This is a genomic window from Allomuricauda sp. TY007, assembly GCF_010468565.1.
GTDB lineage: Bacteria > Bacteroidota > Bacteroidia > Flavobacteriales > Flavobacteriaceae > Flagellimonas.
On record NZ_WUEG01000001.1, the window covers coordinates 1 to 230,686 of the forward strand.

Genomic DNA, 230,686 nt, shown 5'->3' on the forward strand with positions numbered 1-230,686 from the left:
CACAGAATAGATATAAAAGGAGAATCAATGAGAAGAAAATTGAAAAATAAAAACTAAGTTTAACCCAAGGATAGATCAAATCTGGGCAGTCCATTTGCCATGGTCAGTTTCATCCGGCGAAGGTGGGTCAGTTTACCCGGCTTATCCAATCCAAGTATTGGAACTGGTATTGAGCATCCTTCCGGATAGCCAATTGTACTTTATGGACAAATTGGACGAAAAGCTAACTAAACTTGAAAACAAAAAATGAATCCATGAACCCGAACGAAGAAAAACTAATAAAGGATTTGAGACTTCACTCAAATGACCATTCCCCTACCTTGATTCCCCATCCATGGTTCAAAGACAAGTTCCAACCCACATTCTTTTATCTTGATGGACATGCCGATCTGTTGTTGACCGTTCGTTCTTTGATATATCTTTCCATGAGGGCAATAAATCCCGATCTTGGTTCGGACGATGTAATGGAGAGGAACGAAGAGGAATTTATCCATCAGGCGATGACCATAGCCAACCGCTTGATGCCGGTCGGGGAAGAGGCATTGATGGACCATTTGAACCTATTTTTCAGGGAAGAAAAAAAGGCCAAAGAAAGGGGGTTGACACGATAATTACAAAAGCAATAATACCTCCAACTAAGCAACTCAATTTTGATTTTTCCGTGAAAAACTCTTTGACTTTACTGGGCTGAAAGCATTTTTACGTGAAAAATGGGAATACTCTAAAAGTTTATGCTGGGCTAAAAGTGGAATGAAATCTACATCTAAGGGTTACAATAAATTACCGTTTTTTAGTCAAAAACCCATTGATTTTACTGGGCTGAAGGCCTTTTTTAGTCAAAAATGATGTAAACATCAATAACCACTATTTTTAAAAAACATCCTAAAAATGGGCTTTTCCGAAGGAAAATAAATCAATAGCATCGTGCCTGCGTGCTATCCTCTTGCTTTACATTTTTCTTTTGCATTTACAAAACAAAAAAGAAAGCATTCCAACTCTGGAATATCTTACAAAAAATCCCTTTTTAGTCAAAATTGCCATAGATGCCATTAACCTGTAATATTGAATTAAGAATAATTGGTTTAACAACTTAATTGGGCAAAAAAATGCGGTCTTGCTCCGGATGATAAATCATTTGATTATACGAAGGCCTAACTATTTCGTCTAAGGAAGCTACAAATCCACGAGTTCTCATAGCCGCAAAAACCAATATTTCTGCGTTTGGATAGATTTCTTTTAATTTCCTAACGCAGGCACACGATGTTCTTCCCAAAGTAAAAACATCGTCAACAATAATTAACTTTTGAATAAACGCTTGTGGTGGCGTACACAATAAGCTGTTAAAATGGGTGTTGCAAGAGGGACGACTTTCAGCAGTATAATAATTACTTGATTTTGGGACAGGAGCTATTCTTGCAATTAAGTTTTGTACACTTCCACCAAAACCTGAGTTCACAAGGTGCTCTGATAAAATTCTTGTTGGCCAAAGTGCCCCCTCAACCATTGGTGTACTTCGAGGTGCTGGAACCAATACTGGATTATCCCTGAACATCTCTGAAATTGGGTGATTCAGGGGTAATTTAGACATATGGTAAATGAGTCTTTCAATAACTAGGGAATTTCCTGACTTAATATTACCGCATATTCGTTTTGAAAGCTGTGCTTTTTCATTGGTTCCCCTGCTAGCATATTCAAGCATTGTAGCGAATGGAATCTCAAAAGGCATCCTCAAACTTTGAGGTCAAATAAGGGATGTCAGTAAATATCTCATCAACATTATCCCTTGAAAGTACTTGGGCGCCGTAATCCAACATTTCTTTCGCCCAAGAGATTTCCTTTTCCTTAATAACATTTTCCAAAATATATACTTCCCGCCCTAAACGAAGGGCCTCCCAACCTTGATGACGAGTTCCACTTTTTTCGGATGCCTCTATTATAATTGTAGCGTCTGATATTAGGGCCATTGTTCTATTACGAATTGGAAAATTCTTTGGTTGAGTCGGATATCCTTCAGGAAATTGTGAAACGGCTAAATGTTCTTTTTTAATCATTTCCAAGAGATTGACATTCTCTTTTGGATATGAAACATTTAAAGGAGTTCCCAGAACCGCTATAGTTTGACCCCCAGAATTTATTGCAGTTTGGTGAGCAATAGTATCGATACCTTTTGCCAAACCACTAACGACGATGATGTCATGTTTTACTAAAGTCGATGAGATTATTCTAGCTCTTTGTAATCCTTCTTTGGTAGCGGCCCTAGAACCTACCACTGAAACCCTTCTCTTTTCATATAACAAATTTTCATTTCCACCAAAAAATAACTTTTCAGGTAAAAATTTCTTTTCGGCGTCAGTTAATAGTTGAAAATATGTTTCGATGCCCATGGGAAGAGTCTGTATTGGTACAACAATGTACAAAATTAAAGTAAAATATATTGCCTGAACCCTAGATCGCGTTAAATCAGATTTGCGTAAATAAGGTATAAAACCAAGTAAATAACCCGATCCTTATTCAGGCCTAATAAAAGAATAGCTGAAAAAATGGCTAAAACTATATATCCCATTCCTAGACTAGGATTAATTTATCAAAAGAAAAAAATTCTTTGTTTATTTATAGTTTGCCGCAAATCCATGCCTGTTTACGGGGGGTTCGGGGGCATTTGCCGCAAATTTGACTCCCTAAACGTACTTTTTTAAAAGTAATTTTAAGGTAAGGTACTGTTTTATAGTAGGTTACTTTAGTGTTTATCCATGCAACACCGGCCTGCCGTGTTGCCCTCTTGCTTTACATTTTTCTTTTGCGAAGCAAAACAAAAAAGAAAGCAATCAAGTTTAGAAACCAAATCATCCATTCGATAAAATTATTAAACCTTTTACGGAATTCCACATTTTCCAGTTTATTAAAAATTCTTACATTTAACACAATCCCCTCAAATTTACTGATAGCCTAGTAAAACTATGCTTTATTAAAACCTTAAGCATAGTCAATCAAATGGGTAATATATGCCGATAAAACCTCTTCATAAACAAGTTAGATTAAAAATTGAAAACCACAGTATAACCCTTTTGCTTTACCCCTTATCCATAGTAAATCTGAAAGCCTTCCAGAAACAAAGTAATTATATGCAGGAAAATATACTTAACTTGTGTACTATCCCCCTATCATGTAAGTTTTTCAACTTTAAAAAACAGTCAATTGTATTAGAATAAATTGGGCATGATGAAAAAGAACAAATACTTACAGATATTTAATTATCTAAAAGAGTTCTCGAAACTTAGAAGTAACCCTGTCCGCGACATTGAAGCTCAAGAAACACAATATCCTGAGAAATTTTGGCTGAACGACATTCCCGAAAATGAGCTTTTTGAAAATATTATCAGGCCTGACTTCAATGAAGACAACGACTATTGGTTGAAAGTAAGAAAGCCTAAAGTACCCGTGAAACCACAATTTGCCAAGCTTACAGAAAACTTGGAAAAATGGATTGATAAGCCAACATTATTAAATGAAGAAGATGAACCCAAGTTAAAGGAAGCACTTGAAATTAATGGAGAAACTCTTTCAATTGAAGATTTTCCAGAACTTGAAAAAGAATTACAGCAATACATTGACAAAAAATGGATTGATGACCTGATAGAATATAACGAGAAAATTGAAGTTTACAGAATTGAACACGAGAAGTATGAGAAACTAAATGCTGTTTACAAACAGCTTTTCCGAATATTCAACAAGACCCAGCAATTTGGAGAAGAGTACGAGTTAGTTGTTGGTGTTGGGCTATTGAACTTTAAAGAGAATGATGAACGTCCGAAGATTTTCAGACATATTTTAACCCAAAGAGTCGATATTAATTTCGAGTATTCTCAAAAAGACTCACAAATTTTCGTTTCGCCAAACTTAGAATCTGCACCCCAAATTGAAACTGATTCCATCCTTGATTTATTTGACCAGTTCGATTCGCAAAACATAATAGATGCTGAAAAGGCGGTAGAGAACTACATTAATGAAAAAAATATTGAAACAATTTTCAGCAATACAGAAGATGCCCTACAAATGTTTGCAGAAAGGGTTTCTCCTGATGGTAGCTATAACCATTTAATTGAAAAGCCAAATAGAACAGCTTCAAAACCAAATATCACTTTTTCCCCAGCTCTCTTACTTAGAAAAAGAAATACTCGAAGCTTTACCGCCCTATATGAGAAAATCTTAGAGAATATCGAAAATGGTAAAGATAGTCTTGAAATTCCGACAATTAATGACCTTATAGGAATCCATCCAAATATTGAAGATGATAATTCTCTCTCAGATAACTCATTTAATAGCTCACAGATTGAACCAATATTTTTTCCGAAGGAATACAATGACGAACAATTAGAGATAGTTGAAAAAGCCAAAAGAAATAATAAGGTTCTAGTTCAAGGCCCTCCAGGTACAGGAAAGTCCCACACTATTGCCAATTTAATTTGTCACTTGCTCGCAAACGGTAAAAAGGTATTAATTACCGCTTATACAAAGAGAGCATTGGAAGTTCTAAAAGATAAGCTTCCACCTGAATTTCAGGATTTGGCAGTAAACCTTTTGAGCGGGGATTCATCTTCCATCCAAGACTTACAATCAAGTGTCAATGCCATAAATGATGAATTATCAAGAGCCAATCTAACTCAATATCAATCACAAATTGATGGGTATGAAAATGAATTAAAGAAGACGAGAGAATCAATTGCTGAAACCTCAAACAGTCTTGTCAACATTAAGGAGAAAGCAACACGAAAACAGGAGATTAACGAAAAATACAAAGGAACTTTAACTGAAATTGCTGAGAATCTTGAAATAGATACACCATTATTCGAATGGTACGAAGACGATTTCAGTAATATCGAAAATAATGAGTTGCTTTCACGTCTAACCGAATTCATTCAACTGCATGGAAATTACAAGCAAATTGCGACAGATGAATTTGATTTTGAAATCCCTAATCCCAATGAATTACTTACTACTGACCAGTTAAAGGAATATTCAAGACTTATTGACAAGCTTGCCAAAGGCTCATTTCCAAAAGATGACAACCTGAAAATTTCATGTTCAGATTTTGAGCAACTTTTTCAACACCTACATAACCTTCAAAAATTTTACAACGAAGTAGATAAATTCCAGATTGACTTCACTTCTTCTGTTATAGAATCCTTCTTGAAAGGCAGAAATCAGGAATGGTTGCAAATATTGAACCAGTCAAAGTCGCTGCTCGAAAAGTTCGAAAAGCATGATTTACGGCAGGTTGATAAGGATATTGAAGTCTCTTATCCTCAGGACAAAAGTTTAAAGCAGCTTAAAAATGATGCTCAAGTACTTCTTGAATATTTAAATGAAGGTAATCCGTTAACAGGATTTACTTTTTCAATTAAAAAGCCCTTTCTACCAAGAGAAATAAAAGAACGACTATATTTTATTGAATCGGTTCGTGTCAATGGAAGTCCTTGCGATACTATTGAGGAATATGAAACTGTATTGAAGGATATTTCCTTTCAACAAGACTTCATAGAGCTTGCGGAAATTTGGAAAAAGGAAGTTCCAAAAGGGAACTTACTGTTCAATAAGTATTCCTTTTTTAAGCAAATCCAAGATGAGGTTTCACGCCTTACTAAGTTAATTGAGGAAGCAAAAGTATTGGAATCGGCTATTAAATCCAGTAGCAGTTTGCAGATAAAACTCTTTGATAAAGAAGACCTAAAGTTGTCTATTCTCAAAGCGGAGTATAGCAAATTAAAAGAGCGAATTTCGGAGATTGAAGAGCTAATTAATCAATCTACTGCATATCTGAATAAGTATGTTCCAAAAGGCTACCACCCAATTAAGGAAAATATAATTGAAGCATACAACAACCTTGACCTTCACGCATATGAAGAATTACTGAACAGAATTGAAAAGTTAGCCTATGGAAAAGAGAATTTCCTGAATTTCAAAAATTTACGTTCTGAGCTTTATTCTAAGATTCCATCCACAACACAATTGGTAGAAGACAATTCCTTTTCAGCTAAGGATGTAGAAAATTTAAAACAAGCAATCTTTTTCAGAAATGCGCAACATCAACTTGAAAAGCTGATGGATATTAATTATGAAAATCAACTTATTCAAAGCCTATCTGAATTAGAAAGGAAAGAAAGAAAACTAACTGCAAAGCTCGCTTCAAAAAAAGCATGGTATAAAGTTGTTGAAGGTCTGCAGCAAAACCGCTCTTTGAGACAGCATTTAGATGCTTGGGTAATGGCAGTAAAGAAGATTGGTAAGACGGGAAAAGGCAAAAGGGCAATGAAGTTTCGAAAGATTGCTCAACAAGAAATGGAACATTGCAAAGATTCTGTTCCATGTTGGATAATGCCGTTGTATAAGGTTGCTGAAACGATTCAGCCAGAACAAGAAATGTACGACTATGTAATTATTGATGAGGCCAGTCAACTTGGCCCTGATGCTATCTTCCTACTCTACATTACAAAGAATATTATCATCGTTGGAGATGACAAGCAGACTTCACCTGAATATGTTGGTGTTGACGCAAATACAATGACGCCTCACATTAAGCGTCACCTAAATGGAATCCCATTCTCAGATTATTACGGGACAGAGTTCAGCTTTTTCGACCATGCTAAATTTTTCTGTGATGGAGTTACCGTTCTTCGGGAACATTTCAGGTGTATGCCTGAAATCATTGAGTTCTCAAATCGTCATTTTTATGCTCCTGATGGAAAAGGACTTTACCCACTTAAGCAATACTCAGAAAATCGGCTTGAACCATTAACAACTGTGTTTTGCTCAAATGGATACACAGAAGGTAGAGGCGCAAGAATAATAAACGAGCCAGAGGCAAATCACATTGCTGAAACAGTCGGAAAGTTAGTCGAAGACGCTAACTACAATGGAAAGACAATTGGAGTTATTACTCTACAAGGAAATCAACAAGCAAGTTTGATTGAAAACCTCCTTCTGAAAAGAATTGGAGAAAAGGAATTTCACAAACGCAAGATTGTCTGTGGAAACTCATCCTCTTTCCAAGGTGATGAAAGAGATATTATCCTTTTGAGCCTAGTTACTGCTCACAATCACAACAGGTCGGCACTTGTGAAACCAGAAGACGAAAGACGGTTCAACGTTGCAGTAAGTCGTGCCAAAGAGCAGATTTATTTATTCCATTCTGTTCAGTTGGACGATTTGAGTAATACAAATGATTTACGTTACAAACTATTAGATCATTTCAAAAATTACAACACCTATCAACCAATTTTCAACACGCCAATAGAAAGGCAAATGGGAACACAACCTGAACCTTTCGACAGTTGGTTTGAAGTTGACGTTTACAATGATATTGTGAGAAAGCGACTTAGCATTATTCCTCAATACGAAGTGGCGAAAGGTCGATACAAGATTGATATGGTTGCTCTGCTACCTGATGGAACTAAAATAGCTATAGAATGTGATGGTGATAAATGGCATGGTCCCGAACAGCATCAAAATGACATAATGCGCCAAAAAGTACTTGAGAGATGCGGTTGGCAGTTCTTTAGAGTTCGTGGTTATGAGTATTACAGCAACAGAGAGAAAGCATTAGAACCACTTTGGAACATGATTCCTGTATTTGAAGAAAAAGAGATAGAATCCATATCAGATAATGGGTATCAGGAATCTAATACTCAACAGGAAAAAGAAGCAAGAACGGGTGATTCATTAGATGTGCAAAATTCAGATTTGGTCATTGATAAATATGATGAAGAAACTCCTGAAGAACAATTTGAGCAAGTTGATTCAAGACCAAGAACAGAACAAATACTTCGATACTTCAACCTATTTAAATCAGGGACATATATTCTGACAGATAAAGAGCCATTGGAAGCTGATTATGTAATTCCGATACAAGAAATTTACAAGACAGGTTTTCTTCTACAATGCTATAAATCAGGCCATGTCAATAAAGTCCATATTCCAATACTTCTTTCAAGGAGAATTGGGAAAGAATATATGAATGGATTGAATAAAGATGGGGAATTGGTGCATATCGAAGCTGTTGAAACTGAAAAAATCATTGGCATTTACTTCAATGAGAATGGCCGTAGAAAATTCAAAGCACATTTGACCGAAAATATTTCGACACGGGAGCAACTTCACTTGCAAGGCTACAAAGTCATTTACAATGATTTTGACCAAATAGAATATAATTTCTTTCCCCTTGATATCTATGATGACATCAGTCGATTAGTATTCCAAAGTTTTACCGCTAATGGAAAGCCAGTGGACAACAATTACTACGAATCTGAATGGTCAGTTATCAAAAGCCATTCTGAAATAGTCCTAGAAGTGGTAGAACAAAGAGTAGATTACATTCCAAACTCTCTATTTGAGAACAAGGTCGAACTAAATAGCACTGTAAAAATTAAATTCCTTAGTAATGAGAAGGAATTAAATGTGAAATTGGTAGACTATCAAACCAATGGTGCTGAAATCATTAATGGAGTGCAAATCGTAAATATTACGAAGCCGTTGGCTGTTTCAATAAAAGGTAGAAGAATTGGAGACAGGGTAACAATAGGCGACACAAAAAGTAAAGTTGAAATAATTGACATACTATAACTTATCGCTTATCTAGGATAAAAGTAATGCTGAATAGGGACAAATAAGTTCTCATTAGTTTAATTAGTAAGTTGCACCCTATTCCAATTTTATTCTACGCTTTTCTTTCCGAACACTACAAAATTGTAACAGGATTCAAGTGCAAAGGTTAGGGGGTAAGTATTGGGACAAATCTCAATTTAATCTGGAAAATTTTGGTTTTAAATGTTAAAATTTGACCCCAAACTTCATTTTTTTCAATCTGCGTGCAAATTGCGTGCAAATAAAAAAGGCCCCAGAGTGTGAATTTCTCTGAAGCCTTACTGTCTCTGCTCCCCCTCTTGGACTCGAACCAAGGACCCTCTGATTAACAGTCAGATGCTCTAACCAACTGAGCTAAGGAGGAATATTACGTTTAAGATAATCTTTGATTTATACTCTGTTTCTCTTTACACTGCTTGCCGGTCAAAAAAGTAGCTCAGTTCTGAGCCCTGCCTGCCGGCAGGCAGGTAAGGAGGAATATTTTACCTTAAGCGGGTGCAAATATAATAGAATCTTTTTTACACCACAAACAAAAAAACTTTAAAATATTTATGCCACTCGCAAATTTTGAGAGTGGGGGCGATTATGTTTGGTTAATTGTTTAATCTTAAAATTTAATCTTATGAAAAAACTAAGAGAGTTTAATGGAATGGAAATTGAAGAAACTAAAGAAATTAATGGCGGGTATTGGTGGCTCAGGTTTGGCCATCCTTTACTTGGTGAAATGTATTTGATGCAGTGGGAGAAACCACAATTAACAACAACCGCTTAAAAAAAGGAGCAGTTTTTAAAAACTGCTCCTTTTTAATATTATTTAAAAAGCCATTTATACAAATCGTTGCCATTGGCAAACAGCAACAAAGCAATCAAAATAAAGAACCCTATCATTTGTGCATACTCCAAAAATTTATCGCTTGGTTTACGTCCTGTAACCATCTCATAAAGCAGGAACATTACGTGCCCACCATCCAATGCGGGAATAGGCAAAATGTTCATAAAGGCCAAGATTATGGATATAAATGCCGTAGTGGCCCAAAATGCAGGCCAGTTCCATGTATCGGGGAACATGCCACCAATAGCGGCAAACCCTCCAACACCTTTATAAGCTCCGGTTTCAGGGTTAAAAATCTTCTTTAATTGCTTTACGTAACTGGATAGAGTGGAAACACCTTTGTCAATTCCTGCTGGAATGGCTTCCAAAAAGGTATATTTTTCAGTTTCTACCGCCAAATACCCTTCTTCTTGCAAATCATCCATCGTATATCCCCCAATCTCCAAACCTAACTTACCTTCCCCATTAACGTGGGCTACAATATTGGAGTGTGTTCCATCGGCACGTTCTACTTCAATGTTGATGTCCTTGTCCTTGTTCTTTTCCAGTATATCCATCACTTGATCTCTGTAAATAGCTTCGGAACCGTTAATGGTCAAGAATTTATCTTTGGATTGGAATCCCGCAGTTTTATTATGCGATGTTTTTGGAATCTTATTTACTTGGAACGGAACCCTAAAGCTTAGGAAACGAACCTTATCCTCGTCTTCAATCAAAGTAGAGATAAAATCAATGGGGATTTCTTTTTCTATACGCTGGCCATCCCTCTCTATAGTAATATTGTTTCCATTGATCAACTCAACAAATACACTATTAAAGGTTTTTAGCTCCTCGCCATCAACAGCAATAATCTTATCCCCGGTCTGTATACCTACTTCATCCCCAATTTCCTTTTCTATTACCCAAACCCCATCTTTTAAACTATCCATGGGTATATATTGGTCGCCATAAGAGTAGGCCATTCCAATATAAATTACAACAGCCAAAATAAAGTTCACCGTAACCCCGCCCAGCATTATGATCAAACGTTGCCAAGCTGGCTTGCTCCGGAATTCCCAAGGTTTTGGCTCCTGCTGCATCTGCTCTTTGTCCATGCTCTCATCAATCATTCCGGATATCTTTACATATCCGCCCAAGGGCAGCCAACCAATACCATAAACGGTTTCACCGATTTTCTTTTTGAAAAGGGAAAATTTAACATCAAAAAAAAGATAAAACTTCTCCACCCTGGTCTTAAAAAGCTTTGCCGGGATAAAGTGTCCCAGTTCGTGAAGCACGATCAGAAGCGATAAGCTCAGAAAGAATTGTATAGTTTTGATCAATATAGGGGTCATTCGTCGTCTTTTGTTAAAACGCACAAAAGTAACCTTTTAGGTATTGATAAAAAAACCTCAATTTTCATCCCCATACGATTTAAGAAAGATTTAGCAACAATTAGTGGCTTTATCCTTGAGGAATAGCCATTTGGACCGTAATTTTGTAACCATGGGATCATTTTTCGCAAAGTACAAGCTGTTTGGAATAGTAATGTTGTTGCTCTCGGCGGTTATCGTTTATCTGTTCTATAATGCGCTGCAACCTAAAAAAATGCTTCCTGTGTACCAACCTTCTATGGTCGACAAATCTTTGGTTGACAGCACCTTGCACTATACAAAAAAATACCACAAAGTGGCCGATTTTTCTTTGGTGAATCAAAACGGCGATACCATAACCCAAAAGAATTACAAGGACAAGATCTATGTGGCCGACTTCTTTTTTACCACATGCCTTACCATTTGCCCGATCATGACCAAAAACATGACCGAAATACAGGATGCAGTGATAGACAATCCCAACATAATGCTCCTCTCCCACTCCGTGACCCCAGAAATAGACACTGTTGCCCAATTAAAAAGATATGCCTTGGAAAAAGGTGTAGTAGATAGCAAATGGAACTTAGTGACAGGGGATAAAAAACAAATTTATGAGTTAGCACGGAAATCGTACCTAGCGGTTAAAAATGATGGTGATGGTGGGGCTTTTGACATGATCCATACCGAAAACTTTATTCTGGTGGACAAGGAAAAACGGATTCGTGGCTTTTATGATGGCACCGATCGTGAAGATATTGACAAGCTCCTTGAGGACATCAAAATACTCGAAGCCAGTTATAAAGAACAATAAGTTTTCCCTTTATTTATGATTACCTCCCCTAGTTTCCCTTTTTTACTTATTTTTGTCCTTAATTAAATTTATTCTAAATAAGAACAATTGGCGACCGTAGCAGATTTACGATATGGACAAAAGGGCATAATCAAGGATTTTACCGAACATATCCTCCCTATAAAACTAATGGAGTTGGGCTGTCTTCCCGGGAATAGTGTGGAGCTTTTGCAAATTGCCCCTTTGAACGACCCCATTTACATTAACCTCAGCGGAAGTCATTTGGCAATAAGAAGGTCTTTGGCAGCACTTATAGAGCTGGATATTATTGAAGAAACGCAGGCCAAATGAGTAAAAATATCAACGTAGCCCTTATCGGGAACCCAAATACGGGGAAAACCTCAGTTTTTAATCAACTTACAGGACTCAAGCAAAAAGTCGGGAACTACCCAGGCATCACCGTAGAGAAAAAAGAAGGTATCTGCAAGCTCCCAAGAGGAGTTAAGGCACATATCCTTGACCTTCCAGGAACCTATAGTTTAAATACCACTTCTTTGGATGAAAGTCTGGTCGTAGAACTTTTGCTCAACAAGAATGACAAGGACTATCCCGATGTGGCCGTTGTTATCAGCGACGTGGAAAACCTAAAAAGGAACCTACTCCTTTTTACCCAGATCAAAGATCTTAAGATTCCGACCATTTTGGTCATAAACATGGCAGATCGGATGTCCCGCAAGGGAATATCGCTGGATGTTGAGGCCATGGAAAAAAAGTTGGACACCAAAATTGCTTTGGTAAGTACGCGAAAAAATACGGGCATTGAAAGAGTCAAGGAACTCATTGCCGACTACAAGAGCATTTCTTCCAAACCGATTTTGGACCCGACCAGAATCTCCCCTGAATACTTTAACCGCCTTAAAGAGACCTTTCCTCAGGAAGACCTATACAAACTATGGCTGGTGATCACCCAGGACGTGAACTTTATGCCCATAGAGAAAAAGCGGATTCAGGATGCCACGGATTTCTCCACCAAATCCAAGGATGAACTCAAAAAACTACAGCACAAGGAAACCGTGCTCAGGTACCAGCTCATCAACAATATTTTAAAAGAGACCTATAAGGTCGATTTTATGGTAGCCAAGGGCTTACGCGCCGCTTTGGACAAAATTCTTACACACAAAGTCTTCGGTTACCTTATCTTCTTTGCCATTTTGTTGCTCATCTTCCAAGCTATTTTCGAATGGAGTTCCTACCCCATGGACTTTATTGACGAACAATTTGCAATGGCTGCAGAATGGATCAAAAACACATTGCCCCCCGGTGTTTTTACAGATTTGCTTGCCGAGGGTATTGTGGCCGGTATTGGCGGCATTGTCATTTTTATACCACAGATTGCCTTTTTGTTCCTCTTTATCTCCCTGCTGGAAGAATCGGGATATATGAGCCGCGTGGTATTTTTAATGGACCGGTTGATGCGTCCTTTTGGGTTGAGCGGAAAAAGTGTAGTGCCCTTAATTTCTGGAAACGCATGTGCCATTCCCGCCATTATGGCCACCCGAACCATAGAGAACTGGAAAGAACGGCTCATTACCATTTTAGTAACACCATTTACCACCTGCTCCGCCAGATTGCCCGTATATTTAATTTTAATCGCCCTGGTAATCCCCGAAGGCAGTATTCTGGGACTCAGTTATCAAGCTTTGACTTTAATGCTGCTCTATTTGATCGGATTTGGAACCGCCCTGTTATCCGCAATGGCCTTGAACAAGATCCTTAAAATAAAAAGCAGGTCTGTTTTTATGGTGGAGATGCCCACCTACCGTCTACCATTGCTTAAAAATGTGGTGTATACCGTAATTGAAAAGACCAAGAGTTTTGTACTGGGGGCAGGTAAAATTATTTTGGCCATCTCCATTGTATTATGGTTTTTGGGATCCAACGGTTATTCTGATGATTTTCAGGATGCCGACCGTATTGTTACGGAACGAATAAAAAACGAAGGGTTGAGCACCTACAGTAAAAACTATGTCCAGAACAATATAGAATCTTATCGGCAATCTGCCGAAGCAAAAGGATTGTCTCCCAATGCCCTGCAAGATTCCATTCAGGTGCTCGCCGCAGAGCTTTCCGAAAGGGCCATAGCCCAGGAAATAGCCAGTTATAAGTTGGAGCACTCCTATATTGGACAAGCAGGAAAGGCTTTTGAACCCCTGGTAAAACCCTTGGGTTACGACTGGAAGATTGGCATCGCAGTTTTGACCTCCTTTGCCGCTCGCGAAGTATTCGTGGGAACTTTGGCCACCATTTACAGTGTGGGCAGTGATGAAGAGGAAACCATTAAAAATCGAATGGCAGCAGAGCTGGACGAAGATGGCAAACCCTTGTTCAATTTGGCCTCGGGTATTTCTTTAATGCTGTTTTATGCATTCGCCATGCAATGTATGAGTACCCTCGCCATTGTAAAAAGAGAGACCAATTCTTGGAAATGGCCTATGATCCAATTGGGCTTTATGAGTGCTTTTGCTTATATTGTAGCATTGATAGCCTACCAAATCCTAATTTAAAACAAAGATGATTCAACAAATATTGGCATACGGAACTTTACTCATTGCAGTAGGCTATTTGGTTTGGAAATTCTTGCTTCCCAAATCAATCTTCAGTAAAGGAAACAACAATTCCAATTCCTGTGGCCAGGACAACTGTGGCTGTAGTTAACATCAAATTAAATTTGAAACAAAGGAATAAAGCAACAAGGCCCAACCCACAACCAAAAGTAGTCCTCCAAGTGGAGTAACAGGCCCCAAAAAACGAGGTTTATTCCCTTTTGCCGCACCCAAACAAAGTGCATAAATACTAAAAGAAAACAATAAGGTTCCAAAAATAAAGCAATTGACTATCCAAGAATCCAAGGGCTTGTCAAAACTGAGATTAAAACCCAAGACCAATAACACGATAGCGTGGTACATCTGATATTTGACCCCTGTCTCAAAACTTTGCAGCAGTTCGGGTGTCAATTTCTTTTTAAGGGCATGAGCACCAAATGCCCCAAATATCACAGCCAATAATCCATACAAGGCTCCCATGAGCTGGGCCATAAAAATTGTTCCCATTTTTAATTTTTAAAGTTTAACGTCGATTTCGTAATCCGAATGGATTTGGAATGCACATTCTTTATATTTTGGAGGTCCAAAGGTTTTCATCCTTCCTTTGGAAAAGGCCACTTTTTCTTTGGGTACGCCCAACCAATTCGTATCCAATTTACCATTTCCGTTCTCATCGTGGAAAACCGCCAATGCATATCTACCTGCAGGTAAATCTTCAATCATCAATTGTACAACCCCCTCGTGAGCAGCTTCCGTACCAGTTTTAAATACTCCATCAAAAGACAAAAAAGTAGCATCCGAATTGTAGACGGCCACATTTATATTCCCCTTGTTGGATGGTACATTGTGCACATGCACCGAAATATCATTCTGTGAAAATATGGCCCAAGGTGCTAGAAATAGACCAATAAAAAGTATTCTCATAGTAAATCAGGACTATTTAGGGAGTTATTTGGGCGGCTCAGTTTCACCCAGCAAATTACGCTGCAAAATAGCATATAATTTTTGGGTTTCCAGACTGTCCTTAAGATTCAGGTACAGTTTAAGGGAATCGTGGTGCACCACCTTTATCTTTTGTTGATATAGGTCATCCACAAAAACATAAACTTTGGTATTTGCGATCGAGTCCTTGAAAACTCCTTTTTCCCTTTCCATCCAGGAAAACCCGCTGGAGCGTTCCATTTCGGGCAACTTGTCCACCATCAATACACTGTCCAACTCGGACAAAGGTATTTTTTGATAATAGATACCAGAGAATATTTTCAGGTTGCCTTCTTCAATCTTGTGCCAGTTTTTATAGTGCTCCACAAAAGCAAGAACACAAAATATCACGGTTATAACAATCAAAACGTTCCACGACCAATGTCTTTTTCTTTTGCCCATCTGTCTTACAGTCAAATACTATTTGGTAAGATTTAAAGGTAGTTCAATTCTTTTTAAGGGTCAAGAAGCTACGATCCTAGTATATTTGAAGTATTAAGCACTGTTTATGGATTTTACAGGAAAAAACGTACTGATTACGGGAGCATCTCGGGGCATTGGAAAAGCAACTGCCATGGCATTTGCCAAAAAAGGCGCCAAAGTGGGCATCAACTACAGAAGCAATGATGAAATTGCCCAACAAACCTTGGCAGAATTGCCAGGGAACGGACACCATCTTTTTAAAAGGGACATTTCCCAAAAGGCAGAAACCGAAACTCTCATTGATGATTTTGTAAAAATATATGGTCATTTGGACGTTTTGGTGAACAATGCCGGCATTTCCATTTTTCACGAAATAGACAAGGTCGATTTTGACCACTGGACCCATGCTTGGGAAAAAACTTTTGAAACCAACCTTTTTGCTGTGGCCAATTTGTGTTATTGGAGTGCAAAAGCCATGATGAAAACCGGGGGCGGGCATATTGTATGCGTTTCCTCCCGTGGTGCTTTTCGCGGAGAACCCACAAAACCAGCCTACGGGGCCAGTAAAGCCGCGTTGAATTCCATGAGTCAATCCCTGGCCAAAAAACTGGCGCCGCACAACATTTATGTTGGAGTTGTTGCACCTGGGTTTACCGAAACCGAAATGGCCAAAGAAACACTTACCCCCGTCGAGCGCGAAAATCTGCTCCGTGAATCCCCGTTTAAACGAATGGCCCAACCCGAAGAAGTGGCCCATGCCATTTTATTTTTGGCATCACCTGGGGCAGCCTATTCTTCTGGGACCATAATTGATGTAAACGGGGCCTCTTATTTAAGATAATTAATTATGAAGGCTGCCACCGTTGCACAACTAAAAAAAGAACTGAAATTTAAATCGCAAGAAGAAACAATGCAACTTTGTTTGCGATTGGCCCGATTCAAAAAAGAAAACAAGGAACTCCTTACCTATTTGCTTTTTGAATCTGATAATGAGGAAGGATACATAGAAACCGTAAAAGAAGAGGTGGATGAAATGTTCTCCGAAATCAATGTGAACAGCTATTTCTACATTAAAAAAAGTGTTCGAAAAATACTTCGGACCATCAAAAAGTATATCCGCTATTCGGGAAATAAAGCCACTGAGGTGGAACTGTTGCTGTACTTCTGTGAGAAACTGAAATCTTTCCGGCCATCTATCAACAGGAACACAACCCTTAAAAACCTATATAATAGACAGTTGGAGTACATCAACAAAAAAATTCCGTTACTTCATGATGATTTGCAACACGATTACGGACTAATTTTACAACAGCTAAACCATTAAAAACCATGTTCGAAGACGACGATGAACCTGGCAAAAGCCGAGAAGAATTTGAAAAAATGCCCATTTACAAAAAAGGGTGGCTCATTTTTGACCTGGCAGATAAAATCGCTTCCTTGGTAAATGATGAAGAGGAGTATGCATCTCTCGAAGAAACAGAACTGGGCCTGTTGCGTCACCATGCCGAACAACTGCGTAACGATGCCATGCTTATATGTCCAAAAATAGCAGGTGCCGAAGGAGGCGACCTTTATGCAATCCGTATGGAAAACGCCACTATCATCAGAAAAGCAGCCCGCGAAGTCCAGACTGGTTGTTCAGGATTGGAAATGTGGGGTTTTAAACATACCGAGTATCTTGAATTGTTACGAAAAGAAATTGAGGAATTCAGGATCTTGTTTGCAGAATGGGTTCAAACTTTCGACCCTTGGAACTATTCACTGGATCGTTGGGGACTCTTTAATCCACCAGGGATTGATTATGACGATCCAGAACTATGATTGGAATACTTATCCAATTCAAAAAGTTTGAGTAAATTCAAGCTTTATTCTAACTACTCATAACCAACCTTGACTTCATGAGAATACCAACGACCTCATCAAAAATGTGGATGCTACTTTCCATGTTTCTTTCAACACTGTTTATTTACTCACAAAATGCATCCCCCATTACTGTTGACACCAGCTTTTACAGCGGTTTTACATGGAGGAATATTGGCCCGGACCGTGGTGGAAGAACCTTAGGGTGCGCCGGAAGTCCATCCAGACCCAACGAATATTATTTTGGAGCCACAGGAGGAGGCCTATGGAAAACAAAAGACGGTGGAAATACATGGAAATGTGTTACCGATGGACAAATAACAAGCTCTTCCGTGGGAGCTGTGGCCGTAGCCGAAACCAATCCGGATGTGGTTTACATCGGTATGGGAGAAACCCAGTTACGTGGTAGCATCACACAAGGTGATGGTGTTTACAAAACAACGGACGGCGGAGAAACTTGGACACACCTAGGGTTGGAAGAGACCCAAGCCATATCCAGAGTTCGAGTAGACCCGACCAATGAAGACATTGTCTACGTTGCCGCATTGGGTCACCCGTATGGCGAAAATGAAGAACGCGGTGTCTTTAAATCCGTTGATGGGGGCAAAACTTGGAAAAAAGTCCTTTACGTAAGCGACAAAGCAGGTGCTGCCGATTTGATCATAGACCGAAACAATCCCAATGTCCTTTATGCCAGCACATGGCAAGTGTACCGTAAAGCATGGAAAATGTGGGGCGGTGGTCCAGATAGTAAACTTTGGAAATCTACCGATGGTGGAGAAACTTGGACGGACCTTACCGAAAACCCGGGAATGCCCAAAGGACCCATTGGCAAAATTGGGGTAACCGTTTCCCCAGCAGATTCCAACCGTGTTTGGGCCATTGTAGAGGCCAACGAAGGGGGCGTTTTCCGTTCTGATGATGCCGGTAAAACTTGGGAACTCACCAACAACGAACGTAAACTGAGACAACGTGCTTTTTACTACTCCAGAATTTATGCCGATCCCAAGGACAAAGATGTGGTCTATGGGCTGAATGTAGGATTCTTTAAATCTACCGATGGAGGAAAAACATTTGATGAAAAAATAGAAACACCCCATAGCGACAACCACGACCTGTGGATAGATCCTAACAATCCGAACAGAATGATAAATTCGAATGACGGAGGTGGTGTAGTTAGTATTAATGGGGGTAAAACGTGGACCGAGCAAGATTATCCAACGTCACAGTTTTATCACGTGATGGCCACCAGTGATGTTCCTTATCACGTCGTGGGGGCTCAGCAGGACAATTCCACTTTGGCCATGCCCAGCGATGGGTGGGATTTTAAACAAGCTCGCGGACCCAATCATGGCTGGTATTATGCCGTAGGTGGTGGTGAAAGCGGTTGGATTACACAAAGCCCGACCAACCCCGATATTTTTTATGCAGGAAGCCAAGGAGCTCTTTTAACACGTTACGACCGCAGCAACGGTCAGGTCAGGGATATTCAAGTGTATCCACGTTTTTTCTCAGGCGAACCAGCAAGTGCACTACCAGAGCGTTGGCAATGGACCTTCCCCATCATGTTCGCACCAAAAGACCCGAATGTAATGTACACCTGTTCCCAACACGTTTGGAAAACAACAAACGACGGACAGACCTGGGAAAAAATAAGTCCAGACCTTACCTATGCCGACCCAGAAACTTTGGGCAAGACAGGGGGTGTGATCACCATGGACATGAACGGTCCAGAGATTTATGCAACTGTGTTTGCTTTGGCTCCTTCCAATCACGATATCAATACCATTTGGGCCGGTTCTGATGATGGAAAAATCCACATCACAAGAGATGGTGGTGAAAACTGGAAAGATATTACCCCCGAAGAGCTTCCTAAATATTCAAGGGTGAGCATTATTGAAGAATCTATCCACAATCCAGGCACCTTGTATGTGGCGGCCAACAGATACCAAGTAGATGACAGGGCACCCTATGTTTTTAAAACACACGATTATGGGAAAACCTGGACAAAAATCATTACAGGTATAGAGGATGGACACTTTGCCAGAGCTATCCGCGAAGACCACAAGAGAGAAGGCCTTTTATTCCTGGCTACAGAACACGGGGTTTATTTCTCCATAAATGATGGTAAGGAATGGCAATCGCTCCAATTGAACCTGCCCGATACCCCGATCAGGGATTTGGTGATCAAGGACAACGATGTGGTTTTGGGCTCTCACGGTAGAGGATTCTGGATTTTGGACGACATCCAACCCTTTAGGGAATATTCCGAAGACCTAAAAAGTGAAAAAAATGTGCTTTTTAAACCGACGGATGCGATTAGGGGCATTTACAACGCTAACTTCCAATACTATTTGGAAGAAGAGGTAGATACAGTCACTTTTTCAATTTTTGATGCAGACAATAAGCTTATCGAATCTTTTGGTGGCAACCAACCTAAATATGAAAAGGACGACAATGCATCTTGGTGGAGTCGAGGGAACAGTACCAAGCCCACTACGGCAAAAGGTATCAATACCTTTACTTGGAACCTAAGATATCCTGGGCCAACCACTTTTGATGGAATCATTATTTGGGGCGCCTCGGCCTCCACCGGTCCAAAAGCACCTCTTGGCTCCTATACTGTACAAATGAAAGTGGGCGACGAAGTCATTAAAAGCTATCCATTTAAAATTGAAATGGACCCGAACTTGAAAGGAATCACTGCGGAAGACCTTCAAAAACAGTTTGAATTGGCTTCCAAAATAACCGACAAAGCTACCATTGCCAACGAAGCTGTGATTCAAATCAGAAGCATCCACAAACAATTGGATAGTTTGGGCAAAGGCGTTTCCAGTAGAAAGTTTACGAAGCTTTCCAAAGATTTTATGGGAACCCTCACAGAGATTGAGGAAGACCTTTATCAAACCAAAAACCAATCGGGGCAAGATCCATTGAACTTTCCCATCAAATTGAACAACAGGTTCAATGCCCTGCAAAGAAGCATTGAAAACGGAGATGCCAGACCCACGGATGCCGCTTATGTGGTATTTGATGAGCTTACAGCAGAGTTGGACGGCCACATGGCCAAGCTGAACAACACATTGGACAAAGAGCTTCCAAAAATAAATGCTATTTTAAAAGACAACGGAATTTCAACCATCGAGGCCCAATAGGGCCTCATGGTTTTTTAAGAATCAGACTCATTCTAAATTAACAGTCAACCATTTACCCAATAACGTATTCTTCGTAATTTTACGTTGTTAGGATGAACAAAATTATCACCATAGGGATATCCTTGCTCATTCTGCTCCAGGGGGCCAACATCCATTTTAAGGATTTGGTGGAACTTGAGCAGCTTGTTGAGCACTACCAATTCCACAACGAGGAATATGGTGATGACTTTATGATTTTTGTTTCCAAGCACTACGGGGAACTCAAAGCCGACCACAGCGAAAAACACCAAGAGGAACAAAAGGAGCATGAAAAACTGCCCTTTCAGCACCAATCCCATTGTACACAGACACATGTTTTTGTTCATAGTACGGACAGTCTCATCGACTCCCGCTCCGAAATACCCTTAGCTACCAAAGGAAATTTCCACTACCAAATGTCTTACTCCCTTGTTTGGGGAGATGGCCCTTTCCAGCCGCCCAAACACGCATAATTCATAGTATTTCAGCTTTGCTGGACACTTTTCGCAAGCCTTATTCCACTTTAATAATGCTATTATTTCTATGAATCATGTTTTCAAAAATTATCAACTTTAGTATTAAGAACAAGTTTATTGTTCTTCTATTTACAGCAGCTATAGCCCTTGTGGGGTTATACTCCCTGTCACAAATACCCATCGGCGCCGTACCCGATATTACCAACAACCAGGTTCAGGTACTGACCACTTCCAATAGTCTCTCCACACAGGATATGGAGAAGTTTGTCACTTACCCCATAGAGTTGGAAATGGCAAACCTCCCCGGTGTTAAGGAAATCCGTTCGGTTTCCAAGTTTGGGTTGTCGGTTGTGACCATCGTATTCGAAGATGATATGGGCACCTATTTGCCCAGACAACTTATTGCTGAAAAAATCAAGTCTGCATCCAGCCGTATACCCGAAGGGTTTGGCTCCCCAGAAATGGGACCCATCACAACTGGCTTGGGCGAGATATATCAATATATTTTGGATGTGGAACCTGAGTACAAGGATCAGTACAATTCCACGGAGCTCAGGACCATTCAAGATTGGATCGTAAAACGTCAGCTTTCTGGAATCCCAGGTGTAGTGGAGGTCAATACCTGGGGAGGTCACCTAAAACAATATGAAGTGGCCATTCAAACCCAAAAATTGAACGCCTTCAACATTACCGCCAAAGAAGTGTTCACCGCTTTGGAAAAAAACAATAGCGTTACCGGTGGCGGCTATATTGAAAAAGTGAACCAAGCCTATTTTATTCGTGGTGAAGGGTTGGTAAGCAATCTCTCAGATATTGAAAATATAGTGGTAACGACCCGAAATAGCATCCCTATTTACATTAAGGACATAGCTAAAGTTGGTTTTGGCAGTGCACCACGCTTTGGTGCAATAACCGGCAACGGTGAGGGCGAGAAAGTCCTTGGGCAAATTATGATGCTGAAGGATGCAGATTCCAAACGGGTAATCGAAGCCGTTAAGGAACGAGTTGCTACCATTTCCAAATCCTTGCCCGAAGGCGTTTACATTAATCCGTTTTTGGACCGTAGTGAATTAATCGGGAGGACAACCTTCACGGTGACCGAAAACTTGGTCTTGGGTTGTTTGATTGTCATTTTTGTAGTGGTTTTGCTCTTGGGCAACTGGCGTTCGGGTCTTGTAGTGGCATCAGTTATTCCGCTATGTCTGCTGTTTGCACTCACCCTGATGAATATTTTTGGGGTGGATGCCAACTTGTTGAGCCTTGGCGCGATTGATTTTGGAATTATTATAGACGGAGCCGTGATCATTGTGGAATATATTGCTTTCCAAATCACCCAAAAGAAAGCAGAGATTGCCAATCTGGGCAAGAACGAAACACAATCCATCAAAGATGACATCACCCTAAAAGGTGCCGCAAAAATGATGAACTCCGCAGTTTTCGGGCAGCTTATCATCTTGATCGTGTTCATTCCTATTCTATCGTTAAGCGGTGTAGAAGGTAAAATGTTCAAGCCCATGGCTCTAACGTTTAGCTTTGCCTTATTGGGGGCAATCCTTTTGTGCTTTACTTATGTGCCCGTTGCATCGGCCATGTTCCTAAAACCATCCAAGGAATCAGCAAAAAGTATCTCCACACGTTTGGTCAACTGGATCAACAAACAATACGAACCAGTTATCGAATGGGCCCTGAAAAGTAAAAAACTCGTGCTTTCAGTAGCTGGCGCTCTATTAATAGGAGCCATTTTGTTGTTCTCCTCTATGGGAGGTGAATTTGTGCCCACCTTGGACGAAGGGGATTTTGTGATTCAACCTGTGCTAAAAACAGGTACCACTTTGACCAAAACCGTGGAAACCACGACCAAAATGGAACAAATCCTTTTAGATCGGTTCCCCGAGGTAAAACAAGTGGTAAGCCGCATAGGTGCCGCAGAGGTGCCCACCGACCCCATGTCCATGGAAGAAAGTGATGTGATAATTTCCCTTAAACCCAAAGATGAATGGGTATCCGCGGAAACCAAGGATGAGTTGGCAGATAAGTTTAAAGAAGCCCTTGCTGTAATTCCGGGCATGGAACTTGAGTTTACCCAGCCTATTGAAATGCGTTTCAATGAATTGATTACCGGGGTACGGGCGGACATCGCTATTAAGATTTTTGGTGAAAACTTGGAAACATTGAACAAAAAGGCCAATGAGATCAAAGATCTCATCCAAAATGTAGAGGGAGCATCCGATATTGTAGTGGAAAAAGTGGAAGGCTTGCCTCAAATGAACGTTTCTTTTGATCGTGCCAAAATTGCACGCCATGGACTTAATATTGCCGACCTCAACGAAATGATTTCCATGGGCTTTGCAGGCAAGGTCGTAGGTAGTGTATTCGAGGGCGAACGCCAATTTGATATGGCCGTTCGTTTGGATTCCGAAAACCGTAAAGATATTTCCAACCTGAAAAACCTGTATGTGGATATTCCCAATGGTGGAAAAATCCCGATGAGCGAACTGGCCGTGATTACCTATCAAAAAGGGGCAGCCAAAATATCCCGTGATGACACCCAAAGACGTATCGTTGTCGGTATCAACGTAAGGAACCGTGACCTTCAATCCGTTGTAGACGATGTGCAACTTTTAATCGATGATAACATCACTTTGCCGCCTGGGTACATCATCACCTACGGGGGGCAGTTTGAAAATCTTCAAAATGCAAAAGCCAGATTGATGATTGCCGTACCCATTGCACTGTTGCTCATCTTTATTATGCTCTATTTTGCTTTTGGCTCTGTTAAAGAAGCTTTGCTTATTTTTTCCGCCATTCCACTTTCAGCAGTGGGCGGCGTACTCTTGCTTTGGCTTCGGGACATGCCATTTAGTATCTCCGCTGGTGTTGGGTTTATCGCATTATTCGGTATTGCCGTGTTGAACGGAATTGTATTGATCGAGCACTTCAAAGAACTCAAAGGCAAGGACTTTGACTCCATGGAAGATCTCATCAAACAAGGAACAAAGGACAGGCTCCGTGCCGTTTTGTTGACCGCCTCGGCCGCAGCTTTAGGTTTCTTGCCCATGGCAGTTTCCACCAACGCCGGGGCCGAAGTACAGCGACCTTTGGCCACAGTGGTCATCGGTGGATTGGTAACGGCAACCCTACTCACCTTGGTGGTTTTGCCCGTTTTATATGCGTATTCACACAATATTAAGTTTCGTGGAATGAGAAAAAGAAGGAAAGAACGCAGAATAAGGAAGAACACCTTAACAATCCTGCTTTTGTTGATTTCAGTTTCAGGATTTTCCCAAACCAAATTGGATTTGGGAAATTTAATGGCGCTATCCCTTGAAAACAATAAGGGAATACAAGCCGAATCCTTACTGGTAGATCAGGCAAAAACTCTTAAAGGAACTGCTTTTGAGTTTGACAAAACCGATATTTACTACCAGTATGATGAGAACAACCTAGCCTTGAACGGGGAACCGTTAAAGGTTTTTGGGGCACAGCAGCAGTTTGAGTTTCCTACGGTGTATGGTGCCAAGAACAGGCTTCAAAAATCGAACTATGAGCTTCAAAAATCGTCGTTTGAAATAAAAAAGAAGCAACTGTACCAAAACCTGAGTATTGCATACTACCAATACCAGACCTTGAACCAAAAAGCAAAGCTTTACGCTTCGCTGGACAGTATTTACAGCAAATTTGCGCACGCAGCCAACCGACGTTTTGAACTCGGGGAGACCAATTATCTGGAAAAGGTAACAGCTACTGCCAAACAACGGCAAATTGCCAACACCTATTCCAAGATACAACAGCAACTACTCACCACTTATAATCAGATTGTAAGCTTGGTACAAAGTGGGGACACCTTGGAAATTGTGGATGAAGAACCACAAAAACTTAGTGTGTTGAATATGCAAGGAATGTTGGAAACGGAAACTTCTTTTTTGGACAAGCGCCAAGAACTGAGCAATGCCCAAAAAAGTCTGGAGGAAAACAGATTGCTGCCCGACCTGAACCTGGAATATTTTCAAGGAACCAACAAGGGCTTGGGAACATCCCTTTACGGTATTCAGCTGGGTGTTCGTATTCCGATTTTTTTCTTTGGACATAGCAGCAAGGTGAAATCATCCAAGATTCAGACCAAGATTACGGAGATGCAGAATACCGAAATCACTATTATGATGAACCAGCGTTACAAAACCTTGCGGGAGCAATTGGAACAACAGGCCAAAGAACTTTCTTATTACGAAGATGAAGGCGGTCTTCTTTCCGATCAAATTTTGAAAGCGGCCTCCGGAAACTTTCAAAATGGGGAAATCGACTTTTTCCAGTACATCCAAAGCTTGGAAAACGCCTACGACATCCAACTGAATTATTTAGATGTGCTCAACCAATACAATCAAACCGTAATCGCCATTAATTACTTGACAATAACATTATAACAATGAAAAATATAATTCAAATAGCCGCTGTTTTCCTTCTATTGATGGGCTGTGGCAATAAAAACAACAAAGAATCCGCTTCCGAAGGGCAAGGAGAAGAAACAGGAATCGTGGTCACACAAGATCAATTCGATACCAATGACCTCACTATTGGTCCAATGGAAAAAAGAACCTTCCCAAAAATGGTAGAGACTTCTGGGATGATAGATGTACCGCCCGAAAACCGAGCTAGTGTAACGGCCTTTATGGGGGGGTTCGTAAAAAAAACCGCATTACTGGTCGGTGACCAAGTAAAAAAGGGACAGCTTTTAGTAGTTCTGGAAAATCAGGAATTCCTGAAAATGCAACAGGAATATCTAGAGATTTTCACCCAATTGGATTTTTTAAAAGCCGAGTTTGAAAGAAACCAAACCCTTTTTGAAGAAAAAATCGCCTCGCAAAAGAACTTTCTTCAGGCCAAGAGTAATTATGAAACAGCCAAGGCCCGTTACCAAGGCTTGCGGGAGCAATTGCAAATGCTGAACATATCACCCAGTAATGTAGAGCAGGGCAACATTACATCACAAGCGGCCATTTATGCCCCTATCTCGGGAAGCATCACAAAAATGAACGTTGCCAAGGGAAGCTACGTCTCGCCAGCTACCGAAATTTTGGAAATCGTGGATAATAGTCACGTACACCTGGAGCTTACTGTTTTTGAAAAGGACATACTCAGGGTTAAAAAAGGGCAAAAAATCCAGTTCAGGATTCCAGAAGCTTCAGAAGATGCCTTTAATGCAGAAGTTTATTTGGTGGGCACCTCAATTGAAGATGCGAAAAGATCCATTAAGGTACACGGACATCTAGAGCACGAAGAAAAAGCAAACTTTCTACCAGGTATGTTCGTGGATGCCAAAATTATGACGGACACCATCAAAACCCTATCATTGCCCGAAGAAGCGGTAATTGAATCAGAGAGCACCTCCTACGTACTCAAATTGGTGAATAAAGAAGGGGGTGGATACACCTTTGAACGTGTTGCGGTAAAACAAGGCAACACCTATGATGGGTATACCGAAATCATCTCAACAGGACTAACCGAAACCGATCAGTTCTTGACCAAGGGTGTTTTTGATTTGATCGGGGGATAGCTTTTAACCCAGTCCTACATCCAAGGTCATCATAATTATAAATCCACCGATAAAACCCATTGTGGCGATATCGGTGTATTTGTCTTGTTGCGTTTCGGGGATTACCTCCTCCACCACCACAAAAATCATGGCACCCGCTGCAAACGAAAGTGCGTATGGAAGTATTGGCTCAAAAGTAAGAACGGCCCAAGCCCCCAAAACACCGGCAATAGGTTCTACCAAGGCCGAGGCCTGACCGTACATCCAACTTTTTCTTCGGCTGAGACCATGTCTACGTAGCGGCATGGCAACAGCAAATCCTTCTGGGAAATTCTGTAACCCAATACCAATGGCCAAAGCAACGGCCCCACCAATGGAGGCTCCTTCAAAACCGGCTGCAACACTACCGAAAAGCACCCCTACCGCCAATCCTTCGGGAATGTTGTGCAAGGTTATGGCCAAAGTGAGCAAAGTGGTCCTGTGCCAAGGTGTCTTTACCCCTTCGGCCTCGCTCATTTTAAAATTGATATGCAAGTGGGGCAAAATTTTATCCAAACCAAAAATAAAGCCCGCACCAAGCAAAAAGCCAACGGCTGCGGGAATAACTTTTACAAAGCCTTCCCCTTCACTCATCTCAATGCCTGGTGCCAACAAGCTCCAAAAACTTGCCGCGACCATTACGCCGCCTGTAAAACCCAACATACCATCCAATACTGCTCGGTTGGCATTTTTAAAAAAGAAAACCAACCCAGCACCAAGGGCAGTCAACCCCCATGTAAATAATGTGGCATAAAGGGCAGCCAAAACGGGGTCGATCTGTTCAAAATAGTGTATTACTTGTTCCATCAATCGTTCTTTTTTACATATAAATTAGATGCTATTTGATGTGATATGCGCATTTCCTTCCCCTCCATTCGGATGCGAAGGGAATGGTCAAAATCCTCCTTGTCCATTATTGTGATGGTGTTTCCCAAGGCTATTTTGTTCTTGTCCAAAAACTTAAGAAAGGGTACGGATGAATCCTTTACCCCCACACATATTCCTTTGGAATTGATGGGCATTTCGCTGAGCAATTTTTCATCACGTTCCTGAAACTTTCCATCCTTGGTGGGAATGGGATCGCCGTGAGGGTCATATTTAGGGAAATCCAGGAGTTCATCAATCTTATCGATCAGTTTTTCGCTTTTGATGTGTTCCAGTTGCTCGGCTACCTCGTGCACCTCATCCCAGGTAAAATCCAATTTCTCCACCAAAAAAACCTCCCATAATCGGTGCTTTCTAATGATGGACAAAGCTGTCTTTACCCCTGCATCGGTCAATGAAATGCCTTGGTACCGGACATAATCCACCAATCCTTTTTCCGATAATTTCTTGGCCATATCTGTTACGGACGATGGTTTTGTTTCCATCTGCTCCGCAATGGCATTGGTGGTTATGGACTTGGAATCGCCACCACCCAAATGAAAAATCGTCTTTAAATAATTCTCCTCTGATCGAGTCATCAAAAAATATTTTTCCAAAAATACATTTTTATTTAACAAAATCTATTTTTAGTTTTGTCTAAATTTAATTTTATATTCATTGAAAATAATTTGTAGACATATCGTCTTTTTGTTGCTTGGTTTTATAAGCATCTGTTCTTTTGGGCAAACAGCATCTTTAAATGGAAAGGTTACGGACAACGGAGAACCAATACCCTTGACAAATGTGGTGTTGAAAGGAACCAAAATAGGAGCTGCTACGGATATTGATGGTCTTTTTAAGTTGGCAAACGTTCAGCCAGGCGACTATGTATTGTTAGTAACCTCTTTGGGGTATCAATCGTATCAAACCAAAATCAGTTTAAGCAACAATGAATCCAAAACCATCAACATACAACTGGAACCCTCTGCACAAAGTTTGGATGAAACCGTGGTAACAGGGACCCTAAAGCCTGTAAGCCGTTTGGAAAGTCCTGTTCCAGTAGAGGTCTACTCCCCTACTTTTCTTAAAAAGAATCCTACTGCAAGTGTTTTTGATGCGCTCCAGAATGTGAACGGGGTGCGTCCGCAAATCAATTGCAATGTGTGCAACACGGGAGATATTCACATCAACGGATTAGAAGGGCCATATACCCTTGTCCTTATCGACGGGATGCCGATTGTTAGTGGTTTGGGAACGGTTTATGGCCTTACGGGGATTCCCAATTCCTTGATTGAGCAGATTGAAATCGTAAAAGGTCCAGCATCCTCACTTTATGGTAGTGAAGCGGTTGGTGGTTTGATCAACATCATCACCAAAAATGCATTGAGCGCTCCCGAATTTTTTGCCGATGGCTTTGCCACGGGTTGGGGCGAGTACAATTTGGATGTGGGCAGCAAAATCTCGGTTGGAGACAAAACAAACCTACTTTTGGGACTCAACTACTTTAATTATGACGTTCCCGTAGACAATAATGGCGACAATTTTACCGATTTGACGCTACAAGATCGTATATCTATTTTTCAAAAATGGGATTTTGAGCGAAACGACAACCGTTTGTTCTCTTTGGCGGGACGCTTTTTTTATGAGGACCGTTGGGGTGGCGAAATGCAATGGACGCCGGAGTTTCGTGGTGGCGATGAAATTTATGGCGAAAGCATCTACACCCGAAGATGGGAAGTATTAGGGAAATATCAGTTACCGCTTGAAGAAAAGTTCCTCTTGTCTTTTTCCTATAATGACCATAGCCAGAATTCGGTGTATGGTGATACGGAATACTTGGCAGACCAACGTATTGGTTTTGCACAGCTTACTTGGGACAAAACTGCGGGCAAACACGATTTGCTGTTTGGGAGCGCGGTTCGGCATAATTATTACGATGACAATACCCCTGCTACCACCGAAGCTGACAACATTTGGATTCCCAGTCTCTTTGCTCAAGACGAATATAGCTTTGCGCCGAAACATTCCTTTTTGGCAGGGCTAAGGTATGATTACGATCAACGGCACGGCAATATTTTAACTCCTCGAGCTGCTTACAAATGGAAAATTTCCGATAACGATATTTTTCGGGTAAATGCAGGAACCGGGTTTCGCGTAGTGAACTTGTTTACGGAAGACCACGCTGCACTTACAGGCTCCAGAGAAGTTATCATCGCGGAAGAATTGAAGCCAGAACGGTCAGTCAATGTCAATATCAACTATTTAAAGAAAATTTACAGTGACAATGGTACTTTTATTGGGCTGGATGCTTCGGCGTTCTATACCCGTTTTTCCAACGTTATTTTGCCGGATTACGAGACCAATCCCAATCAAATCATTTATGATAATCTGGATGGAAAATCGGTTTCCCAAGGGGTAAGCGCCAACTTGGATATTGTCTTCCCCAGTAGTCTAAAGATTATGGTGGGGGCCACTTGGCAAGATGTGAGCAGTACCGAAAATGGAGTGACCCAACAACAGATTTTGACCGAAAGTATTACCGCTACGTGGAATTTGTCGTACACCTTTCACTCGTTAAAATTGACTGCGGACTACACGGGAAATTTATACGGTCCGATGCGATTGCCGCTTTTGGGTGACCTGGACCCGAGACAGGAATATTCACCTACGTGGAGCATTCAGAATATCCAGTTTACCTACAAAGGGTTAAATAATTTTGAAGTGTACGGAGGTATCAAAAACCTGCTGGACTGGACTCCGAACCAGGGTAATCCCTTTATCATTGCCCGTGCGAACGACCCTTTTGACAAAGAAGTGACTTTTGACAGCAATGGCAATGCCGTCGCTACACCGAACAATCCCTACGCCCTTACCTTTGACCCCGCTTATGTGTACGGCCCCAACCAAGGCATTCGTGGGTTTTTTGGATTACGGTATACGGTTTTTTAATGCCAAAATAGTTTAATTCACTCCAAGAATATTCCAAAAAAGAATATTTTGAGTCGGAATTGTTAACTTTGAGTGTGGAAACAACCCAAAACATAACAAACAAGCTTTCAAAGCTTAAGGTACATTTAAAAGAGCGCTACCCAATAGCTTCTATGGCCTTGTTCGGTTCCTATGCCCGCAATGAGCAAACAGATACCAGCGATGTTGATATTATGGTAGAGTTTGATGGGAAAATAGGAATCAGATTTATCGATTTGGCTAACGAGATTGAAAAAGCTTTGGGTTTAAAAGTAGATTTGGTTTCCAAAAAGGGTATCAAAGAGCAATACCTGAACACTATCCTATCCGACTTGATCTATGTCTAAAAGAGATAATAACCTTTTGATTGGTGACATGATTGAGTCTGCACAAAAAATCGTGCTTTACACTAAAGACATGGGTTTTAATGATTTTGAAAATGATAGCATGACAGTTGATGCGGTTATCAGAAACTTTGAAATCATTGGTGAAGCAGCCAATCGATTGGATGAAGAGTACAAAACAAATAATCCAGATATTGAATGGGATCACTTGAGAGGATTTAGAAATCGTATTGTTCACGAATATTTTGGGATAGACTTGGAAATAGTATGGCAGATAATCGAGGATGATTTGCCCAATCTTTTGGATGCATTGAACAATAAGCTCTAATAAAAATCCACTTCCTCTCCCTATCTTTGACATCATGCCCAACTACGATTACATCATTATAGGAGCGGGAGCTGCTGGCCTTTTGTTGGCCGATGCCTTGGGCAAGGATGAATTCTTTGCCTCCAAATCCATTTTGGTACTGGACAAGGACAACAAAACCCAAAATGATCGTACCTGGTGCTTTTGGGAACAGGGCAAAGGGTCATTTGATGATTTGGTCCACAAAACTTGGGACAGTATTTATGTGGGCGGACAACAGCTTCAAAAATCCACTTCCATTGCGCCCTACACCTACAAAATGCTCCGCGGTATTGACTTTTACAATCACTTTTTACCAAAGGTAAAGACCTATCCGAACATTACTTGGATTCAGGAAGAAGTGACCGATATGCAAGAGAAAGAGAACGAGGTTTTGGTAACCACCCCATCACAGATTTATACGGGCAAAAAGGTGTTTACTAGCTTGTACGATGCATCAATCCCAGCAAAACAAAAGGAATTTCCCGTTTTGCAACAACATTTTTTTGGATGGCAATTAAAAACCGACCAGTCTGTTTTTAATCCGGGCGAAGCTACTTTTATGGACTTCTCCGTGCCCCAAAAAGGCAACACGCGCTTTATGTATGTGCTGCCGATTTCCGAAACCGAAGCCTTGGTGGAATACACTTTGTTTTCGGAACATCTGTTGGAGAAAACGGAATACGAAGAGTCCATCAAAATGTATATCGAGGAGAAGTACAACGATACCCAATACACCATTCAGGAAACCGAGTTTGGCAGCATTCCAATGACTTGTTATCCGTTTCATCAACACAATACCAACCGAGTTTTTCATATTGGGATCGCGGGAGGTTGGGCCAAACCTAGTACAGGTTATACTTTTTACAATACGAGTCAACAAGTGCCTAAGTTGGTAAGCCACCTAAAAGCGGGCAAACCTTTATCCGAGTTTCACCAAAGAAGCAGATTTATGTTCTACGACATGCTTTTGTTGGATATTCTGTACGAGAACAATCACTTGGGACATGAAATTTTCGAGTCCATGTTCAAAAGAAGGAAGGCTTCCCTGATTCTAAAATTCCTCGAAAACGAGACCAATTTATGGGAAGAGCTAAAAATTGTGACCGCTCCCAAACCGATGCCGTTTATCAGCGCATTGTTCAAACGGCTGTTTTAAACGGTTCGCTCCATCAAACTTTTACCAAACTGCTTTAGCAAGGCTTTGTTTTTATCGGGAAGATTTGTTTCAGCCAAAGCATCAAATGCTTTTTGGGTAAAATCTTGGATGGCTTTTTTGGTTTCCTCAACTGCCCCGCTTTCCTTAAAAATGGTTTTCACCGCCTCCACTTTGGCTGTGGAGTCTTCAGGTTTTATGGAATACAGGTGCAATAAGCCATCTTGATCATCTTTGGAGGCTTTTTCCAACGATTTTAGGAACAAATAGGTCTTTTTGTTCTCCATAATGTCTCCCCCCACCTGTTTGCCAAAGGTTTTGGGGTCGCCAAAGGCATCCAAATAATCATCTTGCAACTGAAAGGCAATGCCCAGATTGCGTCCAAACTCGTAAATGGCATCGGCATCTTTTTTTGGTGCATTGGCCACAATGGCTCCCATCTTCATTGCAGCGGCGACCAACACAGAAGTCTTGTACTCTATCATTTTAAGATATTCCGGAATGGTAACATCGTCCCGGGTCTCAAAATCCACATCGTATTGTTGGCCTTCGCATACTTCCAATGCGGTTTTACTGAACAACTTTGTGAGTTCTTTGTATGTTTCCGCTGGGTAGCTTTCAAAAAATTGATAGGACAGGATCAACATGGCGTCACCAGAAAGGATTCCTGTATTAACATCCCATCTTTCATGCACCGTTGTTTTTCCGCGTCGAAGCGGGGCATCATCCATAATATCATCGTGCACCAACGAAAAATTGTGGAACATTTCCACTGCCAATGCTGCATCCAAGGCATCCTCCGCTTTTACGCCAAAGGCCTCGGCCGTCATCAAAGTAAGTATGGGACGCATCCGTTTGCCTCCCAATCCTAAAATATAGTGAACGGGTTCGTACAAATTCTTGGGTTCCCCCAACTTAGTCCTTGTTTGTAAGTGCGTAACAAACTGCTCCCTATACTGACCAATGATATCGATATCTGACATGGAGTCAAAAATACGTGCAAATATTTAATTTAAGGTTGGCGTATTGTTTTAAAAGAGGATTACAAAGCATCCAAATCCACAAAAAAGCATCCTTTCAAAAAAAATTGTGGAGAAATTGCAATAGAAAATAATTTCTTCGTCTCTATAGATGAAAAGCAACCCGAACCATCTGAATGGCAGCCAAAACCGATAATCGAAATAACCTGACCGACTTCTTTAATGAGGAGTATGGCTCGTTGCGCTCTTATGTGCAGTCGAGGATTCAGGATACATCGGAACGGGATGCCGAGGATATTGTGCAGGATGTGGCCCTGCGAATGTTTTCCAGATCGGATGATGCCATGCCCATAACCAATGTTGGTGGATTTGTGTACAATGCCATTCGCAATAGGATCATTGATATTATGCGTGGCAAAAAGGAGAAAAAGTTGCCCAGCGAGGATATTGACCAACAATGGCGGGAGTTTGCGGATTTCTTTTATGGTGATGCGGATAACAGCTATTCACCAGAGATGGAACAAGCCCTAAAAAAAGCGGTCGAAGATTTGAAGCCCGCATATCGCGATATTGTAATCGCCATAGATTTTGAAGGATACAATTATAAACAAATAGCAGAAAGAACCGGAATACCGGCAGGTACGTTAATGTCGAGAAGGCATCGTGCCATGTCGGAACTATCAAAAAAGTTAGAGAATATTAAAGAACTGAGTTATGGAACATAAAAAAGAATTCGAGAAAGCCGTGGAAAAAAAGGTGAAAAGCACCGTAAAAAAAGTGGTTAAAATTGTTGCCATGGTCATTTTGGGAATCCTGATTTTCCTATTGGCCAATTATTTATTGATGCGCTTATGGAACTGGCTCATGCCCGAGCTTTTCGGCGTGGGTACGGTTACTTACTGGCAGGCATTGGGCATTTTTGTGTTGGCAAAGCTCCTATTTGGATTTGGTGGCGGCGGTGGAGGAAAAAGCAAGGGAAAATCGAGTCACAAAAAGAAGATTAAATCGTCCAACAAGTGTGGTTCTTGGAGAAGGGACTTTGACGAGTGGAAGCACTACGACCAATTTTGGAAAGAAGAAGGCGAAGAGGCATTTAAGGCCTATGTAGAAAAAATCAAAAACGAAAATCATGATACATCACAAGAAGAATTCTAAGAAAAGATATTTACTGCAGTTCAGTCCATTTTTCTGGCGGTTGGGAAACATTCGTACCGAACATGGCAACAACGACCACCAAATTTCCCCAGTGTTTAGCGATAGTACAGAGTCCAATTAAAAATAGACATTGAACCTTCGTTAAAAAATTGTAAAACCATGGAAACTTTTTTTGTTTTTAAAGTTTCCGTACCTACATTTGCCCCCTGATTATGAGGGAAAATATTATACAAAAGGCAACTGAAATGTTCTTAAACCTAGGATTTAAGAGCGTTACCATGGACGATTTGGCGCATGAGATGGGGATTTCCAAAAAAACAATCTACTCCCATTTTAAGAACAAAACGGAATTGGTAGAACAGACCGCAATAACGATGTCCGATATTATCACCTGTGGCATAGACGATATTGTTGCGTTCAAGAAAAACCCAATTGAAGAACTATACGAAATCAAAAAATTTATAATGGTACACTTAAAGGACGAAAAATCATCCCCATTGTACCAGCTGCAAAAGTATTATCCAAAAATCTATACCTCACTTAAAGAAATACAATTTGAATGCACCCACCGTTGTATTGCCGAAAACGTAAAAAGAGGCATGGAACTGGGCATATACAGAGACAACCTAAATGTTGAATTTGTATCCAGAATATACTTTACTGGTGTTACCAGCATCAAGGACAATAATTTGTTTCCCACAGAAATATTTAGCAAACCTGAATTATTGGACTATTATTTAGAATATCACCTTAGGGGCATTGTAACGCCCAAAGGAAGAAATGTACTCAACTCAATCATCAATTCAAATCAAGAATAAATGCGAAAAACACTAATCACCTTACTATTTATATTGCCCTGGTTGGCAACCGCCCAAGATACCATACCCAGCTTTAGCTTGGACCAGGCCATAATTTACGCCCTGGAACATAATTACAGTGCTCAAAATGCACAAAGGGACATTGTGGACGCCCAAAAACAAAAATGGGAGACCATTGCTTCGGGGCTTCCCCAGATCAATGGAGCAATCAGTTATCAAAACCAGTTGAAACAACCCGTTTCCCAAATACCGGCCGAATTTTTTGGTGGAGAACCCGGAACTTATCAAGAAGTGGTCTTTGGTCAAGCACAATCCATGTCGGCCACCGCCACCTTGACCCAGCAAATTTTTGACGGATCGTACATTGTAGGCGTACAGGCCACCAAAACCTTTTTGGACTATAGCCAGAACAATAAGGAAAAAACCGAATTGGATGTGCGAAAATCGGTTGTGGAAGCCTATGGCAATGTACTTTTGGCGCAAGAGAGCGTTCAAATTTCCGAAAAAAACAAGGCTACACTCGAAGAAAACCTTTATGAGACCAAGCGAATCTATGAAAACGGCCTTGGCGATGAGGAAAGTGTGGACCAGTTACAGATTACGCTCTCCACGGTGGACAACCAACTTAAAAATGCACGCCGCATGGAGAAGATAACCTTGCAAATGTTGAACTTGGTGCTGGGACTTCCCATTGAAACACCTACAGTTTTGACCGAGAATCTGGACGACCTAACCCAAAATCAGATTGATCTGGGACTGATTGATACACAATTCAATATAGAGAACAATGTAGATTATAAGTTGGCCGCCAACCTCAACGAGCAACGCTATTTTGAATTAAAATTGGCCAAAAGCCGCGCTTTGCCAACACTTAATGCCTTTATAAATTATGGAGGAAACTCCTTCAGTAACAATTTCAACTTTTTGGACAGTGGGCAACAATGGTTCGGTTCCTCCATTTTGGGGGTCGACCTCAACATTCCAATTTTCAGCTCACTGAAAAGAAGTGCCAGTACGCAACGTGCCAAGATTGCTTTGGAAAAGGCCAAGACTCAGTTTACCGAAGCACAGGCGCAGATCCGCCTTCAGTTGGAAAGCGCTAAAAGCGATTATATCCTTGCAATAGAACAATACGGCACGTCCAAGGACAATTTGGAACTGGCGGAACGCATCGAGAACAAAAATCAAATCAAATATTCAGAAGGTTTGGCGACCAGTTTTGAATTGAGACAGGCCCAGACCCAGTTATATACCAGTCAACAAGAATATTTACAATCCATGGTCGACGTGATCAACAAGAAAATAGCACTGGAAAACATTTTAAATCAATAATCTAAAGGAGAAAACCATTCCATCATGAAAAAAGCAATATATATATCACTAATAGCAGCAGTTCTTGCTTCATGCGGAGGCAGCGGCAGCAATTCTTTGGACGAAGTAATTGCCAGTAAAGATGTGGAAGCCATTCGAGCAAAACGCAATTCCGTTACCGAAGAACTTAAAACACTGGAGAATCAAGTTAAGAAGTTGGACGAAGCCATTGCAGAACTGGACGACAATTCAAAACTGCCATTGGTATCTACAATTACCGTAAATCCTGAAAAATTCCAGCACTTTTTAGAATTACAGGGCGATGTTAAAACAGACCAAAATGTACTGGTTTATCCAGAAATGGCGGGCACACTTTATCGTGTGTACGTTAAAGAGGGACAACGGGTGTCCAAAGGCCAGTTATTGGCTTCGATTGATGACGGCGGACTCTCAAGCCAGTTGGCTCAATTAAAAACCCAAGCGGAATTGAGCAAAACCACTTTTGAACGCCAAAAAAGGCTTTGGGAGCAAAATATCGGTTCCGAGATCCAATACCTACAGGCCAAAACCAATTACGAGGCCCAACAAAATGCGGTAAAACAATTGGAAAGCCAAGTTGAAAAATCTTCCATCCGGGCACCATTTTCGGGCATTGTGGACGATGTAATCAAAGATCAAGGAACGGTGGTAAGCCCAGGGCCAGGTTCCGAGGTTTTTAGAATAGTGAACCTGTCGGACATGTACATTGATGTGGAGGTGCCAGAAGCCCATTTGCCCAATGTAACCCCTGGTAAACTCGTAGACGCCTATTTCCCCGTTTTGGGAGAAACCATTACTACCAAAGTACGCCAAACTGGAAATTTCATCAATCCCAGCAACCGCTCCTTTATTGCAGAAATACCCGTACCCAACAAGAATGGCCATATAAAACCGAATCTAACGGCACAGGTAAGGATCAACGATTATACCAATGAAAATGCCATCCTTATACCACAAAGTATAGTTTCGGAAAATGCAGAGGGTGAACAATATGTATATGCTATCACCGAAGATAATGGTGAGTTTACTGCCAAAAAATTAATTATCAAACCAGGTAAAAAACAAGGCGATTATCTAGAAGTCCTTGAAGGTATTTCAGCTGGAAACCAAGTAATAGTTGAAGGCGCTCGCAGCATAAGGGATGGGCAAACTGTTAAAGTACTGGACACAACTACAACTGCAAAAAACTAATTCACCAAAATGGAAAAAGCTAAAAAGAACGCAAACAAGGAATTCCGCCTTTCATCGTGGGCCATAGACAATCCGTCTGTGATCTATGTAATGATCGGGTTGTTCTTTATCATAGGTTTGTCTTCCTATTTTGCCATGCCCAGGGAAGATTTCCCTGAAGTGGAAGAAACCAAAATATATGTAAGTACCGTGTATCCCGGCAATACGGCTGAGGATATGGAGCGTTTGATCACCGATCCTCTCGAGGATGTGCTCAAAAATGTGAGCAACGTGGTCGAAATCACATCAACCTCACAAGAAGATTACTCCATGATCATTGTTGAGTTTGATGAAGAAATTTCGGTTGAAAACGCAAAACAAGAAGTAAAAGACGAGGTTGATACCGAAAAAGCCGGTGAAGACTGGCCCATTTTCAACGGGGCCAAGGTAGAGCCCAATGTTTTTGACCTAAACTTAGCGGAATCCTTTCCGATAATGAATGTGAACCTCACGGGAGATTATCCGGTAGAAAAACTAAAGGAGTTTGCCGAATATTTGGAGGATGAAATTGAAGACCTCCCCCTAATAAAAGAGGTAGATATAAGAGGTGCGCAGGAAAAAGAGGTTGAAATAGCGGTAGATGTCTATAAAATGATGGCTTCCAGAGTTAGCTTTGATGATGTGATCCAGGCCATATCCAACGGAAACATGACCATGTCCGCCGGTAACTTGATCACCAGTGGTCAACGTAGGACCATACGCATTTTGGGCGAAGTCGAAAAACCTTCAGAACTGGAAAACTTTGTGGTCAAATCCGAAAACGGGGCCATTTATCTGCGTGATATTGCCACTGTATCGTTTACCGAGGAAGACAAGACCACTTACGCCAGGGAACATGGTAAGCCAGTGGTCATGTTGGACATTAAAAAAAGGTCCGGAAAAAATACTATTGAAGCATCTGAACTTATACGAGATTTGGTGGATGAGGCCAAGGAAAATTACTTTCCAAAAGACCTAACCGTTACCATTGCCAACGATTCCTCCAGCAGGACCCTGAACCAAGTGGATGATTTGGTAAACAACATCATATTCGGGATTATACTCGTTGTAACCGTATTGATGTTTTTCTTAGGCTTTAGAAACGCCCTTTTTGTTGGTTTTGCCATACCCATGTCCATGTTCATGTCTTTCATGATTCTTACGGCCTTGGGTTATACGCTGAATACCATGATCCTCTTTGGATTGATCATGGGACTTGGTATGTTGGTTGACAATGGGGTTGTTGTGGTCGAGAACGTATATCGACTCATGGAGCAAGAAGGCTTGTCCCGCAAAGAAGCTGCCAAAAAAGGTATTGGTGAAATTGCCATACCCATCATCATATCCACGGCAACCACGGTTGCTGCTTTTGTTCCCTTGGGAATGTGGCCGGGCATTATGGGCGAATTCATGATTTTCTTCCCCATTACATTGTCCGTAGTACTAGGCTCTTCATTGTTCGTGGCCATATTCATGAACTCTATGTTGGTCTCGCAGTTTATGCAGATTGGTGAAAAGGAACTCACCAAAAAACAATTGATCAGACTCAGCCTAATTTTAGGGATGTTCGGACTGTTCATATACGTTGTAGGAGGACCCGTTCGTGGCCTTGGCACATTAATGATAGTCGTCGGTATCATGTTCTGGATATACAAATATTTCTTGAAGCCATGGGCACGGGGATTTCAGACCAATAGCTTGGTAAAACTTGAAAACTTTTACGAACGTCAGTTAAAAAAAGCGCTCAAAGGCAGAAATGTGTATTGGTACTTTGGACTTACCTCCCTTCTCTTGATTTTATCATTTGTTTTCTTCGGGATGTCGTTGCAAACACAACGTACAAAAGTGGAGTTTTTTCCAGACAATACGCCCAACGAAATTTATGTGTACATCGAGTATCCACAGGGAACCGATATAGACAAGACCAATGCCATTACAAAGAGCATTGAGGAAAGGGTCTATGGTGTAACGGGTAGGAGCAAATACAACAAAGGGGACTTCAATTATCTGGTTCAATCCAGCGTATCCCAAGTAGGTAAGGGAGCCGAAAATCCATTTACCGAGGGAGGTTCTGCTGCAGAAATGCCACATCGCGGCAAAATTACGCTCTCCATGCGCGAGTTTAAATACAGGAATGGGCTGGATACCGAAGAGCTTCGCCAACAAATTCAAGATACGTTGTCCGGTGTGTACCCAGGTGTAACCATTTCCGTTGAAAAAGATGCTGTTGGCCCTCCTGCCGGCTATCCCATCAATATAGAGATAGAAGGCCAAAATTATGATACCTTGATAAACACCGCTGAACGCATGCGCAACTTTATCAACAGCAAGAACATTGCAGGTATCGAAGAGCTTAAAATAGATGTGAATAAAGGCAAGCCCGGCATACAGGTTACAGTGAACAGGGCCAAAGCAGGAGAGCTGGGTGTTTCCGTAGCTCAAGTTGGACAGCAATTACGTAGATCTATTTTTGGTGATAAAGCTGGGATTTACAAAAAGGACGGTGAAGACTACGATATCAATGTTCGTTTTAACCAAGATCTTCGTTACAATACCAGTGCCTTATTCGACCAAAAAATCATTTTTAGGGATCCCTCCAACGGTCAAATAAAGGAAATTCCCATTTCTGCCGTGGCAAACCAAGAAAACACCTCATCGTTCAGTGCCATTAAGCACGTCGATACCAAACGGGTGGTTACGGTATACTCCGCTTTAAAACCCGGATTTACGGATGCCGGTGCCATTGTTGCGGAGATCCAGGAAGAAATGCAGGAGTTCAAAGCACTCCCTGAGGGGGTTAAAATTGATTTTACCGGTCAAATTGAGGAACAAGAAAAGCAAATGTCCTTTTTGGTAAGCGCATTCTTTTTGGGATTGGGATTGATCATGCTTCTTTTAATTTTCCAATTTGGTGGCATCTCCAAGCCCGCTATAATCATGATGGCCATATTCCTAAGTTTTATAGGAGTGTTTGGAGGATTGATCATAACAGGGTGGCCATTTGTTATTATGATGACCATGATGGGAATTATTTCCTTGGCAGGGATTGTGGTAAATAATGGTGTGGTATTACTTGATTATACCCAAATCCTTATTGACCGTAAAAAAGTGGAACTAGGCATTTCCGATGATGAACTACTGAATCGAGAAGATGTTACGGATGCCATAATCAAAGGAGGTAAAGCTCGTTTACGTCCGGTTATACTAACGGCCATCACAACCGTTTTAGGATTGATTCCATTGGCCATAGGATTAAACATTAACTTTGTTAGCCTGTTCTCCGATTTTGATGCACAGGTTTACATGGGTGGTGATAATGTTATATTTTGGGGGCCGTTGGCCTGGACGGTTATTTTTGGTTTGATAGTCGCCACATTCTTAACATTGATTATTGTGCCGGTACTGTTCAATATCAGTTACAGGCTTAAAATATGGATTCAAACATTGAAGGCCAAAAAAGTGGAGCCAAAGGCGATAGAGGAATAAATGTTACTTCCCCAAAAATAGAAAAGCCCCGGCCAAATTGGCCGGGGCTTTTTCTTAAACACTGATTTATCTTATTGGTTTATCGTAACGGCATCGCCTTCGTTCCAATTTTTTACTTGCACTATGCGGTTGTCCGTAAAGTCCACTTCGCGTAATCCATCATTCTTCCAAAAAAACCATTTACCGGTTCTTTCTCCATTCTCGTATTGGCCAGTGGCAATTTTTTTACCTTCAACATCGAACATTACCCAATCACCATGTAATTTTCCGTTCAAAATATAACCGGTTTGGGCAATTTCGCCATTGTCATGAAAATAAGTGGCTTTCACCATTTTTCCCATTTTTTCAAAGGTCGGCTTTGCATCTTGAGCAGATATGCTAACCGCAAATATCACCGCCAAAAAAAATACTGCTTTTTTCATTCTTTATGGGATTTTAATATTGTTTATTCCTAATGATAACGTATCAAATTTACTTAAATTTTACGTTAATAACACGTTTACATAACTTTTAGTTTACATTAAATTAACTTTAAAATCTTAATTTGTTGTAATTTAGATAGTTAAATTTTATACAAACATTACCAACTTGTACTTTTAGCGAATATTTTTACTCATAATCGTTCAATACGGGTTGATAAATCACTTTCAATGTTAATTTAACGTTAATCGAGCCTAAAATACGTAGTCACTTTTCGCTTCAAAAAAGAACAACAAACAGAAAATGGGCATATCTCCTAAAAAATAGCCACATTCCTATTAAATTTGCGCTCTCATAACAAACATCATGTACAGAAGCAATACGTGTGGTGCATTAAGGGCATCGGATATAGGTTCGGAAGTTATTTTAAGTGGATGGGTGCACAAGATCCGTGACAAAGGTTTTGTGGCATGGGTGGACCTGCGCGACCGTTACGGAATCACCCAATTGGTCTTTGACCAAGAACGCACTTCCAAAGAATTGCTTGAACAGGCTAGGGAACTTGGTCGCGAAACCGTTATCCAAGCCAAGGGCCAAGTGATAGAGCGCGCTTCCAAAAACCCAAATATTCCCACTGGTGAGATCGAGGTATTGGTCAAAGAACTTACCCTCTTGAACAAATCCCTCCTGCCTCCCTTTACCATTGAAGATGAGACCGATGGCGGGGAAGACATCCGGATGAAGTATCGTTACTTGGACATCCGTAGAAATCCAGTAAAGAACAAGCTCATCTTTAGGCATAAAGTAACCATGGAGGTTAGGAAATATCTATCCGACCAAGGCTTTATCGATATTGAAACTCCATATTTGATAAAATCCACTCCCGAAGGAGCTAGGGACTTTTTGGTACCGAGCCGAATGAACGAAGGTCAGTTCTACGCCCTGCCCCAGTCCCCACAAACCTTTAAACAATTGTTGATGGTCGGAGGAATGGACAAATATTTTCAAATAGTGAAATGTTTTAGGGATGAAGACCTCCGTGCCGACCGCCAACCGGAGTTCACGCAAATAGACTGCGAAATGGCCTTTGTGGAACAAGAGGACATTTTGAACACTTTTGAAGGTTTGACCAAGCATCTTTTGAAAGAAATCAAAGGTGTGGAAATAGATGAGTTCCCGAGAATGACCTACGATGATGCCATGCGCCTGTACGGAAACGACAAACCCGACATTCGCTTTGGCATGCAGTTCGGAGAACTCAACCATGTGGCCCAGCACAAAGATTTTAATGTCTTCAACTCCGCGGAATTGGTGGTGGGAATTGCTGTTCCGGGAGCAGCTTCGTATACCAGAAAGGAAATAGACAAACTGGTAGACTGGGTAAAACGCCCACAAGTTGGCGCAAAAGGAATGGTCTATGTTAAGTGCAACGAAGATGGCTCCTATAAATCTTCCGTGGATAAATTCTACGACCAAGAAGACTTGGCCAAATGGGCCGAGGTAACCGGGGCCAAACCAGGCGACCTCATCTGTTTACTATCCGGAAACACCAACGAAACCCGTGCACAATTGAGCGCTTTACGAATGGAGCTGGCAACCCGTTTAGGTCTCAGAAAGCCCAATGAATTTGCTCCACTATGGGTCATAGACTTCCCACTGTTGGAATTGGATGAGGAAACGGGAAAATACCATGCGATGCATCACCCGTTCACTTCCCCAAAACCAGGTCAATTGGAACTATTGGACACTAAACCAGGTGAAGTAAAGGCCAACGCTTATGATTTGGTGTTGAACGGAAACGAAATTGGTGGGGGATCCATCAGGATTTATGATAAAGAAACCCAAGCAACCATGTTCAAGCATTTGGGCTTCACTCCCGAAGAAGCGAAGGCCCAGTTTGGCTTTTTAATGGATGCTTTCCAATACGGCGCACCACCTCATGGCGGTATCGCATTTGGACTGGACCGATTAGTGGCCATTTTGGGGGGTCAGGAAACCATTCGAGACTACATTGCTTTCCCCAAAAACAATAGCGGACGCGATGTTATGATAGATGCACCAGCAAACATTGACGAAGAACAGTTGAAAGAGCTCCATTTAAAATTGGACTTGTGATATAAGTAAATCCCGCTAACAAAGCGGGATTTTTTAATACTTTTAATAGTATTATACACCTCGATGCCCTACAGCAACAAAAAATTGCTCACCCGATTTCTAAAATGGCGATATAGAAATATCTCCAACAGGACCTTTATTCAAATAATGAGCCTTATTGTGGGTTTTTTGGCCGGATTGGTTGCCGTTACCGTAAAAAACTCCACCTATTTTATCGAGTCACTTTTAAAAAGGGGCATTGTTTTTTCAGAGAATCAACTGTACTTTATACTCCCGACCATTGGGCTAACGTTGGTATATCTTTATGTAAAATTTGTGCATAAGGAACCTTTGCAGCATGCGGTTTCATCCATCATCTTCTCGCTTTCCAAAAAAAGAGGACTGCTCAAACTAAAGGATATTTACACCCCTTTGATCACCGCTCCGCTTACCGTAGGTTTTGGTGGTTCGGTAGGATTGTTGGGGCCAGCCGTAAAATCAGGGTCTGCAGTAAGTTCAAATTTAAGCCGATTATTCCATATAGACGCCAAGACCAGAACGCTTTTGGTGGCATGCGCATCGGCCGGGGCAATTGCCTCCATTTTTCAGTCCCCCATTGCGGCCATTATTTTTGCCGTTGAGATTTTTACCCTAGATCTGACCATGATGTCCATGCTGCCCCTGCTTTTAGCATCCATTTCCGGGGTGCTGACATCCTATTTCTTTTTGGGAAACGAAGTATTGTTCAGCTTTTCCCTATCCGAAGGATTTAAATTGGAGGACACCCCCTTTTACATTTTATTGGGTGTCGGTACAGGGTTTGCCTCCATCTATTTTACCAAAATGTATTTCGCCATATTGTCCCTTTTTAAAAAGCTTAAAAGTCCAAAGTATAAACTTTTGGTAGGCGGTATTGCCATTGGGGTAATGTTATATGCCATTCCACCTCTTTATGGTGAAGGTTTTGGATTCATAAACAATCTATTGGATGGTAATCATCTAAAAGCGCTCGGCACCACTCCTTTTGATGATTATACACATAATATTTGGGTAGTAATCGCCCTCTTGTTCGGAATCACCATTTTTAAAGCTATTGCCATGACGACCACCATCGGGGCCGGTGGTGCAGGTGGAGTGTTTATTCCCACCATGGTTATGGGAAGTGCGTTGGGCAATGTGGTGGCCAAGGTAATCAACAACCTAGGATTCGGGTTCTCTGTTTCCGAAAGTAATTTCACCTTGATCGGTATGTCGGGTTTGATTGCCGGGGTGATTCACGCACCTTTGACCGCCATATTCCTGATTGCAGAAATAACGGGAGGCTATCAACTCTTTGTACCTTTAATGATTACTGCCGCCATCTCCTACTTAATCACCAAAAATGCGCTCGATTACACCATTTATACCAAAGAGCTGGCCAAAATAGGGGCACTTTTGTCCCACAACAAGGACCAAATGGTACTTGGGCTTATGGAAATGGACGATGTTATTGAAAAGAATTTTCGGCCTGTACACCCCCAAATGTCCTTGGGTGAAATGCTGCACCAATCCGTTTCCAAATCCAAAAGAAACCTTTTTCCGGTTTTGGATGATGAAAAAAAACTGATTGGAATAATTGTTCTGGACGATATTAGACCCATGATGTTCGATACCGAAATGTACGACACCGTTTTTGTTAAAAATTTGATGCATGCCCCCCCAGAGGTTATCTTTTACGAGACGGACAATATGAAACAGGTGATGAAAAAATTTCAAGATAGCGGGGCTTGGAATTTGCCCGTTATCAAAAATGGCAAATACGAAGGCTTTATTTCTAAATCCAAAATGTTGACGGCCTATCGGAGAAAACTGATTAATTATTCCCAATGAAAATCAAACTAAAACATATCATTTTCCTTATCATGATAGCTTCTTTTGCTTCGATTTTCTATGGTCTTTCCCTGGATGAAGACCATCCAGAGGCCCAAAAATATATTGGAGGAGGTACCGTAGGCCTCTTTTTGGTGGCCATGCCTCTTTTTCTATGGAAAGAGAGCCAGGGCAAAAACATGAAAGATTATATGCTGACTAAGGAAAATATTAAGAAAATGCAAGAAAAAGAGCATAAAAAGTCAAAAAATCAATAATTTTCTTAAGATTTAAACTTCTTTTCATCCAATCAGCCACAAAAAAAGTTACATTCGTAATTTAACATTTATTTATTTTTTAATGACCGGTACAGTAAAATTTTTCAATGAATCCAAAGGTTATGGGTTTATTACAAACGACGACACAGGAAAAGACATTTTTGTTCATGTTACGGCATTGAACGGTGTGGAATTGAACGAAGGCGACAAAGTAGAATACATTGAAGAAGAAGGAAGAAAAGGAGTGGTTGCTGCACAAGTGCAAGTAATCGGATAACAATATTTTATTTTGATTTTGATTTAAAAACCCTGGCGATGCCGGGGTTTTTTGTTTAATTCAGGTTTCTTCTTTGAATGAAGAATCGCTTTAACAGCTCGGAAGCTTCCTTTTCCATTACCCCACCAACAACTTCTGTCTTCGGATGCAAATGCCCTCCCATAACGCTAAACCCGCGCTCTAGGTCCGAAGCTCCATAGACCACTCTCGAAATTTGGCTCCAATACAAGCCGCCCGCACACATTTGACAGGGTTCCAAAGTAACGTACAACGTACAGCCCTGAAGGTATTTTCCGCCCAAAAAATTGGAAGCAGCGGTAATCGCCTGCATCTCGGCATGGGCCGTAACATCCTTTAATCGTTCCGTAAGGTTATGGGCCCTCCCAATGATTCGATTGTTTGTTACGATAACCGCTCCAACGGGAACTTCGCCATTTTCAAAGGCAATTTCTGCCTCTTGCATGGCTTTCTTCATAAAATAGATGTCATCAAACGGGTTCTCCACGATTTTTATGTCATTTTTCAAGAGATTGCTAAGCTACACATAAAATAATCTTGGGGAGAATCAATACTTTTGTTTTTTATCCATTGAAAAGGCTGTTACCACATATCGAATCCCCCGAAGACCTCAAAAAAATACCTTTATATGAGCTGCCCAAACTCGCCCAAGAATTAAGGGAGTTTATTATTGATATTGTTTCCACCAAAGAAGGACATTTAGGCGCAAGTTTAGGGGCGGTGGAACTTACCATTGCCCTGCATTATGTGTTCAATACTCCCAACGACAAACTTATCTGGGATGTGGGCCACCAAGCCTACGGGCATAAAATTTTGACCGGACGAAAGGAAATCTTTGAAACCAATCGACAGTTGGGCGGAATTAGTGGTTTTCCAAAAAGAACCGAAAGCGAATACGACGATTTTGGAACGGGACATAGTTCCACCGCCATTTCGGCCATATTGGGAATGGCAATGGCATCCAAATTAAAAGGCGATTATACCAAACAGCACATTGCCGTGGTGGGCGACGCCTCCATTGCCAGCGGAATGGCCTTTGAAGGATTGAACCATCTCGGAGTGACCCATGTAAACGCATTAATCGTGCTCAATGACAATGCCATTGGAATCGATCCCAGCGTTGGGGCCCTAAAAAAATATCTCACCAATGTAAAGGCAGGTACCGCCAAGGACGAAAATATTTTTGAATGTCTTAACCTCAACTATTCGGGTCCTATTGATGGACATGATATAAAAGCCTTGGTCAAGGAACTGGAACGCCTAAAACATGTGGAGGGACCAAAGTTGCTTCATATCATCACTACAAAGGGGAAAGGGCTGAAACAGGCTGAGGAAGATCAAGTGGTGTACCATGCTCCTGGAAAGTTTGACAAGCTTACCGGGGAACGTCTGAAAAAATCTGGGCAGAATGAACCTCCAAAATATCAAGATGTTTTTGGACACAGCATAGTGGAATTGGCCAAAAAAAATAAAAATATTGTTGGAATCACCCCTGCCATGCCCAGTGGCAGCTCACTAAAATTTATGATGGACCAAATGCCCGACCGTGCCTTTGACGTAGGGATAGCCGAGCAACATGCCGTTACCTTGGCTGCAGGAATGGCCACACAAGGTTTAGTGCCTTTTTGTAATATTTATTCCACTTTTTTACAACGGGCCTATGACCAGGTGATACATGATGTGGCCCTACAAAAGCTTCCGGTTATTTTTTGTTTGGACCGTGCAGGACTGGTAGGACAGGACGGCCCGACCCATCACGGTGTTTTTGATATGGCCTATTTACGCTGCATTCCAAACTTCATCATTTTTGCTCCAATGAACGAAATGGAACTCCGAAACATCATGTACACCGCACAATTGGGGCTAAATAATCCCATTGCCATACGATACCCTAGAGGTCGGGGAGCGAACATTGATTGGAGGAATGATTTTGAGCGCATTGAAATTGGTAAATCCCGATGTTTGAAAGAAGGTTCTGAAATAGCGGTACTTACCATAGGTCACATAGGTAACACTATCGCCGACCTTATTAAAAATTTAGATGGTTCCGAAAAAGTTGGCCATTACGATATGCGTTTCGTAAAACCCTTGGACAAGAATGCACTACATACTATTTTTACCCAATATAAGTACATTATTACTGTAGAGGATGGTACCAAAACAGGAGGTTTTGGTTCTGCTGTTTTGGAATTCGCCAATAAGGAGGGATTGTCAAAACCTGTTAAAATATTTGGAGTTCCCGATCAATTTGTTGAGCATGGTACCATACCCGAGACCCATCAATTGGCTGGTATAGATTTTGATACAATACATTCATACATACAATCAACCTTAGACCAATGCGAATAAATTGTTTTTTGATTCTATTCCTTACTGTTTTCCTGTCTGCCAATGCACAGATAACCCGTTTAAAGGTTTTTGAACCCGACAGTACCGATGCCGGTTTTAAAATTGTTCGCATCAAAGATGTTAAACTAAAATATCTTACAAGAAGTGCCAAGCTCACCGACCCACGTACCGTTCTTAACCGTGTAAAACCTTTGAGTATTTGGTACAACCGTTTCAAGCCCACATCATTCTGGAAAAAAGTGAACAAATTTGGACTTAACATTAGCGAAGTAGCTTTTGTGAACTGGAATGCAGGGGGGGACAACTCTGTTTCGGCACTTGCAAGTGCAGATTTTGCCAGAAATTATAAGTTCCGATATTTAAACTGGAACAACGAGGTTCAACTTAGATACGGTCTCAATGCACAAGAAGGGAGGAAACTAAGAAAAACGGACGACCAGATTCGATTGTCCACCACCCTAAGTTTTAGAAAAGACACCATCACTAACTGGTATTATTCCGTTAAAGCAAATTTACGGACCCAGTTTTCCAATGGTTATAAATATCCCGATAGAGAAAACCCGATTTCCAGATTTATGGCCCCTGGATATCTGTTTGTCGGTGTTGGTACATCCTATATCCCGCCCAAGGACAACTTCAACCTCTATATTTCACCTGCTACCATGAAATCCACTTTTGTTCTGGACGAAGTGCTCTCCAATCAAGGTGCATTTGGTGTTGAAGAAGGTAAAAGTGTTTTTTTGGAACTTGGTTTTTTGATAACCAATTCGTGGGAAACCGAAATCGCAAGAAATGTTTTGATGAACCACCGAATCAATCTGTATACCGATTATATAAGCAGTTTTGGAAACATTGATGTTGACTGGGAATTGAACTTTAACCTTAAGGTGAACGAGTATCTCAATGCCAATATCGGCACCCACCTCATCTTTGATGATGATACAAAATTTGATGAGGAGATTGCAGAGGACGGCACAGTTATAAACCCTGGCATAGCCCGTATACAGTTTAAACAGTTACTGGGCGTGGGATTGCTCTATTCGTTTTAGAGCCTGTTTTAGATTTTTCGCCCCGTTAATTTATCATGAATGTGTACCGCTGCACTATCGGATAAGCTAGCCACAAAACAACTGGTATCCAACAATATTTTATACATCGAAGTATCTGTATTCTGATAGTTTTTGGGTAAACTTTTGATGAGCAATCGGTCATAATTGGTGTCCTCCCCTTTTTTTACATTGATCAAAGCCGTAGTGTACATGTCCAACAGGTCCGAAATTATACGGTAACCTGCCAGTTCTTTATCGACCACTTCGGTAGATTGATAGATTTTCTCCACGCTCAACTTAATGATGTCGGCTACCTGAGCCTTGTATTTTCCTTTGTCCAACAGAGAAACATCAAACGCTCCATCAAGGATTTTATCCTCGTTCTTCACAAAAACATCCACGGCGTCCCCGATTAAGGTGCTAATGGCAAGTGCCCTCAAATAACTCAAACGGTCGCTTGAGGTGGTCATGGCATTATACTTTTTGGTGTTGATGTTGTCCTTCACCAAGTTGATCAAATACTCCAACGCATATTCCTCCGGAATGAGCCCCAAGTTGATTCCATCTTCAAAATCGATGATAGTGTAACAGATATCGTCGGCAGCCTCGACCAAATAGGTAAGCGGATGTCTCAAAAATCCTGTTTCCGGATGATTCGGGTTGGGCAAAAGGCCAATTTCTTCCACTAGCTCATTAAAAAATGATTTCTCCGATTGAAAGAACCCGAACTTTTTATCCACGATGCTTTTGGATGGTTTTTTGGGCAAAGAGGCTTTTGGGTATTTTATAAATGCGCCCAAAGTGGCATAACTCAACCGGAGACCTCCAGGAACGCCTTCGCGAGATTCGGTCAAGAGTTTAAAACCATTGGCATTGCCTTCAAAGTCAATAAGGTCTTGGTATTCCGCTGCGGTCAGAATATCCTCGTACTGCTTTCCTTTGCCTTGTTTAAAATAATTGCCAATAGCCTTTTCCCCACTATGCCCAAATGGAGGGTTGCCAATATCGTGGGCAAGGGCCGCAGCGGCAACTATAGCTCCAAAATCATTAAAATGGTGGCCGTGCACTTCGGACAAAAACGGGTATTTGGTCAAAATTTGCTGTCCTGCAATACGTCCAAGGCTTCTTCCTACCACCGATACCTCCAAACTATGGGTAAGGCGAGTGTGTACAAAATCTTTTTGGGAGCCAACGGCTATGGGCATTGGAAACACTTGGGTCTTGTCCTGCAAGCTCCTAAAAGCGGACGAAAAAATAATCCGGTCGTAATCCACCTCAAAACCCAAACGGGTCTCGTTCTGTTCCTTGCGTAATCGTTTACCAGTGTCGCCCTGACGTTTTAAAGAAAGTAATTGTTCCCAGTTCATACTTAACTATAGGCGCAATATACATTTAACCTAGATTATACACCAAGAAAACTGGATATCACCTTAGTAAGCAATGCTTAATGATTACTTAAACTTAAAATTACAGTAAAGAAATTTGGATAACCCAATTTTGACAAGGATTTCTTTTACGGATATTAGTTTTTGTCGACTATTCTCAGAAATCTAATGGCTACCTTTTAAAAGGTAGCCATTTTATTAAAAATAACATCCTTAAAATAACATAGAGGAAATGTTAACTTAACATTGAGTACGGTTATTTGCAGCGACAAAAACTAGTACCGTTATGAATACCAAAAAGTTAGCCTTAATCGGCTTCTTCTTAATATTTACATACGCACAATTTTCTTATGCCCAAGAGATTTCCTCAACAAAGTTTGGCAAAGGCTTGCTTAACATAGTTGGTAAAGATAGTACTTGGTCCATGAAGGTGGGGACAAGAATGCAAATATTATCCAATTTTAGTTGGACAGACGATGGTGAAAACAAATTTGCCAGCCCAGAACAGAATTTTTTGGTGAGGCGAGCCCGGTTAAAATTTGATGGTTTTGCCTATTCCCCAAAACTCAAGTATAAAATAGAGCTTGGCCTTTCCAATAGGGATCTTTCTGGAGGCTCCGAATTTACAAGAAATACACCTCGATACATTTTAGATGCTGTTGTAATGTGGAATTTTTACCAAAACTTTGAGCTTTGGTTTGGACAAACAAAGTTGCCGGGCAATATTGAAAGGGTCATCTCATCGGGAAACCTTCAACAAGTAGATCGGTCCTTATTAAACAGCAGGTTTACTATTGACAGGGATATGGGCTTTCAGCTTAGACATCATTTTTATTTGGGCAACAAATTTTTGGTGCGCGAAAAATTCGCCTTATCCCAAGGCGATGGAAGAAATGTTACCGAAGGTAACCTAGGAGGGCATCAATACACCACAAGACTAGAGTTATTGCCCTTTGGAAAGTTCACAAACAAAGGGGATTATAAAGGAGCTGACCTAAGCCGAGAAGCTACCCCAAAATTAATGGTCGCAGCCACATACGATCTAAATAACAATGCCGTAAAAACCCGAAGCAACATGGGAAACTTTATGTTCAATGATACCGGGCTCTACCAAACCAATATCTCTACCTTATTTTTGGATTTTATGTTCAAGTACAATGGATTTTCCCTGATGGGCGAATATGCAAATCGTGATGCGGACAACCCAATAGCCATAAACTCGGACAACACCGAAACAGGGGATGTTGTGCAAGTGGGGAGAGGACTTAACCTTCAATCGGGTTACCTGTTTAACAACAATTGGGAAGTATCTGGCAGATACACCAACATTAAATTGGATTACGGCATAACCGGAAAAACACCTGAAACACAATACACTTTAGGTCTCTCAAAATATATTGTTGGCCATAAGTTAAAGGTGCAAAGCGATTTAAGCTATTTAAACATAGATGAAGGATTTGATACATTAATGTATCGTTTACAAGTTGAAGTACATTTCTAAAAAATAACCTTAACATAACTTAATAAAAGGTCATTTCTCTAGATATTTGAAAAATTTTTCTGAATTTTAATTATGGACAACATTTATTTTTTAATTCTGGTCGCTTTGGGCATCTTAGCCATAGCAGACCTTGTTGTTGGTGTAAGCAATGATGCAGTTAACTTTCTTAATTCTGCCATAGGCTCCAAGGCCATTTCATTTAAGACCATTATGATTGTTGCCAGCTTGGGAATTGCATGTGGTGCCATTTTCTCAAGCGGTCTTATGGAAGTTGCCAGAAAGGGTATATTTAACCCTGGCGAGTTTTACTTTGACGAAATCATGTTCATTTTTATGGCCGTGATGATAACGGACATTCTGTTGTTGGATTTCTTCAACACATTGGGAATGCCCACCTCCACCACAGTTTCCATAGTTTTCAACCTCTTGGGTGCGGCCGTGGCCATGGCCATATTAAAAATAGCGGATGTAAACGGTAGTTTCTCCGATGTTGTCAATTATATCAACACTGACAAGGCCATCGAGATAATCATTGGCATACTGTCCTCAGTGGTAATAGCCTTTACCATTGGTGCCTTTGTACAATGGGTATCAAGGGTGCTGTTATCCTATCAATTTCAGAAAAAAGCAAAGTGGGTCGGAGCTATTTTTGCCGGAATAGCACTATCGGCGATATCCTATTTTATATTATTGAAAGGTATAAAAGGAACTCCTTTTGCCGATCAAACCTATGGTTTTATTGGAGGTATTACAATTAAAGACTTTTTGGAGACCGAAATTTACAAGGTAGCATTGATCAACTTTGCCTTTTGGGCCCTCCTATCCTATTTACTTATCCAGTTTGCTAAAGTCAATATGTACAAAGTGATCATTGGAGTGGGAACTTTTGCCTTGGCCCTAGCTTTTGCCGGAAACGACCTTGTTAACTTTATCGGTGTACCCATCGCGGCATGGCAATCATACCAAGCATGGGTTGGTTCGGGAGTCGCGGCCTCTGAATTTAGTATGGGAATCTTGGCCACTAAAGTCGAAACCCCAACAATACTATTGTTCCTTTCCGGAATGATTATGGTGGTGACACTTTGGTTGTCCAAAAAAGCAAGATACGTGGCCGATACCGAGATAAACCTGTCCCGTGAGGGTGAGGCCAAAGAAAAGTTTCAGCCCAATTTTTTATCCAGGGGGTTGGTTAGGTTCTCCATAGGTTTATCCACTTGGGCATCCACAGCGGTACCAAAATCTATACAGAATAAAATTGATAAGCGTTTCGAAAAACCTACCGTAAACCTATCAAAGGACAAAATACTGCAACTACCTGCTTTTGATATGATCAGGGCATCCGTAAACTTGATGGTTGCCGGCATATTGATTTCAATTGCCACATCCTACAAATTGCCGCTATCCACCACTTATGTAACCTTTATGGTGGCCATGGGTACCTCGTTGGCCGATAGGGCATGGGGAGCAGAAAGTGCCGTATATCGTGTAGCCGGTGTACTCAACGTAATTGCTGGTTGGTTCAGTACCGCTATCATTGCTTTCTTGGCCTCTGGAGTAATTTTGGCACTCATAAGCTTTGGAAAAGGAGCAGCCATCTCCATACTATTGTTCGCCGCTATTCTCCTTTTGGTAAGAAACTATATTTCCTATAACAAAAAATCAAAGGAAATAAAGGTCGAAGATCGCTTAAGAAAAGCGGAGAGCAGCTCTATCCAAGGAGTTATAGAAGAAAGCGCCGCCAATATTGCCAATGTAATAAAACGGAGCAATAAAATCTATACCAACTCCATCAACGGGCTTGCCAAACAAGCACTGGACTCTTTAAAAAAGAACAAGAAACAAGGCAATAAACTTGCAATGGAAATAGAAGATTTAAGGGAACATACCTTCTATTTTATCAAAAACCTGGAGGAAGCCCATATAGGTGCCAGTAATTTTTACATCAATATTATGGGATACCTGACCGATATGTCACAATCCTTGGAATATATTGGGAAGGTTAGTTACAACCATGTCAATAACAATCACAAAAAATTAAAATATAACCAAATCAAGGAGCTAAAGGAGATCGACCATAAGTTGGAAGAAATTTTCAATAGTACCCAAAAAGCATTCGAAGAACGATCCTTTGAACAAATAGGTGTCATTTTGGACTCCAAACAAGAGCTGTATGATTTGGTTTCACAAAAAATTGACATCCAAGTATCCAGGACAAGAACCGAGGAATCGAGCCCAAAAAACACTACGCTATACTTCTCCATTTTACTCGAAACAAGGGATTTGATCACAGCCATGATGAATCTTTTGGAGCAGTATTACCGCGAACATGATAGTTCTGTTGAACCTGCCACAATAGAGATGAAATAAAATAGTACCTTTCTCATATCAACTATTAATTTTTTGGTATGAGAAGGTATTGCCTTGTTCTTTTATTGGTAAGTGTATTGTTCAGTGCGCCAAGTCATGCACAATCCCTTTCTGCAGATGAAGTTCTGGAAAAGGCCATTGCGTTCCACGACCCCAACGGCAATTGGGAAAATCTAAAGACCACTTTTAAAGTGGTGATGGAAACCCCAAGCCGTCCAAAACGCACAAGCATCATTGGAGTGGACTTTCCCAAACAAGAGTTTAGCTTGAACGTTGAGCAAAAAGGCAATTCCTATGCCTATGAATTTAACAGAGGTTCCTGCGAAATCACCTTGAACGGAAGCGAAGACTTTTCCGAAGAAGAGGCCGAAGAATTTCAACTGAATTGTGAACGTGGCAACTTTATGAAAGATTACTACACCTACCTCTACGGACTTCCCATGAAGTTGAATGACCCGGGAACACATTTAGATCCCAAAGTTTACAACAAGACTTTCAAGGGCAAAAAATATGTGGTTTTAAAAGTTACCTACGATGCTGAAGTAGGCACCGATACATGGTATTTTTATTTTGACCCAACAACCTACGCCATGGAAGTCTATCAATTTTTTCACGATGAAAGTAAAAATGATGGTGAATATATCCTTTTGACTGGATTAGAGGAAATCAACGGTATAAAAATGCCCAAAACAAGAGCATGGTACCTTAATAAGGGTGATAAGTATTTAGGCACTGATACCCTGGAAAAAATTTAATATTGATGAGAACAACGTATTTTCAATTGTGCATTCTTTTATTTACATGCACTGGCCTGTTTTCCCAAAACAAAGAAAAAGATTGGATGTTGGGGCCATTTGAACGCCCCAAAAATGCCCAGCCTATTTTACAGAAAGATAGTACATCTACCTTTAAAGACCCCATAACGCAAAAAATCGTCCATTGGGAATCCATGGCCACGTTTAACCCAGCAGCTATTGCCAAAAACGATTCCATTTATGTGCTATACCGGGCCGAAGAAAAATTGGGGGAGAAAGAAATCGGTGGGCACCGTTCCCGAATTGGAATGGCCACTTCGGCGGATGGTACTTTCTACAACAAATGGCCACAACCTGTATTTTACCCAAAAAACGACAATCAAAAAATTAATGAATGGCCAGGCGGTATTGAAGACCCACGCATAGTTGAGACAGAAGATGGATTGTATGTTCTTACCTATACACAATGGAACCGTAAAGTCCCCAAGCTTGCCGTTGCCACCTCAAAAGATTTAATACATTGGGAAAAGCATGGACCGGTATTCCAAAACTATAAAAATGGTGTTTATCACGAAAAAGAAACCAAATCGGGAGCCATTGTAACAGCACTTAAGGATGGTAAACTGGTTGCTGCAAAGATTGATGGTAAATATTGGATGTACTATGGTGTGCCCCATATTTGGCTGGCCACATCAACCAATATGATAGATTGGGAGCCCGTGGAAACCTACGAAGGCAAACTGGCGCCTGTTTTAAGCCCTAGGCCCGGTTATTTCGATTCTTGGCTAGTGGAAGCAGGTCCACCTCCACTACTAACAGATAATGGTATTGTGGTGCTCTACAACGCAGGGAATTCACAAAATATTGGAGTAAAGGAGCTTGGAAATCGAATCTATACAGGAGGGCAGGCCCTTTTTGATGCCCAAGAACCTTGGAAGCTATTGGACCGTACCGAGAAACCTTTTATAAAACCCGAATTGCCTTTTGAAAAATCAGGCCAATATAAAGATGGTACTACCTTTCTGGAGGGCTTGGTACTCTTCAAAAATGTTTGGTATCTGTATTACGGAACGGCAGATAGCATGGTAGGGGTGGTTACCGCAAGAAAATAGCGCTATCTGTAAAAATTCATTTCATCCATATATTTCCAAACGGAATGCGGGAGCATGGGACGAACATTTTTACCTGCTTTGTGTGCTTTGCGGATAAAAGTCGATGATATTTCCATGATGGGCGCATCCACCTTGGTAATTTTTGGGTGTCCCTTAAATTGATGCTCAATATTACCGTCCGAAACTCTAGGATACACATAAATGGAATAATGTTCCAAAATAGCCTCGTAGTTCTTCCATTTATGGAAGCTTTTTAGATTGTCTTCCCCCATAATCAGCGAAAATTGATGGTCTTTTCCGTATTTGTCATCCAAATGGGCCAGGGTATTGGTGGTATAATTGGGCTGGGGAAGATCAAACTCTATTTTACTGGGTTTTAACTTGGGGTAATCCTGAACCGCTTCGAACACCATTTGATAACGGTGGTTATTCTCCAAAAGGGATTGCTTCACCTTAAACGGGCTTTGTGGGGTAATTACGAACCAAACCTCATCCAGATCGGAAAACTCCACCAGATGGTTCGCCAAGACCAAATGGCCTATGTGTATAGGGTTAAAGGTCCCAAAAAAGAGCCCTACCTTTTTCATGTTCTAATCTTCTTTAGGGGGCATCTCGGCCCCAACAAATTCGGCGACCAATCTATGGGCCTCATTAAGAGCTACATCGAGGTCGTAGTTCTTGATGATTTTATCAAACTGAGGGGCTGTGGCCAGCTCCACGGATGCCTTGGCAATCCGCATATTGATTTTATCATCGCTTTCGGTACTTCTTTTTTTCAGTCTGATTTTAAGTTCATCAACACTGGGAGGTTTTACAAAAACGGCCAATGTTTTCTCCGGAAACTTCTTTTTAATTCTAAGTCCGCCAGAAACATCAATATCAAAAATCACGTTTTTCCCTTCGGCCCAAAGACGCTCTACTTCACTTTTAAGAGTACCATAAAAATTATCCCGGTACACTTCTTCCCATTCCAAAAAATCACCGTCTTTGATGTGCCTTTTAAATTGGGAAACCGACATAAAGTAATAATTAACCCCATTCTTTTCCTTTCCCCTTCGAGGGCGGGAAGTTGCTGATATGGAAAACGCCAAGTTCAGTTCTGGCTGATCCAGTAGATACTTCACAATCGTAGTTTTCCCACTACCTGAGGGTGCCGAGAAAATAATAAGTTTACCGCCTTCTGTCATAATACATTGAGCATTTGTTCCTTTATTTTTTCCAGTTCATCCTTCATCTGTACCACCAATTGTTGCATGGGTGCATAATTGGCCTTGGAACCAATGGTATTGATCTCTCTCCCTATTTCTTGGGAAATGAAACCTAATTTTTTGCCATTGGAGTCATCGGAATTTAAGGTGGTCTCAAAATATTTTAGGTGGTTCGCCAGGCGAACCTTTTCTTCTGTGATATCGTACTTTTCAAGATAATAGATCAGTTCCTGTTCAAATCTATTGGCATCCAATTCCACTTTAAGATCGGCCACCGCTTTGTCCAATCGCTCCCTTACCGTTCCCAAGCGCTCAGGGTCCATGGCTTTTACGGCTTCCAAAAGTTCGTTTAAATTCTTCAACCTGGCCACAAAATCGGCTTCCAGCACCTTTCCTTCTTCATTTCGGAACTCAACAATTTTGGAAAGGGCTTCGTCCATGGCTTCGATTATCGCCTTGTACTCCTCTTCGTCAATATCGTCCTTATCGGTTTTGAGGGTATCGGGCATGCGCAATGCCATTTCCATCAATTTTATATCGTCGCCCTTGACAATATCGGCCAATTGTTCCATATAATTCTTTACCACACCTTTGTTGACCTCTGCTGTAGTTTCCTCTCCCGTAATTTCAACATAAAGGTTAAAGTCTACCTTGCCCCTGTTCAAGGCACCAGCGATCATTTTGCGCAATTCCAGTTCCTTTTCCCTATAGAATTGGGGAAGTCTGGCATTGATATCCAAACTCTTGCTGTTGAGCGATTTGAGCTCAATGGTTATTTTTTTGGAAGGAAGCTGAACTACATGCTTCCCATAGCCTGTCATGGATTGAATCATATATAAATGATAAATTTTGCCAAAGGTAACCAAAATAGGTTTTGGCTCTTGGAGATTCTGTATCAGTAAAATAGTAATAAGGGAGCTAATCCAGCTCCCTCACCCAAATATTTCTATAACTGACCCTGCTGTTGTCGCCATGATCTTGAAGCCTAAGTGGCCCTTTGCCGTGTGGTGGGTTTTTGGGCCAACCAATGTAAGGGGTGGTTCCTTTTATCTCCACATGATCTTGAATCAACACACCATTGTGGATTACCGTTAAGGTTCCAGATTTCACTTTTTGCCCCTTCTCAAACTCGGGAGCATGGTAAATTATATCGTAGGTGTTCCATTCTCCTGTAGGTACAGATGCCATGGCCAAAGGCACATGTTGTTTGTAAATAGAACCTACTTGACCGTTAACGTAAGTGTCGTTATCGTTGTTGTCCAGTACTTGGACTTCATACAAACCATTTAAAAATACGCCACTATTACCTCTGTTTTGACCATCGCGTTGTACTTCTGCGGGTGATTTCCATTCGATATGAAGCTGGATACTTCCAAAGTTTTGCTTGGTCTGAATGTCTCCTGTCCTATCGTTCACCGTCATGCTACCATCCTTGTTCAATATCCATTTGGCGGCAGTGCTGTCCACAGAACTGATCCACTTGTCCAAGGAGGTGCCATCAAAAAGTACAATGGCATCGCTTGGTGGGGCTCCATCTTCGCCAGGGGTCACTTTTGGTGGTACGGGTTTATAAAATTCGGTTTCTTCTGGCGTAGTTGGTTCTACTTCTTGCCCAAATGTGAACAGCCCCATTGAAAATGTCATCAACGTAAGGGCAATCTTGATTCTATTCATTTTAAAGTTCTTTTATTTTGATATTTCTGTAGGCTACCACATCTCCATGGTCTTGTAATCCAATTTTGCCTGTTTTAAAGGCTGCAAAATCTTCCCAATCGGCAAATTTTGAATTGGCCACCAGCTTGTCCCATTCTGGGCCTTGCACTGGAAACTCAACTATCTTGGTCCCATTCAAAACTACATGGCCTTGGTTGGTTTTGTGATTGATCATCAATTCCACGGAATTCCATTCCCCTGCAGGCTTCACCACATTTTCCGATGGAGGGATTATATCGTACAAAGAACCTGCCAATCGGTCTTCCCCATTTTGTGCATCAGGATGTCTTTCATCGTCCAAAACCTGTATTTCTGGTCCGGTTAAGTAAGGTTGTCCGTATTTTTCATCTTCTTTCACTCCCCAAAAGAAACCGCTGTTTCCGCCTTCGGCAATTTTCCAATCCATGGTAAGCACAAAATCGGTAAACTCTTCATCCGTCACCAAGTTATAGTTGGCACCTTCGGGCCGCTCCTCTGGCGGATAAAAAACCATGGCGCCATCTTCGAGTTTCCAAGGTTCGGTAACTTCTCCTCCATTGTACATGTGCCAACCATCAAAACTGGTTCCATCGAACAAAGTAATCCACTCAGATTCCTCTTCTTCAACCATCTCGGTTACCTCTTCTACAGCTTCTTCCTTAGTTTCTTTTGATTTGTCCTTACATGCAAAAGCAATGGCAAGGGCTACGAATAATATCGATTTTCTCATAATCCCAATATGTTTTTAAGTTTTTCTTTATCAGTTTCAGCACCTGCAAAATCGTCAAAAGTTTTTGTGGTGGCCTCTATAATGTGATCTTGTATAAATTTTGCTCCCTCACGAGCACCTTGTTCTGGACTTTTTATGCAGCATTCCCATTCCATTACGGCCCAAACATCGCAACCGTACTGGGTCAATTTGGAGAAAATGGTCTTAAAATCTATCTGACCATCGCCTAAGGAACGGTACCTCCCTGCTCTATCGCCCCAATCGTTGTACCCGCCAAAGGCTCCTTTTTTGCCCGTTGGGTTAAATTCTGAATCCTTTACGTGGAACGATTTGATAAACTCGTGGTAATGATCGATATAGGTAATGTAATCCAATTGCTGCAATACAAAATGGCTTGGATCGTACAGAATGTTCACTCTTTTGTGATTACCAGTTGCTTCCAAAAAGCGCTCGAAGGTATCCCCATCGTGGAGATCTTCGCCAGGGTGGATTTCGTAACATACATCTACACCTTCTTCATCAAAATGGTTTAGGATGGGCATCCAGCGGTTCGCCAACTCCTCAAAGCCCATCTCTACCAAGCCAGCTGGTCGTTGTGGCCATGGGTGGGCCGTGTGCCAAAGCAATGACCCAGAAAATGTGGCATGCGCGTTAAGTCCCAACCTTCGGCTTGCTGTCGCGGCCTTTTTTACGGTCTCAATGGCCCACTTGGTACGCTCCTTGGGTTTTCCGTGCAATGCTTCGGGCGCAAAGTTGTCGAACATAATATCGTAAGCGGGATGCACTGCTACCAATTGCCCTTGCAAGTGGGTGGATAGTTCTGTGATCTCCAATCCGTACGAATTGACCTTTCCTTTTAACTCGTCGCAATAATCTTGGCTTTCGGCCGCTTTGTCCAAGTCTATCAGGAAGGATTCCCAAGTTGGTATTTGAATTCCTTTGTACCCCAAATCCGAGGCCCATTTACACATACCGTCCAAGGTATTGAACGGAGCTTTACTGTCCACAAATTGCGCCAAGAACACGGCTGGTCCTTTAATTGTTTTCATTGAATTTAATTTTAAGAAATTTGGAAATCCCAATTTAATTGGGATTTATCCTCTATATTTAAGAAAAAAACTATGCTAATTTTATGTCTCATGTAGTAAGACATAAATATAGGGATTCATTAACAATTAAAACAGCTTAGAGTTTTTTTTTAAACACTACTTATGGAAAATGCTTCTGCCCGAAATCTGTGGGGCGACTTTTTGGATGCCCATTTGGAATTTGCTTCTGAAGATGCGCCCAAAGTGATTCATTTTTGTGATAATGAAAAAGATGCCGATCTGTGTGCCGATTTGGTTTGCAAAGAAATCAAAAGGGCCACTACCCATTCTTTAAAAGGGATTCAACTACGCAATGAAGCTTTGCCCAAAATCGGAGATTTTTACGTGGTTACCGATTGGGAGGGCAATGCCAAGTGCGTTATTCGTACCACTGCCGTTAAACTACTGCCCTTTTTTAGTATTCGGGAAGAGCATGCTCGCCTAGAGGGCGAGGGGGATAAAAGTTTGGAACACTGGAAAAAAACACATTGGGACCATTACACCCGTGAACTTTCTGAACTAGGCACAAAACCTACCGAGAGTATGATCGTGGTTTTTGAGGAATTTGAGATGCTTTATAAAAAATGATGGCCGCCCATAGGGCAGCCATCATGTCTAATTTTTAGGTCCATAGATCAATCCATGTCCACCCAAACATTTCCTTGTTTGTGTGAAGCTACGGTGTTCTCAATAAAATTAAGGCCTCTAACTCCATCCAACATGGTCGGGAACTCTCCGCTATTGTATTCTTCGCCGCGGATGGCCCTTGCCACGCCCAAATAAATATTGGCCATGGAATCAAAAATACCCTCGGGGTGTCCAGGAGGTAATTTGGTTCCATCCAAGGATAGGTCAGAATTGTATTCATGTCCCGGTTTGTACACCTGCAATGGTTCTGGGTCGTTCAATTTGTAGAGGTAATTGGGGTTTTCCTGTTCCCATTTCAAGCCTCCCTTTTGACCATAAATGGCAATGGTGAGGTTGTTTTCCTCTCCTGTGGCCACTTGGCTTGCCCTAATGACCCCTTTTACGTTTTTGTCCATACGGATAAGGGCCGTACCATCCATGTCCATCACATTGTCATCGTACATATAATTAAAATCGCACAGCAATGATTGTACCTGCAAGCCGGTCGTATACTCAATCATATTGAAAGCATGCACCCCTATATCTCCCATACAAGAACTGATTCCCGCTTTTTTCGGGTCGAGCCTCCATACTGTTCCGCGTTTTTCCTTGTCATGGATGATAGGGTTCATCCAACCTTGATAATATTGTGCATCAACTTTATGTACTTTTCCAATGACTCCTTCCTTGATCATCTCACGCATTTGACGCACCATCGGATACCCTGTATAGGTATGGGTAACGGCAAATACAGTTCCCGCCTTTTTTAGGGTTTCCTGAAGAATTTTGGCTTCTTCGTAGGTAGTGGTCATCGGTTTTTCACAGATAACGTGGAAACCATTGTCCAATAATTTTTTGGCCATTGGGTAATGTAGAAAGTTCGGCGTAAGAATGGAGCACACCTGAATTCTTTCGTCTTCGGGGAGCTTCATCTCTTCTTCAACAAGCGTATCAAAATCTTTGTAGACGCGATTGGTAGGAATGTCAATTTCCTTGGCAAACGCTATACTATCTTCCAAATCTGGGTTGAATACCGCCCCTACAATTTCATAATTGTCATTAATGAAAGAGGCTACTCTGTGTAAAACTCCGATAAGGGAATCCCCTCCTCCTCCAAGAATTCCAAGTCTAATCTTTTTAGGCATTTTCTGTTATTTTATTTTATAATTATACTACTTCTTCTGCGGTATGACCTTGTGGTACTCTTCGTTCTTCCAGTTTTTTTCTAAAAAGGAACAAAATGGAAAACAAAATCAATACTGCCAGCGGGAAAAACATCATTTTTCCCAAGGTTGCCTTTCCTGCGGCCAACTCTGCGACCTGGTCGGTCAACCCCGACGCTACGGCTGTTTCCTTTGCGCTGTCCAACCATCCGCCGATTACAGGCTGCCAAATGGCCGTGGAGAACATTCCTGCACCTCCGACCAAGGACATTCCCAATGCCCCTGTTTTTGGAAGGTATTCCGAGGTAAACCCGATCATGGTTGGCCAAAAATAACAAACTCCGAGGGCAAAAAGAATGGCAGCAAAATAAATCATCGACCCTTCGGCAACGCTCATGCTGTAAACCGCCGCGGTGGTGACCAGAGCGGACATCACCAGCACTCCTATGGGGTTAAGCCTATGTACAATGGGGCCTGCAAAGTACCGGCCTATGGCCATAATACCCGTTACCATGGCCAACACCAGCATTGGACTTGCTCCTGAATTGCCCAATATACGCTCCACCCATTGTTGTGGTCCAAATTCGGATATCGCGGTGAGCGTCATACAGATCATTATAAAGATGAACAATGGGTCTGCCAGCCCTTTGATATTTTTTGTGGTATCGGTTTCGATATGCTCGCTTTCCGGAAATTGTTGTTTAAAGAACATGTATCCGTAGATAAGTGTTGGTATCAGCATTACTGCTATCTGCAACTGCCATCCCATTCCAAAATCGGTCATGAACTTGGAGATAAGGGAGCCAATTACGATTCCTCCGGGGAACCATACGTGGAACCTGTTCAGCATAGCTGTACGGTTCTTGGTGAACATATCGGCGATCATAGGGTTACAGGCCGCTTCGACCGAACCATTGGCAAAACCAATAAAGAAGGTGGATATAATTAGCGTCCAGAAACCTCCTGCCATAATAGTGAGCACCAATCCAAGCATGTGGCAGACAAATGCCGTTACCATGAGTTTACGTGCCCCTATTTTATTGTAGAGCAATCCACCGAAGATCATTGCAATTGGGAATCCAAAAAAGCCCATACTGTTTATCCAACCCAATTGTTGATTGGAAAGCATAAACTCTTCCCCTAGTTGGGTCAAAATACCCGCCCTGATGGCAAAGGTCATGGATGTGACGACAAGCGATATACAGGCCGCTACAAATAGCTGATTTTTGTTTACATTTTTCATGTTTGTATTAGTTGATTTTTGGTTGTATCTAAGATTTATATTCTACTTTTTCGTTTTTAAATATTAGTGCAAACAATATAAATACCACTGCTGCGAACGCTGCCGGATAAATCCAAATAGTATCCCAAGCGTGAGTCCCATCTTCCAAAGTAAGTGAATCGGTTATTAACCCAGCGATCCAGAACCCTATTAACATCCCTACACCGTAGGTGGCCAATGTAATCAATCCTTGTGCGGCACTTTTGTATTTTTCCCCTGCTTTGGTATCGGTATAAATCTGTCCGGATACAAAGAAAAAGTCGTAACAAATACCATGTAATGCAATTCCGATGATAAGCATAAATGATAGTTCGTCTGCATTACCGTAAGCGAACAGCAAATAACGAACGGTCCAGGCCAACATGCCTATCAAAATCGTCTTTTTAAATCCAAACTTGGTAAAGAAAAAGGGCAGCGCAAGAATAAACAGTGCTTCCGATATTTGTCCGATGGCCATTTTCCCCGTTGGATTGGGCAACCCTATTTCTGCCAGAAAAGGGTTGGCGTTTTGATAATAAAAGGCCAATGGGATACAAATCAATACGGATGAGATAAAGAACACCAAAAAGTTTTTGTCCTTTAAAAGCTTTAACGCATCCAGTCCCAACATATCGGAAATGGTCACCTTTTCATTTTTGTCTACTGTTGGAGGAGTTTTGGGCAATGTAAAGCTGAAAAGCCCCAACACAGCAGAAGCGATGCCCGCCATTAAAAATGTGTTTTTGAGCATTCCCGCTTTCAACGCTTCTGGGGAATCCCAAACAAAAAGATAACTAATGACCAGACCGGCAATAATCCAACCGATGGTCCCGAACACGCGGATGTTCGAAAATTCTTTTGCAGGGTCTTTCATTTGGTTGAATGAAATTGAATTTACCAATGCCAATGTGGGCATGTACAAGATCATGTAACCCAGCACATAGGGGTAAAAGGCCGTAAAATCTGTTGACTGATACATTTGGTACATTAAAAATGCACCTATTAAGTGCAGTACCCCTAAAATTCGTTCGGCATTAAAGTATCTGTCGGCAATCAATCCGATAATGAACGGAGCAATGATAGCTCCCCATGACTGTGTGGAAAAGGCCATTGACGATTGTCCTGCTGTGGCCTCCAAATTGTTGCCCAAAAAAGTACCCAAAGTAACAAACCAACCACCCCAGATAAAAAACTCGAGGAACATCATAAAGGACAGTTGGAGTTTGGTTTTAATATTCATGTAAAGTGTTAGTTAGTTGCTTGTTATCGTTTGTAATGTACGTAATCCAAAGGTTCTGGCGCTATTCCAGAATTTCTCAACTCCATCATAATTTGCCCACGATGGTGCGTGGAATGGTTAATAATATGAAAAAGAATATCCTTTATGTCATTGGAAAAACTTCTTCCTTGACTGTTCTCGTACTCCACCCGTTTTTCAAAAGTATCCGTATTGGAAACAATTTCAAAAGAGGTGCGCTGGTTTTCGTAATGGATATCTTCCCACTTGCTCAATTCGTGCTCGTCCCAAACACCGAATTCGGTTGGGATTCCCAACATGCGATGGTTCCAGATATGGTGTGCATTGAGTATATGGCTAAAAAGTCTAATGCAGTTGTCCGGAACATGGTCCAGACCACTGCATTGTTCAATTATTTTTTTGTTACAATAAAAATTGTAATCGAAGAGTTGTTGCAAAAATCCCTTCATCTACCCATTCATATTAATTTGGACTACTCCAATACTTTTTCCAAAAGTGCCTTGGTTGCCAAAATTCCTTCTTCTTCACTAAGTTCGGAGCCTTCATATTCTACCCCCACAAAACCCTCGTATCCAGAATCTAGAACAATGTCCATAATTCTTGGATAATCCACTCGAGTTTCATTGCCTTCTTCATCAAAGCTATAAGATTTGGCACTTACGCCTTTGGCGTAGGGCATTAACTCCTTTGTTCCTTTATAGCGATCATATTCTTCCAAACATTTGGACGAATAGTAGTCGCCAGCTTCTCTTTTGATACAGAAATTGCCAAAATCGGGCAATGTCCCACAATTGTCCATGCCCACTTTTTCCATAACCTCTGCCAATAGTTGTGCATTGGAAGATGGTCCTCCGTGGTTTTCAACAATAATATTGATGTTTTTGTCCTTGGCATAAGTGGCCAGTTGCGTAAGCCCTGCAACAGAGGCCGGCATCCAAACTTCCGGGTCCATGCTCCCGTTCAGGTTTACACGGATGGAACTGCAGCCCAAAGCTGAGGCGGCATCTACCCACTTGTAATGGTTTTCAACGGCTTTTGTTCTTTCGGCCTCATCAGGAACGGCTATATCTCCTTGACCATCTACCATGATCAAAACATTGGTCAAACCATATTTTTCACTTTCGGCCTTACTTTTTTCCACCCAGTTGTTCATGGCCTCTTCCGAGAAATTAGCGGCCTGTAACTCCTTATAATAAAGGGCACTTACATATTCGAGACCTTCAAAGCCCCATTCACTTGCCTTTTCTGCAAAAGTGTAAGGGTCTACACCTTCTTCAAGAATCATTTTATGGATGGACCATTGTGCCAAAGAAAGTTTTAAATCCGGTTTGGATTCTTCAGCGGCTACCGCTTCTGTTGCAGTTTCTTCGGCCGATTCCTTTTTTGGATTCTGTTTACAGGAATAAAATCCTAAAAATGCCACCATAATCAAGGTAACAATACTTTTCTGTGCTAAATTACTTCTGTTCATATTTTTACGTTAGTTAATTTCGTTCGGAATCCAAAAACTACAACGTTATAGTGCTGAATTCTCAATAAACATAGGGATTAAATGTAGAAAATTAATTTAATAATTAATACATTTAGCAAATAAACAATCCGAATAAATGAGTAAATTTTATTACAATCAGGAGCAGGAATCCTATGATGCCATCGTGGTAGGTACGGGTATCAGCGGTGGTTGGGCTGCCAAAGAATTGTGCGAAAACGGCCTAAAAACTTTGGTATTGGAACGTGGGCCCATGGTAAAGCACCGTGAAGATTACCCAACAGCCGATAAGGATCCTTGGGATTTCCCCCATGCGGGAACAGCAACCCGAGAAGACATTAAAAAGCAGGAGAAACAATCCAGAACAGGGTACACAACTGGAGCAGCATCCAAACATTGGTTTGTAAATGATTTGGACCACCCATACAACGAGACCAAGCGGTTCGATTGGATGCGTGGATACCATGTTGGTGGACGTTCCATTATGTGGGGACGGCACAGTTACCGTTGGAGCGACATCGACTTTACCGCAAACAAAAATGAAGGTATTGCGGTTGATTGGCCCGTACGTTACAAAGACATAGCTCCTTGGTACGATAAAGTGGAAAGCTACATTGGTGTGTCCGGTGAAAATTTAGGTTTGCCGCAGCTACCAGATGGAAAGTTCGAACCCATGATGGAGCTTAACTGTGTGGAAGACCATGTTAGGGGAAAAGTTGCAGAACATTTTAATGGCCGTGTAATTACGGCAGGCAGGGTGGCACACATTAATAGCGACAAGCAATTTGAAGGCGATGGCCGTGTTCGTTGCCAATTTAGAAACCGTTGTATTAGAGGATGTCCTTTCGGAGCATACTTTAGTAGTGTTTCTTCCACATTGCCCGCTGCCGAAGCAACAGGAAACATGACGCTAAGACCGGATTCCATTGTTCACGAAGTAATTTATGATCCTAACACCAAAAAGGCTACAGGTGTCAAGGTAATTGATAGGGAAACCAAAGAGGAATTCGAGTTCAAGGCCAAAGTGATTTTCCTTTGTGCTTCTGCCGTAGCATCAACCTCTATTTTAATGCAGTCCAAATCCGATAGGTTCCCCAATGGTTTGGGCAACGATTCAGGAGAATTGGGCCACAACATTATGGACCACCATTTCTTGGTCGGCGCATCGGGTAAATTTGAAGGATACGAAGACAAGTATTATAAAGGAAGAAAACCCAATGGTACGTATATTCCAAGGTTTAGGAACCTCGGCGGGGATTCCAACATGAAGGATTTTGTTAGGGGCTATGGCTACCAAGGAGGTGCCAGTAGGGGCAATTATGAAGAAATGATCGCCGAGGCCTCTTTTGGTAAAGACTATAAGGATGCCGTACTTACACCTGGAGGTTGGACCATGAACATGCTTGCCTTTGGAGAAATTCTTCCATACCACGACAATAAGATGACCTTGGATTACGACAAAAAAGATAAGTGGGGCCTACCTACCGTTACTTTTGATGCGGAAATCAGACAAAACGAACTGAACATGCGTAAAGATATGCAGGATCAGGCCGTTCAAATGTTGGAAAAGTCAGGAGCCAAGGACATTACTCCTTACGATAGACCTTACGCCCTAGGACTTGGCATACACGAAATGGGAACAGCACGTATGGGCCGTGACCCAAAAACATCCGTGGTAAACGGGCACAACCAAGTGCATGGATGTAAGAACGTATATGTAACCGATGGTGCCTTTATGACCTCTGCAAGCTGCGTTAACCCATCGTTGACCTATATGGCATTTACTGCAAGGGCAGCAAACCACGCCGCCCAAGAACTTAAAAAAGGAAATATATAATGGAAAGAAGATCAGCACTTAAAAATATGGGGATGGCCTTCGGTTATGCTGTGGCCACACCTACGTTATTGTCTTTACTGCAAAGCTGTAAGGATAAACCAGCTTATGCCGAGTGGATTCCAAACTTTCTAAGTAAAGAACAGGGATATGCCATGGCGCAGACCTTGGACGTAATCCTTCCAAAAACGGACACTCCGTCAGCAACCGAGATGAATGTGCACGTTTTTATAGATGCATACCTAGATGAAGTGATGCCTTTGGACCAAAGAGACTTTGTAGTCATGAAAATGAACAAATTCTATGATAAGGTCCTTGCAGACTCTGGTAAGGAAACCCTAATAGACATTGGGCCTGCTGATATTGAACCAGCATTGCAAACATATCTTAAAAAACGTACCGACGAAGAAGAAGAGGCACATTCCGAAGCCATTATGAACTACATGGAGGCCATTTTGCAAGGAGGCGAGGCCAGCTTGGATGATGATATTGCCCGCTTCTCCTTTGCCAACGATTTAAGGGATTTGGGTACTTGGGCCTATAAATCATCAGAATATATTGGTGAAGAAGTATTGGCCTATTTGCCAATTCCAGGTGAATATATCCCTTGTGGAGACCTAAACACCCTGACCAGCGGCAAAGCATGGTCACTCTAAGCTTTACCGAGCTATAAAATCAAAAGCCTCCAAATTGGAGGCTTTTTTTATACTTTCTTTAAAAAAATACCTCGGAACGTTCTAATGTGGGGTGAACTTGTCCGAGGTATTAAATCAATAAACACTATCACACGTACTGTTTTTCAGTACAAATTAATGTACACCAAGGAGCATAAAATTTGGAATGCTATAATGTACAGTAAGTTTTTTGCATCATTCAAAATCAGCTTAAATGTTATCGCAACCGATACCACATAAAAAGTTGAAACTTGAAGTTTGCGTTGGCAAAGATTTAAAAACACAATGAATTTTTAAAGGTCTCCTTAGCAAAACAGGCATAAAGTTTTTAACATAAAATGTTGAAAATCTTGGTTTGAGAGTCGAAATTCTCGGAAAGATGGGAATAAACTTACGCCAAATAAAAAAAGACCAAGAAGCAATACTGTTTACTTACTTGGTCTCTCTTTTATGATGAACCGGCCAATGGCCAAATATTACCAAAGAGTACGGCCTCTTCAATCATGGTCTTCACAAACCTTTATTCGTCCTAGGTAGTTCCCCCGAAACCTAAAATCAAATTTAGATTTTGACCTAATCGAAGATTAATTGTGCAAGCGGTTTATACAATCAAGAGATTGGTTGCTGTGGCCGTACAATTATTTGGTAATACAAAATTTTTAAGAGCAACTGTTGGTTACAAGCTTATTTCTTTACAACTACCTTGTTCCAACTAGAATTCAATACGGTATCATTCTTATCTAACACCGCCGCAAAAATCAGAACCATTATTAAAATCAGAAACAATACTGCACATTTTCTCATTTCCAAAACTTTATAAACTGTCTTTCAATTTTTGACAAGCCGAATATAAATAACAATACCCCATAAGTATAGGGTCTATGTATAAACTGTTCCTTTTTATGTATAATTGGTTTGCACGGTTTTCTGATTGTGTTTGTTTTCCTCTTGCAGTTCTTTTGCGGTGTACCAAAAAAGACAGTTTTTCCCTTGATTTATCTTTTTATACCAGTTATACGTGCTAAATATCCATTAACACATAATTTTATTACTATGTAAAGAATAATTCTAAATTTGATATAACCTATTCTGTATTATGCTAGAAGCTGTAATAGTTGATGACGAAATAAAAGCCCTTCAAAGCTTAAGTTGGGAACTGACCAACTTGAGCGATGAGGTGGATATTATTGCATCTTTCACCGATGCACGCGAGGCCTTGGATTATTTGGAACAAAACACTCCCGATTGCCTGTTCTTGGACATAGAGATGCCCGCCATGGACGGGTTTCAGTTTATTAAAAACCTAAAGAACAAGAATTTCCCGGTCGTTATCACTACAGCCTACAACCAATATGCGCTGCAAGCCCTAAAGAATGAGGCCATCGACTATCTTTTAAAACCCATTGATTCCGATGATCTTGAAGAAACCATTGCCAAGATAAAAAAGTTCAACTCCAAGAATTTGAATATTGATCGGTTGGAGAAAATTTTGCTCAATTTCAATGCGGAATCACAGAACAAAAAAATAACCATTAACACCGACGGCAAACTGGTTTTTTTAAACAGTGACGACATTTTGTACGCTGAATCGGATGGCAACTACAGTACCATTTTCTTGACGGATGGTCAAAAAATACTACTTACCAAAAAACTAAAAGAAGTAAACACACTTTTACCTCAGAACAGCTTCTATAGAATACACAATTCGTACATTATCAATCTCAATAAAATAAAAGAGTTCCTCAAAACCGATGGTTATGTGGTTTTGGAGTCCAATCATAAAATTCCTGTTTCCCGGCAAAAAAAATCCGACTTTTTGGATATGCTTTAATCCCACAATGTTCCCGTGCCTATCGTAAAGCTCCAATACTTTGAAAATCTATATCGGCCGCAAAGAACTACTTTGCTGATTCTATTATTGTTTTCGTTTTTTGGTTCCTTGATCGCCCAGCAAATCCCAAATGAATTTAAGGAAAAGGCCGAAACACTCGTCCAACTTCAGCCCAAAACGTATGAAGCCCTCGATAAAGAATTGCATTCAGAAAAAAGGGACACCTCGTTGTTAAGATATTTTGCCAATTTAAGCAAAGAGTATAATTATTTGGTAGGCAGAGCCTATGCCCTGAACCAATTGGGCATGAAATACAGAAATATTTCCCAATACGAAAAGGCGGTGACTCTCCATGAACAGGCCCTAGCAGCCTCCGAGGAGGCTAACAACACCGACTTTAGAATCCTTAGCCTTAATATGTTAGGAGTGGTGTACAGACGTACCGATGCCATTAAAACAGCCTTGGACTACAACCAAAAGGCCTTGGAATTGGCAGAGCAGGTCGAAAACCCCTCGAACCATATAAAAAGAAGCATCAATGTTGCGCTGAACGGCATAGGGAACCTGTACCAAACCTTGGAACAGTATGATTTGGCGATATTACAGTTTCGAAGGGCCCTAAAACTGGAAGAAGAACTTGGCAATAAACTAGGGTTGGCCATCAACCATCAAAATATAGGGCATTGCCTTGAAGAAAAAGGGGATTTGGAGGGTGCCTTGGAAAACTACAGAAAATCGCTGGCCTATAATGAAGAAATTGATTCCGATATTGGCCGTTTAATATGCAAGAACAGCCTGGCCCAAATCTATCTTAAACAGGATATGCCCTACTTGGCATTGGTACTTTTGGAGCCGCTACAAGAAGAGTCAAAAAGAATAGGCGACTTTTCCATAACCTCCCTGGTTTTTATCAATACAGGTTGGGCACAGACAAAATTGGGCAATTACATGGAAGCCGAGAACTTTATTAAAGAAGGTTTGCAAATGGCACAAAACCGTAACATTCCCAGCAACATTCTGTATGCCTATGAAAAAATGTCGGAACTCCAAAATACCAAGGGCGACTTTAAAAAGGCTTACGAGTATTACAAAAAAGCCGACGAATACGACAAGCAGATTTCCAGTGCCACCAACTTAAGGTACATGAACGACATTATTGTTAAGTACGAAAATGACAAGAAGAACAACCAAATTGCCGTACTCGCCAAGGAAAATGAGATTGTTCGCCTTAGACTAAAGAAGAACCAAACAACGCTTCTTGTCAGTGCTTTAATTGTTGGACTGATTTTGTCCATTCTCTATATTCTTTATCGCCAATACCAAAGTAAAAACGAAAAAAGGGTGCTGACCTTAGAACAACAGATGCTCCGCAGCCAGATGAACCCACACTTTTTGTTCAATTCGTTGAACTCCATTAAGCTTTACATTATAAACAACGAGCAAAAAAATGCAGTCCATTACCTAAACAAGTTTTCCAAACTGGTACGGAAGATTCTAGAGGCGTCATCCCAAAAGGAAATCCCGTTATCGGAGGAACTCGGAACCATGGAGCTTTATATGAACATCGAAAACATTAGGTTTTCCAACGAGATTGATTTTAAGATCGAAGTGGAAAAAGATATCAATATAGACAACATCAAAATTCCATCTTTGACCTTACAACCCTTTTTGGAAAACTCTTTGTGGCACGGCCTATCTCCAAAAGATGGTGAAAAGAAAATACAGATCAATGTAAAGCACAAGGACAGGGGACATATAACCATAGAAATAGTCGACAATGGTGTGGGCCGTACCATGGCGGAAGTGAACAAAGAAAACAGGGTACTAAAGAGAAAGTCCTTGGGCATTCGCATTACCAAGGAACGATTGGCCAATTTTGCCAAGGATTATCAAAACAAATTCGATGTGGATATTTTGGATCTGTTTGATGAGAACGGAGACCCAAACGGCACAAAAGTAGTGCTGGACATTCCTACTATCTAACGTTTTCTGCCGCTACTTCCTCCAATTCCCTGTACCAGTCCTCTCCAAATTTTTGAATCAAGGCATCCTTTACAAACTTGTAAATCGGCACTTTTAATTCCTTGCCCAGTGAGCAGGCCGGGTCACAGATTTCCCATTTATGGTAGTTGACCGCGGTAAATTCCGAATACTCCCTTGTTCGAACTGGGTACAAATAGCACGAAATAGGTTTTTTCCATTTGGTGGCACCTGCTTCGTAGGCCGCTTCCAGTCCACATTTGGCTATGCCATCATCAGAAAAAACCACATAGGCACATTCATTATTGTTTACCAAAGGAGTTTCCCATTCGCCATCCTCTCCTTTTACAAAAACCCCATGTTCTTCAATGGCAGCAATACCTTCCGGGCGCAAGAAGGGCTTCACCTCATCATAAATATTGAGTAGCTTGTCGGTCTCGGAATCCTCCAACGGAGCTCCGTACTCCCCTCCTACGCAACAAGCACCCTTACATGCATTTAGGTTGCACACAAAATCATTTTCCAGTATCTCTTCGGATACTATGGTTTTCCCTATCTGGAACATAATTCGCCCTTACTTTTTGGGCAAAGGTAAATCAAAACCAAAAAATTGATGATTTATAAACACTTTATATGATCCAAAAGTGTTTTTTACCCGTAAATTTGCCGTCCAAAAAAAAAGACGCCATGAATTTCAATTTTAAGGAAATAGCGACCGCTGGAATGGTATTGTTTGCCGTAATCGATATTTTAGGAAGTATCCCTATTATTTTATCCCTAAGGAGCAAGGTTGGTCATGTGCAGTCGGAAAAGGCTTCCATTGTGGCCATTTCGATCATGATTGCCTTTCTGTTCGTTGGTGAAAGTATTCTCTCTTTGATCGGTATCGATGTAAACTCCTTTGCTGTCGCAGGGGCCTTTATCATCTTTTTCCTTGCCATTGAAATGATTTTGGGAATCTCCCTATATAAGGATGACGAACCGGAAACTGCCTCTATTGTGCCCATTGCCTTCCCGTTGATTGCAGGTGCTGGTACCTTGACCTCCATTCTGTCACTTAGGGCGGAATACCATGTGGAGAACATTATCGTCGCCATTATTATAAACGTTATCTTTGTGTACATCGTGCTTAAATCCAGTGCTCGGATTGAACGTATATTGGGAAAGAACGGACTCAACATTATCCGAAAAGTATTTGGAGTGATCCTTATGGCAATAGCCGTAAAACTTTTTGTGACCAATGTAAACGGGCTACTATCGCACGCTGCTTAAAACATTGATATGAACAGGACATTTGCTATAGTTTTAATCATACTCGCCTTGGGCCTTATTGCTTATAATGTAACCTTGGTGAATTTTGAAAACCCGCTTCAGGGCGATAGTACCATTGCTTTGATTGGGATAGTGGCCTCGTTGTGCGCCATAGTGCTTATGTTGATCTTTATTACTTCCAAAAAGATAGACAAAAAGCTAAAAGACTAAATCAAGGTTTTACTTTTACAGCACCAATTTGGGATTGATCTATCCTTGCTTTATCCAATGCTTTTACCTTATTGAGCATGGAATCAAAATCTCCCTTGATTTGGGCAGATAGGTTGGGCGAGAACAATTGTTCTGCAATATTGGCCTTTATATACGCCTTTATCTTTTCCTCATGGGCGTAAAAATCCAATTTCACCTTTCTATCCAATACAAATTGGATGAAATTATCAAAAAGGATATCGTCTACCTTGAATTCGTCCAAGAACTGGTTTCGGTCATAATCATCGTACATAGTCCTATCCTTTTCCAAGTGTTCAAAAACAAAACGTGCAAAAAACTGATAGGTATCGTCCATGCTCTCGATAGCTTCTTCTTGGTTGCTCCCGATAGGAACAAAAATATCGGGGATAATCCCCCCACCACCGTAGACCACTTTGCCCTTTGGGGTAACAAACTTTAAGGAGTCGGCCACTTTAATGCTGTCCGCAGATATCAATTCGCCACTAGTGTAACGCTCCATAAACCTTTTGTAATAATCGTGGTTGCCATCTTTATAGGTTTTTTGAATGGAACGTCCTGTTGGGGTATAGTATCTGGAAACGGTCAGCCTAACCGCTGAGCCATCGCCCAAATCCATTTCGCGTTGCACCAAGCCTTTTCCAAAGGAACGCCTACCTACAATAGTGCCTATATCGTTATCCTGTAAGGCTCCTGCAATAATTTCACTGGCCGATGCGGAGCGTTCATTAATAAGCACATATACCGGTTTGTTCTCAAAATCCCCTTTTTTGGTGGCATATGCTTTTTTAATGCGCCCTTTCTTGTTTTTGGTAAAGAGAATCAACTTGTCATCTTCCAAGAACTCGTCGGCCAATTTTTCGGCAATGCCCAAATAGCCTCCAGGATTATCCCTTAAATCCAGGGTCAATTTCTCTGCTCCTCTTAGTTTTAATTTTCTCAACGCATCTTTGAACTCATCAAAAGTGGACTCGGCAAAACGGTTTATTTTGATATAACCCATATCCTTGGTCAGCATGTAGTAGGCATCCACACTTCTGATGGGAACCCGGTCCCGAACCACGGGAACGTCCATTATTTTATTCTCGGTTTTTCTAAAAACCTTCAAATTTACCTTTGTACCGATCTTGCCCTTTAAGGTAGAGACCACATCATCGTTGGCTATTCTTCTGCCGTAAAGCGTATCCGTGTCGGCCATCAAAATACGGTCGCCAGGTTTTATACCGCTAATGTAACTGGGGCCGTTCTTGATGGTTCTTATTACGGTAATGGTATCCCTATACATGTAAAAACTTACGCCGATACCTGCAAAATCACCTTTCATGCTTTCGGCCACGTCTTTCATTTCATCTTTGGGAATGTATACCGAATGCGGGTCCAGTTTGCCCAAAATATTATTGACCGTTACATCTACGATGCTATCGGTATCTACATCATCCACATACTCGTAGTCAATGTAATCGATAAGCCGGTTGAGCTTGTCCTTTTTCGAATTGGTGGAGAAGAGCTTCTCCGGGGAATCGTTAAAATGAAGTTTCCCTCCTATAAAAATGCCGATGGCTACCGCTAGAGCAAGTAAGGTAGGCCAAATATATCCTTTGATCTTTTTCATATAGCAATTATGGTTTTAAACCATTTCTTCCAAAACGGGCAAATGGACGATTTCTACTCCTGCCCTTTCCAGAAATTTGATTCCAGAGTCGTCTTTGTACGCATTCTGGTATACCACACGTTTTATGCCAGCTTGGTGTACAAGCTTGCTACATTCCCTGCAAGGCGACAAAGTAATGTAAAGCGTAGCACCTTCGCATGATTGTGTGGATGAGGCAACTTTAAGAATGGCGTTGGCTTCGGCGTGCAGCACATACCATTTGGTATACCCTTCGTCATCCTCGCAAATATTCTCAAATCCCGTAGGTGTTCCGTTGTACCCATCGGATATGATCATTCTATCCTTAACGATTATGGCTCCTACTTGCCTTCTTTTACAGTAGGATAGCTTGCCCCATTCTTGGGCCATTCGCAAATAGGCTTTATCGTATTTTTCTTGTTTGCTCGCCTTCATAAATCCAAAAAACGCTGATATTTAAATAAATATACCTGCTTTAACAGACCCTTACAACCTTATTGAACAAATTTTAACTAAGGCCCTACAAGGGGAACGTAGCAATAAGTAAGGGTATTGTAATGGCTATGATCAAAATTGATGCGATAGCGATAAAAATGGATCGCTTTGCCTTCAACAAGTCCAAAATAACATAGGCGATAATCAAAACCACCAAGATAACGGTTACCTGGGACAACTCTATTCCCGTTGCAAAACCCAATAATGGCGTAATCTTATCTTCTTCTTCGGCCATCAACATTTTAAAATAATTGGAAAAGCCAAAGCCATGGATCAACCCAAAGAAAGTAGTCGCCAAAATGTGCAGAAAAAGACCCACGTCCAAGGCCTCTTTGTAGACATAGGCAAAATTGAAGAGCGCTGTAAGCAAAATGGTGACGGGAATCAAGAATTCGATCAAACCAACATCTACAGTAACAACCTCATAAACGGATAAAGCCAAAGAGGTACAGTGTGCTATGGTGAAAATGGTGGCCAAAATCAGTACTCGCTTCCAATACTTAAAAGTAAACGGTACTGCTAAAGCCGATAAAAACAAGATATGGTCGTACGCACCAAAATCCAGTACATGGTCAAGTCCCAATTTTATATAGAATAAAAACTCCTGCATGATCTTTTGCCTCCAAATTTAACCAATAAAACCCACTTTGTGTTGATTTTAATCCAACACAAAACTTTAATTAACTTTGCACGGCCCAACCCAATGTTGGGCCTTTTTATGGATATGGGAAAAAAGAACACATACGGAATCCGAGCTTTTATCAACGATGTACATTTATGGCTCGGACTAGTAAGCGGCATCATTATTTTCTTGGTTTGCCTTAGCGGTACCATCCTTACTTTTGAAAAAGAAATTGAACAGTGGTTCAAACAAGAGTTAAAAGTAGAAGTTGTCGGCACCAAAAAATCACTTTCCAGCTTGGTGAACAATCCCAACATCCGATCAAAAGGACAACTTAATTCCATTACCATCCCAACTGATGAGGCTTCACCCTACAAATTATCCATTAAAGAAAACCCCGAACAACGCAGGGGAACTACTTATGAAGTAAATCCGTACACCGCTGAGATTTTGGCCCCACAAGAAACGGGAATGGACAAATTTATGTTCGGCATGTTTAAAATGCACCGTTGGTTGTTGATGGACATTAAATGGGGAAGACCTATTGTGGGGATTGCTACCATTATTTTTATGATATTGGCCATTTCCGGTATTGTGCTTTGGTTCCCTAAAAAAGTAAAATGGAAAACCGTAAAAGCCGGTTTCAAAATCAAGACCAACGCCAATTGGAAGCGCATCAACCACGATTTGCACAACACCTTGGGCTTTTATGCCTGCATTTTGATATTGATCATGGGCATTACCGGGCTGTGTTGGTCCTTTGAGGGGTATCGCGATGGTTTGAGTGCCATTATGGGAACACGGGTGTTCGGAAACCGTGGTGGGGGCACAGAAGTTGATCTGGAGCGTTTGGCCAACGGCAAGTCCATTAACTTGGAAGAAGCCATTGCACTTGCCAACAAAGAGTTAAACTACCACGGTGAACTTACTGTGAGTTTGCCCAACGAAAAAAATCCAGTCTACAGTTTCCGTAAGATTGCAGACAATTCTTGGTCGACCGTGGCTCAGGACAGACTACAGATCCATGAATCGGGCGAAGTGGTCAGTAAAGAAATATATGCCGACAAACCGCTCAATGTAAAAATTGCTTCGGCCATAAAGCCGATTCACACCGGAACCATTTATGGCAGATTTAGCAAGTGGTTGTATTTCTTGGCCTGCTTGATCGGTACCAGCTTGCCCATTACGGGAACCATCATCTACATCAACAAACTAAAAAAGAAAAGCAAAAGAAGGAAGAAGAATAAATTGGCTACAACTTAGGAAAGTCCTCTTTCCTTTTGAATGGTCTCATAGGCTTTTTGAACCTCTTTGAACTTTTCCTCAGCCCCATTTCGGATGGCTTCATTTTCAGTGACCACACGATCGGGATGGTACTTTTTGGCCATTTTTCGGTAAGCTTTTTTCACCTCTTCGTCGGTAGCGGTCTTCTCGATTTCCAAAATCTTGTACGAGTTGTCCGTCGATTTGATGAACATCGCCATGATACTTTCAAAATCGTGCTGGTTCACTCGAAAATAACCCGCTATCTCCCTTAATTTTTGAATTTCCGCCTTGCTTACCTGTCCATCGGACTGGGCAATCCCAAATAAAAAGTGAAGCATTTGCAAGCGTACCTCGTATCGGGTGCGCTGCACCATAAAATTGCAGATATGCTGCGCGGATATCTCCCGATTTTTTATAACATCGTTAAACGTCCGGAAAATCGCGTTCGCTTTTTCCTTGCCATAGGTGCTCAAAAAATACTGTCGCACATAATCCAACTCCCTTTGGTTCACCTGCCCATCAGCCTTAATAATTATGGAACAGAGCGAGAGCAGGTTCAGTTCAAAATCGGCAGGAGAAACCGATTGTCGGGTAGCATTTTCAAATATGGATCTGGGGTTATTTCCAGAACCTCCCATATTATCCAAAAAGGTTCCTACGATAAATCCCAAAATCGCTCCGGGAAATCGAAATAAATAATAACCGATAAAAGCGGCTATCCACTTGATCATCTTTCAAAATTTAAACGGCAAAGATAACGGTTTGATAGAGAAACAAAGCTTTAAGCAATGTTAAGGGTGATGAAAAAACGCTAACAATACCGTATCTTTGTACTATAATCAAAAAGAAGTCTATGTATCCAGAAGAATTGGTTAAACCTATGCGCGAAGACTTGGCCAGTGCCGGGTTCGAAGAACTACATACAAGTGAAGCCGTAAATGAAGCCTTAAAAAAAGATGGAACCACCTTGGTAGTGGTAAATTCGGTTTGCGGTTGTGCCGCTGCCAATGCAAGACCGGCTGCCAAATTGAGCCTGCAAAACAGTAAAACTCCAAATAATTTGGTTACCGTTTTTGCCGGTGTGGATATGGAAGCTGTTGAAACAGCAAGAAACCACATGGTTCCCTTTCCTCCTTCCTCACCAAGTATGGCCTTGTTCAAAAATGGAGAATTGGTGCACATGATAGAAAGGCACCACATTGAAGGCAGGCCTGCCGAACTTATTGCAGAAAACTTGATGGAAGCCTATAACGAGCATTGCTAAAATCTAGGTAATAAAATATGGAATAGCCACCCTAAAGGGTGGTTTTTTTATTTTTACGGCAACCAATAAAAATGTACACGTGCTAAAACTGCTTTCGTATCCCCTAACCGTTGTTTTCTTTCTGCTTTTTGGCCTGGTATTGGTTATTTTCCATCCCATACAGTGGGTTTGCCATACTATGTTCGGGTACAATGCACACAAAAAAAGTGTTTCCATACTTAATTGGTTCATTATGCGGTGTACCAATGTGCTGGGGACACGATACAGTTTCCGGAACAAACAAAACATCCCGACCAATCGTCCACTGATTATAGTGACCAACCACCAAAGTATGTACGATATACCCCCTATTATTTGGTATATGCGAAAGTACCACCCCAAATTTGTGAGCAAAATTGAATTGGGAAAAGGAATACCCAGCGTATCTTACAACTTAAGGCATGGCGGTTCCGCTTTGATCGATAGAAAAGACCCGAAACAATCCATCGCCGAGCTTCAAAAGTTGGCCAAGTATATCGAGGCGAACAACCGAAGTGCCGTAATTTTTCCCGAAGGTACCCGAAGCAGGAACGGAGTGCCCAAACCTTTCAGGACCACGGGACTTAAAGTGATGTTGAAAAATGCACCCTCCGCTTTAATCGTTCCCATCAGCATCAATAACTCATGGAAACTATTGCGTTACGGTAAATTTCCTATGGGACTGGGTTCCCATGTTACTTTTGAAGTACATCCGCCCATAGCAAATCAAGGCAAGGCCGATGAACTCATTGTCCAGATAGAAAACCAAATTGTATCGGGAGTTAAAACCAAAGGATGAAGGAAAGCCAATTGATACAAAACACCATTGATTTTGTAAAAGAAGAGCTCAAAAATGCGGAAGGAGGACACGATTGGTTCCATATTGAACGTGTTTTCAACACCTCAAAATTACTGTTGAAACACGAACAGGCAAATGCTTTGGTCGTGCAACTGGCAGCATTGCTTCATGATATTGCCGACCCCAAATTCCATGATGGAGATGAGACCATTGGTCCAAAAACTGCGGAAACATTTCTTACATCCAAATCCGTTGATGAAATAACCATCGAGCATGTTGTGAACATCATCAAGCACATGTCCTTTAAGAACAGTCTGGAAACGGAAACAGAAAAATTTACATCCAAAGAGCTTCAAATTGTGCAGGATGCCGATCGTTTGGATGCCATTGGCGCCATTGGGATTGCCAGAGCCTTCAATTACGGAGGTTTTAAAAACAGGGAACTTCACAACCCCACGATTCCGCCCAACCTCAACATGACCAAGGAGGAATACAAAAAATCAAAAGGGCCCACGATCAACCATTTTTACGAAAAGCTATTGTTGCTCAAAGAGAAAATGAACACGGCAAGCGGAAAAAAACTGGCTGAGGAACGTCATCAGTTTATGCTGGACTATCTCAATCAGTTTTACAAAGAGTGGAACGGGGATGAATAATCGCTAGGATAACTCTTTCAGTTTTTTGTATCTTGGGATTTCACTTAAATCAAACTAAACAAAATGCAAAGAAGAAAGTTCATCAAAAACACAGCGGCCGCTTCAGCTGCGTTTTCCATTGTCCCAAGTCATGTAATGGGCAGAACCCACATTCCCCCAAGTGACACGCTGTATGTAGCCGGTTTTGGTGTTGGCGGAAGGGGAAATTCCGTAATCAATGGCTTAAACGATACCGGAAGGGTAAAATTTGTGGCGTTCTGCGATGTGGATGACCGTCGCGCCCAACAAACCTACGAACAATTCCCCGATGTAAAGCGTTTTAAGGATTTTAGAAAGGTCTTTGATGCACATATAAGCGATATTGATGCCATTGCCGTGGCAACTCCAGACCATACACACGCCACCATTTCTTTACCGTTTATGCGTGAAAAAAAACATGCCTACGTGGAAAAACCATTGACCCACAATATTTACGAGGCACGGTTAATGACCCAAGTTGCAAAAGAACAGGGCATCGTAACCCAAATGGGAAACCAGGGAGCATCCAGCGATGGTAGCCGAATAGCACGCGAATGGGTAGAATCGGGCATTATTGGAAAAGTACACACCATAGATTGTTGGACCAACCGACCTGTGTGGCCACAAGGCGTTCCCTTGCCTACAAAAAAAGACCGTATTCCAAGAGGATTGGATTGGGACCTTTGGTTGGGACCTGCCAAAATGAGGGACTACAACGATGCCTACCTTCCCTTTAAATGGAGAGGCTTCTGGGACTTCGGAACTGGAGCTTTGGGAGATATGGGATGCCACATTATGGAAACACCTTTTAGCGTTCTTGACCTTGGTTATCCCAAAGAGGCAGAAGCAAGTTGCACCACAGTCTGGGTAGATGATTTTGTAGAAGCGGATTATAGCCATTCCTGTCCCCCTTCATCCAAAATTCACTTGAAGTTTGAGCACGAAGAGCACGGCGATATTGCTTTAAACTGGTATGATGGTGGTATAAAACCAAACTTGCCCGATGAACTTAAAGACGATGAAACCATCGGTGATGATGGTGGCGGAACCATCATGTATGGTGAAAAAGGCATATTGGTATGCGATACGTATTCTAGAAATGCAAGATTGCTCCCGTCAGAAATGATGGACCTGTACAAAACCCCAGCTCCCAAATACGATAGGGTACCTGGTGGAATAGATGGCCATTTCGCCAATTTTGTTGATGGTTGCCAAAAGGGTACGCCAACTTCTTCCAACTTTGAAAAAGCGGGAAGACTGACGGAAACCGTACTTATGGGCAACTTGGCAGTTAAAGCCTTTCAATACAAAGAGTTGCAAGAAGGAAAAACTCCCAGCGATTGGAGTCCTTACAATTCTCCCGGAAGAAGAAAACTTTTTTGGGATGGCGATAACATGAAGATTACCAATTACGAGAAAGCCAACGACTGGGTGACCCGAGATTACCGCAAAGGCTGGGAATTGAAATAGGTTGAATTTTTTAATATTGAAAATGGCCCGTTTTGGGCCATTTTTTTTGCTTATATCAATGCTTGCCCTACACGGATTCCATTAATCGGCATAGTTGAGGTTTATAGGTTTTGGGTACCCTAAAAATAGACTATGCTTATCTTAGTAATTGACCTGTCCGTTGAACCTAAAATGGACCAAAGTCTTACACCACGGATCGGCCCGCCAATGGAAAACCTTTGATCAGCTTTTTAAAAGTTGACGGGGCAATTAAGCAAACACCAAGGATCATCTTGTTTTCTTTCTTAAAAGAAACATCAAAAGTTTGCTTGCCAATGCCGATTCCTATAATTTTATGCATATATAGTTTTTAAATGCCCGTAGATTATCAATTCTAAGTCAGCCTTTGGCCCGATGAACCGTTCAATCTTTAGGCATCTGCAGAAAGGGACGGACATTTCGAGCTGTTTTTAAACCAACAACAATAAACAGTCTGGCTCTTTCTCTTTTGTATTCATCTATTTTTAAAGATCAATATAATTCTAACCTCTAGCAAACATAGTTTAACAGTACATTTTAATTTCTATTGATTCCCGTTTTTGCGGGGAAGAAGATATGGAAGAACAAAAAATCCAAAAGACCGAACTCAAAAAAGCTTGTGTCAATTGTGGGGCAGAGCTAAAATACAAACCTGGCACCACCAGCATTAGTTGTGAATACTGCGGTCATGAAGAGAACATCTCCATAAAAGAAAGCGGTTTTGAAGAGTTGGAGCTGTACCCTTTTTTACAGGAAATGGGTTCACAAAAGCACAGTGAGGAAATTTCCATGCTGCATTGCAAAAATTGCGGGGCCGACCAACATGTTGAGGAAAACTACAAATCGCTCCATTGTGTGTATTGCGGGCAACCCTTGGTCATCGAAGATGCCCACAAGGAAAACTGGATCTTACCTGGTGCAGTCCTCCCCTTTCAAATTGACAAAAAACAATCCTTTGCCATTTTTAAGAAGTGGGTAAAGCACTTGTGGTTCGCCCCCAACAACTTAAAAAAAGCCGCTCTCGACCCTCAATTTACCAAAGGCCTGTATTTACCCTATTGGACTTTTGATGCGCAACTGTACGCCTCCTACACAGGTCAGCGGGGAGAATATTATTACGAGACCCGAAGAGTGCGCAATGCCAATGGCAAAATGGTGACCCAAAGGGTCAGGAAAACTAGATGGTACCCTGCATCGGGAGAAGTTTCGGGATTTGTGGACGATACCTTAATCAAAGCTTCGCACCAAAAAACCGGAAGAATTCCAAGTAAAATTGCCTATTGGGACTTAAAAAAATTACAACCCTTTAGCAGTGGTTTTCTTTCAGGTTTTGTGACGGAAAAATATACGATTCCTTTAAAAGATGGTCACCTACATTCCAGAGAGGTAGCAAGAGGGATAGCCGATACTTGGTGCAGGCGCGATATTGGCGGCGACACCCAGCGCATAACCAGTATGGATATGAAACTGTCCGAAGAGACTTTTAAACACATTTTATTGCCCGTTTATGTAAGTGCCTACCGCTATAATGGCAAGGAATACAACTTTTTTATCAACGGGGAAAACGGGCAAATCTCGGGCACACGACCTTATAGCTTTTGGAAAATCTTCTTTACAGTGTTGGCTGTACTTGCGGTTATCGGAGTGATTGTGTTCCTTTCAAAAAAATAAACAATGAAAAAGCTTCTATTACTTTTACTTCTCCTTCCTATTGCTTCTTGTGCGCAAGATGGTAAAATTATATCAAAAGAACCTCTTGTCCTTTCCGATTCCATAAAAATACGGTTGGCCAAAGGAGTACCCCATCTTGATTCCATTCAATTCTCCAAAATAACCTATCTATCTGATGGTTTGAAGGTTACCGGATACATTGCCGAGCCAAAAAAAGAAGGTGTTTATCCCTGTATCATCTCAAATCGTGGCGGCAATAGAGATTTTGGGAAGTGGACACCTTTGAGTATTGGTTTTTTTATGGGTAAAATGGCCGGCTGGGGATATGTAGTGATTGCCAGTCAATATCGGGGCAACGATGGTGGTGAAGGATTGGAACAGTTTGGCGGCGATGATGTAAACGATGTATTGAATTTAGTGCCTGTCTTGAATCAACTACCAAAGGCAGATACGACTCGAATTGGCATGGAAGGGGGTAGTCGCGGTGGAATGATGACCTATTTGGCCTTAAGAAAATCCTGTAAATTCAAGGCAGCAGCAGTAATTGCAGGAGTGGCCGATTCACATCTCAACATATTAAAGCGACCGGAAATGGAAGAACATGTGTATTCAGAACTGGTTCCCAATTACAATACGGACAAGGAAAACCAATTGGACCAACGCTCAGTTGTGCAATGGGCCGATGAGATGTGCAAAAGCACACCCCTTTTAATCATGCACGGGAATGCGGATTGGCGGGTTTCTCCTGAAGAATCGCTACATCTGGTGAATCAATTGTACAAGTACAAACATCCAACACGGTTTATCCTTTTTGAAGGGGCAGATCACGGTATTCGAGAGTATCGGGAAGATATGTTCCACTCCATAAAAAATCACTTTGACCGATATGTTAGGGATGAAAACCCACTTCCCAATATGGAGCCACACGGAAGGTAAACTTAATCACCAAACAAACTGCATTGGGGTGATTGGTCTTATTCAAAAAAAGCAGAAACAATTGTAATGTAATCTGCACATATTTTGTAAGTTAGCGTTCCTCTTCACACTAACCTCATTTTATGAAAACTAATTTTCTACTAACCATTTTTGTGTTTTTCACATTATTATGTTTTGCCCAAAAAGATTCTATTTCTATTCAAGAATTAAAAATAATTCAGCTTGAAGACGAGATCGATGACTTAAATAGAACATTGGAAAAGAGTAATGAGCATATCAAAGAACTTCTTATTGAGAATGAGAAATTAAGTAACTCTAATTTTGAAAAAATTGATGGTAGACTTACTAACTTTATTTGGTTAATCTCGGTTTTAGGTGGTCTATCCATTGCCTTACTAACATTTTTTGGTTGGAAATATTTATCCAATTCAATAAATAACTTTTTCACTGAAAGAGTTCAAGAATTATCAGATGCCAAATTGAATAAAATAGTTACGGAAAAATGGATAAGAGAACAAGTGGTAAAAAAGTCCGAGCAGCCCATAAAAAAGGCTATTGAGGATTTGCAGCTGGATTTTGTAAATATTAGTGAACAATTAATTAATGACGAAAAATCTAAATGGCAAAAACATCATGAACAAGCCATCAAAACTGTAGAAGAAATTGAAAACCTGAGAACTTCTTTGGAAAAAGAAGGACTCAATCAAAAGTCAAGCAAGTTAAATCCTGAGGATAGGTTAAAGGTAAAAGCAGCTTCCGAGACCCCAAAAAATATTGAGAATTTTAACTGGGAAGATTGGTTTTGGAAAGGTAGGAATGAATTTGAAGAAGGAAAATTTAGAGATGCAGCTTTTTCATTTACGAAGGCAAAAGAGCTGAACCCTACTGACTCAAATATTACAGTATGGCTGGGGTCTATAAAGAATGATATTGGCGAATATGAACAAGCTATAGAAGACTTAGATAAAGCTATTGAACTAAACCCAAAAAATGACATTGCTTGGAATAATCGTGGGGTTGCCAAAAATGAATTAAAGAATTGGGAGGAAGCTATAAAAGATTTTAGTCAAGCCATTAAACTTGACCCCACAAAGGATGCTTCATGGGCTAACTTAGGCTATTCGAAAAGTCATTTGGGAAGACACAAAGAAGCTATAAAAGATTTGGATAAAGCCATTGACCTTAATCCTGAGAGTGAAATCGCTTTTTCCAACAGAGGATATGCTAAAAACGAGGTTGGTGATTACAAAGGTGCCATTGAAGATTTCGACAGAGCATTAAAAATCAATCCAAAGAATGATACGTCCTGGAATAATCGTGCATTTGCAAATATCGAACTTGAAAACTACGATGAAGCTCAATTAAACCTTGAAGAAGTGTTTAAAATTAATCCAAAAAATCAGTTTGCTTATTTTAATCTTGGAAATATGCAGCAAAAACAAAACAACATAAAAGATGCTTGCTTGGCGTGGAAAAAAGCTTTGGATTTGGGTTATAGTGAAGCGCAAGAAAAATTAAATGAATTTTGTAATTCAAAAGATTAATTTAAAAACACCAAACAAACCGGATTAGGATGTTTTACTTCATTTAAAAAGGTCAAGGTTCCATTTTCAGTGTCTCTTTTGAATATGGCAATGTTGCTCGTCTTTTGGTTAGCGACCAACAAAAATTCACCCGTTGGGTCCATGGAAAAGTTTCTAGGCCAATCCCCATGTACCGATTCCCGCCCCACCAATTCCAATTGACCAGAGTCCTCATCAACTTCAAAAATTACGATAGTGTTTTCCCCACGATTGGAACCGTACAAAAATTTGCCATCCGGAGATAAATGCAAGTCGGCACAAAAGCTTTCCCCGTCAAAACCAGCATCCAAAGTGGGGACCACTTGGACTTCTTGATAATTTCCGTTCCCAGCTTTTTCAAAAACGGAAATGGTACTGTTCAACTCATTGATTACGTATAGTAATTGACCTTTCTTACCAAAGGTAAAGTGGCGTGGTCCCGCCCCATCTTCAAATGGTATTGAGCTTTGTTCTGCAGGAACGAACTCCCCGTCCTTTTGACTGTATCGCTTCACTGCATCCAGGCCCAAATCGGTAACCATGAGGCCATCGGCATTAAACTGTGCCATGTGTGCATGGGATGTTTTTACAGAATCCAAAGGTTTATGATCAATAACTTGTGGGCTATCTGCCAAAGAGCCGTCTTCATTTAGAGAAAATATGGAAACATTGCCCCCGGTATAGTTGGCAACGGCCAAATACCCATCCCCTGAAAGGGAAACATGACAAGGATGCGCTCCTTGGGTTCCCATACTATTTTGAAGTTCCAAAACATCCTTGTTCAAACTAAAGGCGGTAACACCTCCGCCCAAACTATCAAAATCGGCGGTCTCCTGGACGGCATACAGATTCTTTTTGTCATCAGAAATGGCCAAATAAGATGGATTTGTCAATTTGGCCGCCAGTTTTTGATTGGACAGTTCTCCTGTGTTTGCATTAAAAGTGTAGGTGTAAATGCCTTCACTATCGCCATCGGTATAGGTTCCAACAAATAGGGTGTACATAGGTTTTTTTTCAGGTTTTTCGGTACAGGCGACAATCATTGTCGCACATAGTAATACTGGCACTAATTTCCTCATTGGTTTAGTTAGTTTGTTTTCTAAAGTAATGAAAGTAGCATAATGATTTCAACTTTTTATCTTTAATCCGTGAAAAATAACATTGTAATACTTGTGCTATGCAGTCTGGGTATTGCCCAAGGTTCCTTTCTGTGTTTTTATTTATTGACACTTAAAAAAGGGAATCGTTTGGCTCACCAATTCTTGGCATTGGTCATATTGGGATTGATTCTTCGCATAGGCAAATCCATTTTGAATGTGTACCTAGACCTTGAGGCATGGCAGCGCAATCTTGGTATTGCAGGGATTCTATTGGTGGGACCAAGTCTTTGGCTGTACGGTGAAGTTTTGTTTAAAAGACGTGAAGAACTACATTGGACCACATATCTTCATTTTTTACCCTACCTATTGTTTACCTTGTTTTGTTGGATCATACCTAATCGTGGGGATACCATATCCTACTTTATTTATAATGCCGTTTTTGCCCATCTTTTGATGTATTTGGTCATGACCATGTGGCTATTGATCAAAAACTCACAAAGTACCCAACCCAAGATTTATCAGTGGTACCGCAATCTTGTTATTGGTGTTGGACTGATTTGGGCCTTTTATATTGGGAACATCGCTGGACTGATTCCCTTCTATATCGGCGGGGCGCTCTTTTTTACCCTTTTGGTCTATATGTTCTCCTTTCTTTTGCTTCGCAATCATACTTTTTCACTTGAAAAATATACCGGCTCCGTTGTTGACACTACCTTGTCCAAAGGTTTGATGAAATCCATCGTCGCTCTTTTTGAAACGGAAGAAGTTTATCTAAATCCTAAACTGTCCTTAAGCGAAGTTGCCCAATCCTTGCAAACCTCCCCCAGAATTCTCTCCCAAGTAGTAAATGAAAACAAGAGGATGAACTTTTCTGAATTCGTGAATTTTTATCGAATTGAAAATGCCAAAAAGCTTTTAGTTTCATCGGAAAGAAAAGATGAAAAAATGGTGTCCATTGCATACGATTCGGGTTTTGGAAATGTAACCTCGTTTAATTTGGCCTTTAAGTCTTTTACTGGCCTGACCCCTTCACAGTTCAAGAAGCAAAACGGTCTATCTTAATTAAAAAACGTTTTAAAAATCATGATTTTTAAAGCATTTGATAGGTAATCTTAGGTCATTTGGGGCAAAATCTATTCCATGCGATATTATCTATTTCCAATTATCATCCTCTTGATCGGGTGTAAGAACAATGGTCGGACAGAACTCACAAAAAACCCCATTCTGCCCAAGAAAAAAATTGTTTTTGAAGGATTGAACCGTCCTTGGAGCATTGCTTTTATAAACGATGACGAAGCCCTGGTCACTGAAAAGAACGGGGACATGGTCAAGGTAAACCTTCAAAATAAAACCAAGAAAATCATTAAGGGTTTTCCAGAAGACCTAACGGATAGCATCGGTGCCATCCATATTGGTGACAACTCTGGAATTTTTGATGTTCTGCTTCATCCAGATTTTAAGGAGAACCACAAACTTTACTTTTCCTACGCAGCCAAAAAGAAAGGAGTGGGCAAAACCACAAAATTTGTCCAGGCCCAACTGGAAAACGACTCTTTATTCGATTTAAAAACCATTTTGGCGGCCGAACCCTATACGTACATCAATTACCATTATGGTGGGGGAATGGCCATAGGCACGGACAACAAACTCTACCTCACCGTGGGCGAGCGGCTTTTTTGGGAGCACGACGAACCCGCGTTGCCCATTGCACAGGACGCAAAAGATCCCAGGGGCAAAATCCATCGCTTCAACTTGGATGGAAGTATCCCGGAAGACAATCCTGATTATGGCGAAGGTACCGTTCCGAGCATTTTTGCCATGGGTATCAGAAACACCCAAGGGATTGCACTTCAACCTGAAACAGGTTCTTTTTGGTTTACGGAGCATGGCACCATCCAAGGAGATGAAATCAATATTTTAAAGAAAGGGGGCAATTATGGTTGGCCCAATAGTACAACAGGGCGTTTGCGAAGTGAGGATTACAAGCCCCCTCAATTGGATGGCGTCGAATTCACTTCGCCTACGTGGTTCTGGCACCATACCGTAGCACCGACCGGACTTTGCTTTTATACAGGTGATGAGTTCCCGCAGTGGAAAAACGACCTACTTGTCCCAGGGCTTTCGCGGGGAAGCTTATGGCGGTTTCACATTGTTGGGGATACAATCAAAAGTGCCGAAGAACTATTTCTGGACGAAAGGGTTCGCTCTAGAAAAGTAGCACAAAGCCCAGATGGCAAATTGTACATGCTTACGGATGAAGAAAACGGAAAAATCATTCAGATCCTTCCCCAATGAAGCAACATAAAAAAGGCTTGGAAATGACTAGTCCTGCGACGTACCTGATCCCGATTGAAGGTTTGTGTCGATTTCCTTTTTGAGAAAGAAGCCCGTCACCACTGTGGAAAGCACATCGGCAATACAAAATGAGAGCCATACCCCTATTTCTCCCATAAAATTGGGAAGTATCAAGATCAAAGGGATAAAAAAGAATCCTTGACGGGTCAAAGTGAGCAACAAAGCCGGAATGGCTTTGCCGATAGCCTGAAAATAGGCGGCCCCAATCAACTGTATGGCAATAATCGGTGTAGCAGCAAAAACCAAACGCATGGCCATGGGGGTATGTTGCAGTACAAAATTGTTGGTCGCTATTTCTTCTGCGGATAATTCGGGCCGGTTACTCAAAAACAAGGAGGCAATTTCCGAAGGAAAAACCATCAACACCACGAATACAATTGTGGCAACCAATGCCGCATATTTAATGGCCGTATAGATGGATTCCTTCACCCGATCGTACTTAACCGCACCATAATTATAGCCGGCAATGGGCAAAAAACCCTGTGTAACCCCAAAAACAGGAAAGAGGGCGAACATCAACATTCTACCGATGATGGCATATACCGCCACCATCGCCTCGCCACCCAAATTGAACAATATATTGTTCATCAATAAGTATGTGATGCTGGTTACGGCCTGTCGGGCCAAGGTCACAAATCCCAACGAACCGATTTCCCGAAGAATGGGCCGATCTAACCCGAAATGGGAGATGTCAATCTTTAACTCTGAATTATCCGATAGAAAAAAATAAAACACATAAAGGAAACAGAGCAAATAGCCCACCGTAGTGGCCCAAGCGGCTCCATGCATGCCCCAATCAAACACATAAATAAAAATATAATCCATCAATAGGTTTCCCACAGATGGAATGATCATGGCAATCATCGCAAAACGAGGCTTGCCTTCCGCACGGATGACGGAATTGCCCATCATACAGAGCGCCAGAAAGGGTACTCCGTATAAAATAATGGTGTAGTAAATCTTAGCGGGCTCAAAAATGGAGCCTTTTCCCCCAAAGGCGGGAATCAGGCTGTCGACAAAGTAAAGTCCAAGGGCCACCATGGTAATGGTAACCACTAAAGTGAGGGTAATCTGGTTCCCGAAAGTTTTTAGGGCCTTTTCCCTATTATTCGCACCAAGCGCTCTTGAAATAATACTGGAACCACCAATACCTATGGCCATTCCCAAGGCTGCAATAAAAAACGAAACAGGCAGCACCACATTAATGGCAGCTATGGCGATGGAACCTATCCAGTTTCCCACAAAAATGGAATCCACCAGTACGTTCAAGGACATCACCAGAATACCGATCGAAGCGGGTACGGCCTGTTTGATCAGTAATTTTCCAATGGGTTCCTGCCCAAGTTCATCAGAGGTGATTTTGGCCATGCCAGCGGGTATTCTTAGGATTTGCTATTAAAGTGAATGGTAAAATATTGTTCAAAACTACAACGCATTCACCAAATTCCCTTTGTTCTCTTTCAGTTTTTCGGCAATACTGTCCCAAAACTCTATTCTGTATTGGAGCGCCTGCTTGCTGTATTCCAAAACATCGCCCCATTTTTGCTCATCGGAACCACAAAGGGCCTGAATCATTCGCATGGCCAAGGGACCATGTTCGTCCCCGTCCAATTCGATATGCCTTTTGAGATAATACTCCAGTTTTCTGTATTTGCCTGCTCCAGATTGTTCGATGATGCCCAAGAACATATCCGGAATCAGGTCTTCGCGACCAAAGGTAAACGCAGCAGCAATAAGATGTGGTTGTCCACTGTTGATGACCCCGAAGGTAAACTGCAAAAAGTTCTTTTCAGCCTGATGGAGTTCAGCCGTTTCAATTTGGCTTGAAATAGTCTTTAGATTCGTAAAAGATGAAATGATTGCTTCAGCTTTTTGGGTGTCAGCATCTACTTCTTCCATGGCATCCATGTACATCTCAAAATGACTTTTGGCCTCTCCTTTTTCATTGAAATCGCTCTCTTCTTCCAACACAATCTCATTGATGAAACGAGCCACGGACGTATCCCTAGCCGGATGCCAAGGTAGACCCACACAAGTTAAGTGCTGCTGCAAGGCTTTTAGGAGCGACATAAAATCCCATACCGCGTAGACATGACTCTCCATGAAGATTTTGATGTCCGTCACCGAATCCAATTGGGCATACAATGGATGGTTTTTGAGTTGCTCGCGCAGGGGTCGGAGCTCTTGCTCCATGTTTTCAATTTTCATAGCAGCTTTTATTCTCTTCTTTATACGGAGTTTAACGGATATTGGTTTCGGGCAATACATCTTTTTCTTCCCATTCCTTGATCCATTTGGCCATCAGTTCGGCCCAATCGTCACGGTCGTTCAAACATGGAATGTGGATGTAATCGCCTCCGCCTGCTTCTTGGAACTGCTCCTTCCCCTCCATGGCGATTTCCTCCAAGGTCTCCAAACAATCACTTACGAATGCCGGGGTGATTACCGCCAATTTTTTGATTCCTTTTTTACCAAATCTTTCAAACTCCTTATCTGTAAATGGCTGAAGCCAAGGGTCGCTCCCCAATCTGGATTGAAATGAGGTACTGACCTTGTCCTCTGGCAAGTTCAATTCTTTTTTAACCAACTCCGTAGTGTCGTAGCATTGATGGCGGTAACAGGTATGGTGTGCCACGGAATTGGTCTTGCAGCACTCCCCGTTCAGTTGGCAATGGAACTTGGTCGGGTCCGATTTTTTGATGTGCCTTTCGGGAATTCCGTGGTAGGAAAATAGGATGTGGTCGTAATCAAAACCTTTAAGGCCTTCGGCAATACTTTTTGATAATATTTTGATGTAATCGGGATTGCTGTAAAACGCTGGTAATGTAGTAATATGCATCTCTGGGAATTCCTGTTGTTGTACCTCCAACGCTTTCACCACCACCGTTTCGTAGGAAGACATGGCATAATGCGGGTACAAAGGCACCAAGAAAACCTCATCCACTCCTTTCTCCTTCAATTCTTGTAAACCTTCTTTAATGGACCCAGAACCATAACGCATCCCAAGGGCCACGGGAAGGTCCGTATGTTTTTGAACTTTTTCGGTGAATCTTTCGGAAAGGATGATTAAGGGGGAGCCTTCCTCCCACCAAATTTTGGAATAGGCCTCTGCGGATTTTTTGGGACGGGTATTTAAAATAATGCCCCGAACGATAATGTTTCTAAGCACGGGATTAACATCTATAACGCGTTCGTCCATCAAAAATTCATCCAAGTATGGCTTAACATCCTTGGCGGTAGGGCTATCCGGCGAACCCAAATTGACCAATAAAACTCCTTTTTTCACGGCTTTTCTATTTAGTCCGCTAAAATACAACACGAAGTGGACTTCGCCTTTTCCACATCAAAATACTTTCTTATGATGAAATAATGTTTCTCGATTTTGTTTAAGCAATATTCCCTACTTGAACTTTTCTATCTTATTTTTGGGTATGGAGTCTTTCTACGACAATGTTTCCAAGGAATCACTCATCTATTTGGGCATAGCACTGCTAGTGCTCATTATTCTCTATTGGGGTACATCAGTCCTAATGAAGCGTTTGGGCAAAAACCCAAAATATCTATTGCCCAAAAGTGCTTTTAAACGGTTGGCTCTTCCTCTCGTGTTGATTTTTATCTCGGTATTACTTCGAATGAAGGCCCTGCGTGATATTTTGAACTTGGAGGATGCAGCCTATTGGTTTAAAAAAGCAAGTACCATTCTCTTCATTTTTGCCATGGCATGGGTAATGATCGCTTTGCTCAAAATCATAAAAAAGGCAGTCATTCAAAATTATGACATTGGAGTCGCGGACAATTTAAAGGCACGAAAGGTCTATACCCAGTTCACTATTTTGGAACGTATTTTTATTTTCATCATAATTCTATTGGCCACTGGCTTTATGCTGATGAGTTTTGAAGAAATCCGCGAAGTGGGCATCAGTATTTTTGCCTCTGCGGGGGTTGCGGGAATCATTATTGGTTTTTCTGCACAACAATTTATAGGGACCATTTTAGCGGGAATTCAAATTGCAATTGCCCAGCCCATAAAACTGGATGATGTGGTAATCGTGGAAGGTGAATGGGGCCGCATCGAAGAAATTACGCTTACCTATGTAGTAGTGAGCATTTGGGACAAAAGGCGTTTGATCGTGCCCACGCCTTATTTTATAAACCAACCGTTCCAAAACTGGACCAAAACTTCCTCTGAACTGCTTGGGACCATATTTTTATATGTGGACTATAATGTTCCGTTTGATAAAATCCGGGAAGCACAAACAGAAATTTTAAACAATACGGATCTGTGGGACGGTAAGGTGAATGTGGTTCAAGTTACCGATACCAAACCCAATTATGTGGAGATTCGGTCCCTTGTAAGCGCCAAGGATTCGCCCACCGGTTGGGATTTACGGGTGCATGTACGTGAGAAGCTTATTGAATATTTACAAGAGAATTATCCAGAAAGCATTGCTAGAACCACCCGATTGACGGTTGAACATAAAAATGATAATAATGAAGAATAAGATAGTTGCTGTTTTTTTGATGTTGGCATCCTATGCCCATGCCCAGCAAATCACATGCTCTCCCGAGGACAAGTCGATTTTTGAGACCAAAATCTCCGATTTGGAAAAAACCAAGGCAGCTAATTTAGGAGATACTATTTCTTTGGTAGGGCAGTCTTTTTTGGGGACTCCCTACGTGGAAAAAACGCTTGAGGTCGGCGACACGGAAACCTTGGTAGTCAATTTTGGTGGATTGGATTGTACCACTTTTGTGGAAAACGTACTGGCTTTTAGCATCATGTTAAAAAAACAGCAGAAAGATTTTCAAAATTTCACTGAAAACTTGGAAACCGTTCGGTATAGAAATGGGAATTTAGAAGGGTACCCCTCTCGTCTACATTACTTTACGGAATGGATTCGCAACAACGAGAAAAAAGGGCTGGTAGAGGACATCACTGCCGAACTGGGTGGCGTGGAGCTGGAAAAACCCATCAATTTTATGGGGACGCACCGCAATCTGTATCCATTTTTGGCCAGTGATGAAAATTTTGAGGCTATGCTGGCGGTGGAAAAAGAAATCGCCAAGGAAAAATTGTGCTATCTGCCACAGGATCAAATCGAAAGCAAGGAACACCTCATCAAGTCGGGGGACATTCTTGCCTTGGCCACCTCCATTAAAGGTTTGGACGTCACCCACACGGGAATCGCCATCCATCAACCGGACGGCAGATTGCATTTATTGCACGCCTCCAGCAAAAATGGTGAAGTGGAAATCTCCGAATTGCCCTTGGCGGATTATCTGAAAAATATCAAAAGTAATATTGGAATCATAGTGGCAAGACCGACCTTACTTTCGTTTTAGGCACCACTCAATGGCTCCCAAAAGATGCTGGCGAAACATAGGTTCATCATACGACTCTTCGGTATGACCTCCTGCGGTGTAAAAAGCCCTTCCACCATCAAACTCGTGATACCACGCAATAGGATGGTTGGAGCCGTTGGTTCCGCCTTCGTAAGTGGTCTCGTCCAAATTGAGCAAAACAGTAACGTCTGGATTTAAATCCTTAAAGTTGTACCACTCATCTGTTCTAGTCCAGGAATCTTGTAAGTGCTCCGTGGACGGATGCGCCTTGCTCACCACATCAATTTTTGCCTGCCGGACGTTGGGGTCGTTGGGATGGCTCACAAAATAACCCCCTACCAACTTTCCGTACCAAGGCCAATCATATTCGGTGTCTGACGCTGCATGAACCCCTAAAAAAGCACCCCCTCCTTTGATATACGCTTCAAATGCTCTTTGCTGTGCATCGTTCAATACGTCCAAAGTTGTATTCAAAAACACCACCAATTTATAGTTTTGAAGGTTTTGGGAAGTAAAGTCTTCACCTGACTCGGTTTGCAAAGCAACAAAGCCATTTTGTCTGCCAAGTTCTCTTAGCGTTTGCACTCCTTTTTCAATGGATTTATGTCTCCAGCCTTCGGTTTTGGTAAATACCATCACCAATTCCGGCATTTTTACATTTTCATCTTCTTTTTCGGGTTCCTCTTGGGCACAGGCACAAACTACAAAGCAAAAAGTTAGTAACAGGACAGTAAATCTCATAGTCATAGGTTTTAGACGTTTGAAGTTAAGTATTTTTTTGGTGTAGTGCCGAACTTCTTTTTAAAGGAAGCAATAAAATGACTGGCGGTACTGTACCCCACTTTCAACCCAACTTCGTTCACATTGTGTTTGCCCGTTTCCAACATTTTGCGGGCATATTCCATTTTATAATCGAACAAGAATCCAAAAACGGAATCCCCATAGATTTGTTTGAAGCCTTCTTTCAATTTTTTAAGGCCCAACCCCACTTCTTGCGATAATTCGGCCAAGGTTGGCGGCTCCGCCATGCGGGAAATCATAATTTCCTTGGCCATCCTAATCCGGCGCACATTGTCCTCATCTGCCAAATAAGGGCATTGTTCCAAATCGGCATCTTCTGTTTTGTTGAAATACAGGGAAATCAATTCGTATACCTTGCCTTTCAAGTACAATTTTTTGATGGATGGATGAAGGTTGAAATTCATCAACTGGCTCAATACAACTGCTGTTGCTGGTGACACCATTTCTTGGGAATAATACTTTTTCTCCTTGTTTTCCTCACTCAAAAATGGAATGTAATCCGCTTCATCGGAAAACAAAGAATGGAATTTTCTGATGGTCATCACCACCGAGAGCAGCCAAGACCCTGGCGACACCACTAAATCGAGCGGTAAATCTTTTTGGGTATTATAAAGTAACAAAGAGTTTTCCTCGTTCACCTCCAAATAATAGTTGCCCTCGTTAAAATTAAATTTTGACCTCCCCTTTAAACAAAAGTGAAATTGAATGTAGGAACTGTCAATATCCCGTGCTATCAGTTTTGGTTCTTGGGTATCGTTCTGGATTTTGAGGATGTAAATCCCGTCCTCGACCCAAATTTCGTCATACGAACCTCTAGCGATATTTTTCATGTTTGTTTTCAACCTGATCTCGTTTTTTACTTAATTTAGAATCGCTCTAAATTGTGTTGTATGCCATCAAATTTATCAATAATAACAATGCTTTCCATCATTTTCATCAAAAAAATGACATAAAATAACAGTAACAGTTATTTATAGTTCCGCTAGCGTTATTTTTTGACCTATAACCCTATTATTTTTGTCCTGCGATTTATATCCTTTATGAGGAACTACCATATTTCAAAACATAATTCCTTCTACGCCATTGGGTTGAGTTACAAGAAGGCGGATGCAGAGGTTAGAGGAAAATTCAGTCTGGATGTTCCTGCCATTGACCATATCTTGGGCAAGGCCAAGGAAATTGGCGTTGATGGTCTTTTGGCCATTTCCACCTGCAATAGAACCGAGCTTTACGGTTTTGCACAACATCCCTATCAACTTATAAAACTCCTTTGCGACCAAACCCATGGTACCGTCGAAGAATTTCAAGAAGTTGCCTATGTGTACAAAAACCATGATGCCATTTCGCACATGTTTAAAGTAGGTACTGGTCTTGACAGTCAGATTTTGGGGGATTTTGAAATCATTAGCCAAATAAAACAAGGATTTTATCGTGCTAAGAAACATGATATGGCCAATCCGTTCTTGGAGCGTTTGTGCAATGCTGTGATTCAGGCCAGCAAACGTATCAAAAACGAAACGGAACTATCATCTGGCGCTACATCGGTCGCATTTGCTTCGGTAAAATATATTTTGGACAATGTTGATGATATTTCCAACAAGAATATTTTATTGTTCGGAACGGGGAAAATTGGGAGAAACACTTGTGAAAACCTGGTGAAGCACTCCGACAATTCCCACATTACCTTGATCAACAGAACCCGGGAAAAAGCAGAGGACATTGCGGGCAAGTTCCAATTGATCGTAAAGGATTATGGCGATCTGCAAACCGAAATCCGCAAGGCCGATATTCTGGTCGTAGCTACGGGAGCGCAGTTGCCCACGGTTTCCAAGGCCTTGATCTATACTAAAAAACCGTTGTTGATCTTGGATTTATCCGTTCCCAAAAACGTATCGGACGATGTGAAGGAACTGGACAACGTGACCTTGGTGCATTTAGATCAACTTTCACAGATCACAGATGAGACCTTGGCCAAAAGAAAAGAATACGTTCCGAAAGCGGAAGCGATCATAGAAAAAGTAAAAAAGGATTTCCTAAAATGGTTGGAAACTCGAAAGTTTGCCCCAGTGATTAATGCACTCAAGGACAAACTAAACACCATGAAGACCGAAGAAATCGATTTTCAGACCAAAAAGATTGAGGGGTTTGACCAAATACAGGCGGAAATCATCTCGGACCGAATCATCCAAAAAATCACCAAGCAGTTTGCCAACCACTTAAAGAGCAACGAGGTGGATACCGAAGATAGTCTGGAGCTTATCCAAAAGGTTTTTCAGCTAGAACTACATTCCAAATGAGCAAAATAATCCGCATTGGAACCCGCGACAGCGAATTGGCGCTGTGGCAAGCTACCACCGTGCAACAAAAGCTGGAAGCCCTCGGGTATGACACCATTTTGGTCCCCACCAAATCTTTGGGAGACCAAGTGCTGGACAAGCCGCTTTACGAGCTGGGTGTTACGGGGATCTTTACCAAGGCCCTGGATGTTGCCCTGCTCAAAGGAGATATTGATATTGCAGTACATTCCATGAAAGATGTGCCCACGCAACTGCCTAAGGGAATTGTGCAGGTGGCCGTTTTGGAACGCGCCATCACTCACGATATTTTGGTGCACAAAGGGTCCAATTTTTTGGAAACCGATCAACCTGCCACCATAGCCACGGGAAGTTTACGCCGAAAAGCCCAATGGTTGAACAAATATCCCAACCACAAAGTGGTCGACCTTAGGGGAAACGTGAATACCCGACTGCTCAAATTAATCGAAAACGATTGGCAAGGGGCCATTTTTGCCCAGGCCGGATTGGAACGGATAAAACTATTGCCCAAAGATGCCATTCAATTGGATTGGATGGTTCCCGCACCAGCGCAAGGTGCCATGTTGGTCGTAGCCAAAGAAGAAGATGATTTTACCAGAGAAGCATTGGGCAAACTCAACCATCCCGAAACCGAAATGTCCACAACCATTGAACGTGCATTTTTACGCACCTTGGAAGGTGGTTGTACCGCACCCATCGGTGCTTTGGCACAAATAAAAGACCAAACGGTTCATTTTGAAGGCGTTGTTTTCTCCTTGGATGGCAAACAGAAAATCGACATCAAAAAAGAAGCAAAACTCTCCAATACCAAAGACCTTGGTAAAACTAGTGCCGAAGAAGTGTTGCAAAAAGGAGGCGATAAATTGATGCAAGAAATCAGAAATGAAAACAGTGCTCTCCACTAAAATATTGACCCCTTCACAAAAGGAGCTTTTTCTAAATTCTGGTTTGGGTTTGGTGGAGTACGATGCCTTGAAAATCGAGTCGCGGGACGTGAAGATTCCTTTCAATTACACCAACTATATTTTTACCAGCAAGAATGCCGTAAAGGTATTTTTGAATCAATCCGAAGGTATGGACAAATCAGAGTTCCGTGCCTATTGTGTTGGCGAAAAAACCAAAGCACTTTTGGAAGAAAATGGTGTAAAAGTGGTTAAAATGGCCGAATATGCATCAGAATTGGGTAAAATCCTCATCAAAAACCACAAAAATGAAGCATTTATCTTTCTTTGTGGCAACAAGAGAAGAGATGATCTTCCTGATACTTTGACGAAAAATAACGTTCAGTATAAAGAGTTAGAGGTATATCATACCCATCTAAATCCAAAGAAGTTTCAAAGGGATTTTGATAGTATTTTGTTCTTCAGCCCCAGTGGCATCCGAAGTTATCTCTTGGAAAACTCTTTAGGGACCAGCATCTTGTTCTGTATTGGGGAAACCACGGCCAATGAAGCTAGAAAGCATTCTAAAAATATAATTATTGCCAACAAACCAACCGTGGAAAATGTGTTGGTGCAGGCGATAAAAGAAATGTCATTCCGCACTTGATGCGGAATCCAAAAGAAATAGAAAAGAGTCCTGTCTTCACAGGAATGACAAATTAAAATCTATGATAAAAAACGACTTGTTCCTAAAAGCTTTAAAAGGTGAAACCGTTGAACGTCCACCCGTATGGATGATGCGACAGGCGGGGCGCTATTTGCCCGAGTTTATGGAACTCCGTAAAAAATATGATTTCTTTACCCGTTGCCAGACCCCAGAATTGGCTTCTGAGATTACCGTACAGCCCATTCGCCGATACGGAATGGATGCCGCTATTTTGTTCAGCGATATTTTGGTGGTTCCACAAGCCATGGACATCGAAGTGCAGATGAAACCGAATTTTGGACCTTACCTGCCAAAACCTATCCGTTCGCAAGATGATTTGGACAAAGTAATCGTGCCTGACATTCAGGACACATTGGGTTATGTAATGGATGCCATTACTATGACGAAGGAAAAGTTGAACGACGAAGTCCCTTTGATCGGGTTTGCAGGTTCTCCTTGGACATTGCTTTGTTACTGTGTCGAAGGCCAGGGAAGCAAGAGTTTTGACAAGGCCAGGGGATTTTGCTTTACCCAGCCGGAAGCTGCACACGAATTGCTCCAAAAAATAACGGATACCACCATCGCCTACCTTAAAGCAAAGGTTAAAGCTGGCGTAAATGCAGTTCAGGTTTTTGATTCTTGGGGTGGGATGCTTTCGCCTCAGGATTATCAAGAATTTTCTTGGAAATACATTCAACAGATCGTGGATGCGTTGAAAGACGAAGCACCCGTAATCGTTTTTGGAAAAGGATGCTGGTTTGCGTTGAAAGAAATGGCCAACTCCGGGGCTTCCGCAGTAGGTGTGGATTGGACGTGTTCCCCCAAAAATGCAAGGTACTTGACAGGTGGCAATGTTACCCTTCAAGGCAATTTTGATCCTGCCCGATTGCTTTCACCGCCAGAGAAAATCAAGGAAATGGTGACTCAAATGATTCGTGATTTTGGCAAGGATAAATATATTGTAAACTTGGGTCACGGTATTTTGCCGCACATTCCCGTAGAACACGCAAAAGCATTTATTGATGCGGTAAAAGAGTATCAAGAGTGAACCTTTTTGCAGTACTGAAACGGGTTGATTTTAAAAATATACTGAAAGTTATTTTTATAGGACTGAGCCGTCCTCACTTTATATGGCCAACCATTAAGGCAACCAAGGAATGCATCGCCATATCGACCGATAATTATGGGAAACTGCATCATAAAAATGGTCCTGCCAATGCATTTAGACACGCCTTTTGGAATTATTTGATTGCCAAACGGTGTTTTAAATGGCAGCAAAATGAGGAAACCGTTTTGGCGTGGGCCAAAAAAGTGACCGATTGGCACGAGGATTCATTTCCGAACAAAAAATTGCCAAGGGAAATGGATTTGCACAATAATGAAGTGGGGCGCTTCATTTTTGAGCAAAATACAGATAAATCAGAGCAAGAAGTCATCGAGCTATTGAAGCAAATGACTTTGGAATCCATCAAAATTAATGAGAACAGCATACTTTCTGAATACAAAAACCGAATGGTACATATTTTGGAACAATGAAAGATAAATTTTACAGATACATTCAACAACTACAGGACAGCATTACCTCCAAACTGGAAGAAATGGACGGAACCGCCAAGTTTCAACAAGATTTTTGGGAACGTGAAGAAGGTGGCGGTGGCAGGACACGCGTCATTGAAAATGGGGCCGTATTTGAAAAAGGTGGCGTAAACATTTCAAAAGTTCATGGGCCCTTGCCCAAAAGCATGCAAAATTACTTTGGTGTGGAGGATGTGGATTTCTTTGCCTGTGGCCTCAGTTTGGTCATTCATCCCAAAAGTCCAATGGTACCCACCGTACACGCCAACTGGCGGTATTTTGAGATGTACGACAAGGAGGGTAAAATCGTAGATCAATGGTTTGGTGGCGGACAGGACCTTACCCCCTATTATTTGTTCGAGGAAGATGCAATCCATTTTCATACGATTTGTAAAAAAGCCTGCGATGCTCACAACCCAGAATTTTATCCTGACTACAAAAAGAAATGCGACAACTATTTTTGGAACGCACATCGAAACGAAGCCCGCGGGGTAGGTGGATTATTCTTCGATTATTGCAAAGCAACCGAAAAAACAAGTATGGAAGACTGGTACAATTTTGTGACGGAGGTCGGGGATAGTTTTTTGGATGCCTACGCGCCTATTGTTGAGAAAAGAAAAGACCTTCCCTACTCCAAAGAGCAGCGTGACTGGCAAGAAATTAGACGGGGCCGTTATGTGGAGTTCAACCTGGTGCACGATAAGGGCACCCTGTTTGGCCTCAAAACCAATGGCCGTATCGAAAGTATTTTGATGAGTTTACCGCCTCACGTACAATGGCGATATGACCATCATCCTGAAAAAGGAAGTGAGGAAGAGCAATTGTTAGCAGTGCTGCAAAATCCAAAAAATTGGGTTTAATCCGTAGCTTTGCCTTGAAACCAAGCCTATGAGACAGAAAATTTACCAAATAGATGCGTTTACCAGCCAGACATTCGGCGGTAACCCAGCCTCGGTCTGCATTTTGGATTCGTGGTTGAGTCCAGAATTGATGCAAAAAATTGCCCAAGAGAACAATTTGGCCGAAACCGCCTTCGCCGTCAAAAAAGACGACCAATATGACATTCGCTGGTTTACGCCCGAAGTGGAAGTGGACCTTTGCGGACACGCGACACTGGCAACTGCCTTTGTACTCTTTCATTTTTATGAATTTGATGAAAATACCATTCAGTTTTATTCAAACCGAAGTGGAAACCTCACCGTGAACAAGGCGGACAATGGTTGGTTGACTTTGGATTTTCCAACCGATAATCTGATTGCCATTCAAAATATTGAAGAGTTGGATACGGCCATCGGGCAAGCCCCGATAAAAACCCTGAAAGGCAAAACAGATTATATGATGGTTTATCAATCACAAAAGGAAATAGAAGCTTTGGAACCCAACCATCATTTGCTTGGAAAATTGGATGTTCGTGGCGTTATCGTAACCGCACCAGGGGACGAAGTGGATTTTGTTTCCCGTTTTTTTGCCCCCGCTTGCGGCATTCCCGAAGACCCGGTGACCGGTTCCGCCCACACTTCGTTATCGCCATATTGGTCCGAAGTTTTCGACAAAACCAAAATGACGGCCAAACAACTTTCCCAACGAGGAGGTGATTTGGTCTGCGAATATTTGGGCGAACGAGTGAAGATTTCAGGAAAAGCTGCACTTTATTTAACTGGTGAAATCGATATTTGATTTCAGCTTAAAACAAAAAATATGTACCCACTCATACGAAACAGAAGACTCCGCGCATCCGAATCCATTAGAAGATTGGTTCGGGAAACCACCTTGACCCCAGATGACTTTCTGGTACCTTTATTTGTTACCGAAGGAAAAGAAGTCAAGGAAGAAATACCTTCCATGCCCAACTATTTTAGGTTGAGTTTGGACAATTTGGAGAAAGAAGTGAAGGAACTCTGGAAAATGGGACTTTGCTCCGTGCTTCTTTTTGTAAAGGTCGATGATAAACTGAAGGACAACAAAGGAACCGAGGCCCTGAATCCCAATGGTTTGATGCAGCGTGCCATAAAAACCGTAAAAAATGCCTGTCCACAAATGTTGGTGATGACCGATGTGGCTCTGGACCCATTTTCATCTTATGGACACGACGGTATTGTGGCCGAAGGGCAAATCCTGAACGATGAAACTGCAGAGGTTCTGGCTGAAATGAGCGTATCCCACGCGAAGGCAGGCGCCGATTTTGTAGCACCCAGCGATATGATGGACGGCAGAATACTCACCATTCGCGAAGCTTTGGAGGACGAAGGTTTCATCAATACGGGGATTATGGCCTATTCCGCCAAATACGCCAGCGCATTTTACGGGCCTTTCCGCGACGCTCTTGACTCCGCACCAGTTGACATTGCCAATGTACCCAAGGACAAAAAGACTTATCAAATGGATTATGCCAATCGGTATGAAGCCATCAAGGAAACTCAAATGGACATTGACGAAGGTGCCGATATCGTCATGGTAAAACCCGGATTGTGCTATTTGGACATTGTTCGAGAAATCAAAAATGAGGTCGAAGTGCCCGTTGCCGTATATCAAGTTTCTGGCGAGTATGCCATGGTCAAAGCTGCCGCGGAAAAAGGTTGGTTGGACCACGATGCCGTGATGTTGGAACAACTTACGGCCATTAAAAGGGCTGGTGCGGATATTATTGCCAGTTATTTTGCGAAGGATTTTATCCGAACTTTGGGATAAACCTTACACCAAAATGAAAAAACTAGCAGTTTCATTGTTCTTCATCACTTTAGTGATACCTTTTGGGTTTGCCCAACGAGAGCTTATACACGCTTATCCCTCCAAATTAGGGCTCGATGAGGCTTACATCAACCAAAAGGTGGATTCCATTATGGAAATGGGTATCGATAGTTTGGCTTTTCCCGGGGCACAGCTCTTGGTGGCCAAGAACGATACCGTTATTTTCCACAAAGCTTATGGCTTCCACACCTACGACAGCATTCAACCCGTGGCCTTGAACGATCTATACGATTTGGCCTCGGTTACCAAAATTTCGGGGCCCTTGCCTGCCCTGATGAAGTTGGTGGACGAAGGCAAGCTAGACCTAGATAAACCATTCAGTACATATTGGGACCCATGGAAGCGAAGAAAGGACAAAAAAGACCTAACGCTTCGCGAGATTTTGGCGCATCAGGCTGGTTTGGTGCCCTACATCGTTTTTTTGCAGAAGGTGCTACGGAAGAATGGTAAAATCAAAAGACGCTTTGTTCGGAATTTTTCCCATAAAAGATTTGAAGGACAAGTGTATGATGGGCTCTACATCAACAATCGTTTTGAGCGAAAAATGAACCGAATCATTAACCGCTCCGAAGTTTCAGATGAGAAGAAATACAAATATTCCGGGCTTACGTTTCTCATCTTTCCAAGTTTGATAGAACAGCTCACAGGAACCGACTATCAAACGTATTTGGATGAAAATTTCTATCAACCTTTAGGTTGTCATACCTTGGGATACCTGCCCAAAGAAAACAACTACGTGAACGCCATTGTGCCCACCGAAATGGATTCACTCTTCCGAAAAACGGTGGTAAAAGGTTGGGTGCACGACGAAAATGCTTCGCTCAAAGGCGGAGTTTCGGGCAATGCAGGGTTGTTCGGAACAGCTGATGATCTGGCCAAATTGATGCTCTTTTATCAAAATTATGGCGAGGTAGATGGCCAACAGCTCATTTCGGCTGAAACGGTAAAGGAATTCACCAAAGTGCAATATCCCGAAAATGAAAATCGTCGGGGATTGGGCTTCGACAAACCTTTGCTGGATAATGCCGAACTCCCATTGGAAGAGGCCTACCCCTCTCCTTTGGCAAGTCCCAAAAGTTTTGGGCACTCGGGTTTTACGGGAACTTTTGTGTGGGCCGACCCGGAAAACAAGTTGGCCTTTATTTTTCTATCCAACAGAGTCTATCCTTCTAGGGACCATCGTCAATTGTACAATTTAAATATTCGAACGGCGCTTCAGGATATTTTCTATAAAGCTGGGGGATTAAACGTTCAAAATTGATTCCTATTCCCTATCTTGGTACTAAAGATTCTACCATTTTATGGGACTACTTATATTTTACGCCCTTATTTCCATTTTCTTCTCATTTCTTTGCTCCATTTTGGAGGCGGTTCTATTGAGCGTCACACCCACTTTTATCAATATAAAAAAGCAAGAGGGTAAAGATTATGCAAGCTCTCTGGAAAAGCTTAAAAAGGATGTTGATAAACCTTTGATCGCCATTCTCACCCTAAACACCATTGCGCATACCGTTGGTGCCATTTTGGTAGGGGTACAGGCAAAAGTTGCTTATGCTGAAATGTATGGATCTACAAAACGAAGCTTTTTTGGGATGGCCTTTACCGAAGATCTTATGGTCGGTATTGTCTCTACCCTGATGACCATATTGATTTTGGTCGCCTCAGAAATCATTCCAAAGACCATTGGAGCGACCTTTTGGAAGCAACTGGCCAACTTTACCAGCAAAGCACTGAACATTATGGTATTTGTGCTTAAATGGACGGGGTTGCTATGGTTGTTGCAGCTTTTCACCAAATTGGTGGGTGCAAAAGCCGAACATGGCAGTGTGTTGAATCGGGAGGATTTTAGTGCTATGACCGAAATTGCCCATGAAGAAGGTGTGTTCAAGGAATCGGAATCGAAAATGATCAAAAACCTACTTTATTTTGATGAGATCTTGGCACGTGATGTAATGACCCCAAGAACTGTAATGAAAGTGGCATCCGAAGACACTACCATAAAGAAGTTTTTTGAAAAAAACAGACCCTTGCGCTTTTCAAGAATTCCGTTGTACAAAGATCGGATGGACAACATTACGGGCTTCTTTTTAAAAGATGAGTTGTTGGAAGCCATCATCAATAAAAAGGGGAATGAAAAATTATCTACGATCAGAAGGGAAATACTGGTAACAAATCGTAGTAAGTCCATAAATGACCTTTTCAAAAAGTTTGTACAGAAAAGAGAACATATTTCTTTGGTAGTGGACGAGTATGGTTCGGTAAGCGGATTGGTTACTATGGAAGATGTGATCGAAACCTTGCTCGGATTGGAGATTATGGACGAAAGCGACAATGTGGAAAACCTACAAACACTCGCCAGAAAAAACTGGGAAACTCGTGCAAAGCGACTGGGAATTATTGAAGGTGAGAATGAAATAGAGTAATGGAAACTGCTTATATACAGACTCCTATTGGAACAGCAGAGTTAAAAGGTGATGCAAATGGCCTTGCATCTATCTCTGTTTTGAACAATAATAAACCACATGGTATAGTTCCTGATACTTTACAGGATGCTGCCCAGCAATTTCAAGAATATTTTGATGGAGACCGAAAGGTATTCAACCTTAAATTAAACCCTTCGGGCACCGAATTTCAGAAGAGAGTTTGGGATGCCCTTTTAAAAATACCTTTTGGAAAAACCATTTCTTATTTGGAACTTTCCAAACAACTAGGCGATGTAAAAGCCATTCGTGCAGTAGCCTCGGCCAATGGCAAAAATCCACTTTGGATTGTGGTTCCCTGTCATCGTGTAATCGGAACCAACGGAGACCTCACAGGATATGCAGGTGGACTGCATAGAAAAAAATGGTTATTGGAACACGAGAGTCCTGCCAAGCAGACGACTCTTTTTTAATTGGCTGCCATGCTTTATAAACTTAACCTGGAGCATATCCTTTTTTTGGATATCGAGACCGTACCCCAACAACAACATTTCACCGATTTGGATGAAACTGCCCAGCTATTATGGGAACAAAAAACGCAGTACCAGCGCAAAGAAGAGTTCACGCCCGAAGAATTTTACGACCGAGCCGGTATTTGGGCCGAGTTTGGGAAAATCGTTTGTATCTCTGTGGGTTATTTTGTCCATAAAGGTGATGTAAGAAGTTTTAGGGTCACTTCCTTTCACGGCAAAGAAATCGAAATCCTTAAACAGTTCAAACATTTGCTTAAAGATCATTTTAGCCAGGTTAAGCATCTTTTGTGTGCTCACAATGGCAAAGAGTTCGATTTTCCCTATATCGCCCGCAGAATGGTGATAAACGGCATCAATCTACCCTACAAACTAGATTTATTCGGTAAAAAACCTTGGGAAGTTCCTCATTTGGATACCATGGAACTCTGGAAGTTTGGCGACTACAAACATTACACCTCCTTAAAACTGTTGGCACATGTGCTGGGCATTCCATCTCCCAAAGATGATATGGATGGCAGTATGGTAAAAGATGTGTTTTATATGGAAAACGATATTGATAGAATCATCAGGTATTGTGAATTGGACGTGGTTACAACTGCACAAGTATTCTTACGGTTACGAAATGAAGAACTTCTGACCGATAGCGAGATCAAGAAGATTTGAAATCGGATGTCAGATATCAAATTTAAGGACTTGGACATCTTAAGCGATGATTGTCAGTCTGAGCGCGCCTACCGGGCAGGGAGCGAAGAATCTATTGTTCATCGGTCATTAATAACTGTAAAATGTTCTGACACGAATTCCACCAATTATCACGAAACTAATCTTAAAATTTGAGATGATACCTAGTCTTGATTTATTGGTTCTCTGCTGTTGGACAGGGAGCGAAGAATCTCGTCATGCTGAACTCGTTTCAGCATCTCATCATAAAATGTGTGACCCTGAAATAAATTCAAGGTGACGGGAATTCAATCAGTTCTTATAAAACTTCGTGCTTTTGATTCCCGAGTAATCCTGAACCACCAGTACATACAATCCAGAAGACAAAGAGGACACATTGATGGAACCTTCGGTCTTTCCTTTTTTAATCACGTTGCCAGAAGTGGTCACGATGGAGAACTCCGCATCTTTGGACAAATCCGCCTCCACGTTTAAATAATCAACAGCGGGATTCGGATAAATGGTTATGTTCAATTCCTGAGGGACAAACATCGGGGTATTTTGTATCAGCACTGTTTCTTCTCCTTTAAACTCAAACGCAATGGTCTCAGAGAATTCGGACACGACATTCTCGGTACAGATAGAACGAACACGGGCTTCGTACACTTTGCCTTCTTCCAAAGCGGTAAGCTCAAAGTTATTTTCCCAAATCAATTCACTTTCCCAATTGTCTGTATCAACGCTCTTGTATTGCACTTCAAATAACGTTTCTTCAGCATCGCCCCAAGAAATGGTTGTGCCCTCGTTGGAGGATCCTTCCAAATCCACATCCGAAGGAGGTGCTATGGAACAATTGGACACTTGTGCCCCGGAAACAATCAAGGAAAAATCTTGAAGACCATTTTTTAACCCACCCTTGTGCGAAATAGTAATGGTGTAAGCACCTGTTGCATTTTCTACTTCAATACGTTCAAAAGGATCAACCGTATTATCCCCTTTAATAGCGGAGTCGTTGGCCTTGGCAGGGTTCAATTTCCATGGAAAATGGGTTTCTCCGTCCTTGGTGATTCTAATATCCAAATCGTTCATCAAAGCGGCTCGGGTACTGTTAAGCTCTCCTCGGTTTATGTATTCCGATTCAGGGTCTGTCCAAGATATGGAAGCCATCAATGGTTCATTTTCCATGGCCAAAACCGTTATGGAGTAGGTTTCTCCGTCTGATAGCGTTTCTTCGTTTATCAAGGTGGTGTATTCTTTATTCTGAAGCACCTCTGCCGCAGATTTGGCATTCATTATACCCCAACCCATTTTATAATCCGGTCCTTTGGCATCCACATCATCGGCAGTGTGAAGCGCAAGTCCTTTTAAGGTAGCCGCTTTCATATAGGAACCAAAAAGCTCTTCGTAATACTGTTGCAACAACAAAAGTGAGCCTGTAACCCCAGGGGCCGCCATGGAAGTCCCGGCAGACACCTGATAACTACTATTGGTGGTCGAACTTGTGGAAAGAATATCTCCTCCATCTCCTGCCAAGTCTGGTTTTATGCGACCGTCATCTACCGGTCCAAAGCTGCTATATCCCGCAACCGATGCTTTTTTTAAATCACCGTTGCCATCAATTTCCGTGTTGGCACCGGCAATGGTCAATCCGTTTTTGGTTGTGGTAAAGCCCAATAAAAGATCAAAGCCATCGGCGGTTTTACCAAAATTTGGTGTTTCGTTATCATAAGATTTTTGTGCGTTCCCCGCTGCTGTCACCATTAGGTAATAAGGAGCATTGTACATGATCCTGTCCCAGTCCTGGGTTACTTTAATATAGGCGCCAAAATACCAATCTGGCACCCTATCGGACAAAATTCCGTAGGAATGATTGCTCAACAAAAGTCCATTGGCAGCGGCCTCTGCCACTTCAATTTTATCGCGGCTCCAATCGTGGGTCAAGGCTTGTGCCCCATAGGCAGCACCTTTGGCACTGGGTTCCACACCGGCAGAAATAAGGTTACCTGTTACCAAAGTGGCATGCAGACTTATCTCATCGGCATTATCGGCATTCTTTGCCCTGGTATCAAACTCCTGATGAGAGGACAAAGCCACACCGGAATCCCAAACACCAACTTCCATGCCCCTACCTGTTAAACCTAAATTTAGCAGTCCTTTATCATAAAGTGTATGAGCCCTTGAAGTTTGGGATGCGTAATCGTTTAAGGTAGTATAGTAAAGAGGCGTTCCATCGGTACCAATATCCTTTAAAGCTATTTGTGTACCGCTATTGTTTTTTTCTGAAGCTATAAGTCCTTTGAACTTTATCAGATCGCCTATTTTTTTAAGCTTGGACTGGTGTTCAATTTCCATTTCGGAAATAAAAGAGGATATTTTCCCTTGGTCGTAGGAAAAACGAATTTGCTCTTTTGCACTTTTGGATTGGGCAAATATGGTAACTACGCCTAGAAGCGAAAATAAAAAGGAGAAAATTACTCCCTTAACCCCTATAGGAAAACGATAGTCCATAATTGAGTTTATGGTAAGATTTGGACTACGAATATATAGCGATATGTGCCATTTATCGATAAAATTCCTACTTTATTCGATGAAATGCATAGCGTTTTACTTCTTTCTGTTGTGAAAATTCACTTTTACGTGGTGTAATTTTTTTCTCACAATCATTTCTTGCTTTCATCCAATACAATATATACAGGAAAATGATCACTATAGCCCCCCAAATATTTCTTTCCAGCAAAAGTTCTGAAAGGATTTCCTTTGTATTTGCCCTTCCATTCTTTTAAAAATCTTGGTGAAAATATTTTTGCTTCTACAAAATTGTGGGTGTCCTTTTCGTAGTTCAAAAAACTGTGCGAGAGCAATATTTGATCGAACAAACTCCATTCCCCTTTGTAATTGGCACTGCCCGATACAGGGGATAACAGTTTTTTCATAGGGTTGATGAATTTTCCTGTGTCCATAAGTGTTTGGATGCTTTCCGAATTGGGGTCATCATTAAAATCGCCCATAACAATAATGTTTGAACCATTCCCTTGTATGGCATCAAGTTTTTGAAGAATGGTTTCCGCTGCCTTGATGCGCTTATAGCTGGTTTCCTCGGCTCCTTCCCTACGGGATGGCCAATGGTTCACAAAAACATGGACTTCTTCTTGATGTAACTTACCGTGTACATATAAAATATCTCGGGTAAGGTCTCTATCGCCATTTGTATTTTGTACCATCAAAGGAATGGTCTCGGCATCGAGCACCTCAAAATGTTCTTTATGGTAAATCAGGGCCGTATCTATTCCTCGCTCATCAGGGGAATCAAAATGTATTACTCCATAATCTATATCTCGCAGTTGTTTTGATCGTAAAAGCGATTTAATTACTCCTTTATTTTCAACTTCGGCCATGCCTACCAAAACCGGGGGATGATTACTTTCTTCCAATCCAATTCTAGAAATAGCCCTGGAAATTTTATTGGCTTTGTTCCAAAATTTAGATTTGTTCCACCTTTTAAACCCCTTTGGGGTAAAATCATCATCCAACAGATACGGGTCATCTTTGGTGTCAAAGAAATTTTCGAGATTATAAAATGCTATCGTGTATCTGTTTTCCTTTTTATGCAAGATCCCTGTTTCTTTTTCCAATGATTCAATAGAAATGCCAAAGTACAAAAATAGCTTCCAAAACATTGCTTAAATTTGTACTCTAAACCTGTTCGATGCTAGAAAAGAAGTCAATTGAATATGAAAAGGCGGTACTGATTGGTGTAATGAATCAGCACCAAGACGAAGCCAAGGTAAAAGAGTACTTGGACGAGCTTGAATTTTTGACATACACTGCCGGTGGCGAAGTTGAGAAAAGATTTGTGCAGCGCATTGATGTGCCCAATCCCAAAACTTACATTGGAAGCGGTAAAATGGAAGAGGTACGCCAATTTGTGAAGGAGAATGAAATAGGTTCCGTAATCTTTGATGATGAACTATCGCCTGCACAACAGAACAATGTTGAAAAACTACTGCGCTGTAAAGTGCTGGATAGAACCAGTTTGATTCTGGACATATTTGCCCAAAGGGCCAAGACAAGTTATGCCAGAACCCAGGTAGAGTTGGCCCAATACGAATATCTTTTACCAAGATTGACCGGTCTTTGGACGCACTTGGAGCGGCAACGGGGTGGTATTGGCATGCGTGGTCCCGGTGAAACGGAAATTGAAACGGATAGACGTATTGTTCGTGACCGCATTGCCTTGCTCAAAAAGAAACTTGCCAAAATAGACCGCCAAATGGAAACCCAGCGCGGTAACCGTGGCTCTTTGGTTCGGGTTGCTTTGGTGGGATATACCAACGTTGGCAAATCTACCTTAATGAACGTGATCAGCAAAAGCGATGTGTTTGCAGAGAACAAACTTTTTGCTACGCTGGACACCACTGTTCGCAAAGTGGTACTCGGAAACCTTCCTTTTCTATTGAGTGATACAGTGGGGTTCATCAGAAAGTTGCCGACCCAATTGGTAGAGAGTTTTAAAAGTACCTTGGATGAGGTTCGCGAGGCCGACCTACTTCTGCATGTGGTAGATATTTCGCATCCTAATTTTGAAGAGCATATTGCCTCGGTAAATCAAATTTTGGACGAAATTGATAGTTCTGGAAAACCCTGCATCATGGTCTTTAACAAAATAGACCAATACCACCCGGAAACTATTGATGAAGACGATTTGGTTACGGAACGCACAACTGCCCATTTTACATTGGAGGAATGGAAGAAAACCTATTTTAATAAGCTCGGGGACAAAGCACTGTTTATCTCTGCATTGAACAAGGAAAACATGGACGAATTCAGGAAGCGAGTCTACGATGCAGTGCGAGATATCCACGTCACCCGTTTCCCATACAACAACTTTTTGTATCCGGAACATTTGGATGAGTATTAAAAGCAGTCCCAATTAAGTACTTACTTCTTGGGCAAACAGCAAAACATCAATTGCTTCACAACATTTTTCGGACAGTTCACAACAAAAATTTAGGGGGTCGCCACATTAGGCCTACTTTCACATTGTTTTTAAGTCATTTTAGTGTCGAACGCAGATTTTACAGATCTTAACCTACTTAGACCATGGTCTTAAAAACACGGAAAACATAATTTTCACCCCACAAAAAAGCCCTCAAATTGAGGGCTTTTTTTGTCAACTTAAATTGCTCCTTAAAACTTATAACTAAGTCCAAGTGTCCAATAGGTCTGAAGCTCATTGTCAATCGTATCGAACGTAGCATCTGGATTAGGAGTTGGCGCATTGTTTACAATGTAATTCAATGTTTCCTGTTTGTTGTTTCGCAATCCAAAGTCAAAACCTACACCAATCATTTTCCATAACTTGTAGCTAAAAGAATTGGTCCATGTCCAGTTGCTCAAATTGCTGCTTTCATAGCTTTGGAACAAGGACAGGTTACTTTTAAAGTTTATTGCACCAATTTGCTTAGTATAGTCCGCTACAATCTTGGCCCCCATAGAAGATTCAAAAATGGTATCCTCACTGCTGAACACAAAGTTGTAGTTGAGCGGGTGCATTACCACCACCAAATCTGGGATAGGGGTCCATGTGGCACCGACACCAAGGTCCAAATAACCCGGGTCGTTAAAATTGCTCAAAATTGTGGTTCTATATTCCGCCAAAGTAGATATAGCGAATTTCTCACTCAGTTTTCTACCGTACAAAGATGAAATATTGAACACATCGGTGGCCTGACGAAAGCTATCATCGTCGGTAGGATCATCCTTATCGTCCAGTTTGACCCAGGACAGGTTGAGATTGGCAGCATTTCTCCAAAAGAATTTTTCTTCTTGAAGATTGGCATAGGCATTAACGGTAAATCCAATATTTCCTGATGAGTTATTGGGAATTCCTTGGGCAAACCAATTATTGAACTGGGATATACTGCCACCAATAGTTCCGAATGCGCCAATTTTCCAACCTGGGAGCGCATCCAGTTTTGCTTGAAGTGCATTGACCCGCGACTGGATAGCGGCAATAGAATCTTTTTTTGGGGCAATCTGGGCTTTTAATTCTTCCTCGGTCTGTGCAGTTGCTGAGAACAGAGCAAAGAAAGCCACAGCAGTAAAAAGTAGTTTTTTCATAGTATGGAGTTTTCTGTTTAGAACCGTAAAAGTAAGAAATGTCACACCTATTTTCCTTAACCGATGGCAATAAACAATTTTCAATTACTGACAAATTGGTGTGGACTTATGAATTGAGTACTTACCAAAAACGTCCCTCAACTGTCTCATTTTACCTCTTGATGGTTAGCATCACAGGTAAAAATTTCTTTAAAACCCTTATCCATCAATTCATATGGGGCATCCGTCAATTGGCCGTTTCCCGAACCAATATTATTTCCTTTCTTGTAGGTTTTCAATTCAATTTGAATCAAATATGAAAAAATCAGCAGGTATTGCTGTAGTTATTGTTATAGCCAGTACTTTATTTGTAAATGCCCAAGAAAAGAATTTTGGGGTCATTGGAGGATTGAATCTAGCTAATATTAGGGGAGACAGAACAGAATCCATCAACAATAGTTGGCGTCTTGCTTATCAATTTGGCGTATTTTCAAACTTTTCTTTGAGTGATAAGATAGCTTTGGAACCCAGGGTACTCTTTTCTTCCAAAGGCTTTAATGATGAAATGGACTTAGGCGCTTTCGATAATCATTCAAGAATCCCAGTAAAATATGCCAATAGAGATAGCTATCTGTCAGTTCCCGTATTGCTTAAATATAAGTTGATGAATAATCTTAGTTTGGATTTGGGGCCAGAAATTGCTTTCTTATTGTATTCAAAAAATGTAATTACCAAGGTCGATGTAGAAGGTTTTCATGCGAAAGGAGATGTGTTACATGAGAGATCAGGTGATTTCTTTGTGGATTACGGAGCTATGGCCGGTGTAACTTTTTATTTTACTACTAAAGCATTCGTTCAGCTTAATTATTTTCATGGGCTATCCAATTTGCGTAGAGAAATAACCATAATTGAATCAACGGAAAATAATTCTGTATTGCAACTTTCTTTAGGTTACCTTATTTTTTAATGGTTGTCAAAACATTAAAGTCTGTTGCAGCGACCGTTGTTGAGGATACTGAGGCCACAGCTGACTGTACCATTACAGTAAACCCCAATCTATAAATTTCAAAGTGATAAAGTCCCTTTTTGGGAACTTTTTATTTTTTCTTATAAAGCGGCACCGAAGAACAAGCCTCGCCATACATCACACTTTTGGCCACTTCTTGGATTTTTGTAACGGCCATAAGGTAGGCATTTTCGGGAACGGGTTTGTTGGAACACCCTTTTATGATTACGGGTTTATCTGTAAATTCAGCAACATCCAATTGGTCCAATACAGTTTGATAAAGTGCAGTTTCTAAATCCTCAAGACTACCCTGAACCACCTTTTTGGCATAAGGCTGTAACTTGGAGGCAATCAACATAAAGGCCCAGCCTGGAATAATGGCATCCGAAGAACATTGAAGCGCCACATAGGCGTTTTGATAGGCTGTCCAGTCGTGTTCTTCCACATGGGAACGAAACTCTTTTTCACGCAAGATAAAGCCTTCGTACAACCAATCTTTAATGTCCAGCACCATACGCTCCCCTATGGGATAATAATCCTCCAGGTTGAAGGTAATCAACTTGCTTTGCGCTACTCTATTTACGATTTCTTTTTCCATAATTGTCATTCCTGCAAAGGCAGGAATCTTTTTCAAATTAAGTAGATTCCGCATCTAGTGCGGAATGACAAGTTAAACCCCTACAGGAGCCCCAACTCCAATTTGGCCTCTTCGCTCATCAGCTCCTGGGTCCAAGGGGGGTCAAAAGTGATTTCCACCTCCACGTCTTTCAGCATATCAATGGACTTCACTTTCTCCTCTACCTCCACAGGCAAAGTTTCGGCCACAGGGCAATTGGGCGAGGTAAGGGTCATCAAAATCTTTACTTCGTATTCCTCGTTCACGAACACGTCATAAATCAATCCCAGTTCGTAAATGTCCACAGGAATTTCTGGATCATAAATGGTCTTGAGCACCTTTACGATCTTTTCGCCCAGTTCTTGTGTATCTATGGTGGTTTCTTCGCTCATCTTATGCTATTTTAACTGTGTTTGATAGGCAACTGCGTACAATTTCAGTTGCTTGATCATGCTTACCAATCCGTTGGCCCGGGTTGGCGACAAATGTTCTTTAAGACCAATTTCATCAATAAACCCTGTGTCGGCGTCGATAATATCCTGAGGTTTTTGATTGCTGAACGCCCTGACCAAAATGGCTATGATCCCTTTGGTGATAATGGCATCGCTATCGGCAGTAAAAACCAATCTGTCTCCATCCAGTTCGGCATGCACCCAAACCTTGCTCTGGCAACCTTTGATCAGGTTATCATCGGTCTTGTATTGTTCTTCTATCAATGGAAGTGATTTTCCGAGTTCAATCATATATTCGTAACGCTGCATCCAGTCGTCGAACATGGAAAACTCGTCTATTATCTCTTCCTGTATCTCTTTTATGGTCATGCTGTGGTTTTGTTCAAAAGTACAACTCGGCGGACTGCAATTCAAGTCTTTATGATAAAGATAACGCTTCGGCTACTGTAACATATTTCTGGCCCGCTTTACGGCTTCGACCAATTTATCCACTTCTTCTTTATTGTTGTAAAAGCTAAAACTGGCCCTTACCGTGCCCGGAATCTTGTAAAAATCCATGATAGGTTGCGCGCAATGGTGCCCTGTACGCACTGCGATGCCCAATTTATCCACAATGGTGCCGATGTCGTAGGGATGGATTCCTTCAATGTTAAAGGAAATCACCGAAGTTTTGTGCGCTGCGGTTCCATAAATCTTTAATCCATCAATGGTGAGCAATTGTTCGGTGGCATATTCCACCAACTCATCTTCGTACTGGGCGATGGCATCAAAACCGATGCTATTCATGTAATCCAACGCGGCTCCAAAAGCAATTCCCCCACAGATATTGGGCGTTCCCGCTTCAAATTTATGGGGCAGATCGGCATAGGTGGTCTTTTCAAAGGTTACCTCGGCAATCATTTCGCCCCCGCCTTGATAGGGTGGTAATTTTTTAAGCCATTCCTCTTTGCCATACAACATTCCAACACCCGTTGGTCCACACATTTTATGGGCAGAAACGGTGTAGAAATCCACATCCAATGCCTGTAAATCAGCTTTGATGTGTGCTGCAGCCTGTGCCCCATCCACCAAAACCGCGGCTCCCACTTTGTGGGCAGCATCAATAATTTCTTTAATTGGATTGATGGTTCCCAACGCATTGGACACATGGTTGCAGAAGACCAATTTTGTCTTGTCGGACAACAAATTGTAATATCCTTCCATTACCAACTCTCCTTCCAGATTCATTGGAATCACTTTGAGGGTTGCCCCCGTGCGTTCGCACAGCATCTGCCAAGGCACAATATTGGAGTGGTGCTCCATGGCGGAAACCAGAACCTCATCACCCTCTTTTAAAAATGAAGTGAATCCGTTGGCGACCAAATTGATACTGTCTGTGGTTCCCGAAGTGAAAATCACCTCGTAGGGATAGGCAATGTTAAAGTGCTTTTGGATTTTTTGGCGTGCTGCTTCGTAAGCATCAGTCGCTTCTTGAGACAAGGTATGTACCCCACGGTGAATGTTGGCATTGTAATTTTGGTAATAATCAACAATGGCATCAATTACCTGCTGTGGTGTCTGCGATGTTGCTGCATTGTCCAAATACACCAAAGGCTGTCCATTGACCTCTCTTTGGAGGATGGGAAAGTCTTTCCTGATGGTATTTACGTCTAACTTCTCTATTAGAATATTTTTTTCTGTCATTTTGAACGAAGTGAAAAATCTAAACTATAAGGAGATTTCTCGCCCATCCTTCGATTCCCTCTCAGGACTAAAGCTCGAAATGACACCTCATAAACTACAGGTCAAATCCCATACGAACGCCCAGTTTATTGGCGATAATCTTATTGATTCTCGCCTTAAGCTCGGGAATACGAACACTCTCCAAAACGTTGTTGGCAAAAGCGTACATCATCAAGGCCTTGGCCTCTTTCTTAGGGATTCCCCTTGATCTAAGGTAGAAAAGGGCCTCATCATCCAACTGACCAATGGTACATCCATGCGAACATTTTACGTCGTCCGCAAAAATCTCCAATTGTGGTTTTGAGTTGATGGTCGACCTATCACTCAACAAAATATTGTTGTTCTGCTGAAAGGCATCCGTTTTTTGGGCAATCTTGTCCACAATAATCTTTCCGTTGAAAACACCTGTAGAACTGTCACCAAAAATCCCTTTGTAGTCTTGATGGCTCTCGCAGTTGGGCTGTGCATGGTGTACCAAAGTATGATGGTCTACGTGCTGTTTGTCGCCCAAAATAGTTACGCCTTTCAAGGTAGAGTCGATGCGCTCCCCGTTCTGATAAAAGTTCAGGTTGTTACGGATGAGTTTTCCTCCCAAAGAGAAGGTGTGCACTCGTACCACACTACTGTTTTTTTGTGAGATATATGTGTTGTCCACCAATGAAGCCGTTGGCGCATCGTTCTGAACTTTGTAGTAGTCCACAATGGCATCCTTTCCTGCGAAAATTTCGGTCACGGAGTTCGTGAACACTTCATTACCGGTCAAACTTTGGTGGCGTTCTATAATTTGCACCTCGGCGTTGTCCTCTGCAACAATCAAGTTCCTAGGTTGTAGCATCAAAGCTGCCTCGTTGCCCGTGGCCAAATGCAAAATTTGGATAGGCTTCTTGGGCATTTTGTTCTTTGGGATGTAGATATACGCTCCTTCTTTGCTAAAAGCTGTATTCAAAGAGGTCAACGACTCATCTTTAGAAGCCGCTTTGTTGAAGTACACTTCAATCACCTGTTTAAACATCGGCTTGCTAAAAGCAGAGCTCATCAAACAGACATCCACACCATCATGTGTTGTTTCAGAAAGGTAAGAACTGTACACCCCATCAACAAACACAATTTTGTAGGTGTCTATCTCGTGGAGAAAGTATTTTTTCACATCCTTGTATTCCAAGGTGGTTTCATGCTTTGGAAAGATGCTGAAATCTATCTTTTGCAAGCCTTTGAGTGAAGTATACTTCCAAGCTTCGTCCTTTTTGGTCGGGAAGCCCTTGGTCTCAAAGTTCTTCATGGCATTGGACCTTTCCTCATGTACTGGATGATCTAAATCCAAGCCATCTTCAAAAGCCATAAAAGAGGAGACTAATTTTTCCTTTAAATCCATTTGTTTTTAATTGTCATCCCTGCACTTCGTTTAACTCAGCATAAACTCTGGCAGGAATCTAATTAATGATTTCTTTTCATTTGGATTCCCATTTTCATGGGAATGACAAAACTGGTTATACCGCAGCTTCTTCTTTTAACCAATCGTATCCTTTTTCTTCCAATTCCAGGGCCAATTCCTTGGTGCCGGACTTTACGATTTTGCCATCGTGCAATACATGCACATAATCGGGTACGATGTATTCCAACAAACGCTGATAGTGGGTGATTACAATGATGGCGTTGTCCTTGCTGCGCAATTTGTTCACCCCATTGGCCACGATACGAAGGGCATCAATATCCAGACCGGAATCGGTTTCGTCCAAAATGGCCAATTTGGGTTCCATCATCGCCATTTGGAAGATTTCGTTACGCTTCTTTTCCCCTCCGGAGAACCCTTCGTTCAAGGAACGGGAAAGGAACTTTCGGTCGATTTCCAACATTTCCGACTTCTCCCGAATCTTCTTAAGCATTTCGTTGGCCGGCATATCCTCCAGACCTTGTGCTTTTCTGGATTCGTTGATAGCGGTCTTCATAAAATTGGTCACCGATACTCCTGGAATCTCAACTGGATACTGGAACGATAGAAACACTCCTTTGTGGGCTCTTTCTTCTGGGGAAAGTTCTTCCAAGTCCTCTCCTTCCAAAAGAATACTGCCCTCTCCTACTTCAAATTCCTCTTGACCTGCGATAACTTCGGCCAAGGTACTTTTACCTGAACCGTTGGGGCCCATAATGGCATGTACCTCTCCAGCGTTCACCTTTAGGTTGATTCCCTTAAGGATTTCTTTATCGTCTACGCTTGCGTGTAAGTTCTTTATTTCTAGCATTTTGTAAAATTGTGTTCTGTCTTAATAATTGTGATTTCGACTTCGCTCAATCACCAAATCTGCTTGGGTAGCTGAGCGCCCGCCGAAGTTACCCTACTGATCCTTCTAAACTGATTTCCAATAATTTTTGCGCTTCTACGGCAAATTCCATTGGTAGTTTGTTCAATACTTCCTTACTGAATCCGTTTACGATCAAGGCGATGGCCTTTTCGGTATCAATTCCCCTTTGGTTACAGTAGAAAATCTGATCCTCACCAATCTTACTGGTCGTGGCTTCGTGCTCTATCTGTGCGCTTTTGTTCTTAGCTTCAATGTAAGGGAATGTGTGTGCTCCGCAGCGGTTGCCCATCAATAGGGAATCGCATTGGGAGAAGTTCCTCGCATTTTCGGCACGACTGTTTACCTGTACCAATCCGCGGTAGCTATTTTGTGACTGTCCCGCAGAAATACCTTTGGAAATGATTGTACTCTTGGTATTCTTGCCCAAGTGGATCATCTTAGTCCCGGTATCTGCTTGCTGGAAATTGTTGGTCACTGCTATGGAATAGAATTCCCCAATGGAATAATCCCCCTTCAAAATACAGGATGGATATTTCCATGTGACCGCGGAACCTGTCTCGACTTGCGTCCATGAAATTTTGGCGTGCTTCTCGCACAATCCGCGCTTGGTCACAAAGTTGTAAACGCCTCCTTTTCCTTCCTTGTTGCCAGGGAACCAGTTCTGAACTGTGGAATATTTGATTTCGGCATTGTCCAGGGCAATTAATTCCACAACGGCTGCGTGCAATTGGTTTTCATCACGCATGGGTGCGGTACATCCTTCCAAATAACTTACATAACTGCCTTCTTCGGCAATTACCAAGGTTCTCTCGAACTGTCCTGTTCCCGCCTGGTTGATTCGGAAATAGGTGGAAAGTTCCATCGGACATCTGACTCCTTTCGGAATGTAACAGAAAGATCCATCGGAAAACACCGCTGAATTCAATGCAGCGTAAAAGTTATCTTTTTTGGGCACTACGGTCCCCAAGTATTTCTTTACCAATTCCGGATGTTCCTGAATAGCTTCCGAAATGGAACAGAAAATAATGCCTTTTTCGGCCAATGTCTTTTTGAAAGTTGTGGCCACTGAAACGGAATCCATTACAATATCCACCGCAACACCTGCCAACTTCTTCTGCTCATCTACCGAGATTCCCAGCTTTTTGAAGGTGTCCAACAATTCTGGGTCCACTTCGTCCAAGCTATTGTACTTGGGTTTTTTATTAGGGGCCGAGTAATAGGAAATGTCTTGGAAGTCGGGTTTTTTGTAGGTTACGTTTGCCCACTCGGGTTCCTCCATTTCTTTCCAAGCACGAAAAGCTTCCAATCTCCACTCCGTCATCCAATCGGGTTCTTCCTTCTTCTTGGAAATGGCAATAACGATTTCCTCGTTCAACCCTTTGGGGAGGGTATCCGATTCAATGTCCGTGTAGAAACCATACTCGTACTCTTTGGTCTCCAGTTCTTTCTTTAATTCTTCTTCTGTATAAGCCATATATCTTTAAGTTAGCCAATTACAGGCTTTAAGTCAATGTTTATAGTGAAAAACTTTCTCCACATCCGCAGGTCCTTTGAGCATTAGGGTTGTTGAACACAAAACCCTTTCCGTTCAAACCTCCGGAATATTCCAATGTGGTGCCTACCAAATACAAAAAGCTTTTTTTGTCAACGATGATTCTCACATCGTTATCTTCAAAGATCTTATCTGTGTCCGTAGCGGAATTGTCAAAGGTCAATTCATAAGACAATCCACTGCACCCTCCACTCTTTACGCCAACACGCACATAATCCGTGGTCGCATCAAAACCTTCTTCGGTCATGAGCGACACCACTTTGTGCCTTGCTGATTCTGAAACCTTAATCATCTTAATTGAATTTAATCTAAATAGCCTACAAATATACTGTATATGTAGGGTTTTACCATGGCAACTAACATTATTATAACGAATGATTCCATAGGTGTTTCTTATGGAAAATAATGCAGGTTTACGCTAAGTCGCATCAATGGCGTATTTCCAACAATTTCCTATGATTTCTGATACACTTTCCCCGAAAAAATTTTATACCCCTTCGGACACCAGAATTTACGATTATCCTCATTATTTTTGCAAAATGCTAGAAGACAAGAATCAAGAACGTACATCACTGGAAGAATTGGGCGAATTTGGCCTGATCGAACATCTTACCAAAAACTTTGAACTCAATCAACCCTCATCCTTGGTTGGGGTTGGTGATGATGCTGCGGTAATGGACTACAATGGCAAAAAAACCATTGTGTCCACCGATATGTTGGTGGAAGGAGTCCATTTTGACCTGAGCTACATGCCCTTGAAGCATTTGGGTTACAAATCGGTGATGGTAAACCTTTCCGACATCTATGCCATGAACGCCATAGCCACACAGATTACAGTTTCTTTGGCCATTTCCAACCGGTTTCCTTTGGAAGCGCTCGAAGAATTTTATGAAGGAGTAGCACTTGCATGCAAGCTGTACAATGTTGATTTGGTTGGCGGAGATACGACCTCATCTACCCGAGGCATGATTATTAGCGTTACTGCAATTGGAGCCGCCGAGGAGAACGACATCGTTTACCGAAAAGGTAGCAAACCCAATGATTTACTGGTAGTTACCGGTGATTTAGGTGGTGCTTACCTGGGCTTGCAGGTTTTAGAACGAGAAAAAGAAGTGTTCAAGGTCAACCCCAACAGTCAACCCGATTTGGAACCCTATTCTTACATTGTGGAGCGGCAACTAAAGCCCGAAGCTCGAAAAGATATTGTAGATCTGCTCAAAAAACTGGAAGTAAAACCAACCTCTATGATTGATATCAGTGATGGACTATCATCCGAAGTGATGCACCTCTGCAAGCACAGTGATATTGGTTGCAATGTTTTTGAAGAAAAGATCCCACTTGATCCCACCGTGATTTCCGCATCCGAGGAATTTAAAATGGACAGCACCATGATCGCATTGAGTGGTGGTGAGGATTACGAGCTGTTGTTCACTGTTGACCAAGCTGATTTTCCAAAAATAAAAGGGAATCCGAACTTAACGGTGATTGGTCACATAACGGAAAAGAGCGAGGGTATCCATTTAATCACACGAGCGGAGACAAAAATCCCCATCACCGCACAGGGCTGGAACTCGTTCAACAAATAAAAAAATCCCGAAAATCAAGGGCATCCCTACATATCATGGCATTGGGGCACGCAACCATTAGCAGTAGGCAATTACTTAAGTTTCCGGGATAAGATTTGGGCCTTTTCCTAAAACAAAAAAGGGCTATGCCACTTGGTGCACTACCCTGCTTTTTCGTTTTTGGTACATATCTTCCAACGTACTGTTAATCTCTTGCATTTGCGGAGTCAATGCAGAAAGTTTACCAGTAACATCTGTAGTAACCTGTTTTTGGCAATGAATACATTTGTATTCTTTAATGTGCTGCGTCACTTTTTTGGAAACCGTGTAATGGTGCCCGAACAGACTGCAAAAGAAAGAAGAGAATTTGTTGCCATGTTGCGTAGTAGTTGTTTTCATAAGCTGGTGTTGTTTGGAGAAAAGCATATAATTACGATATGGGGCTTCGAAAAATGCTTAAATTGGTGAATAGTAATTTTGTGTTATAAAAATATTTTTAAGTGGTTCAACTTTTAATAGGAACGGGTGTTGATAACTTTTTATTTTACGATTGCGTCGACAAAGTATTTTTTTCGATGAAATGCAATAAAATCGACAAAAAGCCATCTTTTTTCGCTCAAAAACACTTTTGTAATATACCGCATTGAAAACAAATTATCAACAATCTGACAGCAAGAAATCTTTAATAATTACATCTTTTGCCCTTTTTTCTCTCTTTTTCGGGGCTGGAAATCTTGTTTTACCTCCATTGTTGGGGTTTAAATCTGGAAATTTATGGTGGTTGGTCACCTTGGGATTTTGCATTTCGGGGGTGCTTGTGCCCATTCTAGGAATTATTGCCCATGCCAGATTACAAGGAACTCTCTTTGATTTTGCCAAAAAGGTATCCCCTTTGTTCAGCGTTGTGTATTGCTACCTGATCTATGCCATTGCCATTGCGTTGCCATCGCCCAGGACTGCATCGGTTACACACGAAATGGCCATACAGCCCTTTTGGGGTTCTTCTTCATTGCTCACAAGTCTTATCTATTTTATGTTGGTATTTGTGTTTGTCCTCAATCGTTCCAAAGTTTTGGACGCATTGGGCAAGCTATTAACGCCCGGTATCCTAATCATCTTATTAATAATGATAATAACGGCAGTCTTTGCATTGGACTTTGATTTTGTTCCATCAGCAATGGGACAAGCTTTTAGCTCGGGAATTTTGGAAGGTTACCAAACTTTTGATGCCATCGGAGCTGTAGTAGTGGGCGCGGTAATCATCATATCCATCAACTTAAAAGAGAAAACTGCCACCTTTGAAGAAAAACGAAGACTTATTGGAAAAGCAGGGCTGTGGGCAGGAATTGGGCTATTTTTGGTGTACGGAGGCCTTATCCTCACAGGTGCTTTGTTCGGGGATGCTTTTGATACCGATATTTCCAGAACCGCCCTTTTACGAGGAATCAGTACAAAAACCTTGGGGCAAACAGCCAATATATTGCTCAGTATTTTGGTAAGCTTGGCCTGTTTTACCACAGCGGTAGGAATTGTAACGGGAACTTCTGATTTTATCAAAGGACGGTTCAACGATTCAATTTTAGCATACCGAATCACAGCATTTTTGGGGTGCCTATTGGGTGTGTTGGTGGGTCAGTTTGATGTTGGTTACATTATTACCGTAGCCGTCCCGTCACTCATGTTTATTTATCCCATTACCATTATTTTGATTTTACTGAATGTGGTTCCAGAAAAATGGGGTTCGCCCAAGGTGTTTCAACGGGTAATCGGAGTGACTATTCTGTTCAGTATTCCCGATTTTTTGGGAAGCATCGGGTTTGGTGAGCAAATCGCTCCCTTTGTTGATTGGATTCCGTTGAGCCAGCATCAAATGGGCTGGGTGCTTCCCACATTGGTCGCATTCATTGCTTCGAACATCATCAACAGTAAAGAAACAGCTGCTCCAAGCTAATCTTGTTTTCTTTTAAAACTGCAAAAAATAAAATGTTGTGCAGTACCAAATGGTGTGGCATGGTCTTCGGTTCTACATTCCAATTTCTCAAAATGTTTGAAAACAGTTACCATTTGCTCTTCATTATATTGTTTGATATCTAGACCACTACATTTTTTAGGTCCATTTGTGGAGAATGTTCCCAAAATCATATAGCTGGCAACAGCTTTTTTGGTCAATTCCACATAGGTTTGTATCTGCTCAGGGGATGTCAAAAAATGAAACGCTGCGCGATCGTGCCAAACATCATAAGTTTCCTTGGGTTCAAATTCGGTGATGTCACTTTCAATCCATTTTACCTTTTTGGCCCTGTCTCCCAACCTTTTTTTAGCTCTTTCCATGGCTTTGCCCGAAATATCGAGCACGGTAATGTTTTCGAAATCTTCAGCGAGCAAAAAATCGACCAACTTGCTGTCACCGCCGCCCACGTCAATGATTTTTGAATTCTTTTTCAGGGACAGGGAATGGATAAGGTCCAAGGAAATTTGTGGCACCTCTTGTGTCCAACTGACCTCCTCTGGCGTTTTGCTGCCATAAACCGTTTCCCAATGATTTTTTCTATCCTGCCCCATATTTTGATCTATTCTGTACAACCACAGTGTTTATTGCTGCGTGCCTTTTCAAAACATTCCTTTCCTTCGGAAAAGGCAAAATAGGCCAATCCCAATGTACCCAAACTATCAATATAAGGAATCTTGAAAATTTCGTAGATCCCACTGCTCACCAATAAGATAATGGACATATATACACAGACCAACGTGCAGTTGGCATCTGCCAAAATGGGTGCCGAATTCAGTTGGCGCCCCACCTTTCGCTTCCACCAGACCAAAATCCACATGACCAATATGGATATTGCCGAAATGATTACTCCCCAAAATGTGGTCAACGGTTTGTGCCCTGTCCAAATATTGTAAATACTTGAAACGACAAGACCAACGACCAAAAGATAAAATGCAACTCCGGTAATCCTAAGGGCAGTTCGTTCAAAATTGTCGCGGTTGCTATCCGGGTTCCTTTGTATGCGCAGAACCATGTGTGCAATGCCCAGTCCGGAAATCACCTCGATAAAGCTATCGGCTCCAAATCCAAATAACGCAAGGCTTTCATCCTCAAAACCTAAATAAGTGGAAATAACTCCCTCGGCAATGTTGTAAAAGATGGTGAACAGGGCCAAGGCCAATGCTATGCGGTAAAGTTTGTCTTGTTTTTCCAAAGTTTTTAGCGCTTGTTCCTATAAAGTACGTTGATTTAAAGTTGAAAATCAACTACATACCGGGAAATAGTTTATTCCGAACCCCGCTTCTTTTTATTGTAGTAGTAAATAGCATAAGCAATGGCGGCCAATACCACAAAAGGGAGGTAGCTCCCGATAACCACGCCAATTTCGTAGGCACTATCGGGAGCTTCCTCCATCTTTTTTTCAATGTTTGATTGTTGTACTAAAAACAGTAAAACCTTCATCTGGTCTATTTATTCATCAACTCCTCTATCTCTTCAATCTCAATGGGAATGTTTCTCATTAAGTTAAAAGGTTCTCCTTTTTCTTGAATTACAACATCATCTTCCAGACGAACGCCCATTCCTTCGGCAGGAATGTAAATCCCAGGCTCCACGGTAAACACCATATTGGCCTTCATCGGTTTTTTCAACTCACCGTAATCGTGGGTGTTCAATCCTATGTGATGACTGGTTCCGTGCATAAAGTATTTTTTATAGGCCGGCCAATCGGGGTTCTCGTTCTGTACATCGGCCTTGTCCAACAAGCCCAAGCCTATAAGTTCGGAGGTCATCAATTTGCCCACCTCTTTATGGAATTCCGCCCAAATGGTTCCGGGCACCAACATTTTTGTCGCCTCGTTCTTAACGCGGAGCACGGCACTGTACACTTGTTTCTGCCTGTCGGTAAATCTTCCGTTTACGGGAATGGTCCGGGTCATATCACTGGAATAGTTGGCGTACTCGGCAGCGAGGTCCAACAATATCATGTCCCCGTCCTTCACCTCTTGGTTGTTTTCCAAATAGTGGAGTACGTTGGCGTTGTTACCTGCTGCAATAATAGGAGGGTACGCAAAACCTCTGGAACGGTTACGTACAAATTCGTGCAAAAATTCTGCTTCAATTTCGTGCTCCCAAACCCCTGGTTTTACGAATTCTAAAATTCTTCTAAATCCTTTTTCGGTAATATCGCAGGCGGTCTGCATCAATTCTATTTCCTCGGGCTCTTTTACACCACGGATATTTTGCAAAATAGGATTGCTCTTTGCCGTTTGGTGCGCTGGATACTCTTTTTTGCATTTTTCGATAAACCGTGCTTCCCGTGTTTGGGTTTCCACAGCTTGGCGGTAATGCTCGTTGGTATTGAAATAAATCGTGTCCGCCTCCGTCATCAAATCAAAAAAGATTTTATCAAAATCGGTGAGCCAATAAACGGTCTCGATGCCCGACACTTCAGTTGCTTTTTCCTTGGTGAGCTTTGCTCCTTCCCAAACGGCAATATGGCCGTTGGTTTCCCTTACAAACAATATTTCCCTGTGCTTGGGGTCCATGGCATCGGGGAACAACAATAAAATTGTCTCTTCTTGGTCCGCTCCGCTCAGGTAAAAAATATCACGATCTTGTTCAAAAGGTAAAGTACTGTCCGCACCGATCGGATAAATATCATTGGAATTGAAAACCGCAATGCTTTTCGGCTTCATTTGAGCCATGAATTTCTTACGGTTCTTTACAAAAAGATTGCTGTCTATTTGAGCGTATTTCATAAGTATAATTTGATTTGCCCAAATGTAGCCAATTGCGTTACCGAAGACAAATCCTTACCTTCCATTTCAAATTGAAGACATGCAGCTCAACTTAAGTATCCCAGCACTTCTTTTTCCTGCTATCTCCTTGACCATGTTGGCGTACAATGCCCGTTATTTAGCCATTGCAGCATTGATTCGGCAACTGCACAAGCAGTTCGAGGAAACCTCTGCCCAACCCTTAAAACAACAGATCAACCAATTACGGACCCGTTTGGGCATCATAAAAAACATGCAGGCAACTGCAATTATCAGTTTTTTGTTGGCTGCAGTAACCATGTTCTTGATCTATGTGGAAATGCGTGTTTGGGCCAATGTTATTTTTGGGATCAGTTTAGTGTTCCTTATGATTTCCTTGGTGCTCTCACTTTTAGAAGTGCAGTTATCCACTAAGGCATTGGGAATCCAATTAAAGAACATGGAAAAATAATCAGTTTTTATAACAGTTTGTGTAAGAATATTTCTTTTTGATTAAAATATGAAAAATTAGCGGTCAATTGAAAAGGCAGTTGCACCAATTCTATAGGGGCATTGGTAAAATCAGCTCAAAAATAACCGTTGCTTGCTTCTACTTTTGATGAATACAATTTGATTCATCTTACTGAAAGGATATATGCAGCGAGTTAAGGATTTGGAGTTTTTTAAAACCATACGGGAAATACGGGAATACGAATTTGGAATTTTCTACTTTTTTGATGGATTGGTCATATCGGAAATAAAAGAAGGTGAAGTTTTTAACTGGTCCATTGCCGAAAAAATAATATCCGTGGCCTACGAGGTCTTGGGAAAAGACAAACCTATTGCCTACATCAGCAATCGCATTCATAACTACTCGGTAGTCCCCACCGATTGGCTAAAGTTTTACAAACACCGACACCAATTGGAGTTTTATTCGGTTGTTGCTTACAACAAAAGCGGGTTGGCCAGTCTTGTTCTGGAAAAAATGTTCTTTAGAAACAAAATACGTCAATTTGCAAACTTGGAAGATGCCATAAAGTGGAGTTTGGCCAAGGTCAACGAAAAAAAAATTGACTTGTCGGCTTGAACTTCACCACTCAAGACGAGTTCATTTTCTGTTCCTTCCACTGTGCTTTTCTACATATTGAACAATGTGCTTGGCCACATTTACCCCCGTTACCGCCTCAATGCCCTTTAACCCCGGCGATGCATTTACCTCTATCAGTAAAGGCCCGTTTTTGGATCGGATCAAATCTACACCGGCCACACCAAGACCCAAATGTTTGGTGGCATTTACAGCTATAAATTTTTCCCTTGGCGTCAACTGTACTTTTTGGGTTTCCGCACCCCGGTGCACATTGGATCTAAAATCGTCCAGTCCACTGGTTCGTTTCATGCTGGCCACAATTTTGTTGCCCACAACAATAATTCTAAGGTCTTCCCCATTGGCCTCCTCTATATATTGTTGCAGCAAAATGCTCGTGTTCATATTATACAAAGTATCTATAACGGATTTTGCCGATTTTTTGCTTTCTGCCAAAATAACCCCTTTGCCCTGGGTTCCTTCTTGTAGTTTGATGATAACAGGAGCACCCCCCAACAGCTCTATTTGATCTTCTACATTGTTCGGGTTGATGGAGAACACGGTTTTTGGCACAGGTATTCCTTTTTTGGACATCATTTGTAAGGTAGAAACCTTGTTTCTGGCCCTGATGATCCCCAACGATTTCGCCGTGCTGAAGACATGGTTCATTTCAAACTGCTTTACAATGGCCGCACCGTGGCGAGTCACCGTTGTGCCAATTCTCGGAACAATGGCATCAAATTCATCGGTAATGTTCTCCGTTCCAAAAAAAATCTGCGGTTTATCATCGCCCAGCTGTACCGAACATTTGGTATGGTCAATATGCTCCACATAATGACCTGCCTTTTCAAATTCCTCTGCAATCCTAGCTGTGGAATATACATTGAGGCTTACGGATAAAATGGCAATGTCCATGTTTTTTGCATTGGTTTGAAAATCAATTGTAATATCGGTTAAAATTCCCAAAATAGAATCCTGAAGGATTAAATCCCAGTAGCTTAAAATGAATCTAAATAACCTGTTTTACGATGTTGAAAGCTTGTTAAAAACTCATCCGTGCCGTAAATTTGTTGAAAAACCAGCACTAATGAGTGGAATGATAAAGTCATCGCTTGCCCGAAAAGTGATAATGGCACTTTCGGGTCTTTTTTTGGTTGTTTTTCTTACACAACATTTTACCATTAATTTTGCTTCGGTAGTAGATCCCGAAACTTTTAATTCCTGGTCCCATTTTATGGGATATAATCCTTTGGTACAGTTTGTCCTACAACCTATTTTGATTGCTGGCGTAATTGTACACTTTGTAATGGGTTTTGTTTTGGAGATCCAGAACAGAAAAGCCAGGGGCACAGCCTATGTAAAGTACAAGGGCAGCGCCAATGCTCCATGGGTGTCCCGCAATATGATCTATTCCGGATTGGTTATCCTTGCTTTTTTGGCATTGCACTTCTACGATTTTTGGGTACACGAAATGGTCTATAAATATATTGAGGCCAACCCTGAGGACCCAACACGTTACTACGCAGAAACCGTAGAAAAGTTTGCTCCCATTTGGAGAACCATCATTTATGTGGTGGCATTCTTCTTACTGAGCCTTCACTTATGGCACGGGTTTGCTTCATCTTTCCAGACCATGGGCGTAAACAACAAGTACACTCCAGCCATCAAAACTTTCACTAAAATATTTTCGGTGGTCATTCCATTGGGCTTTGCTTTTATCGCCCTATATCACCACCTTAACCCAATAACACATTAAGTATGGGCATATTGGATTCCAAAATTCCATCTGGGCCGTTGGCCGATAAATGGACCAAACATAAAAACGACATCAATCTGGTTAACCCTGCCAACAAAAGGAACATCGACATCATTGTTGTAGGTACAGGACTTGCAGGTGGTGCCGCAGCAGCCACTTTGGCCGAGTTGGGTTATAACGTAAAAACATTCTGCTATCAAGATTCACCGCGTAGGGCGCACTCCATTGCGGCCCAAGGGGGAATTAACGCTGCAAAAAACTATCAAGGAGATGGCGATAGTAACTACCGTCTTTTCTACGATACCATAAAAGGTGGTGATTACCGCTCCCGCGAAGCGAACGTTTACCGTTTGGCTGAGGTGTCGGGGAACATCATCGACCAATGTGTGGCGCAAGGGGTTCCCTTTGCCCGTGAGTATGGGGGAATGTTGGACAATCGCTCTTTTGGTGGGGTACTGGTATCCAGAACCTTTTATGCCAAAGGACAGACCGGTCAGCAATTGTTGCTCGGCGCATATTCCGCTATGAACCGTCAAATAAACCGTGGTAAGATACAGGCCTTTAACCGCCACGAAATGATGGATTTGGTATTGGTAGACGGTAAGGCTCGTGGAATAATCGCCAGAAACTTGGTGACCGGAGAAATTGAAAGACACAGTGCACATGCCGTAGTTTTGGCTACTGGAGGGTACGGAAATGTGTTCTTCCTTTCCACCAACGCTATGGGAAGCAACGTAATGGCTGCATGGAGAGCACACCGTAAAGGAGCTTTCTTCGCCAACCCATGTTTTACACAAATCCACCCAACTTGTATTCCTGTTTCAGGCGACCATCAATCCAAATTGACATTGATGTCCGAATCACTTCGTAACGATGGTCGAATCTGGGTTCCCAAGAAAAAAGAAGATGCAATCGCCATCCGCGAAGGCAAGTTGAAGCCAACGGAAATTATTGAAGAGGATAGAGACTATTATTTGGAAAGAAGGTATCCTGCCTTTGGTAACCTAGTGCCCCGTGATGTGGCTTCGAGAGCTGCCAAGGAACGTTGCGATGCTGGGTTTGGGGTAAACAAAACCGGGGAAGCGGTATTCTTGGATTTTGCCTCCGCCATTGAACGTTACGGAAAAGAAAAGGCGTTGACCTCTGGACTTAAAAATCCTGATAAAGCGACTATCACAAAATTAGGTGAAGAGGTTGTGGAGGCCAAGTATGGTAACCTGTTCCAGATGTACGAAAAAATCGTAGATCAGAATCCATACAAAACCCCAATGATGATTTATCCTGCGGTACACTACACCATGGGCGGGCTTTGGGTAGATTATAACTTGCAGACCACAATTCCTGGCTGCTATGCTGCTGGCGAGGCCAACTTTAGCGATCACGGTGCTAACCGTTTGGGAGCTTCCGCATTGATGCAAGGACTTGCAGACGGTTATTTTGTATTGCCATACACTATCGGCGACTACCTATCAAAAGATATTAGAACCGGAGCCATTCCAACAGATTCTCCAGAGTTTGAGGAAGCCGAAAAACAAGTTCGCGAGAGAATGGAAAAGTTGATGAGCGGTTCAGGAATCCATTCCGTAGACTACTACCACAAAAAGTTGGGCAAGATCATGTGGAACAAATGTGGTATGGCCCGTAACGAAAAGGAACTGAAAGAAGCCATCAAGGAAATTTCGGCGCTAAGGAAGGATTTCTGGGAGAACGTAAAAATTCCCGGAAGCATCGATTCTAAAAACCAAGAGCTGGAAAAAGCCGGACGCGTTGCTGATTTTTTGGAATTGGGCGAGCTTTTCGCAAAGGATGCACTGCACAGAAACGAATCCTGCGGCGGACACTTCCGCGAAGAGTACCAAACGGAAGAAGGCGAAGCGCTACGTGATGACGAGAACTTTAAATATGTGGCCGCTTGGGAATATAAGGGCGAGCCCAAGGATGCCGAATTGCACAAGGAGGATTTGGTATACGAAAACATTGAACTGAAGACAAGATCCTACAAATAAGAAACTATGAAATTATATTTAAAAATATGGCGTCAAAAGGACGCATCCTCACCCGGGAAAATAGTTGATTATACCCTTGATGGTGTAGAAGGAGATATGTCTTTCCTAGAGATGCTGGACATCTTAAATGAAGAATTGGTCTCCAAAGGAGAGGAACCTGTTGAGTTTGACCATGATTGTAGGGAAGGTATCTGCGGAACATGTTCGCTTCAAATCAATGGAGAGCCCCATGGACCGGACAGATTGGTAACCACTTGCCAATTGCACATGCGAAAGTTCAACGATGGGGATACCATTGTAATTGAGCCTTTCCGTGCCAAGGCATTCCCCGTGATCAAGGATTTGATCGTGGACCGGAGTTCGTTTGAGAGAATCCAACAAGCTGGTGGCTATATCTCTGTGAATACTTCGGGGAACACTGTGGACGCCAACTCCATTCCAATTAACAAATACGATGCGGACGAAGCCATGGATGCCGCTACCTGTATTGGTTGTGGAGCTTGTGTGGCCGCTTGTAAAAATGCAAGTGCCATGTTGTTCACCTCAGCCAAAGTTTCCCAATTTGCCTTGTTGCCGCAAGGAAGGATCGAAGCTACGGAACGTGTTCAAAATATGGTTCGCCAAATGGATTTGGAAGGTTTTGGTAATTGTACCAACACGGGAGCATGTGAAATAGAGTGCCCAAAAGGTATTTCCTTGACCAACATTGCCCGTATGAATCGCGAGTACTTATCCGCTACTTTAAAGGGATAAATCTTATAAAATTTCAATATACAAAACCCAAATTTCCAATAGGAGTTTGGGTTTTTTGTTTTTAGGAAGAAATCTAAGTAGTGTTAGGTCGAGCGCAGTCGGAACCTAATTTAAATGGGTTAATCAACCGAAACCTCTCGACTGCGGTCGAGGTGATATATTCGTGAAAATCAGTGTGGTTTGTGTCAAAATCACTTGCCTTGTACAGAACAAATAATAAATGTAATTTCTTAATATATCCGCCTACCACCTTTAGGCAAGAATTTCACAAAACAGCTACAATACCTTTCTTAAAGAATCAATGTAAATGAAATTCTTGAGCTTCATTTTTGCTCTTGCACTTTATTTGGCTCGATAATTGCTTAAATTTAAGGCTAAATCAAGCGAGCTTGTTAAGAAAATTTTCCTTACGGTCACGCATATTTGTTGCCATGATAACCTTGGTAGTACTCGCATCTGTATTGATTGCCGGGGTTACGGTTTATCAGTACAAGGAACAAGGCAACGACTATCATAACGAAAGGTTGGAGCGAAAGGAAGAGCAGCTCATAAAAAGTATCAATTATGTCCTAAAGGAAACGACATATCCCATAACCACGGAGAATCTTCACCTTATATTCAGCGAGGAGATTTATGAGATAGCCAACATCCAAAATGTAAATTTTAATATTTACGACCTGGAGGGCAATTTGATCAAAAGCTCTCGCCCAACTTTTGAATCCAATTCAATTGCTACATGTCTCGACCCCGAAGTGCTAAATTTTCTCAGGGACAGCGGAGAAACTCGGTTTGTGGAGGAAAAAAGGACGGCAGGAGATAATTATCAATCCACCTATACCTACATTTACGACCTTAGGTTTAAGCCCATAGGCATCATGAACCTTCCTTATTTTGAAGATAACACCTTCAATAATATGGAATTGAGGGAATTTCTCTTCAGGTTGGGAATGGTATATGTTTTAATGCTGATTGTTGCCATTATTTTGGCATATTTTATTTCAAAATACATTACAAGGTCACTCCAGACCATATCGGACAAAATCAACAGAACCAACTTGACCCATCAAAATGAAAAAATTTATTTGGAAAGTCCTGGAGAGGAAATCGGAAAATTGGTGGACTCCTACAACCGAATGATCGATGAGTTAGAAGAAAGTGCTGTAAAATTGGCACGTAGCGAACGAGAACAGGCATGGCGTGAAATGGCGAAACAGGTAGCCCACGAAATTAAAAATCCTCTAACGCCTTTACGGCTAACTGTGCAGAGTTTTGAGCGCAAATTCGACCCAAATGACCCCGATATTCAGAAAAAGGTAAAAGAGTTTTCCAAAACCTTGATACAACAAATAGACACCATGAGCAATATTGCCACAGCATTTTCCAGTTTTGCCGATATGCCCGCTCAGCAGAACGAAACTTTGAATGTGGTTAAGGTGGTAAAATTGGCCATGGAGATTTTTAATGAAGACTATATTCATTTTATAGCCGACGAAGAAGAAATTGTGGCCAAGCTGGATCGTACCCAGTTAATAAGGGTAATCACCAATCTGGTGAAGAACGCCATTCAAGCTGTGCCCGATGTAGACTCGCCGAGAATCTTGGTAACAGTGGCCTCCGTAGGCGATCGTGTTAAAATTTCGATTGCAGACAACGGCCTTGGAATAGCGGACGAGCACAAACACCAAATTTTTGAGCCTAAATTCACTACTAAATCCAGCGGAACAGGTTTAGGCCTGGGAATGGTAAAGAACATTGTGGAAAACTACGGCGGAACCATTAACTTTACTTCTAAAGTTGGAAAAGGGACCGTTTTTACCATTGAGTTTCCAAAAGAACATAAATAATAATGGCGGACATTGTACAGCCCGTCTCAAACATCAGTATACATGGATTTCGAAAACATTTACATTGAAGAAGAGAACAATTTGGCCACCATAACCATAAACAGACCCAAAAAGCTCAATGCCCTCAACAAAAGAACAATTGAAGAGTTGCACGTGGCCTTTAAGGAGCTGGACGAGGACAGGGACATAAAAGTGATCATTATCACTGGAAGTGGTGAAAAAGCCTTTGTTGCCGGTGCCGATATTTCCGAATTTGCCAATTTCTCGGTAAAGGAAGGTCGCCAGTTGGCGGCAGTTGGGCAGCAGCAACTGTTCGATTTTGTGGAAAACCTGTCCACACCGGTAATAGCTGCAATTAATGGCTTTGCCCTTGGCGGCGGATTGGAGCTTGCCATGGCATGTCATTTTAGAGTGGCCAGTAGCAATGCTAGAATGGGCTTGCCAGAAGTGTCGTTGGGCGTAATTCCCGGTTATGGTGGAACCCAGCGCTTGCCCCAGTTGGTAGGCAAGGGAAGGGCCATGGAAATGATCATGACCGCAGGAATGATCGATTCCGACAAAGCATTTGGATATGGATTGGTGAACCATGTAGTATCTTCGGAAGAATTGTTGCCATTTTGTATGAAAATTGCGAACAGGATATCGAATAATTCCAGTGTCGCCATAAAATATGCAATAAAAGCGGTAAATGCTGGTTTTAGATATGACGCTGATGGCTATTCGGTGGAAATTGATGCCTTTGGCAATTGCTTTGGAACGGACGACTTTAAAGAAGGAACCTCCGCGTTTTTGGATAAACGAAAAGCAGATTTCCCTGGATCGTGACCATCGGCTTAACCAAGCCAGATCATGAAAAAATACCTACTTCCATTATTTTGCCTTGTATTGACAGGCATGGCCGTCAATGCCCAAAAAATGCCCGTTTCCTACGATTTTGGAGAGAAATATAGAGACAGGTACCGCTATTCCAACCTCGTGGCCATTAATGAAGATGATTCGGGAGGTTACGTTTTGGTGCGCGCCTATTACCAAGGATTGGTGCTTAAGCCCAAGGGATACCTTATAGAACAGTACAACAGCGATTTGGAACTGGTTTCCGAGTACAACTATAAACTCAAAGGGTTGGACTTTGTGAACGGATTCCTGAAAAATGGCCAGTTGAACCTCTTGTTCCTAAATTATAATCCCAATAAAGAGGAATATGAATACTGGGTGCATACCAGCCCCATAATAGATTTTAATTTCAGGCCAAAAAAACTGCTCTCCATTGCTTCCGAAGAAGTAAAAGACCCCGTTGGGAAAAACTATTATAACCGAGACTTTTCCCGTGGCTTTACCACAGCCATTCTTTTTAATGAGGAGAAGACAGGGTTCGTAATAAGCACACATCATAAAAAAGGGAAGAGCAACAAACACATGATCCATTTGTTCGATACCGCGCTCAACAAAAAGTTCGAATATGATTTTTCCGATGAGATTGAGGAGAAAAACTATGCTTTTGAGAACGTAGCTTTTTCACCAGACCTGCAAACAGCCTATATTGTAGGGAAGGCCTACTTTAAAAAGAGACGTTTTAGGGTCGATGAAAGAAAGTTTCAATACGAATTGATCAAAGTCTCGCAATACGGGAGCAAAACACAATCTTTTGTAGATCCTGGCAAGTACCCGGAAGCATTGTATCCGATCTTGGTTAAAAACAGACTGGTCTGTATAGGTTTTTATGCAGATAGAAAAGACAACCGATACAACGGTATTGCTTATTTTGATGTAAACCAAAGCACATTGGACATCCAAACCCAAAAATACAATGCTTTTTCACAGCAGTTTATGGAAGACAAGTTTGGACGTGCAGGAGAACATGATATAAAAAACCTTGTTTTTAAAGGAGTTGAGGTAACCGATGACCAAGATATCTTGTTCAATGCAGAAGAATATTTTGTGACTTCAGGTTTAGAGGTTACCGGAGCTGGACAACGTGTAAAGATTGAGCGTTATCACTATAATGACATTGTTAGCGTTAAATTAGGAGCTAATGGTGATATGAAATGGGCCAGAAACATCAACAAGACCGAAGTTACCCAAGGTGATGGAGCCTATGCCTCCTACAGTTCGTACTGCAAAAATGGTAAAACGTACTTTTTTATCTGTACTTCATCGGAGCACCCACAACTCATAAACAACGAGCGATTGATCTTTAAGCAAGGTTTTAGCAGAAACCGAAACGTTTTCCTGATTTCTTTGGATGAAAACGGAGTTATGGATTATGAAAAAATCATCGACCAGCAAGAAGCCAGATTACCACTCATGGTTTCCAAACCACTTAAGGACGAAGAGGAGGACAAAATGCTCTTCTACGCAAAGCAAGGAAGCAGAAAACAATTGGTTAAGGTTGATTTTAAATAAGAACCTAGACTCATAAACACCAAGTACAAGCTCAAGTATCAAACTCAAACGCAAGTTCAGATTCAAGTATCAAGTACAAGAGTAAAGAAAAGAGAGCCAAGAACCAAGAGACAAGACTTTGTGCATTGAACTTACTGCAAACTGTAAACTGCCTCCAGCCTTCTGACAAGTTCAAATTCAAGTATCAAGTTCAAGAGCCAAGAACCAAGTTGGGAGTTCAGAGTTAGGAGTTACGAAGTTATTCAGTTATTACGCTTTGACACTAATTTCTCGAATGGCCACGAATTGTTTCATTGTCATTTCGAACCGACCAGCGGGAGGGTGAGAAATCCCGTCACCCTGAACTGGCCTTCCTACCGGCAAAAGGCAGGTTTCAGGGTCTCACTCCTATGGGATTCCGAAACGAGTTCGGAATAACGGTTGGCTACATTTGACACGGATTTCACAAATGATCACGGATGCTTTTAAACTTCGTACTTCGAGCATCCGACTCCCGATAATCTCAAGAACATTTGTCCCCTTTATGGCTATCTGCCTGTCCGCACGGAAGAACAACAGTGGTAAAACAAAATAAATTCGAGAGAATCTGTGCAATTCCAGCCTAAAGGCGGCAGGCAGGCGTGTCAAACTTTACAGCGTTGAAGCGATTCTTCACCTTCCTTGAAATGTCAGGAGAAGTGATGTCATTTCAAAATGAGGAGTGCAGCGACGATTGAGAAAGCTATTTGATGCTGATACTTCGGATTTCCCACACTCCAGCCAATCAAGATTGGGGTCTGGTTAGAAATTAGGATATGACTTAATGCCAATTCGTGGAACTACTAGTTTCAATCTTCTCATTATACAATAAAGAAGGAAAAAACTTACAAATTAATTTTTCTATCAATCCATGTGTGCCATTCGTCAATCCAAACCCTGCATAGGTTAGTTAGGCACTAAAACACCCATTTTTACAACATACTTTTGGTTTCATATAACCCTAATTAAAAACAAAATTATTATGAAATCAATTAGATTATTTAGTATGGCCATGCTCTGCATGGCAATGGTTTTGGTCTCCTGTTCGGGCGAAGATGGAGAGCAAGGACTCCAAGGAAAAGAAGGCCCTCAAGGTCCCCAAGGTGAGCAAGGAGATCAGGGCGAGCAAGGAGAACCGGGGAAGGACAATCCTGCCAAGGATTTTTATTTTCAAAATGGGTACAAAGGTTATGAAGGCACACAAGATGCCCAAATCAGTGATGTAGGAGGAAGTACAAACAATGGGATTCTCAATATCATTGATGATGTGGATAATCCTGGTGATGAAAGACTATCCCTTATAAGGTTTGATGGAATAGCAGATAAGGTAAACAATGAGTATGGTTCGGATAATACAAGTTGTGGTGATAAATATTCCGTGAACCAAGCGATTTTGTATTTATATTGTACTCAGACATTGGGTAACTTGGCACCAGGATATATTCATCTTGGGTTCTATGGCCCACAAGATCCTTTGTTTGATGAAGAATCGGTTACTTGGTCAATGGCCAATGCAACCGACCCTTGGTTTATTCCAGGAGCAAGAAGTGAACTTTTTGAAGGACCATTCCCTGGTACTGATAATTATACAGCTGGTATGGGTTTAATCGGAGATTCTTCATCAAACATAGGATGGATTGCGGTTCATTTGCCTCGTGATGTAGTGATGCGTTGGATTTGCGATGAAAGCGAGAGAAATAAAGGAATCCGCTTGAGGCTGTCCACTGATGCTGATGGAGGTACAACTACAATGAGATTTATGTCAAGTGAATCTGACAAGCCTGATCTTAGACCTCTATTGGTAATTCAGACCGAAGAACTTGATGCTGACACTTCTGCAAAATCTGCTATGAACAATACAAAACCAAAAGATTGGGAAAGTCTTACCTACGAGGAAAGAATGGCTCCATTATATGAATTCCTTTCTAAAAAATAGATAAAAGAAATCTAATAAACTTTTTAATTAAGGATATTCCCCCGTTGGGGCACCTAACCAAAGCGAAGAAGCCGGGCGAATGCTCGGCTTTTCCTATGCTGTGCTTGACATGGAATGACAACAGTGGTGAAACAAAAAAATTCGAGAGAATCTGTGCAATTCCTGCCTAAAGGCGGCAGGCAGGCGTGTCAAACTTTATAGCGTTGAAGGGATTCTTTACCTTCCGTGAAATGTCAAGAGAAGTAATGTCATTTCGAAATGAGGAGTGCAACGACGATTGAGAAATCTATTTGATACCGATACTTCAGATTTCTCACACCCCACCCAATCAAGATTGGGTTCCCGTTCGAAATGACGGAGTGTCTGGATACAAATTCATGACATTTGTGCCAACCTCATTAATACTTATAAACCATCTAAATCTCTAGTAATCCATCAATCAAAATACCCAAACAAAGGAAATAATCCATATATTTGGAATAAATCCATCAAATGTCATCCGAAGAATTTTTAAAAGGAAGGGGAGCACAGCAAAATACAAGCAATCGGTTTTTGCAGCATGTGTATGAGATGCGGGAGGAATTTTTGGAATTCTGTCGCTTGGAAGGCGAGGAAGCCGAAAGCAACAAAACAAGGTACATTCCTATTTTTCCAAAAACGATTGTCAACAAAGTGGATAGCCCCGATGTGGGGATGGGATATTCCATGAACCCTTACCAAGGTTGTGAGCATGGATGTATTTATTGTTATGCCAGAAACACCCACGAATATTGGGGCTATAGTGCAGGTTTGGATTTTGAGCGTCGAATTTTGGTGAAAGAATCGGCACCAAAGCTTTTAGAAACCAAAATAAAACATAAAAAATGGAAGGCACAGACCATTGTGCTATCCGGCAACACCGATTGTTACCAACCCGCAGAGCAAAAGTTTGGGATTACACGAAAATGTCTTGAAGTTTTTTTAAAGTACCGGCATCCCGTGGGCATTATCACAAAAAACGCTTTGGTGTTGCGCGACCTCGATATTTTAAAGGAGTTGAACAAACATCAATTGGTCGGGGTCAATATTTCTGTTACCTCATTATCAGAAAAAACAAGACGAAAACTGGAGCCCAGAACGGCATCCATTCAAAAACGATTAAAGACCATTCAGGTATTATCCGAGAACAATATACCCGTTAATGCTATGCTAGCACCCATGATTCCCGGAATCAATTCACATGAATTGTTGCCGTTGGCCAAGGCGGTTGCAGAGCATGGGGCTCTCTCTTTTGGGTTAACGGTGGTGCGGCTCAATGGGGCCATAGGGCAAATATTTTCGGACTGGATCAAAAAGGCGATGCCAGATAGGGCTGAAAAGGTTCTACATCAAATACAGGATTGCCACGGGGGAACCTTAAATGATAGCCGATTTGGCACAAGAACAAAAGGAGAGGGCAAAATTGCGGAGCAAATACACGAAATGGCCCATTTGGCCAGAAAGCGATATTTTAAAGATAAAACCTTTCCTCGTTTGAATATGGAGCTTCACGAAGAATACAAAGATGGACAGATGAAATTGTTTTAATTACAATTTGCCAATCATCAATTGAAAAGTTGACAACTTTCAATTAGTGTTCGTTCATTCAGAGCTAATATCCCGGGGGCTTGCAGGAATTTCCCAGTTAATCTTTGTTGCCTTTTTGTGCAAAGTCAAAAAACCAAAATGCTATTATTGGATTCCCGTTTTCACGGAAATGACAGTTGCAATGGAAACTCCGATGCAAACATGCGGGGTAGTTCTTTTTGATAAAAGAACTTAATATCCCAACTTCTCACGAACTCTTGTCAGCACCTCATCCGCCACTTTACGGGCTTTTGCTGCACCAAAAGCCAAAGCTTCATCTACTTCGTTCTTGTGGTTCATGTAGTATTCGAACTTTTCGCGGGGCTCTTCAAATTTTTCCAAAATGAGTTCGTACAAGGCTTGTTTAGCGTGTCCGTAACCATAATTTCCTGCCAAATAATTAGCGCTCATTTCCTCAATCTGTTCCGTAGAGGCCAATAATTTGTATAGAGCAAATACGTTGTCCTTGCTAGGGTCTTTAGGGTCTTCCATTGGTGTGCTGTCCGTAACAATACCCATAATCTGCTTGCGGAGTTTTTTGTCCGGTTGAAACAGGTTGATAAGGTTGCCTCGGCTTTTGCTCATTTTTTCGCCATCCGTACCGGGCACATACATGGTTTCCTTGTGCACTTTGGCTTCGGGCATCACAAATGTTTCACCCATCTGGTTGTGAAAGCGGGAGGCTACATCGCGGGTCATTTCCAAATGCTGGAGCTGGTCTTTCCCTACTGGAACAATATCAGCATCATAAAGTAAAATATCGGCGGCCATGAGCATTGGGTAGGTAAACAAGCCTGCGTTCACATCTTCCAACCTATCGGCCTTGTCTTTAAAGGAGTGTGCCAACGTTAATCGCTGGTACGGAAAAAAACAGCTAAGGTACCACGCCAATTCAGCCGTTTGTGGAACATCGCTCTGTCTGTAAAAAACAGTTTTTTCAATATCCAGACCAAAGGCCAGCCAAGCTGCAGCTATGGCATAGGTGTTGTTTCGTAACAGCTCACCATCCTTAATTTGGGTAAGCGAGTGCATATCGGCAATAAACAGAAAGGAATCGTTTTTGGGGTCTTCCGCCATTTTAATGGCAGGTGCAATTGCTCCCAAAATGTTACCCAAGTGCGGTGTGCCTGTACTTTGTATTCCGGTCAGAATTCGGGCCATGCTAGATTTTTGCCCGTAAAAGTAAGCATCCCGCACCTATAAAAAAAGCGGTAGTACCGCTTTACGTAGCATTGATCTAATGTGGGTTTATTTCTTGAACAGCCCGGCAACGAAAAGAATCACTACGGCGCCAATAACCCCTGTGATGAGGTGACCGATAATGCCCGACCCTATGTGGATTCCAAGTGCGCCAAAAAGCCAATTGCCCACAATTCCACCAACAATTCCCAAAATAATATTTAAAAGAAGGCCAAAGCCACCCCCTTTCATAATTTTGCCCGCAAGCCATCCGGCTAGGGCTCCGATCAATAAAGCATATAAAATACCCATGTCCTAAATTTTAATGGTTAGTCTTATAAAGATATTCAAAAATTTTACTTTTGATGAATGCTTGGAATAATCAAAAATGCGGGACATTTAGTATATAGGGTTTGGTTCTATATCTTGGTTACCGTTCCCATTCTTATATTTTTTCCGTTTTTACTCCTACTGACCATTTCCGAAAAAACCTATCCTCAATTTTTTTGGCTTGCCCGAAACTTATGGGCCCGTCCTATTTTATATGGTATGGGCTGTTTTCCCAAGATTGTTCGCGAGCAGCGTATGAAGAAAGGAAAAAGCTATATGCTAGTGGCCAACCACACCAGTATGCTTGATATTATGCTGATGCTGGTGATCAGTAGCAACCCTTTTGTTTTTGTGGGCAAAAAGGAATTGGAGAACCTCCCCATTTTTGGATTTTTCTATAAGCGGGTCTGCATAATGGTGGATAGGGAAAACGTTCGTAGCAGGACCGGAGTGTATCGACGTGCCCAAAGGAGACTAGACCAAGGGTTGAGCATTTGTATTTTTCCCGAAGGTGGCGTGCCCGAAGAAGACATTGTTTTGGACAAGTTTAAGGATGGTGCGTTTAAGATGGCGATTGCCCATAAAATTCCTGTGGTACCCATGACTTTTTTGGATAATAAAAAGCGTTTTTCATTTACTTTTTTTAGTGGGGGGCCTGGGCAAATAAGGGCAAAAGTGCACGAGTTTTTCGAGACTGGGATTTTGAGTGCTTCGGATACCTCTACTTTAAGGGAAGAGGTAAGGGATGTAATTTTGAAAGAACTGACCAAACAGTAAAAATTCTATAAAGGTATTTTTATAATCACCGTGGTGCCCAAAGGACGATTATCATCATCAAACTTATCTACTATTTGAATAGATTCGACATAGGTTATATCAGATTGGGAAGTTTTAGGGAAATACTTCTTTTCTGGATGTCATTGTCAAAACTATGGGTAATTGTAGTGGTAATTTTAAAGTCTTTTACAGTATTTAAGAGATTGATTTGATCTTGCCATTGCAAAATACTTTCGCGGTAACCCGATTGATTTTTTGCGTATTTACCTATTTGGAGCGATTGGTGAAGGACCTTGAGCGTTACAGAGGAGTCGGCAACTTTTAGCAGCACATCAAAATGTTGTCCTCTTTGTTGGTTGTACATGGCGTTTTCAATAATATTCTCAAAAAGCGTTTGCACTACAAGGGAAGGAATGGTCGCCTCTTCCATCTTTTTTGAGTTTTCGTGGAGAGATATATTATAATCAAACAAACCATCATAACGTAGCTTTTGAAGTTTTAGGTACGAATGGAGCATGTCTATTTCATCTTTTAAGTGAACCGTTTCCTGTCCCAATTGATTCAGGTAAAACCGGATGAGCTTGCTGAACATGGACAAATACTCCAAGGCCAGTCTTTTTTTCTCCGAGGTAATAAAATATTGGATGGAATTGAGCGAATTGAAAACAAAATGTGGATTTAATTGTGAACTCAGGCTTTTTAGCTTCAACTCGACCATCTCTTCTTTGATCTTTATCAAGCGGTCGTGTTCTTCCATCAACGCTTCGTGGGTGCGAACGCTTCTAATTTTTATGCCACAGATGGCGGCAAAGGCCGAGAGCATTTTAAGATGATGGTCCGTAAAAAAGCCCTTTTCGGGATGTTCGCAATCAATAACGCCATAAACAATATCCTCGCAGGTAATAGGTACACAAATTTCCGATAATCTTGCCTCGTCGTCCTCAATATATCTAGGGTCTTTAGAGGCATCGTCAATAATTTCCGCTTGGGCCGTTTGGGCCACATAACCCGATATTCCTTGGCCCATAGGAATTTTAACTGGATTGTAAATAGTCTTGTCTTTTGGGTTTTTTGGGCCGTACGCAGCTTTTTGGATCAAGTGCTCTTTTTTGTCGTCTACTAGATAGATCACACAATCCACAAACCCCAACTGGCCAATACAGTTCTTGGCCACGTCCCAGAGAATATCATCTTCATTTTCCTTTCCCATAAGCGATTTTGAAAAGTAAATGAGGACATCTTCAAACTGATTATTTTTCACATTGTCAAAAGGTTGGTTAGTTTTATAAGTCTGAAAGTAAGAAAAATATGTGAATGTCTTTGGCACAAAAAAGCACCCTTTTTAATAGGGCGCTTAATTGATTGCTTAAAGGAGCAATCTTCCTAACCAACTTCTTACATATTAAAACTTAAAACTTATGCCGCTATAAACTCCAATGGAATAAGGTTTAAAATTGCCGGACACATTGGAAAAAGTGTTTAATTGATACTTGAATACAGGTTCAATATTAAACCTGACCTTGGGTGTAAATTTATAATTGAGGCCCATACCCACATTGGCGCTAAAGTTTAAAGCGTTTATGTTGTTCGCCTCGCCCATTTCGGTAACCAGTTCATTGGATTCCAACAACACTGAATTGTCCACAAGGAAAAGCGAGCTTACACCTCCTATAAGATCAACGCCTAACTTTTTGTCCAAAACGGCGTAATTTACTTCCAATGGGACTTCAATATATCCCAATTGTTGAACCATTTTACCATCAAGGGAGGGGGCTTCGTTGAATAGAACCTCTTTGGAGTTGATCGCAGGTGCATTTTTGGCGCTTTCCCTACTTTGTACAATTATGGATTCGGAATTTGGGTTATAATCAATATTTGCTATTCTATTGGCCGAAGCAGCCCGTAAAGTAGAGGAAAAAACCACATCGTTGGTATTGTAACCATAATTTACCCTGTGCACTCCGGAGCGGATTTTTAATTTTTTCCCCACTTCATACGCTACCGTAAGACCATAGCTTAAATTAAACTTCCCCGATTTTGAGTTGGAGGAAAAATCGGCTCCAACAGGAGAGCCATCTCCAGTAGCATCAAAATATACAGGTGCCAAAGAAGGACCAACGGACCATTTTCCCGTTTTGTTTTCTGCCACCGCTTCTTCTATTTCCTTTTGCTCTTCAATCGCATCGTAAATGGATTTTTTTTCAGCCTCTACTTTTTCTTCTGTATGCTGTGCAACTTGGTTGTTATCCCTGTCTGTTTCAGTGGTTCGCCTTTGGCCTTCATCACCGTTCATCGCAATGGCACTGTTTTTTTCTGCTCCATCTTTTTCAGAAGAAAGTGCTTCAGATTCGATTAAACCATTGTTTTTGGCCTGAGTTTTACCCGCTGGGTCATTTATTTTTGAATTGGTGGAAGCGACATTTTCGGCAATTGCTGAAACCTCATTTTTATGTAGGCTGTTATCGGTTGTTTGATGGTTTCCTTCCTGCAAGTCTTCACTATCGGAAGTGTTTGCCAGACCATCCTCTTGCTTTTCTGAAGTAGTCACCGGACTAAAACCGTTATTGTTCTTTTCTTCTGAATTACCTGTTTCGTCTGGAATAGCAATGTTTTCCCTATCGGTAATAATTTGTTCTTCTTTTGGTTCTTCGGCAAACGGATTGATTGCCAACAGCAGTATTGCCAAGGCAGCGGCTGCGCCCCCAAGGCCCCACCAAATTGGAACGGCCCGTTTCTTTTGTTTCTTTTTGTCCAAAGAGGCTTCAATGGAGTTCCAGACTTTTTCGTCCGGGACTTCTTGAAAGTCTTGAAAACTTTCCTTGAACAATTGCTCTAAATTCTTTTTCCCCATCGTAAGTTCTATTTAAGCAATGTTTATTTTGGCTTTTTCTATTTTATCCCTCAAAATAGCCTTGGCCCTGGCTAAATTGGATTTTGAGGTTCCAGTGGATGTCCCCAGCATCTCACCGATTTCTTTGTGACTGTAGCCGTCCAATACGTAAAGGTTAAAGGTTAGCCTATACTTATGTGGCAGCTCTTGTATGTAACCCAATAAGGTTGAAAGGTTTATGTCTGTATCCTCTGTTTCTACTTCTATCTCATCTTCAATATTCTCCGAAACCACATTGAGGTATTGGTTTTTTCTGTATTTCTGGAGTACCGTGTTTACGGTTATCCTTTTGATCCAACCTTCAAAAGATCCTTTAAAACCGAACTGGTCGACCTTGTCAAAAATGGTCATAAAACTGTCGTGAAGATTGTCCTCCGCTTCCGTTTTGTTACGGGAATATTTGAGGCACATACCGAAAAGCACACCTGAATATCTTCGGTATAGCTCGGCTTGGGCCTTTCTGTTTCCGTTTTTACAGTTATGTATCAGTTCTTCAAGATCCAAATGTTGGTCAATTTTGGATAGTTGCTATTTAATTTGTTTGTTCCCCTTCTGCTACTGGGATTGTATATTCCAAATAAGTTGCATTGCCTTCGGCGTCATCACCCGCATAAAACCGGAAGGTATAGTCCTTGGTGTAAATTACGTTGAATTTTAACGTGGCCACAACTTCTTCCACGGCTTCGGTACATATTCGGTCTTCATCAGTTAAGACAGAACCGACCACAAAAATATCACGGCCCGTTTCCGCAGTGTTTGTTACATCAAAACCTTCAAAAAAGGTGCACGCGTTGGGTCGTTGGTAGGTTACTTCAATGTCGTAGGTTTTCCCATACTCAAACGATTCGGGCACATCGGCCTCAACTGTTTTTAAGGCGGTAAAGTAAAAATTGGGGGAATCATCGTCCACCTCACAAGAGACGAACCATGAGCATGCCACGATCAACATAAAGGGCACTAATACTTTTTTCATAATAAAAATCCTTTTATTCCCTAGATGTCCAGCATAAACAAGGGTTGCGTAGGATTTTCACAACTAAAAGTTAATCTCCCATAAAAATCGATAAAAGGATTACTCGCTTACCGCCGCAATGGCTTCTTTAATTTTCCCTTCCAATTCTTCAGAGAGCTCAGGGTTGTCCATTAAAAGTGATTTTACGGCATCCCTTCCCTGCCCCAATTTGGTGTCGCCATAGCTGAACCAAGAACCACTTTTCTTGACAATTTCGTAGGCAACTCCCAAGTCGAGTATTTCTCCTATTTTGGAAATTCCTTCGCCGTACATAATATCAAATTCGGCAGTTTTAAAAGGAGGGGCCACTTTGTTTTTCACCACTTTTACCCGGGTCTTGTTCCCTTGTACATCGCCATGGGTATCCTTGATTTGTGTGGATCTTCTGATATCCAATCGAACGGATGCGTAAAATTTAAGGGCGTTACCACCAGTGGTTGTTTCTGGATTTCCAAACATTACCCCGATTTTTTCCCTTAACTGGTTGATGAAGATTACGGTACATTTTGTTTTGCTGATGGTTGAGGTCAGTTTTCGCAAGGCCTGTGACATTAAACGTGCATGCAATCCCATTTTTGAGTCCCCCATTTCTCCCTCAATCTCACTTTTTGGGGTCAATGCGGCCACGGAATCCACGATTACAATGTCAATAGCACCGGAACGAATCAAGTTTTCGGTAATTTCCAAAGCTTGCTCTCCGTGATCGGGCTGGGAGATGATCAAGTTGTCAATATCAACCCCTAACTTTTTGGCATAAAATCGGTCAAAAGCATGTTCTGCATCAATAAAAGCGGCAATGCCACCAGCTTTTTGGGCTTCGGCAATGGCATGCAGTGTCAATGTAGTTTTACCTGAGGACTCAGGACCGTATATTTCAATCACCCGTCCTCTCGGGTAACCCCCTACGCCGAGGGCAATATCCAATCCCAATGAGCCGGAAGGAATCACTTCAACATCTTCAACAACACTGTCCCCCATTTTCATGACAGCACCTTTGCCGTAGGTCTTGTCAAGCTTGTCCAATGTAAGTTTAAGGGCTTTTAATTTTGCTTCTTTCTCTTTGCTCATGGTAAAAAATGTTAGGAAGGCTAAAATACCATTTCTTTCAACATGCCACAAAGGCCACGCAACCTTTTTAATAACAATACATCTTAAGGGTACTAACTCATCTACATAGAGCTAATTATAGCTCGCATTGCTAGGAGGAAGAAAATTTAGCTATGAAAAGGAAGTAGTAGATCAAGGGGCCCTTAACAGGCCCTTTTGATTTACTTGCCCTTTAATTCTTATCTTTGCCCCACATTTTAAGAACCATTCTTTAACCTGTCTGCCGACAGGCAGGCTTAATCAAGTATAGCATGCAACTGTACAACACATTAAGTGCAAAAGAAAGGGAGGCCCTTATTGAGGAAGCTGGAAAAGAACGGCTTACCATCTCTTTCTATAAATATGCACACATAGGTAATCCCCAAATTTTAAGGAACCATCTTTTTTTGGCTTGGAACGATATGGAAGTTCTGGGTCGGATTTATGTGGCCCACGAAGGAATAAATGCCCAACTTTCGGTTCCTGCGGACAATTTCATCGTTTTTAAGGAACATCTGGACAGCATTACATTTTTGGAAAATGTGCGATTGAACATCGCCATTGAGCAGGACAACAAATCGTTTTTGAAATTGAAAGTGAAGGTCCGCAAAAAGATTGTGGCGGATGGGCTGAATGACAACACGTTTGATGTCACCAACAAAGGAATCCATGTAGATGCGGAACAATTCAATGAACTTATTGAAGACGAGAATACCGTTCTGGTAGATATGCGAAACCATTACGAAAGCGAGATAGGCCATTTTAAAAATGCCGTCACACCCGATGTGGACACTTTTCGCGATTCCCTCGATATTATAGAACAAGATCTTGCCGAGCACAAGGAAGACAAAAAACTGGTGATGTATTGCACTGGTGGTATTCGCTGCGAAAAGGCCAGTGCCTATTACAAACACAAAGGTTTCAAAAATGTGTACCAGCTGGAAGGGGGCATCATCGAATACACCCGACAAGTAAGGGAAAAGCAATTGGAGAATAAGTTCTTGGGAAAAAACTTTGTTTTTGACCACAGGAGGGGCGAACGCATTTCGGATGAAGTCATCGCACACTGCCATCAATGCGGTAAACCTTGCGATACCCATGTGAACTGTGCCAACGAAGCCTGCCATTTACTGTTTATCCAATGCGAGGAGTGCGCTGAAAAAATGAACAATTGCTGCTCTGTGGATTGCATGGAAATACACGCATTGCCCTACGAAGAACAAAAACGTTTGCGTAAAGGCAAAGGGGCCAGCAACAAAATATTCAAAAAAGGACGTTCTCCCGTACTGAAATACAAGAAGTAGCATTTCACTACTGCAACAAATTGTACTATATTTACAATTAGTAATTTTTATGAACCCTATTGAGGTTGTTTAAACGGATAGGAAGAAATTTCATGTCATATCGAGCGCAGTCGAGATGTGTTTTAAATTTCTCAATGCTTGAAGGAGTTTTGACTGTAATCCAATTGACAATGTTTTATCGACACCTCAATCAAGATATTAAATATGGCGTGTAGCAGTTGTTCAACCGGCAAGGATGGACAACCGCGTGGTTGCAAGAACAATGGTACTTGCGGCACTGATGGTTGTAACAAGCTAACAGTCTTTGACTGGCTTTCCAATATGTCGTTGCCCAACGGTCAAAAACCTTTTGATTGCGTTGAGGTACGTTTTAAGAACAGTAGAAAGGAATTTTTTAGGAATACGGAGAATCTCACATTGTCCATAGGCGATGTAGTGGCCACCCAGGCCAAATCCGGTCATGATGTCGGCGTTGTTACCCTTACCGGCGAATTGGTGCGGATACAGATGAAAAAGAAAAAGGTGGCCCCTGATGATAAGACCATCCCAAAAATTTACAGAAAAGCCACCCAACGGGACATTGATATTTGGCAAAAATGTAGAGATAGGGAAGAAGAAATAAAAAAGCGTTCCCGAGAAATCGCCATTTCCCTAAAACTTGAAATGAAGCTTAGCGATGTGGAATTCCAAGGAGATGGTTCCAAGGCCACATTTTACTATACCGCCGAAGATCGTGTGGATTTTAGGCAATTGATCAAGGACATGGCCAAAGCCTTCGGTATTCGTATTGAGATGCGCCAAATTGGATATAGGCAAGAAGCACAGCGCTTGGGAGGCATCGGTTCTTGCGGTCGTGAACTTTGTTGCTCTACCTGGTTGACAGATTTTAGGTCGGTGAGCACAGCATCTGCCCGTTACCAACAATTGGCCTTGAACCCTCAAAAATTGGCAGGTCAATGTGGCAAGCTCAAATGCTGCCTCAATTACGAGTTGGATATGTATCTGGAGGCACTCAAAAATTTCCCCCCCTCCGATTGTAAGCTCAAAACCCAGAAAGGAATAGCTTTTTGTCAAAAAGCGGATATTTTTAAAGAAACGCTTTGGTTCTCGTATAAGGATGAACCAGCAACTTGGCACACCCTTTCCAAAGACCAAGTTTTGGAAATCCTGGAACTTAACAAGAAAGGTGATAAAGTTGCCAGTCTAGAGGAGTACGCCGCAGATAATGTAGCGGAAGAAAAGACTACTTTCGAAAATGTCGTAGGCCAGGACAGCCTTACCCGTTTTGATAGGCCCAAGAATAAAAAGCGAAGAAAGAAAAAACGTAGAAAACCAAAATCCAAAGCATCCAATGCGAAATAATTTTTTGTTTCTACTTATCGCAGTCCTTGCCCTATCATCCTGTAATGAGCTGTTGGTCTATTCGGATTACAGACCCATCAAAGAAGGAAAGTGGGAAATGGATCAAGGGGTGGACTTTCAATTTTCCGAACTGGATTCCACGGAAACATACAATATGTTCATCAATATCAGAAATGATGATACTTTTGCCTTTAGCAATTTATTCTTGATTACCGAGTTAGAATATCCAAGCGGTAATACCGTTAAGGATACGTTGGAATATAAAATGGCAGAACCCAGTGGAGAATGGTTGGGGAAAGGAATGGGAAGCATTAAGGAAAACAAACTTTGGTACAAGGAAAACATCGGTTTTCCCGATTCTGGCGTATATAAAGTGAATATTTCCCACGCCATGCGCAAAAATGGCGATGTGGAAGGCCTTCATATTTTAGAAGGAGTAACAGATGTTGGTTTGGAAATAGAAAAAGCACCCAAATTATAATGGCAAAGAAGCGTCAAAAAAAACAGCAGCAAAACTTTTTTCCTTTCATTAAGTGGTTTTGGATCTTATTTGGAGCAGGGGTACTCTCCGTTGTTCTGATCTTTCTTTTGGCTTCGTGGGGAGCCCTTGGAGAAATGCCCACCTTTGAACGTTTGGAAAACCCAGAGACCAACTTGGCCACCGAGTTTATCTCTTCGGACGGGGAAACTTTGGGGAAACTCTATTTGGACGACAACAGAACTTGGGTAGACTACGAGACCCTTCCGCAAAACATTGTAGATGCCTTGGTAGCTACCGAGGACGCCCGGTATTATGATCACTCAGGTATTGATGCCCGAGGATTCGCAAGGGCTTTGGCCTATTTGGGAACAAAAGGGGGGGCAAGTACCATTTCGCAACAACTGGCACGCCAACTTTTTGTTGGTGTACGATCCAGAAACTTATTAGAGGCAGTTACACAAAAAATAAAGGAATGGGTAATAGCTACCCGTTTGGAGCGTAACTACACAAAAGAAGAGATCATCGCCATGTACCTCAATATTTATGATTTTGGGTACAATGCAGACGGTATCCGTTCTGCATCTAGAATTTACTTTGGAAAAGAACCCGCCGAACTTAAAACCGAAGAGTCCGCCGTATTGGTAGGTATGCTAAAAAACTCGTCCCTTTACAATCCCATACGCCGTGAAGAGTTGGTTTTTAACAGACGCAATACGGTTCTCGGGCAAATGGCGAAATATGGGTATATCTCTGAAAAGGAGAAAGATTCGTTGCAAAGCAGGGAGATGAAGATCAACTTTAACCCAGAATCCCACAGAGAAGGGTTGGCCACCTATTTTAGAATGTACATGCAACGCTATTTGAACAACTGGGTCCGTGAAAACCCAAAACCTGATGGCGAAAAGTATAATATTTATTTGGATGGGCTAAAAGTCTACACCACCATAGATTCCAGAATGCAACAAAATGCAGAAGAGGCCGTGCAAGAACATATGAAAAACCTTCAAGCTGAGTTCTTTCACCAAAATACGCCCGACCGCAACCCTACTGCTCCATTTCTGGATTTGACAAGCGGTGCCATTGATACCATTATGGAGCGCGCCATGAAACGATCGGCCAGATGGCGCCATCTTAAACGTGAAGGATTGGCTGAAAAGGACATTGAAGCAACTTTCCACAAGAAAACAGAAATGACCGTTTTTGATTGGAACAGCGATTCCTTTGAAAAAGATACTATAATGACACCTATGGACTCCATACGGTACTACAAAACATTCCTACGTACTGCAATGATGTCCATGGAACCACAAACAGGTCACGTAAAAGCTTGGGTAGGTGGTATAGACTACAAACATTTTCAATACGACAATGTAATTCAAGGTTCAAGGCAAGCAGGTTCTTTGTTTAAACCTTTCGTGTATGCCGCAGCAATAGACCAGTTACGTTATTCCCCTTGTTATACCCTTCCCGATAATCAGTATTGTATTGAGCCAGGCAAGCATGGAAACATGGCCGCATGGTGTCCAAAGAATTCGGATGGAAAGTACTCGGGAGAGGATATGTCCCTGAAAAGTGCCTTGGCCAATTCCGTAAACACCATCACAGCACAATTGATTGATAGGGTAGGCCCTGGTTCGGTTGCCTCGATAGCGAAGAACATGGGAATTACCAAAGAAATTCCAGAAGTGCCGTCCATCGCTTTAGGTACACCCGATGTAAGCGTATATGAAATGGTGGGTGCCTTTGGGACCTTTGCCAACCAAGGGGTGTATGTAAAACCCGTGATGGTCACCCGTATAGAAGATAAAAATGGTACCGTACTATTCGAATACAAACCCGAAACAAAAGATGTCTTGAGCAAGGATGTTGCCTATGCGATGATCAATCTTTTGGAAGGTGTGACCCAATACGGTTCTGGGGGACGTTTAAGGCACACCTATGGCAAGAACAACACCGTTTATAAGGAGATTATAACCGGATACCCTTATGAGTTGACAAATCCGATAGCCGGAAAAACAGGAACCACACAAAATCAAAGTGATGGATGGTTCATGGGGATGGTTCCCAATCTAGTAACCGGCGTTTGGGTAGGTGGAGACAATAGGTCCATACACTTTAATCGATTGGCTTATGGCCAGGGAGCATCTATGGCATTGCCGATTTGGGCCCTTTATATGAAGAAGAACTACGCCAACGAAGAAATAGGCGTTTCCAAAGATGCTTTTGAAGAGCCAGAGGAGATGTCCATCAATATAGACTGTACCAAACAACAACAGGAAGAAGAGGAAGATATTGATACTGGAGACGATTTGGACGACTTGGATTTCTAGCCCAAACCCATTTTGATAAAATAAAGCCCCAGGCATATCGTAATTTGCTTGGGGCTTTTTTATTTAAATCGTAATTTCAGGCAATATAAATACGAATGCTATGATCAATAAAACAGTTGCCAATGTTACAGAAGCTTTGGAGGGTGTAAAGGATGGAATGACCTTTATGTTGGGCGGATTTGGCCTATGCGGAATACCCGAAAATGCCATAGACGAATTGGTGCGATTGGGCGTTAAGGACATCACTTGTATATCCAATAATGCCGGGGTCGATGATTTTGGACTGGGACTGCTCTTGCAAAAGCATCAAATAAAAAAAATGATTTCCTCCTATGTAGGTGAAAACGACGAGTTTGAACGCCAAATGCTGAGCGGGGAACTGGAAGTGGAGTTGACACCACAAGGAACTTTGGCCGAGAAATGCAGGGCGGCACAAGCAGGATTTCCCGCTTTTTACACCCCGGCAGGTTACGGGACCGAGGTCGCAGAAGGAAAAGAGACCCGTGAATTCGATGGAAAAATGTATGTGTTGGAACCAGCTTTCAAGGCCGATTTTGCTTTTGTAAAGGCATGGAAGGGGGATGAAGCGGGCAACTTGATCTTCAAAGGCACGGCTAGGAATTTCAATCCGTGTATGTGCGGAGCGGCCACGATAACCGTAGCGGAAGTCGAAGAACTACTTCCTGCAGGCAGTCTGGACCCCAACCAGATCCATATTCCTGGAATATTTGTACAGCGCATTTTCCAAGGAAAATCATTTGAGAAAAGAATAGAGCAACGAACGGTGAGAACGAGATAATAAGCCGATGTGCCAATATGCCAATGAATCAATGTGATAATGGGTCGATTAGGCTGGATTAATTAACGGATTGCGATATATTCAAAAAGTATGATGATAACTTTTAGTGAAAAGTATAGTGACAACACTATTTTGGTAAAATCGTTTGAATTTGCCAAAAACATTGTTGAATATGGCGAAAAACTTGAAAGTATTCGAAAGTTCGTGGTAGCTAACCAAGTTTTAAAGTCAGGAACATCCATAGGAGCAAATATTAAGGAAGCCCAAAATGCGGAGAGCAAGGCTGACTTTGTGCACAAGATGAAAATTGCAATGAAGGAAGCTGAAGAAACTGAGTTTTGGCTTTTCTTGTGCAACGAACTGAATAATTATCCAAGTGCTGAAAAGTTATTGGCGGAATTGTTTGACATCATCAAAATTTTGAACAAAATAATTTCGACCTCAAAAAGAAATACATAACTAGAAGTAATTGGCATATTGTCTAATTACTTAATTGACACATTAACAACATGTTAGATAAGAACGGAATAGCAAAACGGATAGCAAAAGAGGTCAAGGACGGATATTACGTCAACCTCGGTATTGGTATACCCACCTTGGTTGCCAATTTTGTACGGGACGATATTAGTGTGGAATTTCAAAGCGAAAACGGTGTTTTGGGCATGGGCCCCTTCCCATTCGAGGGGGAAGAGGATGCCGATATCATCAATGCTGGTAAACAGACCATAACCACTTTGCCGGGCGCTTCATTTTTTGATTCTGCCCTAAGTTTTGGAATGATACGGGGCCAGCATGTGGATTTAACCATTTTAGGAGCGATGGAAGTAGCGGAAAATGGAGATATCGCCAACTGGAAGATACCCGGAAAAATGGTAAAAGGGATGGGGGGCGCCATGGACTTGGTAGCTTCTGCGGAAAACATCATCGTTGCCATGATGCACACCAACCGGGCCGGGGAATCAAAATTGTTGAAACAATGCACCTTGCCCTTGACCGGTGTAGGATGCGTAAAAAAAATTGTCACCAACCTTGCCGTTTTGGAAGTCACACCCGAAGGATTCAAATTGATGGAAAGAGCACCTGGGGTCACCGTTGAAGAAATCGTAGAAGCGACCGAAGGAAAACTTGTTGTTGAAGGGGATATTCCCGAAATGAATATTTGATAAATATCCATACAATTTTTACAACAAAATCAAGCCATTACACAACAATAGTTTTAAATTGCCATTCATCGATTATATATTTGGTTATATCGAAATTTTTACCCAAATTAACACCACAAACCAAATTAACCATGGCACTAAAATCAAAAACCACGATGGACGAAAATGTTCAAGTCTACAGAAACGATTTTTTCACAGGTTTTATGCTTTTGATCAAAAAGCTTTTCATGCTATAGATCAGTAGTTATCCCCCTGAAAAATATAGAGCCAACTTCGTGTTAGGCTCTTTTTTTTGTGATAATTTTGGGCATAATTCTTTGCCATGGCCTTGAACTATCAACAATGTACTACTTCGGACTTAAAAACTTTGGTGCACATATCCAAAGAGACCTTTAGAGCAGCTTTTGAAAAGGACAATGACCCAGAGGATTTTGAAACCTATATCCAAGAAGCTTTTCATCCCAACAAGTTAGCGCAAGAACTTGGCAATAAAGACTGCCTTTTTTATTTTGTTTATGACAATGAAACATTGGTTGGTTATTTCAAATTAAACATTGGAACCGCCCAGACCGATGTGCACGATCCCAATGCCTTGGAAATTGAACGTATTTATGTGCTTGAACAGCATCAAGGTAAAAAAATCGGTGCTTGGATGCTTCAAGAGATCATCGCAAAAGCCAAGGAGTTGGGTAAGGATTATATTTGGCTAGGGGTATGGGAACACAACCCCAAGGCCATACGTTTTTATCAAAAACATGGCTTTACTAAGTTTAACGAACACCCTTATTATATTGGTACCGATAAACAAACCGATTGGTTGTTGCGTTTAGAGCTTCAATAAATTTCCCAGATAAAGAATATCGCCCTCCGCCTGTAGTTTGTATGCAAAAGAGTTTTCGAAAGCAGCATGAATCAACAAAGAAATGGCATTTGCGTTCAATTTGGTCAAACTATTGGTACGGTACACTACATCTCGAATAGTGGAAAAACTCACATTGCTCTGTATGGCAATATTGGCAAAGTCATTTTTAGAAGTATTTCTTCGTAGTATTTCGGATAGCTTTTCATTGATTGGCTTTCCATAATCCTCTTCCTTGAAGATTAATTCGCCCTTTACGATCGGCCCAAGGCCTTTAATGGAACCCATTTATAATTTGTGTTTAAATAATTATATGTCGGGGTCAGATCCTATTTTCTATATTTGGCTTGTAACCCAATTACAGAAAAACAGATGAATTGCTGCGTTGATTTATTGTTGCGTAACAATATTACACAATATAGAAATAAATGTATATAATTAAGCAGTTAAGACGAAAAAATAACATTAGCCAATCACAATTGGGCAAAGAAATTGGGGTTAGCCTTCGCACCATTCAGCTCTACGAACGCAAGGATGCCAATATCCCCATAAAAAATCTCACCAAAATAGCAGAGTACTTTGGACTTACCATTGCCGAGCTCTACATGCACGAGGTCAACGATATGGGAGAGGCCTACACCAAACGACAGCCTTTTACCAAGCACGGCAGTGTATTTTACCCGTTGGAGCATGGAAAATACTTGGTAATGGCCCCTTTGGTATTGGTGGAATGGCACAAAAAATATATTCAAAGCTTACAAAAGCACAATCTGAGCAATCCTTTTCAGGGAGGTTTTATAATTGATTTTTTAGCGGATGAACCCCATCGCATATTTGAAGTGTCCGGCGATTCCATGAACGATTCCAGCCTTGAGGCAATTCCGAACAAGGCCTATGTACTTGGTTTAGAAATAAAAAAAGAATCGTTAACACGCAATAATGAAACTTTTTGGAACCAATCTTATATACTGGTTTGTGAAAATAGGATTATCTGTAAACAACTTACAGGGTATAACAGGAAAAATAAGACGGTTTTGTGCCATAATTTGAATACATCGCCCGAATTTCAGGACTTTGAATTGCCTTTGGATGATGTGCTACAAGTTTTCAAGATTGTGAAAAAGCAGCTTTGACTTTATCCAGGTGCACTAAGACTGCCTCTAAACATTCATCTAAGTTTTTCTTCACCTCTGTTTCCCAAAAACGAAATACAGTGTACCCTTTTTCTTTCAGAGCTTGATTCACCTCTTGATCCCGTTGCATGTTACGCTCAATTTTGGGAATCCAGAATTCTCGGTTGGTCTTGATTTTTTGTTTGCGCTCCTCCCAATTATAACCGTGCCAGTACTCACCATCAATAAATATAACGGTCTTGTACTTTTTTAGGGCGATATCCGGCTTTCCTATGAGCTTCTTGTAATCAATACGGTAACGGTAGCCCGATTGCCACAGTGCTTTTCTAAAGGCAAGCTCTGGCTTGGTGTTCTTGCCCCGTATTTTTCCCATGATCTTGGAACGTTGCGGTGTTGTATAAAAACCCGAATCCTCACTAAATCGAGGTACTTTGATGCGATCTTTCGGGTATTTTTTGGACATACGTTAAAATACACAAGTTTGAATCAAAAAACAATGCAGCATAACACTCCGCCTTTTATACCCCAACTTAAGCCTAAATGGGTGTTCTAAGCATTCGGGTTTTTGTCACGGATACGTTTGTACAACCTGATTCCCAGCATCAGCAATAGGGCCAGCACAAAAATCCCTATCACCCCATAGATCCAGTTAAAGGCATTTTTAAGGATGACCAAAAACACCACGGCAAACAGGATAAGGGTCGCCACCTCGTTCCAAATACGCATAAATTTAGAAGTGTATTTTACCTCATCGCGCTGCAATTGTTGAAAGATTTGATGACATTTAAAGTGATACACGAAAAGTAACGCTACAAAGGCCAGTTTAACGTGCATCCAAGGTTGCTGCAACCAAGCGGGCATCAAAATCAACAACCATATCGCGAACAACGTACACAAGATTGCCGATGGCCAAGTGATGATGTACCATAATCGTTTCGTCATCAACTTTAGTTGTTCGGAAAGGATTTCCTTATCGGGTGATGGTTTTTCCCAGGCTTCAATATGGTAAATGAACAATCTGGGAATATAGAACAAACCTGCAAACCAGGTCACCACAAATATTAAGTGCAACGATTTTATATACGGGTACAACAATTATTTTGTTTTAAGTGTTACATTCTGATGGCTCCAATGCCATGCTCCCATAGTTTGGCGTTAAAATTAGGTATTTCTGTATTCATTAAAGCTTCTGCTCGTTGTTTTAACCCAACCCATTGCGCATCCAGTTCTGCCTTTCTATCCTTTGATGGTTGATTGATCTGTGGCAAAGCACTGTTGCTATGGTTCATTACAAATAAATATTCAGCGGTAAACTTGTTGGGAAAGTTCTCCACATCATCATACGCTTGTGATTTACGCTGTACCATTTCGCCATCCCATGTTTTTAATTTATCGAGTAAAGCTTGACCTTCTTTCCTCAGCTCATCATTATTCAAATCCTTCAAAAGCTTCTCCAGTTGACCTTGCACTTCTTTCAACTTGTTCACTTTGTTGTGCATCTCGGTGAGTTTGGTCTCGAAATCCGTCATAATGGCATCGTGTTCCTCAAAACGCTCTTGATCAACATTGGTATTGGGTGTAGCAATGATGGTTCCCTTGGTGGAAACTGTCTCCCCTCCTGCTTTTAATTTTATGGTATACTCCCCGGGTGGCACTTTGTGACCTGTAAAATCTGCTTCGATATACACGCCTGGGATACCTGGCAATATTGGGGTTTTTAAATCCCAAACAAAGCGATTCAACCCTTTGTCGGTTCCCAAAACAGGTTTTGGCGGTGCACCGCCACCATTGTGCGGTATGTAACTTTCATCTTTTTGGGAAGTAAAGCTGCGAACCACTTTGCCCTGTCCGTTCAAAATTTCCATGGTAACTTCGGAAGAATCCAATTTTTTCGGAAGATTATAGTAGATTACCATACCGTTTGCCGGGTTTACTCCTTCAAAAGAATGGGTTCCCGTTACACTTTTAGAAGAACTGTTTAGCTGACTTCCCCAATTACCGTGAATGGCTTCTTCGGGCTTGTAAATTTTTAATGCTTTGTTGCTTCCTTCGTACTGAGCAAGTGTGGTGATGTTGTCCAAAATCCAGAAACTTCTTCCGGATGTAGCCACGATCAAATCTCCTTGGTGCACTTTCAAATCAGTAATCGGCGTTTTGGGCAGATTCAGTTGCAAGGGTTCCCATTTTTTTCCATCGTTCCAAGAAACATAAAGCCCCTTCTCGGTACCCGCATACAATAGTCCTTTTTGCTCTTCGTCTTCCCGTACTACCCTTGTAAAGGCTCCATAGGGAATCCCTTCACTTATGTTCGTCCACGATTTACCATAGTCGCTGCTTTTGTATATGGCAGGGGTATAATCGTTGAACTTATATCGGGTGGTGGCAATGTAGATGGTACTTGGGTTATGTGGCGATACCTCAATGGCGTTTACCAAACATTCCTTTAACCCCTTTGGGGTTATGTTCTCCCATGATTCTCCGCCGTTTTTGGTAATGTGCACCAAACCGTCATCACTGCCTGTGATCAAAACCCCTGCTTCATGAGGTGACTCGATGATGTAGGCTAAGGTCCCATAGTTTTCGGCACCTACGGCTTCGTTGGTGTAGGGGCCACCTCCTTTTCCTTGCAGTTCATCTTGATCTCTGGTAAGGTCCGGGGATATTTCTTCCCAAGTCACTCCATTGTCCCGGGTACGAAGCACCAATTGGGCTCCATGATAAAACGTACCGGGTTCGTGCTTGGACCAAATCACGGGGGCATTCCAGTTGTACAGGTATTTCATATCCCGTGCATCACGACCTAAATATTGGATCGGAGCCGCCATGACGTTACTGGACATTTTGGATTCCATGTCCAACAGTTCGATGGTCCCCAAATAACTTCCACCCATCACATAACGGGGATTATCGGGATCAAAGGCCAAAAAAGCACTCTCCCCACCTGCGGAATAGTGCCAATCCTCCCGACCAATGCTCCATCGACCTACTGAAAGACTCGCAATCTTGACCGAAGTATTGTCCTGCTGGCCTCCGTAAATATTATACGGAAAGAGATTGTCTGCACTGATTCGGTAAAACTGTGCCGTAGGCATATTGTCCTGTAAGGTCCAGTTTTCGCCGTAATCAAAAGTAATGGTAGCCCCGCCATCATCTGCCAAAACCATATTGTTGGAGTTGTTGGGGTTAATCCACAAATCGTGGGTATCGCCATGGGGCACTGAGATGGTTCCCCATGTTTTCCCCCCATCCTCGGAACGGAACATGGAAGCACTCAGCACATACACGGTATCTTCATCATTGGGGTCGGCAAACACTTCAATATAATACCAGGCACGTTGCACCAATCGGTTATCTCCACTTACCATCTGCCAGCTATCACCTGCATCATTGGAAACGAACAAACCGCCCTTGTCTTGATTGGAATCACTTTCAATCACGGCATAGACTTTATCAGAATTGGCAGCACTTACCGCTATGGCCATTTTTCCTTTTTCTTCGGGAAGTCCCTTCGTCATTTCTGTCCAAGTATCCCCACCATCGGTACTTTTGTACAATCCACTTCCAGGCCCACCACTGATTACCTTATTGGGTTTACGCTGGTGCTCCCACATTGCTGCATACAAAACCAAAGGATTATTTGCATCCATGGAAAGCTCGGCGGCTCCTGTACCTTCATCCACATACAGAATGTTCTCCCAAGTCTTTCCTCCATCCGTGGAACGATATACCCCTCTCTCCGGATTTGGGGCATACAAAGCGCCTTGGGCTGCCACATAAACAATATCGGGGTTGGTGGGGTGGATGATGATTCGTGAAATGTGCTGCGTTTTTTCCAAGCCTAGCTTAATCCATGTTTTCCCTGCATCGTTGGATTTATACATTCCATCTCCATAAGAAGTCATTACGCCTCTTGGGGCATGCTCTCCCATACCACAATACACAATATTGGGGTTGGATGGTGAAACAGAAACGGCCCCAACGGAACCCATTTTAAAAAATCCGTCGGAAATGTTTTCCCATTGGCCTCCGGCATTGGTGGTCTTCCAAAGTCCGCCACCCGTTGTACCCATATAATAGGTAAGCGGGTCGCCCACAACACCACTTGCAGTTACGGAACGTCCGCCCCTAAATGGGCCAATGTTCCTAAATTTCATGGGTTCAAAATACTCGTTGGCCGTCTGTGCAATTGAGAGCGTGCCGAATAGGGCACTTAGCAAAAGAAGCATTCCTTTTTTCATGGTGATGGCTGATTTGTATGGTTGAGGTATGTTGTACAAAAAAAGCCCCTATGCAAAAACATAAGGGCCTCATTTATTTATTCTTCGATGCTCAAATAATTTAATTTGAGTTGGTTGAACTCTTCGTTGAAAGCCGAAATTTCCTCGTCGACCAATGTATCAAAAGCTTTTAATTGCTCATTGATTTTAGCTGTCATCTCGTTTTTAACTGCGATGTCTTGCTCGGTTGGCGGGAAATCATCAATGGAAACCAAACTGTTCAAGTGTGCCAGTTTGTTGGTCAGTTTGATGGGAAAGTTCAATGGGTCTTGGTTACTTCTGTTCTTGGTTTGATACAGTTCTTTTTCAATGGAACTGAATTGCTCTTTCATTTTTTTGGCTTTTTCCACCAAAGCTTTGGTCGCTTCATCATTTTTATACTTTTTGATGAATTCGTCCAACTTGCCATTGATCTCCCTGATTTTTTTAATGAATTGATGCGCTCTGTCCACAGTTTCGTTCACCTCGGTGATGAAATCGTACTGTTTTTGCATATCGGCCACCGTAACTTCTGCCCTTGGATCGGGAAGAATGGTGAAGTTCTCCGTTTGGGCATTTCCGTTTACATTCAAACTAACTTTGTATGTTCCAGGAACGGCTTTAGGCCCGCTTAGGTTGGCCCACCACAAAATCATGCCGTCCAATTTTTCGGCACCTTTGCCACGGGTATCCCAAACATAGGTGTTTCCACCTTTCTTGGCCTTCAATTTTTTATCCTTCTCCTTGGCATAAGTGCTATAGGTTGCCAAAGTATCGCCGTTCATTTTGGTATAGGTTAATGAAACACTGTCCTTCTCGGAAAAATCTTTCAAGTAAAAATGAGTAATGACTCCGTTGGCCAAGTTTTCGCCTTCTGTTTTTGATGGTTTTCTAGCTGCTCTTCCTTTGGTTCTATAACTATCTCTTGGCTTGTACAAAATAGCATCTGCAGATTTTGTGGCATCATCCAATTGGTGCAACACGGTAAGGTCATCAATCACCCAAACACTTCTACCTTGGGTCGCCACAATCAAGTTGTCATCTTTAATGGTCAAATCCGTAATGGGAACAATGGGCAAGTTCAACTGAAACTTCTCCCAATTGGCTCCATCATTAAAAGAAATGTACATACCGGTTTCCGTACCTGCATACAACAACCCTTTTCTTTTTGGGTCTTCTCGTACCACACGGGTAAAGTGCTCATCTTCGATTCCATTGGTAATTTTTGTCCAAGTTTTTCCGTAATCGGTGGTTTTGTAAAGGTATGGAGCAAAATCTCCCAACTTGTAACGCGTGGCAGCTACGTAGCAAGTCCCTTCATCAAAAGCGGAAGGTTCAATGCTGTTGATCATGTTCCATTCGGGCATATTGGGCGGGGTTACGTTTTCCCAGGTTTGCCCTCCGTCTTTGGTCACATGAATCAAACCATCATCACTGCCCACCCACAATAATCCTTCTTTCAATGGACTTTCATTGGCGGCGAAAATGGTGCAGTAATATTCCACACTGGTATTATCCTGTGTAATGGGTCCACCGCTGGACACCAATTTTGTCGGGTCATTTCTGGTTAGGTCACCGCTCAACAACTCCCAACTCTGACCTTCATTGGTGCTCATGTGCACATGATTGGAGAAGGTGTACAATTTATTGGGGTCATGTTTGCTGAACATAATGGGGAAGTTCCACTGAAAACGGTACTTCATCCCTTCGGCACCATGCCCCATGGGGTTGTCTGGCCATACGTTAACGGCCCTTGTAGTGTTATTGGCGTGGTTCACGCGGGTCAACAATCCGCCGTAACTACCTCCATAAACAATATCATCATTGGTTGGGTCCACGGCAATGTGGGCCGACTCGCCTCCCGCAGTTTCTTCCCAGTCGTCTTCTCCAATGGAACCGTCATCGCTTCTGTAATTGATCCTAAGGGTAGAATTATCTTGTTGTGCCACATAAATACGGTATGGAAAAGCATTATCCGTGGTAACCCGGTAAAACTGTGCCGTAGGTTGGTTGTGGTAGGTACTCCAGGTTTCCCCGCCATCATAACTTACCTGGGCACCCCCATCATCGGCCATAATCATGCGATTGGAATCTTCCGGAGCAATCCAAAGGTCGTGGTGATCACCGTGCGGGGCATTGGAAGATTCAAAGGTTTTTCCTCCGTCCGTACTTTTATGATAGCTCACATTCAGCACATAAACCACATCTTCATCATTGGTGTCGGCATATACCCGGGTATAGTACCAAGCACGTTGTCTCAAGCTTCTGTCACTATTTACAAGAGCCCAAGTTTTTCCTGCATCTTCCGAGCGGTACAGACCTCCCTCCTCTTTGTTTTCTACCATAGCCCACACCCTATTGCTGTTTTGGGGCGAAACGGCCACGCCGATAATTCCTAAAGTATCGGTCGCGAAACCTTCGTTGTTGGAAATCTCTGTCCACGTTTCTCCGCTATCGGTACTTTTCCATAATGCTGAACCTTCTCCGCCACTGTTCAAACTATAGGGAGTTCGTTCAATTCTCCAGGTTGATGCATACAAAATCCGTGGGTTGTTCGGGTCAAATGTCAAATCGACCGCTCCAGCCATATCATTGGCAAAGAGCACTTTTTTCCATGACTCTCCCCCATCGGTACTTTTGTAAACGCCCCTTTCTTCGGTAGGCTTGTACAAATTGCCCATTACAGCGGCATACACAATATTGTGATCGTCGGGGTGTACCCGCATTCGGGAAATATGACGGCTTTTGTCGAGGCCCAAGGATTTCCATGTTTTTCCAGCATCCTCGGTTTTCCAAACACCATAGCCCGATGAAACATTGCCGCGAACGGTCTGTTCCCCTCCACCTACATAGATCACATTGTGGTCGCTTTGCGCCACCTCAACGGCACCGATACTCCCTCCAAAATAACCATCGGAAATATTTTCCCAAGAACGACCTCCATCTGTGGTTCTCCAAACACCACCGCCAGTGGCTCCAAAATAATATAGATTGGGTTCTCCAGGCACTCCAGCAACCGTTCCGGAACGGCCTCCACGGAAAGGACCTATCAATCGGTATTCCAAACTTGAGTATAATTTTTCGGGATATTCCGGTGCGCTTTGTTTTTTGTTCCTGCGCTGGGAATGCATTGGGGCAATAAACAATGTTGCGGTAAGCAAAAGCATACCAATTTTGAAAAAGCAAGTCTTCATTTTTAAAGTGTTGAGTTAGTCTGCCTTAAAAGTAGTGAAAAAGGCACAAAAAAATTATCCAATTATTTTGTACTTTAACCTCGCAGATAAAAAATCAAAAACTAAACCATGCTCAAATTTTTAAGGCTTGCCATTTTAATCTTGGCGATAGCTGCTTGTAAAAACCAATCAAACAAAAAAGACGAAGCAACAACCCCCACAACTGAAGAGAAGAAATCTGAATGGACCTACCTTTTTGACGGCACCAGTCTAGAAGGCTGGCGCGGCTATGGTATGGATTCCCTGCCTCCAGGATGGACAATAAAGGACAGTGTCCTCACTTTTGATACCGAATTGGGACTGGAACAGGATTATACCGGCGGGAAAGATATTATTTATGGCGCCGAAGAGTTCGATAATTTTGAGCTCTATCTGGAATGGAAAATACCCAAAGGGGCCAACAGCGGAATTTTTTACCATGTAAAAGAAGGTTATAATGGGCCTCCTGTTGTGTCTCCAGAATATCAGATCATCGACGATGAAAACTATGCGGACATACACGATTTGACAGGGTACAACTCGCAATTTGGTGCAGAACACCCAGAGCTTCTTCAAGATTGGCAAAAAACAGGTGCCGATTATGCCATGCATACCGCGGACGAATCTCAAAAACAACTGAATCCGGTAGGAGAATGGAATTCTTCAAAAATTGTGTTCACCCCCGAAAAGGTGGAACACTGGCTCAATGGTAAAAAATTATTGGAATTTGTACCGTGGTCCGATGACTGGAAAGCCAAAAAGAATTCGGGCAAATGGGACAATGCGCCCGACTACGGAAAATACAAAACTGGCTACATTGCCCTTCAAGATCACGCGAGCCCCATTTGGTTTAGAAACATAAAAATTAAAAAACTATAACCTCCAGACCATGAACAAAAGAGAATTTATCAAGAAAAGTAGTGTGGGAGCACTTGGAATCATGTTTGCCCCTTCCATTTTAAAGGCAGGCTTCCCAAAAGAAAAACTAAGAACAGCCCACATTGGAGTCGGTAATATGGGGATGGAGGACCTAAAGGCCGTCTCCTCCCACGAAGCAGTTGAGGTAATCGCTCTTTGCGATGTAGATGCCATCAACCTATCCACAGCCCATAAAATGCATCCGGGAGCACGTATCTTTTTTGATTACCGTGCCATGCTGGAAGAAATGGGCGACGAAATTGATGCCGTTATCGTTTCAACACCCGACCATACCCATGCACCAGCCTCGTTAATGGCAATGAACATGGACAAGCCCGTTTACTGTCAAAAACCATTGACACACTACGTTTCCGAATCTAGGGAAATGAAAAAATTGGCAGCCGAAAAAGGATTGGTCACGCAAATGGGTATACAGGTACACTCTTTTTACGATTACAAACTGGCCACCCTTTTGATTCAATCCGGTATTATCGGAAAAGTACACACCGTGCATGCATGGTCTCCCAAAAACTGGGGTTACGATGGTCCATTGCCCGAAGGTGAAGACCCCGTTCCTGACCAGTTGGATTGGAACCTTTGGTTGGGCACCTCCAAAGAAAGGCCTTATAAAGATGGAATGTACCACCCCGGAAACTGGAGGAAACTCATGGATTATGGCTGTGGCACCTTGGGCGACATGGGCGTGCATATTTTTGATACCCCGTACAACGCTTTGGAACTGGATGTTCCAAGAACCATTATGACGCAGTGCAGACCCACCAATGGGTTTGGTTTCCCAGAAAAAAATACGGTTACCTATGAATTCCCAGGCACCAAACACACAGGCAAATCCCTAAAATGGATTTGGTACGATGGACCTGGCGTTCCAGAAATGCACGAAGACCTTATGTTGCCGGGCATGGAAATGAAAAAGGACAAAAAAACGACTAATACGAGTGACGAGAACAGCATCTCCTTGGATGCAGGTGTAGCGGGTGAAAACGAGTTACCAGAACAGGGAGCTATGTTCGTGGGTGAAAAGGGACGTTTGTTGCTACCTCACTTTATGCAATTACCAAAGAAAATCAGGAAAGGGAAATACGTGGATATCTCCAAGGAAATTGCCAAGGTTTCCGAAGAGCACAACTTGGGAGAACCTATCCGAAATTATGCCACTGAAGGACCTAAACACTACCACCAATTTGTAGATGCTTGTTTGGGCAAGGATACCACTACCGCTCCTTTTGATTATGCGGCAAGACTGACTGAAACTATTCTATTGGGAACCATCGCGGGTCGTTTTCCCGGCGAGACATTGCATTGGGATGCAGAAACTGCCCAATTCAAAGAAGAAAAAGCCAACAAATATTTGGCTGGGGATTATCGAGATTTTTAAAAAGTAAAATTTTCTATGTCATCCTCTCAAGAGTATTGGCTAAGTGGTCCCATACATGATGTGCCCGCACTGTTGCAACCTGCCGCACATGCACTGTTGCAATCGGTACGTGAGGTAAAGCAGTATTTATCCGATTTTCCCGAAGATAAACTTTGGGAAAAACCATTTGGCAGGGCTTCGGTCGGGTTTCACCTAAAACATTTGACAGGCGTGTTAGATCGATTAATGACCTACGCAAAAGAAGAAACCTTGACAGATGCACAATTCCAATACTTAAAAAATGAAGGGAATGGAGAAAATGCTCCAACATCGCAGCGATTAATAGCTGATTTTGAGACAAAGGTGGGCCAAGCTTTGGACTATTTTAAAACTATCCCCGAAACGACGCTTACAAACAAGCGCTTTGTGGGAAGAAAGAAGCTCCCCACTACCGTAATAGGATTGCTTTTTCATGCGGCCGAACACAGCCAACGCCATGTGGGACAATTGCTGGTTACGGTGAGCGCTTTAAAAGATTAATTGGTCAGTTATGAATAAACGAAATCCCAGCTTTTGTTTTTTATTTTTCATATTCCCGTTGTTGATGCTATCACAAAACCGTCTTCGGGACCATGGGGTCGAGATTGGTGTCCTAAAACCGGGAGCCTTGAATGCCATCACCGATGTGCCTGGTGTGCAAGTAGGTCATTCCACACTAATTGAGGGGGATAACATTAGAACAGGAGTCACTGCCATTCTTCCTCATTCCAAAAACATTTTCCAGGAAAAAGTGCCCGCTGCTATTTATGTGGGCAATGGTTTTGGCAAACTCGCTGGTTACACCCAAGTAAAGGAACTAGGGAATTTGGAAACGCCCATCATCTTGACCAACACCTTAAGTGTTCCCACAGCAATGAATGCCGTTATTGGCTACACGCTCAATCAACCTGAAAACGATGATGTCCGTTCCGTAAATGCCGTGGTCGGTGAAACCAACGATGGTTATCTCAACGACATCCGTGGACGACATGTAACTGAGGAACATGTGCTTGAAGCCATTGAAAATGCAAAGTCTGGTCCCGTTACCGAAGGTAATATTGGAGCGGGTACTGGAACCATCTGTTTTGGGTTTAAAGGTGGGATTGGAACATCATCCAGAGTGTTGCCCAAAAAATTGGGCGGCTATACCGTGGGCGTTTTGGTGCAGTCCAATTTTGGAGGTGTTTTGCAGATTGCAGGCGTAGAGGTGGACAAGCAACTCGACCGCTATTCGGACGCTCTCAAATATTCTGCGGATGGTTCCTGCATGATGGTCGTGCTCACCGATGCTCCATTGGATTCCAGAAACTTGGAACGCTTGGCCAAAAGAGCGATGCTGGGTCTTTCACGAACGGGGGGTATTGCCAGCAATGGCAGTGGTGATTATGTAATCGCCGTTTCCACAGCAGAAGCGTGCCGAATTCCATACCAAAGTGAAAGTACAGCACAAACCACGACAACTTTACGAAATGAAGCCATGACACCTTTGTTCCTTGCTACCATTGAAGCGACCGAGGAAGCCATCTTGAATTCCCTTTTTGCCGGGGAGACGATGATTGGACGGGATGGACACAAAATCGAGGCCATTCCAAAGGAACAAGTATTAAAAATGTTGAAGGCAGCAGGAAAACAAAATTAAATTCCACCCTTATGAAAAAACTATCCTTCCTTGTATTTTTCTTGTCAATTGTGTGTTTTTCACAGTCTTCTCAAGAAACTGCGGATAAAACCGCCATTCTCAACGTATTGTCCACCCAACAAGCAGCTTGGAACAATTACGACATCGAGGAGTTCATGGAAACTTACTGGAAATCGGATGAACTTACCTTCTACGGCAGTTCGGGAGTGGTAAAGGGATGGCAAAGCACGATGGACCGCTATAAAAAAAGCTATCCCTCCAAGGACCATTTTGGTAAATTGGAATTGGTGTCCAACGATATTTCCAAAATCAATGATGATGCCTATACAGTGATGGGCAAATACCATTTGACCCGACCCGTGGGCAATTTGCAAGGTATTTTTATGTTGGTTCTCAAAAGAATTGACGGGGAATGGAAGATTATTGCGGACACTTCGTGCAAGGTGGAATAGCCAAAAATTAAATTTCCGTGCTTTCGACCTTTTTTATACATTGGTAAGCGTAAATCAAAAAACACTACCATGGATATTTTTGGAAAGATCAAAGAAAAACTTAGCAACGAGTTTATCGACATTGTCGAATGGCTCGACTACACCGACGATACCATTGCATATCGGTTTGAGCGCTATCAAAATGAAATAAAAAACGGTGCCAAACTTATTGTTCGCGAAGGGCAGACCGCCGTTTTTATCAATGAAGGGCAGTTGGCCGATGTATTCGGACCGGGCACTTACGACCTTACCACACAAAACCTGCCTATTTTAGCCACCTTGAAGGGTTGGAAATATGGCTTCAACTCTCCTTTTAAGGCCGAAGTGTATTTTGTGAACACCCATTTGTTCACCGATGAAAAATGGGGCACCAAAAGCCCTATCACCTTAAGTGATGACCGCTTTGGTTTGGTAGAGATAAGAGCTTTCGGAACGTATGCCTTTAAAATTTCCGATGCAGGAAAGTTCATCAAGGATATCGTAGGTACGGACAGCAATTTCACCAATTTTGAAATCAATGAGCACTTAAAAAGTTTGATTGCCACTCGATTTACGAATACCGTTGGACAAGCCAATCTCCCAATTGAGCTCTATGCCGCCAACACTACCGAACTTTCGGACACCTGTCGGGAAGTAATGGCCCCCGAGTTTGAGAGTGTGGGTATTTCCTTGGAAAAATTCTATATCGAGAATGTTTCCATGCCCGAAGACCTTAAAAAAGAAATCTTCGAATACAGCCGAATCGACAAACTGGACCTGGACAAATTGACCAAGTTCAAAACGGCCAAAGCCATTGAGGCCGCTGCACAAAACGAAGGTGGTACTGCTGGTGCCGGCATGGGCATGGGCATGGGCTTTGCACTGGCCCAACAAATGGGCGGCATGATGGGCGGAAACACCCAAAGTGCACCACAGCAAGCTGCGCAACCTTCGGCTGGAGCCGTTCCTCCACCACTGCCTGCACAAACCATGTACCATTATGCAACGAACGGAACCCAACACGGCCCAGTGACCTTTGAGCAAATGCGTTCCCTATTCGCCTCACGAACCATTAACCGTGACAGTTTGATATGGAAACAAGGTATGACTGCTTGGACCGCATTGAAAGAGGTAGAGGAATTGAAATCGTTCTTGGGAGGCAATACGCCTCCGCCTTTGCCAACCGAGTAATACATTTGTTGTCATTTATGTAAAGGAACTTGTGACCGAGAAATCTAATCGGAATGATTAATTTTTGAGATTTTCCATATTGACCGATCATATCGCCTCGAACATTTTACCGGGCAATGGTCGGATCACGCCTTTCAATTCCATGTTCAATAAAATGGACGAAACCTTAAAAATTGGCAAATTGCACTCTAAAGCCACGGTGTCCAGCAGTTGTTTTCCGTTCAATTGCAAGTACGAGTAGATTGACTGTTCTGTTTCGTCCAACTCGACGAACAGCTGCCTTTGCACCGTTTTTTCCTGCTTTTTCTCCTCAATTTCCCACCCCAAAAGGTAAACCAGCTCGGCAGCAGAGGTTAATAAATGCGCTTTTTGGTATTTAATGAGGTCGTTACAGCCCTTGCTCCATTTATCAGTCGCTCTTCCGGGAACGGCAAACACCTCTCTATGATAGCCGTGGGCCAAATCAGCCGTGACCAAACTACCTCCTTTTTCGGCAGACTCGATTACGATGGTCGCTTCGCTTATCCCAGCGATAATTCGGTTTCGTTTTAGGAAATTCTCCCGATTGGGTTGACTGCTGCTCCAGAACTCGGTCATAAAACCACCATTTTGCTCCATCTTGGATTGGTATTTGGCATGCACCTTCGGGTAAATTTGATTGAGACCGTGCGCCATGCAGGCAATGGTCTGCAACCCATGATCCATTGCTGCTTTTTGAACGGCGATGTCAACGCCATAGGCCAAACCACTTACGATAATCGGGTCCAAAGGTGCCAATTCTTCAATAAATTGCTGGCAAAACGAAGTTCCGTAGTTGGTTACATTCCTAGTACCTACGACACTGATGATTTTTTGGTCATTCAAATTAATATTACCTCGTTGAAACAACAAAATGGGGCCATCCACGCAATGCTTCAAACGGGTAGGATAATCATCATCCATAAAATAGGAGATAGAGATGTCTTCTTTGGACAAAAATTCGAACTCCTTTTGGGCTTCTTCCAAATGGATGGTATCAAACAAACCTTTCAAGGTCATCTTGCCAATGCCGTCAATTTTTAAAAGATGGTGCAATTTGTCCTCGAAAATGGCGGATGGACTTCCGCAATGGGCAATTAATTTTTTTGCCGTAACATCCCCGATATTGGGAATATTTTGCAGCCGCAAAGCCGCAATAATTTCAGGTTCAGTCATTTGATTTGGGTGTCAAAGTTGTTCACAAAATACAGATTTTGATATGTTAATAAAAAGTTATCCGGCTTATTTTGTGCTGTTGCTTTTTTTCCAATATTTGTGCTTATGCGGATTGATTCATACATAGAAAAACTCTTGTTCGATTACAATTGTGTTGTGGTACCTGGTTTTGGGGCATTTTTGGCCCATGGTAAATCCGCAGAAATTGATTTGGCAAGCAATACTTTAGTGCCACCAAGCAAGACCATTTCCTTTAACGCCCAGCTTTCCAAGAATGATGGTTTGTTGGTTTCCCATATTTCCAAAGAAAAGAATTTGGGGTATGAGGAAATGCTTAAAGAAGTGGAAAACATTGCCCAAGATTGGAACAATAAGCTGGCCCAAGGGGAGAGCATTGAGCTTTTTGGCATTGGGAAATTGTGGCACAACCGCGAACAGAGAATACAGTTCCAACCCGAAGAAAAAATCAATTTTTTAACATCTTCCTTTGGTTTATCAACATTTGCTGCAACACCTATTCAGCGCGAGGTCATCAAAGAAGAGGTAGAAGAATTGGAAGAACGCATTCCGTTTATCATTACGCCAGAGAAAAGAGAGCAAACTTCTTTTAGACCTTGGTTAAAATATGCTGCCGTGATTTTATTGGCGGTTTCCTTGGGAGTTACCTCGTACCGAACTTACGGTGACCTTCAGCAAAAGGAAGTGGCCGCACAGCAAGATGCACAACAGGAAGTGTCACGCTTAATTCAGGAAGCTACTTTTTTTGAAAGTGCTCCATTGGAACTTCCTGCCATCAACATTAAAGTGACCAAAAAGAAACTCGGCAAACACCATGTAATTGCCGGGGCTTTCCGTGAAGAGAAAAATGCTGATAAAAAGGTTGACCAACTCAAAGAAAAGGGATACAACGCTTTTTATTTGGGCGAAAACAAATATGGGCTTCATCAAGTGGCCTACGATAGTTTTGATGATCCCAAGGAGGCACTTGCCTTTTTAAGAAAGGTAAAAGCCGAGGATTCAAGGGATGCTTGGATGCTTTCCGAGAAATAATCTCGCTTTCCTTTAAAAACCATTCCACACTTCAATATCTTTGCGCAAAATTTTAAGGTATGCGCGCTAAAACTCCCAGTGAATCCCGCACGGTGATGACCGATTTGGTATTGCCCAGTGAAACCAACCCCCTCAACAATCTTTTTGGTGGGGAACTCTTGGCCCGTATGGACCGGGCTGCCAGTATTTCGGCCCGTAGGCACAGTCGACGTATTACCGTGACCGCTTCTGTAAACCACGTCGCCTTTAACAGAGCTGTACCTCTCGGGAGCGTGGTAACCGTGGAAGCATCAGTTTCCAGGGCATTTAAAACATCCATGGAGATTTTTATAGATGTTTGGATCGAAGATCGCTTTACCCGCGAACGCACCAAGGCCAACGAGGCCATTTACACCTTTGTAGCCGTGGATGATACGGGGAAACCTACCGAAGTCCCACCATTGGAGCCTGAAACCGACTTGGAAAAGGAACGCTATGCCGCCGCACTACGCCGTAAGCAATTGAGCTTGGTACTTGCCGGCAAAATGAAGCCATCTGATGCTACGGAGCTCAAGGCGCTGTTTACTACTTAAGGGCCTGCCATTGTGCAATCAACATGATAGCTGTTGAATGAAAGTTGTATCTTTACTATAACAAACACAGAATAGTATGGCAACCTTGGATTTAAGACAAAGTGTACTGGAATACGTCAAGAAGGCCGACCACAGGTTCTTGAGACTCGTCAAGGCCATGGCCGACAATTACAATGACGACGATGACGAACGTATCAGTTTGGAACAGTACAACAAGGAATTGGATGAGTCCATTGCCCAAATAGAAAATGGGGAGTTATACTCTCATGAGCAAGTTGGTGAGCACATCAAAAAATGGGCAGAAAAATAATTTGGACACATTGGGCCGAAGCAGACTTGAACCAGGCCTTTTTATATCTACTAGAAGAGTCAAAGTCTATTGAAACAACCACAAGGGTCATTACAGAAATCCATAATTCCGTCAACATTTTGGCAACAGACCCTGAAATCTACAAACTTGATACACTAAAGAGGGGGAATAAAGGAAATGTCAGAGTCTATGAAAAGTTCTCTTATCGGATATCCTATCTTGTTGAGGAAAATGCTGTCTATATTTTGAGGGTCAGGTATGCTAGAAAAGAGCCTTTGGAATACTGATTTGGATAAATCACCATGGTAAAAAACCAAGACACCTCATTAAGCAACTGTTTGGGAAAAATCAAAAAGCAAAATTATCAGGGTCTGGGCCAAAACGTTTGCCTTTTTCCAGTCCATCGAGCAGTTTTACGTCTTCTTCCGATAATTTAAAATCGAAGAGGTCTGCGTTTGCAATGATTCGCTCTTTTTTGGATGATTTTGGGATGGTGACCACCCCTTTTTGAAGGTCCCATCGCAAAACGATCTGTGCAATGGTCTTGTTGTATTTGGAGGCCAAATCCTTCATGATATCCAGGTCAAAGATATTGCCCTGCATCAATGGGGACCATGCTTCGTATTGAATGCCTTTGGAGTTGCAAAAATCAATCAAATCCTGTTGCACCAAATAGGGATGAAACTCCATTTGGTTTACCATCGGTACAATCTCTGCCGAGGTCAATAAATCTTCCAAATGATGTCGCAAAAAGTTGCTCACTCCAATGGCTCGGACCCTTTTTTCTTTGTATAATTTTTCAAGCGCCTTCCAAGTTTCCTTTGAAATTTCGCCTTTTGGCCAATGCACGAGGTACAGATCAAGATAATCGGTTCCCAAACGGCCCAAACTAGTATCAAAAGCTTTAAGCGTGGCATCGTAGCCCTGGTCGGTATTCCAGACCTTACTTGTTAAAAATACGTCTTTTCGGTCCACATCGCTTTCGTGAATTCCTGTGCCAACGCCCTCTTCATTATGGTAAATGGCCGCAGTATCAATGTGGCGATAACCATGGTTCAATGCAGTTTTTACCGCGTTGATCACTTCGCTTCCATCTTCGGATTGATATACCCCCAGTCCAAAATAGGGCATCCGGACCCCATTATGCAGTTCAAAGGCGCCTTGTACATCTGTTATTTTCTTCATAGTGTTAGAGTTGATAGATCCAATCTTCGGGATTCAATCGATTGGAGTCCTTATAAAGGTAAAACTTCAATTTGGTGCTGCCGTCCAACCGATTGGTATTTATTTCGCCCAACACCTCTTTGGCGGCTACTTTATCCCCCTTTTTCACGTACAGATTGGAAAGGTTATAGTACGTGCTTATGTAGTTTCCGTGTTTTATTTGCACCCCTTTGTTTCCACCTGGAACCGATAAAATTGCAATGACTTCACCTTCAAAGATGGCTCTTGCTTTGCTTCCTGCATCGGTAGTAATGGTGACGCCGTTGTTTCGATGCTTAATGCCTGGGTACAATTTATCCGCATACACTCCATACCCCTGGCTTTTGATTCCCTTTTCCACGGGCCAAATTAACCTCCCTTTATTAGAAGAGAAATTATCGGCCAGCAATTTAGCTTCGGGTGTCAAGGCAAAAGTTGCGTTACTAGTCGATTTCCCTGAACTTTTGTTGGAACTTGCGATAGCGCTTTTAATCATTCTTTCTATCTCACGATCAATTTTGCGGGCTTCTTTTTGCTTTTTGGCAATTGCGGCGGTGTATTTGGCCTCGTTCTGTTTTATACTTGTTAGAAGGCTTCTTTGGGATTCAATTTCCTTGGATAGTTCCGCTTTAGCTTTTTGATTTTCGGCAATGAGTTGGTCCTTTTCTTTTCGCTGTCGAACCAAATCCTGATTTAAAGTCTTTAGCTCTTCGGTTTTTTTAACGATGCCCTCGCCCTGCTTTTTCCGATGCTTTGCATATTGTTGCATATACTGAAGCCGTTTGAAGGCTTGGTAAAAATTTTCAGCAGAAAGCAAGAACATCAATCTGTTGCTTTGCGATTTGTTCTGATAGGTTTTTCGGATGAGTTCTGCATAATCATCTTTTAGGGTCTCTAAATCCTCCCGAAGTTTACTTATGTTTCTGATGTTGACGTTGATCTGTCTGTTTAGCAAATTCGACTGCTGATTGGTGACCCGAATAAGTTCTTGTCGGACGTTTATCTTGTTGTCCAGAGCCTCCATTTGGTCCAAAACGGTACCCTTTTCCTTACGTTCGGCGAAGAGCAATCTGTTGATCTCCTTGATTTCTTCCTGTAAACGTTCTCTTTTCGCCTCGAGCACCTTTTGTTCACTCGTTTGAGCATAGGAACCCAGTGAAACAAAAAATATAACTATCAAATAACAAGCATTATATGAAATTTTACCTTTCATATTACTTTAATGTAATTTTATCATAGCCCTTCGGCACTTTATAGGGGAAATTCATCGGTTTATTGAGTTCCAAGTTACGAAAACTCAAGTCTATCGTTGTCAGTGCACCTTTTTCTTCGGCTACTATTTTGATATCCTCTGGCAGCACATTTCCCGAAATATTCTGATAAGTATATTTGGCCATTAACTGTCTGGAATTTTCCGGTTGGGCTATTTCTTGTGTGGCTATTTTAAAGTTTTTGGGTTCCAATTGAAACAAGATTTTGAAGAGTTCCCTAGCCTTTTTTGGCTTTAGTTGATAGTTTCCATTGTACACTTCAGAATTGAATTTTTCCTTTCTTAAATCCAACACGGCATTCCCCAACAGCAGATTCTGTACTTTTTCAAAGTCGAGTTCTGTACCCAGTAAGTCGCTCAAATAGCTGAAATCGCCATCAAAATATTCGTTTTGGAGCTTGTTGTAGAAAGACACCTTGTTCGGCGTAATATGTGCTTTGACCACGCCAAGGGGAGCGCTCATCCAAATGACCTTGTCCTTTTCCATTCGGAGGCTCACGTTTACGCCCTGTGAATCGTCGCCGTTGGCATAGTCGATCTTGACCCTACCCCTCAATGTTTTGAATTTAGATTGATTGGAATAATGCGCGTTGATGATGTTCTTTGCCGATAGTCGCGAGTTGACCTCTCCACCAGTTATGGACTTGGTACTTTTACAAGCCCCTAGAGTGAGAAGAAAAGCCGTCAAAACAGCAATTCGTGTTATGTTTTTATGTAGGTTCATTATAATCCTGAATTGATTTTGTTCAAATATTCGTTTGCTTTTTGGGTGTTCCCAATTTTGGAATACCCTTCGGATAGCTGCTTGTAGATTTTGTTCTTTAATCCTTCATCATCCAAAAGATAGTCAAGTCCGCTTTCCAAAACCTCTATACCTTTATTAGGATTTCCCGTATTGTTCAAAGATGTTCCGTAGGCGTAGTAAAAATAAGGCTGCAACGGATAAGAGTCCAACGCTTCTTGGGAATCGCTCAAAAGCGTTTCATATTCCGAGGCTGTTATCAATTGCTCCATCTGAGCTTTCAACTGAGCCACAGGGTCGTCCAAATCTTCTTCTTTTTTAACGATAGGTGCGGTGTCCGGTTCTTTATCTTTTTGAAGGGAATCTTTTATTTTTCCTTCGAGGTCTGATTTCAGTTGAGAGTTCTCCAAATCATCCAACACTTTTGAAGCTTCCCCGTACTTCTTCATTTTAAAAAGGGAAACGGCCATATTCTGCTGCAGTTTCTTGTTGTAGTAGGGTATGCGTTGTTTAATGCTTTCGATTGGGCTTCCTTGCTTGTCCAGAATGGTCAATAAATTGTCCAGATACCAATAATCTTCAGGTTCCGATAACAGGGCTTCGATTGCATAGTCTTGGGCCTGCACGTACTTTTTATCGAACATATAAGCCTTGGCCAACTCGTAGTCCACTACACTATTGTTCGGCTCCAGTTGTTTGCATTTTAGGAACAAATCCACGGCCCTATCGTAATTTTGGATACCTTTTTGCTTTAGGGCTTCAAAGAAGTTCTCTTGAAACTCGTCGGTATATTCTTCGAGGTAGACTTCGGCGCTTTCCTGTTCTTCTTGGGCATAGGTGCCGTAATGCATCATGATTGATGCTCCCAAAACCATCCAAACAAGAAGTTTCTTTTTCATATTAACATCCTAAGTCCCCATCCAACTAAAAATCCATTCTAAAGTTATTCCAAAACGGAATAATCTCCAATACTAATGGTCTCAAAATTACCATTATAAACAACGTGATTGCCGATCATAGCATTGTCCAAATTGGCATTGCTGATTTTACTATTGCTCTGGATCAAACTATTTTTTATGGTTGAATTCTCTAAAACGGTATTCGCTCCAACCGAAACATACGGTCCGACCGTTGTGTTTTTAAGCACTACGTTTTCGCCAATAAAACAGGGTTCTATAATATTCGCATTTTCCTGTTTTACGGAATCGGCAATCATGTTTTCTCCTTCATTTTCCAGAAAGCCCAACATACGCTGATTGGTTTCTACAGTCACATTTTTATTGCCGCAGTCCATCCATTCATCCACTTTACCAGGAACAAATTTCATGCCCTTTTCCATCATCCGCTTTATGCCATCATTGATTTGATATTCGCCGCCATGGGTAATGTCGTTGTCCAACACATGTTGAAGCTGGTTTTTGAGCACACCAACATCTTTAAAGTAATAAATACCGATTACCGCAAGGTCGGAAACAAACTCTTGTGGTTTCTCCACCAATTCAACAATTTCATTGGTACCGTTCAGTTTGACCACTCCATAAGCTTCTGGACGCTCTACTTGTTTTACCCAAATAACGCTATCGGCCGATTTGTCCAAATCAAAGTCGGCACGAATCAAGGTGTCGGCATAGGCAATTACTGCAGGCCCACTCAAGGACTCTTTGGCGCTCATAATGGCGTGTCCCGTTCCAAGCGGTTTGTCCTGTCTGTAAATGGACCCTTTGGCTCCCAATTCACTTGCCAGCTCCATTAAACTTTCCACTACGTCGTCCCCAAAAAAGGCGGGGTCTCCCAATATGAAGGCAACTTCTTCGATAGGTTCTCCCAATACCTTGGCAATATCGCTCACCAATCGGTGAACAATGGGTTTGCCCGCAACGGGTATCAATGGTTTTGGAACTGTTAATGTATGTGGTCTTAAACGGGATCCTCTTCCCGCCATTGGAACTATTATTTTCATAGAAATGCCCGCAAAAGCGGATATCTTTTAAAGGTTATACTTTATTCAACAGGGTCTCGACTGTGCTCGACCTGACATTCTTCTCTATTTGGTGCCAGTGCTTCCAAATCCGCCTTCGCCCCTATCAGTATCGGAAAGGGTTTCGACTTCTTCCCACTCGGCTCGTTCGTGCTTGGCAATTACCATTTGGGCGATACGCTCCCCGTTTTCTATGGTAAAGTCTTCATTGGATAGGTTCACCAAGATCACCCCGACGTTTCCACGATAATCGGCATCGATGGTGCCAGGTGCATTAAGCACTGTAATCCCTTTTTTGGCTGCCAATCCGCTACGTGGTCGCACTTGTGCCTCATAACCCACGGGTAGTTCCATAAAAAGTCCTGTGGGGACAATGGCCCTCTCCAAAGGTTTTAAAGTTATGGGGGATTCTATATCCGCTCGTAAATCCATCCCTGCCGAGGCAAGTGTCTCGTAATGCGGCAACTTATGGCCCGATTTGTTTATGATCTTAATCTTCACGTCTTATTAATATGCTTCGTAGTTTATCTCCTTCCATCTTATACACTAACCCCAAAAATAACAAAAACAGTATGCTGCCAGCTATTAAATTTCTATTAAAAACATAGAATGATAGTATTGAAAATATGAGTGATACGGATAGGTAAAACACAATCTTCCGCATGTTGTAGGGAACGGGGTAGTATTTTTTACCAAAGTGATAGGATAGCACCATCATACTGGCATAGGCGGCCAAAGTAGCGAGGGCCGATGCCATATAACCAATCTTTGGAATAAGGCTTATATTGATGATCAAGGTAATGATAGCCCCCACGGATGAAATATAAGCCCCGAACTTGGTCCGATCGGTTACCTTGTACCAAACGGATAGGTTGTGGTAGATGCCCAAACAGAAGCTGGCCAAAAGTATGATGGGAACCACATCCAAGGCTTCCCAGTACACTGGGTTGTTGAGGAGCAATTTTCCCAAGACATCGATAAAAACGATAACCCCCAAAAGAATGATGCTGCCCAGAATTACAAAGTAATTGGTAATCTGTGCGTATGTTTTTTGTGGCTTTTCGCTCTTGGCATGACTAAAGAAAAAGGGTTCTACACCCATTCTGAAGGCAGTTCCAAACAGCGTCATGAAGAGTGCCAATTTATAGCAGGCTCCGTATTTCCCCACTTCGCTCTCTGCAATGTCTGGTGGGAGTAGTTCGGTGAGCAAAATCTTATCCAATACCTCGTTTATGGTAAAAGCTATTCCTGCCACAAGGATGGGACCTGCATATTTCATCATTTGCTTCCAAATATCAAGGTCGAATTTATAGGACGCCTTAATATAGGTGGGAAGCAAAATCAACAATGTTACCCCGCTGGCAATAACGTTCGATATCAAAACGTAATGGATTTCCCAATTGGGCTTATAAATAGATGCCATAAAGCCTGACCCTGACTCTTTCACCATCTGTGGGAGTACAAGCAGGAAAAAAACGTTAAAAGCCACATTAATGGCTACATTAATGGTTTTAATCACCGCATACTTCATGGGTTTTTCGTTGGCCCTGAGCAATGCAAACGGGATAATCACCACGGCATCCAGCACTAAAATATAGGTGGTAAACTTGAGGTAATCGGCATTGATGTTGGTAATACCTGAAAGCCATTCTTTTAGGGAAAGGGCCAAAATCAAAAACAAAAAAGAAGAACCCAATAAGGATATCAGCGATGTGGAAATTACTTTTGCCTTGTCCCCGCTTTTATGATAGAAACGAAAAAATGCCGTTTCCATTCCATAGGCCAAGAACACATTAAAAATGGCAATCCATGCATATATATTGGTGTACTGTCCATATCCTGATGCATTCTCGAAAACTGCGGTGTACAACGGAAGCAGGAAGAAAGAAATGACCCTTGGCATTACCGTGGCCAAACCATAGATAAATGTCTGTTTAAAAAGCCTTTTTAATGGATTCAATAGGTGTTGCTTCTTTAAAAACCTTGATTAGGTGGCTACAAGTTACGCAAAAGCCATTATTACCTAAACCTTATTGCCTTAAGAAAAACAAAAAAGACCACCCGTTAGGTGGCCTTTATATATTGATTAAGTTCTATCCTAGTTATTCAATGCCTCTGCACCACCAACAATTTCCAAGATTTCGTTGGTAATCGCTGCCTGACGGGCCTTGTTATAAGTCAATTTTAATTCATCCCTAAGTTCGGCGGCATTATCGGTTGCCTTGTGCATCGCTGTCATACGGGCGCCGTGCTCACTCGCAAAGGAATCCCTGATCGCTTTGAACAATTGTGTTTTTAAGGATTTAGGAATCAATTCCTTAACGATTTCCACTTTGGATGGCTCAAAAATGTAATCCGCTGCGATGGCCTCATCACCTTCTGCTCCAACGATGGGCAAGAACTGTTCGGTCATTACAATCTGCGTAGCGGCATTCTTAAACTTGTTGTACACTAATTCAATTTTGTCGTAATCACCTTTAGTGAACAAACGCATTAACAATTCAGCGATTTCCGCAACGTTGTCAAAGGTCAAATCATCGTATACACGGCTCTGGTCACCCAAAATGGTGTGTCTTTTTCTAAGGATATCGTTTCCTTTTTTACCAATGGTATAGAAATCGACTTGTTTGCCCGGATATTTTTTAGATACCAAATTGTTGCTCTGCTTGATGATATTTGAATTGAATCCACCACAAAGGCCCCTGTTCGAGGTAATGGCAACGACCAAAACTTTGTTCACGGGTCTTTTATCAGCGTATTCACTTCCGCCATCCCCTTCCAAGCTGGCACTAAGTCCTTGCAAAAGCTCGGTCAGCTTATCGGAATAGGGGCGCATCGCTGTAATAGCATCCTGCGCTTTCTTCAACTTGGCAGCAGACACCATTTTCATGGCACTGGTAATCTGCATCGTTGAAGAGATGGATGATATCCTGTTACGTATTTCCTTTAGATTTGCCATTGTTTTAAATTATGGGTTATGAGTGTTGAGTTAAGAGTTTTTGACTATTGCTACTATGATACGCATTAACTCTTCACACCTATCCATCAAATCATTGGGAACTTCTCTGCCGGTAGCTTCTAAAATTTCTAGCCAATACTTTGTTTCATCAGCCTCCTTTAAAGCTTATCCCAAATTTATTTTTAAAATCCTTTGCGCTAACCCCTCTTTGTGCTTCTCTAGTATTTGCTCCTATGCTAGTACCGCTTTTCAGCAATTGAGAGGCTATCTCAAAATCTTTATTCTTCTTTAGTTCATCACAGTAATGGACAATTTTACAAGCAAACTCGAAACTTTTGATTCTTACAGGACTATTTTCAAGTTTACCCATAACCCATCACTCTGAACTCTTAACTTAACCTTTATACTTACTTGAAAGATCCTTGCAAACAGCCGTCAATGTTTCAGTTACCTCGTCGGTCAATTTACCGGCTTTAAGGGTGTCCAACACATCTCTGTGCTTAGCGTTCAAGAACTCCAAGTAATCTTTTTCAAATTCTTTTACCTTGTCCACAGGAACATTCCTTAACAAGTTCTTGGAACCTGCAAAGATGATGGCCACCTGATCTTCTACGGTAAACGGATCATTCTGTCCTTGTTTCAATATCTCAACGTTTCTACGTCCTTTTTCGATTACGTTCAAGGTTGCGGCATCCAAATCGGAACCGAACTTGGCGAAAGCTTCCAATTCACGGAACTGGGCTTGGTCAAGCTTCAATGTACCTGCTACTTTCTTCATGGACTTGATCTGCGCGGAACCACCCACACGGGATACTGAGATACCCACGTTGATCGCAGGACGGACCCCTTGGTTGAACAAGTCTTGCTCCAAGAATATCTGTCCATCGGTAATGGAAATTACGTTGGTCGGGATATAGGCAGAAACGTCACCAGCCTGTGTTTCGATGATAGGAAGTGCAGTCAATGAACCTCCACCTTTTACCATGGGTTTCAAAACTTCGGGAAGGTCGTTCATGTTCTTAGCGATATCGTCATCGGCAATTACCTTCGCCGCACGCTCCAATAATCTTGAGTGCAAGAAGAAAACGTCACCAGGATACGCTTCACGTCCTGGGGGTCTTCTCAACAACAAGGATACCTCACGATAAGCAACCGCTTGTTTTGATAAATCATCATAGATGATCAAAGCCGGACGGCCTGTATCCCTGAAGAACTCACCTATAGCTGCACCAGCAAATGGAGCATATACCTGCATCGGAGCAGGGTCGGAAGCGTTGGCGGCCACAATGGTGGTATAGGCCAATGCCCCTTTTTCTTCCAAAGTATTGGCGATTGCGGCTACGGTAGATGCTTTTTGTCCTATGGCAACGTAGATACAATACACGGGCTCACCTGCATCGTAAAATTCTTTTTGATTAAGGATGGTATCGATACAAACTGTCGTTTTACCAGTTTGCTTATCACCGATTACCAATTCCCTTTGTCCACGACCAACCGGAATCATGGCATCAATCGCCTTGACACCTGTTTGCAATGGCTCGTTTACTGGTTGTCTAAAAATTACACCTGGAGCTTTGCGTTCCAAGGGCATCTCATAGGTTTCACCAGAAATGGGCCCTTTACCATCGATTGGTTTTCCCAAAGTATCCACCACACGACCAACAATTCCTTCACCCACATTGATAGAGGCAATACGCTCGGTTCTTTTTACCGTTGCGCCTTCCACGATTTCTTTGGACGGGCCCAACAATACAACACCTACGTTGTCCTCCTCCAGGTTCAAAACGATTCCCTGCATTCCGCCGTCAAACTCCACCAATTCCCCGTATTGAACATTGGCAAGTCCATACACACGGGCAATACCATCACCTACTTGTAATACGGTACCTACTTCATCCAATGAAGCGGATGCTTCGTAACCTGATAACTGTTTTTTCAAAATTGCTGATACCTCAGCGGCTTTTACTCCTGCCATTTTTATAGACTATTTGTAAATTCTCTTTTTAATCCGTTCAATTTGTTTGCGATGCTCGCATCGTATTGGGTATCTCCTACCCTTAGCACAAATCCTCCGATGATGCTCTCATCGATTTTATTCTCCAAAGTGACCTTGTTTCCAGTCGCCTTGGTCACAGTTTCCAAAATTTTCTTCTCCAATTCGGAGGTCAATGGAACCGCTGTTGTAACATAGGCTACCTCTTCGCCCTTCAATTTTTCGTTAAGGATGATGTATTTAAAGGCCACTTCCTGTAACATTGCTATTCTCTTATTGCCGATCAAGGTTTGAAGAAGACCTTTGGTGATTTCATTGGCTCCGCTGAAGATTTCCAACAAACTGTTCTTTTTTACCTCTGATTTTATGACCGGGCTCTCCAACATATTTTGAAGCTCCACGCTCTCAGAAATGGTCGCAGCTATCTCCCGCATGTCCTTTTCCACGGCATCGGCCGCTTTGCTTTCGACTGCGAAATCCAAGGTTGCTTTTGCGTAACGTATGGCTGCCCTGTTTTGGTTCATGGTCTTCTAGTTCAGTTTAATATCGCCCAACATATCCTCGACCAACTTTTCTTGCTTGTCTTTATCGGATAGTTCTTGTTTAATTACTTTTTCGGCAATCTCTACAGATAAGTTTGCTACCTGAGCCTTAATATCGGCAACAGCGGCTTTCTTTTCGCTTTCGATAGTAGCTTGGGCCTGCTTGATCATTTTATCGCCTTCCACTTGTGCTTGCTCCTTGGCTTCGGAAATGATACTGGCCTTTATATCTCTTGCTTCTTTTAGCAAAACATCCCTTTCGGCTCTGGCTTCTTTTAAAAGTCTTTCACTGTCGGCAGTAACGTTCTGCATTTCTTTCTTGGCAGCTTCTGCAGCGTCAAGGGCATCTTTAATGCCTTCTTCACGTTTTTCAACGGAATTCATTATAGGTTTCCAAGCATATTTGGCCATGATGAATATCAAAACCAACATGATTAATGTTTGCATTACAAACAAGCCTGGGGAAAAATCGTTTAATAATTGTTCCATAACTAAATTAAAATTTAAAAGGCTGCCGATAGATAACCAACCGTTACCATCGGCAGCTTAATGATTTTGCTTTTTGGATTATTTTCCTAAGAAAAGTGCACCAAATGCCAAACCTTCCAATAGTGCGGCAATGATAATCATCGCTGTCTGAATTTTACCGGTTGCTTCTGGTTGACGAGCAATACCTTCCATTGCACTACCACCAATTTTACCTAATCCGATACCAGCACCGATCACGATCAATCCTGCACCTACTAAATTTGGAACTGTCATAAAAGTCAATTTATATAGTTAAAAATAAACTCAATTTAAATAAAGTCTGCTCTTACTTCTTCTGCATCATCTTCCTCTTCGTGGTCATGACCATGATCATGTTCGGCAACCGCCATACCAATAAACAGCGCGGACAACATGGTAAATATATATGCTTGCAAAAATGCAACCAATAACTCTATCAATGTAATAAACAAAGAAAGAACAAATGACAACAAACCAGAGCCGAACACGGTCAATTCTGATTTCATTGTTATTAGAATGGCAATAAGACTCATGACCACAATGTGGCCCGCCGAGATGTTAGCAAACAAACGAACCAACAATGAGAACGGTTTGATCAAAAACGCTCCGGCCAATTCAATCACTGCCAAAACAGGACGAATCAATACAGGAACTCCTGGCATCCAGAGCATATGCTCCCAATAGTCCTTGTTTCCTTTAAATGTGTAGATGACCAATGTAAAGATGGCTAAGGCTGCGGTTACTGCAATCTGACCCGTTACATTGAAACCGAAAGGCGTAAGCCCCAAAAGGTTCAAAATCCATATAAAAAAGAAAACGGTCAGAAGATACCCTGTAAACTGACGGTATTTGTGCCCAATATTAGGCTTTGCAATCTCATCTCGCACATAAAGCACCAAAGGCTCCAAAATACGGCCAAAACCGGTTGGGATTTGTTTTTTCTTGTACTGCCTGGCCAAACCACCAAACCATACGATCATAAGAACACCTATTAGGAGCATTCCAAAAACACTTTTGGTAATTGAAAAATCCAAAACTTTATGCGCGTTAACTGGATGGTGTTCTTCATCAAAAGAAATCTCTTCCGCACCAGATTCCAATTCGTAGATTTTGCTATGAAGTTTTACAAAACGTGTCCCTCCGGCTTCAACAATGTGATTACCTGAATCATCATGATGAAATCTTGAGGACATAAAAGCAACAAGACCTTCGCTAGACCAAACGATTACAGGTAGTGGAAATCCGACGTGCTTGCGCTCTCCCTCTGAATTTGTATAAGAAAAAAGATGAAAGTCGTGAGAATCTTTAATGTGGTGCAGTATGTAGCTCTCTACCTCTTCTTGGGTATTTACTGCTCCCTCTTTTTCTTCGTCGGAGGAGGAGCTTGCGCTAACCCCAATGGAAAACAACAATATAAACAGTGTGGCTGCTAAATCAATGGATCTTTTAAATACCCGCATTGTAACTATAGAATTTATCCGTTCGTCAAATTCCGCGCAAAGGTAGTATTAAAAAGTCAAAAAATAATTTTTTTTCGAGATTTCATTCCATTCTTTTCAAAAGTTGACTCAAAAAGAACACCTCACAGCCCAAACCCAAAAATACCGGTATTAGAAAATGGCCTTTATTTATCTCGGTTTCAGCGATGTCACCAAAAAAATAATTCTGGAAAACTACTACAAAAAGCAGCAATTTCAACACCAATGTCGCCAAATATATAAACCCCAATTGGTCCTTTAGTTTTTTAACCTGAGCCAATATAAGGAACACGATTACCACCAATAACGTAAAAGATAATAGAAAAACGTAAGGCTTAAATAAAGCGCAGTTTTTAAAAAAGGGATTGCAACCAATTAAATATGCATGCAATAGGTAAGTTAAAATAAAAGACAAAATAAAAACTGTTGCCTGTAGCAGACCTTTTCCCTTCATTTGCTCAATTGAATAGCCTGTTTTATTAATATGTACATGGCCATGATTATTGCGATAAAAGTAATCAGTTCTTCAGCAAATGAAAACTCATATTTGTTTTCTACCCATGACCCCAATAGATTTCCTAAATAAATAGTAGCACCCATTTGAATGGCAGAACCAGACAAACGGGCGGCTGTATTGATTGTTTTTTTATATTTTTTAGGAGGCTTTTGCTGGCTCATTCTTTGCAGTTGACTGCATTTTGGTTGCGGATGCAGATGCAGCTGCTTTGCCCATGGTACAGGCAGCATTAAAGGTAGCTCCCGGCTCCACGGCCAATTTGGCCACGCTTACGGTACCCTCAATGGTTGCAGAGGATTTTAAGGAAAGTAAATCCTTTACTATAAGTTCTCCATTAAACCGCCCTTCAATATCTGCATTCACACATTCTACCTTTCCATTGATGTAGCCATCTTTTCCGATGACGACCTTGCCGGAGGTGGTCACATTGCCTTCCAATTTGCCATCTATCCTAAAATCGGCTTCGGAGGTAATCTCGCCCTTTATTTTGGTGTTTTTTTCAATTCTATTGGGCTGTCCGCCAAATTCATTCATAGGTCGAGGTTTTTTGTTGTCAGAAAACATTGTGTTCTAGGGTTTTGGGGATTAAAATTGTGCTTTGTATGATTCTAAGTTCTTGTGGACCTGTATTATTTTATAATTATCGGATAAAATTACAAAATTCTCATCTTTAATAAGGTAGTCCCTATTGTTTTTTATAAGCTCCGCAAAGCCTAAGGCAAAATCTTTGGACGGAAAACCGTGTACCACCACAAATTGATCTTCCAGATTATATATGTCCTTGGATACAATGTTCTTGTAATTTAGTTCGTCCACCACCTCGACCAAACGGTTTTTGAGCTTGACGGCCTTTTCATCATTTTTGATTTTAAACGGAAAAACCACTTTCCAGTTTCCTGTTCCGGTGGAACCTGTTTCTGGGGAAAACTCCTTGGTCTCCAATTTGGGCAATTGCTCTTCCACCATTTGTTCCGCTTTCTTCCCTTCTGGATTGTTAGGGTAGGTAAGTGCAACGTAGTTAAGTGCTTCCTTGAACGGTTCAAACCCTTGTAAACGTCCTATCGCATTTGCTTTGAGCATCTCGAACTTGGGTACAATAGGGTCGCCCGTAAATTGATTGATATACTCTTCGGACTGGGTAATGACCTGCAAAAATTCTTGTTTTTGGTATTGTTTGAACAAGGCCGCATACCTGGCATCGGGACTGTCCGTGTTTCCGTCAAGTATAGCCTGTGGGTTCAACAAAATTTCCGCGTAGCGTGTATCCGGGTGATTGGTCACGATGTTCTGCTTCATACCCACAGCCAATGGGCTTCCTGTTTCCTCATAAATCTTGAACAGGTTGTATTTTGATGGCAAAATCAAGCGCTCTTCGGGATTGGAGGACAGTACGCGCTCCAACTTGGCAGCGGCCAGCATGTTGTCCTTAAACTTTTCTTTGTAGATCAGCCCCAGCTGATAATTGGCAAAATTGCGTTCGCCCTTCAAACTATCGATAACGGCCACATCGGTGGGAACTTGCTCCAAGTAATAATCCACCGAATACTTTTGGTCTTCGGTCAACACCTCGTCATTGGCGGCAATTTCTTCCCCTGTTGCCTCGGAAACCAGTGTTTTGGATTTGTTGCTCCAACGCCAATCGTCCTCGAGATTCCTTGTGCCCCATCGGGTCTTGAAATCGTTTCTGCCGTGGCCTAGACTGGTAATGTTATAGAAATAGAACTTTCCCTGATTCTCTTTGCCGCCCTTGCTATCGGCAAAAGTGGCAAATCCAGCCTTGGTGCGTTCCAATTCCTTTTCGGCTTCGGCCTCTTCTTTACGCTTCATCTCGGCAATGTAGTCCTCAAAATAGGCTTTGCGTTCCGCCACGGGCATTTGGTATAAGGTAATCACACTATCGGCATGCTGTACAATATCCTCGTATTTGATGACATCCTCGAGGTTGTCCAATCGCTTTTTAATGTCACGATGCTTTCTCGTGTTCTCGTTCAGGTTGGTCAGGGTGCTGTCGTAGTAGGAGCCCGCTATTCTGTATTCGTCCTCATCAAAATGGTAATCGGCCAAACTTTGATAATTCAGCGCGTTCAATTTTCGCTCGCCCTGGGTAGCCTGTATGGATTTGTTGTAATAGGCCAAGGCCAAACTATCTTCTTCGTAGGCCATGTGAAACTCGGCAACTTGACGATAGATTTTGTCCAAGAAAGGTCGGTTTTCGCGGTTTTCTTCCAAATCGGTGAGGTATTCCAGCATTTCTGCCCTATTGCCCTCCGTAAGTTCGATGTTCTGTATTTTCTTTAGGTGAGCATTGATCATGTACACCCTGGGCGATTTACGGTTGAGCTCGATGACCTTGTTATAAGCGTAGTTGGCGCTATCTTTATGACCCAATTGGTCGTACAACTGTCCGATTATGAACAGGTATCTTCCTTTTTCTGGGTTCTTTTTGGTGTAGGCCTGGGATATTTTCAGTTTTTGAATGGCAGTATCCGGAGCATTCAGGTTGATGTAGCACTGTGCCAAAACAGCATTGGCATCGGCATATTCTTGATCTTTCAACTTTTCATACTTGAACAAGCGTTTTAGGTTTTTGATGGCCACTTCGGGATTGTCCAACCGCATGTTGGTTTTTTCCCTCCAAATGGTTGCCTCGTTCAGCTTATCGCTCTCGACATATTTTCGTAGAATATAGTTGAAAGACTCCAAAGCCGGAATGTAGCGTTGGTCGAAATATCTGGACTTCCCCAGCAAAAGAAATGCTTCATCAATCTGTGGATTGCGCTCCTCGTCCTTGATGTCCATGCTGTGCTTTTGGATGGCCTTGGTGGCCTTTTCCTCGGCAATAAGGAAGTTGGGGTTGTTGTCCTCTGAGTCTAGTTTTATCTCGTCGGTGACCTTTAAGCGCTCCACGGGAAGGATTTCCCAATAATCGTCACGATACGTGGCATTGATTTCTTCCAATCCTTTTTGAAAGGCCAAATTGCCATTGTACAAGGTGTTGTACTCGGTGTTGAGTGCGTGCCAATTTCGGTTGATGAACTTGTCCTTTTGGGTGGAACATGCATTGAATGCAAGCCCTCCCAAAACCATGGCACCTAAAAATGTGTGATGAAGCTTCAAAATTATCGATAATCTTGTGTAACCTTAAACTCAAAAATGAGCGGATTATTATAAGGCTTATCGATAAAATGCAAGAATTTTTGGCGATGCTTTTCAAACATCAACCGGCAAAGAAAGCTTCGAGCTCCTTCATGGTTTCCGCAGAGGTATGGATGTCTTTCACGATTTCGCCTTTGTTGAGCACCACGATACGTTCGCAGACTTCGGTAACATGAATCAAATCGTGACTGGAAACCAATACCGTGACACCTTCTTTGGCTGCCAAATCCTTGATGATTCCCTTCAACCGAATTTGGGTGGTCGGGTCCAAATTGGCAAAGGGTTCGTCCAAGACCACTACTTCGGGGTTGCCAATAAAGCTGGCCACAATGCCCACTTTCTTTTGGTTTCCTTTGGAAAGATCTCTCAAATACTTTTTCTGACCCAATATTTCCCCATGGAAGAAATCGTCGAAATTGGCCAGTAGGGCATCCACATCGGCCTTGTTTCTACCGCGCAGTTCCCCGATAAAGTAAAAATACTCTTCGGGAGTTAGGTAGCCTATCAAAAAGGTCTCATCAATAAATGCCGAAGTAAACGGTTTCCAAGCTTCGCTTTGGTCTACTTGCACATCTTTGTTGACAATGTGCCCGGTTGAGGGCTGAATCAAATCCAACAACAGACTGAAAAGGGTTGTTTTTCCCGCTCCGTTGTTCCCGACCAGACCAAAACTTTGGCCTTTGGGGATTTCCAGTTGTTCAATGTTCAAAACGGTGTTTTGGCCGTAGGTCTTGGTTAAATTATGAACTGTGATCATGTATTTTTTATTAATGGTGTGTTATTTCTGTTTGTAAGCTTGTAAGGTTTTGTACTTCTCCTTTTTGTAAATGCCCTCGATCATGGTGAACACCTTTTCCTTAAAAACAAATCCAAGTAAGCCAAAAACGGCAACAAAAATGTACCCTGCGGTCGGGTTGATCAAAAAATGGCCTAGGGCATAAATCCCGATCGGCAATGCCAATTTGGGCAAAGTGAGCAAAAGTGTCTTGGCATTAAAGGCCTGCTTATCGCCAAATGCCTTTTTATTGGAGGTGAGGTCTATCGGGGTTTTTACATAAGCACCGCCCCAAAGCACCAAGTAACTATTTATTCCAATATTATAGATTGCACCTACCAAGACAGCAGCATAGGCCTCCCATCCAAAATAGATATAAAAGGTGGCCAAAATGGTGGAGATGATGGTCGCAATGATCACCAAATACCATTTGGATGACAAGTACTCGCGGTACTTGATGTTCTGGCTCATCATCAAAGGATAATAGCTACTGTCCCAACTGGGCACATACTGCCCAAAACTAAAGAGGAACCCTCCAGTAACAAAAATCCCCGCAAAAATTTTCCAAAAGGGCCCGTCGTATACTTCGAGGGCGCCCGTAAAAAAGAGCAATCCATAAAATATAAAGAAGAAGCCCATGAGCACCGCCGTTCGCGATCTTTTGTTCCGCTTTATGAGTTTGATGTCGTTCTTTAAAAAGGTGCCCAGATTGCCAAAGCGATCTAACCACTCTAAGTTTTCTGTCTTAGCTTCGGCCTGTTTTTTGGCCAGACCACCATCCAGATACATATGCTTTTTAAAATAGGAGAAAGCACCGTAGTACATTCCCAACAAAACCGACCAAGGAATTATGGCCGTCCAAGGCATGTCGTAGAAAAAATCGAAAATGGGCTGGGTATAAACGGTAATATCAAACCATTGGTAGTACTGGGAGGCACCGGCCAGAATAAACAATACGGCAAACACATAAAAAACAGCATTTTTGTTGTTTACCATAACATTGAGAAAGTTGTTACAGTAAAAAAGGGCCATCAAAGCCAAATGCCATCCAACAACCTGTATTGGTGGATATCCCTCAACCAGCAAAACAATACTAAAGGGAATAAAAAAGAACGCGTGGGCTATGTTAAAAAACGAGATTACGGTTTTACCCAGCGAAAAATTGACAACCTTGGTTTTGTTAATGGGCAAATACAACAAAGGTTTAATATTGGTTACTGGCATTTTTTGCAGCATGTACCTAAATACAAGATCAAAGGCAAAATAGTAAACCATAAACCGATTGACCACCCGCAACGGATCGCCAATTTCCATATCCTCGATAATAAAATAGGCCCCAACGCCCATTCCCAGGAACACAACAATAAAGTATAGTGCTCCCAAGGCCATTAAAATCTTAAACCAAATCTCTGTTTTAAAACTTGCTGACCTAAAAAATGACTTCCACTGGAGTCCAATAAAATGTTTGAGCATGGTTGGCGTTTTTTTAGTTGGTGTCCAATTTATTGGATTTGTTACAGAAGAGGGACGCTTTTTATAAAAATAGCTGCTCAAAAGGAGTGTAATGCTTAATTTTGCAGCAAAATTCTTTACATGAGCCATTTTCATGCTTTAACCATAGCCGCGGTGGACCAATTGACTCCCAATGCCGTGGCCCTTACTTTTGATGTTCCAGAAAATCTTAAAGAAGCTTATCGTTTCAAAGCTGGACAGTATATTACCTTAAAACATAAATTGAACGGACAGGAACTACGCCGGGCCTATTCCATTTCCACACCACCATCTTCGGGAAAATTAACGGTGGGCATTAAAAAGATGGATGGCGGTACCTTTTCCGTATATGCCAACGAGAATTTAAAGATCGGTGATACCATAGAGGTAATGGTTCCAGAAGGCCGTTTTGTTTTTGATGAAACCTCTCCAAAAAAAATTGCCGCGTTCGCTGCCGGCAGTGGTATTACGCCGATCATGAGCATTGCCCAAACCGTTTTGGAAAACAACCCGGAAAATACCTTTGTATTGGTATTTGGTAACCAATCGCCCGAAGAGACCATGTATTTTAAAACAATACAGTCGCTAAAGGAACAATATGGCGACCGCTTTTTTGTGCAATATGTATACAGTAGGTCCCATGAGGAAGACGCCCTTTTTGGTAGGATTGAACGATCTACCGTAAACTTTGTGCTCAAAAACAAGTTCAAGGGGACTGAGTTTGATGCTTTCTACCTCTGCGGACCCGAAGATATGATCCAACAAGTATCCGCTACACTTAAAGAAAACAGTGTTTCCGAAGAAAAAATCCATTTTGAGCTTTTTACCAGCGATGATACCGAAGATGAACTTGCCGGAACACTGAAAGGCAAGACCCAGGTGGAGGTAATCTTGGATGATGAGACCTTCACTTTTGTGATGGATAAAAAAGAATTGGTCCTCGATGCTGTTTTAAAACAGGATATAGACGCTCCTTATTCTTGCCAAGGTGGTGTTTGTAGTAGTTGTATTGCCCGCTTGACCGAAGGAAAAGTGGAAATGGTAAAAAATCAGATCCTTACCGATGGTGAAATCGAAGAAGGTTTTGTTTTGACCTGTCAGTCGCATCCCATCACACCAAAAATAAAAGTGGATTACGACGATGTTTGATGCTCGATGTCAGAAGCCCGAAGTCGGGTGTCCGTTTCGGGTTTCAAGTTTCGGGTTTCGGGTTGCTGGACCAATAACTTAGTCCGAAATGTCACGTTGAGCGCCCGCCTGCCGGACGGGCAGGCAGTCGAAACGTCCGAAGTCGGAAGTACGCAGTCGGCAGTGGCAGTTTGCAGTAACTCAATAATCCAATAACTCATAACTCTGAACTTGTGTCTTGGCTCTTGAACTTAATACTTGACACTTGAACCCCGTCAACAGCACAGTGGGCGAAATACGGGATGAACTAATCCATTAACTGAGCAACTGAACAACAAAAAACAGGACTAGGGGCTTACAAAAATTGCTCCAAGGCCCTACTGCCGTACTCATACCCAATATTAAAGGCGTTTTCGATACCCTTTTTATCCAATACCCCGATCGAATCCAATTCCTTTGGTTCGATAAAAAGGTCGCATTGGTGCAATTTTTCATTGTTTGAAGCATGGATCATTAAACTAGTGACCCTTCCCGTAAGCTGAAAGGAGTTTCGCAAATCTTTCTTTTCCAGAGGCGTGGTTATGGATACGTTGCTCCCTATAATAAAATCCGCTAGGTGGTCTACATATTCCTTTGGAAAATTGTTCATGATGCCCCCATCTGCATAAAGCACATTATCAATCTCCACCGGACTAAAAACGGGTGGCAGGGCTGCCGATGCCAAAAGGGGTTTTATGAGTTCTCCATCGTAAAACACTTTTTCATTTCCTTTTAATAAATCCGTGGCCACCACAAAAAGAGGCCGCTTCAAGCTTTTAAAACTATTGTCCGGGAAAAATTCTTTAAAAATATTAAAGTAGCGTTCCGTGTCTATAAAGCCGGGCTTTTTTATGGCAAAGAAGCTATATTGGAACAAAGGGGTCTCTTTAAAAAAAGTGATCATTTCCTCCACAGAATTATCGTTGGCGTAAAGTGCCCCCACCAAGGCACCGACACTTGTGCCAGCCACTACTTTGGCTTCAAGATGGTGTTCGCGCATGGCCTTGATCAGGCCTATGTGCGCCATTCCGCGAACACCTCCCCCAGAAAGCACGAGGCCTATGGATTTGTTTTCAAGCATTTGGGTACATCAATATACAGCAAAGTTAACATATTGCGGCTTTGGATACATTGCCAATAGGTCGTATTTAGATTAAATAATCATCAATCTTACCAAAAACCAAACCCTCCCCGCAAAAACTCCGTAAGTGGTTATATAAACTAAAATTTAAATCACATGAAATCTTTAAGAACATTGACGCTGATGGCATCCTGCGTTGGATTTATGACAATTACAACCGGATTCTCTCAAACTAAAATGGTGGGAGGCGCCCCTATGTACCCGAGCAAGGACATTGTTTCCAATGCCGTGAACTCCAAGGACCATACTACTTTGGTAGCTGCGGTAAAAGCCGCTGGTCTGGTAGAGATATTGCAAAGCGAAGGACCTTTTACGGTATTTGCTCCTACCAACAGTGCATTTGAAAAATTACCGGAAGGAACCGTGGCTACCTTGCTCAAGCCAGAAAATAAGTCAAAATTACAAAGCGTACTTACCTATCACGTAGTGGCCGGAAAGTACAATGCCAGTGATTTGATGGAATGGATCAAAAAAGGTAATGGAATGACAGAGCTTACTACGGTAAACGGGGACAAATTGACCGCAATGATGAGTGAAGGCACCATTATGATCAAGGACGGTGCTGGAAACGTGTCTACAGTAACCATAGCTGATGTGAACCAATCCAATGGGGTGATCCATGTTGTTGATACCGTAGTGCTTCCTTCGACAAAATAGTTTTTGGTCGGTTTATATTTGAATGAGCACAAGAGGTGTTTAAAAAGCTCGTTGTCAGTTCGAGCGCGGTCGAGAACTTAAGTCAGGTTGATAATCAATGGGTTTCGACTGCGCTCAACCTGACAAATTCAAAATTTTGTTGCTTTTTAGACACCTTTTCATTTTAAAAGCCTTATAATCAGATGTAATCTTGTTTATTTTGACAACACCCACAATTTATTGATCAAAACATGTAATCTATTCCATATCGTTTCGACCAAAACGAATAGTGATATTTGTTGTATGTTTAGGTGAAACATTAAATCAAAGAAACATGGCCAAATCATATTACGACCCAGCAGACTTGAGAAAATTTGGTAAGATCACCGAATGGAGCGAAGAACTGGGCAACAAGTTTTTTGACTACTACGGAAAAGTTTTTGAGGAGGGAGCGCTGAGCGCCAGAGAAAAATCTTTGATCGCCCTGGCCGTATCGCACGTGGTTAAATGCCCGTACTGTATTGATGCCTACACCAAGGATGGCCTGCAACGGGGAATCACCAAAGAAGAAATGATGGAAGCCGTACACGCAGGTGCTGCCATAGAAAGTGGCGCCACCTTGGTCCATGGAGTACAAATGATGAACAAGTACGACAAGCTTTCCATGTAATTTTGGAACACTTCGCTTTTAGACATTAGACCGCTACGCTGTTAGCCATTGGACAGAAAGTGTAAACAACAATATATCAGATGGAAATAAAATTTCCGTTATGATTAGAGAGATTATAATATGACGCAAAGCATACTTACAGACCTAAAAAAAGCTGCCAAAAAATCCTTAAAGGCACAGAAAGACGCACTTGCCAATACCCAAACACAGCTAGAGGTTCTAAATGGGGGGCTTTTTGCCGATGGTGAGCTGCCCTACTTTAAAGATAAAATTGCAGAAACAGGTCAGTTTCCGTTACGGCCTAAAAAGTTAGAGGTGCTCCAGATCAACGTGGGATATATGTGCAATCAGGTTTGCGGACACTGCCATGTGGATGCCGGTCCAGATCGGAAGGAGATCATGACCCGGGAGACCATGGAGCAATGTCTGGAGGTGATTCGGAATACTGGGGCCCATACCCTAGATCTTACCGGCGGCGCGCCCGAAATGAACCCCGATTTTAGATGGTTTGTAGAGGAAGCTTCCGAAGCGGGCATTAAAGATTTTATAGTCCGTTCCAACTTGACCATTATTTTGGCCAATAAAAAATATAACGGCCTCCCTGAATTCTTTAAAAAGCACAATGTGCACGTTGTATCGTCCATGCCCCACTACACTCGCGGCAAAACGGACAAACAACGCGGGGATGGTGTTTTTGATAAATCTATAAAAGCGTTGCAAATGCTCAACGAAGTGGGCTATGGGATGCCCGATAGTGATTTGCGATTGGATTTGGTTTACAATCCTTCGGGGGCATTTTTGCCTGCCGACCAAGCTGCCATGGAACACGATTTTAAAAAAGCACTGAAAGCCGATTTTGACATTGACTTCCACAACCTTTTTGCCATTACCAATTTGCCGATTTCAAGGTTTTTGGATTATCTCATCGCGTCGGACAATTATGAGGATTATATGTACTCCTTGGTGGAAGCCTACAACCCGGCTGCGGTAAAAAATGTAATGTGTACCAACACCATTTCCGTAAGTTGGGACGGTTGGCTCTACGATTGCGACTTTAACCAAATGTTGGACCTAAAGGTAGCGAGCAAGGTAAAGCACATTAAGGACTACAATGATGATGTGCTGAGCAATCGGGACATTGTTGTCTCACAACATTGCTATGGCTGCACCGCAGGAGCGGGAAGTAGTTGCCAAGGTTCGGTGGCTTAAGACGTACTGTACTGCAGGAACGACCGCGCTTGCACTAACGGGACTTTACTTTCCATAATGGTATCGGCAAGCTGCAATCAATAACCTATCATTTTCATATTTGTAGACCAATCGGTGTTCCGATGTTATTCGTCTTGACCAATAGCCCTGTAAGTCTCCTTTTAAGGCTTCGGGTTTACCAATACCCTCAAAAGGGGTGCGTATACAACTTTTAATAAGCTCGTTTATTCGTTTCACTATTTTCTTGTCGACTTTCTGCCAATACAGATAATCTTCCCATGACGATGTGGACCAGGTCAGCTTCATCTACTCGATCATATCTCTTTCAATGCCTTTTTCTGCTTCCAGTTCCTTGATGGAGTTCAAGAGGACATCCCTGTTCTTGCCCGTCAGCAAATAGGTCGTTTCTTTTAATGAATTGTATTCGTCCAATGATATCAAAACAAGATCCTTGCCGCCCTTGCGTTTGATGATGACCTCGCTTACATCGTTGATGACTTTATCGAACCAATGTTTTAGGTTTGACCTGAATCTTGTGTAGTTTACTGTTTCCATATATGCAAATATATCAAAAAAGTACTTAAATAAGTACTTTTAATTGAGTAGGTGGAACGCACCTGCAATTCACCATTGGTGCGAACCTGCCTTTGTCGGCAGACAGGCATCACGCTCGTATATCCCTTCTCTTAATTATTTTTTCAAAGAACATAAGCTTATTATACTCGCTTACTCATGTTCGGTGCGAGCCAAGAGACTGGCTTAACAGGGGTTATGTTTTCCTCTTTTCTGGATTTTGCCATGTGTTGAACACGGAGTAAACGATTACTTTGTTTTTTATGACCTCGTAAACAATCAAGAAAGGAAAACGCTTTATGAATGCTTCTCGGTAAGGTTTGCGTTTTTGTGGGAAGTGTTTCGGGTTTGTGGTGATTCTATCAAAATAACTGTCCAAGTGTTCCAAAAATTCTTCACCCAATCCCCTACGTTTTTCCTCATAATAAAGATAGGCCTCGATGATTTCCAGATTGGCCTCATCTTTGACCTCTAAAATATATGTCATCTACTGACCGGCGTTTCTTGCGTTCTGTTTGACCTGTTCCCAAGTAAGGGATTTGCTTTCCCCCTTTAAATGGGCTTCCCTCCGCTTGTCGATCATTTGATATTGTTCTTCGGTCAAGGCAAGTTCTTGCTCATCTTTTTGGTAACTTTCGGCCAAAGCCTTTATCATTTTCAAAAGTCTTATATCTGCTGTTTCCACGTACCCCTTTACAGTATCCCTTAAATCCATCGTTGCCATAATAGCTTCGTTTTTCTTATAATAAAGGTACAAATTCTGTTCCATAGGGATTTGTCTTTTTCAATTTAAAGGATGGGACGCGCCTATTTTTCAAGTCTCTCGCAGGTAAAAGCGTGTCTTTGTCGATAGATGGGTATCGTACTTATATCACTAAAATACTCTATTGCATATTCCTGTAAAGTCGAGCTAACAAGTAGGGGGATCATATTATTCAATAATCAAGGTTTCTAAAACTTGTTTTGCTTGAATTTATCATGTAGTAAGATGTAAGCGGTATGTATTGCTCATATTGTCGCTTCTCCTCATCTGATATGTTTCTTTTACCAAAGTATGCTTCATAATCCCTGAGTTCAACATAGCTAATGCTGTTTGAATCTTCCTTCAATAATAAACCGTCATTTATTTTGTTCAATTTCTGAAATCCTCCGAATTCATTGATTAAAAAGTCCATTAGAAAATACAGCCCATCAATATCTTTGTCCTCTTTGCACATCGCGCAGCCTGTCCAACTCCATTGGGGCACAAAACCTAAATTGTCGGTCAAACTTCTTTTTTCGGCATTGCTTATATCTTTAAATTCATTTTGCGATGAATGACTTAACAGTATCATTCCTGTAAAGCCCTTGGATTTTCTCCTTTTGGACGAAGGAGGCATTGTAATTAGTGGCATGTCGAGAAACATTTCCCAACCATTTTCCAGTTCTCGTATCCGACTATGCTTAAAAAGTATTTGCCTTTCTGAAATCAGATTTATCAATTTGTTCCGAACAGCTTCAATGGGGGCAAAATTTGAGTTTTCATAATATAGTCTGAAACAAGGACCCGCCATTTTAATTGTTTTAACACTTATTTTATGTCACCCCCACGTTTGTGATCAAGCGTGTTAAATGCGAACAACTTATTGAGCTCTCCCTTTAAACTATTGTCCAACTTGAGATTGAAAAGTACCTTGAGCGATCTGTTTATTTCTTTTTGCTCCTGAATATTCATTGTTTCAATATATTCTTGTACATCACCAGTAGTTTCCTCACCGGAAAAATGGCTATTTTGACACCCCTCTACCTTTTCTATACAACAATCTGTATTATCAAAAAGTAAATCATAGAGCTGAAATGCAGCAAATCTTTTGAATTCAAAAGTGTTTAGCTTAATAGCTTCCTTTAGGTAATAAATAATTGATCCCCAAAAAGATTCTGTTTCCATCTCATTTCTTGAAAACTCTAGCTTACCACCACTGATTTTATATTCGTCTATCCATCGAGTATCCTTATCACCGGACGAAAAAATGAAAAAATGACAACTCTCCAGATAACTACTTACGCTCAATAGTGCAAAATAGAAGTTATACATGGGCATAAACGCAACATCCCCCATCATGTCCAAACATAAAAACCAATCATCATCTTCAAAGCAGTCAATTAAACAGTTCTGTTTCTGTCTAATACTTCCTTGGTTGTATAATTGAATTTGATACTTCAGATGTTGTGGAAATAAATGGTATATCCTTTTCACATCCTCTATTGCATCCGTATTGATTTTTATAAAAACCCTGTTATACGAAGGTTCCCTAAAAGGACACACTTGATTAAACTCTAAGCGATATCGGCCAAAAAAAGGGCTCGTTGTATCTTTTAACAATCCTATTTTCGGGTCTATTTTTTTAAATGGATTCACTTTATTTCCAAATGGAGCTTGGTATGCTCTTTAGCTTTCAATACTTAAAGATGGTAGATTTAGAGGCAAAGAACAACATAGACTTGATCATTGGTGCCCAATGGTCCATGAATACCCCTTATGATTTGACGGATGGCTACAAAACCCCCAATAACTTCTCCAATACTTCTTGCGGTTGAATGGTTTTCATGGGTTTTTATGGCATTTGTAGCCTTCTGGAGTAATTAAAAAACTGATTGTCCGCTTAAGTTTTTGGCGTCATGTTGAACTTGTTTCAACATCTCATCCTGCTGAATATGAGCATTTTTATGTGACCCTGAATCAAGTTCAGGGTGACGTTGGTAAATTTATGACACATTACGGACATTCAAATTAAAAAATCTTTAATTCGTCTCTTCCACAATATCAAAGTTTATCTTATATATTTTTCCATTGTCCACAACATGAACATATCCTGTTTTGTCCATGCTTATTGTGTTATAGTCCTCTGCTGAAAAGATTCCACTGGAAATAGATGTGGGGTAAAAAATAAAGCTGTCAATGGAAATATTGCCCGCACTAAACTTTGATATGTTTATGTTTTCAATATTTTCTGAAAATTTAACAAAAAGCTGACCGGCAAAGAACTCACTCTCTGGTGTATACAAAACTGCTTCCGTAACTTGCAAAGTAGGGTGTTCTGCATAGTCTGTTGTGAATACAATTTCCTTTTCCAGGGTTTTGGTGAAATGTTCCTCTTTCATAACAGCGACAACAACAACTTCATATTGAGTATTTGGTTCAAGACCCTCAATAAGATAATTTGTCTCCAAAATATAGGTGTTGGACGGTTGCTGCTGCACCCCATCAAGATAAACACTATAAACCACCTCCTTGTCTTCAGGATAGGTGGAGGGCGTCCATTCTACAGATGCAGATGTACTATCAAAACTTGTGATTTCAACATCAAAATCAGTAAGTTCGGGATGTGTTAGGGTGGTAAAAGTAATGGTTTCTATGGTCTCTGTCTCATTTAAGGCTTTAGCGACTATTTCGACCGTATAGGTTTCTCCTTCATTTAAACCCTCAAATATATATGAGTCTGCTGTACTGACAAGATTTTCCAATACAAGAACATTATCTAAGTAGATATTGTAATCATAATCGTACCCGCCCTCAACTGTAGGAGGAGTCCATGTAACTTGTAGACCATAAGGATCTAAATCCTCCAGTCCATTAATTGAGTTTCCGACAGACAATGGAAAGCTCGTAGGTGGAACACCAAGAGTTTTAAAAGAGCTTTGTGCGCTTTTCTTCTTTCCGTTTGAGCCAACGGCAACGACTTCTACTGCATGTTCCTTAAAAGACTCCAGTTCTTCCAACAAAAGTGAAGTTCCATTAAAATTCTCTTGCAAAAGGTCATCGTTTAAATATACTTCGTAACTAATTTCAGAATCGCCTTCAATGGTTGAAGATGTCCATGTTAACTGTGCACTATTGCTTGTTATTTCATTTACGTTTATCTCAAAACCTGTTGGGCTAGGTGCCTGAACTGTGGTGAACGAGTACACCTTCTCGCTAGTTTTTCCCTTATTGCTAGATGCAACAACTTTTCCGGAATATTTTGTCAACTCTTCCAAATTTTCCAATTTTAAAAAACTTGATGTAACATTTTCGGCCACTAAAGAACCTTCCAAAAATACTTTAAAGCTCAATTTGGATTTATCAGAAATAGATGCCGTCCATTTCAACATAGCGGAAGAGCTTGTTATTTCTGTTGTTTTGATATCGGAAACCACGGGTACTATTGATTCCTGAACGGAACTTTCTTCATCTTTAGAGCAGGAGAGTATCAACAAAGAGAAAAGGAATAAAAAATATTTTTTCATAATAACGAATTAGGTTTAATCGAGTCAGATTGAATATCTAACATACAAGTTGCCAAATTCAGAAATTAATCCTTATTTGTTTTGACGCAATTGATGGGTGCCCTATTACAATTGATGGATGGCCCTAACTAATTGACCAATTTGTTTTTGGAAATTTTGCGAGAACAAACTCCAGAAGCTTAAAAATAAATCAGAGGCTACAAAATGGTTTAAACCTCCAAAACCCCCAATAACTTCTCCAATACTTCTTGCGGTTGAATGGTTTTCATGGCATTTTCGTAGCCTTTGGGTACTTTATTGCCATAAACCGAAGTAGGAATCAAGGGATAGGCTTCGCGGTCGGCCATAAGTGCGTTTTCCAAAGGCTGCCCAAACGGATAAAACCCAGCATACGGGTGGGTTACACCCCAAAGGGTTACTACTGGAATGCCATAGTTGGTGGCCATGTGTGCATTGCCGCTGTCCATGGACAACATGACATCCAAGTTGGAAATGAGCTCCAGTTCTTCGGATAGATTCAACTTGCCCGCCATGCACAAGGTATTTTTGTAGGTAGCTGCAAGCTGTTCCAGCACCTCCACTTCTTTGGTACCGCCTCCAAACAACAATATTTTATACTTATCGGTATCACTAAGGGTTTTTATTATCTCCTCCATGTGTTTCAACGGATACATTTTCCCTTCGTGGGCGGCAAATGGTGCTATACCCACCCATTTTTTGGTGCCCTGCTGCACAAGTTCCAATACTTTTTCTGAAAGTTGAACACGTTCCAATGGTTTGGCAGTGGATAAATCAATAGGAAAACCGAGTTCGGCAAAAACATCGGCATATCGCTGATGGGTACTTTTTAATTGCTGAAATACTTTGTTCTTGGGACGGGTAAGTGCTTTTTTATCCTTTCTACCTTTATCAATTTGGGCAAATGGTATGCTTTCCAACGCAAAATACTTTTGGAGTATGCGGCTACGCAACACATTATGCAAGTCGGCAACTGCATCAAACTTTAGCGGCTTCAATTCTTTGTACAGAAGCCAAAGCCCCATCAAACCCTTGTGTCGATTTTTAACATCGGCTTCTTTTACCCGAACATTCCCCAACCCATTAAAAATGGGGATGAACGGTTTTTTGGTAAGTACGGTAAGCTGTATTTGTGGGTATTGTTCGGTCAGCGCACGGATAACGGGAATGGTCATAGCCACATCGCCCATCGCCGACAACCGAATCAACAAAATATGGGTATGTTTACCCTTTTTGTCCACGAAGTACAGGGTTTAGTTCATCGTCGTTGTACATTTTCATCTGTTTGTAGACTTTCATGTACTTGTCTCCCGCCTCAATGTCTGCCAATAATTGGTCAATGGCTATGGAAAGGTCTTTTTTCTGCTCCAAAAGCACGGCAAGTTTATCACTACATTTTTGGATGTGCTCCTTTGAGGCATCCGTTCGGTTCACCTCTTCTTGCATGTGATAAATTTTTAATGCCAAAATGGAAAGTCGGTCAATTGCCCATGCAGGGCTTTCGGTATTGATAGTGGCATTATCCTTTACTTGTACCGACTGGTATTTATTCAGAAAATAGCTATCAATATATTCTACCAAATCCGTGCGGTTCTGGTTGCTCGCATCGATTTTCCGTTTAAGGTCCAGCGCGGCCACAGGATCAATCTCTGGGTCGCGGATAATATCTTCATAATGCCATTGTACCGTATCGATCCAGTTTTTTCTATAAAGCAAGTGCTCTACTTTATCCTTTGGATAAGGGTTGGTAAATTCTTGGTACACATCGTCCTTGATGTGATAGGTATCTATACTTTCCTGAAATATCTTGAAGGCAAAATCGCTGAACATAGCTTAAAATTTGTTCAAAGATATTGCTTTATGCCATATTTACTTAAGATGAATGGCAAAAAGCGAGCAGGCCACGATCATGCTGAATATTAAAACCATTTCTTGAAGCCTAGGCTTTTTTATACCCTCGAAATAGTTGGTAACAAAAACGGCTGCGGGGAAGAACGTGATCAACACTGGCGAAGCATCGGCCGGGGTAAAAAGAATAACGCCCGTTCCCAAAACAAAGATCAGGAATACTATCCTTAGCAAAAGTAATTTGCCGCCGCTCACATTGCGCAGTCGTACAAACACCAAAACGGAAACAACGATCGTTAAAATAAGGTAAACCAAAGTCTTTATATTCAACACCTGAAAGAATGATCTGGTGGTAAAAAGACCCAATGAGAACTGGTAGTGCTCTTCAAAAAAACCCAAAGACCCTTTCAATTTTAAAACAGTGAACGTCAATATAAATATGGTACCCATACCAATAAAGGGCACCAACCAATTCTTAAATGTTTTACGATCATACGCACCAATCACAAAAAAGACAAGAAGCATAAATGCAAGGGACCAATCGTAAAATAAACTTGCAAGGGCAATCAATAGGGAGGCATCAAAAATCTTGTGTTTTACATTTCTTGTGGATTTGATGGACAATATCCTCCAAAATGCCAAAAGCAAAAAAAAGTTGGCGAAAATCACATTTTGAAGAATGAGCTCATCAGAAAAGGTGATAATCAAAAGTAAAAAAAACAGCATGGCATAGGAGTTAAATTCCGTGGCCTTTTCGGTTCTTACAATTTGGTTGACAATAAATGTGGACAACAACAAGGCCGCGAACAACAAGATTTCCAAAGTAATAACCTCATTGATTCTTTGTTCCCCGAGCTGAAAAAAAACATTGGTGAAGTAAAAAAGAAACAAAATAATGGCAAGAACAATGTAATTTATGGGTTTAGTTTTTCCGAAAAAGCTTGAAATCATCCTATCTTTTGCTACTTTTGTAAAGTAAATATAGCCAACATGAGCAAGTTTTTTTACGGTATAGAGGACTTATTTGTAAACTACCTTTTCGCACCATTGGATTTTTTCCGTTTTATGGATAGCTGGTGGGGTTCCAACACCATTAACTGGATTTTCTTTGTTATTGGTTTGATAGCCTCCGTTTATTGGATGCAACAGTTGAAAATATTCAACGACAATGGCGAGGAGGACAAGAGCATCAGCTCTCACTCTTACCTATAAATCGAATCCTAAATCCTTTCGATAGTACATGCCATCAAAATGGAGTTTTTCCATATTTTGATAGGATTTCTGTAGTGCTTCTTTAAAGTCCTTTCCAAAGGAAGTAATTGCTATTACGCGTCCACCATTGGTTACCACTTTTTCGTTGGACAGTTTTGTGCCTGCATGGAACACAATGGAATCTTTAATTTTTTCCGTCCCCGATATTTCCTTGCCTTTTTCGTAGGCTTCGGGATAACCGCCCGATACTGCCATAACGGTTGTTGCTGCCCTCTCGTCAATTTGAAGGTCTACTTGATCCAAAGTTCCATTGGCCATGGCCAAAAGCACCTCCACCAAATCGCTTTTTAACCTTGGGATGACTACTTCGGTTTCGGGGTCGCCCATACGAACGTTGTATTCGATTACTTTGGGTTCGTCACCGACTTTTATCAAACCAATAAAGATGAAACCAACATAAGGCAGATTGTCGGTTTTAAGACCATCTACGGTCGGTTTTACGATTTGACGCTCTATCTTTTCCATAAAGACGGAATCGGCAAAAGGAACGGGGGAAATGGCCCCCATGCCTCCCGTATTGAGTCCGGTGTCGCCCTCGCCTATTCTTTTGTAGTCCTTGGCTGTTGGAAGAATTTTATAGTTGGTGCCGTCAGTGAGTACAAAGCAGCTCAATTCAATGCCGTCCAAGAACTCCTCGATGACCACCGTGGCACTTGCATCTCCGAACTTGGAGTCTAGCAACATGGATTTTAACCCGTCTTTGGCTTCTTGTAAATCTTGAAGAATCAATACCCCTTTCCCTGCTGCCAGACCATCGGCTTTGAGCACGTAGGGTGGTTTTAAGGTTTCCAAAAAGCTATACCCTTCTTCCAAGGTCTCGCTAGTAAAACTTTGATAGGCTGCTGTTGGAATATTGTGTCGCATCATAAACTCCTTGGCGAATTCCTTGCTTCCTTCGAGTTCTGCTGCCGCTTTCTCTGGCCCGATTACCGGAACAGATTTCAATTCAGCATCATTCAAGAAAAAATCGTGCACCCCGTTTACCAAGGGGTCCTCTGGTCCCACCACCACCAAATCGATACTCTCTTTCAACACCAATGCTTTAATGGCTTCAAAATCGTTAACCCCTACCTCAATATTTGTGGCAATTTGAGAGGTTCCAGCATTGCCGGGCGCTACAAAGAGTTTGGATGTTTTGGGGCTTTGTGAAATTTTAAGGGAAATGGCATGTTCGCGACCGCCAGAGCCCAGGACCAAGATGTTCATGATTCAACGTTTTGGCAAAAATAACGCAATTCAAATTTAATTTGGGCCTTATTTGTAAATGATCTGCACTCACTTTTTGACACTCCTGCCTGCCGCAGGCAGGAATTTCACGAATACCACTAAGCCATTGTAGAGAGCAGTTGTCATTTCGAGCGTATGCGGAAAATCTACAATAAGTCAGATTTCTCAATTGTAGCTTCGTTCCTCATTTCGAAATGACAAAAAAATTACTTTTTGTTATGGTTTGAAAAGTCTCTGTGCTCGGTTTTCTCGAGTTCGTCTTTGGATAAGCCTTTGAAAAATTCAAACGTTTTGCGCATGCCTTCCTCACGTCCCACTTTAGGTTCCCATCCCAGAATTTCCTTTGCTTTGGTTATATCGGGTTGGCGTTGCATGGGGTCGTCTTTAGGCAACGGCTTATAAATGATTTTTTGATCGGTTCCAGTAAGCTTGATAATTTCCTCGGCAAAATCCTTGATGGTGATTTCATTGGGGTTTCCAATATTGACGGGAAGCGTGTAGTCGCTCATCAGTAAGCGATAGATTCCTTCGATTTCATCATCTACATAACAAAAAGAACGGGTTTGTGAACCATCGCCAAAAACGGTCAGGTCCTCACCACGAAGTGCTTGCCCCATAAATGCTGGGATTACACGGCCATCGTTCAGTCGCATTCGAGGGCCATAGGTGTTGAATATTCGTACAATCCTTGTGTCCAACCCGTGGAATCTGTGATAGGCCATTGTGATGGATTCTTGAAAGCGTTTGGCCTCATCATACACACCTCTTGGTCCTATGGTATTAACGTTACCGTAGTACTCCTCGGTTTGTGGGTGCACCAAGGGATCCCCATATATTTCCGATGTAGAGGCTATCATAAAGCGAGCGTTCTTTTCCTTGGCAAGGCCCAACAGGTTATGGGTTCCCAACGCACCTACTTTTAGCGTTTGAATGGGAATCTTTAAATAATCGATAGGACTTGCAGGAGAAGCAAAATGAAGGATATAATCCAGATTTCCTGGAACATGCACAAAGTTGGTTACATCGTGATTGTAGAACGTAAATTGTTCCAAGGGGAATAAGTGTTCTATGTTTTTAAGGTCTCCGGTAATAAGGTTATCCATTGCAATAACCTCGTGCCCTTCTGCAATAAATCTGTCACAAAGGTGAGAGCCAAGAAAACCTGCTGCTCCGGTAATAAGAGTTCTTTTCATTTGTTTTTATGTCAATTGGAATCTTCAACTTTACAAACATAGCCTATCCGAACACGGAATAAAAACTTTTCTGGGCGAGTTGCAGAAATTTTTCGGTTCAATACGCTTTTGCCTCCCCTTTTAGGGCATTAAGGATAGTTTGTACAATAATCTTTAAATCCAGAAACAAAGACCAGTTTTCAATATAAAAAATGTCGAACTTAATCCTGTTTTGAATATCTGTTTCTTGTTCAATCTCACCTCGATACCCTCGAACTTGGGCCAAACCAGTTATTCCGGGTTTTACAAAGTGACGAACCATATACTTATCTACACTTGTTGCGTATTCGTTAGTGTGCTTTACCATATGTGGGCGTGGGCCAACCACGGACATGGTTCCGAACAAAACGTTATAAAATTGAGGAAGCTCATCTATGCTGGTCTTTCTAATGAACCGGCCTATTTTTGTGATTCGCATATCATTCTTAGTGGCTTGGATATGGTCGGCATTCCTGTTGGGGGCCATAGACCGGAACTTGTAACAATAAAACTCTCTGTTATCAATACCGTTCCTGGTTTGTCTGAAAAACACGGGGCCTTTGGATTCCAAAGTAATCAATATAGCCAAAATAGGTGTCAGCCAAGAAAGCAGCCCAACAATAATCACTAAGGAAAAAATAATGTCAAAAGTTCTTTTGATGAAAGCATTGATAGGGCTATCTAAAGGTATGTCTCGTAGAGATAGCACGGGAATATAGTCGTAGTACTCAAATTTTAATTTTTTGGAAAAGATGTTTTTATTGTCCGGTATAAACTTGAGCGTTTTCAAGTTATTATCGGCAAAGCTGATGAACTTGGCTATCTCCTCATTTTTGAGTTCTGAAATGGAGCAGTAAATTTCATCAATATTGTTTTCCACTATATAATCAAAACAATCTTGAATGATAAAGTCCTTGGATTTAGTGGAAAATTGATTCCGAAAATTATATCCGAATTCAGCTCTTTCAAGAAAGACCTGCCGAAGCTGGTCAGCTTTTTTGTTTTTGCCAATGATTACCACGTTTCTTAGGTTTCCCTTGACCTTGCTGCGATACTTCATCAAAAAATAATAGTTTAGGAACTTTACTGTAGATACAACAATCAAAGAAAAGGTCAAAAATTGAGCAAGTGCCAACCTACTAATATTGGGTTGTTTAAAAAACCCGATAAAGGCAAATAATATTAAGGTAAAAAAGAAAAATTGACTGCTGATAAGAATTAAGAGGCGTGTAACTTTAGTGTACCTGTATATTATGTAATATTCTGATTTTGTTGCAATTATAATCCATGCAATATTTATGTAGGAGTAAAAAAGTAAGGGATATTTAAATTGTAAGGGTAAATTATACGCCAGCACATTAATGGTAATTAAATCCGACAAATAAGATAGTGGTACAATTATTCCTGAATATCTATGATGTTTAAAAAACATAATTGCTTGCTTGAAAGTACACAAAATTAGTCTTTAAAGATGTATATTCAATACTACTTGGCCACAAGAATCAAAATCTATCGTACAAAATGGAATTAAAAAGGGGGTGCTTCTAAACACAATGTAACATTGACAGTTGTGTTTTCCCTAATTTCTATCTCATGCCTATCATAAAAATCTGATTTCCTGTCCCACCGTATGACCAAGCCTATAAAAATATTGGACAATTCAAAGCACAATGCCTTTCCAAGTATAGAAATGGACAATAATGGAAGGTTGTTTATCGGTTATCAACAAGTCATTTGAGCCCTATCGCAAAAGATTGTTTGTTAATCAGTAGTGATATGGGGCGTTCATGGTCGGAAGAAATTACATTGGACAATGGTAAAGATTTTTTGGACACCAAGTTTGGAATTCGAGGAGTTAACTTATCACGTTTGAACAATAAAATTGTAGCAACCTATCATGTCAACAACGGTGATTATGGAAATATATATTATAGAATTTCCAAAGGGAATTATAAAAATTGGTCCAAAAGAAAAAAATAGAACTTGAAAACATTTCTGTAAACAAAATAAGTTGCGAAGGTCAAATGATACAGGAAAACTCCTCTTATATATTGCCTGTTTTCTTAGGTAACGAGAATAACTTGTTAGATGTAGGTGTGGCCATTTCAAAAAACTTTCGCCATTGGAAATATTTTCCGTTCCAAACCAAAGCAGCAAAGAGGTAGAAAATGTAATTGTCAAAGCGGGCAATGATATCTTGATGTTTTATTCAGATCCATCAAAAAGTATTCTCTATAGAACCACATCCATTGATGGTGGGCAAAATTGGTCCAAGCCAGAAGACGTAACTTTTACAGGATGGATCGTTCATAGACCGAATATTTATTATAATAAGAATAACGAAACAATGTTGCTTGTCTACCGAGAGGGCAAGTATAACACGGGCGCAATTGCGCTGTCCAAAGACAAAGGTAATTCTTGGAAAAAATTATTTTCTATAAATGAGGACAATAGAAGAATCACCTATGCGGATTTCGTTGAACTAAATGATAATACACTAGGGTTTATTTATGCTACCGAGAATAATTTGAACGGAGACGATTCTGATCTGTTCTATACAACCATACATATTGTGCATTAATTTGAAAAATCCTCTGGAGCAATGGAAATCCAATGATCTAAAGATTTTTCAAAACCATATTTAAAATCAAAATCGTTCTGGATTAAATATAGTGGTTTAATATTTGTGGGGAAACCTGCCTTTCGCACTCTTACGGGATGGATCTCACTTTCTTTCCCAATAAGTTTTGAGCCAATTTGAATTAAACGCGCCAAAAAAGACAGTAACATTACAGACAAGCTTATTGTAGGTTTGCTATATCCCAATTTTGCCTTTGCCGCTTTGGTCATTTGATTCAGTGTAAGCAAAGGGTTTTCTGCATAATTATATATAATTAAAGACTTCTCTTTCTTTGCCATTGTAAATTCAATACTGTCTACCAAACCATAAATATATCCGTACGCTTTTATGACATTGCCTCCGTTGGGAAGAATAAATGTCCCTTTTTTGAGGGCCTTTATCATTCTATAAACGTTGCCAGGATCATGAGGTCCATAAATAACACTTGGCCTAACAATAATCAGTCTGCGGGTCTTATCCTTAACAGCCCAGTTTTTATGGATTTCTTCGGCAAGGGCCTTTGAAATTCCATAACCTGTTTCTGGATAAAGGGGAGAATTTTCAGTAGTTTGTGCAAGCGATTTACCATATGGAGCTATACTGCTGGTAAAAAAAATATTAGAAATACTATATTTTTTAGCAAACTCGACTACATTTTTGGCTCCAGGTATGTTTGTGTCAAAATATTCTCTGAACTCATGGCCAGGCTCTCTATGTATAGCCGCCAAATTAAACAACCATGTTTCTTTTGGGTCTATATCAAAATCTATGTCAGGCAAATTACACCTTACATCAACGTTTTTATAAACAACGATGCCTTTATCTATATATTCCTCAAATCCCAAAAGTGGTTTTATGTCATATACCAAATATTTTTCGAACTTGTTTTTCTCTAAAAATACTTTAAGGATATTACTCCCTATATAACCCGATCCGCCTATTAGGAATGCTGTTTTCATCATTTGCCTTTGGATGTTTTTTCAAAAATAGTCTTAATTTCGCTGGTATGAAAAAAATACGAGTACTACACATTTCTGAAACATTTGCTGCCGGTGTATATACTTATATCAAAGACATTTGTCACTTTTTTGATAGTATAGAAGAAGTAGAAAACTCTGTAATCTACAGTGGAGATCGTAAAGATACAGACCATGAGAAAATCAAAACTGATTTTTCTGCAAATACTATTTTGCACCAGTTATCCATGACAAGAGAAATAAGTCCTGTAAAGGATATTAAGGCCACTATTAAACTTGCTAAAAAAATTCGTGCTATTAAGCCCGACGTAATTCATCTACACTCTTCCAAAGCTGGTGTCATTGGTAGAATTGCCTCTTTGTTTTATCCTCGGGCCAAGGTCTATTACACCCCAAATGGATATTCGTTTTTAAGGGAAGATGTTTCCGAATCCAAAAAGAAGTTTTTTTTTAACATTGAAAAGTACATTCAAAGACTTTTTGGCGGAACTACCATTGCATGTGGTGATTCTGAACATGAAAATGCTTTAAGAATCGGACCATCGATTTTGGTTAGAAATGGTGTTACCATCAAGGAGGTTGAGCAATTCAAAGAACCAACTATAAAAACCGATGGCCCTCTTATCGGAACTATGGGAAGAATGAGCCCACAAAAAAACCCTGCCCTATTCAATGACATAGCCAAAAGATTTCCCAATCTCAAATTTGTATGGATTGGTGATGGTGAACAACGGAATTTAATCGATGCCGAAAATATTGATGTCAAAGGGTGGATGTCCCGTACTGATGCCATATCTCTTGTGAATACGTTTGATGTTTACATTCAAACTTCGTTATGGGAAGGGCTGCCCTTTACTATTATAGAAGCGATGGTGCTGGGAAAACCAATAGTTGCAAACAATGTAGTTGGGAATAAGGATGCCGTTCAAAATGAATACAACGGATATTTGTGTGATAGTTTGGACCATTTTGAGAAAGCAATTAACCTCTTGGTTTGTGACAAGAAAAAGTTAGACCGGTTCGGTACAAATTCATCCACAAGGGCCAAAAAAATATTCGACAAGGATAAAAACTTTGGTAGATTATTCGACATTTATACAGGAAAAGTCACTTTTTAAGATTATTATTTTACCGGTTGTTTCTGTTTAAACACATTTTCTTCAATAAACAGACAAATAAAAAGAGTAAAAAGCATTATGCCCTTTTGTCTTATCAAATAGGATTCAGTCATGAATGCAATCATACAGATTATTACAAACAGTGCACCCTGTATATTTTTCCCTTTAATAGCTATATAAAGACTTCTTAAAAGAATCAACAATAAAATTCCTCCTCCAAAAATGCCATATTGCAAAAATGTTGTTAAGTATTGATTGTGAGAATTAAGCTTCATGTTTTTTTTATCCATGCCGCTATTTTGATATTGGTTTTTCAGATATTCTACTTCGCCATAGGTCCCATATCCAAAAACAGGTCTTTTTTTTATGGTCTCAAAAGAATTTAACCATAAATCCTCCCTTAATGAAAGATTATGATAATCCTCACCTATTTCACTTATTGATTCTGATGAAACGAGTCCTACTTTTTCAAGTACACCAAAGTATTTATCTTTTAAATAGGAGCTACTATTTATTAGGAAAAAAGCCAACAATATTGATAAACCAAAGAATGCAACATTCCTTAGCGTAATCAGCTTTTTTATATTTAATACTACATAAACGGCCGTTATAAGAAAAAAAGTGGCAATACCTATACGTACCCCAAAAAGAAAGATAACTGTGAAAAATAGCAAGGAAAGTATCTTTTTTAGCAGATTCCCATAATTTCCAAAGAGCAAAAATATGTATGCTGTGTTAAGGTACAATGTATCATACGGAAAGTGGAAATGGTACATTGAGCTTTGAGCAAAATTGTAATGATGGGAATACTCATTGTGAGCCCAAAAATTATACAACAGTGTCGCTATAGATAAAATACAGAACAACGTACAAGACCAAACAAATACTTTTTGTAAAGTCTTTCTTTGTTCAACTCTTAAGGACATGACCAATACAGCCAAGGGAAATATCAACATTGGAAGCTTTCGAACAATCCTGTCCGTTGCCTCTACCGGGTTTTCAGAATAAAAAACCCCTACAAAAGACAAAATAAAATAAAAAAGGAACAAATACGAATTATGGAAGTCTGGCATAACCACCTCTTTCCATTTATATGAAATTAAAAGTGCCAAAACCAATATTACCATGGCTATGGTAGAAAAAATCAATTCAAATGGAAGTGAAAAGACCAATAACATCAAAATAAAAAACGCATGGTCCTTGTTCAACTTTGTTAGCATATTTTATGACAATTTACCATTTCTTTTCAGGTTAAAAGCTAAAAATGAATAGAAGCTTATAATCAGAATCAAAAGAATACCTGGAATAGCTTTATTAAAATAACCCATTATAAATGAAATCCCCGTCCAATTGAAAAACTGGAAGGTTAAAAGTGACAATATCTGCTTGTTTTTAACCATTAATACATTTAACAACCAGGTTATTGGAGCCAAAACAGAACCAACTAATAGTGCATGAAAAACATAGGCTATTCCCAAAGGGAATATTTTAAGCAAAATTGCTGGATAAGCATTGGTAAAACTAAATCCGTTTTGTATTGATCTTTCTATGTGGTCCAAGTCACCATACCAAAAATATCTCATAAGTACGTGCATCCCCTTGTATAGTTCTTGAAGATCCCATGACTTTTCATGACCCCAAAAAACAAATTGTTCAACTGACCCCCAAAACAAATGTGCCTGAAGACCGAAAGCACGATAAAATATTGCTTCGATTGGTGTTTTAGCCCCAGCATTAATAAACGGATTGTGGATTGAGTATTTTACATATACAAGCCCAAAAATCAAGAAGAAAATTATGGAGAAATAAGATTTGACAAATTTTACTACGCTGAATTTGAATACAATGTTCGAAGTCAGTACCCATGGCAAGAAAAAAGCATACAATGACCTTACAATAGGACTGAACTTTTGACCTATTAGCACCAAATAGGCAATATATATCAATAACAACATCAACCCAGACCTTTTCCTCCTTACATAAATATTGCCAAAAATAAAAGGCAAAAAGGCCGCTGTATTACCAAAAATACTTCGCAGCACTGGAAACTTGGAGTTTGGCCAATATGTAAATCTAGTTACGGAATTATCAAACAGGGGACTGGAGCTCATTAGCAAATTCAACAACAACAAACCTAAAATTAATATGCCCAACGCAAAAATTATCAGATAACCAATATTTGCACCTTGATAGGAAATACTCGGTGCTTGAAACCTAACATGACGATTAAGGGATTTAAAGACTCTTTCAACAGAAAATATCGAAATTAGAAAAAAAACGAGGAAACAGAGATTAGCCCATACAAAATAACTTTCCCTACCCTGTTCGCTAATATAAATGCCGGTTTCAATAAAAGTTAAGGATGCCGAAGTAATAATGCCTTGATAATAAACATAAAGGAGTAAGTAAAACAGCTTGTAATTTTTATTTAACCTATGAATGCTAAAAAAAATTACAAAAAGAACAATTGATATATTCAAAAAAAAACTCATTCAAGAATTTTTATGCCAACATGTTCAAACAGCTTGAGCACCTTTTTATCTACTTGGCCAAAAGGCATCGAATAAACCAAGACATTCTGTTCCTTATCCAGACCCATTTGAATATTGACCAATGCCGTTGAAAAAAACGAAAAAATTTTGCAAGCCCTTATTTCATCAACAATATCCTCAACTGGCGATTTATCTTGAATCAATTCAACTCGATTTCCAAAATTTTCCTTAAGCAAACCAAAGGCAACGTGGTAATTTCCATTTCTATGTGGTTTGTAATAAATGGTATTTTCAGTTGAAGTCAATTTTTGAATTTGTTGAATCATAGAGGAAACCAAATTTCTATATTCTGCATGGCCTAAAACATTTTCGAGTACATCTTGTCCAATGAACAGCACTTTAGTTTTGTCCGCAACATATTTTATTTCATTGTAGCCCAATGGAATTGCCTTTTCAGGATATAAAGCAAATTCTGGAAACTTTACATATTGATCTGGAACTTCAGGTAGGTCAATGCCTGAAAGTTGTCCATTTAAAATGTTATAAGGCATTCCAAAAAAATAAGCAACCCATTTTTTTAATTGGAACGTCCTTCTTCTTTCTCTTGTTATCCTATAGTCATAATAATTTAAAATACCATCTTCGACTAGAGTACGTTTGATTAGGGTTTTCTTCCTAAATCTAAAGAAAAGGTAGTTGTTTAAAACATCTTCCAAGTTACAATAATAAAGTTCCCACTGCGAATTGGGCACCCTTCTTTTTAGGGTGTCCAAAGTACTCCGATAAGATTTGATTTTTAAAACCTGAAACTTTACATTTTTAATTATTCCCCTATTGGATGGGTTTCTCATTGGCATGGGGTCCCCTGCGACTACAATACTCCAAAACTTTTCATCAAATGGATAGTGGCCAGCATTAACTAGGATTTTTATGCCTGATAGGCCTTTTGCCGCAATAATTTGCTCGAAATTTTTATTGTGCGATGGTGCTATTGACACAAACACATGTTGTTCAGTATTGCTCATTGTTCAAAACGGATTTACCCGGCCCAAAAATAAAATCTATCCTAAAAACTTTTATGCATAATGTATACATAATAGCAAACTCAAAAAAATAAGATATGCAAGTAGTCCATGCGGCAATTTTATACCCATATTCGGGTATAAGAATAAAGTTTAATATTAAGTTAAGGAAAAAAGCAACCAAGGCCGGTAATATTTGAATCTTAGTCCTTTTAAAATAGAATGGTACATTAATCAATACTGTGTACAAAAAATAGAAAAACATTCCCAATAAAAGAACCGGTATTATACCAAGAACTTCAAGATAACCTGAATTGGATAGCATAAGGACAATCTCCTTTTTAAAAATCAAGACTCCCAAACCAACTATTAACACAAGAAATAAATAATACAGAAATTTTTTTCTTATCTGATGGATTCTGTTTTCATTTAGTGCGTCTAACACAAACTTTTGCCACCATTTGTTCGTAGCCATGAAAAAGGCCATGAAAATCATTGCCACCGTGTAGGCAACGGTATAGTTGGCAACATCTTCCTCTGTCCCATAATAATTTACAATAAATCTATCAGCTGCATTTAATCCTATTGCCGATAAAACACCTAGTATCAGCGGCATGCTGAAAGTTAATGAAGATCGGATGCTTTCAACAAAAGATTGCCATTCTATTTTGGTGCTCCTACGCCACAACAACCATAAAAGCGGAAAACAGCATAGCGATAAAACAATCATATATACCCATGGGTAAACATGAACGTTTGCTAGATAATAAATAAATATTGCAGCAGTCACCAAATAGGAAAGGCCCGTTCTAATAAAATATAATATATTATACTTTAAAGCATCGCCTTTTATTTGATAGTAGGACAAAACCATCTCAATAAGAACAAATAAATAGGCTGAAACCAATACATAAATATCAAATTTTTGATCAATTAAATAAATGTCCCACCAAGAAAGAATTTGTTTAATCGATAATAACAGTATAAATGTTAGGCTGGAGACTATATATACATTCCTCAATAGGTCTATGACATTGATTTCCTTTTCTAAATATGCCCTTTTGACATAGCTTCTTTGGGCAAGGTCGATGAATATAGAGGACAAAGGCACTGCTACCCAAAAAAGCGAAAGTTTGCCAAAATCAACTTTATCAAGATTGTTGGTAAAAACATGGAAGACGAGAAAGACCGACCCTTTAGAAAATCCTTCACCCAGCAGATAATAAATTTTTTGCAGCCGATCTTTCAATAGACAATTTTTTAGTATTTCTCATTTAAATTCATTAAGAACTCCTTCATTACTTCAAATTTTTGTTCAAACACATTCTTGGCCTTAAAAAAATCCGTAAAATCACCAGACTTATATTTTTGAATGGCATTTTTGGTCTTTTTGAACAAATCTTTGTCATGAATGTTCAGGATCGGCATTTTTAAGGTTTTCATCATCCCCATACCTCGCCCGTCTTCATTAATCAAAATAGATGGCACTCTTCTGCTCAAGAAATACAAGTGCGCATGAACCCTGTAACCAATATGAAAATCCATCTGTTCATAAAATTTCATTCTGCCCAGATCATAAGCTATATCCTTGATTTTAATTCTTGGTACTATGAGTTTTGAGCCAACACACATAAGTATATAGCCAATACTGGTAACCAGTTTAGTATGTTTATCAGGTAATATTCCCCTGTGAAAACTCAAAATGAAAGTTCCATTTGGAAATTCTTGTTTCATTAATCTGACCAATTTAATGGTTTGCCAAAATAATCTTGGCGCTGCCGGGGTAGTTATAACGATATTCTTAAATTCTTTGGGTTCAAATGTTTTTTCAATATGATTCAAATCATACCATACGGGACACCCTGTCATTTTAACATTTTGACACCCATTGTTTTGCAAAATCCCGTAAGTTATTTCATCTCTACAACTTGAAAAGTCGATTGCCTCGTGAACATTTTTCAGAAATTCGGCCGATTCTTTATTGAAACAGAAGTTTTCGGGCTCACCAATTGGAAACCCACTCCAACCAAGCCCAAAGGGGACTATAGGTACTTCTATCGCTTTCAAGTCGTCTACCAAGGGGTAAACACCTTTATAAATATTCGATGCATATGCGGGGCCCCCACATAGTACTACGAATCTCGAATTATTGATTGTTTCCAAGTTCGGTGTTAGGTCCTTGGTTCTATCTAAAATTACAACATCTTTGTCCACGAATTCTTCAAAGAGTTTTTTGGCCCTATCGGTGATTAAAAAATCTCCAATGTTTTTGATTTGCCCAGAAAGCAGAACTATCATTTTGGTTTTTTTTAATTAAACATTTTCCATTCCAGAATAGTATCTTCTGCAATAGTTTGTGTTGCAATTTTTCCAATTAGTTGGTTGATGTCCTTTGGAGAAATACCTACCGCTGGTCTTTTCCAAGTTAAGTGTTCTTTGGAAATAACCTCACCCTCTACAATCTCTTTTGATGAAACCAAGCTACGCCTGGCATTATTTCTTGAGATAGCTTCGGTTTCCAAGGGAGCTTTAATTTGAGAACCTAGGAGTTCGTATACTTTTACCATCTTGTCAACAAACAATTTTAAATCTTCCTTGTCCATGGCATGGTAATGATCATTGCCAGGAAGTGTCTTATCGTGTGTAAAATGCTTTTCCAATACTACGGCCCCTAACAAATTGGCCACCTTAAGTGTTTCCATTTCGTAAGGCAAGGTATGGTCTGAATACCCTGGAACCGTATCAGGAAATTTCTCCTTCAAATCTTTGATCATGCCCAAGTTTGCATTCTCATCGAGGGTTGGGTAGTTTAGAATACAATGCATTAAACACACCTTGTTGCCAAATTTGGCTATAGTTTCCAAAGCTTGTTGTATTTCCCATATATAGGATGCCCCGGTGGACAAAATAATAGGCTTGCCGAAAGAACACATATACTCAATGAATGGCAAGTTTGTAATGTCCGAAGAGGATATTTTAAAAACATCCATTAAATCGTTTAAATAAGTGGCGGATTCCATATCGAAAGGTGTGGACATGAATTCGATATCTATCTCGTCACAGTATTCTTTCAGTTTTTCATATTCCGACTTCCAAAATTTATCATATTTCTTAAACAGTTCAAATTGACTTTTGGTAGATTCCTTGGTTGTATCCCAATATGAAGGGCTGTTTTTAGATGCAATAGTTTCTGCTTTATAGGTCTGAAACTTTATAGCATGCGCACCACCCTCCTTTGCCTCATTTATCAATCTTTTGGCTAGTTCCATAGAGCCTTCATGATTTACACCTGCCTCAGCTATAATGTATGGGCTATAAAGGCTTGGAGAATTCAAATATTCATTTAAGAAATTTACAATTTTCATTTTACTCATCTATTACTTTGTTGATCAATTTCAATACTCTTTTCTTCCCGTTCTTCAGTTCATGGGAAATCATTCGGTCGTGCATCAATATTCTAGTCTCGTAATTAAGAACGCTTTTGTAGGCATTTAAAATCTCTCGGTCCTCAACATTCACACCAAGGCCTAAATTATAAAATCCGTTTTTTTCAGATGCAAAGAAATGCGTTGTCTCTCTCTTATTCTGACATAGGACAATAGCTGGGATTCCAAGCGAGGCAACCTCAAACGTGGTTCTTCCAGCGGAGGTAAAAACCATGTCTGCTTTTGACATTTCGTCAGAAATGCTCTTTACATCTTGTTTAACTATAATTTGTGGGTGCCGTGCTTTGATTTCTTCAACATGATTATATCCTAGTCCAGCAACTACTGTAATTTTGGCATTGCCGATTATAGGCAACAACAAACCGAGAATGCGTTCCGTAAAGTTGTTTGGATCAACGCCCCCAAATGCCAAAAGAATGTTGTTTACCTCTTTCCTTATTTTAATGTTAGGGGTAAAAATAAATTCATCTCTCAGAATAAAATACTTTGCCCCAAAGTAATGGTCTTTTACCAGCTTCCCTTCAGGATACATAGCATTTATCACCAAATCTGCCCTATCCGCACCACCTCCAACATCTTCAAAGTTTATAACCTTATAACCAGCATCCTTCATTTGTTGAATCTCTTCAGCTTCGGTGTCGAGCCTATCATTTACAACAATGTCTGGTTCATGGTCTGCTAAAGCTGATATTAGGTTTCCTTCTTCAATTAAATCAACGGAATAGTTGGTCTCCTTTATTTTTTTATAAGCCAACTTGCTGCCTCGATCAACAAAAAAACCAATATTGTGGTTTAATATCTCATTTGCAATGCTCAACGTATTGTAAACATGTCCCATTCCAATAGTGCTGTTGCCTGCTACAATAAACAAAATATTTTTCCTCCTAAGATAATATTCACACAAGTTCCAGTCTTCAAAATCATCAATGTCAATTGCCTCCTTTTTGGAAAGCGGAAAAATACCGATGCTTTTTCCAAATCTAGATGTTTCTGTTACAAAATTGGATTTTGTAATCACGAATCCTCCTGTTTCTTTATATATTTCCGGAAGTTCTTGTCTATTAACCCTTTTTTTATAATTAGGAGAAAAACTACCATTGGATTTTATCCAGGTTAGGTGACTGTCCCACTTACCGGAAATTATAGTATCAATTTTTTTTGATATAAGTTCCTCAATCCCATTCTCAATAGATTTCGTAGTTAGCAATGGTGAGGTAGGTTGAAGAGTAATGACCAAGTCATAGTCTATTCCTTCCAGTTGCTTTATTTTAGTATACGCCTCGAATATAACAGGATCCAATGTAGTGCTGTCATCTGCATTTGACTTTGACCTTTTGATTATAGATGCGCCAAATTTTTTTGCAAGCATCAAAATCTCATCATCTTCACTGGAAACGTAACATGATAAATTATTACACTTTATACTAAGGCCATTCTTTATTGCGTAATAAATCAACGGTTTACCATTTAAAGGTCTCAAATTCTTTCTGGGAATTCCTTTTGAACCTCCTCTTGCGGGTATAACTACTAATATATTTTTGTCAATCAAAAGTCTATGTGTTTTTCTGGCTCTTTATTTCTTATTTCCTTCCTTCAAACAAATAAAGGTCCCCTATTTTAATCAAATACAAACTGTTTAGAGTCAATTTCGCAAATTAAAACCCATTTTTGAAGGTTGATAACTGACTGTCCTTTATAGAAAAAATTATTTTTTCATTCTTCATTTTCCAATCTATTGATAATACATCATCATCATACTTAATCCCCCCCTCAGCATCTCTATTATAATAGTTGTCGCACTTGTAAAATACCTCCGCGGACTCGCTCAATGTTAAGTAGCCATGGGCAAATCCCCTAGGCACAAACAATTGCTTTTTATTGTCACTGCTTAACTCTATGGATAAATGCTCGCCAAAAGTAGGGGAATTTTTACGCAAATCCACCACCACATCCTGAATTCTTCCCGACAACACGGAAACCAACTTGGCCTGGGCATGCTCGCCCTTTTGATAATGCAAACCTCTCAACACCCCTTTCTTGGAAAAGGATTGGTTATCCTGCACAAAGTTTACTTCTCGTCCAATCGCTTCACAAAAATCCTTGTGGTTATAGCTTTCAAAAAAATAGCCCCTCTCATCTTCAAAAACTTTGGGCTCAATTATAAAGCACCCTTTTAACTTGGTCTCCGTTGCCTTGATCATGCCTCTTTGCTCAATATGCCCAACAATCTTTTTCCGTAACCACTCTTCATCAATGGTTTTGCCAGCTCTTTTAACTCATCTTCACTGATATAGCCCATTTCATACGCCGCTGCTTCTATCGAACCCGTTATCAAGCCTTGTCGCTCCTCGATCACTTCTACAAATTTTGAGGCTTGCATCAAGGCTTGGAACGTGCCGGTATCTAACCAAGCTGTACCTCTATCTAGAATACTTACATTGAGTTTACCTCTTTTTAAGTATGCCTTGTTCACATCAGTAATCTCCAATTCCCCCCTTACACTGGGTTGTATGCTTTTGGCAATGGAGATGACCTCATTATCATAAAAATAAATCCCTGGCACTACATAATTGGATTTGGGTTCCTTTGGCTTCTCTTCAATACTGATGGCTTTTCCTGCTTCATCAAATTCTACCACACCATATCGCTGTGGGTCGTTGACTCGGTATGCATAAATGATTCCTCCGTCGGGGTCATTGTTTGCTTGCAACAGTTTGGACAAGCCTGCGCCGTAAAAAATATTGTCACCCAAAATGAGGGCTACCTTGTCTTCCCCAATAAAATCTTCACCTATAATGAAGGCTTCGGCCAATCCATTTGGGGATTCTTGCACCGCGTAGGAAAAGGAACAGCCGTACTTTTGTCCGTCACCCAACAGTTCCTGGAACAACGGGAGGTCCTTTGGTGTGGATATAATCAATATATCCTTGATTCCCGCATAAATTAAGGTGGACAATGGATAATAAATCATTGGCTTGTCGTAAATAGGCATCAACTGCTTGCTCACCGAAAGGGTAAGTGGGTGCAGCCTACTGCCGGTTCCTCCTGCCAAGATGATTCCCTTCATTGTGTTTTATTCTTGATATTGCTTTTTATAATATTCCAAATAGTCTCCCGAGGTAACATGGTCCAACCACTCCTGATTGTTAAAATACCAATCTATGGTCTTTTCAAGGCCTTCCTCAAATGTTACGGATGGCTCCCAACCCAATTCTTGGTTAATTTTGGTAGCGTCAATGGCGTACCTTAAATCGTGTCCCGGGCGATCCTTTACAAAGGTTATCAGTTTTTCTGAGGAGCCTTCTTGCCTTTTGAGTTTTTTATCCATCAATCGGCATAACAATTTGGTCAAATCAATGTTCTTCCACTCGTTAAATCCCCCAATATTGTAGGTCTCTCCCTTTTTTCCTTTGTGAAACACCAAATCAATTGCCCTAGCATGGTCTTTTACGTACAACCAATCACGGGTATAATTCCCATCACCATAAATGGGCAACGGCTTGTTTTGTATGATATTGTTAATGAACAAAGGAATCAATTTTTCTGGAAACTGATTGGGGCCATAATTGTTGGAACAATTGGAAATAACATACGGTAATTTATAGGTTGCTCCATAAGCTCGCACAAAATGGTCGGAACTCGCCTTTGAGGCGGAATAAGGCGAGTTTGGATCATACGCTGTGCTTTCGGTAAAAAACCCCTCTTTTCCCAAGCTGCCATACACCTCATCGGTGCTTATGTGATAAAACAAGAAGTTTGGGTTGTTTTTGGCCAACTCCAACGAAGCATTCAATAAATTGACCGTGCCCAAAACATTGGTCCGCACAAAAGATAAGGGGTCCGAAATGGAACGGTCCACATGGGATTCTGCGGCCAGATGGATTACACCGTCAAATTTATGTTTAGAGAAAAGTTCATTGATAAAATCGGAATGGGCGATGTCCCCTTTTACAAATGAGTAGTTGGAAGCTTCTTCAATAGCTATTAAGTTTTCCAGGTTTCCCGCATAGGTCAGCGCATCCAGATTAAAGATTTTGTAGTGATCGTACTTGGTTACGAACCGACGAACTACATGGGAACCGATAAAACCGGCACCACCTGTAATTAAAATGTTTTTTGGAATACCCTTGTCCATGTAAGCTCCTTTATAACTCTATGTGTCCTATTTCCTAAAAAAAGAAAACTTTCTGTTAATCATGAAAGAAAACTGTTCTTTGGCCGCTTTGCGAAAGTACGATAATTCGGGTCCAAAACAAGGTTGATCTTGCCCGTTAGCCCGTTCTCATCCAGTATTTGCTTGGCAAATTCATACCACGTCATTGGTTTCCCATCTGTAAAATGATATAGGCCGAAGGTCTTTTTTCCCAACACGATTTCATTTAAAATAAATTTTGCCAATGCCTCCGTGTCAGTCGGACATCCTTTTTGGGCATTTGTAACGTACAAATCTTCTCCCGCCAGAGCCTTTTTTAAAATTGTTCGATAAAAATTATGACCATATTTTTTACTGTACAGCCAAGATGAACGAATAATAAAATAGTTGGGTAAAATCTCTTGAATAAACTCCTCTCCCCTTAGTTTTGATCTACCATATTCGTTGATTGGGTTGGTTTTATCATCAACAGTGTATGGGTCCTCTTTTTCTCCGTCAAAAACATAATCCGTGGAAATATGGATTAAAGTGGTGTTATGGTCTCTGCATACCTCGGCCAAATTTTTCACCCCCTTCGCGTTAACCTCAAATGCCTTTTCGGGGTACTTCTCTGCATCCTCTACATGGGTATATGCAGCGCAATTGATACAGAAATCATATTGCCTTTTGTGAAAAGCATTTGCCAACTGGGCGGGTTGGGTAATATCAAGTGCTGCAGATGTTTTAAAATCAAAAGAAACCTCTGGAAAATCATGGGCCAATTCTTGAAATGTGAGCCCCAATTGTCCTCCAGCTCCAGTTACCAAGATTCGCCTCATACCATTTTTTATTTTGATTGGTCCAATGCCAAAAACTACTTATCTCTCTAAAAACCGGTCTATTTTTGGTTATATGTTTTGAGGTACCTGTTCAACTCAAGTAAGGCCAAAACTCCAAAGACCAAGACCAACAACAATAGGGGAAGTTTAAACTTGTAACTGTTCCAAATTCCCTTTAGTTCCACCCCTCTTGTGGGAAAATCACTTATTACATTGATAATCGTGGATTTATTGGCCCGTTCTTTGTTCAAGGCGACCAATTTCTCTTTGAGAACATCTTTTTCTTGTACCAACTCCAACTCCCTGCCCTGTGATTCCGAACTTTCCGCAAGATTAATGTTGGTCCCCTGCATAGGTTTGTCCGCCTCCTTCACCATTACTGTCTTGTACAGGCTTTGTAGTGAGTCAATCTCGGCGAGCTGGTTTTTGTAGATTTCTTCTTGGAGGTCTAAGTTCTCATCGTTGATTCTTTTCTGAAGCTTAAAGTATTGATTGACCGCAATCGAATTGATAATGGCCGGTTGCGCCTTTTTGGCCACCTTATTATCCGTACTTATTACAGAGATTTGATGGAACCGTGCATCCATCGAATTGAAGTTTTTTAAATAGTTTTCATAATCAATTGCCTTAACCGTAGTAGTGTCCAAGCCACGAATAAACTCATCAAAAAGTTTTATTTTCTGGTTCTCATCGGAATATGAATCGGTAAAAATTTCCTTAACAGTGGCCGCTTCATGCTCGGTAATGTTCAGTGCCGTGGCCAAGGCTACGGAATCCTGCGCCTCTGCTAAATCATTATAAAAGGCTATATTATTGTACAGCTGCTGAACACTATTAAAATTGGGCTCCACAACCATTCTGGAAATATACTTTTCCGGCAGGGTTTTATCCAAAATAAATCCTCCAACACCCCCTATAATAATAGCTGCCCCAATAACGATGATGTTTTTCTGTACAAAAATGAGGAACAGCATTGCCAAGTGGAAAACTCCTTTGAAAATGCTACCGATGAAATTGAAGAACTTCTGAAAACCCCTCCCGATCATCTGGAACAATTGTCCCAAATCTATTTCATCTGAATTATTCTGATTTACTGGTTGGTCTGCCATTTCCTATGAATTGAATATTTGTTTTAAAATCCTGTCCGTAATTAAATATGTGGGCTTAACCCCTGTTGTTCCCAGTCCACCAGAAGCCAAGGTGCTTCCTGTTTCCAAGGGATTGTCCGATGCATAATAGGCGTAACGTACCTTAACATCTTTTTTTATGCTTTTTCGGATTTGGGATGCCGATTGTATCGCTTTTTGATAGTGCACCCCCTCCATTTCCAAACCTATCACGTTCCATGTGGATTCATGGAAAAATTGGAGGATGTCCCTATTTTGCAAGGATGTCCCCAATACGGTAACCATGGTGCCTTCCATTACTTTTAGGCCATGTCCTTCAAAATCCGAGCCGTTCAGTTCGTTTTTAAAGGGGTAATTGTCAGCCGTTCCTTCAAAAATATGTGCCGAGGGAATCATTAAATCTCCTTTGCCACCTTCCAAAATTCCCGCTTTTCCCATTATGGAGACCGAATCAACGTTCAGGAAAATCTTTTCATCTTCTTCTTCCATAGGCTTTAAAAGTTCATCTATGGTTTCATAAGCTTGTTCCCCAAAGGCATAATCCATCACAAATATAACGGGTTTTTCTTCCTCAGAAATATCCTCTGGCAACTTATAACAGCAACTCTGTTTTCCGAACTTGGCCGTATCAAATATTTGAACGTCAATATTGGCTCCCGATTCGTCATCCAAAAAGATCATGCCGTTCTTTTCGGCTAGATTTTTTACTTTTTTATTGAGGCCTTTATGCTTCTCGGAGCCTAACGCCTCATAAATATCCAAGGATTCATTATCGGGAAATTCTTGTGCCAATGCCTTTTTGGCAAAAAGCGAGTTCATAACACTGTGCATGTTGGCACTGATGATATGCAGCGGCCTATCCAATAAGTTATGCTTTTGTAAGGTGCGCTTGATTTTATCGGCCCACTTTTCTCCATGGATGTGGTGCCCCAAACGCTCCCGCAACAAAGGGCTGAAGGTAATCGTTCTTTTATTGCCCGTAGTCTCTTCTTCTATGGCGAGTTTTCCCAACCAATACATCACATTTAAAAAACGGTCGGGATCCTGGGGAGTCTTCAATTTGTTTTGGATATCAACTACCTCATCAAAGGTCCTGCCCAAAATATTGGCACAGTGGATCAGAGCCACCTCTCGCTGGTCATTATCCTTTTCCTCGCTCAGCACAAACTCGGTAAGTTTGTCCCAATCACGAATGGTAGCATTGCCATCATCCACCAGTACCCTTTTGGAAATTTTGCCCGATTCCACGAACAAAAAGGTAAGGTGGGTCAAAATATCATAGATATCACTTCTGCCGCGTGTGATTTCGATGTTCATCTGCTCATCGTCTATTCGGTAGCAGTTTCTTCGCCTTTTGGGCGGTACAATGGGTTTCAAGTGTGATTTGGCAAAGCCTTCATCGGAAGTCAGATTAATGAAACGGCACTCCTCAATGCCTTCGGGCAAGCGTTCCAGGACATAGATAAGTCCGTTGAGTTCCGCCTTGTCCTCCGCAATGGTGCCGTAAATTTCGGGCCTGAGCAATAAAAGTGCATTTCGAAGTGCGTTGCCCGAAACGCCCGATGGTTTGTAAAACCCACGGTTGAGCAAATGGCGCATAGTTATGTACAAACGCTCGATTGCATTCGTGGACTCTTGCGCCCTGGTTGTCTGTTTTACTTCTGTTGCCATCATAACTTCTGGCAAAATAAGCGATTTCCTATAAAAATTAAACAGTTATGGGTCAACTAATTTTAAAGGGATGCAATCCATCGGCCACTTTACGGTCGTTGGCAAGGCGTTGCACCTTGTTCTGTCCGCCCAATTTGCCTATGGATTTCATATACTCTTGAAACCCATTTGGCTTAATGTTACTGATTTTTAAGGGTTGAAGAATGTGCCCATCTATCAGATCAAAATAGTAGCTGTTCTGTTTTTTCATACTTTCTTCGATGATTTCAGAAAATTTCGTCCAATCTGATGGTTCTTTCTGAAATTCGATAAACCATTCGTGATAGGGAAGTTCTCCTTCTTTCGGGTTGGTCTGGGGTGCTACGGTAAATTCGTTTACCACTGCATCCGTTTGTTTCACGGCCAATTGCAGTGCCTCTTCAACTTCTTTTGCAATTACGTGTTCCCCGAAAGCGGAAATAAAATGCTTGATTCTCCCCGACACCACAATTTTGTACGGGGCTTTGGAAACAAACCGAACGGTATCACCTAGATTATACCCCCACAGTCCCGCATTGGTAGAAATTACCATGGCATAGTCCACATCCAGTTCCACATCCGCAATGGTCAACCGTTTTGGGTTTTCATCAAAAAACTCATCTGCCTTTACAAATTCATAAAAGATTCCTGCATCCAAAAGCAACAACATTCCCTTGTCCTTTTGGGAATATTGGTAGGCAAAAAACCCTTCGCTCGCCGGAAAAAGCTCGATACTGTCCACTTTTTTTCCGATCAGGTCTTCAAACTTGGCGCGGTAAGGCTCGTAATTCACCCCTCCGTATATGAACAATTGGAATTCTTTGAAAAGGTCACCGACCTTTTTACCCGTTTTGGCATTGAGTTTTTCAAAATACATTTGTACCCAGGATGGAATCCCCGCAATAACGGTCATATTCTCATTTTCGGTCTCCTCAACAATTTTGTCCACCTTGGTTTCCCAATCTTCAATACAATTGGTTTCCCAGCTTGGCAACCGGTTTTTTTGAAGGTAATTGGGCACATAATGAGCCGATATTCCAGAGAGCCTACCTAATTTAATGCCGTTCTTTTCTTCCAAAACGGGGCTTCCCTGTAAAAAAATCATTCGGCCATCCACAAAATCGGCGTTTCCGGTTTCATGAATGTAGTTGAGGATGGCATTCCTTGAAGCTTCGACCTGATTTTTTATGGATGGTTTGGTAATGGGGATATACTTTGCTCCCGAAGTGGTGCCCGAAGTTTTGGCAAAATAAATGGGTTTTCCCGGCCAAAGCACATCACTCTTGCCGTTAATAATTTGTTGGATGTATCCTTTTAGTTCCTCATAATCCCGAATGGGAACCCGTTCCACAAAATCTTGGTGCGATTTTATACTTTCGAACTGATGGTCCTTGCCAAATACAGTGCTCTTGGCTTGGGCAACCAGTTGATTAAACACCTTTTGTTGGGTTTTTACGGGCCGGTTTACCCATTTATCGGTTTTTTTGGCTATCCGATTCGCAAATATTTTTGCTGCAAACGCTTTTAGGGACATTTAGTTGAAATCAATATAGTTTTGTGGATCAACAGGCTTTCCTTTTCTCCAAAGCTCAAAATGTAGGTGGGGCCCTGTTGTGAGCTCTCCCGTGTTTCCAATGGATGCGATTACTTCCCCTGCTTTTACCAAATCGCCTTGGGATTTGCTCAAGGAACCATTGTGCTTGTATACGGAGGTTATTCCCTCTTGATGCTCGATAATGATTACATACCCTGTTTCCGTTGTCCATTCTGCAAATAAAACCGTGCCATCTGCAATGGATTTTACAGGTGTTTCCCTTGGTGCTACCAAATCAACGGCATAGTGTTTGGTCTTTTGGTCAAACTCTTGCGAGATAGTTCCGTTAACGGGCGAAAAGAACAGAGTTCCCAAGTTCTCGATATCTCTTTCAAAAAGATTGTATTTATCTTCCAGTTCCACTTC

Annotated in this window: 223 protein-coding genes and 1 tRNA gene (1 of these 224 cut by a window edge); 107 read left to right on the forward strand and 117 right to left on the reverse strand. The window is 41.4% G+C overall.

All coding sequences use genetic code 11. The features are described from left to right. The first annotated feature begins 233 nt into the window (after positions 1-233). Positions 234-611 carry a hypothetical protein gene (locus GO009_RS00005; protein ID WP_163624102.1) on the forward strand — a complete coding sequence of 126 codons (378 nt, stop codon included), beginning with the start codon at positions 234-236 and terminating at the stop codon, positions 609-611. Between the two features lie 479 nt (positions 612-1,090). Here the strand turns inward: GO009_RS00005 and GO009_RS00010 are convergent, their stop codons facing one another. Further along, positions 1,091-1,726: a phosphoribosyltransferase gene (locus GO009_RS00010; RefSeq protein WP_163624103.1), complete on the reverse strand. Its 636-nt coding sequence runs from the start codon at positions 1,724-1,726 to the stop codon at positions 1,091-1,093. Further along, on the reverse strand, positions 1,716-2,384 hold the full coding sequence (locus GO009_RS00015) for a DNA-processing protein DprA (RefSeq protein WP_163624104.1): 669 nt from the start codon (positions 2,382-2,384) through the stop codon (positions 1,716-1,718). The genes GO009_RS00010 and GO009_RS00015 overlap by 11 nt, the downstream gene beginning before the upstream one ends. Positions 2,385-3,219: 835 nt before the next feature. Here GO009_RS00015 and GO009_RS00020 point away from each other — a divergent pair. Then, positions 3,220-8,616, forward strand: a complete 5,397-nt coding sequence (locus GO009_RS00020; RefSeq protein ID WP_163624105.1) for an AAA domain-containing protein — start codon at positions 3,220-3,222, stop codon at positions 8,614-8,616. Positions 8,617-8,927: 311 nt separating this feature from the next. On the opposite strand, the gene GO009_RS00025 is transcribed toward GO009_RS00020, so the two are convergent. Further along, positions 8,928-9,001: transfer RNA gene (locus GO009_RS00025), tRNA-Asn, on the reverse strand. A gap of 258 nt (positions 9,002-9,259) precedes the next feature. Here GO009_RS00025 and GO009_RS00030 point away from each other — a divergent pair. Next, positions 9,260-9,409, forward strand: coding sequence for a hypothetical protein (locus GO009_RS00030; protein WP_163624106.1), 150 nt, complete (start codon positions 9,260-9,262; stop codon positions 9,407-9,409). 38 nt (positions 9,410-9,447) lie between these two features. Here the strand turns inward: GO009_RS00030 and rseP are convergent, their stop codons facing one another. After that, positions 9,448-10,803, reverse strand: coding sequence for an RIP metalloprotease RseP (rseP, locus tag GO009_RS00035; RefSeq protein WP_163624107.1), 1,356 nt, complete (start codon positions 10,801-10,803; stop codon positions 9,448-9,450). A gap of 151 nt (positions 10,804-10,954) precedes the next feature. Here rseP and GO009_RS00040 point away from each other — a divergent pair, with 151 nt between their 5' ends. The 3 genes from GO009_RS00040 (at position 10,955) to feoB (ending at position 14,175) form a co-directional block, all read left to right on the forward strand. Further along, the gene (locus tag GO009_RS00040; RefSeq protein ID WP_163624108.1) at positions 10,955-11,632 is read left to right on the forward strand and encodes an SCO family protein; all 678 of its coding nucleotides are present in this window, start codon (positions 10,955-10,957) and stop codon (positions 11,630-11,632) included. 87 nt (positions 11,633-11,719) lie between these two features. After that, a complete protein-coding gene (locus GO009_RS00045; RefSeq protein ID WP_163624109.1) occupies positions 11,720-11,962 on the forward strand; it encodes a FeoA family protein in 243 nt (80 codons plus the stop codon). Next, positions 11,959-14,175 (forward strand): ferrous iron transport protein B, encoded by a 2,217-nt coding sequence (gene feoB / locus GO009_RS00050; protein ID WP_163624110.1) that lies wholly within the window; start codon positions 11,959-11,961, stop codon positions 14,173-14,175. Before GO009_RS00045 ends, feoB begins: the two co-directional genes overlap by 4 nt. A 153-nt stretch (positions 14,176-14,328) precedes the next feature. Here feoB and GO009_RS00055 read toward each other — a convergent pair whose 3' ends face one another. Genes GO009_RS00055 through GO009_RS00065 form a run of 3 tightly spaced genes read right to left on the reverse strand, consistent with a single transcriptional unit; the run spans position 14,329 to position 15,597 of the window. After that, a complete protein-coding gene (locus tag GO009_RS00055; RefSeq protein WP_163624111.1) occupies positions 14,329-14,721 on the reverse strand; it encodes a DUF423 domain-containing protein in 393 nt (130 codons plus the stop codon). A gap of 9 nt (positions 14,722-14,730) precedes the next feature. After that, positions 14,731-15,138, reverse strand: a complete 408-nt coding sequence (locus GO009_RS00060) for a DUF2141 domain-containing protein (protein WP_163624112.1) — start codon at positions 15,136-15,138, stop codon at positions 14,731-14,733. A 24-nt stretch (positions 15,139-15,162) separates the two neighbouring features. Further along, on the reverse strand, positions 15,163-15,597 hold the full coding sequence (locus GO009_RS00065; RefSeq protein ID WP_163624113.1) for a hypothetical protein: 435 nt from the start codon (positions 15,595-15,597) through the stop codon (positions 15,163-15,165). A gap of 106 nt (positions 15,598-15,703) precedes the next feature. Here GO009_RS00065 and GO009_RS00070 point away from each other — a divergent pair, with 106 nt between their 5' ends. The 7 genes from GO009_RS00070 (at position 15,704) to GO009_RS00100 (ending at position 26,678) form a co-directional block, all read left to right on the forward strand. Then, positions 15,704-16,459 carry an SDR family NAD(P)-dependent oxidoreductase gene (locus GO009_RS00070; RefSeq protein ID WP_163624114.1) on the forward strand — a complete coding sequence of 252 codons (756 nt, stop codon included), beginning with the start codon at positions 15,704-15,706 and terminating at the stop codon, positions 16,457-16,459. A gap of 6 nt (positions 16,460-16,465) precedes the next feature. Beyond that, positions 16,466-16,942: a hypothetical protein gene (locus tag GO009_RS00075; protein WP_163624115.1), complete on the forward strand. Its 477-nt coding sequence runs from the start codon at positions 16,466-16,468 to the stop codon at positions 16,940-16,942. Positions 16,943-16,947: 5 nt separating this feature from the next. Beyond that, complete coding sequence (locus GO009_RS00080; RefSeq protein WP_163624116.1) at positions 16,948-17,439, forward strand: hypothetical protein; 492 nt, start codon at positions 16,948-16,950, stop codon at positions 17,437-17,439. A 77-nt stretch (positions 17,440-17,516) separates the two neighbouring features. Next, positions 17,517-20,633 (forward strand): glycosyl hydrolase, encoded by a 3,117-nt coding sequence (locus tag GO009_RS00085; protein ID WP_163624117.1) that lies wholly within the window; start codon positions 17,517-17,519, stop codon positions 20,631-20,633. 92 nt (positions 20,634-20,725) lie between these two features. Next, positions 20,726-21,124: a hypothetical protein gene (locus GO009_RS00090; protein WP_163624118.1), complete on the forward strand. Its 399-nt coding sequence runs from the start codon at positions 20,726-20,728 to the stop codon at positions 21,122-21,124. Positions 21,125-21,201: 77 nt separating this feature from the next. Then, the gene (locus GO009_RS00095) at positions 21,202-25,548 is read left to right on the forward strand and encodes a CusA/CzcA family heavy metal efflux RND transporter (RefSeq protein ID WP_163624119.1); all 4,347 of its coding nucleotides are present in this window, start codon (positions 21,202-21,204) and stop codon (positions 25,546-25,548) included. 2 nt (positions 25,549-25,550) lie between these two features. Beyond that, positions 25,551-26,678: an efflux RND transporter periplasmic adaptor subunit gene (locus tag GO009_RS00100; RefSeq protein ID WP_163624120.1), complete on the forward strand. Its 1,128-nt coding sequence runs from the start codon at positions 25,551-25,553 to the stop codon at positions 26,676-26,678. Positions 26,679-26,681: 3 nt separating this feature from the next. Here the strand turns inward: GO009_RS00100 and GO009_RS00105 are convergent, their stop codons facing one another. After that, the gene (locus GO009_RS00105) at positions 26,682-27,503 is read right to left on the reverse strand and encodes a ZIP family metal transporter (RefSeq protein WP_163624121.1); all 822 of its coding nucleotides are present in this window, start codon (positions 27,501-27,503) and stop codon (positions 26,682-26,684) included. Beyond that, positions 27,503-28,159, reverse strand: a complete 657-nt coding sequence (locus GO009_RS00110) for a metal-dependent transcriptional regulator (protein ID WP_203532226.1) — start codon at positions 28,157-28,159, stop codon at positions 27,503-27,505. Before GO009_RS00110 ends, GO009_RS00105 begins: the two co-directional genes overlap by 1 nt. A 79-nt stretch (positions 28,160-28,238) precedes the next feature. On the opposite strand from GO009_RS00110, the gene GO009_RS00115 reads away from it, so the two are divergent. From GO009_RS00115 to GO009_RS00130, 4 genes are all read left to right on the forward strand, one after another. Beyond that, a complete protein-coding gene (locus GO009_RS00115; RefSeq protein ID WP_163624122.1) occupies positions 28,239-30,509 on the forward strand; it encodes a TonB-dependent receptor in 2,271 nt (756 codons plus the stop codon). Between the two features lie 74 nt (positions 30,510-30,583). Beyond that, positions 30,584-30,874, forward strand: coding sequence for a nucleotidyltransferase family protein (locus GO009_RS00120; protein WP_163624123.1), 291 nt, complete (start codon positions 30,584-30,586; stop codon positions 30,872-30,874). Further along, positions 30,867-31,199: a DUF86 domain-containing protein gene (locus GO009_RS00125; RefSeq protein ID WP_163624124.1), complete on the forward strand. Its 333-nt coding sequence runs from the start codon at positions 30,867-30,869 to the stop codon at positions 31,197-31,199. The genes GO009_RS00120 and GO009_RS00125 overlap by 8 nt, the downstream gene beginning before the upstream one ends. 34 nt (positions 31,200-31,233) lie before the next feature. Then, positions 31,234-32,376, forward strand: coding sequence for a lycopene cyclase family protein (locus tag GO009_RS00130; protein WP_163624125.1), 1,143 nt, complete (start codon positions 31,234-31,236; stop codon positions 32,374-32,376). Here GO009_RS00130 and GO009_RS00135 read toward each other — a convergent pair. After that, positions 32,373-33,356: a polyprenyl synthetase family protein gene (locus tag GO009_RS00135; RefSeq protein ID WP_163624126.1), complete on the reverse strand. Its 984-nt coding sequence runs from the start codon at positions 33,354-33,356 to the stop codon at positions 32,373-32,375. The two genes, GO009_RS00130 and GO009_RS00135, sit on opposite strands and share 4 nt — an antisense overlap. 173 nt (positions 33,357-33,529) lie before the next feature. Between GO009_RS00135 and GO009_RS00140 the strand changes: the two genes are divergently transcribed. From GO009_RS00140 to GO009_RS00165, 6 genes are all read left to right on the forward strand, one after another. Then, complete coding sequence (locus GO009_RS00140) at positions 33,530-34,078, forward strand: RNA polymerase sigma factor (RefSeq protein ID WP_014032873.1); 549 nt, start codon at positions 33,530-33,532, stop codon at positions 34,076-34,078. Continuing rightward, entirely contained in the window at positions 34,068-34,508 is a 441-nt protein-coding gene (locus tag GO009_RS00145) for a hypothetical protein (RefSeq protein WP_163624127.1), read from the forward strand. Before GO009_RS00140 ends, GO009_RS00145 begins: the two co-directional genes overlap by 11 nt. A 212-nt stretch (positions 34,509-34,720) precedes the next feature. Further along, positions 34,721-35,326, forward strand: coding sequence for a TetR/AcrR family transcriptional regulator (locus GO009_RS00150; RefSeq protein ID WP_163624128.1), 606 nt, complete (start codon positions 34,721-34,723; stop codon positions 35,324-35,326). Then, a complete protein-coding gene (locus tag GO009_RS00155; protein ID WP_163624129.1) occupies positions 35,327-36,658 on the forward strand; it encodes a TolC family protein in 1,332 nt (443 codons plus the stop codon). 24 nt (positions 36,659-36,682) lie between these two features. After that, entirely contained in the window at positions 36,683-37,867 is a 1,185-nt protein-coding gene (locus GO009_RS00160; protein ID WP_163624130.1) for an efflux RND transporter periplasmic adaptor subunit, read from the forward strand. A gap of 9 nt (positions 37,868-37,876) precedes the next feature. Continuing rightward, complete coding sequence (locus GO009_RS00165; protein WP_163624131.1) at positions 37,877-41,371, forward strand: efflux RND transporter permease subunit; 3,495 nt, start codon at positions 37,877-37,879, stop codon at positions 41,369-41,371. A 71-nt stretch (positions 41,372-41,442) separates the two neighbouring features. On the opposite strand, the gene GO009_RS00170 is transcribed toward GO009_RS00165, so the two are convergent. Beyond that, on the reverse strand, positions 41,443-41,793 hold the full coding sequence (locus tag GO009_RS00170; RefSeq protein ID WP_163624132.1) for a toxin-antitoxin system YwqK family antitoxin: 351 nt from the start codon (positions 41,791-41,793) through the stop codon (positions 41,443-41,445). 364 nt (positions 41,794-42,157) lie between these two features. Between GO009_RS00170 and aspS the strand changes: the two genes are divergently transcribed. From aspS to GO009_RS00190, 4 genes are all read left to right on the forward strand, one after another. Beyond that, complete coding sequence (gene aspS / locus GO009_RS00175; protein ID WP_163624133.1) at positions 42,158-43,906, forward strand: aspartate--tRNA ligase; 1,749 nt, start codon at positions 42,158-42,160, stop codon at positions 43,904-43,906. Positions 43,907-43,969: 63 nt separating this feature from the next. Next, positions 43,970-45,754: a chloride channel protein gene (locus GO009_RS00180; protein ID WP_163624134.1), complete on the forward strand. Its 1,785-nt coding sequence runs from the start codon at positions 43,970-43,972 to the stop codon at positions 45,752-45,754. After that, positions 45,751-46,011 (forward strand): hypothetical protein, encoded by a 261-nt coding sequence (locus tag GO009_RS00185; protein ID WP_163624135.1) that lies wholly within the window; start codon positions 45,751-45,753, stop codon positions 46,009-46,011. Before GO009_RS00180 ends, GO009_RS00185 begins: the two co-directional genes overlap by 4 nt. Before the next feature lie 82 nt (positions 46,012-46,093). Beyond that, on the forward strand, positions 46,094-46,288 hold the full coding sequence (locus GO009_RS00190) for a cold-shock protein (RefSeq protein ID WP_163624136.1): 195 nt from the start codon (positions 46,094-46,096) through the stop codon (positions 46,286-46,288). Positions 46,289-46,343: 55 nt separating this feature from the next. Here GO009_RS00190 and GO009_RS00195 read toward each other — a convergent pair whose 3' ends face one another. Then, positions 46,344-46,793: a nucleoside deaminase gene (locus tag GO009_RS00195; protein ID WP_163624445.1), complete on the reverse strand. Its 450-nt coding sequence runs from the start codon at positions 46,791-46,793 to the stop codon at positions 46,344-46,346. Between the two features lie 83 nt (positions 46,794-46,876). Between GO009_RS00195 and GO009_RS00200 the strand changes: the two genes are divergently transcribed. Next, positions 46,877-48,655, forward strand: coding sequence for a 1-deoxy-D-xylulose-5-phosphate synthase (locus GO009_RS00200; protein ID WP_203532230.1), 1,779 nt, complete (start codon positions 46,877-46,879; stop codon positions 48,653-48,655). After that, a complete protein-coding gene (locus tag GO009_RS00205; protein WP_163624138.1) occupies positions 48,646-49,704 on the forward strand; it encodes a DUF3078 domain-containing protein in 1,059 nt (352 codons plus the stop codon). Before GO009_RS00200 ends, GO009_RS00205 begins: the two co-directional genes overlap by 10 nt. Before the next feature lie 8 nt (positions 49,705-49,712). Here the strand turns inward: GO009_RS00205 and dgt are convergent, their stop codons facing one another. Beyond that, positions 49,713-51,071, reverse strand: coding sequence for a dGTP triphosphohydrolase (dgt, locus tag GO009_RS00210; protein WP_163624139.1), 1,359 nt, complete (start codon positions 51,069-51,071; stop codon positions 49,713-49,715). A gap of 304 nt (positions 51,072-51,375) precedes the next feature. Between dgt and GO009_RS00215 the strand changes: the two genes are divergently transcribed. The 4 genes from GO009_RS00215 (at position 51,376) to GO009_RS00230 (ending at position 56,824) form a co-directional block, all read left to right on the forward strand. Beyond that, the gene (locus GO009_RS00215; RefSeq protein WP_163624140.1) at positions 51,376-52,590 is read left to right on the forward strand and encodes a porin; all 1,215 of its coding nucleotides are present in this window, start codon (positions 51,376-51,378) and stop codon (positions 52,588-52,590) included. Between the two features lie 72 nt (positions 52,591-52,662). After that, positions 52,663-54,957 (forward strand): inorganic phosphate transporter, encoded by a 2,295-nt coding sequence (locus GO009_RS00220; protein WP_163624141.1) that lies wholly within the window; start codon positions 52,663-52,665, stop codon positions 54,955-54,957. 38 nt (positions 54,958-54,995) lie between these two features. Next, positions 54,996-55,712 (forward strand): DUF6503 family protein, encoded by a 717-nt coding sequence (locus tag GO009_RS00225; RefSeq protein WP_163624142.1) that lies wholly within the window; start codon positions 54,996-54,998, stop codon positions 55,710-55,712. Between the two features lie 5 nt (positions 55,713-55,717). Beyond that, positions 55,718-56,824 (forward strand): glycoside hydrolase family 130 protein, encoded by a 1,107-nt coding sequence (locus tag GO009_RS00230; RefSeq protein WP_203532232.1) that lies wholly within the window; start codon positions 55,718-55,720, stop codon positions 56,822-56,824. 2 nt (positions 56,825-56,826) lie between these two features. On the opposite strand, the gene nadD is transcribed toward GO009_RS00230, so the two are convergent. The 6 genes from nadD to GO009_RS00260 all read right to left on the reverse strand — a co-directional run bounded on the left by nadD (position 56,827) and on the right by GO009_RS00260 (position 61,503). Continuing rightward, positions 56,827-57,411, reverse strand: a complete 585-nt coding sequence (gene nadD, locus GO009_RS00235; protein WP_163624143.1) for a nicotinate (nicotinamide) nucleotide adenylyltransferase — start codon at positions 57,409-57,411, stop codon at positions 56,827-56,829. A gap of 3 nt (positions 57,412-57,414) precedes the next feature. Continuing rightward, the gene (gmk, locus tag GO009_RS00240) at positions 57,415-58,011 is read right to left on the reverse strand and encodes a guanylate kinase (protein WP_163624144.1); all 597 of its coding nucleotides are present in this window, start codon (positions 58,009-58,011) and stop codon (positions 57,415-57,417) included. Further along, positions 58,008-58,865, reverse strand: coding sequence for a YicC/YloC family endoribonuclease (locus GO009_RS00245; RefSeq protein WP_014032851.1), 858 nt, complete (start codon positions 58,863-58,865; stop codon positions 58,008-58,010). Before GO009_RS00245 ends, gmk begins: the two co-directional genes overlap by 4 nt. Before the next feature lie 85 nt (positions 58,866-58,950). Continuing rightward, a complete protein-coding gene (locus GO009_RS00250; RefSeq protein ID WP_239057361.1) occupies positions 58,951-59,676 on the reverse strand; it encodes a DUF1080 domain-containing protein in 726 nt (241 codons plus the stop codon). 31 nt (positions 59,677-59,707) lie between these two features. Continuing rightward, complete coding sequence (locus GO009_RS00255) at positions 59,708-60,454, reverse strand: DUF1080 domain-containing protein (protein ID WP_163624146.1); 747 nt, start codon at positions 60,452-60,454, stop codon at positions 59,708-59,710. Further along, the gene (locus GO009_RS00260) at positions 60,451-61,503 is read right to left on the reverse strand and encodes a sugar phosphate isomerase/epimerase (protein ID WP_163624147.1); all 1,053 of its coding nucleotides are present in this window, start codon (positions 61,501-61,503) and stop codon (positions 60,451-60,453) included. The genes GO009_RS00255 and GO009_RS00260 overlap by 4 nt, the downstream gene beginning before the upstream one ends. 162 nt (positions 61,504-61,665) lie before the next feature. On the opposite strand from GO009_RS00260, the gene GO009_RS00265 reads away from it, so the two are divergent. Then, a complete protein-coding gene (locus GO009_RS00265) occupies positions 61,666-62,130 on the forward strand; it encodes an ASCH domain-containing protein (protein ID WP_014032847.1) in 465 nt (154 codons plus the stop codon). A 47-nt stretch (positions 62,131-62,177) separates the two neighbouring features. Here GO009_RS00265 and GO009_RS00270 read toward each other — a convergent pair whose 3' ends face one another. The 5 genes from GO009_RS00270 to GO009_RS00290 are packed head-to-tail and all read right to left on the reverse strand — an operon-like array spanning position 62,178 to position 67,322. After that, on the reverse strand, positions 62,178-63,314 hold the full coding sequence (locus tag GO009_RS00270; protein ID WP_014032846.1) for a Gfo/Idh/MocA family protein: 1,137 nt from the start codon (positions 63,312-63,314) through the stop codon (positions 62,178-62,180). 22 nt (positions 63,315-63,336) lie between these two features. Next, entirely contained in the window at positions 63,337-64,575 is a 1,239-nt protein-coding gene (locus GO009_RS00275) for a sugar MFS transporter (RefSeq protein WP_163624148.1), read from the reverse strand. Between the two features lie 28 nt (positions 64,576-64,603). Next, positions 64,604-65,833, reverse strand: a complete 1,230-nt coding sequence (locus tag GO009_RS00280; RefSeq protein ID WP_163624149.1) for a nucleoside permease — start codon at positions 65,831-65,833, stop codon at positions 64,604-64,606. 23 nt (positions 65,834-65,856) lie between these two features. After that, the gene (locus GO009_RS00285; protein ID WP_163624150.1) at positions 65,857-66,300 is read right to left on the reverse strand and encodes a DinB family protein; all 444 of its coding nucleotides are present in this window, start codon (positions 66,298-66,300) and stop codon (positions 65,857-65,859) included. 23 nt (positions 66,301-66,323) lie between these two features. Then, positions 66,324-67,322, reverse strand: coding sequence for a sugar phosphate isomerase/epimerase (locus tag GO009_RS00290; RefSeq protein WP_163624151.1), 999 nt, complete (start codon positions 67,320-67,322; stop codon positions 66,324-66,326). 136 nt (positions 67,323-67,458) lie between these two features. Between GO009_RS00290 and GO009_RS00295 the strand changes: the two genes are divergently transcribed. From GO009_RS00295 to GO009_RS00310, 4 genes are all read left to right on the forward strand, one after another. Beyond that, complete coding sequence (locus tag GO009_RS00295) at positions 67,459-69,177, forward strand: GMC oxidoreductase (protein ID WP_163624152.1); 1,719 nt, start codon at positions 67,459-67,461, stop codon at positions 69,175-69,177. Further along, positions 69,177-69,830, forward strand: coding sequence for a gluconate 2-dehydrogenase subunit 3 family protein (locus GO009_RS00300; RefSeq protein WP_163624153.1), 654 nt, complete (start codon positions 69,177-69,179; stop codon positions 69,828-69,830). The genes GO009_RS00295 and GO009_RS00300 overlap by 1 nt, the downstream gene beginning before the upstream one ends. Positions 69,831-70,944: 1,114 nt before the next feature. Then, entirely contained in the window at positions 70,945-71,679 is a 735-nt protein-coding gene (locus GO009_RS00305; RefSeq protein WP_163624154.1) for a LytTR family DNA-binding domain-containing protein, read from the forward strand. Positions 71,680-71,751: 72 nt separating this feature from the next. Beyond that, positions 71,752-73,662, forward strand: coding sequence for a tetratricopeptide repeat protein (locus GO009_RS00310; RefSeq protein WP_203532234.1), 1,911 nt, complete (start codon positions 71,752-71,754; stop codon positions 73,660-73,662). On the opposite strand, the gene GO009_RS00315 is transcribed toward GO009_RS00310, so the two are convergent. Continuing rightward, positions 73,655-74,224: a DUF3109 family protein gene (locus GO009_RS00315; RefSeq protein ID WP_163624156.1), complete on the reverse strand. Its 570-nt coding sequence runs from the start codon at positions 74,222-74,224 to the stop codon at positions 73,655-73,657. The genes GO009_RS00310 and GO009_RS00315 overlap by 8 nt on opposite strands. Before the next feature lie 122 nt (positions 74,225-74,346). Between GO009_RS00315 and GO009_RS00320 the strand changes: the two genes are divergently transcribed. Together GO009_RS00320 and GO009_RS00325 are read left to right on the forward strand one after the other, a co-directional pair. Next, positions 74,347-74,931 carry a MarC family protein gene (locus tag GO009_RS00320; RefSeq protein ID WP_163624157.1) on the forward strand — a complete coding sequence of 195 codons (585 nt, stop codon included), beginning with the start codon at positions 74,347-74,349 and terminating at the stop codon, positions 74,929-74,931. A gap of 9 nt (positions 74,932-74,940) precedes the next feature. Beyond that, positions 74,941-75,141, forward strand: coding sequence for a hypothetical protein (locus GO009_RS00325; RefSeq protein WP_163624158.1), 201 nt, complete (start codon positions 74,941-74,943; stop codon positions 75,139-75,141). Position 75,142: 1 nt separating this feature from the next. On the opposite strand, the gene GO009_RS00330 is transcribed toward GO009_RS00325, so the two are convergent. The 3 genes from GO009_RS00330 to GO009_RS00340 form a co-directional block, all read right to left on the reverse strand. Beyond that, positions 75,143-76,771, reverse strand: a complete 1,629-nt coding sequence (locus tag GO009_RS00330) for a S41 family peptidase (RefSeq protein WP_163624159.1) — start codon at positions 76,769-76,771, stop codon at positions 75,143-75,145. Positions 76,772-76,786: 15 nt separating this feature from the next. Then, complete coding sequence (locus tag GO009_RS00335) at positions 76,787-77,224, reverse strand: dCMP deaminase family protein (protein WP_163624160.1); 438 nt, start codon at positions 77,222-77,224, stop codon at positions 76,787-76,789. 85 nt (positions 77,225-77,309) lie between these two features. Beyond that, positions 77,310-77,894, reverse strand: coding sequence for a HupE/UreJ family protein (locus GO009_RS00340; RefSeq protein ID WP_163624161.1), 585 nt, complete (start codon positions 77,892-77,894; stop codon positions 77,310-77,312). Between the two features lie 93 nt (positions 77,895-77,987). On the opposite strand from GO009_RS00340, the gene GO009_RS00345 reads away from it, so the two are divergent. Further along, positions 77,988-79,169: a PepSY domain-containing protein gene (locus GO009_RS00345; RefSeq protein ID WP_163624162.1), complete on the forward strand. Its 1,182-nt coding sequence runs from the start codon at positions 77,988-77,990 to the stop codon at positions 79,167-79,169. On the opposite strand, the gene GO009_RS00350 is transcribed toward GO009_RS00345, so the two are convergent. Beyond that, positions 79,166-79,903, reverse strand: a complete 738-nt coding sequence (locus GO009_RS00350) for a TerB family tellurite resistance protein (protein ID WP_163624163.1) — start codon at positions 79,901-79,903, stop codon at positions 79,166-79,168. The genes GO009_RS00345 and GO009_RS00350 overlap by 4 nt on opposite strands. Before the next feature lie 122 nt (positions 79,904-80,025). On the opposite strand from GO009_RS00350, the gene GO009_RS00355 reads away from it, so the two are divergent. The 4 genes from GO009_RS00355 to GO009_RS00370 all read left to right on the forward strand — a co-directional run bounded on the left by GO009_RS00355 (position 80,026) and on the right by GO009_RS00370 (position 83,397). Continuing rightward, positions 80,026-80,436, forward strand: a complete 411-nt coding sequence (locus tag GO009_RS00355; RefSeq protein ID WP_163624164.1) for a BrxA/BrxB family bacilliredoxin — start codon at positions 80,026-80,028, stop codon at positions 80,434-80,436. 79 nt (positions 80,437-80,515) lie between these two features. Further along, positions 80,516-81,253 carry a 1-acyl-sn-glycerol-3-phosphate acyltransferase gene (locus GO009_RS00360; RefSeq protein WP_163624165.1) on the forward strand — a complete coding sequence of 246 codons (738 nt, stop codon included), beginning with the start codon at positions 80,516-80,518 and terminating at the stop codon, positions 81,251-81,253. Next, positions 81,250-81,909, forward strand: a complete 660-nt coding sequence (locus tag GO009_RS00365; protein WP_163624166.1) for an HD domain-containing protein — start codon at positions 81,250-81,252, stop codon at positions 81,907-81,909. Before GO009_RS00360 ends, GO009_RS00365 begins: the two co-directional genes overlap by 4 nt. A 63-nt stretch (positions 81,910-81,972) precedes the next feature. Continuing rightward, a complete protein-coding gene (locus GO009_RS00370) occupies positions 81,973-83,397 on the forward strand; it encodes a Gfo/Idh/MocA family protein (RefSeq protein ID WP_163624167.1) in 1,425 nt (474 codons plus the stop codon). Between the two features lie 184 nt (positions 83,398-83,581). Here GO009_RS00370 and GO009_RS00375 read toward each other — a convergent pair whose 3' ends face one another. Then, positions 83,582-83,737, reverse strand: a complete 156-nt coding sequence (locus tag GO009_RS00375) for a hypothetical protein (protein ID WP_163624168.1) — start codon at positions 83,735-83,737, stop codon at positions 83,582-83,584. Positions 83,738-83,991: 254 nt separating this feature from the next. Between GO009_RS00375 and GO009_RS00380 the strand changes: the two genes are divergently transcribed. The 3 genes from GO009_RS00380 to GO009_RS00390 all read left to right on the forward strand — a co-directional run bounded on the left by GO009_RS00380 (position 83,992) and on the right by GO009_RS00390 (position 87,566). Next, the gene (locus GO009_RS00380) at positions 83,992-85,086 is read left to right on the forward strand and encodes a DNA helicase PriA (RefSeq protein ID WP_163624169.1); all 1,095 of its coding nucleotides are present in this window, start codon (positions 83,992-83,994) and stop codon (positions 85,084-85,086) included. Positions 85,087-85,089: 3 nt separating this feature from the next. Next, positions 85,090-86,022, forward strand: a complete 933-nt coding sequence (locus GO009_RS00385) for a S9 family peptidase (protein ID WP_163624170.1) — start codon at positions 85,090-85,092, stop codon at positions 86,020-86,022. A 122-nt stretch (positions 86,023-86,144) separates the two neighbouring features. After that, a complete protein-coding gene (locus GO009_RS00390; RefSeq protein WP_163624171.1) occupies positions 86,145-87,566 on the forward strand; it encodes a tetratricopeptide repeat protein in 1,422 nt (473 codons plus the stop codon). Here GO009_RS00390 and GO009_RS00395 read toward each other — a convergent pair. Next, positions 87,563-88,663 (reverse strand): lactonase family protein, encoded by a 1,101-nt coding sequence (locus GO009_RS00395; protein ID WP_163624172.1) that lies wholly within the window; start codon positions 88,661-88,663, stop codon positions 87,563-87,565. The genes GO009_RS00390 and GO009_RS00395 overlap by 4 nt on opposite strands. Before the next feature lie 69 nt (positions 88,664-88,732). Between GO009_RS00395 and GO009_RS17880 the strand changes: the two genes are divergently transcribed. Both GO009_RS17880 and GO009_RS00405 read left to right on the forward strand, forming a co-directional pair. Then, a complete protein-coding gene (locus GO009_RS17880; RefSeq protein WP_163624173.1) occupies positions 88,733-89,746 on the forward strand; it encodes an AraC family transcriptional regulator in 1,014 nt (337 codons plus the stop codon). A gap of 78 nt (positions 89,747-89,824) precedes the next feature. Next, positions 89,825-90,979 carry a sorbosone dehydrogenase family protein gene (locus GO009_RS00405; RefSeq protein ID WP_163624174.1) on the forward strand — a complete coding sequence of 385 codons (1,155 nt, stop codon included), beginning with the start codon at positions 89,825-89,827 and terminating at the stop codon, positions 90,977-90,979. A gap of 27 nt (positions 90,980-91,006) precedes the next feature. Here the strand turns inward: GO009_RS00405 and GO009_RS00410 are convergent, their stop codons facing one another. Genes GO009_RS00410 through hemH form a run of 3 tightly spaced genes read right to left on the reverse strand, consistent with a single transcriptional unit; the run spans position 91,007 to position 94,325 of the window. Then, complete coding sequence (locus tag GO009_RS00410) at positions 91,007-92,407, reverse strand: MATE family efflux transporter (RefSeq protein ID WP_163624175.1); 1,401 nt, start codon at positions 92,405-92,407, stop codon at positions 91,007-91,009. 57 nt (positions 92,408-92,464) lie between these two features. Beyond that, positions 92,465-93,247, reverse strand: a complete 783-nt coding sequence (locus tag GO009_RS00415; RefSeq protein WP_163624176.1) for a DUF3050 domain-containing protein — start codon at positions 93,245-93,247, stop codon at positions 92,465-92,467. A gap of 31 nt (positions 93,248-93,278) precedes the next feature. Beyond that, positions 93,279-94,325, reverse strand: a complete 1,047-nt coding sequence (gene hemH, locus GO009_RS00420) for a ferrochelatase (protein WP_163624177.1) — start codon at positions 94,323-94,325, stop codon at positions 93,279-93,281. Positions 94,326-94,470: 145 nt separating this feature from the next. Between hemH and GO009_RS00425 the strand changes: the two genes are divergently transcribed. Together GO009_RS00425 and GO009_RS00430 are read left to right on the forward strand one after the other, a co-directional pair. Continuing rightward, positions 94,471-95,541, forward strand: a complete 1,071-nt coding sequence (locus tag GO009_RS00425; RefSeq protein WP_163624178.1) for a mechanosensitive ion channel family protein — start codon at positions 94,471-94,473, stop codon at positions 95,539-95,541. Further along, positions 95,531-96,382 (forward strand): N-acetylmuramoyl-L-alanine amidase-like domain-containing protein, encoded by an 852-nt coding sequence (locus tag GO009_RS00430; RefSeq protein WP_163624179.1) that lies wholly within the window; start codon positions 95,531-95,533, stop codon positions 96,380-96,382. Before GO009_RS00425 ends, GO009_RS00430 begins: the two co-directional genes overlap by 11 nt. Here GO009_RS00430 and GO009_RS00435 read toward each other — a convergent pair. Together GO009_RS00435 and GO009_RS00440 are read right to left on the reverse strand one after the other, a co-directional pair. Then, the gene (locus GO009_RS00435; RefSeq protein WP_163624180.1) at positions 96,368-97,123 is read right to left on the reverse strand and encodes a ThuA domain-containing protein; all 756 of its coding nucleotides are present in this window, start codon (positions 97,121-97,123) and stop codon (positions 96,368-96,370) included. The genes GO009_RS00430 and GO009_RS00435 overlap by 15 nt on opposite strands. 11 nt (positions 97,124-97,134) lie before the next feature. Then, complete coding sequence (locus GO009_RS00440; RefSeq protein WP_163624181.1) at positions 97,135-98,013, reverse strand: AraC family transcriptional regulator; 879 nt, start codon at positions 98,011-98,013, stop codon at positions 97,135-97,137. Positions 98,014-98,223: 210 nt separating this feature from the next. On the opposite strand from GO009_RS00440, the gene hemA reads away from it, so the two are divergent. From hemA to GO009_RS00495, 12 genes are all read left to right on the forward strand, one after another. Next, positions 98,224-99,480, forward strand: a complete 1,257-nt coding sequence (hemA, locus tag GO009_RS00445) for a glutamyl-tRNA reductase (protein WP_163624182.1) — start codon at positions 98,224-98,226, stop codon at positions 99,478-99,480. Next, the gene (gene hemC, locus GO009_RS17480) at positions 99,477-100,403 is read left to right on the forward strand and encodes a hydroxymethylbilane synthase (protein WP_203532241.1); all 927 of its coding nucleotides are present in this window, start codon (positions 99,477-99,479) and stop codon (positions 100,401-100,403) included. The genes hemA and hemC overlap by 4 nt, the downstream gene beginning before the upstream one ends. After that, positions 100,381-101,046 (forward strand): uroporphyrinogen-III synthase, encoded by a 666-nt coding sequence (locus GO009_RS17485; RefSeq protein ID WP_203532243.1) that lies wholly within the window; start codon positions 100,381-100,383, stop codon positions 101,044-101,046. The genes hemC and GO009_RS17485 overlap by 23 nt, the downstream gene beginning before the upstream one ends. Positions 101,047-101,107: 61 nt before the next feature. Next, a complete protein-coding gene (gene hemE / locus GO009_RS00455; RefSeq protein WP_163624183.1) occupies positions 101,108-102,133 on the forward strand; it encodes a uroporphyrinogen decarboxylase in 1,026 nt (341 codons plus the stop codon). Further along, a complete protein-coding gene (locus GO009_RS00460; RefSeq protein WP_163624184.1) occupies positions 102,130-102,621 on the forward strand; it encodes a hypothetical protein in 492 nt (163 codons plus the stop codon). Before hemE ends, GO009_RS00460 begins: the two co-directional genes overlap by 4 nt. Next, positions 102,618-103,520, forward strand: coding sequence for an oxygen-dependent coproporphyrinogen oxidase (hemF, locus tag GO009_RS00465; RefSeq protein ID WP_163624185.1), 903 nt, complete (start codon positions 102,618-102,620; stop codon positions 103,518-103,520). The genes GO009_RS00460 and hemF overlap by 4 nt, the downstream gene beginning before the upstream one ends. A 28-nt stretch (positions 103,521-103,548) precedes the next feature. Then, on the forward strand, positions 103,549-104,337 hold the full coding sequence (locus GO009_RS00470) for a PhzF family phenazine biosynthesis protein (RefSeq protein WP_163624186.1): 789 nt from the start codon (positions 103,549-103,551) through the stop codon (positions 104,335-104,337). A gap of 21 nt (positions 104,338-104,358) precedes the next feature. Then, entirely contained in the window at positions 104,359-105,348 is a 990-nt protein-coding gene (gene hemB / locus GO009_RS00475; protein WP_163624187.1) for a porphobilinogen synthase, read from the forward strand. Positions 105,349-105,361: 13 nt separating this feature from the next. Continuing rightward, on the forward strand, positions 105,362-106,669 hold the full coding sequence (locus tag GO009_RS00480) for a serine hydrolase (RefSeq protein WP_163624188.1): 1,308 nt from the start codon (positions 105,362-105,364) through the stop codon (positions 106,667-106,669). A 40-nt stretch (positions 106,670-106,709) separates the two neighbouring features. Beyond that, complete coding sequence (locus GO009_RS00485) at positions 106,710-107,831, forward strand: CNNM domain-containing protein (RefSeq protein ID WP_163624189.1); 1,122 nt, start codon at positions 106,710-106,712, stop codon at positions 107,829-107,831. After that, positions 107,831-108,301 carry a methylated-DNA--[protein]-cysteine S-methyltransferase gene (locus GO009_RS00490; RefSeq protein ID WP_163624190.1) on the forward strand — a complete coding sequence of 157 codons (471 nt, stop codon included), beginning with the start codon at positions 107,831-107,833 and terminating at the stop codon, positions 108,299-108,301. Before GO009_RS00485 ends, GO009_RS00490 begins: the two co-directional genes overlap by 1 nt. A 9-nt stretch (positions 108,302-108,310) precedes the next feature. Further along, positions 108,311-109,024 (forward strand): 3'-5' exonuclease, encoded by a 714-nt coding sequence (locus GO009_RS00495; RefSeq protein ID WP_163624191.1) that lies wholly within the window; start codon positions 108,311-108,313, stop codon positions 109,022-109,024. A gap of 309 nt (positions 109,025-109,333) precedes the next feature. Here the strand turns inward: GO009_RS00495 and GO009_RS00500 are convergent, their stop codons facing one another. Together GO009_RS00500 and GO009_RS00505 are read right to left on the reverse strand one after the other, a co-directional pair. Further along, positions 109,334-111,529, reverse strand: a complete 2,196-nt coding sequence (locus tag GO009_RS00500) for a S8 family serine peptidase (protein ID WP_163624192.1) — start codon at positions 111,527-111,529, stop codon at positions 109,334-109,336. Positions 111,530-111,681: 152 nt separating this feature from the next. Continuing rightward, entirely contained in the window at positions 111,682-112,698 is a 1,017-nt protein-coding gene (locus GO009_RS00505; RefSeq protein WP_163624193.1) for an endonuclease/exonuclease/phosphatase family protein, read from the reverse strand. 29 nt (positions 112,699-112,727) lie between these two features. Between GO009_RS00505 and hflX the strand changes: the two genes are divergently transcribed. Beyond that, complete coding sequence (gene hflX / locus GO009_RS00510) at positions 112,728-113,939, forward strand: GTPase HflX (RefSeq protein ID WP_163624194.1); 1,212 nt, start codon at positions 112,728-112,730, stop codon at positions 113,937-113,939. 269 nt (positions 113,940-114,208) lie between these two features. On the opposite strand, the gene GO009_RS00515 is transcribed toward hflX, so the two are convergent. Beyond that, the gene (locus GO009_RS00515) at positions 114,209-115,141 is read right to left on the reverse strand and encodes a DUF3078 domain-containing protein (protein WP_163624195.1); all 933 of its coding nucleotides are present in this window, start codon (positions 115,139-115,141) and stop codon (positions 114,209-114,211) included. Between the two features lie 295 nt (positions 115,142-115,436). On the opposite strand from GO009_RS00515, the gene GO009_RS00520 reads away from it, so the two are divergent. Continuing rightward, entirely contained in the window at positions 115,437-116,087 is a 651-nt protein-coding gene (locus GO009_RS00520; protein ID WP_163624196.1) for a porin family protein, read from the forward strand. Between the two features lie 130 nt (positions 116,088-116,217). On the opposite strand, the gene GO009_RS00525 is transcribed toward GO009_RS00520, so the two are convergent. The 8 genes from GO009_RS00525 to GO009_RS00560 all read right to left on the reverse strand — a co-directional run bounded on the left by GO009_RS00525 (position 116,218) and on the right by GO009_RS00560 (position 123,060). After that, entirely contained in the window at positions 116,218-116,724 is a 507-nt protein-coding gene (locus tag GO009_RS00525; RefSeq protein ID WP_163624447.1) for a DUF2480 family protein, read from the reverse strand. Between the two features lie 80 nt (positions 116,725-116,804). After that, entirely contained in the window at positions 116,805-117,134 is a 330-nt protein-coding gene (locus GO009_RS00530) for an iron-sulfur cluster assembly protein (RefSeq protein ID WP_108245524.1), read from the reverse strand. Positions 117,135-117,140: 6 nt separating this feature from the next. Beyond that, on the reverse strand, positions 117,141-117,563 hold the full coding sequence (locus tag GO009_RS00535) for a SufE family protein (RefSeq protein WP_163624197.1): 423 nt from the start codon (positions 117,561-117,563) through the stop codon (positions 117,141-117,143). A 72-nt stretch (positions 117,564-117,635) separates the two neighbouring features. After that, entirely contained in the window at positions 117,636-118,877 is a 1,242-nt protein-coding gene (locus tag GO009_RS00540) for an aminotransferase class V-fold PLP-dependent enzyme (RefSeq protein ID WP_163624198.1), read from the reverse strand. A 94-nt stretch (positions 118,878-118,971) separates the two neighbouring features. Then, entirely contained in the window at positions 118,972-120,288 is a 1,317-nt protein-coding gene (gene sufD / locus GO009_RS00545; RefSeq protein ID WP_163624199.1) for a Fe-S cluster assembly protein SufD, read from the reverse strand. Positions 120,289-120,403: 115 nt separating this feature from the next. Next, entirely contained in the window at positions 120,404-121,156 is a 753-nt protein-coding gene (sufC, locus tag GO009_RS00550) for a Fe-S cluster assembly ATPase SufC (RefSeq protein WP_163624200.1), read from the reverse strand. 88 nt (positions 121,157-121,244) lie between these two features. After that, on the reverse strand, positions 121,245-122,690 hold the full coding sequence (sufB, locus tag GO009_RS00555) for a Fe-S cluster assembly protein SufB (RefSeq protein WP_163624201.1): 1,446 nt from the start codon (positions 122,688-122,690) through the stop codon (positions 121,245-121,247). Positions 122,691-122,730: 40 nt separating this feature from the next. Beyond that, positions 122,731-123,060 carry an iron-sulfur cluster assembly accessory protein gene (locus GO009_RS00560; RefSeq protein ID WP_163624202.1) on the reverse strand — a complete coding sequence of 110 codons (330 nt, stop codon included), beginning with the start codon at positions 123,058-123,060 and terminating at the stop codon, positions 122,731-122,733. A 247-nt stretch (positions 123,061-123,307) separates the two neighbouring features. Here GO009_RS00560 and thiL point away from each other — a divergent pair, with 247 nt between their 5' ends. Further along, positions 123,308-124,354: a thiamine-phosphate kinase gene (thiL, locus tag GO009_RS00565; protein ID WP_163624203.1), complete on the forward strand. Its 1,047-nt coding sequence runs from the start codon at positions 123,308-123,310 to the stop codon at positions 124,352-124,354. A gap of 123 nt (positions 124,355-124,477) precedes the next feature. Here the strand turns inward: thiL and GO009_RS00570 are convergent, their stop codons facing one another. After that, positions 124,478-124,732: a hypothetical protein gene (locus tag GO009_RS00570; RefSeq protein ID WP_163624204.1), complete on the reverse strand. Its 255-nt coding sequence runs from the start codon at positions 124,730-124,732 to the stop codon at positions 124,478-124,480. 244 nt (positions 124,733-124,976) lie between these two features. On the opposite strand from GO009_RS00570, the gene brnQ reads away from it, so the two are divergent. Further along, positions 124,977-126,284, forward strand: a complete 1,308-nt coding sequence (brnQ, locus tag GO009_RS00575) for a branched-chain amino acid transport system II carrier protein (protein ID WP_163624205.1) — start codon at positions 124,977-124,979, stop codon at positions 126,282-126,284. Here brnQ and GO009_RS00580 read toward each other — a convergent pair. From GO009_RS00580 to GO009_RS00590, 4 genes are all read right to left on the reverse strand, one after another. Then, positions 126,281-126,895, reverse strand: coding sequence for a class I SAM-dependent methyltransferase (locus GO009_RS00580; RefSeq protein WP_163624206.1), 615 nt, complete (start codon positions 126,893-126,895; stop codon positions 126,281-126,283). The genes brnQ and GO009_RS00580 overlap by 4 nt on opposite strands. An 8-nt stretch (positions 126,896-126,903) precedes the next feature. Next, complete coding sequence (locus GO009_RS00585) at positions 126,904-127,536, reverse strand: cation transporter (RefSeq protein WP_163624207.1); 633 nt, start codon at positions 127,534-127,536, stop codon at positions 126,904-126,906. A 71-nt stretch (positions 127,537-127,607) separates the two neighbouring features. Next, positions 127,608-127,784, reverse strand: a complete 177-nt coding sequence (locus GO009_RS17490) for a hypothetical protein (protein WP_203532245.1) — start codon at positions 127,782-127,784, stop codon at positions 127,608-127,610. Between the two features lie 5 nt (positions 127,785-127,789). After that, positions 127,790-129,082 (reverse strand): aminopeptidase P family protein, encoded by a 1,293-nt coding sequence (locus GO009_RS00590; protein ID WP_163624208.1) that lies wholly within the window; start codon positions 129,080-129,082, stop codon positions 127,790-127,792. A gap of 79 nt (positions 129,083-129,161) precedes the next feature. On the opposite strand from GO009_RS00590, the gene GO009_RS00595 reads away from it, so the two are divergent. Both GO009_RS00595 and GO009_RS00600 read left to right on the forward strand, forming a co-directional pair. Next, positions 129,162-129,551: a DUF2721 domain-containing protein gene (locus GO009_RS00595; RefSeq protein ID WP_163624209.1), complete on the forward strand. Its 390-nt coding sequence runs from the start codon at positions 129,162-129,164 to the stop codon at positions 129,549-129,551. 183 nt (positions 129,552-129,734) lie between these two features. Further along, positions 129,735-130,166 (forward strand): hypothetical protein, encoded by a 432-nt coding sequence (locus tag GO009_RS00600; protein ID WP_163624210.1) that lies wholly within the window; start codon positions 129,735-129,737, stop codon positions 130,164-130,166. Positions 130,167-130,187: 21 nt separating this feature from the next. Here the strand turns inward: GO009_RS00600 and GO009_RS00605 are convergent, their stop codons facing one another. Continuing rightward, positions 130,188-131,078, reverse strand: coding sequence for a RimK family alpha-L-glutamate ligase (locus GO009_RS00605; protein ID WP_163624211.1), 891 nt, complete (start codon positions 131,076-131,078; stop codon positions 130,188-130,190). A 172-nt stretch (positions 131,079-131,250) separates the two neighbouring features. Here GO009_RS00605 and GO009_RS00610 point away from each other — a divergent pair, with 172 nt between their 5' ends. The 8 genes from GO009_RS00610 to GO009_RS00645 all read left to right on the forward strand — a co-directional run bounded on the left by GO009_RS00610 (position 131,251) and on the right by GO009_RS00645 (position 142,445). Further along, positions 131,251-131,919: a succinate dehydrogenase cytochrome b subunit gene (locus GO009_RS00610; protein WP_163624212.1), complete on the forward strand. Its 669-nt coding sequence runs from the start codon at positions 131,251-131,253 to the stop codon at positions 131,917-131,919. A 2-nt stretch (positions 131,920-131,921) separates the two neighbouring features. Continuing rightward, complete coding sequence (locus GO009_RS00615; RefSeq protein ID WP_163624213.1) at positions 131,922-133,925, forward strand: fumarate reductase/succinate dehydrogenase flavoprotein subunit; 2,004 nt, start codon at positions 131,922-131,924, stop codon at positions 133,923-133,925. 6 nt (positions 133,926-133,931) lie between these two features. Then, entirely contained in the window at positions 133,932-134,678 is a 747-nt protein-coding gene (locus GO009_RS00620) for a succinate dehydrogenase/fumarate reductase iron-sulfur subunit (RefSeq protein ID WP_163624214.1), read from the forward strand. 431 nt (positions 134,679-135,109) lie between these two features. Further along, positions 135,110-136,522, forward strand: coding sequence for a PAS domain-containing sensor histidine kinase (locus GO009_RS00625; RefSeq protein ID WP_163624215.1), 1,413 nt, complete (start codon positions 135,110-135,112; stop codon positions 136,520-136,522). A 42-nt stretch (positions 136,523-136,564) separates the two neighbouring features. Next, a complete protein-coding gene (locus GO009_RS00630) occupies positions 136,565-137,347 on the forward strand; it encodes an enoyl-CoA hydratase-related protein (protein WP_163624216.1) in 783 nt (260 codons plus the stop codon). 24 nt (positions 137,348-137,371) lie between these two features. After that, the gene (locus GO009_RS00635) at positions 137,372-138,925 is read left to right on the forward strand and encodes a hypothetical protein (RefSeq protein WP_163624217.1); all 1,554 of its coding nucleotides are present in this window, start codon (positions 137,372-137,374) and stop codon (positions 138,923-138,925) included. A 1,000-nt stretch (positions 138,926-139,925) separates the two neighbouring features. Further along, positions 139,926-140,879, forward strand: coding sequence for a collagen-like protein (locus GO009_RS00640; RefSeq protein ID WP_163624218.1), 954 nt, complete (start codon positions 139,926-139,928; stop codon positions 140,877-140,879). 492 nt (positions 140,880-141,371) lie between these two features. Then, the gene (locus tag GO009_RS00645) at positions 141,372-142,445 is read left to right on the forward strand and encodes a PA0069 family radical SAM protein (protein WP_163624219.1); all 1,074 of its coding nucleotides are present in this window, start codon (positions 141,372-141,374) and stop codon (positions 142,443-142,445) included. A gap of 231 nt (positions 142,446-142,676) precedes the next feature. Here the strand turns inward: GO009_RS00645 and trpS are convergent, their stop codons facing one another. Together trpS and GO009_RS00655 are read right to left on the reverse strand one after the other, a co-directional pair. Then, a complete protein-coding gene (trpS, locus tag GO009_RS00650; protein WP_163624220.1) occupies positions 142,677-143,645 on the reverse strand; it encodes a tryptophan--tRNA ligase in 969 nt (322 codons plus the stop codon). Between the two features lie 87 nt (positions 143,646-143,732). Continuing rightward, positions 143,733-143,975, reverse strand: coding sequence for a GlsB/YeaQ/YmgE family stress response membrane protein (locus tag GO009_RS00655; protein ID WP_163624221.1), 243 nt, complete (start codon positions 143,973-143,975; stop codon positions 143,733-143,735). A 57-nt stretch (positions 143,976-144,032) separates the two neighbouring features. Here GO009_RS00655 and GO009_RS00660 point away from each other — a divergent pair, with 57 nt between their 5' ends. Beyond that, entirely contained in the window at positions 144,033-144,770 is a 738-nt protein-coding gene (locus GO009_RS00660) for a 1-acyl-sn-glycerol-3-phosphate acyltransferase (protein ID WP_163624222.1), read from the forward strand. A gap of 94 nt (positions 144,771-144,864) precedes the next feature. On the opposite strand, the gene GO009_RS00665 is transcribed toward GO009_RS00660, so the two are convergent. The 5 genes from GO009_RS00665 to recA form a co-directional block, all read right to left on the reverse strand. Continuing rightward, entirely contained in the window at positions 144,865-146,031 is a 1,167-nt protein-coding gene (locus GO009_RS00665) for a histidine kinase (RefSeq protein WP_313790186.1), read from the reverse strand. Between the two features lie 141 nt (positions 146,032-146,172). Further along, positions 146,173-147,621, reverse strand: a complete 1,449-nt coding sequence (locus GO009_RS00670; RefSeq protein ID WP_163624223.1) for an outer membrane beta-barrel protein — start codon at positions 147,619-147,621, stop codon at positions 146,173-146,175. 12 nt (positions 147,622-147,633) lie between these two features. Then, positions 147,634-148,164 carry an RNA polymerase sigma factor gene (locus GO009_RS00675; RefSeq protein WP_163624224.1) on the reverse strand — a complete coding sequence of 177 codons (531 nt, stop codon included), beginning with the start codon at positions 148,162-148,164 and terminating at the stop codon, positions 147,634-147,636. Positions 148,165-148,192: 28 nt separating this feature from the next. Further along, positions 148,193-148,633, reverse strand: a complete 441-nt coding sequence (locus tag GO009_RS00680) for a hypothetical protein (protein WP_163624225.1) — start codon at positions 148,631-148,633, stop codon at positions 148,193-148,195. A 99-nt stretch (positions 148,634-148,732) separates the two neighbouring features. Beyond that, positions 148,733-149,740 (reverse strand): recombinase RecA, encoded by a 1,008-nt coding sequence (gene recA, locus GO009_RS00685; protein ID WP_163624226.1) that lies wholly within the window; start codon positions 149,738-149,740, stop codon positions 148,733-148,735. Between the two features lie 290 nt (positions 149,741-150,030). Between recA and GO009_RS00690 the strand changes: the two genes are divergently transcribed. The 8 genes from GO009_RS00690 (at position 150,031) to GO009_RS00725 (ending at position 158,038) form a co-directional block, all read left to right on the forward strand. Then, positions 150,031-151,062, forward strand: coding sequence for a rhodanese-related sulfurtransferase (locus tag GO009_RS00690; RefSeq protein WP_163624227.1), 1,032 nt, complete (start codon positions 150,031-150,033; stop codon positions 151,060-151,062). A 204-nt stretch (positions 151,063-151,266) separates the two neighbouring features. Next, positions 151,267-152,424, forward strand: a complete 1,158-nt coding sequence (locus GO009_RS00695; protein ID WP_163624228.1) for a regulatory iron-sulfur-containing complex subunit RicT — start codon at positions 151,267-151,269, stop codon at positions 152,422-152,424. After that, positions 152,414-152,905, forward strand: a complete 492-nt coding sequence (locus tag GO009_RS00700; protein ID WP_163624229.1) for a gliding motility lipoprotein GldH — start codon at positions 152,414-152,416, stop codon at positions 152,903-152,905. Before GO009_RS00695 ends, GO009_RS00700 begins: the two co-directional genes overlap by 11 nt. Beyond that, positions 152,905-155,235 carry a penicillin-binding protein 1A gene (locus GO009_RS00705; protein WP_163624230.1) on the forward strand — a complete coding sequence of 777 codons (2,331 nt, stop codon included), beginning with the start codon at positions 152,905-152,907 and terminating at the stop codon, positions 155,233-155,235. Before GO009_RS00700 ends, GO009_RS00705 begins: the two co-directional genes overlap by 1 nt. A gap of 100 nt (positions 155,236-155,335) precedes the next feature. Beyond that, complete coding sequence (locus GO009_RS00710; RefSeq protein WP_163624231.1) at positions 155,336-156,034, forward strand: CoA transferase subunit A; 699 nt, start codon at positions 155,336-155,338, stop codon at positions 156,032-156,034. Between the two features lie 90 nt (positions 156,035-156,124). After that, the gene (locus tag GO009_RS00715) at positions 156,125-156,493 is read left to right on the forward strand and encodes a four helix bundle protein (RefSeq protein WP_239057356.1); all 369 of its coding nucleotides are present in this window, start codon (positions 156,125-156,127) and stop codon (positions 156,491-156,493) included. A gap of 50 nt (positions 156,494-156,543) precedes the next feature. Continuing rightward, positions 156,544-157,197, forward strand: a complete 654-nt coding sequence (locus tag GO009_RS00720) for a CoA transferase subunit B (RefSeq protein ID WP_163624232.1) — start codon at positions 156,544-156,546, stop codon at positions 157,195-157,197. Positions 157,198-157,519: 322 nt separating this feature from the next. Continuing rightward, positions 157,520-158,038, forward strand: a complete 519-nt coding sequence (locus tag GO009_RS00725) for a GNAT family N-acetyltransferase (RefSeq protein WP_163624233.1) — start codon at positions 157,520-157,522, stop codon at positions 158,036-158,038. On the opposite strand, the gene GO009_RS00730 is transcribed toward GO009_RS00725, so the two are convergent. Continuing rightward, complete coding sequence (locus tag GO009_RS00730) at positions 158,024-158,344, reverse strand: hypothetical protein (RefSeq protein WP_163624234.1); 321 nt, start codon at positions 158,342-158,344, stop codon at positions 158,024-158,026. The two genes, GO009_RS00725 and GO009_RS00730, sit on opposite strands and share 15 nt — an antisense overlap. Positions 158,345-158,484: 140 nt before the next feature. On the opposite strand from GO009_RS00730, the gene GO009_RS00735 reads away from it, so the two are divergent. Further along, positions 158,485-159,189: a helix-turn-helix domain-containing protein gene (locus tag GO009_RS00735; protein WP_163624235.1), complete on the forward strand. Its 705-nt coding sequence runs from the start codon at positions 158,485-158,487 to the stop codon at positions 159,187-159,189. On the opposite strand, the gene GO009_RS00740 is transcribed toward GO009_RS00735, so the two are convergent. From GO009_RS00740 to GO009_RS00755, 4 genes are all read right to left on the reverse strand, one after another. Next, positions 159,164-159,652: a very short patch repair endonuclease gene (locus GO009_RS00740; RefSeq protein WP_163624236.1), complete on the reverse strand. Its 489-nt coding sequence runs from the start codon at positions 159,650-159,652 to the stop codon at positions 159,164-159,166. The two genes, GO009_RS00735 and GO009_RS00740, sit on opposite strands and share 26 nt — an antisense overlap. A gap of 86 nt (positions 159,653-159,738) precedes the next feature. Next, a complete protein-coding gene (locus GO009_RS00745; protein WP_163624237.1) occupies positions 159,739-160,284 on the reverse strand; it encodes a CopD family protein in 546 nt (181 codons plus the stop codon). A gap of 17 nt (positions 160,285-160,301) precedes the next feature. Next, entirely contained in the window at positions 160,302-163,427 is a 3,126-nt protein-coding gene (locus GO009_RS00750) for a glycosyl hydrolase (RefSeq protein WP_163624238.1), read from the reverse strand. A gap of 77 nt (positions 163,428-163,504) precedes the next feature. Continuing rightward, the gene (locus GO009_RS00755) at positions 163,505-166,639 is read right to left on the reverse strand and encodes a glycosyl hydrolase (RefSeq protein WP_163624239.1); all 3,135 of its coding nucleotides are present in this window, start codon (positions 166,637-166,639) and stop codon (positions 163,505-163,507) included. Between the two features lie 108 nt (positions 166,640-166,747). Here GO009_RS00755 and GO009_RS00760 point away from each other — a divergent pair, with 108 nt between their 5' ends. The 6 genes from GO009_RS00760 to GO009_RS00785 all read left to right on the forward strand — a co-directional run bounded on the left by GO009_RS00760 (position 166,748) and on the right by GO009_RS00785 (position 172,289). Beyond that, a complete protein-coding gene (locus GO009_RS00760) occupies positions 166,748-167,536 on the forward strand; it encodes a DUF1080 domain-containing protein (protein WP_163624240.1) in 789 nt (262 codons plus the stop codon). A 10-nt stretch (positions 167,537-167,546) separates the two neighbouring features. Further along, positions 167,547-168,971, forward strand: a complete 1,425-nt coding sequence (locus GO009_RS00765) for a Gfo/Idh/MocA family protein (protein ID WP_163624241.1) — start codon at positions 167,547-167,549, stop codon at positions 168,969-168,971. Between the two features lie 15 nt (positions 168,972-168,986). Beyond that, positions 168,987-169,490 carry a DinB family protein gene (locus GO009_RS00770; protein ID WP_163624242.1) on the forward strand — a complete coding sequence of 168 codons (504 nt, stop codon included), beginning with the start codon at positions 168,987-168,989 and terminating at the stop codon, positions 169,488-169,490. A 64-nt stretch (positions 169,491-169,554) separates the two neighbouring features. Beyond that, on the forward strand, positions 169,555-170,628 hold the full coding sequence (locus GO009_RS00775; protein WP_239057357.1) for a P1 family peptidase: 1,074 nt from the start codon (positions 169,555-169,557) through the stop codon (positions 170,626-170,628). Between the two features lie 11 nt (positions 170,629-170,639). Then, complete coding sequence (locus GO009_RS00780) at positions 170,640-171,080, forward strand: DUF4440 domain-containing protein (protein ID WP_163624244.1); 441 nt, start codon at positions 170,640-170,642, stop codon at positions 171,078-171,080. Between the two features lie 69 nt (positions 171,081-171,149). Then, positions 171,150-172,289, forward strand: coding sequence for an SPFH domain-containing protein (locus tag GO009_RS00785; RefSeq protein ID WP_163624245.1), 1,140 nt, complete (start codon positions 171,150-171,152; stop codon positions 172,287-172,289). An 87-nt stretch (positions 172,290-172,376) separates the two neighbouring features. Here GO009_RS00785 and dprA read toward each other — a convergent pair whose 3' ends face one another. Continuing rightward, positions 172,377-173,483: a DNA-processing protein DprA gene (dprA, locus tag GO009_RS00790; protein WP_163624246.1), complete on the reverse strand. Its 1,107-nt coding sequence runs from the start codon at positions 173,481-173,483 to the stop codon at positions 172,377-172,379. A 105-nt stretch (positions 173,484-173,588) separates the two neighbouring features. On the opposite strand from dprA, the gene GO009_RS00795 reads away from it, so the two are divergent. The 4 genes from GO009_RS00795 to GO009_RS00810 all read left to right on the forward strand — a co-directional run bounded on the left by GO009_RS00795 (position 173,589) and on the right by GO009_RS00810 (position 175,702). Beyond that, positions 173,589-174,533, forward strand: coding sequence for an SPOR domain-containing protein (locus GO009_RS00795; RefSeq protein ID WP_163624247.1), 945 nt, complete (start codon positions 173,589-173,591; stop codon positions 174,531-174,533). A 59-nt stretch (positions 174,534-174,592) separates the two neighbouring features. After that, complete coding sequence (locus GO009_RS00800) at positions 174,593-175,105, forward strand: acyl-CoA thioesterase (protein ID WP_163624248.1); 513 nt, start codon at positions 174,593-174,595, stop codon at positions 175,103-175,105. A 76-nt stretch (positions 175,106-175,181) separates the two neighbouring features. Next, entirely contained in the window at positions 175,182-175,415 is a 234-nt protein-coding gene (locus GO009_RS00805) for a hypothetical protein (protein WP_163624249.1), read from the forward strand. Continuing rightward, positions 175,400-175,702 (forward strand): type II toxin-antitoxin system RelE/ParE family toxin, encoded by a 303-nt coding sequence (locus tag GO009_RS00810; RefSeq protein ID WP_163624250.1) that lies wholly within the window; start codon positions 175,400-175,402, stop codon positions 175,700-175,702. Before GO009_RS00805 ends, GO009_RS00810 begins: the two co-directional genes overlap by 16 nt. Before the next feature lie 61 nt (positions 175,703-175,763). Here GO009_RS00810 and GO009_RS00815 read toward each other — a convergent pair whose 3' ends face one another. The 21 genes from GO009_RS00815 to GO009_RS00905 form a co-directional block, all read right to left on the reverse strand. Further along, positions 175,764-176,600 (reverse strand): aldo/keto reductase, encoded by an 837-nt coding sequence (locus GO009_RS00815; protein WP_163624251.1) that lies wholly within the window; start codon positions 176,598-176,600, stop codon positions 175,764-175,766. Between the two features lie 4 nt (positions 176,601-176,604). Next, the gene (locus GO009_RS00820; protein ID WP_313790187.1) at positions 176,605-177,741 is read right to left on the reverse strand and encodes a peptidoglycan DD-metalloendopeptidase family protein; all 1,137 of its coding nucleotides are present in this window, start codon (positions 177,739-177,741) and stop codon (positions 176,605-176,607) included. A gap of 91 nt (positions 177,742-177,832) precedes the next feature. Further along, positions 177,833-178,612: a DUF4292 domain-containing protein gene (locus GO009_RS00825; protein WP_163624253.1), complete on the reverse strand. Its 780-nt coding sequence runs from the start codon at positions 178,610-178,612 to the stop codon at positions 177,833-177,835. Continuing rightward, positions 178,612-179,529 carry a lipopolysaccharide assembly protein LapB gene (locus GO009_RS00830; RefSeq protein WP_163624254.1) on the reverse strand — a complete coding sequence of 306 codons (918 nt, stop codon included), beginning with the start codon at positions 179,527-179,529 and terminating at the stop codon, positions 178,612-178,614. Before GO009_RS00830 ends, GO009_RS00825 begins: the two co-directional genes overlap by 1 nt. Positions 179,530-179,573: 44 nt before the next feature. Continuing rightward, a complete protein-coding gene (locus tag GO009_RS00835) occupies positions 179,574-180,590 on the reverse strand; it encodes a sugar phosphate nucleotidyltransferase (protein WP_163624255.1) in 1,017 nt (338 codons plus the stop codon). Between the two features lie 84 nt (positions 180,591-180,674). Beyond that, entirely contained in the window at positions 180,675-181,109 is a 435-nt protein-coding gene (dut, locus tag GO009_RS00840) for a dUTP diphosphatase (protein ID WP_163624256.1), read from the reverse strand. Next, positions 181,099-182,568 (reverse strand): lipopolysaccharide biosynthesis protein, encoded by a 1,470-nt coding sequence (locus tag GO009_RS00845; protein WP_163624257.1) that lies wholly within the window; start codon positions 182,566-182,568, stop codon positions 181,099-181,101. The genes dut and GO009_RS00845 overlap by 11 nt, the downstream gene beginning before the upstream one ends. 138 nt (positions 182,569-182,706) lie before the next feature. Further along, complete coding sequence (gene atpG / locus GO009_RS00850; protein WP_163624258.1) at positions 182,707-183,567, reverse strand: ATP synthase F1 subunit gamma; 861 nt, start codon at positions 183,565-183,567, stop codon at positions 182,707-182,709. 30 nt (positions 183,568-183,597) lie between these two features. Beyond that, the gene (locus GO009_RS17805; protein WP_313790190.1) at positions 183,598-183,693 is read right to left on the reverse strand and encodes a hypothetical protein; all 96 of its coding nucleotides are present in this window, start codon (positions 183,691-183,693) and stop codon (positions 183,598-183,600) included. A 22-nt stretch (positions 183,694-183,715) separates the two neighbouring features. After that, positions 183,716-183,937, reverse strand: a complete 222-nt coding sequence (locus GO009_RS00855) for a four helix bundle protein (RefSeq protein ID WP_306770380.1) — start codon at positions 183,935-183,937, stop codon at positions 183,716-183,718. Positions 183,938-183,961: 24 nt separating this feature from the next. Further along, positions 183,962-185,542 carry a F0F1 ATP synthase subunit alpha gene (gene atpA, locus GO009_RS00860; RefSeq protein ID WP_163624259.1) on the reverse strand — a complete coding sequence of 527 codons (1,581 nt, stop codon included), beginning with the start codon at positions 185,540-185,542 and terminating at the stop codon, positions 183,962-183,964. Between the two features lie 2 nt (positions 185,543-185,544). Continuing rightward, positions 185,545-186,084 carry an ATP synthase F1 subunit delta gene (gene atpH, locus GO009_RS00865; RefSeq protein ID WP_163624260.1) on the reverse strand — a complete coding sequence of 180 codons (540 nt, stop codon included), beginning with the start codon at positions 186,082-186,084 and terminating at the stop codon, positions 185,545-185,547. Between the two features lie 6 nt (positions 186,085-186,090). Beyond that, complete coding sequence (locus tag GO009_RS00870; RefSeq protein ID WP_163624261.1) at positions 186,091-186,591, reverse strand: F0F1 ATP synthase subunit B; 501 nt, start codon at positions 186,589-186,591, stop codon at positions 186,091-186,093. A gap of 78 nt (positions 186,592-186,669) precedes the next feature. After that, positions 186,670-186,864 carry an ATP synthase F0 subunit C gene (gene atpE / locus GO009_RS00875; RefSeq protein ID WP_014032715.1) on the reverse strand — a complete coding sequence of 65 codons (195 nt, stop codon included), beginning with the start codon at positions 186,862-186,864 and terminating at the stop codon, positions 186,670-186,672. 35 nt (positions 186,865-186,899) lie between these two features. Then, positions 186,900-188,069 (reverse strand): F0F1 ATP synthase subunit A, encoded by a 1,170-nt coding sequence (gene atpB, locus GO009_RS00880; RefSeq protein ID WP_163624262.1) that lies wholly within the window; start codon positions 188,067-188,069, stop codon positions 186,900-186,902. Between the two features lie 82 nt (positions 188,070-188,151). Then, the gene (locus GO009_RS17960; RefSeq protein ID WP_369008825.1) at positions 188,152-188,541 is read right to left on the reverse strand and encodes a DUF6168 family protein; all 390 of its coding nucleotides are present in this window, start codon (positions 188,539-188,541) and stop codon (positions 188,152-188,154) included. Then, positions 188,538-188,765: an AtpZ/AtpI family protein gene (locus GO009_RS00885; protein WP_163624263.1), complete on the reverse strand. Its 228-nt coding sequence runs from the start codon at positions 188,763-188,765 to the stop codon at positions 188,538-188,540. The genes GO009_RS17960 and GO009_RS00885 overlap by 4 nt, the downstream gene beginning before the upstream one ends. After that, positions 188,743-189,168: a polymer-forming cytoskeletal protein gene (locus tag GO009_RS00890; protein ID WP_163624264.1), complete on the reverse strand. Its 426-nt coding sequence runs from the start codon at positions 189,166-189,168 to the stop codon at positions 188,743-188,745. Before GO009_RS00890 ends, GO009_RS00885 begins: the two co-directional genes overlap by 23 nt. Before the next feature lie 21 nt (positions 189,169-189,189). Then, complete coding sequence (locus tag GO009_RS00895; RefSeq protein ID WP_163624450.1) at positions 189,190-191,691, reverse strand: lipopolysaccharide assembly protein LapB; 2,502 nt, start codon at positions 191,689-191,691, stop codon at positions 189,190-189,192. A gap of 130 nt (positions 191,692-191,821) precedes the next feature. Continuing rightward, positions 191,822-192,517: an ABC transporter ATP-binding protein gene (locus GO009_RS00900; protein ID WP_163624265.1), complete on the reverse strand. Its 696-nt coding sequence runs from the start codon at positions 192,515-192,517 to the stop codon at positions 191,822-191,824. Positions 192,518-192,538: 21 nt separating this feature from the next. Then, positions 192,539-194,008: a DUF5687 family protein gene (locus GO009_RS00905; protein ID WP_163624266.1), complete on the reverse strand. Its 1,470-nt coding sequence runs from the start codon at positions 194,006-194,008 to the stop codon at positions 192,539-192,541. A gap of 120 nt (positions 194,009-194,128) precedes the next feature. Between GO009_RS00905 and GO009_RS00910 the strand changes: the two genes are divergently transcribed. Continuing rightward, the gene (locus GO009_RS00910) at positions 194,129-195,175 is read left to right on the forward strand and encodes a ferredoxin--NADP reductase (RefSeq protein WP_163624267.1); all 1,047 of its coding nucleotides are present in this window, start codon (positions 194,129-194,131) and stop codon (positions 195,173-195,175) included. Positions 195,176-195,509: 334 nt separating this feature from the next. Here the strand turns inward: GO009_RS00910 and GO009_RS00915 are convergent, their stop codons facing one another. Then, entirely contained in the window at positions 195,510-196,274 is a 765-nt protein-coding gene (locus GO009_RS00915) for a patatin-like phospholipase family protein (RefSeq protein WP_163624268.1), read from the reverse strand. A 156-nt stretch (positions 196,275-196,430) separates the two neighbouring features. On the opposite strand from GO009_RS00915, the gene GO009_RS00920 reads away from it, so the two are divergent. From GO009_RS00920 to arsS, 3 genes are all read left to right on the forward strand, one after another. Next, on the forward strand, positions 196,431-196,991 hold the full coding sequence (locus GO009_RS00920) for a fasciclin domain-containing protein (RefSeq protein WP_163624269.1): 561 nt from the start codon (positions 196,431-196,433) through the stop codon (positions 196,989-196,991). Between the two features lie 313 nt (positions 196,992-197,304). Continuing rightward, positions 197,305-197,640 (forward strand): arsenosugar biosynthesis-associated peroxidase-like protein, encoded by a 336-nt coding sequence (locus tag GO009_RS00925; RefSeq protein ID WP_119607732.1) that lies wholly within the window; start codon positions 197,305-197,307, stop codon positions 197,638-197,640. 120 nt (positions 197,641-197,760) lie between these two features. After that, positions 197,761-198,849, forward strand: coding sequence for an arsenosugar biosynthesis radical SAM (seleno)protein ArsS (gene arsS / locus GO009_RS00930; protein ID WP_163624270.1), 1,089 nt, complete (start codon positions 197,761-197,763; stop codon positions 198,847-198,849). A gap of 45 nt (positions 198,850-198,894) precedes the next feature. On the opposite strand, the gene GO009_RS00935 is transcribed toward arsS, so the two are convergent. The 6 genes from GO009_RS00935 to GO009_RS00960 all read right to left on the reverse strand — a co-directional run bounded on the left by GO009_RS00935 (position 198,895) and on the right by GO009_RS00960 (position 201,820). After that, entirely contained in the window at positions 198,895-199,155 is a 261-nt protein-coding gene (locus GO009_RS00935) for a Txe/YoeB family addiction module toxin (RefSeq protein ID WP_163624271.1), read from the reverse strand. Then, positions 199,156-199,404 (reverse strand): type II toxin-antitoxin system Phd/YefM family antitoxin, encoded by a 249-nt coding sequence (locus GO009_RS00940; protein ID WP_163624272.1) that lies wholly within the window; start codon positions 199,402-199,404, stop codon positions 199,156-199,158. It abuts the gene before it with no gap. Between the two features lie 214 nt (positions 199,405-199,618). Further along, complete coding sequence (locus tag GO009_RS00945) at positions 199,619-199,909, reverse strand: type II toxin-antitoxin system RelE/ParE family toxin (protein ID WP_163624273.1); 291 nt, start codon at positions 199,907-199,909, stop codon at positions 199,619-199,621. Continuing rightward, positions 199,910-200,191, reverse strand: a complete 282-nt coding sequence (locus tag GO009_RS00950; RefSeq protein WP_163624274.1) for an addiction module protein — start codon at positions 200,189-200,191, stop codon at positions 199,910-199,912. Positions 200,192-200,357: 166 nt separating this feature from the next. Beyond that, entirely contained in the window at positions 200,358-200,816 is a 459-nt protein-coding gene (locus GO009_RS00955; protein ID WP_163624275.1) for a hypothetical protein, read from the reverse strand. A gap of 176 nt (positions 200,817-200,992) precedes the next feature. Continuing rightward, positions 200,993-201,820, reverse strand: a complete 828-nt coding sequence (locus tag GO009_RS00960) for a hypothetical protein (protein ID WP_163624276.1) — start codon at positions 201,818-201,820, stop codon at positions 200,993-200,995. On the opposite strand from GO009_RS00960, the gene GO009_RS00965 reads away from it, so the two are divergent. Then, the gene (locus GO009_RS00965) at positions 201,811-201,999 is read left to right on the forward strand and encodes a hypothetical protein (protein ID WP_163624277.1); all 189 of its coding nucleotides are present in this window, start codon (positions 201,811-201,813) and stop codon (positions 201,997-201,999) included. The two genes, GO009_RS00960 and GO009_RS00965, sit on opposite strands and share 10 nt — an antisense overlap. A 204-nt stretch (positions 202,000-202,203) precedes the next feature. On the opposite strand, the gene GO009_RS00970 is transcribed toward GO009_RS00965, so the two are convergent. The 4 genes from GO009_RS00970 to GO009_RS00985 all read right to left on the reverse strand — a co-directional run bounded on the left by GO009_RS00970 (position 202,204) and on the right by GO009_RS00985 (position 206,505). Continuing rightward, on the reverse strand, positions 202,204-203,688 hold the full coding sequence (locus GO009_RS00970; protein WP_163624278.1) for a fibronectin type III domain-containing protein: 1,485 nt from the start codon (positions 203,686-203,688) through the stop codon (positions 202,204-202,206). 209 nt (positions 203,689-203,897) lie between these two features. Next, positions 203,898-204,947 (reverse strand): glycosyltransferase family 9 protein, encoded by a 1,050-nt coding sequence (locus GO009_RS00975; RefSeq protein WP_163624279.1) that lies wholly within the window; start codon positions 204,945-204,947, stop codon positions 203,898-203,900. Then, the gene (locus GO009_RS00980; protein ID WP_163624280.1) at positions 204,931-205,536 is read right to left on the reverse strand and encodes a DUF4254 domain-containing protein; all 606 of its coding nucleotides are present in this window, start codon (positions 205,534-205,536) and stop codon (positions 204,931-204,933) included. Before GO009_RS00980 ends, GO009_RS00975 begins: the two co-directional genes overlap by 17 nt. Positions 205,537-205,575: 39 nt before the next feature. Further along, positions 205,576-206,505 carry a DUF6427 family protein gene (locus GO009_RS00985; protein WP_163624281.1) on the reverse strand — a complete coding sequence of 310 codons (930 nt, stop codon included), beginning with the start codon at positions 206,503-206,505 and terminating at the stop codon, positions 205,576-205,578. A gap of 39 nt (positions 206,506-206,544) precedes the next feature. Here GO009_RS00985 and GO009_RS00990 point away from each other — a divergent pair, with 39 nt between their 5' ends. After that, complete coding sequence (locus tag GO009_RS00990) at positions 206,545-206,766, forward strand: uracil phosphoribosyltransferase (RefSeq protein WP_163624282.1); 222 nt, start codon at positions 206,545-206,547, stop codon at positions 206,764-206,766. Here the strand turns inward: GO009_RS00990 and purD are convergent. The 3 genes from purD to GO009_RS01005 all read right to left on the reverse strand — a co-directional run bounded on the left by purD (position 206,761) and on the right by GO009_RS01005 (position 210,696). After that, positions 206,761-208,032 carry a phosphoribosylamine--glycine ligase gene (gene purD, locus GO009_RS00995; RefSeq protein WP_163624283.1) on the reverse strand — a complete coding sequence of 424 codons (1,272 nt, stop codon included), beginning with the start codon at positions 208,030-208,032 and terminating at the stop codon, positions 206,761-206,763. The genes GO009_RS00990 and purD overlap by 6 nt on opposite strands. A 227-nt stretch (positions 208,033-208,259) precedes the next feature. Beyond that, positions 208,260-209,246 (reverse strand): UDP-glucuronic acid decarboxylase family protein, encoded by a 987-nt coding sequence (locus tag GO009_RS01000; protein WP_163624284.1) that lies wholly within the window; start codon positions 209,244-209,246, stop codon positions 208,260-208,262. Between the two features lie 97 nt (positions 209,247-209,343). Then, positions 209,344-210,696 (reverse strand): undecaprenyl-phosphate glucose phosphotransferase, encoded by a 1,353-nt coding sequence (locus tag GO009_RS01005; protein WP_163624285.1) that lies wholly within the window; start codon positions 210,694-210,696, stop codon positions 209,344-209,346. Positions 210,697-211,040: 344 nt separating this feature from the next. On the opposite strand from GO009_RS01005, the gene GO009_RS01010 reads away from it, so the two are divergent. Beyond that, positions 211,041-211,244 carry a hypothetical protein gene (locus tag GO009_RS01010; protein WP_163624286.1) on the forward strand — a complete coding sequence of 68 codons (204 nt, stop codon included), beginning with the start codon at positions 211,041-211,043 and terminating at the stop codon, positions 211,242-211,244. A 142-nt stretch (positions 211,245-211,386) separates the two neighbouring features. Then, a complete protein-coding gene (locus GO009_RS01015) occupies positions 211,387-211,845 on the forward strand; it encodes a sialidase family protein (RefSeq protein WP_163624287.1) in 459 nt (152 codons plus the stop codon). On the opposite strand, the gene GO009_RS01020 is transcribed toward GO009_RS01015, so the two are convergent. Beyond that, positions 211,842-212,846, reverse strand: a complete 1,005-nt coding sequence (locus GO009_RS01020; RefSeq protein WP_239057358.1) for an NAD(P)-dependent oxidoreductase — start codon at positions 212,844-212,846, stop codon at positions 211,842-211,844. The genes GO009_RS01015 and GO009_RS01020 overlap by 4 nt on opposite strands. 44 nt (positions 212,847-212,890) lie before the next feature. Here GO009_RS01020 and GO009_RS01025 point away from each other — a divergent pair, with 44 nt between their 5' ends. Then, positions 212,891-213,979 carry a glycosyltransferase gene (locus tag GO009_RS01025; protein WP_163624288.1) on the forward strand — a complete coding sequence of 363 codons (1,089 nt, stop codon included), beginning with the start codon at positions 212,891-212,893 and terminating at the stop codon, positions 213,977-213,979. Between the two features lie 5 nt (positions 213,980-213,984). Here the strand turns inward: GO009_RS01025 and GO009_RS01030 are convergent, their stop codons facing one another. The 15 genes from GO009_RS01030 to GO009_RS01100 all read right to left on the reverse strand — a co-directional run. Next, positions 213,985-215,199: an O-antigen ligase family protein gene (locus tag GO009_RS01030; protein ID WP_163624289.1), complete on the reverse strand. Its 1,215-nt coding sequence runs from the start codon at positions 215,197-215,199 to the stop codon at positions 213,985-213,987. A gap of 3 nt (positions 215,200-215,202) precedes the next feature. Next, complete coding sequence (locus tag GO009_RS01035) at positions 215,203-216,471, reverse strand: DUF6418 domain-containing protein (protein ID WP_163624290.1); 1,269 nt, start codon at positions 216,469-216,471, stop codon at positions 215,203-215,205. After that, positions 216,468-217,496: a polysialyltransferase family glycosyltransferase gene (locus GO009_RS01040; protein WP_306770381.1), complete on the reverse strand. Its 1,029-nt coding sequence runs from the start codon at positions 217,494-217,496 to the stop codon at positions 216,468-216,470. The genes GO009_RS01035 and GO009_RS01040 overlap by 4 nt, the downstream gene beginning before the upstream one ends. Then, positions 217,483-218,742, reverse strand: a complete 1,260-nt coding sequence (locus GO009_RS01045) for a polysaccharide biosynthesis C-terminal domain-containing protein (RefSeq protein ID WP_163624292.1) — start codon at positions 218,740-218,742, stop codon at positions 217,483-217,485. The genes GO009_RS01040 and GO009_RS01045 overlap by 14 nt, the downstream gene beginning before the upstream one ends. Positions 218,743-218,753: 11 nt before the next feature. Continuing rightward, positions 218,754-219,791: a polysaccharide pyruvyl transferase family protein gene (locus GO009_RS01050; protein WP_163624293.1), complete on the reverse strand. Its 1,038-nt coding sequence runs from the start codon at positions 219,789-219,791 to the stop codon at positions 218,754-218,756. Between the two features lie 11 nt (positions 219,792-219,802). Further along, positions 219,803-220,762: an N-acetylneuraminate synthase family protein gene (locus tag GO009_RS01055; RefSeq protein ID WP_203532247.1), complete on the reverse strand. Its 960-nt coding sequence runs from the start codon at positions 220,760-220,762 to the stop codon at positions 219,803-219,805. Between the two features lie 97 nt (positions 220,763-220,859). Next, positions 220,860-222,488: a hypothetical protein gene (locus GO009_RS01060; RefSeq protein WP_203532249.1), complete on the reverse strand. Its 1,629-nt coding sequence runs from the start codon at positions 222,486-222,488 to the stop codon at positions 220,860-220,862. Positions 222,489-222,594: 106 nt separating this feature from the next. Continuing rightward, positions 222,595-223,137, reverse strand: a complete 543-nt coding sequence (rfbC, locus tag GO009_RS01065) for a dTDP-4-dehydrorhamnose 3,5-epimerase (RefSeq protein WP_313790191.1) — start codon at positions 223,135-223,137, stop codon at positions 222,595-222,597. After that, positions 223,137-224,006 (reverse strand): glucose-1-phosphate thymidylyltransferase RfbA, encoded by an 870-nt coding sequence (rfbA, locus tag GO009_RS01070; RefSeq protein WP_163624295.1) that lies wholly within the window; start codon positions 224,004-224,006, stop codon positions 223,137-223,139. The genes rfbC and rfbA overlap by 1 nt, the downstream gene beginning before the upstream one ends. 6 nt (positions 224,007-224,012) lie before the next feature. Then, positions 224,013-225,074: a dTDP-glucose 4,6-dehydratase gene (gene rfbB, locus GO009_RS01075; protein WP_163624296.1), complete on the reverse strand. Its 1,062-nt coding sequence runs from the start codon at positions 225,072-225,074 to the stop codon at positions 224,013-224,015. A gap of 59 nt (positions 225,075-225,133) precedes the next feature. Then, on the reverse strand, positions 225,134-225,910 hold the full coding sequence (gene rfbD, locus GO009_RS01080; protein ID WP_163624297.1) for a dTDP-4-dehydrorhamnose reductase: 777 nt from the start codon (positions 225,908-225,910) through the stop codon (positions 225,134-225,136). Positions 225,911-225,969: 59 nt separating this feature from the next. Then, on the reverse strand, positions 225,970-227,019 hold the full coding sequence (locus GO009_RS01085) for a hypothetical protein (protein ID WP_163624298.1): 1,050 nt from the start codon (positions 227,017-227,019) through the stop codon (positions 225,970-225,972). 3 nt (positions 227,020-227,022) lie between these two features. Next, the gene (locus tag GO009_RS01090) at positions 227,023-228,711 is read right to left on the reverse strand and encodes a hypothetical protein (protein WP_163624454.1); all 1,689 of its coding nucleotides are present in this window, start codon (positions 228,709-228,711) and stop codon (positions 227,023-227,025) included. 49 nt (positions 228,712-228,760) lie between these two features. Further along, the gene (locus GO009_RS01095) at positions 228,761-230,260 is read right to left on the reverse strand and encodes a GH3 auxin-responsive promoter family protein (protein ID WP_163624299.1); all 1,500 of its coding nucleotides are present in this window, start codon (positions 230,258-230,260) and stop codon (positions 228,761-228,763) included. Beyond that, positions 230,261-230,686, reverse strand: the 3' portion of a protein-coding gene (locus GO009_RS01100) for a M23 family metallopeptidase (RefSeq protein WP_163624300.1). It continues 444 nt past the right edge of the window; 426 of the gene's 870 nt are visible here — the last part of the coding sequence; the start codon falls outside the window, past its right edge — the gene reads right to left on this strand; it ends in the stop codon at positions 230,261-230,263. It lies immediately after the preceding gene.

Excerpts from the sequence above, each read along its gene's own strand:
- GO009_RS00105 (WP_163624121.1), bottom strand. The coding sequence starts at position 27,503 with ATGGAACAAGTAATACACTATTTTGAACAGATCGACCCCGTTTTGGCT.
- GO009_RS00410 (WP_163624175.1), bottom strand. The coding sequence starts at position 92,407 with ATGGCCAAAATCACCTCTGATGAACTTGGGCAGGAACCCATTGGAAAA.
- hemC (WP_203532241.1), top strand. The coding sequence starts at position 99,477 with ATGAGCAAAATAATCCGCATTGGAACCCGCGACAGCGAATTGGCGCTG.
- GO009_RS00245 (WP_014032851.1), bottom strand. The coding sequence starts at position 58,865 with ATGATTCAATCCATGACAGGCTATGGGAAGCATGTAGTTCAGCTTCCT.
- GO009_RS01020 (WP_239057358.1), bottom strand. The coding sequence starts at position 212,846 with ATGATGAAAACAGCATTCCTAATAGGCGGATCGGGTTATATAGGGAGT.
- GO009_RS00375 (WP_163624168.1), bottom strand. The coding sequence starts at position 83,737 with ATGCATAAAATTATAGGAATCGGCATTGGCAAGCAAACTTTTGATGTT.
- GO009_RS00935 (WP_163624271.1), bottom strand. The coding sequence starts at position 199,155 with ATGAAGCTGACCTGGTCCACATCGTCATGGGAAGATTATCTGTATTGG.
- GO009_RS00185 (WP_163624135.1), top strand. The coding sequence starts at position 45,751 with ATGAAAATCAAACTAAAACATATCATTTTCCTTATCATGATAGCTTCT.
- GO009_RS00725 (WP_163624233.1), top strand. The coding sequence starts at position 157,520 with ATGGCCTTGAACTATCAACAATGTACTACTTCGGACTTAAAAACTTTG.
- GO009_RS00230 (WP_203532232.1), top strand. The coding sequence starts at position 55,718 with ATGAGAACAACGTATTTTCAATTGTGCATTCTTTTATTTACATGCACT.
- GO009_RS00480 (WP_163624188.1), top strand. The coding sequence starts at position 105,362 with ATGAAAAAACTAGCAGTTTCATTGTTCTTCATCACTTTAGTGATACCT.
- GO009_RS00835 (WP_163624255.1), bottom strand. The coding sequence starts at position 180,590 with ATGAAAATAATAGTTCCAATGGCGGGAAGAGGATCCCGTTTAAGACCA.
- GO009_RS00735 (WP_163624235.1), top strand. The coding sequence starts at position 158,485 with ATGTATATAATTAAGCAGTTAAGACGAAAAAATAACATTAGCCAATCA.
- GO009_RS01095 (WP_163624299.1), bottom strand. The coding sequence starts at position 230,260 with ATGTCCCTAAAAGCGTTTGCAGCAAAAATATTTGCGAATCGGATAGCC.
- GO009_RS00730 (WP_163624234.1), bottom strand. The coding sequence starts at position 158,344 with ATGGGTTCCATTAAAGGCCTTGGGCCGATCGTAAAGGGCGAATTAATC.
- GO009_RS00690 (WP_163624227.1), top strand. The coding sequence starts at position 150,031 with ATGCAACTGTACAACACATTAAGTGCAAAAGAAAGGGAGGCCCTTATT.
- trpS (WP_163624220.1), bottom strand. The coding sequence starts at position 143,645 with ATGGCCCGAATTCTGACCGGAATACAAAGTACAGGCACACCGCACTTG.
- GO009_RS00305 (WP_163624154.1), top strand. The coding sequence starts at position 70,945 with ATGCTAGAAGCTGTAATAGTTGATGACGAAATAAAAGCCCTTCAAAGC.
- GO009_RS00355 (WP_163624164.1), top strand. The coding sequence starts at position 80,026 with ATGTATCCAGAAGAATTGGTTAAACCTATGCGCGAAGACTTGGCCAGT.
- recA (WP_163624226.1), bottom strand. The coding sequence starts at position 149,740 with ATGAGCAAAGAGAAAGAAGCAAAATTAAAAGCCCTTAAACTTACATTG.
- GO009_RS00560 (WP_163624202.1), bottom strand. The coding sequence starts at position 123,060 with ATGATTAAGGTTTCAGAATCAGCAAGGCACAAAGTGGTGTCGCTCATG.
- GO009_RS00580 (WP_163624206.1), bottom strand. The coding sequence starts at position 126,895 with ATGGGGCAGGATAGAAAAAATCATTGGGAAACGGTTTATGGCAGCAAA.
- GO009_RS00990 (WP_163624282.1), top strand. The coding sequence starts at position 206,545 with ATGAGCAAGTTTTTTTACGGTATAGAGGACTTATTTGTAAACTACCTT.
- aspS (WP_163624133.1), top strand. The coding sequence starts at position 42,158 with ATGTACAGAAGCAATACGTGTGGTGCATTAAGGGCATCGGATATAGGT.
- GO009_RS00205 (WP_163624138.1), top strand. The coding sequence starts at position 48,646 with ATGCGAATAAATTGTTTTTTGATTCTATTCCTTACTGTTTTCCTGTCT.
- GO009_RS00125 (WP_163624124.1), top strand. The coding sequence starts at position 30,867 with ATGTCTAAAAGAGATAATAACCTTTTGATTGGTGACATGATTGAGTCT.
- GO009_RS00295 (WP_163624152.1), top strand. The coding sequence starts at position 67,459 with ATGAGTAAATTTTATTACAATCAGGAGCAGGAATCCTATGATGCCATC.
- hemB (WP_163624187.1), top strand. The coding sequence starts at position 104,359 with ATGTACCCACTCATACGAAACAGAAGACTCCGCGCATCCGAATCCATT.
- GO009_RS00365 (WP_163624166.1), top strand. The coding sequence starts at position 81,250 with ATGAAGGAAAGCCAATTGATACAAAACACCATTGATTTTGTAAAAGAA.
- GO009_RS01000 (WP_163624284.1), bottom strand. The coding sequence starts at position 209,246 with ATGAAAAGAACTCTTATTACCGGAGCAGCAGGTTTTCTTGGCTCTCAC.
- GO009_RS00925 (WP_119607732.1), top strand. The coding sequence starts at position 197,305 with ATGGCCAAATCATATTACGACCCAGCAGACTTGAGAAAATTTGGTAAG.
- GO009_RS00160 (WP_163624130.1), top strand. The coding sequence starts at position 36,683 with ATGAAAAAAGCAATATATATATCACTAATAGCAGCAGTTCTTGCTTCA.
- rfbA (WP_163624295.1), bottom strand. The coding sequence starts at position 224,006 with ATGAAGGGAATCATCTTGGCAGGAGGAACCGGCAGTAGGCTGCACCCA.
- GO009_RS00280 (WP_163624149.1), bottom strand. The coding sequence starts at position 65,833 with ATGAATATTAAAACCAAACTCCAACTGTCCTTTATGATGTTCCTCGAG.
- GO009_RS00225 (WP_163624142.1), top strand. The coding sequence starts at position 54,996 with ATGAGAAGGTATTGCCTTGTTCTTTTATTGGTAAGTGTATTGTTCAGT.
- GO009_RS17490 (WP_203532245.1), bottom strand. The coding sequence starts at position 127,784 with ATGAAGGTTTTACTGTTTTTAGTACAACAATCAAACATTGAAAAAAAG.
- GO009_RS00085 (WP_163624117.1), top strand. The coding sequence starts at position 17,517 with ATGAGAATACCAACGACCTCATCAAAAATGTGGATGCTACTTTCCATG.
- GO009_RS01030 (WP_163624289.1), bottom strand. The coding sequence starts at position 215,199 with ATGCTAACAAAGTTGAACAAGGACCATGCGTTTTTTATTTTGATGTTA.
- GO009_RS00415 (WP_163624176.1), bottom strand. The coding sequence starts at position 93,247 with ATGAAAATTGAAAACATGGAGCAAGAGCTCCGACCCCTGCGCGAGCAA.
- GO009_RS00815 (WP_163624251.1), bottom strand. The coding sequence starts at position 176,600 with ATGAAGAAAATAACAGATGTACAAGGCGCCTTTGAACTGCATAATGGG.
- GO009_RS00075 (WP_163624115.1), top strand. The coding sequence starts at position 16,466 with ATGAAGGCTGCCACCGTTGCACAACTAAAAAAAGAACTGAAATTTAAA.
- GO009_RS00535 (WP_163624197.1), bottom strand. The coding sequence starts at position 117,563 with ATGACCATAAAAGAGATACAGGAAGAGATAATAGACGAGTTTTCCATG.
- GO009_RS00950 (WP_163624274.1), bottom strand. The coding sequence starts at position 200,191 with ATGGAACAGAATTTGTACCTTTATTATAAGAAAAACGAAGCTATTATG.
- GO009_RS00345 (WP_163624162.1), top strand. The coding sequence starts at position 77,988 with ATGTTGGGCCTTTTTATGGATATGGGAAAAAAGAACACATACGGAATC.
- GO009_RS00520 (WP_163624196.1), top strand. The coding sequence starts at position 115,437 with ATGAAAAAATCAGCAGGTATTGCTGTAGTTATTGTTATAGCCAGTACT.
- GO009_RS00285 (WP_163624150.1), bottom strand. The coding sequence starts at position 66,300 with ATGAAGGGATTTTTGCAACAACTCTTCGATTACAATTTTTATTGTAAC.
- GO009_RS00715 (WP_239057356.1), top strand. The coding sequence starts at position 156,125 with ATGATGATAACTTTTAGTGAAAAGTATAGTGACAACACTATTTTGGTA.
- GO009_RS00170 (WP_163624132.1), bottom strand. The coding sequence starts at position 41,793 with ATGAAAAAAGCAGTATTTTTTTTGGCGGTGATATTTGCGGTTAGCATA.
- GO009_RS00800 (WP_163624248.1), top strand. The coding sequence starts at position 174,593 with ATGCGCGCTAAAACTCCCAGTGAATCCCGCACGGTGATGACCGATTTG.
- GO009_RS00655 (WP_163624221.1), bottom strand. The coding sequence starts at position 143,975 with ATGGGTATTTTATATGCTTTATTGATCGGAGCCCTAGCCGGATGGCTT.
- GO009_RS00165 (WP_163624131.1), top strand. The coding sequence starts at position 37,877 with ATGGAAAAAGCTAAAAAGAACGCAAACAAGGAATTCCGCCTTTCATCG.
- GO009_RS00900 (WP_163624265.1), bottom strand. The coding sequence starts at position 192,517 with ATGATCACAGTTCATAATTTAACCAAGACCTACGGCCAAAACACCGTT.
- GO009_RS00130 (WP_163624125.1), top strand. The coding sequence starts at position 31,234 with ATGCCCAACTACGATTACATCATTATAGGAGCGGGAGCTGCTGGCCTT.
- GO009_RS00150 (WP_163624128.1), top strand. The coding sequence starts at position 34,721 with ATGAGGGAAAATATTATACAAAAGGCAACTGAAATGTTCTTAAACCTA.
- dprA (WP_163624246.1), bottom strand. The coding sequence starts at position 173,483 with ATGACTGAACCTGAAATTATTGCGGCTTTGCGGCTGCAAAATATTCCC.
- GO009_RS00430 (WP_163624179.1), top strand. The coding sequence starts at position 95,531 with ATGAAGAATAAGATAGTTGCTGTTTTTTTGATGTTGGCATCCTATGCC.
- GO009_RS00505 (WP_163624193.1), bottom strand. The coding sequence starts at position 112,698 with ATGTTTTGGAAGCTATTTTTGTACTTTGGCATTTCTATTGAATCATTG.
- GO009_RS00265 (WP_014032847.1), top strand. The coding sequence starts at position 61,666 with ATGGAAAATGCTTCTGCCCGAAATCTGTGGGGCGACTTTTTGGATGCC.
- arsS (WP_163624270.1), top strand. The coding sequence starts at position 197,761 with ATGACGCAAAGCATACTTACAGACCTAAAAAAAGCTGCCAAAAAATCC.
- GO009_RS00215 (WP_163624140.1), top strand. The coding sequence starts at position 51,376 with ATGAATACCAAAAAGTTAGCCTTAATCGGCTTCTTCTTAATATTTACA.
- GO009_RS00300 (WP_163624153.1), top strand. The coding sequence starts at position 69,177 with ATGGAAAGAAGATCAGCACTTAAAAATATGGGGATGGCCTTCGGTTAT.
- rseP (WP_163624107.1), bottom strand. The coding sequence starts at position 10,803 with ATGACCCCTATATTGATCAAAACTATACAATTCTTTCTGAGCTTATCG.
- GO009_RS00530 (WP_108245524.1), bottom strand. The coding sequence starts at position 117,134 with ATGAGCGAAGAAACCACCATAGATACACAAGAACTGGGCGAAAAGATC.
- GO009_RS00435 (WP_163624180.1), bottom strand. The coding sequence starts at position 97,123 with ATGAGATTTACTGTCCTGTTACTAACTTTTTGCTTTGTAGTTTGTGCC.
- GO009_RS01040 (WP_306770381.1), bottom strand. The coding sequence starts at position 217,496 with ATGAGCAATACTGAACAACATGTGTTTGTGTCAATAGCACCATCGCAC.
- GO009_RS00940 (WP_163624272.1), bottom strand. The coding sequence starts at position 199,404 with ATGGAAACAGTAAACTACACAAGATTCAGGTCAAACCTAAAACATTGG.
- nadD (WP_163624143.1), bottom strand. The coding sequence starts at position 57,411 with ATGAAAAAGGTAGGGCTCTTTTTTGGGACCTTTAACCCTATACACATA.
- GO009_RS00135 (WP_163624126.1), bottom strand. The coding sequence starts at position 33,356 with ATGTCAGATATCGATATCATTGGTCAGTATAGGGAGCAGTTTGTTACG.
- GO009_RS00825 (WP_163624253.1), bottom strand. The coding sequence starts at position 178,612 with ATGAACCTACATAAAAACATAACACGAATTGCTGTTTTGACGGCTTTT.
- GO009_RS00110 (WP_203532226.1), bottom strand. The coding sequence starts at position 28,159 with ATGACTCGATCAGAGGAGAATTATTTAAAGACGATTTTTCATTTGGGT.
- GO009_RS00395 (WP_163624172.1), bottom strand. The coding sequence starts at position 88,663 with ATGAGGAAATTAGTGCCAGTATTACTATGTGCGACAATGATTGTCGCC.
- GO009_RS00670 (WP_163624223.1), bottom strand. The coding sequence starts at position 147,621 with ATGGGGAAAAAGAATTTAGAGCAATTGTTCAAGGAAAGTTTTCAAGAC.
- purD (WP_163624283.1), bottom strand. The coding sequence starts at position 208,032 with ATGAACATCTTGGTCCTGGGCTCTGGCGGTCGCGAACATGCCATTTCC.
- GO009_RS00905 (WP_163624266.1), bottom strand. The coding sequence starts at position 194,008 with ATGCTCAAACATTTTATTGGACTCCAGTGGAAGTCATTTTTTAGGTCA.
- GO009_RS00145 (WP_163624127.1), top strand. The coding sequence starts at position 34,068 with ATGGAACATAAAAAAGAATTCGAGAAAGCCGTGGAAAAAAAGGTGAAA.
- GO009_RS00700 (WP_163624229.1), top strand. The coding sequence starts at position 152,414 with ATGCGAAATAATTTTTTGTTTCTACTTATCGCAGTCCTTGCCCTATCA.
- GO009_RS00775 (WP_239057357.1), top strand. The coding sequence starts at position 169,555 with ATGCTATCACAAAACCGTCTTCGGGACCATGGGGTCGAGATTGGTGTC.
- GO009_RS00030 (WP_163624106.1), top strand. The coding sequence starts at position 9,260 with ATGAAAAAACTAAGAGAGTTTAATGGAATGGAAATTGAAGAAACTAAA.
- GO009_RS00770 (WP_163624242.1), top strand. The coding sequence starts at position 168,987 with ATGTCATCCTCTCAAGAGTATTGGCTAAGTGGTCCCATACATGATGTG.
- GO009_RS00915 (WP_163624268.1), bottom strand. The coding sequence starts at position 196,274 with ATGCTTGAAAACAAATCCATAGGCCTCGTGCTTTCTGGGGGAGGTGTT.
- GO009_RS00040 (WP_163624108.1), top strand. The coding sequence starts at position 10,955 with ATGGGATCATTTTTCGCAAAGTACAAGCTGTTTGGAATAGTAATGTTG.
- GO009_RS01090 (WP_163624454.1), bottom strand. The coding sequence starts at position 228,711 with ATGATGGCAACAGAAGTAAAACAGACAACCAGGGCGCAAGAGTCCACG.
- GO009_RS00945 (WP_163624273.1), bottom strand. The coding sequence starts at position 199,909 with ATGACATATATTTTAGAGGTCAAAGATGAGGCCAATCTGGAAATCATC.
- GO009_RS00065 (WP_163624113.1), bottom strand. The coding sequence starts at position 15,597 with ATGGGCAAAAGAAAAAGACATTGGTCGTGGAACGTTTTGATTGTTATA.
- GO009_RS00830 (WP_163624254.1), bottom strand. The coding sequence starts at position 179,529 with ATGAAAAAGAAACTTCTTGTTTGGATGGTTTTGGGAGCATCAATCATG.
- GO009_RS00710 (WP_163624231.1), top strand. The coding sequence starts at position 155,336 with ATGATCAATAAAACAGTTGCCAATGTTACAGAAGCTTTGGAGGGTGTA.
- GO009_RS00705 (WP_163624230.1), top strand. The coding sequence starts at position 152,905 with ATGGCAAAGAAGCGTCAAAAAAAACAGCAGCAAAACTTTTTTCCTTTC.
- GO009_RS00595 (WP_163624209.1), top strand. The coding sequence starts at position 129,162 with ATGCAGCTCAACTTAAGTATCCCAGCACTTCTTTTTCCTGCTATCTCC.
- GO009_RS00765 (WP_163624241.1), top strand. The coding sequence starts at position 167,547 with ATGAACAAAAGAGAATTTATCAAGAAAAGTAGTGTGGGAGCACTTGGA.
- GO009_RS00020 (WP_163624105.1), top strand. The coding sequence starts at position 3,220 with ATGAAAAAGAACAAATACTTACAGATATTTAATTATCTAAAAGAGTTC.
- GO009_RS00635 (WP_163624217.1), top strand. The coding sequence starts at position 137,372 with ATGAAAAAATACCTACTTCCATTATTTTGCCTTGTATTGACAGGCATG.
- GO009_RS00015 (WP_163624104.1), bottom strand. The coding sequence starts at position 2,384 with ATGGGCATCGAAACATATTTTCAACTATTAACTGACGCCGAAAAGAAA.
- GO009_RS00255 (WP_163624146.1), bottom strand. The coding sequence starts at position 60,454 with ATGAGAAAATCGATATTATTCGTAGCCCTTGCCATTGCTTTTGCATGT.
- GO009_RS00325 (WP_163624158.1), top strand. The coding sequence starts at position 74,941 with ATGAACAGGACATTTGCTATAGTTTTAATCATACTCGCCTTGGGCCTT.
- GO009_RS00640 (WP_163624218.1), top strand. The coding sequence starts at position 139,926 with ATGAAATCAATTAGATTATTTAGTATGGCCATGCTCTGCATGGCAATG.
- GO009_RS01055 (WP_203532247.1), bottom strand. The coding sequence starts at position 220,762 with ATGGAACTAGCCAAAAGATTGATAAATGAGGCAAAGGAGGGTGGTGCG.
- GO009_RS00060 (WP_163624112.1), bottom strand. The coding sequence starts at position 15,138 with ATGAGAATACTTTTTATTGGTCTATTTCTAGCACCTTGGGCCATATTT.
- rfbB (WP_163624296.1), bottom strand. The coding sequence starts at position 225,074 with ATGGACAAGGGTATTCCAAAAAACATTTTAATTACAGGTGGTGCCGGT.
- GO009_RS00760 (WP_163624240.1), top strand. The coding sequence starts at position 166,748 with ATGCTCAAATTTTTAAGGCTTGCCATTTTAATCTTGGCGATAGCTGCT.
- GO009_RS00490 (WP_163624190.1), top strand. The coding sequence starts at position 107,831 with ATGGAAACTGCTTATATACAGACTCCTATTGGAACAGCAGAGTTAAAA.
- GO009_RS00250 (WP_239057361.1), bottom strand. The coding sequence starts at position 59,676 with ATGACATTTTCAATGGGGCTGTTCACATTTGGGCAAGAAGTAGAACCA.
- GO009_RS00645 (WP_163624219.1), top strand. The coding sequence starts at position 141,372 with ATGTCATCCGAAGAATTTTTAAAAGGAAGGGGAGCACAGCAAAATACA.
- GO009_RS00495 (WP_163624191.1), top strand. The coding sequence starts at position 108,311 with ATGCTTTATAAACTTAACCTGGAGCATATCCTTTTTTTGGATATCGAG.
- GO009_RS00625 (WP_163624215.1), top strand. The coding sequence starts at position 135,110 with ATGATAACCTTGGTAGTACTCGCATCTGTATTGATTGCCGGGGTTACG.
- GO009_RS00540 (WP_163624198.1), bottom strand. The coding sequence starts at position 118,877 with ATGACAGAAAAAAATATTCTAATAGAGAAGTTAGACGTAAATACCATC.
- GO009_RS01010 (WP_163624286.1), top strand. The coding sequence starts at position 211,041 with ATGGGGCGTTCATGGTCGGAAGAAATTACATTGGACAATGGTAAAGAT.
- atpA (WP_163624259.1), bottom strand. The coding sequence starts at position 185,542 with ATGGCAGGAGTAAAAGCCGCTGAGGTATCAGCAATTTTGAAAAAACAG.
- GO009_RS00870 (WP_163624261.1), bottom strand. The coding sequence starts at position 186,591 with ATGGAACAATTATTAAACGATTTTTCCCCAGGCTTGTTTGTAATGCAA.
- GO009_RS00405 (WP_163624174.1), top strand. The coding sequence starts at position 89,825 with ATGCGATATTATCTATTTCCAATTATCATCCTCTTGATCGGGTGTAAG.
- GO009_RS00810 (WP_163624250.1), top strand. The coding sequence starts at position 175,400 with ATGGGCAGAAAAATAATTTGGACACATTGGGCCGAAGCAGACTTGAAC.
- GO009_RS00590 (WP_163624208.1), bottom strand. The coding sequence starts at position 129,082 with ATGAAATACGCTCAAATAGACAGCAATCTTTTTGTAAAGAACCGTAAG.
- GO009_RS00970 (WP_163624278.1), bottom strand. The coding sequence starts at position 203,688 with ATGAAAAAATATTTTTTATTCCTTTTCTCTTTGTTGATACTCTCCTGC.
- sufB (WP_163624201.1), bottom strand. The coding sequence starts at position 122,690 with ATGGCTTATACAGAAGAAGAATTAAAGAAAGAACTGGAGACCAAAGAG.
- GO009_RS00370 (WP_163624167.1), top strand. The coding sequence starts at position 81,973 with ATGCAAAGAAGAAAGTTCATCAAAAACACAGCGGCCGCTTCAGCTGCG.
- GO009_RS00260 (WP_163624147.1), bottom strand. The coding sequence starts at position 61,503 with ATGAAAACAATTAAAGGACCAGCCGTGTTCTTGGCGCAATTTGTGGAC.
- GO009_RS00980 (WP_163624280.1), bottom strand. The coding sequence starts at position 205,536 with ATGTTCAGCGATTTTGCCTTCAAGATATTTCAGGAAAGTATAGATACC.
- GO009_RS00695 (WP_163624228.1), top strand. The coding sequence starts at position 151,267 with ATGGCGTGTAGCAGTTGTTCAACCGGCAAGGATGGACAACCGCGTGGT.
- GO009_RS17960 (WP_369008825.1), bottom strand. The coding sequence starts at position 188,541 with ATGAAGGGAAAAGGTCTGCTACAGGCAACAGTTTTTATTTTGTCTTTT.
- GO009_RS00330 (WP_163624159.1), bottom strand. The coding sequence starts at position 76,771 with ATGAAAAAGATCAAAGGATATATTTGGCCTACCTTACTTGCTCTAGCG.
- GO009_RS00515 (WP_163624195.1), bottom strand. The coding sequence starts at position 115,141 with ATGAAAAAACTACTTTTTACTGCTGTGGCTTTCTTTGCTCTGTTCTCA.
- gmk (WP_163624144.1), bottom strand. The coding sequence starts at position 58,011 with ATGACAGAAGGCGGTAAACTTATTATTTTCTCGGCACCCTCAGGTAGT.
- GO009_RS00855 (WP_306770380.1), bottom strand. The coding sequence starts at position 183,937 with ATGGGTAAACTTGAAAATAGTCCTGTAAGAATCAAAAGTTTCGAGTTT.
- dgt (WP_163624139.1), bottom strand. The coding sequence starts at position 51,071 with ATGAACTGGGAACAATTACTTTCTTTAAAACGTCAGGGCGACACTGGT.
- GO009_RS01035 (WP_163624290.1), bottom strand. The coding sequence starts at position 216,471 with ATGAGTTTTTTTTTGAATATATCAATTGTTCTTTTTGTAATTTTTTTT.
- sufD (WP_163624199.1), bottom strand. The coding sequence starts at position 120,288 with ATGGATTTAAAGGAAAAATTAGTCTCCTCTTTTATGGCTTTTGAAGAT.
- GO009_RS00485 (WP_163624189.1), top strand. The coding sequence starts at position 106,710 with ATGGGACTACTTATATTTTACGCCCTTATTTCCATTTTCTTCTCATTT.
- GO009_RS00055 (WP_163624111.1), bottom strand. The coding sequence starts at position 14,721 with ATGGGAACAATTTTTATGGCCCAGCTCATGGGAGCCTTGTATGGATTA.
- thiL (WP_163624203.1), top strand. The coding sequence starts at position 123,308 with ATGCTAGAAGACAAGAATCAAGAACGTACATCACTGGAAGAATTGGGC.
- hemA (WP_163624182.1), top strand. The coding sequence starts at position 98,224 with ATGAGGAACTACCATATTTCAAAACATAATTCCTTCTACGCCATTGGG.
- GO009_RS00190 (WP_163624136.1), top strand. The coding sequence starts at position 46,094 with ATGACCGGTACAGTAAAATTTTTCAATGAATCCAAAGGTTATGGGTTT.
- GO009_RS00955 (WP_163624275.1), bottom strand. The coding sequence starts at position 200,816 with ATGCCACTAATTACAATGCCTCCTTCGTCCAAAAGGAGAAAATCCAAG.
- rfbD (WP_163624297.1), bottom strand. The coding sequence starts at position 225,910 with ATGAGGCGAATCTTGGTAACTGGAGCTGGAGGACAATTGGGGCTCACA.
- atpH (WP_163624260.1), bottom strand. The coding sequence starts at position 186,084 with ATGAACCAAAACAGGGCAGCCATACGTTACGCAAAAGCAACCTTGGAT.
- GO009_RS00600 (WP_163624210.1), top strand. The coding sequence starts at position 129,735 with ATGCAGCGAGTTAAGGATTTGGAGTTTTTTAAAACCATACGGGAAATA.
- GO009_RS00140 (WP_014032873.1), top strand. The coding sequence starts at position 33,530 with ATGGCAGCCAAAACCGATAATCGAAATAACCTGACCGACTTCTTTAAT.
- atpB (WP_163624262.1), bottom strand. The coding sequence starts at position 188,069 with ATGCGGGTATTTAAAAGATCCATTGATTTAGCAGCCACACTGTTTATA.
- GO009_RS00610 (WP_163624212.1), top strand. The coding sequence starts at position 131,251 with ATGAGTGGAATGATAAAGTCATCGCTTGCCCGAAAAGTGATAATGGCA.
- GO009_RS00320 (WP_163624157.1), top strand. The coding sequence starts at position 74,347 with ATGAATTTCAATTTTAAGGAAATAGCGACCGCTGGAATGGTATTGTTT.
- GO009_RS00180 (WP_163624134.1), top strand. The coding sequence starts at position 43,970 with ATGCCCTACAGCAACAAAAAATTGCTCACCCGATTTCTAAAATGGCGA.
- GO009_RS00630 (WP_163624216.1), top strand. The coding sequence starts at position 136,565 with ATGGATTTCGAAAACATTTACATTGAAGAAGAGAACAATTTGGCCACC.
- sufC (WP_163624200.1), bottom strand. The coding sequence starts at position 121,156 with ATGCTAGAAATAAAGAACTTACACGCAAGCGTAGACGATAAAGAAATC.
- GO009_RS00805 (WP_163624249.1), top strand. The coding sequence starts at position 175,182 with ATGGCAACCTTGGATTTAAGACAAAGTGTACTGGAATACGTCAAGAAG.
- GO009_RS00780 (WP_163624244.1), top strand. The coding sequence starts at position 170,640 with ATGAAAAAACTATCCTTCCTTGTATTTTTCTTGTCAATTGTGTGTTTT.
- GO009_RS00740 (WP_163624236.1), bottom strand. The coding sequence starts at position 159,652 with ATGTCCAAAAAATACCCGAAAGATCGCATCAAAGTACCTCGATTTAGT.
- GO009_RS00680 (WP_163624225.1), bottom strand. The coding sequence starts at position 148,633 with ATGAAAAAAGTATTAGTGCCCTTTATGTTGATCGTGGCATGCTCATGG.
- GO009_RS00750 (WP_163624238.1), bottom strand. The coding sequence starts at position 163,427 with ATGAAAAAAGGAATGCTTCTTTTGCTAAGTGCCCTATTCGGCACGCTC.
- atpE (WP_014032715.1), bottom strand. The coding sequence starts at position 186,864 with ATGACAGTTCCAAATTTAGTAGGTGCAGGATTGATCGTGATCGGTGCT.
- GO009_RS00985 (WP_163624281.1), bottom strand. The coding sequence starts at position 206,505 with ATGATTTCAAGCTTTTTCGGAAAAACTAAACCCATAAATTACATTGTT.
- GO009_RS00920 (WP_163624269.1), top strand. The coding sequence starts at position 196,431 with ATGAAATCTTTAAGAACATTGACGCTGATGGCATCCTGCGTTGGATTT.
- GO009_RS17485 (WP_203532243.1), top strand. The coding sequence starts at position 100,381 with ATGAAAACAGTGCTCTCCACTAAAATATTGACCCCTTCACAAAAGGAG.
- GO009_RS00570 (WP_163624204.1), bottom strand. The coding sequence starts at position 124,732 with ATGAAAACAACTACTACGCAACATGGCAACAAATTCTCTTCTTTCTTT.
- GO009_RS00890 (WP_163624264.1), bottom strand. The coding sequence starts at position 189,168 with ATGTTTTCTGACAACAAAAAACCTCGACCTATGAATGAATTTGGCGGA.
- GO009_RS00965 (WP_163624277.1), top strand. The coding sequence starts at position 201,811 with ATGGATTCACTTTATTTCCAAATGGAGCTTGGTATGCTCTTTAGCTTT.
- GO009_RS00385 (WP_163624170.1), top strand. The coding sequence starts at position 85,090 with ATGAAAAAGCTTCTATTACTTTTACTTCTCCTTCCTATTGCTTCTTGT.
- hflX (WP_163624194.1), top strand. The coding sequence starts at position 112,728 with ATGCTAGAAAAGAAGTCAATTGAATATGAAAAGGCGGTACTGATTGGT.
- GO009_RS00290 (WP_163624151.1), bottom strand. The coding sequence starts at position 67,322 with ATGAACAGAAGTAATTTAGCACAGAAAAGTATTGTTACCTTGATTATG.
- GO009_RS01085 (WP_163624298.1), bottom strand. The coding sequence starts at position 227,019 with ATGGCAGACCAACCAGTAAATCAGAATAATTCAGATGAAATAGATTTG.
- GO009_RS00390 (WP_163624171.1), top strand. The coding sequence starts at position 86,145 with ATGAAAACTAATTTTCTACTAACCATTTTTGTGTTTTTCACATTATTA.
- GO009_RS00895 (WP_163624450.1), bottom strand. The coding sequence starts at position 191,691 with ATGGTTTTGGGAGGGCTTGCATTCAATGCATGTTCCACCCAAAAGGAC.
- GO009_RS00350 (WP_163624163.1), bottom strand. The coding sequence starts at position 79,903 with ATGATCAAGTGGATAGCCGCTTTTATCGGTTATTATTTATTTCGATTT.
- GO009_RS00755 (WP_163624239.1), bottom strand. The coding sequence starts at position 166,639 with ATGAAGACTTGCTTTTTCAAAATTGGTATGCTTTTGCTTACCGCAACA.
- GO009_RS00220 (WP_163624141.1), top strand. The coding sequence starts at position 52,663 with ATGGACAACATTTATTTTTTAATTCTGGTCGCTTTGGGCATCTTAGCC.
- GO009_RS00910 (WP_163624267.1), top strand. The coding sequence starts at position 194,129 with ATGAGCCATTTTCATGCTTTAACCATAGCCGCGGTGGACCAATTGACT.
- GO009_RS00620 (WP_163624214.1), top strand. The coding sequence starts at position 133,932 with ATGAAATTATATTTAAAAATATGGCGTCAAAAGGACGCATCCTCACCC.
- atpG (WP_163624258.1), bottom strand. The coding sequence starts at position 183,567 with ATGGCAAATCTAAAGGAAATACGTAACAGGATATCATCCATCTCTTCA.
- GO009_RS00010 (WP_163624103.1), bottom strand. The coding sequence starts at position 1,726 with ATGCCTTTTGAGATTCCATTCGCTACAATGCTTGAATATGCTAGCAGG.
- feoB (WP_163624110.1), top strand. The coding sequence starts at position 11,959 with ATGAGTAAAAATATCAACGTAGCCCTTATCGGGAACCCAAATACGGGG.
- GO009_RS00660 (WP_163624222.1), top strand. The coding sequence starts at position 144,033 with ATGCTTGGAATAATCAAAAATGCGGGACATTTAGTATATAGGGTTTGG.
- GO009_RS00315 (WP_163624156.1), bottom strand. The coding sequence starts at position 74,224 with ATGTTCCAGATAGGGAAAACCATAGTATCCGAAGAGATACTGGAAAAT.
- GO009_RS00470 (WP_163624186.1), top strand. The coding sequence starts at position 103,549 with ATGAGACAGAAAATTTACCAAATAGATGCGTTTACCAGCCAGACATTC.
- GO009_RS00425 (WP_163624178.1), top strand. The coding sequence starts at position 94,471 with ATGGAGTCTTTCTACGACAATGTTTCCAAGGAATCACTCATCTATTTG.
- GO009_RS00095 (WP_163624119.1), top strand. The coding sequence starts at position 21,202 with ATGTTTTCAAAAATTATCAACTTTAGTATTAAGAACAAGTTTATTGTT.
- GO009_RS00525 (WP_163624447.1), bottom strand. The coding sequence starts at position 116,724 with ATGGAAAAAGAAATCGTAAATAGAGTAGCGCAAAGCAAGTTGATTACC.
- GO009_RS01025 (WP_163624288.1), top strand. The coding sequence starts at position 212,891 with ATGAAAAAAATACGAGTACTACACATTTCTGAAACATTTGCTGCCGGT.
- GO009_RS00795 (WP_163624247.1), top strand. The coding sequence starts at position 173,589 with ATGCGGATTGATTCATACATAGAAAAACTCTTGTTCGATTACAATTGT.
- GO009_RS00785 (WP_163624245.1), top strand. The coding sequence starts at position 171,150 with ATGGATATTTTTGGAAAGATCAAAGAAAAACTTAGCAACGAGTTTATC.
- GO009_RS00340 (WP_163624161.1), bottom strand. The coding sequence starts at position 77,894 with ATGCAGGAGTTTTTATTCTATATAAAATTGGGACTTGACCATGTACTG.
- GO009_RS00605 (WP_163624211.1), bottom strand. The coding sequence starts at position 131,078 with ATGGACATTGCCATTTTATCCGTAAGCCTCAATGTATATTCCACAGCT.
- GO009_RS01050 (WP_163624293.1), bottom strand. The coding sequence starts at position 219,791 with ATGATAGTTCTGCTTTCTGGGCAAATCAAAAACATTGGAGATTTTTTA.
- GO009_RS00720 (WP_163624232.1), top strand. The coding sequence starts at position 156,544 with ATGTTAGATAAGAACGGAATAGCAAAACGGATAGCAAAAGAGGTCAAG.
- GO009_RS00070 (WP_163624114.1), top strand. The coding sequence starts at position 15,704 with ATGGATTTTACAGGAAAAAACGTACTGATTACGGGAGCATCTCGGGGC.
- GO009_RS00080 (WP_163624116.1), top strand. The coding sequence starts at position 16,948 with ATGTTCGAAGACGACGATGAACCTGGCAAAAGCCGAGAAGAATTTGAA.
- GO009_RS00615 (WP_163624213.1), top strand. The coding sequence starts at position 131,922 with ATGGGCATATTGGATTCCAAAATTCCATCTGGGCCGTTGGCCGATAAA.
- GO009_RS00090 (WP_163624118.1), top strand. The coding sequence starts at position 20,726 with ATGAACAAAATTATCACCATAGGGATATCCTTGCTCATTCTGCTCCAG.
- hemE (WP_163624183.1), top strand. The coding sequence starts at position 101,108 with ATGATAAAAAACGACTTGTTCCTAAAAGCTTTAAAAGGTGAAACCGTT.
- GO009_RS00100 (WP_163624120.1), top strand. The coding sequence starts at position 25,551 with ATGAAAAATATAATTCAAATAGCCGCTGTTTTCCTTCTATTGATGGGC.
- hemF (WP_163624185.1), top strand. The coding sequence starts at position 102,618 with ATGAAAGATAAATTTTACAGATACATTCAACAACTACAGGACAGCATT.
- GO009_RS00270 (WP_014032846.1), bottom strand. The coding sequence starts at position 63,314 with ATGCCTAAAAAGATTAGACTTGGAATTCTTGGAGGAGGAGGGGATTCC.
- GO009_RS01005 (WP_163624285.1), bottom strand. The coding sequence starts at position 210,696 with ATGTTTTTTAAACATCATAGATATTCAGGAATAATTGTACCACTATCT.
- GO009_RS00380 (WP_163624169.1), top strand. The coding sequence starts at position 83,992 with ATGGAAGAACAAAAAATCCAAAAGACCGAACTCAAAAAAGCTTGTGTC.
- GO009_RS00885 (WP_163624263.1), bottom strand. The coding sequence starts at position 188,765 with ATGAGCCAGCAAAAGCCTCCTAAAAAATATAAAAAAACAATCAATACA.
- GO009_RS00155 (WP_163624129.1), top strand. The coding sequence starts at position 35,327 with ATGCGAAAAACACTAATCACCTTACTATTTATATTGCCCTGGTTGGCA.
- GO009_RS00440 (WP_163624181.1), bottom strand. The coding sequence starts at position 98,013 with ATGAAAAATATCGCTAGAGGTTCGTATGACGAAATTTGGGTCGAGGAC.
- GO009_RS00500 (WP_163624192.1), bottom strand. The coding sequence starts at position 111,529 with ATGGACTATCGTTTTCCTATAGGGGTTAAGGGAGTAATTTTCTCCTTT.
- GO009_RS00275 (WP_163624148.1), bottom strand. The coding sequence starts at position 64,575 with ATGAAAAATGTAAACAAAAATCAGCTATTTGTAGCGGCCTGTATATCG.
- GO009_RS00335 (WP_163624160.1), bottom strand. The coding sequence starts at position 77,224 with ATGAAGGCGAGCAAACAAGAAAAATACGATAAAGCCTATTTGCGAATG.